This is a genomic window from Flavobacterium sp. 123, from assembly GCF_003634825.1.
Taxonomy (GTDB): Bacteria; Bacteroidota; Bacteroidia; order Flavobacteriales; family Flavobacteriaceae; genus Flavobacterium.
In genome coordinates, this window is the sequence record NZ_RBXD01000001.1 from 1,485,930 (window position 1) to 1,716,615 (window position 230,686).

Consider the following 230,686-nt stretch of genomic DNA (forward strand, 5'->3'; position numbering starts at 1 on the left):
ATTATTTAAAACATATTAATGAATTATGAAAACAGCTATTGTTTGGTTCAAAACCGATTTGCGTATAACGGATAATGAAACTTTGGTTCAAGCCATTTTTAAAAATGATCAAGTAATTCCGGTTTATTGTTTTGACGAATCTCATTATAGAACCACAAGTAATGGATTCCAAAAGACGGGAGCATTTAGAGCCCAATTTATAATAGAATCATTAATTGATTTAGACAATAGTTTAAGAGAATTAGGTTCAAGCTTACTTGTTGTAAAAGGCAAACCCGAAATAGAACTACCTAAAATTGTAAAACAATACAATGCTAAAAGCGTATATGCAAAAAGAGAAGTTGCTTATGAAGAAAAGCAAACAGAAGCCTTGGTGAAAACCGAACTTTGGAAGCTTCAATGTGAATTGTTAACCTTCAGTACAAGCACGTTGTTTCATGCCGAAGATTTGCCTTTTTCTATAAAAGATATTCCTGATGTTTTTACCAATTTTAGAAAAAAGACCGAAAAAGAGGCAACGGTTAGAAAAGTATTTGAGAAACCAACTGCTATTATTTCGCCTGAAATTATGGATTCAAAAATTCCAACTTTATCCCAATTAGGTTTGAATACCATAGCGATTGACGATAGAGCAGCAATTTTGTTTAAAGGTGGAGAACGAGAAGCTATAAATCGACTGAATCATTATTTTTTTGATTCTCATGCAATTGCTACTTATAAAGAAACAAGGAACGGAATGGTAGGGGCTGATTATTCTTCAAAACTATCTGCTTGGTTAGCCTTGGGATGCATTTCACCCAAGTATATTTATCAAGAGCTCAAAAAATACGAAACGCTTCACACCGCAAATGAATCAACATATTGGTTAGTGTTCGAATTATTGTGGCGGGATTATTTTCGATTTATGATGAAAAAATACCAAACAAAATTTTTTCAAAAAAAAGGAATTCAACAGAAAGATATCGGTATGAATGCCAATAAAACACAACTTGAAAATTGGATAAATGGTACTACCGGAATTGATTTTGTTGATGCCAATATGATAGAACTTAAATTAACTGGATTTATGAGTAATCGAGGTCGTCAAAACGTTGCGAGCTATTTGTGCAACGATTTAAATCTGGATTGGCGTTTAGGAGCAAGTTATTTTGAACAGCAGTTAATTGACTATGATGTGTGTAGTAATTGGGGCAATTGGGCTTATTTGGCTGGAGTTGGAAATGATCCTAGGGGAAATCGCTATTTCAATATTGAAAAACAGGCAAATGATTATGACAAAAATAAAGCATTCCGAAATTTATGGCTGACCTATTAGTAGGGATTCATGCTTTTTTTATTTAATAAAATCCATTTTTTATCACTGTTTAGTTTAAAGGAGGCAATACATTCTTTATTCCATTCATGTGGTGCAATTAAGGATAAAAACTCAATTCCATCATCACCTAGATACATGTGATATATTTCTCCAATTACAGGTTCAAATGAAAATTTAGCATTGTAAACAATCTCGTTCCATTTGTATTCTTCCATTAATTTTTGGTATTCAGATTTAAGTTCATTGAACTTATTTTCGAATTCTTTATTGATGTTATGAATTCCTCTTACTTTCCATGCTGTTACATCATCCGCTTTTATTACAGGCGCACCTATATTAGTCGCATAAGGCAATAAATTTGAGTTGTAGCCATCTTCTTCTGAATAAACCACATTGTCTGGTTTTTGCTTTTCCATGTGTAGGTGTTGGTAGGTAAGTTGTGTTTTCTATTTGAATAGAAAATGTATTAATTAAAGCTCAAATTTACAATAATATTATTTTATATCATAAGTGCTCCATAAAAGCTAATTAAATAATTCGAATTTGGTACCAATTAATTTGAAGTTATATTCCAAAGGGATTTTGTTTGTAGTTTTTTGTATCAAAGTATCCTAATTTAGCTCGCCGGAATTATTTTTTTTTATATTTGTTTTTAACAGGAATCTTGCGTTTATGAATAGAATTTCTGCAAGAAACATTCACATATAAAGTAACTTTTTTTAAAAAAATGGAAAAAACAAGGAATTACGGATTGGATATTTTGAGAGTATTAGCCTGCTATTTTGTTATTCAAATACACACTGGAGAATTTTATTATATAGGTGCGGATGGTACGGTGTTGCCTGGTGATTCTCCTTTTTGGGTAGGAATTCTGAACTCTTTATTGCGAACTTCTGTTCCTTTGTTTGTTATGACTTCTGGTTTTTTTCTTTTGCCAATAAAAGAAGATTTAAATGTGTTTTTTAAGAAACGATTCACACGAGTTGTCATTCCATTTGTCGTTTGGTGTGCTTTATATGCTATTTATTGGGCTCTATTGGGAAAAACTACTTGGACACAGGCGTTCCAGAACATAGTGCATATTCCTGTTAACTTTGGAACTGAGATAGGGCATCTTTGGTATGTTTATATGCTTATCGGACTTTATTTGTTTGTTCCATTAATTTCACCTTGGGTTGCAACTGCTTCGCGCAAAAGTATGGAATTGTATCTGGCACTATTTGCATTTGCCATGTGTGTTCCTTTTATACATCAAGTTTTTCCTGAAATTTTAGGTGAATGTTGGTGGAATAGAACTCCTATGCTTTACTATTTTTCTGGCTTATTGGGCTATATGATTTTAGCGGCTTACATACGAAAGTATATGTTGGAAAATAAAACTTGGCATTTTCTTCTTGGAATAGCATTAATCCTTGTTGGCTATGCTATTACTGCAGGAGTATTTATTTATAGATTGGATTCAAAATATATTTGGGATTTAGAATTGAGTTGGGGGTTTGATACTATCAATGTTGCTATGATGACTTTTGGTGTGTTTTTATTATTGAAAAATGTATCTTTCAATAATCCTTCTTCTGCTATGGTTAAGATTTTGGTAGATATTTCTCAAAAAAGCTATGGAATTTATTTATTGCATATCATGGTGTTAAATTTTTTCCACGACCAACTTGACACTAAGATTGATTTTGTCGTAATCAAGATTCCTGTAATTGCAATTTGCTCATTCATTACATCTTATGTAATTATAAAATTATTGTCTTATTTGCCAAAGAGTAAATATATAGTGGGATAAAATTTTTACTACTATTATAAAACAAAAAAACATTCCTTGATTTGAGGAATGTTTTTTTGTTTTCGATTAAAAAGTATTTATTTTTCAGCAATTGACTTTATATCGTCCACACTAATCGGTTTTGATATATAATCAAATATTTCAAAGGTTTTTGATTTTGTTTTGTCTTCTGGTGCGATAGAAGAACTTACAATATAAATAGCAATTTTTTTATTGATTTTAGAATTTACACCTTTCATTTCTTCCATAAATTCCCATCCGTCCATAACTGGCATATTTACATCCAATAGAATAATATCAGGAAGTAATTCCTCGTCATTTAGTACGTTATTCAATGCATTTATTGCTTCTTGTCCATTTTTGAAAGAAGCTTTATCTGAAAACATTTCAGATTTTTTGATTAATTTATCGATTATTATTTGGTAAATGGCATCATCATCTACAATCCATATTTTCTTTTTTTTCATTTTAAATAAATTTTAAATGTTGTGCCTTCATTAAGTTGGCTTTCCACATTAATTTCACCGCCCATCGCCTCAACTTGATTTCTGGTTATAAAAAGGCCTATTCCTCTTGAATCTGGATTGTTGTTGAATGTTTTGTAAAGTCCAAAAATTTTATCTTTATTTTTTTTCAAGTCAATTCCGATTCCATTGTCAGAAACCTCTAGAACCTCTGTGTTATTTTCATTAGACCAATTTATTGTTATCATTGGTTTTCTTTCAGGATGTCTGTATCGAATGGCATTTGAAATTAAATTATAAAGAATACTCTCTAGATATGCTGGATTATAATTTATAGTTAAATCATCTGGAATGTTTTTTATAATCGTTGTTTCGCTTAGTAATATTTGTTCGGAGACAACATTTTTAGCGTTGTCTATATATTTGTTTAGGTTTAATGGTTTTGTAACCAGAGTTATATTTGTATTTATATTAATTACTTCATTTAGATGGTCCATTGTTTCGCTAAGTGATGTAGTAACTGTTTTTAATAGTTGCATCATTTCGTCTTGTTCCTCTTCTGTATCGGCGAACTCTAACAAAGATACGATAGACTCAATGTTACTGGTGTGAGATCTTAAATTATGTGAAATAATATACGAAAAATTTAACAATCTTTTGTTTTGTTCCGTTACTAATTTGAAGGAATTATTTAAGTCTTCCTCTGCTATTTTCATATTAGTAATATCAATCATTATACCGCGTAAACCAACTCCTTTGTTGTTTCCAAAAACAAAGTTAATAATATCTCTTATCCAAATTATTTTTCCGCTTATAGAAATCATTCTGTATTCAAGAATTCGATTTTCTTGTTTGATATCCGCAGCATGACTAGTGGCTAAAACCCAATTTTTATCTTCAGGATGTAAATGATCTTCCCAAAAATAGGGGATTGTTTTCCATTCTTCGGCGCTATATCCTAAAATAGATTCTACTTTTTCACTAACAAAAGTAACTTGATTGCTATCCAAGCTATATTCCCAAACGATTCCATCGATGGTATTAATTATAGCTTCTATTTTTTCTTGTGAGTCGAGAATAATTTTTTCGGTAGCTTTTCGCTCTGTAATATCTTCGGTTGAAAGTATGATTCTTTCTAAAGATTCTTCATAGCCTTGAATTACATTCCATCTTAAATTGATGTCACGGTATTCACCATCCATCGTTTTAATTCTAGAATCAATATTAAAGGTTTTATCACCTTGAGAAATGGCAACTAATTGTTTTTTTACATCGTCGAAAGCTGAAATATCAATTAAATTAGGTAGGTTTTTTATTAACGATTTTTTACTTTTTGCTTTGTGAAGTTTTAGACATTCACAATTAACATCAATGATTTTAAGAGATGAAATACATTTAAATACTTCTTCAGGATTTTCATTCAGGTATGAATAAACCATTTCAGGATCTTGATTCATCAAATTTAATTCCTCAAGATACTTTTTAATTCCAGAAAAGTCTTCTTCCCATAATGGTAATGTTGAATTTTCAAAAAGTGTTTTGAATCGCGTTTCACTTTTTTCAATTAAAGCTAGTGCTTCTTTCTTTAAAGTGATGTCTTTTATAAAAATTATATTTGATGTAGGTTTCTGATTTTTTTTCCAAAGAGGAGAAATGCTTATGTTAACCCAAATCGTTTTGCCAGATTTTGTAATAAATCTTTTTTCAGCTGTGTGCTCCTTAATTTTTCCAGAATTAAGATTTTTTAGTTGTTTTAGAATTCCTTCTTTGTCATCAGGATGAGTTGAAAACGTAATATTTTTGTTTAGTAATTCTTCTTTGCTATAACCAATCATTTCACAATATTTGTCATTGACATTAATGTGGTTTCCGTTAATAGCATCAACAATAATAAATCCTACAGTGGCTTGTTCAAAAATAGCCTGAAACTGCATTTCGTTTTTTAATAAAGTGTCTAATTGATTGTTAACCAAAAGCTGAAGCTCTTCTGGTTTTTTTAACAGCTTAGTGGTTAAGATAGCAAATAAAATAGATGAAATTGTGCCAACAAATAAGCTTAAAAAAGTTAGTGGGTAAATTCCATACGGTTCTTTTGAGATCAAATAAAGTTTCCATTCGCTATTAGGCATGGAGTAAGTAACATAATGATCTTTTGACAGGTTTATTTTATAAGGTTTAAAAAAAATGTCACTGTTAGTAACGGGATTTTTTCTTGAAAACTGAAAAAGGTATTTGTCAGTATCAATAGCATCGATTTTAGCTACTTTTAATAAGGACTCGAATTTAACAATTAAAGAAGTAAAACCCCAAAATTCTCTTTTTTTGTATACAGGTAATCGTATAATAATTCCAACACCTCCTTGTTTTAGGTTAAATGGTCCGTCGAAATGAATTTTACTGTTTTTGTTAGTCTTAAAATCTTGCCCTTTCAAAGAAGCTGATTTTAAAAGGTTTAAATTCAATGCTTTTTCATTCCCTTTTAAAGGATAAATATATTTAATAATTCCATTAGGAGCTAATTGAACGGTATTGATGAGTGGATAGTTGTCTAAAATCTCTTTACTTGTAGTTTCAAAATCTTCAGGAATGCCTTTGTCGTTAATTGTAAGTGCAAGTTCAAAGGATGACAAGTACGTTTCGCGAAGTGATTTTTCGATATTCTGATGAATGTCTTTTAAAATTACGTTCATCTTGTTTTCTTCATTCTCGCGCAAGATATTTTGTCGTATCTCACTAACATAGACAGTTGCTATAAAAAGCAATACAAATACTACAAAACCGGCTATTTTGGGTTTAATGATAAACCAATCGACAAATTTTGCCCATTTTTTTTTCATGCGTCATTAGTTGTTTATATGGTAGGCTTGGGACCAAAGACAAAAATAAATTTTATTAGAATCAAAACATTATAAATACGGTTAAATCAAAATTTTTGATTGCTTGCTTAAAATTAGCAGTCATTAGTGGTATAAAATTCGTTTTTATTAAGAATTGTTTAATAAAGTTATGAGAAAACTTAATTTTTAACGAAAGTATTAAATGAGTTTAATTTTTTTGTATGTTTGTAAGTGTAAATTAAACACTTAATTATGAAAAAAATAGTTTCAATAGCTTTGTTATGGCTTTCATTAACTTCATTTGCAGGCAATAAGCCAAGTTATTTTTTTGTTAATTCAGACAAAACTATAAAAGTTGAATTCAATTTAAACGCTAAAAAAAGCCCTTCATATTCGGTTTTTTTTAAAGGAAAATCAGTGATTAATGCATCGAATTTAGGGATTCTAAGAGAAGATGGAGATTTCTATACTAACTTAAAAATAGTAGGAGTTTCTAAGGCCAAATCAATAAAAAGCGCCTATTCAATGGTACAAGGAAAACGAAAAAACATTGAATATAAAGCCAATCAATATACTGTTAATCTAAAAAATAATCAGGGGAAATTAATGAATATCATTTTCCAATTGTCAGCTGATGGGGTGGCTTTAAGATATTATTTTCCAGAAACTTCGAAAGAAATCAAAAAAATAACGGAAGAAAAGACCATGTATAATTTTGATATTTCCACAAAGGCGTGGTTGCAACCCATGTCCAAAGCTAAAACAGGATGGAAAGAAACAAATCCTTCTTACGAGGAACATTACGCAATGGGCGTTCCCGTAAACACAAAACCGGATATAGGGGAAGGTTGGGTTTATCCAGCTTTATTTCAAGCCAATAAAACTTGGGTTCTCATTTCAGAAGTTGGTTTACCAGTGAATTATTGCGGAAGTAGATTAGTTTATAATGATGCCTCAAAAGCAATGCAGGTTACTTTTCCTCAAAAAGAAGAAATTTTTCCTAACGGTGCTTTGAAACCAGAATCCGTTTTGCCTTGGTATACACCTTGGCGAATTATTACCGTTGGATCTCTTAAAACAATCACCGAAAGCACATTAGGTACGGATTTAGCTGAACCATCAACGCTTACAGACACTTCTTTTATAAAAAGCGGAATTGCTTCTTGGAGTTGGGTCTTGCTGAAAGACGAATCTGTAAACTACGAAACTACACATCGATTTATTGATTATGCGGCGGCAATGAATTGGCCTTATTGCTTAATTGATGCCGATTGGGATACTAGAATTGGCTATGATAAAATGAAAGAATTAGCGGCTTACGCCAAAACTAAAAACGTAAAATTGTTAGTTTGGTACAATTCATCAGGATCTTGGAACAGCACGGAATACCATCCTAAAAGCAAATTAATCACCCACGCAGATCGCGTTCGAGAATTTTCAATGTTGAATGAAATTGGGATTTCGGGAGTCAAAGTAGATTTTTTTGGTGGCGACGGACAATCCATGATTGCCTATTATCATGATATGCTAAAAGATGCAGGCGCTTTCAAATTATTGATTAATTTACACGGTGCTACTTTGCCCAGAGGTTGGCAACGCACGTATCCAAATTTATTGACTACCGAAGCCGTAAAAGGATATGAATACATCACTTTCTTTCAGGATATTGCTGATTTAGCACCTACACATTGTGCCATACTACCTTTTGCACGTAATGTTTTTGACCCAATGGATTTTACACCTATGGTGCTGGATTCTATTCCAAATATCACTCGAAAAACAACACCCGCTTTTGAATTAGCTTTGCCCGTTTTATTCTTATCTGGAATTCAACACATGGCCGAAATCCCAGAAGGAATGGCCAAAATGCCAGCTTATGTAGTTGATTATTTAAAAGATATTCCAACTAATTGGGACGATTCAAAATTCATTGAAGGATATCCAGGAAAGTATGTTGTTATGGCTAGAAAAAAAGATAATATCTGGCATATCGTTGGAATCAATGGCGAAAATACCGCTAAAACTATCGAGATTGATTTGTCCTTTGTAACAAATACAGTTGGTTTCAGCATCACGGAGAACGATAAAGGATTCCAACAACTTCCCGTGTCAAAAACCAATAAACTTACAGTAACCCTAAAACCACATGGAGGATTTGTGGTAAAAATTTAGTTTTTTTAGGAGCTATTTCCTGCTTTACACTTCAATCTTTTTGCAATCCTGTCTGGGTAAAAAACCAGTCAGGATTACAAAAAAGGATTTCCGTTGCAATCAGGGCTAGGTAATCCTGCATTTCGAGGACCTTATTATTTTCTACAGTAGATTTCAATTGCTAAAAGGCTTCATGAATAAAACATCTTTTTGATAATTTGTAGTATAAATATTATTTATACATTTGATTAAAATAGATATTGACGTTTGTCAGACAAAGCGACCCAAATTAGGGATGATAAGTCGGATGGCGTCAGACATATAAACGAGTTATAGGCAATGCTAACGATAACCATTCAATACAATTTTTATATTAAACTAATATGAAAATCAACTTTATTCAGAACTTATATCTTTGGTTATTATTAATAATCTTACCAGTAACTGTATTTTCTCAATCGACTGAATTTACCATTCAAGATGTAAATTTTGAAAGTCAAGGCATTACTCTTGCAGGCTCAATTTTAAAGCCCAAAAATCCATTTGCAGCAGTTGTAATTGTTCACGGTTCTGACCCAGTAAAAAGAGAAATGGAGTTTGCAAAACGTCTTGCAAAAGAAGGTATTGCAGTATTGACATATGATAAACGTGGAGTTGGAGAATCTGGTGGTGTATATGTTGGACCATCTGTCGGTACAAATAATATTGATGCTACTAATCTTCATTTATTATCTAGCGACGCAAATGCAGCGGTAAATACTTTTCGAACTTATTTAAAAGATAAAAAAACACCTATTGGATTAGTTGGCTTCAGTCAAGCAGGATGGATAATTCCAATTACTGCAAGCAAAAATCCACAAATAGAATTTATGGTTTTATTTAGTTGCCCTACAATTACAACTCTAGAACAACTCCGATTTCAGTTTTATACTAATGGGAACAATAATTTTTGGGAAAATCATACAGATGCAGATGCTCGTGAACATACTAAAAATGACCTAGACAAGTATCAATTCGTGGCGACTGACCCAAAAATTTATCTGAATACTCTTTCAATTCCTGGACTTTGGCTTTTTGGAGAAAAAGATATACAAATTCCCGTAAAATTGTGCATAGAGCAATTAAACACATTTAAAGTTCAAGGCAAACCTTTTGAATATACTTTATTTTCAACATTAGGACACAATACTTCTTCTAGCGATATTACAGTACCTTTTGATATTTCAATTCAATGGATAAAACAGAAAGCTTTAAACATTAAGAAGTCTAAAAAGTCAAAATAAACCCGATCGCTCGGATATGCAATAAATTTTTCGCTAACGGATAGCGCAGAATTGCATTCTGTGCCCATAAACGAGAGTAGGAGAAATAAGAAAAAATTATATACGACTAAACGATTTAGCTTTAATGTATCTTTTAAAAAAAAATGTCAACAAAATACAAAGCTACAACAACAGACGAAGCCTATTTTATAACCATAACAAGAGTAGGTTGGATAGATATTTTTACACGACTGAACCAAAAATATGTTATTACCAATGCTTTAAAACATTGCCAAGAAAAAAAAGTTTAGAACTATATGCCTATTGTTTAATGTCGAGTCATTTACATATTTTATGTAAAGGCACAGAAGGTTTTATTTTGTCGGATTTTATGCGTGATTTCAAGAAATTCACGTCTAAACAAATTGTAAAAACCATACAAGACGAACCCGAGGGTCGAAGAGAATGGATGTTGGAGTATTTTCGAAAATCTTGTGAACATCTCAAGAAAGAACAATATAAAGTTTGGCAAGGCGGTTATCATGCTGAAATTGTTCAAAGTAATTGGTTTATCAAACAAAAAATAAATTACATTCATAACAATCCTGTAAAGGACAAAATTGTAACATTGCCTGAGGATTATTATTTTAGTTCAGCAAGCAATTATGCAGGATTAGATTATGAGTTAGAAGTAATTTTGTTAGATTTGTTTTAATTGCCAATTGGAATGAGCACAGAATGCAATTCTGCGTCATCTGCTTGTGAGGAGAATTTATATATCCGAGCAATGGGGCAATAGGCTTTCCCGAAGTATTGGGAGGAAAGTTGGTTTTGTATTCAAATCCGCCATTGTCAAAAAACGATGTGGGTAACCATTTAGCAACAGTAATAGAATTAAGCAACAATAACAATTAAACTTTTATGAAAAAAAGTTCAATATTATTTCTTCAGACGGTCCTTGTGCTTGTTGGTATTGTGGTACTAATCATAATGATTCGGTTGCCCTTGACTGAGGGGAGAGCCACAAACTTAGATCTGTTCCGTATTTACTCTGATCCGTTGATCTTGTATGCTTATGCTGCGTCTATTCCGTTTTTTATTGCGTTGTATAAGGCATTCAAATTACTCGAGTATATTGGGCAAAATGAAGCGTTCACTCTAAACGCAGTGAGTACTTTAAGAAGTATAAAAAATTGTGCAATCGCACTTAGTATTTTAATTATGTTGGCAGGAATATACATAAGGATATTTCATAATAAAGAGGACGATCCTGCGGGCTTTATTGCCCTTTGTATTGCAATGACTTTTGTTTCTTTTGTCGTTGCTACTGCCGTTTCAGTGTTTGAAAAAATCTTGCAAAATGGTCTGGACATAAAATCAGAAATCGAACAACTGCAGTCAAAGAAATAATTGGATTGTAAGACAATTTGAATACTACCGCTTCATTCTAAAATAATAAACCCCAGAAGCTTGCTTCCAGGGTTACTAACTAATTCCATATTTAAACCAAACCATTTAACTCATTTATGGGGTAGAAAATTGATCTACAAGTAATAGTTAGTATATCTTTTATTTTACGGAGAATTTAAACGTTGTTTTTGTTTTGTAATTCTCATCAGGATTTAAAACCGTAGTTGGAAAATCTTTTTGATTAGGAGAATCTGGATAATGCTGTGTTTCTAAACAAAAACCAGTTCTACGAGCATACGTTCCACCGTTTCTCATTGGTAAAGTACCATCTAAGAAATTACCAGAATAAAATTGTATTCCCGGTTGGTCAGTATAAACTTCCAATAGTCTTCCGCTTGTTGCTTCATAAGCTGAGGCTGCAAAACGCTCTCCTTTGCCTTGATTGTTAAGTACCCAGCAATGGTCGTAACCCAATCCGTTTTTCAATTGTTCGTCTTTAGCTTCGATGGCTGCCCCAATAGCTTTCGGTTTTCTAAAGTCAAAAGGCGTATTTGTTACATCCGTTAATTTACCTGTTGGAATTAATGTTGCAGCAACAGGAACTAATTTGTCCGCATCAATCGTGATTTCGTGATCTAAAATAGGTTTAGAAAAATCAGATGACAGGTTGAAATACGAGTGCTGTGTTAAGTTTACCACCGTTTTCTTATCTGTAGTTGCTTCATAAAGTACGTCTAATGAATTGTCATTATGCAACGTATAAGTTACAAAAACAGTCAAGTTTCCAGGATATCCTTCCTCCATATCTTTACTTACGTATTTCAATTTTAGAGAAGCACTGTCTCCACCTTTTGCTTCTTCAGCAGTCCAAACTACTCTATGAAAACCTTCTGGTCCTCCGTGTAATGCATTAGGTTCGTTGTTTATGGCTAATGAATATTCTTTTCCGTCCAAAGTAAATTTACCTTTTGCAATTCGGTTACCATATCTTCCGATAAGGGCTCCAAAATAAGGATTCGCTTTCATGTATTGGTCCAAAGAATTGAATCCAATTACCACTTCTTCAGATTTACCAGCTTTATTTGGCACTTTCAAAGAAGAAATAATTCCACCATAGGTAATGATGTTTACTTCCATTCCTTTTTGATTGGTCAGTTTGTAGCTGTCCACTTTTTCTCCTTTTTCGGTAGTTCCGTAAGCAGATTTTGCTATAGTTACGACTTCAGCAGTTGTAGCTTCTTTTGAAGTCTCTTCTGATTTTTTATCGCTTTTACATTGTACATTCATACTGGCTAAACTTAGTATGGAAATTCCATAGATGCAACGTTTTAATACATTCATAATTACTTGTTTTTTAGTTATTATAGACCGTGCTGAAACAAATGGTAATACGCCTCGTTAGCATTAATTTTATCTTTAAAATCTCTTACGGTTGTTTTCTCATCGATAACAAGCAATTCTATACCTGCAATATCGGCAAAATCTTCCATATATTCTGTAGTGATTACTTGACTGTAGACCGTATGATGCGCTCCGCCTGCTAATATCCAAGTAGTTGCAGCAATATCTAGGTTTGGTTTACAATCCCAAAGTACACGAGCAACAGGAAGTTTAGGTAAATCAGCCATAGGTTTTACAGCTTCCACTTCGTTTACAATTAAACGGAAACGGTTACCCATGTCAATCAATGATGCATTAATAGCATTTCCAGCAGCCACATTAAATACCAAACGAACAGGGTCTTCTTTCCCTCCAATTCCTAACGGATGCACCTCACAAGATGGTTTTGCATCAGCAATAGAAGAACAAATTTCTAGCATGTGAGAACCTAAAACGTATGATTTTTGAGGCGTGAAATGATAGGTGTAATCTTCCATAAAAGAAGTTCCTCCTTGGTTTTCAAGACCTACATTCATTACTTTCATGGCACGAAGTAAAGCAGCTGTTTTCCAGTCTCCTTCACCACCAAAACCGTATCCATCCGCCATAAGACGTTGAACGGCAATCCCTGGAAGTTGTTTTAAAGAACCTAAATTCTCAAAAGTATCGGTGAAAGCACCAAAACCGCCTTCTTCAAGGAAAGCTCTTAATCCCAATTCAATTCGGGCAGCTTCTACTAAAGAATCTCTTTGTGCTCCTCCTTTTTGAAGTGCTGGAGCCAAGGTATAAGAAGCTTCATATACTTCAACTAATTTATTCGTATCCGCATCAGAAACTTTTTCAATTTTTTTAGTTATATCCGAAGAGTCGAAACCATTTACCGAAAAACCAAAACGGATTTGGGCCTCGACTTTATCTCCTTCGGTTACAGCAACTTCACGCATGTTGTCTCCAAATCTAGCTACTTTTAAGTTTTGGAACTCATCCCAACCTAAAACTACTCTGGACCAAATGCCTAATTTTTTTTGAACACGTTCGTCTTCCCAATGTCCTACAACTACTTTACGTTTTTTACGCATTCTAGACATAATGAAACCAAACTCTCTGTCTCCATGAGCAGATTGATTTAGGTTCATGAAATCCATATCAATAGAACCCCATGGAATTTCAGCATTGAATTGTGTATGCAAGTGGCACAATGGTTTTTTCAAGATACTTAAACCACCAATCCACATTTTAGCAGGTGAGAAAGTATGCATCCATGCTATAATACCAATACAGTTCTTGTTTGAATTGGCTTCTAAGCATACATTTGTAATTTGCGTAGGTGATTTCACCACATCTTTGTAAACTAATTTTACAGGAATATGTGAAGAAGCACCTAAACCTTTAGCAATTTGTTGGGAGTGTTCGGCTACTTTTCTTAATGTTTCTTCACCGTATAGTTCTTGGCTTCCTACTACAAACCAAACTTCTTTTTGAGATATATCTATCATTGTATTTTGTTTAATATTTTCTTTTTTTTGACTTTTAGCTACTGGTTTGAGGTTGCAACAAACAAGCTGAAGCTTCAAACCTGAAACAAATTTTTTTACTGTCCGTAATACGAATCTTTTCCGTGTTTGCGCTCGTAATGTTTTTTGATTAAAGAATCTTTTAATCGTGGTGCATTTGGGTTGATTTGCAAAGTCAAGTAGGCCATTTCTGCCACTACTTCCAGAACTTTACTATTATAAACTGCTTTGGCAGCGTTTTTTCCCCAAGCAAAAGGGCCGTGATTACCAATCAAAACCATTTCTACTTCTTCGTACGAAAGATTTTTTTCTTTGAAACAATCCAAAATTTGAATTCCAGTATTGTGTTCGTAATTGCCTTCTATCAGTGCGTCAGCCATAGGTGCTGCACAAGGAATATCAGCCGTTAAATGGTCAGCATGAGTAGTTCCAAAAATTGGAATATCTCTTTGTGATTGTGCCCAAGCTACAGAATAAGTTGCGTGTGTGTGTGCTACACCACCTATGTTTGGCCAGTTCTTGTATAAATAAGCATGCGTTTTTGTATCTGATGAAGGACGCATACTGCCTTCGATGATATTATTATCAAAATCAACAATAACAATATCTTCAGGTTTTAATTCTTCGTAAGCAACGCCACTAGGTTTAATGGCAAAAACGCCATTTTTTCTATCTACGGCACTTACGTTCCCGAAAGTATAGACTACTAAATTCAATGCATTTAACTGCATATTCGCTTCGTAGCATTCTTGTTTTAAATCTTTATACATAGAGTTCATCTTGTAGGTTTTTAATAGATGGATCTGCAAAAGCGCTTAATTGATCATAAGCTAAAAGCAATTTATGATACGCAGCAACTTTGTCTAATTGAGGGAAATATTCGCTTTCAAAATCACTTCCCATTTTTTGGCTGGCTTCAATTACGTTTGGATATATTCCTGCGGCTACAGCAGCATATATGGCGGCTCCCAATGCAGGTGCTTGATCCGATGCAGCTACTTTGATTGGTTTATTCAAAACGTTAGCTAAAGTTTGCATGATAAATGGTGATTTTCTAGCAACTCCTCCAATTCCGATTACAGAGTTAATTTTTACACCTTCTTCTTCAAAACGATCTACTATTTTTTTAGAACCAAAACAGATAGCGTTTACCAAAGATTTGAATAGATGTGGCGCTTTTGTTCCTAAAGATAAATTAGAAATAGCGCTTTTTATTTCCTGATTTGCATCTGGAGTTCTTCTTCCGTTGATCCAGTCTAATGCGATTGGCACACTTTCGGAAAGAGGAATTTTTTCCGCTTCAGCAGTTAATTTTATAATTAGATTATCGCTCAATTCTGCTTTTAATTGTACTTTTTGAGCATCAGTCAAAAGGGTAGAAGTAGCTACTAAATTTTCTGTTGGCCAAAGCAGTAATTCTTTGTACCAAGCCAATAAATCTCCAAATGCCGATTGCCCTGCTTCAAGACCAATATATCCTGGAATTACAGAACCGTCTACTTGTCCACAGATACCACGAACGGTTTTGTTTCCAACTGCTTCGTGCGAACCTACTAAAATATCACAAGTTGAGGTTCCCATTACACGAACCAAAGTGTTTTCTTCAATTTTTGCACCTACAGCACCAGAATGTGCGTCAAATGTTCCAACAGCAATTACGGTATCCGTTGTAAGACCTAATCGAGTTGCCCAAGCAGCACTTAAATTTCCGGCTACAACATCTGAAGTATAGGTTTCATCGTATAATCTGCCACGAAGCGCTGCAAGATAAGGATGTAATTTGCCCAAAAATTCTGAATCAGGTAAACCATTCCAGTCTTCATGCCACATCGCTTTATGTCCTGCCGCACATCGGCTTCTTTTGAATGTTTTTAAATCTTTATTGTCAATCAATAAATACGTCATTAAATCACAATGTTCCATCCAAGTATACGCTGCGTTTTTTACCGCCTCATCTTGACGAGCAATGTGTAGAATTTTTGCCCAAAACCATTCTGATGAATAAATTCCACCAACATATTTAGTGAAATTTTCACCACCCCAATTAGCAGCTAATTCATTGATTTCATTCGCTTCATTGATAGAAGTGTGATCTTTCCATAAAACCATCATGGCATTTGGATTATTTTCAAAACCTTTTGTTAAAGCTAATGGTGTTCCGTCTTCAGTCACAGGTACTGGCGAAGAACCGGTTGTGTCAATACAAATGCTTCGTATTAGAGAAGGTTCTACAGCGCCATTTTGAACAACATATTTTATAGTAGATTCTAATCCTTCAATATGATCTAAAGGGTGTTGACGAAATTGATTTATCGATGCATTGCAAAACTCTTTATTTGCCCATCTTTTATAATGACAAACGTTTGATGCTAGTTCTTGCCCATTCTCTGTATCTATTAATACTGCGCGAACAGAATCTGTTCCGTAGTCTAATCCTATAACATAATTTTTCATCACTAAAATTCTTTTTATATAATTACAAATATACTATATTTATTTTATAAGTGTATAAAAAACACTTAATTTAATTCAGTGCTATTATTTTTATTAAAAGCGTAACAAAACCGCTTTTTAAGAGTAAAATAAAAAATAAATGTTTGTAATACATTTATTCCGTTGCGATTATTTCATCTTTAACTTCAAAACACTAACAGAATAGGCAGGAAGACTCGTTTGAGCTTTGTCTCCTTTTAGTTTAAATTCACGTTCTGAAGGGCTAATTTTCTTAGGATTAGCAAATGAATTTTCGTCTTCAAGGTTCGCGCTAGTAAGTGTTGTCAAAGTTCCTTTAGAGGCTAATTTGCTTGCTTTAAAATCAATACTTACGTCTTTAGCTGTTGCGGATGTGTTTACCAGTTTTACAATAACTTCTTTGGTGTTTGCATCTTTTACCGCTGATGCAAATAAATTATTTTGTCCTGTTACTGGTTTCCCATCTTTAGTTATGCTTATCAAATCTGTTCCTCTATTTGTTGAAAACAATTTTTGGACATAATAATTAGCAGAACCATATGCTTCTAAATTGTTGAACCAAAGTAAATCTGGTGTCCATTGCCAAGCTTCTTCATGAGCCATTAACGGTGCATAAGAAGTTAAATTAACTACTTCAGCATTTCGTTCTAAACCGGTCATAAAAGCAGCCTCAGAGAAAGCACATTCCCAGTTGTTTTTGTTATCTGGACTTGCTATAGCTACACTTTGCGCAGCATATTCACCAGCAAAAACTTTAGGTCCTTTTCTGTCGTATTTATCATAACGAGTGGCATTTTCTCTAAACCATTGTGGGCTTTTGTAGTAATGTTCGTCTACAATTTCAGCATTTAATTTTTTCAGTTCTTGCATACCATATTCAAAATAATCTCCTTCAGGAAATGGGCCAGCTCCTGAAACAATAGTCATTTTTGGATATTTTGATTTTATAGCTTTTTCAAACACTTTATATCTTGCGATATAATCTGGTCCCCATTGCTCATTTCCAACACCTATAAACTTCAAGTTGAATGGTTTTGGATGTCCCATATCTGAACGAACTCTTCCCCAAGGTGTGTCAACGCTACCATTTGCAAACTCAATTAAATCCAAAGCATCTTGCACGTAAGGATCTAATTCTTCCATTGGAACTAATTCTCCTGTATTAAATTGACATGCCATACCACAACTCAAAATAGGTAAGGGCTGAGCTCCTAAATCTTCTGAAAGTTGGAAATATTCAAAGAATCCCAATCCAAACGTTTGGAAATAATCTGGTGCTAGTTTGTGAGCAAATTCGGTGTTCCAACGGTTGATTAAGGTTTCTCTTTTTTCTACATCACCTACAGTTTTTTTCCATTGGTAACGCTGTGCCAATGTTCGTCCCTCTACAATACAACCACCAGGGAATCTCAAAAATCCAGGTTTCATATCATATAATAATTGCACGATATCTTTACGCATTCCGTTTTTTCTGTTTTTCCAAGTATCTTCTGGGAATAACGAAATCATGTCTAAATCAATAGTTCCTTTTCCTTCGAAGGTGATTTTTAACTGTGCTTTTGCCTCAGTTTGAGTAGCCGTAAATTGCGCAGAATACCCTTTCCAATCGTTTGATGTTGGAACAATGCTGGTTTCGCCTAATACGTTTTTATTTTTATCAATAAATTGAATGATGATTTTTTTGATTTCACCATTGTGATTTGCTGCTTTTAACGAAAGATTATATTTAGCATCTTTCTTAATTCCCATGCCTCTAAAACCTTCATTAATCATCGAAAATCCTTTAGCATCATTGATTAAAACCCTACAAAAACTTGGATTGGTTTTGTTTTCCAAAGCTTTGATAGTTGTAGCAATACCTGATGTTGTATTGAACGAATGGGTATCACTATTTGGCTGTTCCCAACCCATAAGTGGTGCTTCAAATTCAAACGAACGGTTTTTGATCATCTCAGCATACAATCCTCCATCGGCAGCAAAGTTGATGTCTTCAAAAAAGGCACCGTACATCGTTGGTTGAATTTTAGTTACCGTATTGGCAGTATTTACTTCTAGATTTGTTTTTTGTGCATTAGCATATAAACCATTCAGTAAAAATCCACAAAGGGTGATTTTGGTGATTAAATTTTGTCTCATTTTTATATTTGTTTAAGGTTTAAAAGTTTAAAGTTGTTGGTTTTAAACTTTAATGATTTGTTTTTTTATTCTTTATAATTAATCCAAACTTTCATCTTTCCAACGCCTCTATTAGACCAAGAATAATACGGAATAGCTTTTAAGTTTTCGGTTTGAATGGTATTTACACCTTCTAAAAGGGAATCTTCTTTTTTTACTTTGAAAGTGTCTTTTGCTCCAATGGTTATTGCATCGAAATTAGTAGCATTGTCCGCTTCTTCAATCGCATATACGATTGGGCCATATTCTAAAGCCACTTTTCCAATGTTGCCTTCAACTTTAGTATTTGTAACTACTTCTTTCACTTCCATTGGAAAATCAAGAACAATTTTTTCTCCTTTTTTCCACTTTTTGGTAATAGTAATGTATCCTTTATCTTCTGTATAATCGATACGTTTCCCGTTTACAGTAACTATAGTTTTTGCAGTTGAGGTGTTTTTATAACGGTATAAATCTCCGGGTAAAACCTGATTTCTTGCCCAGCTTGGAATACGCAATTTTATAGTAAAAGGAACTTCATTTTTAGGAGTAACAGTAATCAAAACTTTGCCATCCCAAGGATAATTGGTTTGTTGTGAAATTTCCAAATTGTTTTTATCCAATGCTACTTTCGCTGTATTCGAAGCGTATAAATTCACATAAAGCACGTCTTTGGAAGTTGAATAAATCAATCCTGGAATTGAAGGAATAAACCGAATCAAATTAGTTGGGCAACAAGAACAATCGAACCAAGATTGGCGCGTACATTCGCCCCGATTGAATTTGTAAACTCCATCTGATTCTAATGCATTTGGATAAAAGAATTTTTTCCCGTCTAATGACAATCCCGATATTAATCCGTTGTATAAAGAACGTTCAATCACATCAAAATAATCCGAATTCCCAGAAATATTATGCAATCTATGGTTCCAATATACATTACCAATAGCAGCGCAAGTCTCATTATAAGCAGTAAGATTTGGTAATTCATAATTTTCACCAAAAGCTTCGCCATCATGTTTAGCTCCGATACCACCCGTGATATACATTTTTTTGTTGACCATGTTGTTCCACAAATTATTCACTGCATCACCGTAAGCTTTGTTGTTTTCGATAGCCGCAATATCCGTCATTCCAGCATACATATACACCGCTCTTACCGCATGACCCACCGCTTCTTTTTGCTGAATAACAGGAATGTCATCTTGTGAATAAGCACCGTATAATTTGTGATTTTTTGGATTTCCTCGGTTGTCCAGAAAGTATTTAGCCAAATTCAAATAGGCTTTGTTATTGGTGATTTGGTACAATTTCACCAAGCCAGTTTCTACTATTTGATGACCAGGAACACCGTGAACTTGGTCTGCACCATCGCCGAAAGTTTTAACTAATAAATCAGCGTTTTTTATGGCAATATCTAAGAAATTTTTCTTTCCAGTGGCTTGATAATGTACTACTGCGGCTTCTATCATGTGACCTGAGTTGTACAATTCATGACTTATTTGCAAGGATTCCCAACGTTTTCCTTCAATCACGGGAACCCATGGGGCTGGTGGTTTAGCAGGATTTATGGTTCTCCAAGTCGTTAAATAGCCATCCTTTTCTTGGCCAATTTTCACAATGCTTATTAATGAATCCAGTAAAGTTTCAAGTTTTGGATTGGGTTCACTAATTAAAGTATTTGATGCGCCCTCAATAATTTTATAGACATCGGTATCGTCAAAAGGCATTTGCCCTTTAACGCTGCCTTGCATTTTGCCACCAGCAATTAAGAAGTTGTCCATGCGACCTTCCTCTTCACATTTTTGAATGGCATATTCGACGGTCTTTTCTTGTACTTTTTTTATTATTGGTAACCAAAAAGCATCTGTCAACTTTACATTCTGAATGTTTACAGGAGTAATGGTATAACCAGATTTTTTTGGAGCAGTTGATTTTTTTGTACGTTGTTGACTATGTCCGCAAACGGTCATTACTAGTAAAACGGCTGCTATTGTTTTTTTTATAAAGGTCATTTTGCCTATTATTAATCGGTTCTTAATTCATTGGTTTTACAATAGGCCATAAGTCGGCATCCCATTGTAGTTCTTTGATTTCTAATTTTGGTCTTCCATTATTCTTGATTTCGTAAGCATGAAAAACGATATAATCTTTGCCATCAAAAGTATAAGTGCTGTTGTGACCTGCGCCATACCAGTTTTTATCTCCTTGAATCAATAAAGTTCCGCCGCCTTCATTCAGCGATTTTCCATCTTTATCCAAGTAAGGCCCAGTTATATTTTTTGATCTTCCAATAACAACTTTATAGGTGCTGTTTTCTCCTCGGCAACACAAATCCCAGGAAAGAAATAAGTAATAATAGCCGTTTTTTCTAAATACAAATGGAGCTTCTAATTCCGCATCGCCCGGATCTGTATCTTGTAATTCGAAAGTTCTTTTGCGTTTAGCTATTGTATGCCATTCTTCAGGTTGAGCAATGGATTTTAAATCTGGGTTTAGTTTCACCATTTTCAAACCATTCCAAAAAGAGCCAAATGCTAACCAAGGAACATTATTTTCGTCGAATGTTAAATTTGGATCTATCGCATTCCACATATCACGGTTAGGAATGGATTGGATTACAATACCGTGATCTACCCATTTGTAAGCAGGGTCTTTTGGATTTAAAGTAGTATTAGTAGCCAAAGCAATCGCCGAAGTATTTTTTGCGAAAGCAGAAACAGAATAATACAAATAATAGGTGTTGTTGTGAAAGGAAACATCAGGTGCCCAAATATGATTTTTGAAATCAGGAACTATCGAGTCAACCCAAGTAGGTTTTTCTTTAAAAATAGCGGGTTCTGGATTCCAGTTTTTCAAGTCTTTCGAACTAAAAGCGCTAATGCCTTGTCCTGTGCAGTACAAATAGTACGTATCATTTTGTTTAATCATGACAGGATCATGAACGGTAATATCTTGTGCCCATGACGAATTTGTCATTACCAGAAGGATTATAAGAAATAGGGGCTGAATTTTTCTATGTAATTTCATGTTGTTTATTTTTGAACCATGTGAGAGATTTAAGAAAATTTAATTTTTTACTCTCTTTTATATTTTGAATAGGTTTAACTTATATGTTTTAATTATGTTTCCATTTTTTGAACCATGTGAGAGATTTAAGAAAATTTAATTTTTCACTCTTTTTTATATTTTGAATAGGTTTAACTTATATGCCTTATATGTTTTGTTTTTTTGAACCATGTGAGAGATTTAAGAAAATTTAATTTTTCACTCTTTTTTATTTTTGAATAGGTTTAACTTATATGCCTTATATGTTTTAATTTTTTGAACCATGTGAGAGATTTAAGAAAATTTAATTTTTCACTCTTTTTTATATTTAGAATAGGTTTAACTTATATGCCTTATATGTTTTGATTTTTTGAACCATATAAGAGATTTAAGAAAATTTAATTTTTCACTATCTTTTATATTTTGAATAGGTTTAACTTATATGCCTTATATGTTTTGATTTTTTGAACCATGTGAGAAAATATCAGGTTAAAAAAAATGTTTAATTGTTTATTTTTGAATGCCTTCTGAAGTCATAATAACTCGTTTCATAGTTCCATCTTCATTGTAATACAATCGGTCCACACAAACGGATCTTCTAAAACTACCACCATTGGGTTGTGTAGCACCATTGTGATAAATAAAATAATCTTTGCCTTTGAATTCAATAATAGCTTGATGATTTGTGTTTGAGTTACCAGCAAGTTCATTTAAAATTCCTTTGTATTCCCATGGTCCATTGATTGATTTGCTCATAGCGTAAGCAATTTTTTCAGGAAATTGATAGGCGTATGACAAATAATACCAATTATTATGTTTGTGAATCCAAGGTGCTTCGGTAAAATTGGGCAAAGAAATGGTTTGTATTGGTCCATCAAGTTCAATCATGTTTGCTTTTAATTTAGCATAATGGCAAACAGAATTTCCCCAGAAAAGATAGGCTTGTCCGTCATCATCAATCATGACTGTTGGGTCAATATCATCCCAGTCAATTTTGGTTTGGGTAGTCATATCATTAGTGATAAGTGCTTTTCCCAAGGCATCTTTAAAAGGACCCGTTGGACTGTCTGAAACACCAACACCAATAGCTTTTCCATTGATGGCCCCGTGTGAAACGGTTACATACCAATAAAATTTTCCGTTACGTTCAATAACCTGAGAAGCCCAAGCATCAGAAGTTGCCCATGCAAAATCGGTTACTTTTAACGGCACAGGATGTTCCTCCCAATGGACCATATCCGATGAGGAATATACCAACCATTCATTCATTTTATAAAAGTTGAAATCATTTGGTGCTTCATCATGACCTGCATAGAGATATACTTTGTCTTTGTAAACTAAAGCCGCTGGATCTCCAGTATATTTATCTTTTATGATAGGGTTGTTGAACGGTGTTGAATTGCCGCTTTTTTCTTCATTGGCGGAAGCCGTAACGGTATTTGTTTTTACGGCTTTGCAAGAAGACATCAAGACAACGGAAAAGAGAATTAAAAAAATATTTTTCATTTGGTTTTTCTTAATTAAATATCAAAAAGGATGAATTAATTTATTTTTTTGCCCCAAACCGGAAGTCCAGCTGGAGTAAGTCCAGAATAGGTAATGGTAACTTTGCGAGTAGCACTTTCCCAGTCCCAAGCATCACTTACTTTGCATTTATTTCCATTTACGGTTAACGTTTTGCTCGTGCTGTCATACGACCAAGTTCCCGTAATTCCTCCGCTAACTTTCTTGTCGGCAGTCAGGTATATTGTAACTGATTTTTGAATAACTGCATATTGATAATTCATGGTAATTTGTTCCCATGTTCCAATAAATGAAGCTTCACTAATTGTAGTTTCTGGTACGCCTCCATATCTTTCAGGATCTACAACTGGCCAACCATCTTCTGTCCATTTTATAGCGCGAACATGTCCCATCATAATAGCATTAGAAACTGCAATTCCTGGTACATCCTTAGGCAAACGCGCCTGAGAGGAATAATACCATTGTTTAGTATCTGGATTTTGGAAAACGGCACAATGTGAAATACCAACCCAGCCTGTATGACCGTTAAAAGCATAAGGATGTGTTAGCATTGGCCAACAATCGGCTCCATTAGTAACATTGGCACCATTGATTCCTAAATAAGGACCCGTAATGTTTTTCGAACGCGCCACACGAGTATTGTAGGGAACATCAAGTCCATCATACGCCATAAATAGATAGTAATATTGCGTATCAGGGTTGTAGATAATCTCTGGTCCTTCGGAAGCTTGCCAACGACTTGTAGCATTACGAGTGGCAATGCGGGTTCCATAATCACTAAGTGTTTCTAATTTATCAGGTTTTCCAGTAGCGGGGTTTAATTTTAATGCTGCTATTCCGGAATGCCAAGAACCATATATTAAATATTGCTCCCCCTCAGGAGTGCTAATGAAGCTAGGGTCAATAGCATTAAATTTGAAATAAGCATCCTCCCAATTTCTTGTACCTGTAAAAGAATATGGTTTTAATCCGTCAGGTTCTGAGCAAACTACCATTCCTTTGTCTGTCCATGTATTAGAGGCTAAATCATCTGTTTCTGCCAAACCGATAAAGGCTCTTTCTCCCCAAGTGTTATCAAAAGTACTTCCGATTATAGGGTTGTCAACCACAATACAGTAATACATTCTGTATATATTTCCAACTTTTCTAATACAAGGAGCCCAAAATCCATAATTAGGATTTTCTATAGGAGGCAATGCGGGTACCATGCGTGCTCTTTTATTGTTTAAAGAATCTTTTACCCAAGCAGGTGCAGTTGTCATAGCCGATCCCATGAATTCCCAATTAACAAGATCTTTTGAACGTCTGTAAAAAAAGTGCCCATGTCCATCCGTTGCATTTCCATAAGAAGCATCCGTTTGGTACATGTAATAATACTCACCACATTTTTCAACAGAAGGGTCGTGTACGTTTGCCAAATTCCATTGTGAATTACTATTCCAAGAAGCTATTGACGAATAATTGTCAGGATAGGTTGGCCCTGGAAAAGTAGGTGTTGGAGTTGGAGTAGGCGTTGGAGTAGGTGTTGGAGTAGGTGAAGGATCAGGTTCTCCACCACTAGAACAACTACTAACAGACACAACTACTAACAGAATTGTTAGAAATAAAACTAATTTTGAAAGGAATCTTGGGTTTCTCATTTTGAGTTTTTTATTATTTAGCTTCTAAAACTACAACAGAAAATGCAGGGATTGTGATCTCTAATTTCCCTTTTTTTATTTCAAAACCTTTGTAAACTGCAGGTTTGATTTTTGATGGATTGTCAAATGAATTGTGATCTTGTAGTTTTTGAGATGTTAAGATAGTAGCTGTAACATTTTTAACACCAAGTTCTTTTATGTCAATTTCGATCTTATTTTCTTTTTTAGAGTCAATGTTTACTAAGGAAACATGAACTAATCCACTTTTATCTTTTGATGCCGAAGCAGATAAAGCAGGTAATGTTTTTCCGTTATAGGTATATAAAGGAGAATTAATTGTCAAAGGCAATAATTGAGCGTCTTGATGTACGCTGTACATTTGCATAATGTGATAAGTAGGCGTTAAAATCATTTTTGCTTTGTCAGTAAGAATAACAGCTTGCAAAACATTAACACATTGTGCTAGATTCGCCATACGTAGCCTATTAGCATGATTATTAAAAATATTAAGAGTTGCACCAGCTAAAACGGCATCTCTCATAGTATTTTGTTGGTATAAAAATCCAGGATTAGTTCCTTTTTCTACATCGTACCAACCTCCCCATTCATCAACAACTAAAGCAATTTTTTGTTCAGGATCATATTTGTCCATAATCGCAGCGTGATTGGTTATAAGCTCATCCATTTTCAGCGCTTCTTTCATTGTAGCAAAATATTGATCTTCGGTAAAATCTACACCATCTCCTTTTTTGTTCCATTCTATTACTGAGTAATGGTGCATAGCAACACCACCAAGCATATTTCCAGGAATGTTTTTCATTAATGTTTCGGTCCAATTATAGTCTGCGTCACTTGCTCCAGAAGCAATACGCATTAATCCACCTGTGTTTTCCCAATCAGACATGAATGTGGCATACTTTCTATATTCACCAGCATAATATTCTGGTTTCATATTACCACCGCAACCCCAAGCTTCATTGCCGATTCCCCAGATTTTTACTTTCCAAGGCTCCGCTTTTCCGTTTTTTTTACGTAGGTCGCTCATTGGGCTTTTACCTCCAAAGTTGGCGTATTGTACCCAGTCAGCAAGTTCTTGTACAGTACCACTACCTACATTTCCAGAAAGGTATGGTTCTGCTCCAAGTAATTCACATAGGTTTAAGAAATCATGGGTTCCAAAACTATTGTCTTCAGTAGTTCCTCCCCACCATTGATTTACTATTGTTGGTCTATTTTCTTTTGGACCAATACCATCTTTCCAGTGATAGGTGTCTGCAAAACAACCACCTGGCCATCTTAAATTTGGAATTTTTAATTTTTTAAGCGCGTCAACAATGTCGTTACGCACGCCATTTGTATTAGGTATTTTTGAAGTGTCTCCAACAAAAAAACCACCATAAATAGACCTTCCTAAGTGTTCAGCAAAATGTCCGTAGATATTTTTATTAATAATAGGGGCGTTTGCAGTATTCTTTATAGAAAGTACTGTTGTTTCTTTTTGTGCAACAATAGTTTGATTACAAAAAGTAAAAATAAATAAGATTAATAGTGCTTTTTTCATGGTGTCTTTAAGTTATAATATCACGTGGTAAGCTTATAATAAACTTACCACATGATATTAAAAAATTTAACTAAATCAGGTAAAAAATATATTAATAACCTGGATTTTGAACTGTTCCAGGGTTATTGTCCATTTCTAATTGTGGGATTGGGAAAAATTCACGTCCAGCTGCATAAGAGTTAAACTCCACATCTCTAGTTTTTAACCAAGCCAATTTTGTTGGGTTTTCTAACCATCCCCATCTGCGAATATCATCAAAACGATGTCCTTCAAGAGGGAATTCTAAGAATCTTTCATGACCTATTTGCTCTCTCATGCCTTCTTGAGTTAAGCCTGGTTTTGCTGTAGCTAAGTTAGGCAAACCTACGCGATCTCTAACCATTTGGATATAAGTATAAGCACCTGGTGTATCACCTGTTTCGTTTAAACATTCAGCATACATTAACAAGATATCAGAATATCTTAATAAACGCTCGTTTATACCAGAACGCCAGTCAAACTCATTCGCATAGTTACCATCAGAGTTTTCATATTTTCTACAAAATAAATCATTTAAATCTCCTGGGTTAGCAGCATAGAATGAAGCGAAATTTTGTCCGTAAAGTTGCATTCCTCCAGGTTTATTGTAGAACATAGTAGCATCTAAACGAGGATCTACGTCACCAGTTGTTGTTAACTCATCATGAAATTCATTAAATAAAGTCCATGTTGGTTGAACGTCTGTCCATCCAAAAGCTCTTGGCGCATAAGTAATTGCTCTTGCTGAAGTTTTCCCCCAACCAGAAGCCGGAGCACCACCCCAACCTAAGTCAACACCGCCAGCACTTCTACTGAATTGAACTTCAAATAGAGACTCTGAATTGTTTTCATTTGTATCCGTAAAATTATCACGGTAATTAGACACTAAAGAGTAAACGCCTAAATCAATAACTTGTTTGAATGCTACTTTTGCATTTGCAAAATCTTTAGTAAATAAGTACGCTTTACCTAAATATCCTAAAGCGGCTCCTTTTGTAGCTCTTCCTTTTTGGTTTGCATCTAAACCTGTAATATTTGTATAAGAAGCAGGAAGTAATTCGGCTGCTGCTTTAAAATCAGCAATAACTTGAGCCCAACCTTCTTCTTGAGTTTTTTGTGGATTATATACAGTGATTTCTGTAGGTAATGGCACATTTTTGAACATGTTTACTGCATGGAATAAATACAAACCTCTTAAGAAATAAGCTTGTCCTAAGATTCTGTTTTTAAGTCCAGCATCTTCCATTTCTATGTTAGGAACATTTGTTAAAACTTGATTAGCACGGTAAATACCTTGGTAATATGTTTCAAAAGCCCAACCATAAATAGCCGCATTAGAAACATTTGAGTTAAAACGTCCCACATTGTACATGGCATCCCAAGGGCTGTTACTTCTAGTGTCGTCTCCTTTTAAGTCTAATAATAATGGAGTACTTCTCATGTACGTACCATCAGTAAGTAAACTTCCATATGCTGCATTCACACCTTCGATGGCGTCTTGATCTGTTTTCCAGAATGAATCCACTGCGTCTTGATTAGGATCAACTTGAACTAAATCTTCATTATTAACACAACTCGTAAGTACAACAGAGAGTGAGAAGAAAACAGTTAGATAATTAAATATTTTATATTTCATTTTGATTCGTTTTTAATTGGTTAACTAATTTTAGAAATTCACTTCAAGTCCTAAAGAGAAAGTTCTAGGATTTGGGAATGAACCACCGTCATATCCTCTAGAGAATAATCCGTCATTGCTGTTAAAATCAGGATCGTAACCTTTGTATTTGCTGATTATTAAAAGGTTTTGACCATTTACATATACTCTCGCTTTTTGAATAAAACTTTTTTCTGAAACTGGGATTTCATATCCAATTTCCATTGTTTGAAGTTTTATGTAATCACCACTTTCAACAAATCTATTAGAATCTCTTCCGTTTGCATTAGGATCACCAATGATAGGGCGAGGAACATTTGTATCAGTATTTGTAGGTGTCCAGTAATCAAGCATATCTGTACTGTGGTTTCCATATTGTCCACCCATTAAGTTACGGTACATTGCATTGAATACTTTGTTTCCGCCACTTCCTTGCCAAAACATAGAGAAATTCCAGTTTTTGTATGAACTATTGAAGTTTAAACCGTAGCTATATTTAGGTATTGTAACTCCTTGATACGTTCTGTCAAGATCACTAATTTTACCATCACCGTTGATGTCTTTGAATCTGATATCTCCAATTCCAGCGTTTGTTTGTGTAGGAGCTGCAGCAATTTCTCCAGCATTTTGGAAAATACCATCTGTTTCGTAAGCGTAAATTTCACCTATTGATCTTCCAACTTCTGTTTTTGAAGCTGCACCATAGATTGGGTTTCCGTCAAGTCCAATTTGCAATACTTTGTTTTTCAATGTTCCAACGTTTGCAGAAATACTATACTTGAATGCATTTTTGTTATTGTTATAAGTAGCTGCTAACTCTAAACCATTATTTCTAACAGCACCAGCATTAGTAGTTACACTAGCAGGGAAAGCACCTGTTGAAAATGGAAGTGGAACTCCAATTAAAAGGTCTGTAGATTTTTTTACATAATACTCTGCAGATAATTGCAAGTCATTATTAAACAATCCTACCTCAAGAGCTACGTTGCTTGTTTGAGTTTCTTCCCAGTGTACATTTGGATCTAAAGCACTAACCACAGTTGTTCCTGGAGCAAGAGCATTATTGAAATCATAACCAGCGAAACTATTAATTGTAGTTGCAAAAAAGTAAGTTGGTATAGTGTTATTTCCTAATATTCCATAACCACCTCTAAGCTTAACATTGCTTACCCATTCTGGTAAGTGAATGAATTTTTCATTGCTAATTTTCCAAGCACCTGAAAAGGAATAAAAATTACCCTTATTAAATTTTTGGCTAAAAAGAGACGTTTTATCTTGTCTAAAGTTAGCAGTAAACAAGTAACGATCATCATAAGCGTAATTAATTCTGCTCAAATAAGATGCACCAGTAATTGTGTTTTCATATTCTCCAGCACTCTTAGCATCAGCATATTCTAAGTGGCTGATTTCTCCTGGTAGGTAACCAACACCTCTAGACCAGTGGTTGTAATTATCACTTCTTTCTTGTACCCAACCAGCTAAAGCATCAATTTTATGTTTATCAATATTTAATGAGTAAGTCAATAAGTTATTAAGGAAAGTTCTTGATTGACTTCCAGTAGATACGTCTAATGAAGCTTCGTCATTAGTAGTAATATAGTACCATCCTAAATCACTTGGCGGTACAAATTTTCTGTTTTGCCAATCTAAACGGTCATAACTTGCGTCTAATTTGTATTTTAAACCTGGTACAATTTCATATTCACCCCAGATATCACCAATAAAACGATTTCTTTTTCCGTTGTTAGTTATTAAGTTGTTATATCCAATAACGTTCATTGAAATAGCTCTTTGCGTTAAGTTAGTTGTTCCTCCGTATCCACCTAATCTGTTCGCATCGTATACAGGCATTGTAGGAATTGCACCTAATAAATCACTTATCGGTGATTCACCCGCATTATATTCATTAAAGTTCTCTTTGTCAGATTGAGTAAATCCTATTTTAGAACCATATTTAAAGTTTCCTTTTTTACCTGTTAAATTTAAGGTAGTAGAAAGTCTTTCATAATTTTGAGGCGAATTAATATAGCCACTGTTTTTGAAATAATCAATATTCATGTTGTAGCCTAAATTTTCAGCTCCACCACTAAATGTTAACGAATGGTTTTGTATTACACCAGTTTCGAAAGCAGCATTTTGCCAATTCGTATCTACATTATTGATAAAAAGCGGATTAGAAGCATCATTACCAGGAGCTATAGTTAATCCAGCATTTGCTTCAGCTGCACTTGTAATATTTTGGTATCCAACTCTATCGGTAAGAGACCATTTTTTAGCTACATTTTGAACTCCAAAAAGCGATTTGTATTTGATATCAAATTTACCAGCTTTTCCTTTTTTAGTAGTAATAATGATTACACCATTTGCACCACGAACTCCATAAATAGCTGCAGAAGAGGCATCTTTTAATACTTGCATAGACTCGATTTCACCAGTAGCAAAATCATAAGGGCTGTCCACAATCATTCCGTCAATTACAAATAAAGGATTGTTGTTACTGAATGAGTTGATACCTCTAATTTTGATATTAACAAATCCACCAGGCTCTCCAGATGATTGTACTGTTACACCAGGAACTTGTCCTTGTAACATTTTTGCAGCATCATAAGTTACGGTCTTTTTAGCATTGTCCATATTTACAACACTTATCGAACCAGTAAGGTCTGATTTCTTTTGCGTACCATATCCCACAACAACAACTTCGTCAAGCGCAGTTAAGTCGTCTTTTAATGAAATATTGATTTTAGTTTGGTTTCCAACTTGAACTTCTTGATTAGCTGAACCAACATACGAAAAAACAAGTACGTCTCCAGAAGAAGCTTTTATTGAATAATCACCATCTAAACCAGTTACAGTTACATTATTTGTTCCTTTTACTAAAACATTTACACCAGGTAAAGGCATTGCATCTTTAGCTGAAGTAACAATACCTGTAATAGTCTTGTTATTTTGGGCAAATACACTGTAAGAGGAAATTAGCATAACTACTAATGCTAGTAGCCATTCTTTTTTTGGCAATAAAAAATTGCAATAAAGAAATAATCGGTGGTTTGTTTTCATTCTCTTTTTATTTAGGTTAATTATAAGTGTGTGTTTTACATTTGTAAATTTAATTAAAAAAAATCCACAAAAACAAATTAATATCTTAAAAAAAGGAGCTTAAAAAAATACATCTTACAAATTAAGTGTGAATTTAACATTTAAAAATTGTGCTTTTTTTAAAAAACACGGCTGTTTTGTCTTTTTTTTGGTTAAAAAGAATGTATTTGAATAAAAAAACAGTTATTTCCATAAAAACAATGAATTCTAATTTTTTTATTTTTTTTTAAATTTATGGTTAAAATTCCACTCAAATTAGGCTAAAAATCACCTTTTGATTTTTTATTTTGTAGTAAAAAAGAGATAATTTATGTTAATTTCAAACGTTTTCGAATGTTAAAAACGCTTAAAAAGGGTTTTGATTTAAAATAATCATCTTTGTTTTGGAATTTCTATCAAATTTAGATTCCAATTCGGTATTACTGATAATTTAAATATATTGATGTCTTTTTTATGAAATGAATAGGCTAAATATTCTTTTTAATTAAGCCCTCAAAAGGCTGGGTAAGATTGAATTTGTAGTTTGCAAGTTTACTAAGTGTAAAAACTACATTAATTAATTATGTATTTTTTGTGAAAGTTGCTATATTTACCCTGAAAAAATAAGATAGGATGTTAAATAATTATAGTTCGGCAGATAAAGTTTTATTGGCTGTAGATTGTATCATTTTTGGTTTTGATAATGAAGGATTAAAAATTCTTTTGATTAAAAGGGATTTTGAACCTGAAAAAGGGAAGTGGTCTTTGATAGGAGGATTTCTTAAAAAAGAAGAGGTATTAGATACTGCCGCAATTAGGATTTTGAATCGATACACCGGTCTTCAAGATATTTATATGGAACAATTATATACGTATAGTGAAATAGATCGTGATCCAGTTGAAAGAACAATTTCGGTTGCTTATTACGCATTAATTAATATTGAAAATCATAATGCGGAATTAATTAAAAATTATCACGCACAATGGTTTAGTGTTCCAGATGCACCAAAATTAATTTTTGACCACAACAGCATGTTGGATCATGCCATCAGAAGATTGCGTTATAGAACTTCTATTAAACCTGTTGGTTTTGAACTTTTGCCTGAAAAATTTACAATGCGTCAATTACTAGAATTGTATGAAGCTATATTGAGTAAAGAATTAGACAAACGAAATTTTATAAGTAAAATAAATTCTCTAGATATTTTAATAAAACTAGACGAAAAAGACATGTTGTCCTCTAGAAAAGGGTCTTATCTGTATACGTTTGACAAAGAAAAATACGATGCAAAATTGTTGAATGATTTTGTTTTGAACTTATAGTTAAGAACTAGAGTTATAACTAATAAAAAAGGAAGCTTCTTAAAATGAGGCTTCCTTTTTTTTACAAACTAACTAAACTAACTTTAATGAAAAACTATTCTTCACTCTTTGATTGACTACAATTTCAATGATTTTCAGAATAGTTTATAATATATTGACTGCTGAAAAATGGCAACAGCAGTCTTAAAATGTTTATTCTAGCTATTTCCTTTGTTGTAATCCGCTAAGAAAGTAGCCAGACCACTATCCGTAAGTGGGTGTTTCATCAAACCTTCAATTGCGCTTAATGGTCCAGTAATTACATCAGCTCCAATTTTTGCACAATTCAAAATATGCATGACGTGACGAACTGAAGCAGCCAGAATTTGTGTTTCAAAACCATAGTTGTCGTAAATCAATCGAATCTCTTCAATTAAAGCCATTCCGTCTGTAGAAATATCATCTAATCTTCCGATGAAAGGGGATACATAAGTAGCTCCAGCTTTTGCAGCTAGTAATGCTTGACCAGCTGAAAATACCAATGTGCAATTCGTTCTGATTCCTTTATCCGAAAAATATTTTATAGCTTTTATTCCTTCTTTGATCATTGGGATTTTCACTACAATTTGTGGATGTAAAGCAGCAAGTTTTTCACCTTCGGCAATCATTCCTGCTAAATCTGTAGAAATAACTTCGGCACTTACATCACCATCTACTAATTCACATATTTTCACATAATGAGCAATAATATTATCAGCTCCTGTAATTCCTTCTTTTGCCATTAGCGATGGATTTGTAGTAACTCCATCAAGAATTCCTAAATCATTTGCTTCTTTTATATCTTTTAAATTTGCAGTATCTATAAAAAATTTCATCTTTTTATTATTTATATTAGGGGTTAATTTATTTACTTTCTTGTATGTATTTTAGGATTTCCTGACAAACATTTTCGCTGGTAAATCCAAATTTTTGGTCTAAAACACTAGCTGGAGCGGAATATCCAAAATGTTCTAATCCAATTATTTTTCCGCTGTCGCCAATTAATCCTTCTAGATTTACCGGAAGTCCTGCAGTTAGTCCAAAAACTAATTTTCCTTTAGGAATAATACTTTCTTGATATGCTGCAGATTGCTGTTTGAATAGGCCTTCAGAAATAATTGAAGCAACGTTGATGTTTAGATTTTTTTCTTTTTCTAAAACAATAGCAGCGTCCAAAAGGGTTGAAACTTCAGATCCGTTAGCTATTAAAGTAATGTCTGGATTGTGGGTTGATTTTACTAAATAACCTCCTTTTTTAGCTTCAGTTGCCTCTTGGTATCTGGAGTTTTCAGCAGGTATATCTTTAATGTTTTGTCTCGAAAGAATCAAAGCAGTTGGTGTATTAGTGTTTTTTAAAGCCATGTCCCAAGCCACTGAAGTTTCTATAGCATCAGCTGGTCGTAAGGCTAATAAACTTTGGTGTCCAGAATGGTTTTTTATTTTTTCTAACAAACGCATTTGTGCTTCTTGTTCAATAGGTTGGTGGGTTGGTCCATCTTCACCTACTCGGAATGAATCGTGTGTTAAGACATATTTTACGGGTAATTCTTGAATAGCAGCTAATCGAATGGCAGGTTTCATATAATCTGAAAACACAAAGAAAGTAGCTACAACAGCTACAACACCTCCGTGAAGGGCAATTCCGTTAGCGATTGAAGTCATTGTAAGTTCAGCAACACCAGCTTGTAAAAAAGCTCCATCGAAATTATTTTTTTGTAAAACAGATGATTTTTTAAGGAATCCATCCGTTTTATCACTGTTTGATAAATCCGCAGATGATACAATCATGTTTTCTACATGTTCTGCTAAGTAAGCTAATACGGCTGATGAAGCATCTCTGGTAGCTGCATTTGATTTTTGAACAACGTTACTTAAATCTAATTCGGGTAATTTTCCAGATAAAAACAGCTCCATTTTTTGGTTTAATTCTGGATTTTCTTTTTTCCAAGTCGCTATATGATGCTTTTTGTAAGCGGCATCTTCGGCTTTTTTGGCTAAGACTTTTGAATAATGTGTTTCAACTTCTTCATAAATTCCAAAAGGATTTTCAGGATTTGCACCTAAATTGATTAAGGTTTTTGCATAATCTGCTTTGGTATCACCTATAGGTTTTCCGTGTAGCTCACATTCGCCTTCATACATATCGCCATTTGCGGTAACACATCCTTTTCCCATAATTGTTTTTCCAATTATTAGGGTTGGTTTTTCTGCTTCTTGATTAGCTTCATTCAATGCTTTTCTGATTTGTTCATGGTCATGTCCATTAATTGTGATGACTTTCCATCCCCAAGCTTCATATTTCATAGCAGTATCTTCTGAGGTAACTTCATCCGTCATCGATGAAAGCTGTACATCATTCGAATCATAGAACATGATAAAATTGTTTAAGCCTAAATGCCCTGCAATTCTCCCTGCACCCTGCGAAATTTCTTCTTGAACACCACCGTCAGTGATGAAACCATATATTTTATGTGTAAAAACCCCTTTGAATCGAGCGTCTAGAAACTTTGCAGCAATAGCGGCACCTACACCCATAGCGTGTCCTTGACCTAGAGGACCAGATGTGTTTTCTATTCCTCTAAGAACATCTACTTCTGGATGGCCTGGAGTTACAGATCCCCATTGTCTAAAACTTTGTAAATCTTCTTTTTTATAATTCCCTAATAAATAATATTGGGAATACATTAAAGCAGATAAGTGTCCAGCATCCATAAAGAAGCGGTCTCTAAAAGGCCAATCCATTTGTGTTGGATCAAAATTTAAATATTCTGTATATAAAATGTGCAAGAAATCAGCACCTCCCATAGCGCCACCTGGATGCCCTGAATTTGCTTTTTCGACCATTGATATGGCTAAAGCTCTAATGTTGTCAGCAGCTAAATTGTCAATTTTTTTATTCATGTTTATATTGTAAAAATTAAATATGCTTTGTTATTCTATTACAAATCCCTGTTATTTTTGATATACTAAACGTTTATACGGTCAACGTTGAGTTATTCTATTTCAGTATGGAGTTGTTGACTAATGTATTGTATCTGAGTAATAATCTGTACAAAATAATAATAAGTGTAAAAAATACATTTACAAATGTAAACAAATTTTTTTTACAAAAACAAATAAATTTTTTTTCTTGCTTTTTTGAGATGAAAGAAGAGTTAGGGTAATTAATTAAAAACTAAAACCTTTTTTTACAAAGAGTTTCGAATTATTAAGGCACTTTTATTTTCTATTTGTTCTTTTTTTCCTTTCAGAATCATTTGTGCTAAAATTTTACCCATAGCTTCAAAATCTGTTGAAATTGTTGTGATTCCGTTTTCAACAATCTTTTTTAATGGAGTTTCGTTATAGGAAACAATACCATAATCATCACCTAGTTTTAGCTCTTGTAACTTTGCTTTTTCAATTACTTGAACTAAATCACGATCACTCGGAATAACATATACTTCTCCTTTTTTTATTTCTTTATTTTTAAACTCGGTAATAATTTCATAATCGAAAGCAAAGTCTTTGCAAAAATTCTCGAATCCAATTTTCATTCCTAAAGGTTCTCTAAATCCCGGAAAAATCATAATTAGTTTTTCGTATTTAGTTAATCTTGATTTTCCTTTTACTAAACCATTATAAATGTCTTTTAAGTGATTTTGAAATACCGCGGGATAGGATTTTAGTTCAGGATTAGTCTGGTCTAATATATAAACTTCATTTACTGGTAGGGTTTCTATAATTGCTGCGGCTCCAACTAAATTAGTAGGCATAATAATATATTTTGTATAGTTGCCATTACTGTCGTTGATTAGTTTTTGGAAAACTTGTAGGTTAAAATGATGAAAGAAAATATCTACTTGAACATCTTTTCCAATGTTTTCTAAAAAGGAATTATAAAGGTCTTCTTTGAAAATATTTAATTCTTCAAAAAGTAAAAAAATGCGTTGTTTTATGCGGACTTCAGTACTTTTTATATAGTAGCCTTTGCCAAGAATAGCATAGATTATTCCTCTTTTTTTCAATTCTTCGTAGGCCTGTAAGACCGTATCGCGCGACAAAGAAAACTCGAGACATACTTTGTTTATTGATGGGAGTCTTTCGTCTTTTTTTAAGTTGCCTTCCTCAATAGTTTTCTCAATAGAATAAATAATTTGTTTGTATTTCGGAATCCCCTGATTTTTCTGAACATTTATAACTTTCATGATTCGACTTTTTGCAAATATATAAAAACTGGTAGGTACTGGTATGTAAATTATGATAAATATTTTAATTTTGAATTTCATATTTGATAAAAAAATAATGAAAATAAAAGATATATCTCATTTAAAGCCCGCTTGTATAATGGAATTGTTTGGTTTGACGCCAGATAATGACACTGTCGATTCTATTGAATTGACTAATAAAAAAGGGATGAAATTAAAAGTTATCACTTATGGGGCTACCATTACATCATTAAAAATGCCCTTGAAAAGAGGCGGTTTTGTGGATGTGGTTTTAGGATTTGATGATTTAGAATCTTATATCAATTCATTTGATTTAGAAAGTCCTCCTTATTTTGGAGCGACTATTGGACGATATGCAGGTAGGATTAACAAGGGTGTTTTTAGTTTGAATGGAAACCTAATTCATTTAAATAAGAATAACAATACTAATTCTCTGCATGGAGGAAATATTGGCTTTAGCCAAAGGATATGGAAAGTTAAAAAAGTGACGGAAGGTAAAAATCCATCAGTAACTTTGACTTATCTAAGTCCAAATAATGAAGAGAATTATCCAGGAGATTTATCTGTTAATTTAACCTATACGGTATCTGAAGAAAATGAATTAATTGTTGAATATACTGCTACAACTAATCAAGATACAATCATAAATTTAACGCATCACAGTTATTTTAATCTGGATGGTCATGATTCTGATATTTTAGAACAGGAATTAATTGTAAATTCACAAAAAATGTTAGAGACTACGAATCAGAATAGTCCAACAGGGAGATTTTTGGAATTAGAAAATAATCCTTTCGATTTTAATGAATCCCAAAAGTGTCCTCCAGAAATAGATAACACTTTTGTTCTAGAAAAACAAAATGAAGAGTTTGCTGCATCGCTTTTTAATAAGAAAAACAATTTAAGAATGTCGGTATTTACAAATCAACCGGCCGTTCATATCTATGTTGGAGGCAATTGTTTCAATACTATAAAAGGGAAAGAAAATGCTGATTATAATTCGCTGAGCGGGATTTGTTTTGAAACTCAAAATTTTCCAGACGCACCAAATCATGAACATTTTCCGAGTTCGATATTGAGAAAAGAAGAAATATATTATCATAAAACTATTTATAAATTTCAATCCTTTTAAGATGAAAAAAATTAAAAGCACGCTGTTTTTTAGTATGATAATTTCATTAGTCTTTAGTTCCTGTACTTCACAAACTATTGACAGACCAGGGCAGCCAATTAATAATTTTGCTAAAGGTGCTGATGTGGGTTGGTTGCCACAAATGGAAGCAACTGGATATAAATTTTATGATACTGATGGTAAACAAAAAGATTGTTTGCAATTGCTAAAAGACCGAGGAATGAATACCATTCGGTTGCGGGTTTGGGTTAATCCTTCGAATGATAAAGCGAGCGGACATTGTAGTCCTGCCGAAACTGTAACTATGGCGGTTCGTGCCAAAAAAATGGGAATGCGCATCATGATTGATTTTCATTATAGTGATTCGTGGGCTGATCCTGGCAAACAAATCAAACCAAAAGCATGGGAAAATCACAGTTTTTCACAGTTGTTGACAGATGTTTACAATCATACTTTTGATGTTTTGACTGCCTTAAAATCAGCAGGAGTTACACCAGAATGGGTACAAGTTGGCAATGAAATTCCGGGCGGAATGATGTGGCCAGAAGGAAGCACCAAAAACTGGAATCAATTGGCACAGTTATTAAACAAAGGACACGATGCTGTTAAAGCGGTTGATGCTACAATAAAAGTTATTGTTCATCTTGATGAAGGGAATAATGGAGAGAAATTCAGATTGTTTTTTGATAATGCTAAAGCAAATAATGTGAAGTATGATGTGATTGGATTGTCGTATTACCCTTTCTGGATTAAGAAAGATTATAAAGAAACCATTGCAGATTTAGCAAATAATCTAAATGACCTGACAACTCGATATGACAAAGAAGTGATGGTTGTTGAAGTGGGTGGTATTGATACTTTGGAACAAAACACATATGACATGTTAACTGCTGTTATAAAAGCGGTAAAAGCAGTGCCAAATAATAAAGGATTGGGTGTGATTTACTGGGAGCCCCAAGGAGCCAAATCGTGGAGTAACTATGAATTAAGCGCATGGAAATCTGATGGGAAACCATCTATGGCACTAGATGCGTTCAAAGAATAGTTAAGATTAATTAAACCTGAAGATAGCCGTTAATTCTATAAGTGATAGCATTTTGTCGAAAAAATTGTTGCGACATATAAGTGATATAAGGTTTTAATTTGAATAAAATCAAGTAAAACTAACAGTTCATTTAAGCACTTTCACATAGCTTGCAAAGAACGTTTTTAACTTATATTTCTAATTTGGCAAATTAGTATACTTTTGCTTGTATGACTTATATGGTTAAAATTAAATGCATAGATATTAAATAATTTATACCGTTTAAAATGAAGAAATTGACACGTATTTTGGTTTTATTTTTAGCATTTACACAAATCGCTTTGTCTCAAACACGAGTCGTTAAAGTGTTAGATTCCAATTGGAAATTTCAAAAAGGCGACTTTGAACAAGCGTATAAAGTAAATTTTAATGATTCAAAATGGGAATCCGTAACTGTTCCGCATGATTGGGCAATTTACGGGCCTTTTGATAAAAATGTAGACATACAAAATGTTGCTATTGTCCAAAACGGAGAAAAAATAGCTACCGAAAAAACAGGTCGAACAGGCGCTTTACCCCATGTTGGAACAGCCTGGTATCGCAATACGTTTACCTTACCCAAAGATTCAAAAGGGAAAAAAATAATGCTACTTTTTGAAGGTGCCATGAGTGAGCCTCAAGTGTATTTAAACGGAAAAAAAGTTGGAGAATGGGCGTACGGTTATAGTTATTTTTATTTTGATGTTTCCCAATTTACACAAGAAGGAACTAATACATTGGCAGTAAAACTAACCAATAAAGAATTTGCTTCACGTTGGTATCCAGGTGCCGGTTTGTATCGAAAAGTAAGTGTTATTGTAAAAAATAACGAAAGTATTGACCAATGGGGACAGTTTGTAACGACACCTTTTATCAGTCAAGAACTGGCTAAGATTAACATTAAGACCAATGCTTCTGGAAAAAATAGTCGTTTAGTTACCACTATTTTTGATGCCGAAGGTCACAAACTAAGTTCAGAGGAGTCGACGGAAAAATTCGGAAAGGAGTTCGATCAAAATTTAAAAGTAGAAAAGCCAAAAATATGGAGTCCCGAAACCCCTTATTTGTATAAAGCAGTTTCCCAATTGTATGTTGGAAATGAACTGAAAGACGAAACTTCAACCCGTTTTGGAATTCGAGAAATAAAATACGAGCCTAATAAAGGTTTTAGCCTAAATGGAAAGATAACCAAATTTAAAGGAGTTTGTCTGCATCACGATTTGGGTCCGCTTGGAGTTGCCGTAAATAAAGCCGCATTACGCAGACAAATGAAGATATTAAAAGATATGGGTTGTAATGCGATTCGCAGTTCGCACAATATGCCTTCTTTTGAGCAGCTTGAATTGGCGGATGAAATGGGATTCATGTTTCTAGCAGAGAGTTTTGATGAATGGGCAAAGCCAAAAGTTGAAAATGGGTATCATCGTTTTTTTGAGGAATATGCTGAAAAAGACATTGTGAATTTAGTGCAAGCAACCAGAAATCATCCTTCTATCGTAATGTGGAGTGCTGGAAATGAAGTGCCGGATCAATGGGGAGAAGCTGGTGTAAAACGAGCTAAATGGTTGCAAGAACTATTTCACAGAGAAGATCCAACACGTCCGGTAACTGTAGGTATGGATCAAGTAAAAGCGACTATGGAATCTGGTTTTGGAGCTTTGCTTGATGTTCCAGGATTGAATTATAGGGTACATTTATATGATGAAGCATTCTTGAAATTTCCGCAAGGGTTTATTTTAGGTTCAGAAACCGCTTCGACGGTTAGCTCCAGAGGAATTTATAAATTTCCTGTGGTTCAGGAAAAAGACAAGCAGTATCCTGATTTTCAGTCTTCCTCATATGATTTAGAAGCCTGCAGTTGGTCGAATGTACCTGATGAAGATTTTGTGCTTCAAGATGATAAACCTTGGGTAATTGGCGAGTTTGTTTGGACTGGTTTTGATTATTTAGGTGAACCTACGCCTTATGATGAAAGCTGGCCGTCTCGCAGTTCTTATTTTGGAATTAACGATTTAGCGGGTTTGCCTAAAGACCGTTATTATTTATACCGAAGCCGTTGGAATACAAAGGAATCAACCCTTCATATCTTGCCACATTGGAACTGGGAAGGTCGTGAAGGAGAAACAACTCCTGTTTTTGTTTATACAAACTATAATAGTGCTGAACTTTTTATCAATGGCAAAAGCATGGGAGTGCAGACAAAAAATAAAAGCACACCCCAGAATCGTTACCGTTTGATGTGGATGAATGTAAAATATGAGCCAGGAACGGTAAAAGTGGTGGCTTTTGATGACAATGGTAAAGCTGTTGCTGAAGAAGAAGTGCATACAGCGGGCAAGCCTTATCAAATTGTTTTAGATGCGGATAGAAAAACAATCACTGCCAATGGCGAGGATATTTCTTTCGTAACCGTATCTGTAGTGGATAAAAATGGAATTATTTGTCCTACGGCTACTAATCAGTTAAAATTTAAGGTTTCTGGAGCGGGCACTTACAGAGCCGCCTGCAATGGTGATGCTACTTCACTCGAAATGTTTCATAAAGATACCATGAAACTTTTTAGCGGAAAATTAGTGGTGCTTGTAAAATCGACAACAACTGCTGGTGATATACAACTTGAAGTTAATGGTGCTGGGCTTAAGAGTGGTAAATTAGCCTTGGTATCTACAAAATAAATAAATAACCGAAGCTGGAATTGCGACCATTATTCTTAAAACAAAAATTAAAAATACCAATACAACTAAACGCTACAACTGAAAGTTTCAAAAAAAGTAGTGTATTAATTCTAAAACAATGAACAATATTCTAATTAAAAAAACGACCGCTTTCTTTGAAGAGAACTTTGGATCGGAACCCAAAAAAATAGTGCTGTCTCCGGGAAGAATTAACATTATTGGAGAGCATGTTGATTACAATGATGGTTATGTTTTGCCAGCTGCAATTGACAAAATTATCTGTTTTGCTTTCGAAAAAAATTATACCAATACCTCAAAAATCATTGCTATAGATTTAGATGATTCTTTTGAAGTTGATTTGACAACGGATATGGAATTGACGGATAATGTATGGACTAATTACATTCGTGGAGTTATTAATCAATTGAAAATCAAAGGTTTTGAATTTGATGGGTTCAATTGTGTTTTCAGTAGCAATATTCCTGTAGGTTCTGGTTTGTCTTCTTCGGCGGCATTAGAATGTGGGTTTTTGTTTGGAATCAATGAACTTTTTGAACTGAAAATAAAACCAGTTGATATCGCCTTAATGGGTCAAAGTGCCGAACATTGGGTAGGGATTAATTGCGGAATTATGGATCAGTTTTCGAGCGTCATGGGACAAGAAAATAAAGTCATAAAAATTGATTGCAGAACCTTAGAATATGAATATCATGAGGCTAATTTTAGTGATTATTCTTTAGTTTTATTTGATTCGAATGTAAAACATTCCTTAATGACATCGGCTTATAATGAAAGAAGGCAGCAATGTGAAGAAGGGATTGCGATTATAAAAAGTAATTTCCCTGAGATAGCTAGTTTTAGAGATTGTAACGAACAACATGTTTTAAAATTACAAGATGTAATGAGTGCCAATGTTTTCAAAAGGTGTCTTTTTGTTGTAAAAGAAATTAAGCGAGTACGTCTAGCTTGTGATGCTTTGGACAAAGGTGATTTTGAAACCTTGGGTAAATTAATGTTCGAAACACATCAAGGATTATCGGTTGATTATGAAGTAAGTTGCGCCGAATTAGACATGATTGTAGACACGCTTAAAAAGGAAGATGCCGTGGTAGGTTCCCGATTAATGGGTGGCGGTTTTGGTGGATGCACCATCAATTTAATTAAAAAAGGGCATGAAGAGCGAATTAAACAACAGCTTTCTGCACTTTACTTAGAGACTTTTGGAATAGAATTAAAAATTTATGATGTTAAAATCGGAAACGGTACATCACTTTATATCGCGAAATAATGAAAAATTTTGATATCAACGAAGATCCGCACAGACGTTATAATCCGTTAATCAACGAATGGGTTTTGGTTTCTCCACACCGTTCGAAACGTCCTTGGCAAGGGCAAAATGAAGCAATAACTTCGGATGCATTGCCAGAATATGACCCAACTTGTTATTTGTGTCCGGGAAATGTTCGAGCGAATGGAATGGTCAATCCCAACTATGAAAGTTCTTTTGTTTTTGAAAATGATTTTGCTGCTTTGAAGCAAGAAGAAATTGCTTTTGAAGAAAATAAAAAGGATACTTTTTTTAAAGCCAAACCAGAAAGAGGAATTTCTAAAGTAGTTTGCTTTTCGCCAAAACATAATTTGACCTTGCCAGAAATGCCAGCTGATGCGATTGAAAATATCATTCATACTTGGCAAAAAGAATACACTGATTTAGGAAATGTAGATTACATTAATCACGTTCAGATTTTTGAAAATAAAGGAAGTGTGATGGGTTGTAGTAATCCACATCCACACGGTCAAATTTGGGCACAATCTTCTTTGCCAACCGAAGTGGAGAAAACGCAAAGTAATCTGAAAGCCTATTTTGATACGCACAATAAAACGCTTTTGGAAGATTATTTAAAAGAAGAATTAAAACTGGATGAACGTATCGTTATTGAGAACGATCATTTTGTGGTATTGGTTCCTTTTTGGGCAATTTGGCCTTATGAAACGATGATTGTCAGTAAACGAAATGTGAGTAAAATAACCGATTTTACTCAAACGGAAGTCTCAGATTTTGCTGTTATTTTAAAACAATTGACAACTAAATATGACAATCTTTTTGAAACATCTTTCCCATATTCATCAGGGATTCATCAGTCGCCTACAGACGGAGAATTGCATCCAGAATGGCATTTTCACATGCATTTCTATCCGCCTTTATTGCGTTCTGCAACCGTTAAAAAATTTATGGTGGGTTACGAAATGATGGGCGAATCACAAAGAGATATTACGCCAGAGAAAAGTGCTGAAATTTTGAGGGCGCAATCAAATGTTCATTATAAAAATAAAGTTATTAAATCTTAGATTAATTATTTATGAAAGAAAAACTAAAATTCTGTTTTAATAAAAAGGGTGTTTTTACATTGCTTTTTATGTTTAGTGTAATCAGTTTATGGGCACAAAAAGTTACAATACCCATTGCAACTAATAGCAATATGATGTTGTTACAAACTGATAGTAATAATCGTTTGATGACAGTCTATTTTGGAAAACCTCTGGCGAATGTCAATGAATATTCATCAGCTTCAGATGCTTATAATTTCAAGGATGAGAATGCCGGAATCTATAATGGTGTTTATACGCCTGCTGGAACTTGGAATCTTTCGGAGCCAGCTATTCAAGTAAAGCATGCTGACGGGAATCCATCTTTGGAACTTAAATATGTAAGTCATAAAACAGAAAAAATTGATGCTAATTCATCTCTTACAAGTATTATTTTAAAAGATCCTGTTTACCCATTTGAGGTAACTTTGTTTTATAAAATTTGGGCAAAGGAGAATGTAATTGAACAATGGTCGGAGATAAAACACAATGAAAAAAAGGCAGTTCTGCTTCAGAAATTTGCGTCGGCTAATTTATATTTTACCAATAAAGATTTTTACTTGACTAGTTTTCAAGGGCAGTATTTAAAGGAAATGCAGCCAATTGAATCAAAACTTTTACAAGGAATTAGAACAGTAGATTCTAAACTAGGAACAAGAGCGATGTTGCTTCAAAATCCTAATTTTATTTTATCTTTTGGGAAGCCTGCTTCAGACACTGAAGGTACAGTTATGTTGGGACAATTGGCTTGGAGCAGTAATTTTAAATTAGATTTTGAGGTTGATTCGTATAAGAATCTTCGTCTTATTGCAGGGGTTAACCCATATGCTTCTGAATATCTTTTGCCTGCGAACCAAGTTTTTAAAACACCGTCTTTTATATATGCTTTGTCTAATAATGGTACTGGTGAGGCAAGTAGAAATCTTCATGATTGGGCAAGAAAATATAGAGTTTTGGATGGCGAAGGGGAACGTCTTACGTTGTTAAACAATTGGGAAGCTACCTATTTTGATTTTGATGAAAATAAAATTTCGGAATTATTTAAAGGCGCTAAAGACATTGGTGTAGATATGTTTTTGTTGGATGATGGATGGTTTGCAAATAAATATCCTAGAAACGATGACAAAGCAGGTCTTGGAGACTGGAAAGAAAATGCAAAGAAGTTGCCTAATGGATTAGGTTATTTAGTAAAAGAAGCCAAAAAAGAAGGGGTTAAGTTTGGGATTTGGATTGAGCCTGAAATGGTAAATCCTAAAAGTGAGTTGTATGAAAAACATTTGGACTGGGTAATCCGTCAGCCAGAAAGACCAGAAGTGTATTATAGAAACCAATTAGTGCTTGATTTGTCAAATCCAGAAGTACAGGATTTTGTATTTGGAATAGTAGACAACCTTTTTGTAAAAAACCCGGAATTGGCATTTATAAAATGGGATTGTAATGCGGTTATTTACAATGCGTATTCAGCCTATCTGAACAAAAAAGGCATTCCGCAATCGAATTTATACGTTGATTATATAAGAGGTTTGTATAAAGTACTACAAAGAATTCGTGCTAAATATCCTAAAGTTCCTATGATGTTATGCTCAGGTGGAGGCGGACGTGGAGATTATGAGATGTTAAAATACTTTACTGAATTCTGGCCGAGTGATGATACAGAACCTATTGAAAGAATATTTATGCAATGGGATTATTCTTATTTCTTCCCTTCCATTACAACGGATAACCATGTGACTGACTGGGGAAAACAGCCTTTGAAATTTAGAGTTGATGTAGCGAGTATGGGTAAATTAGGGTTTGATATTGTGGTTAGTCATTTAAGCGATAAGGATAAGTTATTTTGCAAAGAAGCAATAAAAAATTATAGTTCATTCAAAGATATTGTTTGGCATGGCGATTTGTATCGTTTAGTGAATCCACATGAAAATGATATTTCGGCATTAATGTATGTTGATAAAGACAAAAGTAAGGCCGTTGTTTTTAATTATTTGGTTAACAATCGATTTATGTTGACAGCAACTCCACTTCCAGTTGTTTTGAAAGGATTAGATCCAAACAAAAAATATGCAGTAAAAGAATTAAATATATATCCGGGAACCAAATCGACAATGCCTTCTGAAAATGTTTTTTCAGGTGATTTTCTAATGAAAGTAGGAATTAATCCGAATGTGAATTTACAGAGAACTAGTGTAGTACTTGAAATAACAGAGGTCAAATAAAGTTTCAAAGCACATTGTAAAATTTTAAAATATGAAAATAGTTGTTACTGGAGGTTTAGGCTTCATAGGTTCACATACGGTTGTCGAGTTGCAAAATGAAAATTTGGAAGTAGTTGTTATTGATAATTTGTCTAATTCCTCCATCGAGGTTTTAGATGGTATCGAACGAATAACGGGGAAGAAACCTATTTTTGAAAATTTTGATTTAAGAGATAAAAAAGCGACTCAGGATTTTTTCAAAAGACATTCTGATGTAGCCGGTGTTATTCATTTTGCAGCCTCAAAAGCAGTTGGCGAAAGCGTGAAAGATCCGTTGTTGTATTATGAAAATAATGTGGCATCACTGGTATATATTTTACAGGAATTGCAAAAAAAACCTCAAGCTCAAATTATTTTCAGTTCTTCTTGTACCGTTTACGGTCAAGCCGAAGTAATGCCAATTGCCGAGACAACTCCTATTCAAGTAGCGATGTCTCCTTATGGGAATACCAAGCAAATTGGCGAAGAAATTATTGCTGATGTGACCAAAATGAGTAACATCAATGCTATTTTGTTGCGTTATTTTAATCCAATTGGCGCACATCCTTCAGCTGAAATAGGCGAATTGCCTATTGGTGTTCCACAAAATTTAGTTCCTTTTATTACGCAAACAGGAATTGGCCTGCGAAATGAATTGCTAGTTTATGGGAATGATTATCCAACAATTGACGGAACCTGCGTTCGAGATTATATTCATGTAGTTGATTTAGCAAAAGCACATGTTTTAGCCTTACAAAGACTATTGAATAAGAAGAATTTGGAAAAATTAGAAGTCTTTAATCTTGGAACAGGGAAGGGTAGTTCCGTATTGGAAGTAATTCAAGCATTCGAAAAAGTTAGTGGAACAAAGCTACCTTACAGAATTGTTGCCAGACGCGAAGGAGATGTTACGTCTACTTACGCTAATACAGATAAAGCGAATGCAATTCTTGGTTGGAAAACACAATCTACTCTTGAAGAAGCTATGGCGAGTGCTTGGAAATGGGAACAGAAGGTGAGACAGCGCTAATAATTTGATTTTAAAAGTCAAAAAACAAGGTAATTAATTTACATAAATAAATAAAAAACAACTGTAAATCAATAACTTATGTTTTGTATTTGTGAAATATAACTTATTTAACAATAATAAATGTAAAAAATACATTTGTAAATGATGAAAATAAATATTTTTATTTTACTTTTGACTTTCGTAAATTCATAAAAATATAATAAAATTAAAACACATATCACATTTTATAACTGATTCTATAATGAAATTATAAAGTTTCATCTAGATGTTTTGAAGTTTAATTTGTGTGAGAAAAATAAAAGCATACAATAATCGCATTCATTTATATTAATTTCTAAAAACCAAATTACTCATGAGCCAGAACCTTGCTTTTGCGGATTACGCAGTATTTATTATTTATTTTATCGTGGTATCTACTTATGGATATACCATATATCGCAAGCGCGAAAAAAACGAACACGATGCAAAAGCTTATTTTCTTGCAGAAGGAACGCTTACTTGGTGGGCTATTGGAGCTTCATTAATTGCTTCTAATATTTCTGCAGAGCAATTTATCGGAATGAGTGGGGAAGGATTCTTTTTAGGAGTTGCTGTTGCGGCTTATGAGTGGATTGCTGCTATTGCTTTGATTATTGTGGCTGTTTGGTTTATTCCAGTTTACTTGAAAAACAAAATTTACACCATGCCTCAGTTTTTGAAAACGAGGTATAATGAGTCAACAGCTTTGATTATGGCTGTTTTCTGGTTGTTTTTATATGTTTTTGTGAACTTAACTTCTATTTTATATTTGGGAGCGGTTGCGATTAATGGATTAGCGGGAGGAGAATACCTTCATGTTATTATGATTGGTTTAGCACTTTTTGCTTTATTGATTTCTTTAGGAGGGATGAAAGTGGTTGCGTATACTGACGTTATTCAAGTTGCAGTATTAATCATAGGCGGATTAGTTACGTCTTATATTGCTTTAACTACCGTTGGACAATATTTTGGTGTAGGCGAAAATGCTATTGCAGGTTTCAAAGTGTTAATGGAAAAAGCTCCAGAGCATTTCAAAATGATTATCCCAGAACCAACTGCGGCTTCCTCTCAAAATGACATTAACAAATACCTTACTTTTCCAGGTTTAATGTCTTATTTAGCGGGAATTTGGATTATCAACCTTAACTATTGGGGTTGTAACCAATATATTACGCAAAGAGCTTTGGGTGCTGATTTACAAACTGCTCGTACCGGTATTTTATTTGCAGGAATGCTAAAATTATTAATGCCAGTTATTGTTATGTTGCCTGGTATTGCAGCTTATGTTTTATACGAAAATGGACATTTACCACAATTAGTTGGAGGTAAAGATGGGGCGTATTCAGCTATGTTAACATTCCTTCCTACAGGATTAAAAGGGTTGTCAGTAGCGGCTTTAACTGCTGCAATAGTTGCTTCTTTGGCAGGTAAAGTAAATAGTATTTCTACTATATACACATTGGACGTACACAAAAAATATATTCAAAAAAATGCTACTGATAGAGGTCAAGTAAACATAGGAAGAATAGCTGTTTTTGCAGCCATGCTTCTTGCGGTTTTATTTACTTGGAATGACTTACTTGGAATTGGTGGTGTTGGTGGATTTACGTACATTCAAAAATATACTGGATTTATTAGTCCTGGAGTTTTTGCTATGTTTTTCCTTGGAATGTTTTGGAAAAGAACAACTGGTACAGCTGCAATTGTAGGGGTAATATCTGGATTTTTATTGTCAGTTTTATTCAATGAATTTGCACCAGCATTATTTGGAAATGAAACCTTGTTATATACGGCTTTCGCCAATGGTAAAGGTGGTTTCGAAATTCCATTCCATATTTGTATGGGATTATCATTCTTATTCACAATGATTCTTATGATTGCCATAAGTTTCGCAGGACCAAAAGTGAATCCTAAAGCATTCGAATTAGATACTGAAATGTTTAAATTAAAACCTCAAACAACAGTATTAATTGTTATAACATTATTAATTATTTTTGCTTTGTACGTTAAGTTCTGGTAAAAAATAAGTGTCTTACTTTATTAAAAAGTGTGAAGCTAAATTCGTTTAGTTTCACACTTTTTTTATGACATAAGTTACAATTCCCCAAATGATAAGTTGGTTTTCTTCCGTTACTTTTATGGGGGAATAAGTGGCGTTTTCTGGCATGAGGTACAAGCAGTCTTTTTCGACTTGAATTCGTTTTACCGTAAATTCTCCGTCGATAAAACAAATTGCGATTTTATTATTTTGAGGTTCTAAACTTCGGTCAACTACTAATACATCTTGGTCGCTGATGCCTGCGTCAACCATTGAATTTCCTTTCACTTTAATATAAAAAGTTGCCAAGGAATTTTTAGTCAAAGCTTTATTTAAATCAATGCTGTTTTCCATAAAGTCAGCAGCAGGCGAAGGAAAACCCGCCGAAACGCCTTCCTTAATCAACGGAATCTGAATTTCACTTTCAAAATCAGGACGATAGAATGTGAGTATTTGTTCTTTTTTTATTGGCATCGGATTTCTAAAATCTCATTAAAGTTAGTAGTATATTTTGGAGACAAATGGTTTTGGTTCATGTTCCAAGTTAGGTTCAAATTTTGGGAAGCCAATTTTATTTTTTTATCACCAATTTTGTTGTTCAGCTTATCCATTACTTTCATAATAGCCAAATGTTTTGGGTTTTCTTCTTCAAACAATTGTAATTGTTTCTTGTTTTCATGAATCAATTCGGTGACAATAACGCCAGCTTTTTTGAACTTTACAGTTTCATTTTCAGGAAGTAATTTCCGTAGCATTTCTATTGCTTTGTTGGAAATTGTCAAAGTCGAATTTGTAGCATACGGCAAAGTCATTGCCATGTTGAAATAATATTTTGGTGCTTTAACGGAATGCCTGTCAATTACTAACATCACAATTATGGTGTGACAGCAAGTATTTTGCTTTCTCAATTTTTCTGCGCAAACAGCGGCAAAAGTTGCTACACGTTCTCTGAGTAAATCATATTCAGCAATTTGTTTTGGAAAGCTTCTTGTAATAGCAATACTTTTCTTTTGTTCCGTAATAGGTTCTAAATCTAAAACTGATTTTCCTTCCAATTCATATTTTAAACGTAGACCAATCACACCCATTTCTTTCCTAATCCAAGCTTCGTGTTGCGGTTGTATAAACTCAAAAGCTGTGTTTATGTTTCTTAGTTTTGCTTTTTTTGTTGTGCGGTAGCCAATGCCCCAAACATCTTCAATTTTAGTCCATTTCAAGGCTTTGATGCGTTTTTCTTCGCTGTCAATTATATAAACACCTTTTGTTCTAGCATGAAATTTTTTCGCGATTTTATTGGCGACTTTTGATAATGCTTTTGTTTCGGCAAAGCCAATGCAAACCGGAATCCCAACCCATTTTTGTACACGGGTTTTCATTTCGAGCCCGTAATCTTGATAATCTGGTATATTCTGTCCGTCAAAATTCAAGAAGGCTTCATCAATACTATAAATTTCTAAATTGGGAGTAAATTGGTTTAAAATGGCCATTACACGATTGCTTAAATCACCATACAAGGCATAGTTGGAGGAGAAAATTTGAATATTTTTCTCTCTTATTAATTCTTTAATCTGAAAAAGTGGCGCTCCCATAGGAACTCCAACTGCTTTAGCTTCGTCACTTCTTGAAATCACACAACCATCATTATTTGATAATATTGCAATAGGCTTTCCTGCGAGTTGAGGTTGAAAAACCCTTTCGCAAGAAGCATAAAAATTGTTACAATCGACTAAAGCATACATAGCGCAAAATTACTCAATATGCTTTTATGGAAGGAAGTAACAAAAGTTAATTTTAGCGATTGTTGATAAGTAAAATAGATTGGAATTTCAAGAAATGAAAATTAATTTTGCAGCTATAATATTGAATCTAGAAAAATAGGGTTCATCTATTACTTCAATACAGAACGCAATTCTTGACGGTATTGCGATGCACTTTTACCCGTAAACTCCTTAAATGATTTATTGAAATAGCTAAAATTATTGAAACCACTTTCATAGCAGATTTCTGTAATGCTTATGGGTTTTTCGGCTAATAATTTGGAGGCATGAACCAATCGGTAATCATTGACAAATTTGGTAAATGTTTTATGGGTTATCTTTTTGAAATAACGACAAAATGAAGGAACAGTCATGCTGACTAATACTGCTACTTCTTCAAGTGTTATGACTTCTTGAAAATGATCTTTCACATAGTTGAAAACAGTATTAATTCGGTCGTTATCTTGCATTTGAAGTTCCATTGAGAATCCCTCGGCATTGAGTACTTTGAATTCTTCCGATAATTCTAGTTCGTTCAAAATGGATAACATGCTCAATAGTTTTCCAAATTGTGATTGCCCTTCCATGGCTTCTATTTTGAGACCGATGGTTTTTTTGGTTGTGCCACCAAAAGCAATTCCTGCTTTGGCTTGGTCAAATAGATTCCGAATGTTTTTCATTTCTGAAATTTCAAAAAAATCATTCCCAAGAAAGTCTGGTTTCATTTGGATAACCGTTTCGTTTTTGTTTCCCGTTTGCTCATTGGTAAAACCACAATGTGGCAAATTACTTCCTATTAATATAAGATCTCCGTCATTATAATAAGAAACATGGCTACCAACTTGGCGTTTGCCCGAACCACCATTTATATAAACCAATTCGATTTCAGGATGGTAATGCCAAAGGTGTGCTTTGCTGTTCGCGTTCTCTACATATTTAGAAAAGGAGAATGAACTTCCAAAGGATGGGGCGATAATTTCTAATGTAGGCTGTATTGTTTTCATAACCTAATATGTTTAGAATTAGGATAAAAGTACTAACAATAGATGTAATATTGTCGTATTTTAACCTAAAACGTTTTCGTAAAAGGTAATATAGCACATAAATTGGAAAATACTGTGTTAGTCATCAATTGGCTCTTAGCATAACTTTGTCTCAGATAAAAATCATTATTAATCTTAAAACAACGATTATGAAAAAGTTTTTAAAATTTAGTTTAGTATTTGCTTTAGTGTTAACTGCTATTGGAGCACATGCTAGTGATGTTGATTTTTCACTTAATGTGAAAAAAGGAAAAGGAAAGACTGTAAGTTTTGCTTTGAATCAAGTTAAGAAAATTGATTTATCCATTTATGATGCAAATGACAAACTAATCCATACTGAGAGTGTTAATTCAAAAGGGAATATTAACAGAACGTATGATTTAGAGGCATTGCCAAATGGAACTTATTTCTTAGAAGCAGAAACAACAATGAAAATTGCTAGATACACCATTACGGTTGTTGATGAAACAGCTTCATTGTCAACAGAAGTTCTTACAGAGGTTTTCAAGCCAGTGTTTGTAAACAAAGATGGTAAAGTGGGTTTAAACATTTTAAACTTAGACAAATCACCAGTTGGTATTAAAATTTTTGATGCAGATGCTAATGAAGTGTACAGCACTACTTTATTAGACACACAAAATGTGAGCAAGTTTTTTGATATCACAACTTTTCCTAGTGAAAACTATACTTTCGAAATGTCATATGACAACAAAGTATTCTTTAAAACGATAGCTGTTAAATAGTTATTAAATAAAATGTAGTAATTAAAACAGCTCTTTTGAGCTGTTTTTTTTTTGTTTTATATATTTCCAATTATTTTGTCCATTACCCAGTTCGTATGTGCACCCGTTATTCCAGTTGAAGGATGTGTGGTATTGCCTAAAAGATGTTCTCTTATTAGTTGTGCATGATACAATTGAATGTTTTCAGGATGTTCAATATTTAGAATTTTTTGTTCCATATCGTTAGTGAGAATTAATGGATCATTTTCAAAAACAGAGAAGGTGATTTTACCCTTGCTACCATAGATTTCTACTTTGTCTTCTCGCATTGAACTACCAAAATTCCAGCTTCCTGTACCCGTAATTCCGGATTCATGCAGCCAGGAAGCAGATACAGCATCTTTAGCTGAATATAAGCCTTGTTGATTGGTGCTTATGCCATTTACGTCTTTTATATTTCCTAAAAGATATATAAATAAGTCTAATCCATGACTGGCTAAATCATCAAAGTATCCGCCAGTTGCTATTGTTGCGTCTGTTCGCCAATTATGATCTCCAGATAAATCTTGATTGGATGTTGGTTTACTCAGATGCCATCTAATATGTCGTACTTCACCAATTTGATTCGTGTCAATCCAAGTTTTTACTTGTTGAAATCGAGGGAGAGAGCGTCTGTAATAGGCTACGAACAGAGGAATGTTTTTCTGTTCAAATGCTTCTGTTATCGCAAGACAATCTTGGTAATTTGGCGCCAAAGGTTTTTCAATGCAACATGGTTTTCCTGACGCAGCTACTTTAAGCCCATAATATTTATGAGTGTCTGGCGGTGTTGCTATGTAGATTGCATCAATTTCGGGATCGTTAATTAGATCATCGGCATTTGAGTAATGTTTAGCTATTCCATGTCTTTTAGCATAGTCAGCTGCTTTCGAGGCATCTCTTCGCATTACAGCTTCAATAGTAAAGCCTTCTGTTTTTTGATAAGCAGGGCCACTTTTTACTTCTGTAACATTCCCACATCCTATGATTCCCCAACGAATTACTTTTGTGCTTTTATTCATAGTTGTTTTTTATTTTATGCACAACCATCAATGCCGCAACTGTTTTCTTGGGTAGTATTGACCATCGTTACTTTTGAATCAAAATTACCTTCTTGCCATACTCTTTCTAATGTTTGCAAAAATGTTGTTGCTGGTTGAGCGCCTGAAATGGCATATTTATTATCAAAAACAAAAAAAGGAACACCTTGCACACCTATGAATTGAGCTTGTTCAATGTCTTGTTGTACTTCCTTTGTGTATTCATTAGACTCTAGAACTTGTTTTATTTCCTCGGAATCTATACCAACTTCCTTACCTAATTTACTTAAAGTATCTAAATCATTCACATTCTTACCATCTGTTAAATAAGCTTTAAATAGAAGCTCTTCTAATTCGTTAGCCAAATTATACTTTTTAGCTAAGTGCAATAAACGATGGGCATGAAAAGAGTTGGCTAAAATGGCTTTTTCAAAGTGAAAATCCAATCCCGCATTTTTAGCATTCTGAGTCATGTTGTCAATCATTGTTTGTGCCCAATCTCTGTCTTTTCGATACTTTTCAGCCAAATGATCAATGATGTTATCGTCAGGAGCGGCTATGAAATTTGCATCTAATTGGAAACTTTTCCATTCTATAGTAACCGAATCTTTGTGCCTGAAATTCTGTAGCGCTTCTTCGATTCTTCGTTTACCAATATAGCAAAAAGGACACATGATATCCGACCAGATTTGTATGTTTAATGTATGATTCATTTTGATGATAATTACTTATGAAACTCTTTTTTTTGGACTATAAAATTAGTCAATTCATTTAGTATGTTTATTTATAAACTATAAAAACCATCAAAATTGCTCTTGATGGTTTTTTGTATATTTTATTAAATGTAATTTTATCCTAATATATCCAATACCAATGAAGGAAATAAACCGATGATAATGTTTAACGCAATTGCAACAACAGCAACTGCATAAATCATGAAAGGTCTTCCTGTTCTTTCTTCATTAGGTTCTTTAGTGTACATAGCTAAAATCAATTTGAAGTAGTATCCTACGCTTATAATTGAGTTGATCACAGCTACAATAACTAAAGCGATAAAGCCATCTTGAATAGTCTGACTGAACAAAACTAATTTAGCGAAGAAGCCTGCGAAAATAGGAATTCCAGCCATAGAAAGTAAGGATGCAGTAAGGATAGCAGCTAACAAAGGATTGGTTTTTCCAAGTCCATGGAAATTAGTAATATCTTCGTTGTCTCTATTTTTACAAACGTATAATAGTACGCTAAAAGCTGCTATTCCAGCTAATGAATAAGCAGAAGTATAATATAATAAACTTCCAGCTGAAGTAGCTAAACTCAATAAAGTCATTAACATAAATCCAGCATGTGAAATTCCTGAGAAAGCCAACATACGTTTTACATTCGTTTGTCTTAACGCCATAATATTTCCAACGGTCATTGAAGCCATTGCTATTATTACAACAACAATCTTATATGCTTCTGAAATATCTGCATTCATAACAGATAATAATTTGTATAAAGTTGCGATAGCCACCACTTTTGCCAAAGTACTCATTAATGCAGTTGTCAAGGCAGGAGAACCTTCATAAACATCAGGTGCCCAAAAATGAAATGGAACTGCTGCAATTTTGAAAAACATTCCAATAGTAAGCAATGCAATACCTATTGGAAACCAAACTGGAAGTTCAGCAGATTGTGATAATTCGCTGATTTCTGTTACATCAAAGCTTCCCATTGCTCCGTATATTAAGCAAATTCCAAATAGTATGATTCCTGAAGCAAAAGATCCCATCAAGAAATATTTCATCCCAGCTTCGTTGCTTTTTAAATTCAAACGATCGCTTGCTGCTAATATGTATAAAGAAATTGATAAAACTTCGATTCCTAAAAAGAACATCGCTAAGTTCCCGAAAGAAACCATTGCTACTGCTCCTGCTAATAAAAATACTTTTATGGCAATGAAATCTGAGATTTTGTTTTGATGATTTTCATAAAAATTATGACCTAAACCAACTAAGAATATTGTAAGAACAATAAATAAAGAAGAGAAAGCAGTCGAAAATTTACTTACCACAATCATGTTATTGTGGTAACTTTCAGTCGAATTAAATTCAGATGCTGTTAATCCAAGAACTGCTAGTAATCCGATAATCGTTACCGGTACAATTGCTTTTCTTAAATTAAGAATTTCAAATAAAAGGCATAAAACACCTAATCCTATTATAGCTATTAATGTATTCATTTTTTATTTGACTTAGTTAATTCTGTTTATTTGTGTTAAGATTTCTTGAAGACTTGGAGTGATCAAATCAACAATTGGTTTTGGATACAATCCAAAAAAGAATAAAACGGCAATGATAAGTACCAAAGTGATTCCTTCATTAGCGGTCACATCTGCAAATGGTTTTGAATTTGTTTCGCCTAACATGGCATATTGAAACATTTTCAACATATAATATGCACCTAAAATAATTGTTGTTCCACCTAAAATGGCAAACCACACATTGATTTGCGAAAGGCTATACAATACGGTGAATTCTCCAACAAAGTTAAAAGTAGATGGTAAAGCAACTGATGCTAATACCAATATTAAAAACATAGAAGTGAATTTAGGAGATTGTGAGCGGATACCACCCATTTCAGCAATAACTCTAGTTTCGTATCTTCTAAAGATAATTTCAGCGATAAAGAATAAACCTACTACTACAAAACCGTGAGCAATCATTTGCAATACTGCACCACTTAAACCGTCTAATGTCAAAGTATAGGTTCCAGCTGCAATTAATCCAACGTGAGCTAAAGAGGAATAAGCCAATAATTTTTTCAAATCTTTTTGTCTCAAAGCTACAATTGAACCATAGATAACACCAGCAACTCCAATAGCAATGAAAATATACATATATTCTTTAGCAGCTAATGGCGCTAATGGCAATTGCCAACGAATAACACTGTATAATCCCATTTTAAGCATGATTCCTGATAAAAGCATTGTTCCAACTGTTGGTGCTTTTTGGTATACTTTTGCTTGCCATGTATGGAAAGGAATTAATGGAATTTTGATAGCATAGGCCAAAAAGAAAGCTAAGAATATCCATAGTTGTTCATTAGCTGTTAGGTTTACTTTATATAAATCTTCTAGAAGGAAACTTCCAGCTTTTTGATACAAATAAACAAAAGCTACTAACATGAATAGTGATCCAGCCAATGTGTAGATAAAGAATTTTACTACTGCTTTTTTACGATCTTCTGTATCTCCGTTACCCCAAATTAATGCGATAAAGTAAATAGGAATCAACGATAATTCCCAGAATATGTAATATAAAAGTCCGTCAGAAGCTAAGAATGTTCCAACCATTGCAAAAGACATAAACAAAATTAGTGCATAAAAAGCTTTTGCATTTTTATAGTCATTTCCAAAAGATGAAAATATAATAATTGGAGTCAAAGCTGTTGTCAATAAAAGCATTGCTAGAGATAATCCGTCCGCTTTTAATGCAAAAGAAACATTTGGTTTCGTAATCCATTGGTTGATAAAACTAATGTTTTCGCCTAAATTATAGTGGTTCAATAGTACAATAGAACATCCTAAAGCGGCTAGACCAAAGAACAAAGCTACTTTTGAAGCAAACTTGTCACCTACAAGGAAAGTTGTAAAGGCACCGACCAAAAGTATAATTAATATAAGAGATACATTCATAGTATAAAATTATTGAGCTAAAAATAAATAGGAAATTATGGCACAAAGCCCTAAAACAAATGCAAAAAGGTATAATCCAACACTTCCGTTTTGTATTTTTTTACCTTGAAAACTGATTTCGTTTGTTACTTTTCCTAATCCGAAAACTAGTGACGATAAGGTTGTTTCCACTTCATCTCTGAAGAAACGAGAAAGACCTTTTATAGATTTAACGAACAAATAGTTATAGATTTCATCTACATAATATTTATTGTATAGCACTTTTGCAAATCCAGTAATTTCTGCATCTTCATTTGGTAAGGCATTTTGCTTGATGTATTTAGCATAAGCAACTCCAATTCCAATTAAACCTCCTATTACCGCAACACCCATTAAGAGGTACTCAGTCGCCCCTAAATGATGTGCTTCGTTAGCTAGTTTAGGTAAAATAGGAATCAAATATTCATTCAACCAACTGTGTCCTGGTAAGCTAATCAAACCTCCAACGGTAGCAAGTATAGCCAAAACAATTAATGGAAAAGTAATCAAAGCTGGACTTTCGTGTAAATGGTGTTTTTGCTCTTCTGTACCTCTGAATTCTTGAAAGAATGTCAAAAACAATAGTCTGAACATATAGAAAGCTGTCATAATAGAAGCAACAGAAGCAATAACCCAAAGAGGAATATTATGTTCAAAAGCTACTAATAAGATTTCATCTTTAGAGAAAAATCCAGAAAATACAGGAACTCCAGATATTGCTAATGATGAAATTAACATTGTAATAAATGTGATAGGCATTGCTTTTTTCAATCCGCCCATTTTACGCATATCTTGTTCGCCGTGTAATGCATGGATTACTGAACCAGAACCTAAGAACAAACAAGCTTTGAAAAATGCATGTGTGATTACGTGGAAAACAGCTACTTCATAAGCGCCTAATCCCAAGGCTAAAAACATTAATCCTAATTGAGATACTGTAGAATAAGCCAATACTTTTTTGATATCGTTTTGAACTAATCCAATAGTTGCAGCAACTAAAGCAGTTATAGCTCCAACTATTGCAATTATATTTTGAACATCTGGTGTTAAATCAAACAAAAAGTTCAAACGTGTAATCATAAAAATACCAGCAGTAACCATTGTAGCAGCGTGAATCAATGCCGAAACCGGAGTAGGTCCAGCCATCGCATCAGGAAGCCAAGTGTATAATGGTATTTGTGCTGATTTACCACAAGCACCTATAAATAAAGCAAATGCAGCAGCAGACAACCAGTAGGTATCAAGATTTGTAGTGCTAGCAATTGTAGTTTTTAAGGTAGCATAATCTAAAGTTGAAAACAGATGGCCAAGAATAAATATTCCGATTAACAATCCTAAATCTCCAATACGGTTCATGATGAATGCTTTTTTAGCAGCATCATTAAACTCTTGGTTTTTATGCCAAAAACCGATTAGTAAGTAGGAGCAAAGACCAACGCCTTCCCAACCGATAAACATTACTAATAAGTTACTACCAACAACTAAGGTAATCATGAAGAATACAAACAGATTTAAATACGCAAAGAACTTATGCATATTTTCATCATCGTGCATGTAACTAATAGAGTATAAGTGAATCAATGATCCGATTCCTGTTACAAAAAGCAACCATAAAATAGAAAGTTGATCTAATAGGAAACCAAAATCTAATTTGAAATTACTAATTTGAATCCAGTCAAATAAAGAAATTTGAATTCCTTCTGGATGAGATGAAATTCCGGTAAAGAAAGTAACTGTTGCAATAAAAGAAACCACAACACTAAGTGTTCCGATAATTCCAGAAACTGTTTTTCCTAAGTTTTTTCCAAAGAAAACATTGATTAAAAATCCTAAAAAAGGAGCAAGAACTAAAACTAAAGCTATATTGGTATTCATTTCCATTTATCCTTTTAAGTTTTTTAATGTGTCAATACTAATTGAACCTGAATTTCTGAATATTGATACTAAAATTGCTAGTCCAACAGCAACTTCGGCAGCGGCAACAGCCATCGAGAAAAATACGAAAACCTGTCCTTGCGCATCTTGATGATAAGTTGAAAAAGCCACAAACAATAAGTTCACCGCATTCAACATAATCTCAATTGACATGAAAACGATAATGGCATTTCGTCTGTATAATACTCCAAAGATTCCAATACAAAAAAGTATTACACTCAGGAATATATAATTTTCTATACCAATTTGATTTAAAATATTATCCATATTATTTCTGCAATTTTTCTTTTTTAGACAATAGAACAGTACCAATCATTGCAACCAAAAGCAAGATAGAAGCAAATTCAAAAGGAACCATATATTCGTTCAACAAGATTCTTCCTAATACTTTTATGGATTGGTAATCCTCTCCAGTAGCAATATATTCACCAACAATAGGTTTAGAATTGATGAAAATAGCAATCAAAACTAAACAAACTAAACAAAATGAAACTATAGCGCCTAATCGTGTAATTCTAGGTTTATGTACTTCATTTTCTTTATTCAAGTTCATTAACATGATAGTAAATAAGAACAAAATCATAATTGCTCCTGAATATACGATTACGTGAACAATAGCTAGAAACTGTGCGTTCAATAATAAATAATGACCCGCAATTGAAAAGAAACAAATCACTAAATAAATAGCACTATGAATTGGGTTTCGACTAAAAACGGTCAAGAATGCTGTTGATAATGTTATTGCGGATAATACGCAAAATAGTATAAGTAATATTGACATTAGTTAGCGTTTTTAAGTTGAGCATTTTTTATTGCCATTTCTAAAGGCATGACCAATTTATCTTTTCCAAAAATAAAATCTTCTCTATTTGAACTTGAAGGAACTAATACTTTTGAAGTCGTTAAATAAATAGCATCTTTAGGACAAGCTTCTTCACACAGTCCGCAAAAAATACAACGCAACATATTGATTTCATATATCTCAGCGTATTTTTCTTCTCTGTACAAGTGCTTTTCGTCAGCTCTACGTTCAGCAGCTTTCATCGTGATAGCCTCAGCTGGACAAGATAAAGCGCATAATCCACAAGCAGTACAATTTTCGCGTCCTTGCTCGTCGCGTTTTAACATGTGCTGACCACGGTAAATTGGGCTCATAGCACGAACTTGTTCAGGGTATTGAATAGTCGCTTTCTTCTTGAAAAAGTGCTTAATCGTAATGAACAAACCTTTAACAATTGCTATAAGATACATTCTTTCCAAAAAAGTCATCTCTTTATTAGAGACCACTTTTTTTCTTCCCGATAAGGATATTGTTTCTATTGACATTTCTTATTTTTTATTAGTAGCTAATCCTGCTATTCGCTATATCTTTTATTTTTATACATCGCTTTGACAAGCTCAGTATCAAAAATAAAAGGATGCCGCTGCTATCAGGGCTAGGGCTTTTCCTTTTTAATTAGAATCCTAAATAAGCAGCGATATCGCTTCTTAAAATTACAATTCCTGTAATCATGATATTGATGATAGAAAGTGGAATTAATATTCTCCAACCCAAATGCATCAATTGATCGTATCTAAATCTTGGAATCGTCCATCTAATCCACATGTAGAAAAAGATGAATCCACAAATTTTTGCAAATAAAACAATAATTCCAATGATATTTCCAATATTCACCCCAACGTTTTCAACAACCCAACTCATTCCAGGATAATTATATCCTCCAAAGAACAAAATAGATAAAATTGTAGAAGAAATGAACATATTTGCATATTCAGCAAACAAATAAAATCCCATTTTCATAGAAGAATATTCCGTGTGATATCCTCCAATTAATTCACTTTCGCATTCTGCTAAATCAAATGGTGTTCTGTTAGTTTCAGCAAAAGCACAAATTAAAAATATTAAAAACGATAACGGCTGATAAAATACATTCCAGTTCATTCCAGCTTGTTGTGCTGAAATCTCTCTTAAACTCAAAGTTCCTGTCATCATCAACAAAGCAATCATTGATAATCCCATTGCAACTTCATAAGAGACCATTTGTGATGCCGCACGAACAGCTCCCATCAAAGAGAACTTGTTGTTAGATGCCCATCCTCCAATCATGATTCCGTAAACACCAACAGATACAACTCCGAAGAAATATAATAATCCAATATTTAAATCAGTAGCTTGAAGTAAAACGTCTCTGCCAAAAATATGTAATTTGTCTCCCCAAGGAATAACGGCACTTGTCATTAAAGCAGTACTCATCGCTATTGCAGGTCCAACAAAAAACAAAAATCTATTAGGAGTATTTGGCTCAAACTCTTCTTTCGAAAATAATTTTAAACCATCTGCAAGCGGTTGTAATAATCCACCAAAACCAGCACGATTAGGACCAACACGATCTTGCAAAAAAGCAGCTACTTTACGTTCTGCCCATGTTGAATACATAGCCATAATCATTGTAACGGCAAATACTACAACTATAACAACGCTTTTTTCTATAATAAAGGTACTATCCATTTTTTAACAAATTTGGTCGTTAGGATTCAATGGAATTTCAGCCATACTAATTTTTTTACGATCTTCCTCTCTACCCAAAAGAATGTTTTTCTCCGTTTCAATAACCACTTTTTCTAATTTATGGTTATATTTGTTTTGATTGATAACAGAATCTTTTTCAAAAGCTCTTGGTCCTTCAATAGTCCAATCGTTAGCATCTTTATGATCAAAACGACATCCGTTACAGATGAATTCTTCTACTTCATGGTACTCATCTTTACGACCAGTTACACGTTGTATTTCGTCACCAAACATCCAAACCGTAGTTTTTCCTGAACATGTAGGGCAATCTCTGTGAGCATTGTAAGGTTTGCTGAACCAAACTCTTGATTTGAATCGGAATGTTTTGTCAGTCAAAGCACCTACAGGACATACGTCAATCATATTTCCTGAAAATTCATTGTCAATTGCTTTAGAAATACAAGTTGAAATGTTAGCGTGATCTCCACGATCCATTACTCCATGTACTCTATTATCTGTCAATTGATCTGCTACTTGAACACATCTTTGACATAATATGCAACGATTCATATGTAGTTGAATATTTGGACCAATATTTTCTGGTTCAAATGTTCTTTTTTCTTCAATATAGCGGCTTTGAGATTTTCCGTGCTCAAAGCTCAAGTTTTGTAAATCACATTCTCCCGCTTGATCGCAAACTGGGCAATCCAAAGGGTGATTGATTAATAAAAATTCTGTTACTGACTTTCTGGCTTCGGTTACTCTTTCAGAAGATTTGCTATTTACTTCCATTCCGTCCATACAGCCTGTCACACAAGAAGCCATTAATTTTGGCATTGGTCTTGGATCAGCCTCACTTCCTTTAGAAACTTCTACTAAACAACAACGGCATTTACCACCGCTACCTTTTAGCTTAGAATAATAGCACATTGCTGGCGGAACTACATCACCACCTATCATACGTGCTGCTTGCAGGATGGTTGTTCCTGGTTCTACTTCTATTGACTGACCGTCTATTGTTACTTTCATTTTTTTAGGTCTTATTGTCTAAAATCAGAATTTTAAATTCTAAATTTTTAAATTTTAACTATACTGTTTGTTTTGCTAATAAATGCTTTACTTTTTCAAAAGGCTCATCCACAAAATGGTCTCTGTGTTTTATTTTTTCAGGGAAACGGATGTGGTATTCAAACTCCTCTCTAAAGTGACGAATTGCTGCGGCAACAGGCCAAGAAGCAGCATCTCCTAGAGGACAAATTGTATTTCCTTCAATTTTACTTTGAATGCTTAATAACAATTCAATATCTTCTTCACGACCGTGACCATTTTCGATTCGGTGTAATACTTTTTCTAACCAACCTGTACCTTCACGACATGGAGTACATTGTCCACAACTTTCGTGGTGATAAAAACGAGAAAAATTCCAAGTATTTCTAACAATACAGGCAGTATCATTATATACAATGAATCCACCAGAACCTAACATCGAACCAGTTGCAAAACCTCCGTCGCTTAAAGATTCATACGTCATCAATCGATCTTCTCCAGCAGCTGTTTTATAGATTAAATTAGCAGGTAGAACAGGTACTGAACTTCCTCCAGGTACAAATGCTTTCAAAGGTCTATCAGAACTCATTCCTCCTAAATATTCATCAGAATTCATGAATTCGTATACGCTTAATCCCAATTCGATTTCATAAACACCAGGGTTTTTGATATGCCCTGAAGCAGAGATTAATTTGGTTCCAGTCGAGCGTCCAACCCCAATTTTAGCATAATCAGCACCAGAATTGTTTACAATCCATGGCACAGCAGCTATAGTTTCAACATTATTTACAACCGTTGGATTAGCCCAAAGACCAGAAACCGCAGGGAATGGTGGTTTGATGCGTGGATTTCCACGTTTTCCTTCCAATGATTCAATTAATGCAGTTTCTTCACCACAAATGTAAGCTCCGGCTCCACAATGAACATGAAGTTCTAAGTCGAAACCTGAACCTAATATATTTTTACCTAAAAATCCTGCAGCTTTAGCTTCGGCAATGGCTCTTTCTAATATTTTGTAAACCCACATGTATTCTCCACGAATGTAGATATACGAGCGGTTTGCGCCTAATGCATAACTAGATGTAATCATTCCTTCAATCAATAAATGAGGAATGAATTCCATCAAATAACGATCTTTGAATGTTCCCGGCTCAGATTCGTCTGCATTACAAACTAAATGTCTTGGTTTTCCTGATTTTTTATCAATAAAACTCCATTTCATTCCGGCAGGAAAACCAGCACCACCACGTCCACGTAATCCTGAAGTTTTTACTTCTTCAACAACTTCGTCTGGAGTTAATGTTTTTAATGCTTTTTCTACAGAAGCATAACCGCCATTAGCGCGATACACTTCGTAGGTTTTGATACCTGGGATATTTATTTTATCTAATAATATTTTTTGTGACATATTATTTATCGTGTAATATTATTTTATTGTTTTTGCAATCGTCGATTAACTGATCGATTTTCTCTACGTTTAAATGTTCTTTGTAAAAATCGCCCAATTGCATCATTGGAGCATAACCACAAGCGCCTAAACATTCTACACCAACTACGGTAAAGTTTCCATCTTCGGTTGTTTCGCCTAAATTTACACCTAGTTTCTCACAAGTATAGTCCATCAGGTTTTCTGCTCCGTTCAAACAGCAAGGAGAAGTTTGACAGAACTCAAACATGTATTTCCCAACAGGTTTTTGATTGAACATAGTGTAGAAAGAAACTACTTCATATACTTCAATTGGCTTAATAAGTAAAATTTCGGCTACTTTGTTCATTAATTCGATGCTTAACCAGTTGTCGTGAGCATCTTGAACTTCATGTAAAACAGGTAATAAAGCCGATTTTCTTTTATCTTCAGGATAATGACTGATTAATTCATTGATGCGAGTCATCAATGCTTCGGTCATATTTATTTCTTGTTTGTGATAGGTACGTTCCATTTTTTATTATTTTAAATTTTGAATTCTAAATTTTAAATGTTCTTGTTGGTCATTTGGAATTTAAAATTCATCATTTATAATTTTTTTAAGCGTCTAATTCTCCGGCAATAACATTTAAACTTGACAAAATAACAATTGCATCCGAAAGTAAAGCTCCTTTAATCATTTCTGGATATGCTTGGTAATAAATAAAACAAGGTCTTCGGAAATGCAATCTATAAGGAGTACGACTTCCATCGGTTACCAAATAAAATCCTAACTCTCCATTTCCACCTTCAACAGCATGATATACTTCAGCAACTGGAACAGGGATTTCACCCATTACAATTTTGAAATGATAAATCAATGATTCCATGTCGTGGTATACATCTTCTTTTGGAGGAAGATAATATTCAGGTACTTCTGCATGATATTCATTTCCTTCCGGCATTTTAGCCAAGGCTTGTTTGATTATACTGATACTTTCCCAAACTTCTGCATTACGAACACAGAAACGATCGTATGTATCTCCTGATTTTCCAACAGGAACAATGAAGTCGAAATCTTCATAAGAACTGTAAGGTTGTGCTACACGAACATCGTAATCAACACCCGCAGCACGAAGATTTGGCCCTGTGAATCCATAAGCCATAGCTTGTTCAGCTGAAATAGCACCTACGTTAACGGTTCTGTCAATGAAAATTCTGTTTCTTTCAAAAAGGTTTTCAAATTCTTTCCATGCAACTGGAAATTCTTCCAAAAACACATCTAATTTGCGGAAAGCTTCTGGGGACCAGTCTCTTTCGAAACCGCCAATTCTTCCCATATTTGTTGTCAAACGAGCTCCACAAATCTCTTCGTAAATTTCGTATACTTTTTCTCTGAATTGGAACACATATAAAAATCCTGTATAGGCTCCAGTATCAACTCCAAGGATTGAATTACAAATCAAGTGATCCGTTATTCTAGCCAATTCCATTACGATAACTCTCAAATATTGAGCTCTTTTTGGAACTTCAACACCTAATAGTTTTTCTAAAGTCATCCACCATCCCATATTGTTGATAGGAGAGGAGCAATAGTTCATTCGGTCTGTAAGAGGAGTAATTTGGTAGAAAGGACGATTCTCAGCAATTTTTTCGAAAGCTCTATGAATATAACCAATTGTTGGTTCTGCTTCAAGAATTTTTTCTCCATCCATCAATAAGATATTTTGAAAAATACCATGTGTAGCTGGATGCGTAGGACCTAAATTCAGAATAGAAAGCTCGCTTCCATCTTCATTGTGTCGCTCTTTAATTATTTTAGCATATCGATGCTCTGGTGGTAATAATAGTTCTGACATTTATTGAATGTGAAAAATTATATATTGTGTTTTTAGCAATTTGAAGGTGTTCTTCCAAAGAAACGGTCGTCTTTATCCGTTCTTCCACTATCTTCCATCGGAAATTCTTTTCGCATTGGAAAAGAAACCATTTCATCCATATTCAAAATTCGTTTTAACTGTGGATGTCCTATGAAATTGATTCCGAAGAAATCATAGGTTTCTCTTTCCATCCAGTTTGAACTTAAGAAAATATTAGATATCGTTTTTATTTCTGGTTTTTCACCATTAATAAAGGCTTTTATTTTGATTCGTTTGTTTTCATACCAATTATGCATGTGGTAAACTACTGCAAATTGTCTTTCTTGCTCATTATCTGGATAGTGAATTCCGCACAGGTCAGTTAGAAAGTTAAAACGTAGTGTAGGATCATTTTTCAAGAAAAGAATAATAGCTGTAATTTTATCAGCATCTACTTCAAATGAAAATATATCAGCATCTTGATTGAATTGAAAAACAGCTGAACCAAATGTTTCAACTAGTTTATCTTGAATTTCGATTGTTTCTAAAGCCATCTTGTTATTTGATATTATAAGAAGCCAATAATTCTTGATATTCCGGAGAGCTTCTTCTTCTAACCGATTCGTTTTTAACGATTTCTTGTAATTTCATAACTCCATCAACAATTTGTTCTGGTCTTGGAGGACAACCTGGAACATAAACATCCACAGGGATTACTTTGTCAATTCCTTGCAAAACGGAGTAGGTGTCAAAAATTCCACCTGATGATGCACAAGCACCAACAGCAATAACCCAACGAGGTTCTGACATTTGCTCATATACTTGACGTAAAATTGGAGCCATTTTTTTAGAAATAGTTCCCATTACCATCAACATATCTGCTTGACGTGGAGAAAAACTAACACGCTCAGATCCAAATCTGGCTAAGTCATAATGTGACGCCATTGTTGCCATAAATTCAATTCCACAACATGAAGTAGCAAAAGGCAAAGGCCAAAGTGAATTAGCACGAGCCAAACCTACTACATCATTCAGTTTTGTTGCGAAGAAACCTTCGCCAACAACACCTTCTGGAGGGGCAACCATATTTATATTTGAATTACTCATTTTTTATTATTTTGAATTATAAATCTTGAACTTTAAAAATTAAAATTCACCATTTAAATAATTTTTATTCCCACTCTAAAGCTTTCTTTTTGATGATGTAAAAGAATCCTACTAAAAGTAAAAGCATGAAAATTACCATTTTCACCATTCCTTCCATTCCTAATTCTTTGAAATTTATAGCCCAAGGGTATAAAAAGATAACCTCGACATCAAATAAGACAAAAAGAATAGCTACAAGAAAGTATTTTACTGAAAAAGGAATACGTGCGTTTCCAACAGATTCTATCCCACATTCGAAATTTTTATCTTTACTTTCTGAGGTTCTTTTTGGGCCTAATTTCCCTGAAACAAAGATTGTTCCTGCAACAAATCCTACTGCTAGAATTAACTGCATTAAAATTGGAATATAATTTAATTGATCAGATTGCATAATGTAATGTTGTTTTGCGTAAAAATAAGCAACAAAGATAGCTTTCAAGTAATTAAAACACAAGTTTAATATTGAATTTAGTTTACTTAAAATTAGAAATTAACATTTATTTTTATTAATTATAAATAATTTTATTTTCGGGAAGCTTTATTTCAATAAAGACCAAAAAAAAACGTTTCGAAATAAATCGAAACGTTTTAAACATTCGTAGCTTAAAAATATTTTTTTAAACTTAGATAACTGCTACTTTCGCAGCAACTTTCCCTTTTCTTCCTTCTTCTTCTTCATAGCTAACTCTGTCACCTTCACGCAATTCTTCTGCGTTGATTCCTGATGCATGAACAAAAATGTCTTTTCCTGTTTCTTCGTCTGTAATGAATCCGTAACCTTTAGATTCATTGAAAAATTTAACTGTACCTGTACGCATTGTAATAGTAATAATAATTTATAATGAGGCAAATGTAATATTTAATATAATACGAAAGACGTTCTTCTATTTTTATTTTGTAAAAATATTGATATTCAACGTTTTCCAGCAATTAAAATCGGTAAACTACTTTAAATCTAATTTAATGTGTAGTTCATTTAGTTGTGAATCATCAATTATTGATGGCGCGTCTATCATTACATCTCGACCAGAATTATTTTTTGGGAAGGCAATAAAATCACGGATTGTTTCTTGTCCTCCTAAAATAGCAACTAATCTGTCTAGTCCAAAAGCAAGTCCTCCGTGTGGCGGTGCTCCGAACTGAAAAGCATCCATAAGGAATCCAAATTGTGCTTTGGCTTCTTCTTCGGTAAAACCTAAATATTTGAACATTAATTGTTGTGTTGTTTTATCGTGAATACGAATAGAACCTCCACCTATTTCATTTCCGTTCAAAACCATATCATAAGCATTTGCACGAACTTTACCTGGATTTGTAGCTAATAATTCCATGTCTTCTGGTTTTGGTGATGTAAATGGATGGTGCATTGCGTGCCATCTTCCAGATTCTTCATCCAATTCTAATAATGGGAAATCTACTACCCAAAGCGGAGCAAATTCAGCAGGATTTCTTAACCCTAATCGAGTAGCAACTTCCATACGCAAAGCGCTTAATTGCCCACGAGTTTTATCGGCAGGACCAGAAAGTACAAAAATCATATCGCCAGCTTTAGCTCCAGTATTGGCAGCCCATTTTTTCAAATCTTCTTGGTCGTAAAATTTATCTACGGATGATTTATAAGTTCCGTCATCATTGCATTTTACATAAACCATTCCGCTAGCGCCAACTTGAGGGCGTTTTACCCAGTCAATCAAAGCATCAATTTCTTTACGAGTGTAGTTTCCTGCTCCAGGAACAGCAATTCCTACCACTAATTCGGCTGCATTAAATACAGGGAATTCTTTGTGTTGTGCAACTTCGTTTAATTCGCCAAATTCCATTCCGAAACGAATGTCTGGTTTGTCATTTCCGTATGTTTTCATAGCATATTCGTAGGTAATTCTTGGGAATTTATCTACTTCAACACCTTTTATTTCTTTTAGTAAGTGTCTGGTCAATCCTTCAAAAACATTTAAAATATCTTCTTGTTCTACAAAGGCCATTTCACAATCAATCTGTGTGAATTCTGGTTGTCTGTCAGCACGTAAATCTTCGTCACGGAAACATTTTACAATTTGGAAATATTTATCCATTCCACCCACCATCAATAATTGTTTGAAGGTTTGTGGAGATTGTGGCAATGCATAAAATTGACCTTCATTCATTCTGGAAGGAACAACAAAATCTCTTGCGCCTTCAGGAGTTGATTTAATTAAATAAGGAGTTTCAACTTCACAAAAATCTAAGTCCGAAAGGTATTTTCGTACTTCCATGGCTACTTTATGACGGAAAAGCAAACTGTTTTTTACAGGATTTCTTCTGATGTCAAGGTAACGGTATTTCATACGTATGTCTTCTCCGCCATCAGTTTCGTCTTCTATTGTGAAAGGAGGGGTTAATGCCGCATTCAAAATAGTCATTTCTGTAACTAAAATTTCGATTTCACCTGTTGCGATGTTTTTGTTTTTGGCTTCACGCTCAATAACGGTTCCTTTAACTTGTATTACAAATTCACGACCTAAGGTTTTAGCTAGTTCAAAAACATTTTTTTTGGTACGACTTTCGTCAAAAATCAATTGTGTAATTCCATAACGGTCACGCAAATCGACCCAATTCATAAAACCTTTATCGCGTGATTTTTGAACCCAACCCGCTAGTGTAACTTCAGTATTAATATGTGAGGCGTTTAATTCGCCACAGTTATGACTTCTATACATAATCTAAAATTTTAGATTGCAAATTTAATACTAATTATGAATAATGAATTATAAAACACCAAGATAAAAAAAACCTGCAAAATTTTCTTTGCAGGTTTTTTTATTCTAAAATATAAAGAGTAATTATTCAGAAATAGACTCTAATTTTTTAGCGTTTCTTCTGTCGCGCAACCAGTATTTGGTTCTCTTAACTAGATAGAACATTACTGGAACCATTACTAAAGTCAGAACGGTTGCGTAAGTTAAACCAAAGATAATAGTCCAAGCTAATGGTCCCCAGAACATTACATTATCTCCTCCAAGGAAGATATGTGGATTAAAGTCCGTAATCAATGAGAAGAAGTCAAAGTTCAATCCAATTGCTAATGGAATTAATCCTAAAACCGCTGTTAGAGCTGTCAGTAATACGGGACGTAAACGGGATTTACCAGATTCGATAATTACTTCTTTTATTTCTTCAAGAGATAAATCATCATGACTTTCTAGGTGTTTGTCAGCAACTTTCTTGTCTAATAAAAGGACAAAGAAGTCCATCAATACAATTCCGTTTTTCACTACAATTCCCGCAAGAGATATAATTCCCATCATGGTCATTAAGATTACGAAATCCATTCCAGCGATTACATATCCGTAGAAAACACCACTAAAACTCAAAATTACCGTGAATAAAATTACCATCGTTTTTGAAACCGAATTAAACTGTAAAACTATAATAATTGTGATTCCAGCAATGGCTAAAAACAAAGCATACAACAAGAAACTTTGATTTTTACCTTGTTCTTCTTGAACACCTGAGAAAGAGTAACTAATGTCTTTTGGTAATTGATAGCTTTTTAAATCCGATTGAATTTGTTTAGTTATTTCATCCCCATTATATCCAGTTAATACATTCGAATAAATAGTCATTATTCGTTTGTGATTCTTTCTTTTAATTTGGTTGTAAGTTGTTGTTTTTTCTGTTTTAGATATTGCCGAAACAGGAATTTGAACAATTTGACCATTATTTTGATTTCTGAAAGTCAACGATTGATTGAAAAGAATGTTTTCATTTTTTCGTTGGTCATCCTGCATACGCATCACAATATTATAATCATCATCTCCTTCTTTATAAGTAGAGATTTCCTGACCATAAACAGAACGACGTAAAGTGAAACCTAATTGTCCTGTTGAAACGCCCATACTTCCTGCGTTAACACGGTCAACACTTACTTCTAACTCTGGACTTTGTTTGTTAACATCAATGCTTAATTTTTCAATTCCAGGAATGTTTTTTGAATCAATGAATTTAATCATATCATCAGCTTGTGTAAGCATTTTATCGTAATCAGTTCCAGTTAATTGAATACTAATTGGGTAACCTGCTGGAGGACCATTAGCATCTTTTTCAACTGTAACGGTAGCTCCCGCAATTCCAGTTACTTTTCCTCGAATTTCTTCTAAAATAGCAGCAGTATTTATACCTTGTCTGAATTTGAATTCAGAGAAATTAACAGTTACTTTTCCTTTATATGGCGTTTCAGAAGCAGAACCCGCATCTACATTTGGATTTCCTGCGCCAACACCTACTTGAGAAACAATAGATTCTGCTAAGAAATTTTCATTTGTTTTAGGATCTACATATTTCTGCAAAATAGAGATAACTTGTTTCTCTACAAATAAGGTAGCTTTATTTGTTTTTTCAATTGAGGTACCTTGTGGATATTCAATATAAGCAATAGCTTGATTTGGAATATTGTCAGGGAAAAACAATACTTTTCTCGGGAAAATTCCCAATAAAATAAAAGAGAAAAATAACATTCCGATAATTCCTGCTAAAGCCAACCATGCTTTTCTACCCGTAAGTATTTTTGCCAAAAAGTTCTTGTACTTCTCTTCCATTCTTGGAAAAAAGTCATGTTGAAAATCTTGAGTCCATTGGTATAATTTAATTTTATACAACCACATTAATACCAAGGAAATTATTGCTAAATGCCCAATTGCTTTTGCAAATTTTATTTCATAAATATTTCCAATAAGAACAAAAACTACAGCTACAATTGTAAAAATAATAGAGTATAATTTAGCTGATTTTTTAGAAACATTTTTGTCGTCAATAGCCATATAACCACCCGTCATTGCTGCATTTACAATCATAGCAACAAATAAAGAAGCAGATAAGGTAAACGTCAATGTGATTGGGAAATATTTCATGAATTTACCCATTGTTCCTGGCCATAATAAGAATGGTAAAAATGCCATCAAAGTGGTTGCCGTTGATGAGATTACAGGCCAAGCGATTTCGCCAATACCAACTTTGGAAGCGGTAACTCTGTCCATTCCTTTTTTCATGTTGGCAAATACGTTGTCGACTACCACGATACCATCATCAACTAACATTCCTAATCCCATTACTAATCCAAAAAGGACCATCGTATTTAATGTCAATCCAAAGGCAGAAAGAATACTAAATGCCATTAACATAGAAAGCGGAATTGCAGCTCCTACAAATAACGAGTTACGTAAACCCATTGTAAACATTAATACAATCATTACCAGTACAATACCAAAGATAATGTGGTTTGATAATTCACTTACTTGGTGTTCAACTCTTGAGGATTGATCGTTAGAAAGTGTTAGTTTTAAGTTAGAAGGCAAATAAGATTTTTTAGCGTTTTCTAATTTTTCTTTTACTTGCTCAATGGCAGAAATCATATTTTGATTAGAACGTTTTTTCACGTTTAGCATCACAACTTCATTTCCTTTTTCACGAGCGTAAGTTGTTTTTTCTTTCTCCTTAAACGAAATTTTAGCAATGTCTTTTAAGTAAACTGCTCCACCAAAAGATTTTACAATGATGTTCTCTAATTCTTTCGGGTCTTTAATTTCACCGATGATTCTAATGTTGTTTCTAGAACCTTGAGATACTAGATTCCCTCCAGAAAGGGTCATATTTTCATTTTTGACAGCCATTTGGATCTCATCAAAAGTCACTTGTGCTGCTGTCATTTTGAAGATGTCAACTGCAATTTCAACTTCTTTATCATCTACTCCAAGAATGTCAACTTTCTTAACTTCTGCAATTTCTTCAATATCATCTTGAAGTAATTCGCCATACTTTTTTAGCTGTTGCGTAGTGTAATTTCCTTGTAAGTTGATATTCAAAATTGGCACTTCTTCTGAAATGTTTAATTCGAATACGTTTGGTTCTACCTTACTTCCGTTGTCCATACTTGGCCAATCTGTATCGGCTTTAGCATTGTCAACTTTATCTTTAATTCTTGTTTTAGCTTCTTCGATAGAAACATCATCTGAAAACTCAGCGATAATCATTCCATAATCTTGAAATGAACTTGAAGTCACTTTATCAACTCCACTGATGTTTTTGATTTCTTTTTCTAAAGGTTTGATGACTAATTTTTCTACGTCTTCGGCTGAATTTCCTGGGAAAACAGATGAAATGTAAACTTTGTTTTCGATGATTTCTGGAAAATCTTCACGAGGCATTGTTACATAAGCGATAACACCTGTAATAACAATTAATAAGGTCAAGATGTAAACGGTAACTCGGTTATCAACAGCCCAGCTGGATATTCCGAATTCTTTATTTTGGTGACTCATATATTTTATTTTATTGAGGTTGTGTCCTAATTAGAAATTTAATTTCATTCCGTCTGAAATAGTGTTTACACCTTCCGTAACTACGATATCATTTGCAGATAATCCGCTTAAAATTTCAGTTGCGTTATTAGAAGATTGTCCTACAGTAACAATAACTTTTTTAGCCACTCCTGTAGTAGCAGTTGCGTTTGTAACGATGTAAACAAAGTTGTTTTTCTCGCCATCTTCTTGAACTACATTTGTAGGAACTACAACAGCGTTTTTAGAAGTATAATCTACAATTTTAAGTTTTGCTACTTGGTTAGGTCTCAACAAGTTTTCTTTGTTAGGTACTGAAACTTCAATGCTGAACGTTCTGTTGTTTGGATTGATGTTATTAGCTACTTGTCTAATTCTACCCGTGTAGGTTTTGTTTAATGAAGTTAAATACACATCAACATTTGTTCCTGTATTTAGTTTTCCAATGTAGGTTTCTGGTACTGATGTTGAAACATACATATTGTTTAGATTTACAATTCGCATTAATCCTTGACCAGGCCCAACTACTTGTCCTCTTTCGATTAACGTTTCGTCAATTACACCTGAAAAAGGAGCTATTATTTTAGTTTTTGCCAATTGAGCATTAATTTGAGAAACCGCTTTTTGTTGGCTAACCATATTGGTTTGTGCTTGAAGGTATTGAATTTCTGAACCAATTTTTTGATCCCACAAACGTTTTTGTCTTTCAAATGTAGTTTTTGCTAATGCTAATTGTGATTGAACTTGTGCTAATTGTTGGCTCAAACCACCATCATCAATTGTTCCTAATACTTGACCTTTGCTAACTCTTTGTCCAGCAGTTACATTCAATGAAGTTAGTATTCCTGAGAATTGAGGATAAATAATAAGATTCTCTTTTGTTTGTACATTTCCTTGAACTTCAAGATAGTGACTAAAAACAGTGTCTTTTACAGTAACTACAGAAACCAAAGCTTCTTCTACTTTAGCTGTTTCTAAAGTTGCTAAAGCCGCATCAATCTGTGTTATTTGAGCTTGTAATTCCGCTCTTTTTGCTTTGATTGAAGTTAGATTTTTTGAAGCTAATAAAGTGTCAATATTAGTATTAGTTTCTTTATCTGAACATGAGATTAAGAAAACAGATAGTGCGGTGAATAATAGTAATTTTTTGGTCATATTTATAGTATTGATTTTTTGGAATTTTTGCGTTGATTTCATAAGTATATCTTTTATGTGGCTCATTATATTTTGTTTATTACTTTTTCTAAACTGGCTTTTTTATTGATAATTTCAACCATCGTTTGTAAGTATTTTTGTTGTGCGGCATACAATTGACGTTGCGCATCATTGAAATCAAAACTAGAAGATAATCCTTCTGTAAATTTTATTTGCTGTTTTTTCTCAATGCGTTCAGCTAGGCTCAAATTAGTTTTTGCTGTTTCGTATTCTTCAATGCTGAATTCATATTCGCTTTTTGCATTGGCATACTGCAATTTCAATCTTTGTTCCGTTTCTGTTAATTGTGTTTTTGCTTTGTCTAAAGCTATTTTAGCTTGTTGTGCTCTAGCTGTTCTTGCTAAACTGCTGAATATTGGAACATTTAAGCTTATTCCAAGATTTGAATAGTTAAGCCATTTTTGGTTTTGAGTAAAAAATTGGAATTGATTCCCGAAGGCATTGTATCCAAAGTTTACATTAGCTGATAGTGTAGGTAGCGCTTTGCTTTTTTCTAATTTCAGTTCTAATTCTTTTTGTTGTTGAAAGTTTTGAGCCATTTGGTAATTTATGTTGTTTCCAACATTAAAGCCAGTTTGTGAAAAAGCCATGTCTAAATTACTAATAGTCAAATTGTCTAGCTTATCTGTTAGTTTTAAATCAGCGTCAATGTCAATTCCTAAAGCTATTTTTAGCATTTTATAGGAAACATCTAACAGTCTTTTGTTGTAATTTATATTGCTATTAATTGAAGTAAGAGTGATTTGAAGTTGTTCAACATTTTCTTCTTCTATTAATCCATTTTTAAATGTTTCTTTAGTGTCAAATAATGTTTTTTCTAAAGTAGCTTTGTTTTTCTCCAGAATAATAATTCCTTCTTCTGCTAACAAAACATTCCCATATGCATTGATAACCATTTCTTTAGTGTCAATGTCTGTTTTTATTTTTGCGTTTTCGTAATATTTCAAATACGTTTTTGAAGCTTGTAAAGCAACAATATAAGAACCATCAAATAACAATTGACTCAAGGTTGCTCTAGCAGTCATATTATGTCTAGTTCCAAAAGCTACTTCCATAAATTCTCCTTTATTTCCGCCAAAAAATTCAGCAGGAATTAAGGATTTTTGCAATTCAATATTGTTTTGATAATCTAGACTACTGTTTATCTGTGGCAACCCCATTGCAGTAGTTTCCCATTTTTTCTTTTTAGCAGACTCTATGTCGCGACCCGCATTGATAGCGCTGTAATTGTTGATTAAAGCATGTGTTATAGCTTGCTCTAAACTAAAAGAATAGCTTTTTGTTGCTGGATTCTCGGTATTAGTATTGTTCGATTCTTGAGACTTTGCTGTAATTGCAAAAGTTAATAAGGTGATTAAAATTATTTTTTTCATTGATTGATGTTTAGGTATTAAAATGTTGTAATTGTTTTTCAAGTTCTATGACGCCTTTAGGAGTGGCCATTGCTCTGGTATGATATTCTAATGCTTCTAATTCGAGTTTTTTTGCTTCTTTTTCGGAGCTTGTATTTCCGTTTATGCTAAAAATAAGAGTGTAGTAGAACGAAACATAGGTTTCTATATTTAGTTCCTTACGGTATAATTCCTGCTGGATGCCTTTCTCAATGTTTTGTTTAAAGACCATATTGCATTCATTTACTTCTCTTGACATTACCGTATTGTAAATTTCTGGGTAATGTTTTTTTAACTGATAAACTGGAGAGGTGTCTCCTGCTTTGAACATCTCTTTGAACATTTTTCTGATTTCAAAGTTTTCCTCAATGGCATTATGGTTTCGGGCTACAATAGTATCAATACTTTGATGCACAGCTTTATGTACTTCGGCAGTACTTTCTTCTATCAGTACTTCTTTATTGCAAAAATATTTGTAAATCGTTTTTTTTGAAATACACATTTCGCAAGCGATGTCATCCATGGTGACACTCTTAAAGCCTAACTTTAAAAAAAGATCGGTCGCTTTTGCTATAATTTTACTTCTCATTTTGTTTATTCTTATTCTGTTTAAGACAGATTTCTGCTTAAATCGTTTGCAAATATAGAAAGGAAACTTTTAATACCAAAAAAGTTTCCAATGTTTTTTTGATAATTTAATAGTAAGCTAATAAAAACTTGAAATCAGTAAGGATTTGGAAACCTATAATTCATATTTGAATTGTATATTTGGGCTTTTTTGCACCAAAGTCCAAAAGAGACGAACGTGTCAAGTAAACTTGAATATAATTTTATGCATTCAATACAACAATACCAGGAATTTATTGCTACTTATTTACAAGCGCAACACAGAGACAAAGAGCCTAAGAATTTATACGACCCAATTCATTATATATTAGGACTAGGAGGGAAACGAATGCGTCCTGTTTTAACTTTAATGAGTGCGGAGATTTTTGATACGGATTATCAAAAGGCATTGCCTGCTGCATTAGCGGTTGAAGTTTTTCATAATTTTTCGTTAGTTCACGATGATATTATGGACGATGCTCCTTTGCGAAGAGGAAATCCAACGGTTCATGAAAAGTGGAATATCAATACTGGAATTTTGTCTGGTGATGCTATGTTAATTTTGGCTTACCAATATTTTGAACAATACCAACCTAAAATATTCAGAAAGCTAGCCAAGTTGTTTAGTAAAACTGCTTTAGAGGTTTGTGAAGGACAACAATGGGATGTGGATTTTGAAACCCGAAATGATGTTACGATTCCCGAATACCTTAAAATGATTGAATATAAAACAGCTGTTTTAGTTGCTGCTGCCATGAAAATGGGCGCTATTATTGCTGAAACTTCAAAGATAAATGCAAGTTTAATTTATGAGTTTGGATTAAATTTAGGATTGGCATTTCAGTTGCAAGATGATTATTTAGATGCTTTTGGAAATCCAGAAACTTTTGGAAAACAAGTAGGAGGAGATATTATTGAAAACAAAAAAACCTATCTTTATCTTAAAGCGGTCGAATTTGCAGTTGGCGCTGAGAAAGATAAGTTGGTACATTTATTTTCAAATCAGCCAGAAGATAGTACAGAGAAAATTAATCTAGTGAAAGAACTATTTAATGCAACTGGAGCTTCAAAGGCAACGCAACAAGCTATTCAAGAATATACTTTTAAGGCATTTGAAACATTAGAAGAAATGAATATTGATGCCGATAAAAAAGCGATGTTACGTGCTTTTGGTGAAAACCTAATGGGTAGAAAAGTATAAAATAATCACCATAAAATTTTAACAATCAATAGCAATATTGAAAAATGGACTTGGTATTGACATTGAAATTTAACAATATGTTTATAGCCCCACAAAATACGGACTTACTTCTTACTGAGGCTACAGGTGAAAACTTGTATTTAAAATTGATTGAACAAATCAATAAAGATTTTAATTTAGCCAATGAAGGAATAGATTTTCCTATCAGTATTTCTCCTGAAGAATTGAAAATTCAGCTTCATGAAAAAATATACCGACTCATTCAATATAAGTTTGCTGAATACCTCAATTTGCTCTATATTATTGATGTTTCTGAGGATGAGATAAAAAAATTAGATGGTTCGGATTTAGTTGTATTAGCAGAACAAGTAGTGTATTTGCTTCTTAAAAGAGAATGGCAAAAAGTCTGGTTCCGAAATAAATTCCGTTAATAATTTTGACTTTGTAAAGGGTTGTGTGAATTAAAAATAAACTCTTACAAAAGGCATAAAAGCACTTCCGTAAACGTTGTTTTGGTTGTTCAAAACATTGTAGCGCGCTCCAATAGTTGCGTTACCAGATCGATAACCTGCGCCTAAAAATAATGCGGTGTTCCAATAATCCAGCGAATTACTATTTGAACCCATTAGGTTTACATTAACTCTTAATTCTTCAAGTTCAACTGAAAGTTGTATTTCTGGTAGTGGATTAATTAATCCGATAAGACTACCTCCATATAAATTTGAAGCATAAGAATCTTTTTGCTTCAAATATTTGTATTGAGCTCCAATTCCGAGTGCAACATACTCGTTGAAATTATAAATTGCACTTGGTGCCACAGTTATATCCGTGTATCCGGAGCCAAAACCTAATCCTAATCCGCCTCCAAATTGTATTTTATCTCTAAAATTATTGGAAGACTTTGATTGAAATGTATTTTGTTGAGCTAATGCTACAGTTGAGAAAAATAGCGCTGCAAAAATCAAAAAAGAACTTGAAATGGATAAAAAACGATTTTTTCTCATCATAATGTGGTTTATTTAACAAATATTTACGTAAAAGTACGTAAAAAATTGATTTATATATATTCGTTTATTGTACTTTTGTCAATCTATTAAATAAAAAGCACATTAATTAATATTATGGATAGGTTTTCATTTTTAAACGCAGCACATACAGAATTTTTTGCACAATTATACGATCAATATTTAGAAAATCCAGATAGCGTAGAGCCAAGTTGGAGAAGTTTTTTCCAAGGTTTCGATTTTGGGATGTCAACTTATAATGACGAAAACCCTGTAACTTACATTGCAAATGTAGCCTCTGGAAATGTAGAAGGCCCAGTTGTATCTGAAAAACTCCAAAAAGAGTTTAATGTTTTGAAGTTAATCGATGGATATAGATCTCGTGGGCATTTGTTTACCAAAACAAATCCTGTTAGAGAAAGAAGAACATCGTCTCCAACATTAGATATCACTAATTTCGGACTTTCAGCAGCAGATTTAAATACTGTTTTTGATGCTGCAAAGGTGATTAAAATTGAACCTTGTTCGCTTCAAAAAATCATTGGTCATCTTGAAAATATTTATTGTCAGCATATTGGAGTTGAGTATATGTACATACGAAATCCAGAAGTGGTGGAATGGATTCAAGATAAAATTGGGGTAAATGATAATCAGCCTAATTTTTCGACTGACGAAAAGAAAGCAATTCTTAATAAATTAAACCAAGCGGTTTCTTTCGAAAACTTTTTGCATACTAAATATGTAGGGCAAAAACGTTTCTCACTTGAAGGAGGAGAATCTATCATTCCAGCACTTGATGCTTTAATTGAAAAAGCTGCCGAAAAAGGAGTAGAACAGTTTGTAATGGGAATGGCTCACCGTGGTCGTTTGAATGTTTTGGCAAACATTTTCGGAAAATCTACTCAAGATATTTTTAGCGAATTTGACGGTAAAGATTATGATCAAGAATATTTTGATGGAGATGTTAAGTACCATTTAGGACTTACAGCTGATAAAAAAACAAGTACAGGAAAAAGCATCAATATTAATTTAGCTCCAAACCCTTCGCACTTAGAAACTGTAGGTGCAGTAATTGAAGGAATTACAAGAGCAAAACAAGAAAAATATTTTCCAGATGATTTCTCAAAAGTGTTGCCTATAGCCGTTCACGGTGATGCTGCAATTGCTGGACAAGGAATTCTATACGAAATTGTTCAAATGGCACAATTAGATGGATATAAAACTGGAGGAACAATCCATATTGTAATTAACAACCAAGTAGGTTTTACAACGAATTATTTAGACGCTCGTTCTTCTAAATATTGTACGGACGTTGCTAAAGTAACATTATCACCGGTATTGCACGTTAATGCAGATGATGCAGAAGCGGTTGTTCATGCCATGTCATTTGCATTAGATTATAGAATGAAATTTGGTTCAGACGTATTTATAGATTTATTAGGATATAGAAAATATGGTCATAACGAAGGTGATGAACCTCGTTTTACTCAACCAGTATTGTATAAAATCATTGCTAAACATCAAAATCCAAGAGATATTTACGCAGCTAAATTATTAGAGCAGGGTGTAATTGACAGTAATTTTGTAAAAGATTTAGAATCAACATACAAACAAGATTTAGATGATAATCTTCAGGCATCTCGTAAAAAAGACCTTACCATAATTACTCCTTTCATGAGAAATGAGTGGAAAGGATTTGAGCAAGTGACTGATACACAAATGTTGGAAAGCGTAAATACTTCTTATCCAAAAGAAGGACTTATTTCGATTGCAAACGTAATTTGTAACCTTCCAACGGATAAAAAGTTCATTAGTAAAATTCAAAAACTAATCAACGACAGAAAAACTATGGTTTTTGAAACCAACAAGCTAGACTGGGCTATGGCAGAGCATTTAGCATATGGTTCCTTGTTGAAAGAAGGTTATGATGTTCGTATTTCTGGACAAGATGTTGAGCGTGGGACATTCTCACACCGTCATGCTGTTGTAAAAGTAGAAGACTCTGAGGAAGAAGTAACATTGTTAAATAACCTTGAAGATGCAAAAGGGAAATTCCATATTTATAATTCACTTTTGTCAGAATATGGAGTTTTAGGTTTTGATTATGGGTATGCTTTAGCAAGTCCAAAAACATTGACTATCTGGGAAGCACAATTTGGAGATTTCAGTAATGGAGCTCAAATTATGATTGACCAATATATTTCTTGTGGAGAAGACAAATGGAACAATCAAAATGGAATTGTTTTATTATTGCCACACGGTTACGAAGGACAAGGAGCTGAACACTCTTCAGCTAGAATGGAACGTTACCTACAACTTTGTGCTAGACATAATATGTATGTAGCTGATTGTACAACGCCAGCTAACTTTTTTCACTTGTTGAGAAGACAAATGAAAACGACTTTCCGTAAACCACTTGTGGTATTTACACCAAAAAGTTTGTTGCGTGATCCAAGAGTTCTTTCTCCTATTGAAGATTTTGCAAATGGAAGTTTCCAAGAAACATTTGATGATGAAACCGTAAATAAAGAAGAAGTTAAAACATTAGTTTTCTGTACTGGTAAATTCTATTATGACATCACTGCGGAAAGAGAAAATAACGGACGCAAAGATGTAGCTGTAGTAAGAATAGAACAATTGTTCCCTCTACCAGTGGAACAACTAAAAGCTATCATAGCTAAATATCCAAACGCAGATGATTATGTTTGGGCACAAGAAGAACCTAAAAACATGGGTGCTTATAGTTATATGTTGATGAATTTTGATTTAGTAAAATGGAGATTGGCTTCGCTTAAAGCATATGCAGCACCAGCTTCAGGAAGTTATACTAGAGCAAAACGTCGTCAGGCTGATGCCGTTCGAATGGTATTTGATAAAAATTTATTTAGATAAAAATTGTTTCAGGTTTGAAGCTGTATAGTTTGAACCAAATTAAAATTTAAAATTCATAATTTAAAATAATAGAACATGATTTTAGAAATGAAAGTCCCATCACCAGGGGAATCTATAAAAGAAGTTGAAATTGCAACATGGTTAGTAAAAGATGGTGACTATGTAGAAAAAGACCAGGCCATAGCTGAGGTTGATTCAGATAAAGCAACATTAGAATTGCCAGCAGAAGCTAGCGGAATTATTACCTTAAAAGCAGAAGAAGGTGATGCAGTTGCCGTTGGAGCAGTAGTTTGTCATATTGATACAGCTGCAGCAAAACCAGCTGGTTCAGCTCCGGCTCCTGCAGCAGTAGTTGCTAATCCCGAAGCTTCGGGACCAAAGGCTGAAGTAAAAGCAGAAGCTCCTGCAGCAGCACCAGTTGCAGCAGCGACATATGCTTCAGGAACACCTTCGCCAGCAGCGAGAAAAATATTAGAGGAAAAAAATATTGCTCCGGCTTCTATAACAGGAACAGGAAAAGATGGAAGAATCACTAAAGATGATGCTGTAAATGCAGTACCATCTATGGGAACTCCAACTGGAGGTTCTCGTGGTACTGAAAGAACAAAATTATCAATGTTGCGTCGTAAAGTTGCAGAAAGATTAGTTGCTGCTAAAAATGATACGGCCATGTTAACTACTTTCAATGAAGTAAACATGACACCAATCAATACGTTGCGTAACGAATACAAAGACGCCTTCAAAGCGAAACACGGTGGAATAGGGTTGGGTTATATGTCTTTCTTTACAAAAGCGGTAACAAGAGCTCTACAATTATATCCAGATGTGAACTCTATGATGGACGGAGATTATAAAATAGGATATGATTTCTGTGATATTTCAATTGCAGTTTCTGGACCAAAAGGATTAATGGTTCCTGTAGTTCGTAATGCTGAAAATTTGACTTTCCGTGGTATTGAAGCGGATATTAAACGTTTAGCGATTAAAGCTCGTGACGGACAAATTACAGTTGATGATATGACTGGAGGAACATTTACTATTACTAACGGTGGTGTTTTTGGAAGTATGTTATCTACGCCAATTATCAATCCTCCACAATCAGGAATTTTAGGAATGCACAATATTATTGAGCGTCCTATTGCTGTAAATGGTAAAGTTGAAATTCACCCAATGATGTACGTAGCGCTTTCTTATGACCACAGAATTATCGATGGTCGTGAGTCGGTAGGATTCTTAGTTGCTGTAAAAGAAGCATTAGAAAATCCAGTAGCATTATTGTGTGATAACAATCCTAAAAAAGCATTTGAATTGTAATTCAATAAACACATAAATAGCAAATCCGTTTAGAGAGTTTTCTAAACGGATTTTTTGTTTATTTGTCTTTCTAATCAATACTATTTATGGCGTCAAATAAAAAACAAGCTGCTATCGGCTTTATCTTCATCACTATGTTAATTGATATAATAGGTTGGGGTATTATTATTCCAGTTATCCCAAAATTGATTAAAGAGTTAATTCATGGAGATGTTAGTGAGGCGGCAAAATATGGCGGCTGGTTAACATTTGCGTATGCGATAACCCAATTTATATTTGCGCCTTTAATAGGTAATTTGAGTGATAAATTTGGGCGTAGACCCATAATTCTAATTTCGCTTTTTGCATTTTCGCTAGATTATATTTTGTTAGCACTTGCCCCAACCATTACATGGTTATTTATTGGAAGAATAATTGCAGGATTAACAGGAGCAAGTATCTCAACTGCTTCGGCCTATATAGCTGATGTGAGTACGCCAGAGAATAGAGCCAAAAACTTCGGAATGATTGGTGTGGCTTTTGGGCTAGGATTTATAATTGGGCCCATTATAGGAGGTGGATTAGGACATTACGGGTCTAGACTTCCGTTTTACGCAGCTGCCGTTTTGTGCTTGCTGAATTTCCTTTACGGTTATTTTATTTTGCCTGAATCATTATCAAAAGAAAATAGAAGACCCATTAATTTAAAAAGAGCCAACCCAATTGGTGTTTTTTTAAATTTAAAGAAATACCCTTCTCTTTACGGATTGTTAATTGCGTTGTTTTTGATTTACGTTGCGGCTCATGCGGTTGAAAGTAACTGGAGTTATTTTACGATGTACAAATTTAGTTGGGACGAAAAAATGGTTGGAATTTCGTTGGGTGTAGTAGGGGTTTTGGTGAGTCTTGTTCAAGGAGGTTTGATACGATGGACTAGTCGAAAACTAGGGAATGAAATAAGTATTTATGTTGGAATGGCTTTGTATACCCTTGCCATGTTTTTGTTTGCTTTTGTTTCAGAAAGCTGGATGATGTTTCTCTTTTTGATTCCGTATTGTCTTGCTGGAATCGCAGGTCCTGCATTGCGAGCTATAATTTCAAATCATGTTTTGCCGTCAGAACAAGGCGAAATTCAAGGCACAATTGCGAGTTTAATGAGTGCTGCAACTATTATTGGACCGCCAGTAATGTCAAGTCTTTTTTATTATTTTACGCATAAAGAATCGCCATTTGAATTTGCGGGAATGCCATTTATTCTCGGAGGTTTTTTAATGATGATTAGTGGTATTGTTGCTTATTTTTCTTTGAAAAAGTATGGTACTTCAAATACAGACAATGATTAAAGTAATCCATAATTTTTTTCCCTTTCATTAAGGATATGGGTTACAATAAGTTTGTGTAGGGTTAATGTATATATTTCAATTACAGTTTCTGGATCAAAGGGGTTAATGGTTCCTTTAGTTCGTAATACTGAGAATTTTACTTTCCGTATCTACTAATTTTTTTTACGGTATTCTTTGTTTTTTAGTTTCAAAAAAACACAAAATATATTTTTATTGCTAATTATTTGCAAAAAAATAATTCAACACTACAACATCACCACAACATCCCTGATAAAACGATTTAATATTTTTAAAATATTTATTGAAATAGTTTATTCTAATCCCTAATATAGCCTTAGTTTCAAGGAGGTGGTTCTTAAATATCTCAAATGTATAGTTTTAACATAGTTCCTATTTTATCTTCAAAAATAATTCAATTCTATATTTGAGAATAATTAAATAACTAATATTATGAGAAAAATTACTTTAACTTTTTTCCTTTTTTTATTTGAAATAGGTTTTTCACAAAGTGCCCCTATTACATTTGAATCTGGAGAACCTGGTTCAACATGGACGTTTACGACATTTGAGAATGGTGGTGGATTAGGATATGAAAAAGTAGCGAATCCTGATGCATCTGGAATCAACACCTCTGCAACAGTAGCTAAATTTACAGCACTTACTACTGCTGCAGGAGCAGCACCCTGGGCAGGATGTGAAACCAAGCATGGTTCTGATATTGGAACTTTTACGTTGTCTACTAGTAATAGTACGATTAAAATCATGGTATGGAAATCGGTTATCAGTGATGTTGGGATAAAATTTGCCATTGCAAATGGTGGTGCTCAGCCAGAGATTAAAGTAGCAAATACAAAAATCAACCAATGGGAAGAATTGACTTTTGATTTTTCAGGAAAAATTGGATTGTTTGAGACAATTAATATTGACCAAATAATATTTTTTCCAGATTTTCAGGCAAGGACTACAGAGAATGTTTGTTATTTTGACAATGTAACTTTCTCTGCAAAAACAGGAACATCAGGTGGAACAACAACAAGTACATCCCCTACTTTACCAATGGATTTTGAATCATCAACAATTGCTTATTCATTTGTCGATTTTGATGGAGGTTTAGCAACTAAAATTGCGAACCCACATAACACTGGGATCAATACTAGTGCAACTGTAGCACAAATGGTAAAAGGCGCAGGACAACCTTGGGCAGGAAGCAAAATAGTACTGGCATCACCAGTAGATTTCACTACTAATAAATTATTCAAAATAAAAGTTTGGTCACCAGTAGCTGGTAAAAAACTATTATTAAAATTTGAAGGAGCAGGAGCAGCATTCGAAAAAGAATCAACAGGAGTTACCGCTGCAAATGCATGGGAAGAATTGAGTTTTGATTTCACCGGAGTAGCAGGAGTAAACAACTTGAATGACAATATGGTTTTCATATTTGATTTAGGAACAGTAGGAGACGGAAGTTCTAATTCAACGTATTTATTTGATGACGTATCTCAAACTACTGTTTCAGGCGGAACAGGAAGTACATTAACACAAATGAGTTTGCCAACCACTTTTGATGACGCTACGGTTGATTACGGACTAATTGGATTTGGAGGAGCGGAAGCATCGACAGTAGTAGTTGACCCAACGTTGTCCACAAACAAAGTAGTTAAGGTAATCAAATCAGCTACAGCGGAACTTTGGGCAGGAACTACCGTTTCGGCCGCAGCAGGATTAGGATTTAGTAGTGCGATACCATTTAGTGCAACCGCTACAAAAATGAATGTTAGAGTATGGTCGCCAACTGCTGGAATTCCAGTTCGATTAAAAGTAGAGGATCACAATGACAATACACATACAGTAGAAACAGAAGCTACAGTAACTACGGCTTCGGGATGGCAAACTTTAGAATTCAATTTTGCTAATCAAGCAGCAGGAACTGCGGCATTGAATTTAGCCTTTGTATATGATAAAGCTTCTATATTCTTCAACTTTGGAACAACCGGAGCAGTAGCTGGAGAAAAAACGTACTACTTTGATGATGTTGCTTTTGGAGCAGCGGCGCCAACAACAAGTACATCCCCTACTTTACCAATGGATTTTGAATCATCAACAATTGCTTACTCATTTGTCGATTTTGATGGAGGTTTAGCAACTAAAATTGTGAACCCCCATAACACTGGGATTAATACTAGTGCAACTGCAGCACAAATGGTAAAGGGCGCAGGACAACCTTGGGCAGGAAGCAAAATAGTACTGGCATCACCAGTAGATTTCACTACTAATAAATTATTCAAAATAAAAGTTTGGTCACCAGTAGCTGGTAAAAAACTATTATTAAAATTTGAAGGAGCAGGAGCAGCATTCGAAAAAGAATCAACAGGAGTTACCGCTGCAAATGCATGGGAAGAATTGAGTTTTGATTTCACTGGAGTAGCAGGAGTAAACAACTTGAATGACAATATGGTTTTCATATTTGATTTAGGAACAGTAGGAGACGGAAGTTCTAATTCAACGTATTTATTTGATGACGTATCTCAAACTACTGTTTCAGGCGGAACAGGAAGTACATTAACACAAATGAGTTTGCCAACCACTTTTGATGACGCTACGGTTGATTACGGACTAATTGGATTTGGAGGAGCGGAAGCATCGACAGTAGTAGTTGACCCAACGTTGTCCACAAACAAAGTAGTTAAGGTAATCAAATCAGCTGCAGCGGAACTTTGGGCAGGAACTACCGTTTCGGCCGCAGCAGGATTAGGATTTAGTAGTGCGATACCATTTAGTGCAACCGCTACAAAAATGAATGTTAGAGTATGGTCACCAACTGCTGGAATTCCAGTTCGATTAAAAGTAGAGGATCACAATGACAATACACATACAGTAGAAACAGAAGCTACAGTAACTACGGCTTCGGGATGGCAAACTTTAGAATTCAATTTTGCTAATCAAGCAGCAGGAACTGCGGCATTGAATTTAGCCTTTGTATATGATAAAGCGTCCATCTTCTTCAACTTCGGAACAACTGGAGCAGTAGCTGGAGAAAAAACGTACTACTTTGATGATGTTGCTTTTGGAGCTACAACACCAGTTGTAACTGCTCCAATCACAGCTGCACCAACACCTCCAGCAAGAAATGTTGCTGATGTAAAATCAGTTTTCAGTGGTGCATATGCAGATATTGCTGGTACAAGTTGGAATGAAAACTGGGGGCAGTCTACTGTTTCGGAAGAAGTTTCGATTGTTGGCGATGCTACAAAAAAATTATCAAATCTTAATTACCAAGGCGTTGTTCCAACAACAGGAATTGATGCAACAGGAATGACGCAATTGCATTTGGATATTTGGACACCAGATTGTACTGCTTTTGATGTTTATTTGATTAATCCAGGACCAGTAGAACAAAAAGTTACATTGACACCTACCTTATCAGGTTGGAATAGTTTTGACATCAACTTGTCGGATTATACAACTATAGCATTGAATAATGTATTCCAATTCAAGTTTGTATCACCAAATGAAAACAGTACAGTTTATCTTGATAACATGTATTTCTATAAAGCAGCCACAACACCAGTTGTAACTGCTCCAATCACAGCTGCACCAACACCTCCAGCAAGAAATGTTGCTGATGTAAAATCAGTTTTCAGTGGTGCATATGCAGATATTGCTGGTACAAGTTGGAATGAAAACTGGGGACAGTCTACTGTTTCGGAAGAAGTTTCGATTGTTGGCGATGCTACCAAAAAATTGTCAAATCTTAATTACCAAGGTGTTGTTCCAACAACAGGAATTGATGCAACAGGAATGACGCAATTGCATTTGGATATTTGGACACCAGATTGTACTGCTTTTGACGTTTATTTGATTAATCCAGGACCAGTTGAACAAAAAGTTACATTGACGCCTACATTGTCAGGCTGGAATAGTTTTGACATCAACTTATCAGATTATACAACTATAGCATTGAATAATGTATTCCAATTCAAGTTTGTATCACCAAATGAAAACAGTACAGTTTATCTTGATAACATGTATTTCTATAAAGAAGCAGGAGTAGAACCGATAACGGGGATTCCAACGAATTTGAACTATGGAGGTAATTTGCGATTCGAAATAAATAAAGATGTATTTTCAGTAACACCAACAGTCACGGCTGATCCTTTCCCAACGTTTAGCATCACTCCAGAATTGCCTAAAGGAATGAGCTTTGATACAGTTTCGGGTTCAATTGTTGGAAAACCAACAGAAGAGAATGCGCCAGTTAGTTACACGGTGACGGCAACTAATTCTGTAGGGTCACAACAGTTGACTTTTACAATTGAAATTTTCAATGATGATCATGATTTTGATGGTATAAATGATGATATTGATAACTGCTCAGAATTCTACAATCCAAACCAAGAAGATTTAAATAATGATGGAGTAGGAGATATTTGTATTGAAGAAGAGCAAGTTAAAGTTGCACAAGGATTCTCTCCAAACGGCGATGGTAAAAATGATGTATGGATTATTAAAAATGTAGAAAATCATCCAAACACTCAAGTGACCGTTTTTAATAAAACAGGAGCGGAAGTATTTTCATCAAGAGACTACAAAAACCTTTGGGACGGATCTTATAAAAACACCGGAAAAATTGTTGCTGCAGGGTCTTATTTTTATCAAGTAGATTTAGGCGGGGATGGTTCGGTTGATTTGCAAGGTTGGATTTATATCGCTAATTAATTTTTAAAATATCATATCATGAAAAATATATTCTATCTGCTGACGGCAGTAATACTTCTGTTTAGTAGTTCACTTTTAGCACAACAGGCCAATAACTTTGCTTTCTATAAAAATCAAATGAATGTTATCAATCCCGCTTATGCTGGGATTGATAATAAAACTCTAATTACAGGATCAATACGATCACAATGGACAGGAGTTAAAGAAGCGCCAAGAACACAAGCCGTTTCTTTTGGAACGTCTATTGGTAAAAATTTAGGTTTTGGAATTTCTGTAATGAATGAAGAAACGTTTATTGAAAAACTAACCTCAGTTGGAATTGATTTATCTTATTTAGTAAAACTGAGTGAAGCAACTGATTTGTATTTAGGAATCAAAGCTGGAGGAAATTCTTTTAATGTTAATTCATCAGGATTAGAATTGTATTCTGTTGATGTAGATCCAGCATTTGCTTCAATCAATAGTTTTAGTCCTAATGTGGGTGTTGGAGCGGTTTTGAAAGGTGAAAAATATTTCCTGTCTCTTTCTGTTCCCAAATTAATTTCATTTAAAGATGTTAAAAACAGCGATGGTTACGCTATGGTTAGTACTAATAGATCGCAGCTTTATGCAAGTGGAGGCTATGATTTTAACTTAAATCCTTCAGGGACATTAATTTTGAAACCTTCTTTTATGGCAAGATATACTTCGGCTGCGCCTATTTCTGTTGATTTGAGTACGATGTTAATGATAAATAATAATTTTGAAGTAGGCGGTATGTATAGAACGGATCAAGCTGTTGCAGCAATGGCAAGCATTACTTTAAGTAAAAAACTTGTAGTAGGATTTGCCTATGAAGTTAGTTCAAGAGCTGAATTAGCAACTGCTAAAAGCACGAATGAAATAGTAGTTCAATTTAAATTTTAATTTTTGTAGTAAATAATAATTTGAGTTTTGTTTCTGAAGCCGTTTAAATTTATTTTGAACGGCTTCTTTTTTATTTCAATAAATATAAATAGCGGTTGTAGTAATCCACAATAGCTTTGCCTTTTGTCAAAATATCGGCGCCAATAATACCGTGAACGGGTTTTGATTTGTGCTCAATTAATGCTTCATTAACATGAGTTAAATCAAAAATCACAATATCAAAATTGTTGTTTTTCCAAGTGCCCAATTGAAGTTCGTTTTTTGTTGCTATTTGAGTCAACATTCCCGTTGCTCCAGCTCCAGAAGCTTTTGTTTTTGAATTTTTTGCTTCCAATAAAAACAAAGCAATACTTTCAAAACCAACACAACTGCTCGAAGCACCTGTGTCCAGAATAAAATTTCCTTTTACACCATTTATTTTTGCTTTTATAAGCAAATGCTGTGTTTTAGTAATTTTAAATTTAATTTTTTTGTAATTCTCTTTTTGGAGAATATGCTGAAGGTCTTTCATTTATTCGATAGCAATTTTAACAAATATACATGGAGTTTTTTAGTTTGTAAATAACTTCAGCAATCTTTACGGAACTATTTTTACAACTAGTTTTATTCCTGTAAATTTGTGCTCTTAAATTATACTCTTGAAAACAAAAACAATACTTACAGATACCCATACTCATTTATATTCAGAGGAATTTGATCAGGATAGAAACGAAATGATACAGCGTGCTATTGATGCTGGAGTTTCACGTTTTTTTATTCCTGCTATCGATTCAACTTGCACAGAATCCATGTATGATTTAGAAAAAAAACATCCTGAAAATGTGTTCCTAATGATGGGTTTGCACCCTAATTATGTAAAAGATAATTATGAAGAGGAATTGGAGCATGTAGCAAATGAATTGGCTAAAAGAAAATTCTATGCGGTAGGAGAAATCGGGATTGATTTATATTGGGACAAAACCCATTTGCCCCAACAACAAATTGCATTTAGACAACAAATTCAACTCGCTAAGCAATACAAATTGCCCATTGTGATTCATTGTCGAGAAGCTTTTGATGAGATATTTGAGATTTTAGAAGAAGAAAAATCAGAAGATTTGTTTGGAATTTTTCATTGTTTCTCAGGAACCTATGAACAAGCTTTACAAGCAATATCGTATAATATGAAATTAGGAATTGGCGGAGTTGTTACTTTCAAAAATGGTAAAATCGACCAATTTCTTAATCAAATAGATTTGAAACATATTGTTTTAGAAACGGATTCCCCTTACTTAGCACCAATCCCTTTTAGAGGCAAAAGAAATGAAAGTAGTTACTTGATAAATGTTGCGGCAAAGTTAGCTCAGATTTATAATCTTTCAGAGGAAGAAATTGCTTCAATAACAACTGAAAATTCTAAAGTTATATTCGGGATTTAAACTAGAATTTACGATAAATTAATTTTTTTTTTGTTCTTTTGTTACCAATAAAATTGAAAATCAAAATGCAGAAATTTGACGCTATTCGACCATTTTACGATACTGAAGTAAACGAAGCACTTCAAAATGTTATCCATCATCCAATGATGAAAGCATTAATGAATTTTACTTTTCCAGAATTAGAAGATGATGTTTGGAAAGAACAACTAAAGAAAACGCATTCTATTAGAGATTTTCAATGTAATTTTATTTATCAATCTGTTCAAAAGATACTCGAAAAAAGTTCAGAAGGATTGACTACTTCAGGTTTCGAAAACCTAGAAAAAAACACTTCTTATTTGTTTATTTCTAACCATAGAGATATTCTTTTAGATACAACTTTATTGAATGCTTCCTTGTTTGAGCATGGTTTTGTAATGACCGCTTCGGCTATTGGAGATAATTTAGTTAAAAAAGCATTTTTGAGCACCTTAGCTAAATTGAATAGAAATTTCTTGGTTTTGAGAGGATTAACGCCAAGAGAGATGTTGCAAAGTTCTAAATTATTGTCAGAATATATCGGACAGTTATTGTTGCACGAAAATCGTTCGGTTTGGATTGCTCAACGCGAAGGAAGAACTAAAGACGGAAATGACGAGACAAATCCAGGGGTGTTAAAAATGATTGGAATGGGATCTGACGAAGCTAATTTGATGGATTATTTCAAGAAAATCAAAATTGTTCCCGTTTCTATTTCTTATGAATATGATCCTACTGATGTTTTGAAAATGCCTCAGTTAATGGCTGAAGCAAATAATGAAATTTACATCAAGGAAAAAAATGAAGACTTCATGACTATCCTTAGTGGCGTTATGGGACAAAAGAAAAGAATCCATATTCATGTTGACAAAGTTTTAGATGCTGAAATTGATACAATTGTTGCTGAAAATGATAATTCTAACAAACAGGTTCAGGCTTTAGCACAAGTTATTGATGATGCAATATTGAGCAATTACAAGCTTTGGCCAACAAATTATATTGCATACGATATTGTAAATAAAACAAACACCTACTCGCATTTATATACTGAAAACGAAAAATCACTTTTTGAACGCCGACTTGAAATGCGAATAGATCATGACAATCCAGTTGCTTTGGAAGGATTTTTGGCGATGTATGCAAATCCAGTTGTCAATAAATTAAAATATACTCATGCCCTCTAAATCCAAAATTCTTTTGATTTATACCGGTGGTACCATTGGTATGAAAAAAGATTTTCAAACAGGTGCGCTTAAGGCATTCAATTTTAGTAAACTGCTTCAAAGAGTCCCAGAATTGAAATTGTTAGATTGTGAAATTGAAACAATTTCTTTTGATAATCCCATAGATTCCTCCAATATGGATCCTGAAAACTGGGTTCAAATTGCAACTATTATTGAAGATAATTATGAATCATTTGATGGATTTGTAGTTCTTCATGGCTCAGATACAATGTCATATTCTGCTTCTGCTTTGAGTTTTATGCTTGAAAACGTATCGAAACCAGTTATTTTTACTGGCTCACAATTGCCTATTGGTGATTTACGCACCGATGCAAAAGAGAATTTAATTACCGCTATTCAAATTGCTTCTTTACGTGAAAACGGAAAACCAGTTATCAGTGAGGTTTGCCTTTATTTTGAATATAAATTATACAGAGGAAATAGAACAACCAAAATAAATGCAGAGCATTTTAATGCTTTTGGTTCGCCCAATTATCCGTTTTTGATTGAATCCGGAGTCCATTTAAAAGTGAATTTAGAGTTGCGATTACCTCTTATAAGCAACATGAATTTGAAAGTTCACAAGAATTTTGATACCAATGTGGTTATTGTAAAAATGTTTCCTGGGATAAGCGAAACGGTTTTATCAGCGATTATCGCCATTCCAAATCTTAAAGGAATTGTTTTAGAAACCTATGGTGCTGGAAATGCACCAACAGAAGATTGGTTTTTAGATCTTTTGAGTGAAGCTGTGAAGAAAGGGTTGTATATTGTCAACGTAACGCAATGCTCAGGCGGAAGCGTACATATGGGGCAATATGAAACAAGCACAGGTTTGAAAAAAATTGGTGTAATTTCTGGAAAAGATATTACTACAGAAGCGGCAATCACAAAACTAATGTATTTATTAGCACAGAATATTGATCCAGCCGAGTTTAAAACTATCTTTGAAACTTCCTTACGAGGGGAAATAGTATAATAATTAGATTTTACTTTCTTAGCTCGGTTTTTTTTAAGTTATTTGCAGACCAAAATAGAAAACTAGAGAGGTGGCCGAGTGGCTGAAGGCGCACGCTTGGAAAGCGTGTTTATGGCAACATAACGTGGGTTCGAATCCCATCCTCTCTGCTAAAACTTATTCAAAACCCATAAAGCATTTGTTTTTATGGGTTTTTTATTTAATTTTTGAAAAAATCTTGAATGCTAGAGGTAATATACCTAATTTCATCAGGAATTAGTTCACTATGAAGCGGCAGTCGCAATAATCTTTGAGAAATATCTTCGGTATTGTTTGATCCAAAATACCTTCCTGTTTTTAGTCCCATATTTGTTTTATGTAAAGGGATGTAATGAAATAATGCTTCTATATTTTTTTTATTCAAATAAATAATTAATTCTTCTCTTTCCTTTTTTGAGTTTAAAATGATGTAAAATTCATGAATGTTTGTAGAGACTAAAATTTCAGGTATAAGCCTTAATTTATTCGATTCTTCTAATTGTTTTAACTCAGCATAATATAAAGAAGATAAATTAATTCTAAGTTTTAGAATGTCTTCGGACTGGCATAACTGTTCATTTAAAAAAGCTGCATTCAATTCGTTCATTTGATATTTAGACCCAATGTCTACCCATTCATAATAAGGTATTTCTCCTTTTTGGAACGCATTTCGATTAGTTCCTATATGATAAATAGTGTACGCTCTTTCTTCGAAATTTTTATTGTTGACTATTAAAAGCCCCCCTTGGATTGCAGTAATATGTTTGGTGACATCAAAACTAATTACGCCAAAATCTCCGATACTGCCTAAAGGTTCTTCCATGTGATAGCTACCAAAACCAACAGCAGCATCTTCAATTAAAATTAAATTATATTTTTCACAAATATTTTTTAAAGCAGTCATATTGCAAGAATGACCAGCATAATGCATAGCAATAATTGCTCTCGTTTTTGGAGTTATTGCTTGTTCAATTAGAGTTTCATCAATATTTAGTGTATTAGGATTGATATCAATAAAAACAGGAACTCCTCCTTTACTTACAAAAGCATTTGCAGTTGAAACAAATGTAAATGAAGGCATTATGATTTCATCACCAGATTGAATATTAATTAACGAAGCAATCATTTCTAAGGCACCTGTTGCAGAGTGTGTTAAGAATAATTCTGATTTTGGATAAATATTTTTAAGTTTGTCTAAGCAAAGAGTTGAAAAATGTTTTTTTCTAATTAATTCATAATCTGAAAATAGTAGTTCTAAATTTTTTGTATAATTGCATGACTTTCGGGTATTATTAAATAAAATTTTTTTCATTGACTCATCTTATACATATAATTAACCCCGTAAAAGTAGATAAAAATTCTGATTTGTATTATGCTCAACCTATTACTTTTGAGAGCATTTTAGTAGCCAAAAACTTTTCTAAGCATAAAGAAAAAATAACTTTATGTACGACACAATTTGAAGAAGATAGAAGTTTTATTCCAGAAGGATTTATACAACTTTCAAATTTAAATCAATCTGTTTTAGATGTCAATTTAGATTTAAAAACACGAAAATTACCTCTTATTAAAGATATTCTAAATAAAATTAAAGAAATTGACCCTTGCGATTATTGTATTTATACCAATGTAGATATTGCATTAATGCCTCATTTTTATGACACTGTTTTTCAGTATTTGGAGAAAGGTCATGATGCTATTGTAATAAACCGTAGGCGTTTGTCAAATAAGTATACTAAAGTTGAAGATTTACCATTAATGTATGCTGACCTTGGTAAATCACATCCGGGATTTGATTGTTTTGTGTTTAAAAGATCACTTTTGGATGCTTTTATTTTAGAATCTATTTGTGTTGGAATTTCTTTTTTAGAAGTAACTTTAGTTCATAATCTTTTTTCTTTTGCAAAAAAACCACTTTATATTCCAGATGCACATCTTACTTTTCATATTGGTATGGATGTATTAGTTCCTAGAAAAAATAATTTTTACAAACATAATAGGTCTGTTTTTTTTAAAACAATTTATCCTAAATTAAAACCTTACTTTCTGCTCAAAACTTTTCCATATGGAACTTTAACTTTTCCAAATCGGATGATTAAATGGATGTTAAATCCAAGCTTGTTCACAATGAATTATTTAAGTCTTGAAAAAAAGAATATACTTCAGGTTATAAAAGCATATTTAGATGAGATAAGATGGCGTATTTTACAACGCTAAATTAGTATAGTAGTTGAATCAACTTAGGTTTAATATCAAAAAAAGTAGTGTTCATTATTTTCCAAATAGTAAATTCTGAATTAAAAGGGTTGTCTTCTGTAAAACCAAGAAGTTGATTGTATTTTATAGCATTACTATTACTATTTTTTACTTTGGCGTAAATAATTTCAAGTTCCAAAGTAGTAAAAGCATGATTTAATAATAGTAGCGAAGCACCTAAAGTAATTCCAGTCCCATTAAAGTCATTGTTTCCTATGAAAATTCCAGCTTCGGCAGATTTTGTAGTATTATTTATTTGGTTGAGATGAATCATTCCAATTTGATCATTCCCTTTTTTTATGATATAATATGCTGAATTTGAATTCTGAATTTTTTTAAACCAATCTAACTGTTCTTCTCTAGAAATTATCTTTTGGTAATCCATAAACTGATTGACTTGAGTTTGATTTCTCCAAATTCGAACAGTTTCAATGCTTTCGATGTTCAACGGTTCTAGGGTTATTCCATAATCTTTTAATTCCATTATTCCAGAATGATTACTTGGTCTAATTTGTTTTGTGAGATCCATATTTTACGAATGTATTCGCCTATGATTCCTAATGAAAGCAAAATCATTCCTGTTGAAAAAAACAGAGCTACAATTAATGATGAATAACCTAAAGGTACGTTATTTGCAATTTTATTGTATGTAAAATAAAACCCAAACATAAAGAAAACAATAGCCATTACCAGACCAAAACGAGTAATAAATCGTAATGGAATTGCCGTGTGAAAAAGTATAATTTTCAAAGCAAATTTAACGAGTTTCCAGGTGCTATAATTAGACTGACCTTCTTTACGGCTAAAATGATTTACAAGACAAGAACTTTGGTTTTTTGCAATTTTTGTTAAGTATTCATCAATAAAGATAATACTCGTTACACTGGTGTTTTTGAATGTTTTTGTGACTTTTGATTTCATCAACCGAAATGAAGTAACCATATTATAATTCAATCCTGCTAAACGTAAAATTCTTTTTAGCAAACTACTCCCGAAATTACGAAAAGCAGCATGTTCTTTCTTTTGATATACACCATATACTAAATCTATATCTTCATGTATGAGCATTTTTAATAAATTCTCAAGTTCAAATGGGTCATGTTGTAAATCATCGTCAATAGTCGCTACATAAGGAGCTGAAGACTTGCTTAACCCAACAGCAGTTGCTGTGTGTTGTCCGTAGTTTTTGGCTAATTGTATGAGCTTATATTCGAATGCTTTTGGCTCCGAAATAATTTTTTTAATTGAATTATCGTTACTACAATCATCTACAAAAATGACTTGAAATTTATAAGTAGTTTCATTTGCCCATGAATTCAATCGTTCAATCAACGAACTGACGTTTAACGATGAATTATAAACAGGGATAACAATATCTAAGTCTATCATAAAATAAGTATTGTATTATATTTCCTCAGGAACTGAGCAAAATTTTGGTTCAAAAGGAATTAATGCTGATGCCAATGAAAAACCAACACCAAATCCAGATAACAATATCCAGCCAGAATTTGTAATTGTCTTGTTCCAAATCGAACCTAATGTTAGTGGGATACTAGCAGATGCTGTATTGCCAAATTCATACAGACTACTTGGTACTTTTTCTATGTTTAGTTTTAATTTTCTACTTATGGCGTCATTGATTACTTTATTGGCCTGATGGAACACATATAAATCAGGAAATTCAACATCTTTTTCAGCAAATTTTAATAACTCTAAAATATTATTAGGAACTAGTTTTAAGGAGTAATTAAAGACATCAATACCATTAAGTCGCATGTATTGATTTTGATCTTCCATTTTTTCAGTAAAAATAGCTTTTTGGCCACTACCTTCTGTTTGAAGATTGAAATAACCCGATATAGCCGTTTTGTCATCCATCATTTCTATTCCAATTACAGATACTGCATCCGAGAATATTGGTTTTACAGATCGATCTTCAGCATCAATTAATTGTGAAGAAATATCTCCACAACATAAAATGGCTCTAGCATTTTTCTTTTCTAATGAGGAAATTAAAGTGTTTACAGTATGAAGTCCGTAAACAAATCCTGAGCAACCTGAATTGATGTCATAGCTTAATGTGTTTAAAGGAAAAGCCATATCTCCATGAAGTTGACAAGCGATGGAAGGGATTGCAATCTGAGGTGTTTGTGTGACGCATATTAAAACATCTATGGAACTAGTATCCCAATTTAATTGTTCGAGTAATCGTTCAATCCCTTTTTTGTATAGTTCTTTTACGTTTTGTTTGTAGTTTGCTTTTCTTCGAAAGCGGATTCCGGTATGTAAAAGTATAGCTTCTCTATCTGTTTCTGATAATAAATCTAATTGTAAATTATCTTCAGTATTTTTTGGCACAATTGAAACTATGCCAACAATTTTTGAGCCTCTTGTTTTAGATAATGCCATTTGATCTTGAAATAACTATTTGGTAAATATCATCTAATGTTTTTGCAGAAGCTAAATCAGTGGACGAAATCAAAACATCAATTTCTTCATTGATTCTAGAAATATAAAGTAAAGCAGTCAAAGAACTCCATGTCGAAATATCTCTAAAGTTAGTTTCAAACGAGATTGATTCTTCGGGAACCATTAATTCTATTGCGGTAAAATTTATAAAATCTTTTCTTTTACTTAATGATGAATTCATTGTGGCGTTATTTTTTAATTAAAGGTATTGAATTAATTTAAATCTATTTTTTTCTGAATCCAATCGTAAGTGGTTTTCATGCCTACTTCTAGATTATTTGTGGGTTGCCAATGCAATAATTTTTCTATCATTCTATTGTCTGAGCTACGACTTCTGACTCCTTGAAATCCTTCTATGTTTTTTATGTGTAGCTTTTTGCCTGAAATACCGATAACCATTTTTGCTAAATCGTTTATTGAAATCATTTCTTCAGAACCAATGTTTATTGGGTATTCAACAGGACTTTTTATTAGTTTAAGTAGTGCATCAATACAGTCATCAATATATAGAAAAGATCGTGTTTGCATACCGTCGCCCCATATTTCTATAGTTTCACCTTCTTTAGCTTTTATTACTTTCCTGCAAATAGCTGCTGGTGCTTTTTCTTTTCCTCCTTCAAAAATACCTTCTGGGCCAAAAATATTATGAAAACGCGCTATTCTGATGGAGATATTATAATTTCTTTTGAAAGAAGTGTATAATCTTTCAGCATAAAGTTTTTCCCAACCATATTCACTATCAGGATTTGCAGGGTAAGCGCTTGATTCTTCACAATTTGTATTTTCTGAATCGGTCTGGTTATGTTCGGGATAAATACAGGCAGACGATGCGTAAAATAGAACTCCTTTAAATTCTTTTTTGACAACGGCATTCAAAATATTTAGATTTATCATACTCGAATTATACATTAAATCAGCATCATTTTTTCCTGAAAAAACATATCCTGCACCTCCCATATCTGCGGCTAGTTGAAAAATATAATCATACGTTTTATTGAAAATTAAATCGACTTCTGTCGAATTACGAAGATCATTAATAAAATATTCATCCGCAATATGTTCAGAGAAATCAGGATATTTTAAATCGACTCCAGTGATATGACAATTCATAGGTTTAAGTCTTTTAATTAGATTTGTCCCTATAAAACCACCTGCGCCAAGAACAAGTACTTTTGTTTTTTTATTAAATAAAAGATCCATTAGTATAAAATCAAATTTAAAGATTCATTAATTTACCTTTGCAAAGGTATGCAAGAGCCTATCAGTTTTTAGTATTAGTAGGCTATAATTTTCTGCCAAACAATTTATTTAATAGGCTCGTATTTTTTTTAAAAGTTTTCATGAAATTTTCTTCCGAAACAGTATACTCCTCACTAAAATCGATTTGTTCAAGAATATTAATTTCTGGTTTAATGCCTGCATATATTTTTTTTATTTCATTCTGATAGAAATTTTTATCTGCAATAACTACATCTATTTTATCCCCATTTTTCAGGTAATGGATAGGGGTAGCCTCTTTAGAAATTACACTAACTGTTGCTACTGGTCTAAGTGTACTTGTATAATTAGGTTTTGAACCATGGAATACATTGTGAGCAAAAACAACAGCTGTGCCTTTTTTGACAGGAACAGAAATTAATTGTTTCTTCACAGTTTTAAAATCGAGGAACAACGGTCTTATATTTGATGAGCGTATGGATTTAAACCAATTATTGCTTTTAGGTATTATCTGTAAGCATCCATTTGATTCGTTCACATCAAGAAGTGGACACCAAACACAACAGGATAAATATTTTTCTTCATCAATTACATTCCAATCTTGATGGAGTGATGATTCACTTTTTTCACCTGTTCCTTTTACGATAAAAACGCCACCGTCTGGAATAAAATTAGCAAAATGTTGCTCTAATGAAGGTTGGAAAATGCCTTTTAAAAAATGATCAATCTTTTCATTCAATTCAAGATCTCGGTCTTTTATATTAGTATAAATTTCTTCAAGATTTTCAATATTCAATGAATTATATAGTGATGTCAATTTTTCAATATCTTCATCAGATAGAAAGTTAGGGATAATTATGAATCCATTTTTTCTAAATAATTCTTCTGTTTTTTTAGATTTAAATAACATAATTTTTAATTTAATTTTTTTCAAACAGCATACAAAATTTCCAAGTTAAAAAATACAGGTAATTACTGACGGTATTTTTATTAAAAATTTTTCTTTTAAATAAGTAGTTTGGAAAGTGTTTTTTTAATGAATCAACATAGTTAATATAGCTTTTATGCCAATAATTTTCAGGTTTTGAAAATTCAATTAAGCTTAGTTCTGCAAAATGAATGAAAATTAAATTAATATTGTTTTTAGCTAATTCATGAGGGTAATTTGTATAATTCCATCCAGCAAGATTACAACCTCTATGTTTAATAATTTCAACATCATCAAAAAGAACAGGAACTAAATCTAAATACTTTTGATCGTCAAACAAACCTCTCCAATATGTTTTTTTTATGTTATATAAACAACAATTTGCCCACCAATTTAGGAATGGAATAGCCTTTGAATTAACGCCAATAAAACCAGCATTATATAAACCAACACGAAAGTTAGCTTCTAGCCAATTTTGATTTTTTTGTGGACTCGCTTCATAAAAATGAGGAGTTAATAAGACGGCTTTTTTTTCTAGTTTTTCAAATAAAAAGGAAAAATCATTAAAAAAGAAAATATCATTATCAACATAAATTACTTTTGAATATTTTCTTAACAGAAAAGTCAAAAAAACAGGTTTCAATGCCCATCTTAATTTGTCTTTATTCTTATATTTTGATATTATTTTTTTTCCAATTTCATCTGTCAAATTTTTCAACGAAAAAAAGTGGATGTTTTGTGGGATTTCAGTAGTATTGTCCGGACTTCCGTCAATCAGTAAAACATGTAACACCCCGCCAAATGGCGCAATACTGTCTGCTAAAGCGTATGTTTTATATAAGTGAGAAACGGTTGATGTGGTACAAAAGTTTGACATTTAATTGGTTTTAGAGAAATTGAATTTAGGATAACACATCGCTAATTTCTTGTAGAAACTTTTCAATATAACCCATATGATATACAATGGGTTTACCATAAATAATAACATGGGTATTAAAATGGAAACAATTGCAATATCCATTACAATGTAAATTCCCAAATGCATTAAAATAAGGAGCAGACCATAGACCAAAGCACTTTTTTTATTTTTGATGGAGAGTAGTGCAAATAGTTCTAAAAAAAGGGAGGTGCCTAATAAAAAGCTAACAATTAAAGGATGATTTTCTATAAAAGCTACCATATTTTCTGCTTTGCTTACCCATTTTGTGTCACCATCAGTTACATACACGGTATAAAATGATTTTAAAATTTGTAGTGTAATTCTTTTGCCATCATGTATCCAAAAAATACCAGAATGAAATAATTTTGATAAAGCCGAAAGCGTATAGCCAGCAGCAATTACTTGAACCGAAAATTGAATTCTATTTTTTTTAATATTGGACTTACTATCATAATGATATAATAAATAGGCCAAAAATTGAGCGAAAAACACAAAAGTAAAAAGGCTATTCCTGTTTAGAATACCATTAGATTCTTCAATTGTAAATAATAGTGTGCTGATTATAAAAATAACCAAACAAGTATATATTTGTTTTATTTCCAATATGTAAAATAGGGAGGCTATAATTATCACTAGGATTAAAGCATATTTTGTATAACCATCTAAAAATAATTCGCAAGGGATTAGTTTACAAATTCCTTGAGGCATAGGAATTGTTTGATAGGAATTAAGTACCATTGAAGCAAGAATAATCCATAGGGTGATGAAAATTATTTTTATAAAGTTCCACTCTAAATTTGTATACTTATTGGTGTAAATTTTATTCAAAATTTCTCTCATAAATTATTTTATTTTGTTGTTTTATGGTGTCATTTTGATAAAAAAAGTAGATTCTATGTAAAGCAATATTTGAATATTTTGCCGATTTATTATTCAATGCTATTAAATCCATCATTTCTTTGCCAATCGTTTGCAATTCTTTGTCGGATTCCATTCCGTTTCCATATAATATTTTTTTTGAGCTACAAACAGAGTAGTATGTATGTCCCATCTTTCCACCAGTAGTTTGAAATTGTTCAGCAGGGATAAGCTTGTCATTTTCATCCGCTAAATAAAAAGCATACGACCAGTTAGGAAAAGAACTATACATCGGGAAGCAAGAAAAAGGATGCGTTTCTCCAATTATAAGTGAAAAAAACATATAAAATAAAGCTATCGCAATGAATTTATATTTAATAATGAATGTTAAAAAGTGGCTCTTCATAATGTTTATAATTTCGTTTCAATCCATTGCCAAACACTCCAGTCTTTTTTACCCCAATTATGATATACATGAATGAAATTTGGATTGTAAGAATTTTTAAAACCGTCATCGCTGATTAAATTATCAGTTGCTTTTAAGGCTAATCCACTGTTGTGATAATCTGCTAGAAAATTCCATTTTTTTGATAAAGTGGGCTGGTTTTGTAATCCAAATTCCCAGACAGTTGCTATCAAAGTTCCTTGATCTCTAGTTTTCCAATTGGGTAGAGTAAAAATATGTACTGTTTTTTGATGCCATGATTCCAAAAAATCAGCACTTGAATCATTAAATAAAAAAACACCACCGTTCCAATGTTGCCAGTTTTTATCTTTAATAATAATCCCAAAAGTATTTCTAATTTCGTCAATTAAGTGTTCACATTGATCTTCCCACAAGTTTACTCCATTGGTATTAATCCATTTATGGTTCCACCATTTGTATTTAAATCCAGTTTCTTTTTCAATTTGTTTTATAGGGAAATCATATTTAATAATTTCATTATTTTGGTTAAACCAAGTCTTCGATTTTCTATTGTAGTAAAATTCATCATTTAATTTAAAAATAGGATACGAAAGAAAATATTGAATACCAGTTTTGATTTTTTTTAAGTAGGAATTCTGCAATTCGTTGAACATAAAATCTAATTTCCGAGATTGTTCTACTAGTTTTATATCTGATATTAGAATGTTTTTGTCGAATTTTTTTTGCACTGAGGAGAAAGTTTCTCTATCCGTTTTCCATTCGTTGGAGCAACTGCAGTTTACCGCATAAGCACTAAATTTTTTTATTTTACAATGATCTGGTGCAAATGAGATTGGTGATATATATTGGTTAAATATAGCATCACAATCAGTATTGATAGCAACAACATCAGTATCAAGATAACAGTAATTATTTCCTTTAGGTAAGAATTTAGGCAAGCCAGTTTTTAAATAAATACTAGCTTGATGGTGATTATAGTTTTTAGGAGTTTCAATATTGATTATGGAATCATGTTCAATAGCGATTTCATTTCTTGCCTCATCAGTAACAATATAAATAGGACATTTAGAATATTTTTTCAAATAGGCTAATGAAAAATGAAGAGTGGCAATATGTTCTTCTGCGCCACACACTACAAATACAAATATATTATTGTTCATATTGTTCTTTTTTAAACCAATCAGTCATTTCTTTTACTCCCTCTTCAATAGCACATTGAGGTTTAAAATTGATGTAATTTTCTAATTTTAAAGTATTGCTATGGGTAAATTCCAATTCGTTTTTGGGCAAAGGGGCTGATTTATAAAATAGTTCTTTGTCAAGTGCCTTAGCAATTAAATCAGCATATTTTTTAACTGAAATTGGACTTCCATATCCAATGTTGAATATTTGATGGGTGCCTGTTTTTTCTTCTTGGATTTTTTCTATTAGTAATTCAATTGATTTTACAATATCACTTACATGAGTAAAATCTCTAAATATATTGCCTTCGTTGTATAATGTAATCGATTTTTCTGATTGTATCGTTTTCATGAATTTATAAGCGGCCATATCTGGTCTAGTCCAAGAACCATAAACAGTAAAAAACCGAAGACCAATAGCTGTGATTCCAAATTGTTTACAGTAGTTTTCAATCATAATTTCCCCCATTTTTTTTGTTGTTCCATAAAATGAAAGTTGATTTTTAGTTGCTGATTCTTCATCCATTTCTGCTTGATTTGGATTGTAAACAGAGGAGCTGCTAGCATAAATTAAATACTTAACTCCATTTTTTTTGCATTGTTCGAGTACATTAAAAGTGCCGTTAATATTTGTATCGATGTATTTTTTTGGATTATTTAAAGAACCTGAAATACCAGTTTCGGCAGCAAGATGAATAACTACCTCAGGTTTTATTTTTAATTTTTTCAAAAAGGAATTTTTTATATCTCCTTGTTCGATATTGATTAGCTTGGAGCTGCGGATTGTTGCAGCATAATTATTTTTATCTAATAAATCGATAGCTGTTATCTGATGCTTTTTTTCTAAGTGTTTTTGCAAATGATAGCCTATAAAACCTGCTCCTCCTGTTATAAATATTGATGCCATTGTATTTATTTATTTATATTCCCCATTTTTGAAACCATTTTTCCATGATTAAAATTTTCCAAAGTTTCCAGTTGTATTCTTCTTTAAACAAATCATCTATATAGGACTGGTTTATAATTTTATATTCAACTAATTTGCTGTTTTTTAGTTCGGATTTATAATATTTTAAATCCATATAATACGCGTCAGGACCTACGAAACCTTGTTTTTTTCGTTCCAGAATTTCGTTAGGAAGGTCCTTTTTTATGTTTTCATATAGTAAATATTTACTTTTTTCTTTTTTATAGTATTGATTTTCTTCTAAAGAAAAAACAGTTTCAAACAGCTCGTGATCTAAAAAAGGAACTCTTACTTCGAGTGAATTTGCCATGCTGGCACGGTCAATTTTTGTTAAAACTAATTCACCCATAAAACATTTTATATCTAAATATTGTATTGATTTTAATGGGCTTAATTTTGAATTAAAGTTTTTTCTGTAAAACCAATGTACATCTTCAGGTATGAATGAATGTAAATTAGGATGTAACATTTTTTGTAATTCCTTCTTGTCAAACCATCCCATTGCCATCGCTTTAGCATAGAAAGAAACGGTGTCAACAGGTTTTAATTTGATTTTTATTTTAGATAAAAGATGCTTGGGGTTATTCAATTTATAAAAATCATGTTGCCACGTGTATCCACCAAAAATTTCATCGGCACCTTCACCACTTAATACTGCCTTTACACTTTTTCGAGCTAATTGGCTCACCATAAATGTTGGGACAATTGATATGTCAGCAATGGGTTCATCGTAAACATCAGCCATTTTATTAACTAAGTCTAGGCTTGAATTATCAGCTATTACGGCTTCATTACTTATGTTTAAATGTTTGGCAACAATTGACGCAAATTGATGTTCACTCTTTTCCCATTTGCTAAAACCTATTGAAAAAGTTTTAGGATTGTAATTGCTTTTTTTGAGATAAGATACAATTGCGCTACTGTCATAACCACCACTCAAAAAAGACCCAATGGGCAAGTCAGCGCGGATGTGTTGCTTTATTGAGTTAATAAGGATAGAATTAATTTTAGGAATTAAATTTTCCTCTTTTGCAACTGTGTTTTTTGACGAAAGTTTCCAATATTCATGTAATTTTTCGTCTAATGTAAGCGTGTTTATTTCTAAATAATTTGCTGGAGGTAGTTTTTTTATGTCTTTCCAAATGGTTTTAGGGGATGGAATGTATCGATAAACAAAATAGTCCGCAAAGGCGCTAAAATCGATTTCTTTTTTTGGGATTTCGGATGCGATAATAGCTTTTAGTTCCGAACCAAAAACAAGATTTTCAGCGTTTTTAAAATAATATAATGGTTTGATTCCAAAACGATCTCTTACTAAAAACAATTTATTTTGTCTTTCATCCAATAAGGAAAAAGCAAACATTCCTTTTAATTTATTAATAAAATTAATTCCCCAGGTTTGATATGCAGCAATAAGAACCTCAGTGTCAGTCTGGGTTTTAAATTGATAATTTTCTTTTAATTCTTCTTTTAATTCTAAAAAATTATATATTTCACCATTGAAACTAATCCAGATATTCTGTTCGACATTGCATAAAGGTTGTTTTCCTAAAGGACTTAAGTCTAAAAATGATAATCTTGTGTGGCCTAATGCAACAGTATTATCTTTAGAATAAAAAACGCCAAAATCATCAGGACCACGATGCTCAAGTGTAATTAACATTTGACCAAATAGTTTTTGATTAACAGCTGTTTTTGTACTAATATGTCCTAGGATTCCACACATATATCAATTAATTATTTTAGTATCTAGACTCAATGTAATATTTATAAAAATCTTTTTCGCTTATTAAATTACCATCGATTCTTCCGTTTATATTGACGGCAAAAATATTTTTATTATTTAAAATCGTTGTGATTTTTTTTGTTTTTTCTAAAGGTGGCTCATAGTTTTTAGGTTTGAAGGGCGACAAATATTGGTCATTTTCTATTAAATATTTGTCAAGCATGTTAGCAAGGCTAATCTTTCCATATACGTTTTTTAGTCTAGTATATAATTTTCTAGATATCAACATTCTACTTGAACCAAACATTCTTTTTGTTCGAATAGGTTGCAATGATTTATATTGTTTTTTTACTATCAAATCGTAGTCTAATACGGTTTTACTTAATGTATCAACCGCCACAAAAGGATCGTATGGGTCAATAATATAGTCTTTGCCGCCAATTATAATTATTGGAAAAGTATGCACTCCTTCAACGGAAGCTTGTTTTGTTTTTAGTTTTAATAATTTTTCGATTAAACGATTATAAAATGTCGTTCTTTCTCCGCAAAAAACAGCATATTGATTTTTATTACCTAAATTAAAACAAGTCTTAATAGCTATTTTGTCCCAATTTTTTATTGATGAAGCGTCTTTAGCCATCCCTAGTTTAGAACCCAAAAATTGAAAGCTAAAAGCAGCATATACATAATCGGCAATAATTAGAGATTTTATATAGTCTTTAGTTTCTCTATTTGATTGAATTGTATCAACTTTTATTAATTCTGATTGTAACAAAGAAATGGATTCTTCAAAAGTATTACATATATTATATTTAAGCGTATCTCTTTGTGAAAGAGTTTTTTTTAATATAGAAATTTCAAAATTAGGTTCTTTTTCATTGTTATTTAAAATGCTTTTATGGACTATTTGTAAATCAATTGTTTGTGAATTAATTTTATGAATTTTTAAATATAAAATGGCCGAAATAAATAAAATGATACTACTAAAAATCAAACTTTTCTTCATCTTAATGCTTTTTTAAAAGTTCAGATTTTTTCTCAGACAATGGTTTTTCTTTTAAATTTCTACCCAATAAAATGAAAAAGTAGTATAAAAAATAATTGATTGTTAACGGGATAATTGTAACCAAAATATAATTAATAAAACTTCTTGTTTTTTGTAAAAAATAAGGATGCAATAGTAAAATAATACCAATAAAATTTTTTGCATCTATTAACATGTATAAAAATAAAATAGAAGAAAGAAGGATATAATTATTCATTAAAACATCTTTCGATACGTTTTTATTTTTTACAAAAAAAACAGTATAACTAATTGTTAAACAGATAAAAAGAGCTAGAAATAATAATGAGTTGAAAGTGGTTTGAAAAAAGAACAGTAAAGCACATAATCCCAGAGCGGAAAAAAGATTCAATTTATTAATTTGACTTTTTATTGTTTCTTGATTTTTTACAGCAAAAGTTTTTGTGTTAGATTGAATGTCTTTTTCTAGATCTTCGAATTGATGAATTGCGATGTCTCTTAGTCCTAGTAAAAAAAGAAATAGTATAAAAATAGAACACAATGAAAGCGGAATAACAATATATTCTTGGAGTGCATACAATAAAATAATCCCAGGTATTACATGAGCATATATAGCATCAGTAATTAGTCCCAAAATCCCTTTTTCTTTCAGTCGTATAAAGGGTAAGGAATATCCAAGCAATAATAAAAACTGAAAAACTAAAACTAAACTCGCTTGTTTTGAAATAGTAAATAGGAGATAAAACCCAATGAGGCCAAAAAATAAAATTATGAATAGCACCACATACTTATTAAGTATTGTAGTGATATTAAATTTGTTCGAAAGTTCATCTGCTTTTACATCAAACAAATCATTCAAGAAATAGCCGCTAATTCCCACTAATAGATAAGTGGGTAAAAGTTTTAGAGCAATTGTATGAATAATAGTTGCGTTTAGATTTGCTGCTAAACTAAATAGCAACAAAAAGTTAGCATACAAAAGTAAATTGTAGGCGCAAAACGAATACAATCGTTTGTGTATTTTAAGCAAGTTATTCATCCGTCCAGTCTTCAGTGGCTTCAAGAAACCAACTTGCAGTTAAACAATAAGAACCCGCGCAATAATTTCTGTCTTTTGAAGTAAAGTAGGGGTAGTTTTCAAAAAGAGTTAGATTCGTTTTACAATTTTTTATAATCAGTGCCTTAATTTCATTTTTTAAAGAATCATTCGTTTTGAAATATTTTAAGCATAAATAAGAAAGTATTAACTCAGCAAAACAATACGTGTCTTTTTCCTTTTGTATGAGTTTTTCAATAGTATTTGAAACCTTATTGAAAGTTGTAATTCCCTCTTTATACGCTCTAGCAAAGTGGTATGCTATAACAATTTTATGTTCGTAAAAGTGATGTTTGTCCTTATCATTTTCCCAAACTGTAATACAATATTCAATGGCTTTTTTTGTGTTTTTATTCTCGCCCAGATACAGTAAAGCATTTACCGCTACACCAACCTCAGTATCCGTTTGATGTAACATTCCAGATTTTATTGTATTTGCAACTGCCTTTTTTTCGAAAAGTAATTTTAGGCATAAGTATGGATTAACTATAAACAAATTCCAACTTGGGAGAATCCAAGTCAATAGTCTACCATCATTTTTTATATTTTTTAATAGTGTTTTTTTATTGTTTAGTTTATGTCCTTGTTTTTCTAAAATAAAGGAACATAACGCTGTGTCATCAATATCTGGGGGAACTTTATTGAGTGAATTTTCTAATTTCCAAAATCTAAAAACATCCCCTTTTTCTGCTGAATTTAATAAAAAAAGAGTTCCTTTTTTTATTAAATTCTCATTAATTACACTACTATTCATTAAGGAATAAAGTATGTTTGAGTGGATAAATGGGGAAGGGTATGTTATGTGCCAATCTTTATTGGACGTGTTTTGATTTGGGTAAAATTCAAAAGTTGGAAATTCAAAATTTTCATTCATTCCTTTTTCGAGTAATGAAATAGCGTTTTTTCTTTGCAACAATGTAGCGTATTTGCCTTCTTTTTTAGAAAAAACGGGCATTTTTTCTAGACCTCTTATGTGGCTCGAATTGCGATAAATTGATTTGAAATCTGGGGATAAACAAATTTCAGGAAAATAGTTAAACAGCTCTTCTAAAGCTATTTGTGCTTCTTGTTTTGCTAAATGTGCACCAATACAATAATGAGGTCCATATCCAAAAGAAAGTATTTTTCCTTTTTTTCGATCTAAAATAAACTCATTGGGCAAATCAAATATTTCGGGGTCGCGATTTGCTGCTCCCAAAGCTAAGCTTATGGATGAATTTTTCGGTATTGTATGATTGCCTATTGTAACTTCTTCTTTATTTGTTCTTTGGATAATTTGTGTTGGCGCTTCTAATCTAAGCGTTTCATTGATGAGGTTTGGAATTAGATAAGTGTTTTCAATTATTTGTTTGAAAAGGGATGGTGTTTTAAATAAAATTAAAAGTGCAGATGAGATTAAATTGGGAGTAGTTTCATTACCTCCCAAAAGCAATACTTTTGTTAAATTTAAAATATTATCATAAGAAAAATTGTCTTTCGAATTTTTATGAAAAATTATTTCTGAAAGTCCTTCTGAATCCTTTTTTTCTATGGCTATTTGAATCCACTCCTCAACAATAGGTTTTAATTCGTTCCATTTTTCAAGGGCGTAATTAGTGTCGAAAATTGCTTTGCTTGAAACAGCTTCGCTAGACCAATTTCTTAGTGTTTCATTTTCAGTGGTTGTTATTCCTAAAAGCCTTAAGACAACTAAAGAAGAAAATGGAAGGCAAAAATCTTTAAGAATGTCGAATTCGTCTTTTGTAACTAAAGAGTTTAAAATCTGTCTGCAAATTTGTCTGTTTTTTTGCTCTAGATCTTCTATCCGATTTGGAGAAAACAGCGCTTTATCTCCACCAATTATTTTTCGATTTTTGGTATGTTCCGGAGGATCGCAATTTAATAAAATGGGGTCAAAAGGAGAGTCTCCTTCTGAGGAATAGATTGCGCTATTGGTCAGAATATCTGTGATTTCATTGTAGCCAATAATAAGCCAAGTATTATTGGATTTTAAATAATGAACATTGCCAGTTTTTCTCAACTCCTCATATACTTTATATGGGTTTTGCGAAAATTGAATGGTTGATATATCGGTATTTATTTTTGACATTTAGCTTATATTTCGCCAGATATTCGTTTTTTTATACTTTTTAAATAGGATTCGTCCTTAAAGCCATTGTTTCTTTCGTCTAAAAAAAGCATGCAATCAGAACCTATTTTATAACGCAACTTTGATGTTTTGTCCAGAGCAGCATTATACACTTCTTGAGCAATGTAATTTGGTTCAGAAAAGGAGGGAAACCAATTGGTTTTATGCACTTTATCTAGCAAGGCTTTGTATTCAGGTTTTTCGATTGAAGCAAATTCGACATTTGAAGCGTAATCATTCTCTTTAACACCACCAGGTTCTATTAATTTTACTCGAATTTCAAAAGATTCTAATTCAAACATCAAGGATTCTGAAAATCCTTCTAATGCCCATTTAGAAGCATGGTACATTGATAACATTGGAAAAGTTACTAGCCCACAAAGAGAAGACATGTTTATAATTGAGCTGTTTTTTTGTGTCTTAAGCTTTGGCAATAGCGCTTTTATCATAAAAACGGTTCCGAAAAAATTCACTTCCATTTGTCTTCTAATTTGTTCGTCAGACGAACATTCAAAAGGGCCAGAAAGAACAAAACCGGCATTGTTTATCAATGCATCAATCTTAGATTCTGATTTGAGGATTGCATCAACTGTTTTGTGAATTGATTTTTGATTTTCGAGGTCCATTTCATGATAAACAATATTTTGCCCTTGAATCAAATCCTTATTTGATTTTGAGCGAACTGTGGCATGAATTTTCCAGTTTTCATTTGCAAATTTTAATACAAGTGCTTTTCCAATCATGGAATTTGCGCCAGTAATTATTACAACTTGTTTTAAATTATTCGCCATAAATTTTTTTTCTTCTAGTGTTGCCATTCGCTAACGCTGTTTTGAATTCTTCTTCAGAAATCAATTTATTTTGGTTTTCAATAAATCCTATAGATTTTTGAAAATCTGGTCGGTTTTTAAAGGTTAAATAGCTGTTTTTCATAAAGAAATCATCATTGATTTCAAAGACTTCAAACCCTAATTCAGGCTTTTGAGAATCATGGTAATAATATACAGGATTGGACTCTTTTGGACCAATAAGGATTTGCAACGCATAACGAGGAGCATTTGATTTATTGATGTCTGAAAAATGAATAACTCCATCTTCAAAAATCACACATTCTCCTGCTTTACAAGGAATTGGTTCTAAGTAATCTGAAACTAATACTTCTTCAAAGTTTTTAAAATAATAGGGAACATCCATGGTTGCAATATCTGGAAGGATTTTATGGCTTCCTTTTACTAACATAATTGTTCCATTATCTGTTGTTGTATCTACTAATGGACACCAAATGGTGAATGAAGTAGTTTTTTCTTCTTTGACATGAGTCCAGTTTTGATGGATTTCAAACTTTCCTGCTCCAGGTGGTTTTACATAAAAATTAGCATTCCAAACATGATAATTATTAAAAATCTCCTCTATTATTGGGTTGAAAAGTTTTTTAAATAATTTGTTTGTAGCTCTTTTGTATTCTTCATTCGTATCTAAAAAAGTACAATGGTAATTTGATACTCCAGTTCTCTGTGGAGCATAATTGTCATCTGGTTTTAAATCTAATAGTTGATTTAAAGTGGTTTGAACGATTTCTTTTGATAATAATTTTTCAATTATAAATCCATTTTCAAGATAGGCCTTGTTATGCGTTTTATTTTTAAAAATAGGTCTTTCCATTTTAGTTTAGCTTATTTTATTTAACTGCTTTTATTAAGTAATACTTCTCAATAGTTGTAGATTCGTTGAAATTCTGTATTAAATTGTCAAGCACATTACTTTCTTTGGGTAAATTAACTGTTGTTTCAGTTCTCCATCCGTTTTTGTTAGAGATTTCGGTAGCACTATAAGGAATAACATTTTCAGAAATGTCAATGTACGCAATGGAATTGAATCCTATTTTTTTAAGAATTTCTATGTATGTTGTTATGCCATATTGATTTTTTATTGGAATCCCTATGCGTTCAGATCTAATTTCAAGGTCTGATTTTTCTGTTTCGGAGTTTGGTAAACAATCCGCCAGGCATAGTATTCCATTTTTTTTTAGTGTTCTATATGCTTCTTCAAAAAATTTTTCTCTAGTGTTAAATTGAAATGCTGATTCTATTGCAATAATAGTATCAAAAATATTGTCTTTATATTTTAATGCGGTAGCATCTCCTTTTTCTAAAAAAATTTGTTCTGATAATTCGTTTTCTATGACCTTTTCTTGTGCTTTTTTAACCTGATTGTCAATTATGTTTAATCCATGAATTGTTATATTAGGTATTTTTTTGGCAAGAAAAATATCTTGATCCCCGTATCCAAAACCTACATCCAATATAATTTGGTTCTCTTTAATAGGAGCAAATAGTATTACTTGATCAATCATTTGTTCACAAGCTACTTTTGTTAGATTTGTGTTTTTCCAATAGCCTAGATTTAGATAATAGCAATTTGCATTAGAATTTGTTATTCTGGTTTCTAATTCAGAATACATATTCTTTGTTCTAATTTGATTTTCATCTTTGTTTGTATCTACCATTTTAGAGATGTCTTTTGAAAGTCCATTCACTATGAATTATTGCAGTGTTAGGTCTTTGGTCTATCATTTCAGAATTTAATTTATTACTTTTTTTTACATTAAATTGTAATGCTTTAAACTGACTTATTAAAGGATTTTTTTCATTCATTATAATGTTTAATTTTAAAATATAAGCCCCTTTTTTTATTGTATAAGGTGGTAATATAGCTGAAATTAATATATGTTCATTTTGGCAGGTTTTGTCCTCTGATTCAACATTGCTAATCAGTGTCGAAATATAGCAAATATCGTTTCCTAATAAATTTTCGATACCAAAAGCAATGTCAATTTTAAATGGTTTTATAGTTTCTATCAAACAACTAAATTCTATAGGCTTATCTTCTATTATAGAATCATTTTGATTTGTATCAACTTTAATTTCCTTTAGAATTAAATAATCATTTTTCAACAAAGGGTTTTTGTTGGTAACATGTTTATTTATAGGGAAACTGCTGTTCGACTTTAAAAGAGAATTATATAGGTAATTTTCAATTACATCAGCTTTTCCGTTATTAATAATTTTTCCATTATCAAGCAGATAAAATTTTTCGCAGTTAGATATCAAAGTATTTAAGTCATGAGAAACAAAAATGAACGTTGCTGTTTTGTTTTTCTTATTTTTAATAAACTGTTTTACTTTTAGTTGAAAATTTGTATCTCCCACATTCATTACTTCATCTAAAAGATATACATCAAAATCTAAATTGGCCATGATGCTAAAAGCCAAACGCAAGTACATTCCACTAGAATAGTTTTTTACCGGCTGATTAATGAATTTTCCAATTTCACTAAAATCTACAATCTTATCGAATTTTACTGCAATTTCTTTTTTAGTGAATCCTAATAATTGTCCATTTAAAAAAATATTTTCTTTGCCACTTAACTCAGGGTGAAAACCTGCACCAATATCAAGGATACTAGCCACTCGTCCTTTTATAGTTGCATTTCCGCAAGTAGGTTTGGTTACGCCAGCCAGAATTTTTAATAAAGTGCTTTTTCCGCTTCCATTTGTGCCAATAATACCTACAGATTCTCCTTTTTTAATTTCAAATGTTATGTCTTCAAGTGCCCAAAATTCTTTTGTGTTATTTCCATCATTATCTACTATCGGTTGATTCAGAATGTATTTTTTACCTATATTTTGAACTTTTATTGCTACATTATTTTCACACATAATCACTAAATTTATATTCTCTGTTGTTGTAATAAAACATTCCTGTCAAGGCAAGAAATAGAACAATAAAAAACGAAATAATCCAATTTATGTTAAAAGGAATTGTGTCAAAAAACATCCATCTCCACAAGTTTATCACATTAGCCATTGGGTTTAGGTCTAATAAAGGGCTGAATTTTTCGGGTAGTAAATCAGGGCTAAAAAATACGGGTGTAAGCCAAATGCCAAAATACATAATAAATGGAAGGATATGCAATAGGTCTCTTCTTCTATAAGCAAATGAAGCAATCCAAAAAACCAAAGTTAAGCCACATAATGCATTAAAAAAAAGAACAAAAGGGATAAATATTATTTTCCATGATATTGTAAGTTTAAAAAAAAGAATCAAAGGAATTAATAGTAACAAATTTAGTCCTAGTTCCACTAGAGCTATAATTATTTTAGATAACGGAAGTATAGTTTTAGGAAAATATATCTTCTTTATTATATGTGATGATTCGTGAATGCTAATAATTCCTGCTTGAACTATGTACGAAAAAAAATTCCATCCTAAAAGCCCACTTAATAAATAAACAGTGTAAGGAAGATTATTTGTTTTCCAATTTAAAAGGTATCCGAATAAAAAAGAAAATATAAGTAGCGTAGTTAAAGGATGAATAATACTCCATGTAATACCTATAAAAGTTTGAGCGTATTTAACTTTCAAATCTCTTTTTGCAAAAACCCAAATCAGGCTTTTGTATTCCCATATTTTTTTTAAATAATTCGAAATACTGTCAGGGCTTGCGTTTATTTCTATAGTTATTTCTTTTTTTTTAGATTTCATCAAATGCTATTTATAAGTATAGATTTTTGCTATTTTTTTAAAGAAAAAACGGTTTTTTTAATTGCTTAAAAGTTACTAATAATTACAAATTTAGAATTTAAAACCCCATACTTTTTACTAATAATTACAAATTTAGAGTTTTAATTCTGATACTTTTGTAATTTTTATAATTCTTTTTTATACTTTAAATTATGACCTTTTTTTTTAACTCAATAGTATTTTTTGTGTTAATTTAAAATATTGCGAGTAGGTTTGTTTCAAAAATATCAATTTCTTCATTGAAACTTCAATTTAAAAATGAGTTGCTTTAGGAGAACAGGTTAAATTATTTGAATAATTGAATACAAAACTTTACTTACTTAAGGCATCAATACGAAATCAATTTTTTTTGAAGGATTATACTTTAATATTATCCCTTCTTACATTAATTGTTTTTTCTAATTCAATCCTTAACGGTTATAATTATGATGATGTTTTAGTCACTCAAAACCAACCGTTGACCGCTGATGGAAGCCTTTCTTCTATTGTCAAAATCTTTGAAGGTTCCTATTATAAGGATGCTACTGGGCATTCTTTTGGTTATAGACCTATGGTTTTGCTTTCATTTGCAATAGAGCATAGTTTGTTTTCAGAGAGTCCACTAGTGAGTCACACCATCAATGTTTTATTGTATTTAGTCTCTGTATTACTGCTTTTTAATTTGTTGTGTAATTTTTTCGGAGAAAATAAAATTCTTATTGCTTTTTTAGCTTCCCTTTTATTTATTGTTCATCCAGTTCATAGTGAGGTTGTGGCAAGTATAAAAAATAGAGACGAAATATTAGCATTTTTCTTTGCGATGCTTTCAGGACTTATGATTTTTAAATATTTGAAAAAAGAGAGTTGGTATTTTCTTTTGTTATCATTTCTCTTTTTTGCTGCAGGTATGTTGTCTAAAAAAAGTATTTATCCTTTAGTTGTTATTTATCCGTTTGCAATTCTTTTGTTAAAAACAATTAGTAGAAAAAACCTTTTATTAGTTGTCTTGTCTTTAGTTATTCCTGGCGCTCTTATAGGTTCGGATTTTGAGATTTCAAAATTAATGTTATTGATAGCTCTTCCTGTTTTAGCAGTTGCTCTATTTTATTTATTTTATTCAAGTCAAGAGTTTAAGTCTAATGGAAATCAAAATCAATTTTGGGTCAAGGAATCATTGCTATTTATTATCTCTTGGTTTTTTGTGGGATTAGCACTTTATAAAAATAATTTTGGTTTTGTGTTCTTGGCAATTTTACCTTTATTTATTTCGAAATTAGAAGTTAAGAAAAGTATTTTTCAGCTAATGCTTCAGTTGTTAGTAATAGGTTTTGTTTTAAAAATTAATAATTGTTTTTTAATTACTCTTTTTACAGGAGCTGCTTATACTTTTTATTCTATTTCAAATAAAAAAATAGATTTTTTAAATAGTACAATTTTGCTAGTTTCAATTATTGGTCTGTTCTATTTAGGGATGTCTTTTAAAAAAATGTTTTTAATAGTTTATGTACTGCTGTTTTTTTATGTTTCTTTCAGAAGCACAAAGCTTAGTTTATTATTCTCAGCAACTAATTTTATAGTTAGTTTGTTTTATTTTCAAATAGGTATATTTCAAATATCATTATTGGTATTTTCATTAATTATTCATTTTAATTATTTAAAAAAGTATTTTCTCTCTTACTGGAGAACGGGAATTCTTTTATCTGTTTTTTCTTCTTTGATTTTTATAGGTTTTGAATTGAATTATCAAAGTAGCATTATAAAATCACTGACAAAATCTTCAGGAGGTGATGTTGAAAATATTCAGGAATATCTCAAAAAACTACCTTCTAAATCGGAAATTTCTGAAGGTAGAAGATTAGAATATATGGAAAACACCTTGGTAGCTCCTCATTCAATAAATGAAAAAATAGCTACAGGAATAGTTGTTTTAGGTGATTATGCAAGATTGATGGTTTTTCCTAATGAACTGTCTTTCTATTATGGGTATTCTAAAATTAAGACTTCAAATTTCAATGATTACAGAGTTTGGTCTTATCTGTTAATTTATATTTTGCTATTCTTCTTAGCTATTTATCAGATTAACAAAAGGCCAATTATAAGTTTTGGAATTGGATGGTATTTTTTATCAATATTATTATTTAGTAATTGGGTAGAATTAGTTGCCGGAATGGTAGGCGAAAGGCTTGCTTTTACGGCATCTGCTGGTTTTTGTGTTTTCATTGCTGCTATTGTTTATGAATTAAAACCGAGTTTAGATTTGTTTAAACCCAAAAAAATAGAGTTTGCAGTTTTGGCTGTTTTGCTTTTATTTTCTGTTAAAACTTTCTCCAGAAATAGTCAATGGGAAAGTCCTATTAAATTAATGAGTCATGATATTGTGCATCTTGAGAATTCTGCACAAGCCAATAATATGTTGGCTTTAAGTTTAATGAGCGAATCGCTTACTAATACTACGCTTTCAAATGAAGCACGAATGGAGTATCAAAAGAAAGCTATTAATTATTTTTCTAAAGCAATTGTGATTTACCCTTATTTTTTCAATTATCATTTTGATTTAGGACGTTCCTATGTGATGCAAAAAGATTTTGTGAATGCCAAAAAAGCATTTTTTGAGGCGTATAAATTACAACCTGAAAATTTACTTTCCTTAGATGAATTGACTAAAAGAAGTTTTGATTTGAAGGACAAAGAGGAGACCGTTAAATATGGTAATCTTTATTTGAAAATCAATCCATATAATGAAAGTATTCATGAATTAGTAGCTTATATCTGTCTTTTGAATAAAGATTTTATCAGTACTAAAAAATATGCAGAAAGAGGTTTGTCCTATTTTCCCGCTAATGAAAATTTTAAACACATGATTATAGATTCTTCCCATTAAATAAGTAAGATTCAATAAAATAAACACATTAAAACAAAAATAAATAGAATCATTTTGATTTTAAAACAATTAGAATTATGAATTTAAAAAATTACCCAAATCAAAAAATTAAACTGAATTTTTTATTGAGTTTTTTACTGTTTTTGATTCTCAGTGCAACTACTTATTCACAGTGTTCAGTGGGGACTAATGGAGTAACATTGGCTTCTCCTACGTCATGTTCCACATACAATTATAACATTGGTCCGGGTGAATATGAGTATCTAAACTTAGAAGGAGGAGTTACTTATCAATTTGGCTTGAGTTCAGCCGCTTTATCATATTGGGCTCCAAACCAAATTTTTTGGGGTAATGGTATCTGTATAGATGGTGGTGCTAACGGAAACCAAGTTACGTATACTGCCCCATCAACAAGACAATATAATATAGGTACCAATAGACTTACCTCTAGTGGTTACTATTTTAATGGTGTATCTGCAACATTGTCTTATGCACCTGTTACTCCAGCTTATCCGTCTGCTATTTCTGGGCTTAATAATGCATGTAAAGGATCTTCTATAACTTATTCAATACCATCCGCTTTATATGCTAAAGATTATGTTTGGGAATATTCTATTAATGGTGGAGCAAGTTATATTAATCTAACAACTACGGGAACAACATCAGTTACATTTTCGTGGCCAACAGGTTCTACTGGAACTTTACAAGGGGTAGTTCGAGTAAAATCCCAGAATGGACCTTGCTCTAGTGGATGGAGAACGTATAGTGTTAATGTATTAGATCAGCCAACATCGCCAACCACCGCTGTTAAACTTAATAATGTTTCTCAAGTTTGTATTGACACACCTGTTGGAATTTCAAGCGTTTCTGGAGGAATTAATCAAGGTTGTACTGTTGAATACAGGTTTTCTATAGATGGAGGTTCAACATGGTCTAATGCTTCAACGACTCCGCCAACGGGTATTAGTTCGTCAATAAAAGGAGTTAACAGAATTCAAATTCAAGCCAGAAGAATGAATTGTATTTCTTCTTGTGATACTTCCTCATGGAATACAGTAGCCACTTGGGATGTAGATGTGACTCCACCTACAGTTTTTACAAAAAATATTACAGTAGATCTTAGCGGAATTACAGGAACTTATACATTAGATCCATTATTAGTAAATAATAATAGTACTGATAACTGTACTATAGCCAGTTACTCAGTAAGTCCAAATACTTTTAATTGTAGTAATACAGGGACAAATACTGTTATCTTAACAGTTACTGATAACGCTGGAAACTTCTCTACACGTTCAGCTGTAGTAACCGTTAGAGATGTTACTCCTCCTATTGTCTTGACACAGGATAAGACAATACAATTAGATGCAACAGGTCATGTTTCAATTACGCCAGGTGATATCGATCTTAATTCTTCAGATATCTGTGGAATAGAAAGTATTTCATTAAAAAAATTAGGGGATTCAGATGCTTCTTACTCTACGACAGGACTTACTTTTGACTGTACTGAGGAAGGTGAAAATACGGTGGTTTTGAGAGTAATTGATATAAAAGGAAATGTTGCTACTAGACAAGCAAAAGTAATTGTTCAAGATCAAATTGCACCGGTTATCAAAGTGAAAGATATCACTTTGCAATTAAACGAAAAAGGAACAGTAAGTTTAACTCCAGATATGATTGATGATGGAACTTCGGACAACTGTATTTATACTTTGTTTACAATTCCAAGTTCATTTACATGTAATGATGTTGGACCTAATACGGTATTAGTTATTGCTACTGATACAGGAAATAATGTTCAATTTTCATCAATTGTAGCTACTATTCAAGATACTATTAAACCTACAATTACTGCTCCAGCAGATATAACTGTTAATGCAGATGCTACTTGTAGTGCAACAGGACTTAATTTAGGTTCAGCAATTACTGCTGATAATTGTTCAGTTGCAACTGTAGTAAATGATGCTCCTGCTGTATTTCATTCAGGGATTAATACGATCACTTGGACAGTAACGGATGTTAATGGGAATATTCAAACGGCAGTACAAAAAGTTACCGTTGTCGATGTTACAATACCTACTATTACGGCGCCATCATTGTATAAAGTAAACGCGGATTCTGACAAATGTGGAATTTTAGTGTCTAATAGTACTTTTGGAATCCAATATGGTGATAATTGTTCAGGTGCAATTTTAAAAGGAAAATATAAAAATGGTACGCAAGTTCTGTCTACAGACGTATTGCCTTTAGGCTATACTAGTATTACTTGGACAGTTACAGATGGAGCGGGAAATAGGGCCTCTACTGAGCAAACTGTAAATGTGGTTGATGGAACATCTCCAACAATAGCAAATCCTGCTGATGTGAATAGGAATGTAAGTGCGTCAGCTTGTAGTTTTAATGAATTGACTTTGACAGCTCCGCTTAATTCTGATAATTGTGCAGTAACTAGCATAACTAATAATCATCCTTCTACGACCTATCCAATAGGAACAACAGTTGTTGTTTGGACAGCAATTGATGCGGCTGGAAATGTGACAAAAGTAAATCAAAATGTAATTATACATGATGTTACTCCGCCTACTATTACATGTGTTTCTGGTTCTCCAATAACAAAAAGTAATACCATAGGAATTTGTGGATATGTAGTTAATGGTTCAGAGTTTGATCCAACATCTACAGATAATTGTTTAAACCCAACGCTAACACATAACTTTACTTCAACTAGTAATTCTAATAGTTTAGCAGGTGCTACTTTTCCAATTGGCACAACTACTGTTACGTGGACAGCTACTGATGCTTCAGGAAATATATCAACTTGTAATACTGTGGTAACGGTTGTGGATACCGAAGCTCCAGTAATGCAAAATTGTCCTAGCGATATAACTGTTGGTTCATATAGTGGTTGTACTTTGGTTCCAAATTGGTCAGCGCCAACTGCAATCGATAATTGTGGTTCTTCGGTTACAATTGTTCAAACACAAGGACCATCTCCATTAGAGACTAATGCTCCAGGAACTTATACTGTTGAATATAAAGCGACTGATAGTAGTTTAAATTCTAGCTATTGTAATTTTACTGTTACTGTAGTGGGTTCTTCAACACCAATATTAGTAGCACCATATAATGTAACTTCAAAAAACACAGATACTGATGCTTGTACATGGACTGCTCCAATAGGAAGTTTGAAACCAATTCAGGCCATTGGAAATTGTCCATTAGCGGTTACATGGGATGTATTGAATCCTGATAATTCTCATTCTACAGGGACAAATGATGTAAGTTCTCATGCATTTGCCAAAGGAACAAGTACGGTAAGCTATACATTAACGGCTTCTGGCAGTGACCCAATAACTAAAACATTTACAGTTACTGTTGTAGACAATCAAAAACCAACACTAATAGCACCATCTAATGTTGCTATTAATTTAACATCAACTTGTGTAGCATCAGAAGTAAATCTAGGTACTCCAACACTTACTGATAATTGTTTAGGGGCTACTTATACAAATAATGCACCTGCTACTTATCCTTTGGGAGTTACTACTGTAACTTGGACTGCAACGGATGCATCAGGAAATACAAGTTTAGCAACACAAACAGTAACAGTTACTGATAATCAAGCGCCAGTTATTACATTTGGTCCAGGTCATTCTATCACTAAAAATACTAGTGCAGGGGAATGTAATTATACCGCTGTGGGAACTGAATTTAATCCAACGGTAACTGATAATTGTACTATAGCAACTTTTACACATAATTATGTAAGTGCTGCAAGTACTACAACTTTAGCAGGAGCAATATTCCCTAAAGGGGTGACGACAATTACTTGGACTGCAACTGACGTTAATGGGAATTCAGCTACTTATCCTATTACTATTACTGTAAATGATACTGAGGCACCAATTTTTACTAATTGTATTACAAATCAAATGTTGACAATTGGAAAATCAATTAGTACTTGTGCTGGATCGACAAGTTGGCCAATACCTCAAGCAACAGATAATTGTTCTACACCAATTATTACTTTGGTGTCAACACCAATACCTCAACAAAATTCTGGTAATGAATATGTTCCTGGAATTTATGAAATTAAATATAGAGCATCAGATAGTTCATCTAATACTAGTTTTTGTAGTTTCTATGTAAAAGTTATAGATTCAACAAACCCTATTATTGTTTGTCCTCAAAATACGATTCACGAAGCTGATGAAAACGCATGTACTTGGGCTTCTCCAGTGGGTAGTTTAACACCAATTCAAGCGGTAGGAAATTGTCCAAAAGTTAGTTGGAGTCTTGTGAATCCAGATGGAACAAATGTTTCTGGAACTTTAGATGTAAGTCAGTATGTATTTATGAAAGGAGTGACGCAAGTTACTTACACGATAATTGATGCAAATGATAATACGGACACTTGTACATTTAATGTGACCGTAACAGATACAGTGAAACCAACTTTAGTAGCGCCAGCTGATTTGAATTTGAATGTAACTTCAAGCTGTACTTTATCAAATGTTAATTTAGGTACTCCAGTAGTAACTGATAATTGCGCTGGAACTATAGTAATTAATGATGCGCCACTTGTATTTCCTGTAGGGATTACTACTATTATTTGGACTGCAACTGACGCAAGCGGTAATGTGAGTAAAGCTACTCAAATAGTTACTGTTACTGACGCTGTTCTTCCTACAATTACGTATTCAGGTTCTTCAACAATAACAAAAAATAATACATCAGGTACTTGCGGATATGTAGTGAAAGGTCTAGAATTTGACCCAGCTGCTTCTGATAACTGTACTGTAGTAAGTTTAACACATGATTTTTCGTCTTGGAATAATCCTAATACACTAGATGGTGCCACTTTTCCAATAGGTACTACACAAGTAATTTGGACAGCTGTTGATGCTAATGGAAATACAAAAAACTATGGACAAAGTATAACAGTTAGGGATATTGAAAAACCGATGTTTGTAAATTGCTTTGCCAACCAAACCATAACTGTAGGACCAAATTGTTCTGGAGGTGTTGCTTGGCCTGTTCCTGTTGTACAAGATAATTGTAGTGTGACGATTACACAAACAGGACCAACTAATGGATCTAATTTAACAATCGGTCAATCGTATCCTATTCAGTATACTGCAACTGATCTTTCTGGTAACACGGCTACATGTGCATTTACAATTGTAGTTGTTGATAGTACAACACCAATAATTAATTGTCCAGGAAATATAGTCGTTCATTCAGATTCGAATTCATGTAATTGGATTTCGCCAGCTGGAAGTTTAACTCCTATAGTTTCAGGAAAATGCCCTATAACAGTAGATTACACTGTTACCAATCCAGGCGGAGCAATAGTTACAGGTTCAAATGATATTAGTGGTTATACATTTTTACCTGGTTTGAGTTCTGTAACTTATAAGGTAACCGATGCAGATGGACTTACTAAAGATTGTTCTTTTACAGTTAAAGTGATTGATGTAATCAAGCCTTCAATAACTGCTCCAGCGGATATACAAGTGGATTTAAATTCTTCTACTTGTAACGAAACTAATATTGTTTTAGGAACTCCGGTAACAAGCGATAATTGCGCAGTTTATACAGTTACAAATAATGCACCTGCTGTTTTTGCATTAGGTAAAACAATAGTTACATGGACAGTAATTGATACTTCAGGAAATAAAGCTACGGCTATTCAAAATATAACAATAACGGATGTTTCAGCCCCAGTAATCAGTTGTCCTTTTAATAGTACAATTATTAAAAACGTTACAACTGGTGAATGCGGATATATAGTACCTGATACTAGTTTAGATGCAACAGTAACTGAAAATTGTTCATTAATTAGTTTAACTCATAATTATTCTCAATGGACAAATAATACTAGTTTAAAAGGAGCTACTTTCCCAATAGGCACAACGAATGTTATTTGGACAGCTGTTGATACTGCTGGAAATACATCTACTTGTGTAAGAGATATTGTAGTTCAAGATAAAGAATCACCTGTTTTTGTTAATTGCCCAGCAAATTATACATTCAACATAGGTTCTGATCCAAATTGCTCCGATGGAACAAGTTGGCCAATTCCTGTTGCTCAAGATAATTGTAGTGTAACAGTTACTCAAACTCAAGGACCAACAAACGGTACTAGTTTATCCGTAGGAACTTATACAATTGCTTATCTAGCAACCGATCTTTCAGGTAATACTGCTACATGCGGATTTTCGATTAAAGTTACTAATTCGCCAACTCCAATAATGAATTGCTCTAGTAATCTAGTTGTAAATTCAGATAAAAATGTATGTACATGGAAATCACCAGTGGGTAGTTTGACACCAATAGGTTTTGGACGTTGTCCTAAATTAGTTACTTGGTCAATTACAAATCCTGACGAAAGTGTGCTGAATGGTATAAACGATGCTAGTGGAACTGTTTTTCAATCAGGGCTTAGTACAATTCATTATTCTGTTAAAGATGTAAATGGAGCTGTTGCTTCTTGTAGTTTTACCATTAATGTGGTTAATAAAACAAAACCAACAATCACAGCACCATCAGATTTAAATTTAGAGCTTCTGAGTGGATGTAGTATAGAAGATGTTGATTTAGGAAACCCAGCTTATACTGAAAAATGTGCTACGGTAGTTGTTACTAATGATGCTCCAACTAATTTCCCTCAAGGTAAAACGGTTGTAACATGGACAGCAACTGATTCTAACGGAAATAGAAATGCAGTTACTCAATTAGTAACCGTTAAGGATTATATAAAACCAATAATAAACAGTCACAACATTACAGTAAATACAAATAATTATTGTGTTGCCACTGGAGTTAACCTTGATGTGACAGCCACAGATAATTGTACTGTTGCTTCAATAGTAAATAATGCTCCAGATTCATTTCCAATAGGAGAAACAACTGTTAATTGGGTAGTTACAGATACTAGTGGTAATATAGCTACTGCATCACAAATTGTCACAGTTGTAGATGTAACACCTCCAACAATTGTTGCACCAGCTGCCTTTACGGTAAATGCTTCTGATTGTTTTGCAAGTAATTTTGATTTAGGAATACCTACAGTTTTAGACAACTGTTCTATAGCAACAATTACAAACAACGCGCCTGCTCATTTCCCATTAGGAAATACAACGGTAACTTGGGTAGTAACAGATGCTAGTGGAAATATTTCAAGTGCTACTCAAGTAATAACGGTAGTAGATGCTACTTTACCAATAATTACAGCACCTCAAGACGTTTCGGTTCAAGCTAATAGTGCTTGTTATGCTTTCAATGTTAATTTAGGAATTCCAGTATCTTCTGATAATTGTTCATTAACTAGTGTTACAAATGATGCGCCTAATGTATTTCCATTAGGAAGAACTATAGTAACTTGGAAAGCAACAGATACAAGTGGTAATATAAAAACAGCTACTCAATTAATTACTGTGGTAGATGTTACTTTACCTGCTATTGTTGCACCGTCTGCAATAACAATCTCCGCTACTTCAAATTGTGGTGTTGAGAATCTTGATTTAGGAACACCGGTTGTTACAGATAATTGTAGTGTTGCTAGTGTAACAAATAATGCTCCAATAATTTTCCCATTGGGTACTACTACAGTTGTTTGGACAGTAGTTGATGGAAGCGCTAATGTTAAAACAGCCACACAGTTAGTAAAAGTAATTGATACTACTGCACCAGTAATAACTGCACCGACAGATATTATCATGTCTACTAATACTAATTGTACAGCGACAAATGTTGAATTAGGATTGCCTCAAATAGCTGATAATTGTAGTATTGCTACGATAACAAATGATGCTCCATCTATTTATAATTTGGGAGTAACAACAGTAACTTGGACTGTAAAAGATGTGAGCGGAAATGTTGCGATTGCAACTCAAAAAATAACTGTAAAAGATACGGAATTACCAACAATTACTAATCTTTCAAATATAGTTGTAAACGCAAACAATAGTTGTGCAGCTTTCAATGTTAATTTAGGTTCTCCTGTAATAGCAGATAATTGTTCTGTTGCATCAGTAACAAATACTGCTCCTGCAGTTTACCCTTTAGGAATAACAATTGTTACATGGACAGTTACTGATACTAGCGGAAATGTAACAACAGTTGATCAACAAGTTAAGGTAGTTGATTCTACTTTACCAACAATAGTTCCTCCTGCCGCAATTACTCTAGTTTTATCGACTAATTGTAGTGTATCAGGTCCTATACTAGGATTGCCAGTTGTTTCAGATAACTGCTCTGTTCTTAGTGTAACAAATGATGCTCCGGCTTCATTCCCATTAGGTAATACGACTGTTACTTGGACTGTAATGGACGGTAGTGGTAATATAGCTACGGCAACTCAATTAGTCAAAGTGGTGGATGCTACTTTGCCTACAATTATTGCTCCATCTAATGTGTCAATTACCTTAGATAATGTAGCTTCAATTGCAACAGGAGTTGAGTTAGGTAGCCCAATTACGGCTGATAACTGCTCAGTAGTATCAGTAACTAATAATGCGCCAGAAACATACCCTGTTGGTACTACATTAGTTACCTGGACAGTAACAGATAGAAGTGGTAATAGAGCTACAGCTATTCAAACGGTTACTGTATCAGATTTTACAGGACCTACAATAGTTACGATTCCTGCAAACCTAATTATTAATGCAAATAATTCTTGTAATGTATTTAATGTTAATCTAGGTTCGTTAGTTACAAATGATAATGTTTCCGTTGTTTCGGTTACAAACAATGCACCTTCTATATATCCTATTGGAACAACTACAGTAATTTGGACTGTAAAAGATGATAAAGGAAATGTAAGTAATGCTGTTCAATTAGTAACCGTATTAGATAATTTAGTACCTAGTATTGTTGCACCAACTGCTATTACAGTATCAGCATCTGCTTCTTGCGGTGTTACTGGATTAGATTTAGGAACACCAATAGCATTTGACAATTGTACTACTATTTTAGTTACTAATAATGCACCTAATACATTTCCTCTTGGAACTACATTAGTTACATGGACTGTGACGGATGCAAGTGGTAATAAAGCAACAGCAATTCAAAGGGTTAATGTAGTTGATCAAATTGCACCAACTATTATTGCGCCATCTAACATTATAGTTTCGGCTTATTCAAATTGTACAGCAACAGGAATTGTACTTGGAACTCCAGTAGTAGGAGACAATTGTACGATAGCTTCTGTAACTAATGATGCTCCTTCTGTATATCCTATAGGTTCAACAATAATAACATGGACAGTAACGGATGCAAGTGGTAACAAAGCTACAACTACGCAAAAAGTTACCGTAAATGATACAATTTTACCTAAAATTAGTGTTCCTAATAACGTGGTAGTAAATGCAGGTAATAATTGTGTTGCCTATAATGTAAATTTAGGTACTCCAAATGTTTCGGATAACTGTTCAATTATTTCAGTTACTAATGATGCTCTTTCAGTATATACTTTAGGAACTACAACAGTAACTTGGAAAGTAGTAGATGGAAGTGGAAATGTTGTTACTTCAACTCAATTAGTAACAGTTGTTGATACTACAAATCCAACTATTATAGCTCCTAGATCAATTACTGTTTCTTCAACAGAAAGTTGTGGTGTTTCAGATTTAGATTTAGGTTCACCAATCACATCTGATAACTGTACAGTTGACAGTGTAATTAATAATGCTCCAGCTATTTTCCCATTAGGGAATACAATTGTTACTTGGACAGTTACGGATGTAAACGGTAATAAAGCTACAGCAAATCAATTAATTAAAGTGGTTGATACTACTTTGCCAACAATTGTAGCGCCAACTAATATTACGATTACAATTGATTCAGGTAATTATGCAACTGGAATTATGTTAGGAGATCCTGTAACAGCTGATAATTGTAGTGTATTTTCAGTTACAAACAATGCTCCAATTAATTATCCTATTGGAACAACATCTGTGCTTTGGATCGTAACTGATGCTAGTGGAAATAAATCAATGGCTATACAAACGGTTACGGTTATTGATGGTTCAAATCCTACAATTACTTCACCTAATGGCTTAACGGTTCATACAAATAATGGATGTTATGCTGTCAATGTTAATTTAGGAATACCAGATGCGATTGATAACGATTCGGTTTCTATGGTTACTAATAATGCGCCAACATCATTCCCATTAGGGACTACAACTGTAACTTGGACAGCAAAAGATAGTACTGGAAATACTGTAAGCACTACACAATTAGTAACGGTTATAGACCAAGAGGTACCTTCTATTTATCCACCAGCTGCTATTGTGGTGAATTCAGATAATAATAGTTGTACTGCCACACATGTGGTTTTAGAACAACCAGTAACTTTTGATAACTGTTCAGTACAATCAATTACTAATGATGCACCTCTGGCTTATAAACTAGGTAATAATATTGTAACATGGACTGTTACGGATGGTAGCGGAAATAGTAATACTACAACTCAAAATGTAAAAGTAATTGATGTTACTAAACCAGTAGTAATTACTAAAAATGTGATGATTGCTTTAGATGTAAACGGTACGGTCTCAATTACTGCTGACCAAATAAACAAAGGGTCTTATGACAACTGTGCCATTAAATCTATTAAAGTGTATCCATCCACATTTACTTGTGCCAATCTTGGACCAAATAAAGTAACGTTAACAGTTGAGGATACTAATGGAAACAGCAACGCAGCAGAAGCTATCATTACAGTAGTAGACTATATAGTTCCTAATGTACGCACTAAAAACATTACAGTTGTATTGGATCAATTTGGTCAAGCAAGTATTACACCAGAAATGATTGATAATGGTTCTACTGATAATTGTGCCATTAAAAAAATGGATTTAGATAGTGTCAATTTTGGATGCGGTGATGAAGGAGAGAATGTCGTTGTATTGAAGGTAACTGATTTTGAAGGAAATACAGCCATTGCTTCAGCTACAGTAACAGTAGTTAATAATTATCCAGATTCTAATAATGACGGAATTAAAGACAACTGTGATAATGATGATGATAAAGACAGTGTTGCAGACAGTATTGACAATTGTCCTACACAGTTTAACCCAGATCAGGCGGATAATGATAAAGACGGATTAGGAGATGTATGTGATGAGGATGATGATAACGACGGTATTTTAGATGTATTTGACAATTGCCAGTTTATATCAAACCCACTTCAAGAGGATAGAGATAAGAACGGTATAGGTGATGTATGTGATTCTGGAGATGTAAATATTTCTGAGGCCTTTACTCCTAACGGAGATGGAGTACACGACACCTGGGTTATTTACAATATTGAAAATTACACTAAATCAATAGTTCGAGTATTTAATGCATGGGGAGCAGATGTTTTTTATGCTGTTAATTATAAAAACAATTGGGATGGTTCTTATAAAAATAATAGCGAATCACTGCCTGATGGCTCTTATTACTATCAAATTGATTTAGATGGCAATGGAACAGTAGATAAAGAAGGTTGGATTTATATCACTAGATTTTAGATAATAATAATTTTATAAATGAAAAAAGTCAAAAATATTTTAATGTGTATTGCACTGCTATTAACTAGCAGTGTGATTCTTGCTCAGCAAGAAAGTATTATAACATTATATAAAGATCAGATGAATCTTGTCAATCCCGCTTATGCAGGCGTAGATGGGATGACTGATCTAGCTATTGGATACAGAAAACAGTGGTTAAGCGTAAAAGATGCACCCACTGTTCAAACAGCAATGTTAGGCGCTAGTATGGGAAAAAACTTGGGTATAGGTCTTTCAATAGTTAACAGTAAAATTAATATTGAAAACCAAACCTTTGTAGGGGTTGATTTCTCTTACAAACTGATCATGAATACAGAAACAGATCTTTACTTAGGAATCAAAGCTGGAGGAAATTTTTATGATGTTAATACTTCTGGTCTGGAATTGTATGACGGAATTTCCGATTTAGCTCTGAATTCCAGAAAAACATTCAATCCTAATTTTGGTGTAGGAGCCTTGTTAAAAATGACAAATGCTTATGTTTCCTTGTCAATTCCTAGACTTTTGAATACACAGAGAACTAGACTGAATGATGGTAAGGTAGCAGTAGCGACTGATACGCCTCATTTTTACTTAAGCGCAGGATATGATTATGATTTAGGAAATCTTTCAATGATGGTGTTGAAACCCTCATTCATGTTGCGTGAAGTAAGTGGTGCTCCTATTTCTATTGATGCCAATTTAAATATGAGTTTTATGGATGCATTTGAGATAGGTGCTATGTACAGATTCAATAATGCAGCGGGTGCTAATGCTAAAATAAATATATCTAAAAACTTATTGTTTGGGTATGCTTATGAAATTAATACCAGTAAAGAGGTAACATCTTCGCTAACCACTCACGAGTTTTTATTAAAATATAGATTTTAAGTAAAACCTATAATATAAATTAAAGCATAAATAAGTAAAATAACCCAAATAGGAATCGAGATTATTTTACAAGTTTTAAATAAATAAACCTTAGTTTTATCATGAAAGTATTTTCTAAAACACTATTATCTTTTTTAAGTTACTCTAGACTGTTAGTACTGTTTCTTTTTATAAGCAGTTTTAACGGTTATAGTCAGAATATAATTTCAATTCCTTTTTCCAATGGTTTTGTTGGAAATAATGTTGCTAATAATAAAGCCACAACAAGTTATTATCTCACAACTTTGGGTTGGTCAAATGTTCAGTTTGTCCAAAATTCTCCATCAGGAGTTTTTGTTGCACAAGGGAATGATATTATAGGTACGGTTTTAATAACAGACTCTTCAGGAACAGAAGTAGCAATTCAAGGAATTGTGAAATGGAGAGCGCCGAGTGGTAGTACCATTACCACTCCAGTATTTCAGCCAACAACTGGGACTAATGTTAGTTTAAGTACTACTAATTTAGGTCCTTATACTATTACGGATACAAAATATATTGGGTTAACTTATAATGGAGCTACTTTATCTATTTCGCCAGAGCCTGGTGACGTAACAGGTAATGCAGCAACTACAGGTATTTTAGACAGTTTTAATACTTATTTAGGTACTTTATCTAAAATATCTATCAGTGATGTTTCTGTTTCTGAAGGTGCTGGAACAGCTACTGTTACGGTATCTTTATCTGCGGCAAGTGCAAATGCAATTACAGTAAATTATGCTACTTCTGATGTTAGTGCAACTGCAGGATTTGATTATACGGCTAAAACAGGGGCATTGACTTTTGCTCCAGGTGAAACTTCAAAAACAATATCGGTTTCCATTATAGATGATGTTGATAAAGAAAATTTAGAGACATTTAATGTGGTGTTAACGGATGCTACTAATGCTGCAGTTATTGATGGAACAGGAATTGTTAGTATAGCAGATAATGATGGTTCAATATTTGTTTCAGGAGTAATACATTCATTTTCATCTTGCTCAGGTTCAGCTTCAGATACGCAAAGTTTTACGGTTTCAGGAACTAGTTTAACGGGAGATTTAATTATAGCAGCTCCTACAGGTTATGAAATTTCATTGACTTCGGGTTCTGGTTTTACAGATTCATTAAGTTTACCTCCATCAGATGGAATAGTTTCTAGTACAATTATTTATGTCAGATTAAAATCTGATGCTATAAACGGTTCTTCAGGTGATATTACTATTAATTCAATAGGTAAAATACAGAGAACTATTACATTATCATCAGCTGTAGTTTATCCAGTTTCTGTGGCTGGAAGTATTTCTGGAGCAACTCCAGTATGTTCTGGGACAAATAGTACGGTATTAACAGTATCGGGTTATACTGGAACAATTCAATGGCAGTCTTCAACAGATAATAGTACTTTCACAAACATTTCGGGAGAGACTTCATCAACTTATACTGCTACTAATTTAACTACTACTACTTATTATAGAGCAGTAGTGACAAGTGGTCTTTGTACTTCAGCTACTACTAGTGCTGTAGTTGTGACTGTTAATCCAATACCAGTTATTGCCAATAAAACCGCAACAATTTGTTCAGGATCTACTTTTACAGTTACTCCTGCCAATGAAACAGATGTTGTGCCAGCAGGGACTCTTTATACTTGGACCTATACAGACAATGTAAATGTAACTGGGGAGGCTAATAATGATGGTTCAGGATTTATTGGAGAATCAAATACAAACGATCCAGGATGGAATTACGGATTTGGAGATTCTTATATGATGGGAGATGGAGGCTGGATGAATAATCCGCAAGATGTGGGGCAATCCTTTACAGCAACTCAAAGCGCAACATTAACGGCTATAACTGTAAAATTTCCTTATATTGATTATAGTGGTAATGCTACACTTACGGTATATTCTGGAGCTGGTAATACAGGAAGTGTTTTGTCTACTCAAACCATTTCAGTTGATACAGCGGGTGAAATTACCTATACACTTGCTACACCTGTAAATACGATTAGTGGTCAAGTATATACTTTCGTATTATATTCTTATCCTGAAATGGGTGCAAGACTTACTATTTCACAAGATTTGTATAGTGGAGGAACATCTTATGTCTATCAGGGTCTTACAGGAGGTGCAGGAGGTTATGACTTATATTTTAAAACGCATTATGGTACAAGTCCATCCTCAACAATTTCGGGGACATTAACTAATATATCTAACACAGATCAAAATGTTGTTTATTCAGTAACCCCAGTTTCTTCTCAAGGTTGCTCAGGTACGCCATTTAATGTTACAGTTACCGTAAACCCAACATCAGTTGCTGGAACCATTACAGGTGCAGCAGCGGTTTGTTCTGGAACAAATAGTACTGTATTAACTTTATCTGGAAAAACAGGAAATGTAGTTAAGTGGCAATCGTCAGCAACTTCGGATTTTTCGGGAACTGTAACTGATATCAATTCTACAAGTACAACTTATACTGCGACTAATTTAGCTGCTACTACTTATTATAGAGCAGTGGTTCAAAGTGGTAGTTGTGCTTCAGCTACTACTAGTGCTGTAGTTGTGACTGTTAATCCAATACCAGTTATTGCCAATAAAACCGCAACAATTTGTTCAGGATCTACTTTTACAGTTACTCCTGCCAATGAAACAGATATAGTTCCAGCAGGAACACTTTATACTTGGACCTATACAGACAATGTAAATGTAACAGGTGAACAAAATAATATTGGGGAATCAACAACTAGAGATCCATTTGGTTCCTATATTTTTGGTGATTTGTCTGGTATGGATGGTGGTATAAGGGATGTAGGTCAATCTTTTACAGCTACACAAACAAGTAATTTAGATCAAATAATAGTATATTTTGATAGAATTTTATCTCCAGGAAGTGCAACATTAAAAGTATATTCGGGAGCAGGTATTTCAGGAAGTCTATTATCAACCCAAGCAGTTACAATCAATACTATAGGTGAAAATACTTTTACTTTGGCAACACCAATTAGCACAATTAGTGGTCAGGTATATACTTTTGTTTTTAACACTACAGTGGGGATGGAAGCAGGTATTAATGTAAGCTCAAATGCCTATAGCGGAGGTAAAGTTTATCTCTATGATTCAGGTGTTGAAAGTAACGAACCTACGGATTTATATTTTAAGACCCATTATACATCATCGGCAATTTCTGGAACATTAACAAATACTTCAACTACAAATCAAAATGTTGTTTATTCGGTAACACCTGTTTCTAATGGTTGCTCAGGTACTCCATTTAATGTAACGGTTACCGTAAACCCAACAACAGTTGCGGGAACAATTACAGGAGCTGCAACGGTATGTTCTGGAATCAATAGTACATTGTTGACTTTAGGAGGAAACACTGGATCTGTAGTTAAATGGCAATCATCAGAAACATCAGATTTTTCAGGAACTGTAACAGATATCAATTCTACAAGTACAACTTATACCGCGACTAATTTAGCTGCTACTACTTATTATAGAGCAGTGGTAACAAGTGGTAGTTGTGCTTCAGCTACTACTGATGCTGTAACCGTAACGGTTAATCCTTTGCCAGTTGCTACGATTTATGGGGTTAATACTATTTGCGAAGGCAATACAATTGTATTAAGTGCTACAGCAAGCAGTTCAGATATTAACTATACCGCTGTTAAAAGTCCTGAAGAAATTACTTCAAATTCTTCTTCGGGTTGGCAATCATTTACAAGTGGCGTGACTGGAAATTTAACTAAAGTAAGTTTTGGTTTTAAGAATACTTCTAATACTTCTTCATTTATAGCCAAATTAAATATTTATTCAGGTGAAGGTACTACAGGTACAAAATTGGTTTCACAATATGTAACGATTAATCAGCCTACAACTGGTTTTGTTTCTCAGGATTTTATATTAAATAGTCCAGTTGCCTTAACTGCAAATGCAGTATATACAGCGGAATTAGTAGCATCAGCTACTACTAATAAAATCAGTTTTTTAAATACTGATGCTTCAGGAAATCCTTCAGGAGGAACATCAAATGTAAATAGTAGTACAGATTATTATTTTACCAATGAAGTGATTCCGTCACCTTCAAATTTGAGTTTCCAATGGCAGGTTAATACAGGTACTGGATTTACGAATGTTGTTACAAATGGCACAAATCAATTCATTTCACCTGCAATAGCTGGTGATTATAAAGTTACAATTACTGATACTACAACTGGTTGTTCTAACACCAGTGCTGCAAAAACAGTTACTGTAGATCCGAAACCAATTGCTAATGCTGGTGCTGATGTACAAATATGTGGAACTAATGCAGCTTCATACCAACTTGTTAATGCAAGTACTACAAACACATCAACCATTTATTGGTTTTCTAATGGTACGGGTACTTTTAGTAGTCAATCTATTGCTCAACCTACTTATACTCCTTCAGCTGCTGATATTATAGCAGGTTCAGTAAATTTAACAATGGTGGTAAGTGGTTCTGGAACTTGTGCATCCGAAGTAGGTTTCGATCAAATGAAACTTAGTTTTGCATTGGCACCAAAAGCAAATGCCGGACTTGATGCTACGGTTTGTTCAAATGGTAGTTTTAACACAGCTGCGACTGCAACAAATGGTACGGTACTTTGGACGACTTCAGGAAATGGAAGTTTTAATAATGCAACATTAGAAAATCCAATTTACACACCTGGTTCAAATGATATCACAGCAGGTACAGTTACTTTAACCATGACCGTTACTGGTTCAGTGGCAGGTTGTACTTCTGAGGCTTCTTCTGATACCGTTGTATTGACTGTAACGCCAACAGCCACTGCTTACGCAGGCCCTTCTGAAGTCGCTGTTTGTACAGGCTTATCCTATACTGCAAGCAATGCAGTAGCAACGAATAAAACATCAATTTTGTGGACAACTTCAGGAAATGGAAGTTTTAATGATGCTACACAAGAAAAACCTATTTATACTCCTTCATCTGACGATATAGCAGCTGGTTCTGTAGTATTAACAATGACTGTAACTGGAAATGCATCATGTAACGCAGTTGCTGAAATTAGATTATTATTCTCTCCTGTTCCTACTGCAAATGCAGGAACTAACGACGGAATATGTTCAGATGCTACTTTTACAACAGTTGGAACCGCTAGCGGTGGTACGATTAAATGGACTACTTCAGGAGAAGGGTCATTCGATGATGATACCGCTTTAAATGCAGTTTATACACCTGCTTCAACGGATACTGTTGTTACCTTAACAATGACTGTTACTGGTACAAATGAATGTGAAACATTAGCACCAATTGTTGATACAATGGTATTAACAGTTTCACCTGCACCTACTGCAGATGCAGGACCTACAACAGCAAGTATGTGTTCAAACAGTACGTATCAAACGCAAGGAGCAGCTACTAATGGAGCTATCACTTGGTCTACTTCAGGTACAGGTACATTTAGCGATAGTACTATAGCAAATCCTATTTATACACCAAGTGAAGCAGATAAATTAGCCGAAAATGTTACATTAACAATTAAAGTTGTTGGTAATTCAGGAAGTTGTGTAGGAAATATTAAAACGGATTCAATCGAATTAACAATTTCGCCAAATCCAACTGTAAATGCAGGACCTGCTACAGCGATAATATGTGGAGGAACTACTTATCAAACACAAGGAACTGCTACAAATGGTGCTATAAAATGGACAACATCAGGTTCAGGAACCTTTAATAATGATACTATTGCTACACCTATATATACACCAGGCGTAACGGAAACTTCAGGCACAGTTACACTTACTATGACTGTTACTGGTCTTAATGGATGTGCTCTTGATGTACCAACAGATACGGTTGTTTTATCTATTTTTACTACCACTGCAGTAGTTACGTCTAGTAATGTAAGTTGTAATGATGGAGCGGATGGTTTTGCTTCAGTTGTTGCTTCAGGTGGTACAACACCTTATACGTATGTTTGGTATAAAGGAACTACTAGATTAAGCCAAACAGGAAATGAACTTCCAAATTTACTAGCTGGAGATTACAGTTGTGTCGTTACAGATGTGAATGGATGTTCAGTAACTAAATTATTTACAATAACACAGCCAACTGCTTTAGCGGTTACATCATCTCAAACTAATATAACTACAAATAATGGTACTGATGGAAGTGCAAAAGTCGTAGTTACTGGAGGAACAGCGCCATATACATATTCTTGGTCACCTTCTGGAGGAACAACAGATACAGCTACTGATTTGTCCGCAGGGAATTATACTTGTACTATAGTAGATGCAAAAGGTTGTTCCATTTTACAGGAATTTAGCATAACAGAACCAAGTGCTTTCTCTGCTACTACTACTTCTACTAATATTACTTGTAATGGCACTTTAAATGGTACAGCCACAGTTACAGCTACAGGTGGTAGATTACCATATACTTATTTATGGTCTAATAATGCTACAACATCCTCTATTACAGGATTAGCCCCTAATACTTATACTTGTACGATTACTGAAAATAATGGTGCTGGGATTTCAATAACCAAATCTTTCAACATAACTCAGCCATCAGTATTGGTAGCAAGTACTTTGCAAACTAATGTTGGAATCAACGGGCAAAACACAGGTTCAGCTACAGTTAATGTTTCTGGAGGTACTGCACCATACACTTATTCTTGGGATAATTCAGCTAGTATATCTGCAACTGCTTCTAATTTAGCTGCTGGTAATTATGTATGTACTATAACAGATGCAAATGGGTGTGTTTTAACTAAAGACTTTACAATAACACAACCTGCTATTTTTGCAGTTAACTCTGGTTCAACAATTGCAACAAATATATTATGTTTTGGTTCTGCTACCGGAACAGCTACAGTTGTAGTGACAGGGGGAGTTGCGCCATACGTGTATTCATGGTCTCCAAATGTGTCAACAGGAGCATCCGCTTCTAATTTAGTTGCTGGGACTTATGTATGTACAATTACGGATGCTAATGGAGCAACTGTGACTAAAAACTTTACAATTACACAACCATCATCTACTTTAAGCGCTACTGCAGTTTCTTCTGCAATTTCTTGTTATGGAGGAACTATTACAGCCAGTGTTACCGCGTCTGGAGGAGTTGGGCCTTATACTTATTTATGGTCACCATCAGGAGGAAATTCAAGTGCCGCTACTTTAAGTGCAGGATCTTATATTTGTACTATTACAGATGCGAATGGTTGTATCGTCACTAAAAACTTTACAATTACGCAACCTACATCCGCATTAAGTGCGACCACTAACCAAACAAATATTGCTGTTTATGGAGCTTCAACGGGATCAGCTACTGTTACTGTTTTAGGCGGTACAGCTCCATATAGCTATGCTTGGTCACAAGGCGGTACAGCTGCAACAGTTTCAAACTTAATTGCTGGGGATTATACTTGTGTTATAACAGATGCTAAGGGTTGTTCAGTGACTAAAAATTTTGCAATCACTCAAGCTACTTCAATGATAGCCTCGGTGGCAAATACTAATGTGAGTTGCTACGGAGGAAATGACGGATCAGCAATAGTATCTAATGTATCTGGTGGATCTTCAAATTATACTTATTTATGGTCTCCTTCAGGAGGCAATACACCAGTGGCATCAGGATTGAGTGCTGGTACTTATACTTGTTACATTACGGATTCTAATGGTGCTTTTATAACTAAAACGGTTACTATAACTCAACCGAATGCAGCTCTTTCTGCAACAATAGCTAAAGTTGATCCTACAGTTAATGGAGCTTCGACTGGTTCAGCTTCGGTATCTGTTTCAGGAGGAACGCCTGAATATACTTACTCATGGTCTAATGGCGCGTCAACTCCTGTTGCGACAGGTTTAGAAGCCGGTACATATACTTGTACAATTACGGATGCAAAAGGGTGTTCTATAAATAAATCAATTGTACTTTATCAACCTACAGCTTTAGTTGTAAATACTGCTAAAACAGATGTAAGTTGTAATGGTGGGGCAAATGGTACTGCTGGAGTTTCGGCTTCTGGAGGAGTATTACCATATACTTATGTTTGGTCACCTTCTGTAGGTTTAGGTGCTACTTTAAGCGGTTTGTCTTCAGGAACTTATAGTTGTACTGTTACAGATGCTAATGGAGCTAGTGTTCAAAAAACAATCAATATATTAGAACCAGCAGCGTTATCTACTTCAGTTTCACAATTGAATGTTGGTTGTAACGGCCTAGCTTCGGGATCAGCAACTGTTACTGTAACAGGAGGAGTTTCTCCATATACATATTCTTGGTATCCATCTGGAGGAATTACAGCAACAGCTTCAAATTTAGTAGCTGGAAATTATTCCTGTGTTGTAACTGATAGTAATGGATGTACAGTGACTCGAAACATTACAATTTCTCAAGCTCCAATATTAAGTGCAACTACATCAAAAGTAGATGTAAAATGTAATGCAGATAATACCGGTTCTGCTACAGTTTCTGTAACAGGAGGAAATCCATCATATTCTTATTTATGGTCCAATGGAGAAACAACCCCAACGGCAAGTAATTTAGCTGCAGGAAGTTATTCTTGTACTATCACAGATGCTAACGGATGTAGTTTAGTTAAAAATTTTACAATTAATCAGCCATCTGTTTTAAGCGCTACGGTGTCTCAAACTAATGTGATCTGTTTCGGACAAGCAACAGGTTCGGCTTCGGTTACTGTTTCAGGAGGAGTTTCGCCATACACGTATTCTTGGTCTCCATCTGGTGGAAACTTTGCTTCAGCAAATAACCTAGTTGCAGGAACTTATACATGTACTATAACAGATACTAATGATTGTATTTTAGTTAAAACTTTTACAATCAGCGAATCAGAACAGATACCAACTCCAATATCGAATGCAGGACCTAGTACAGCTAGTATTTGTGCAGGCTTGACCTATCAAACTGATGGTACAGCAAGTGGAGGTGTTATTTTATGGACATCAAGTGGCTCAGGTACTTTTGATAGTCCTGCAAGCGCCAATGCTATTTATACACCAAGTGCTGCTGACAAAGCTACAGGAACGGTTGTGTTGACGATGACAGTTACTCCTCCTGGGAATTGTAACATTCCTACAGCTTCTGATAGTGTAGTATTAACGATTTATCCAGTTTCTGCTGGGGGAATTGTTGCAGGAACTTCAACGGTATGTACTGGAACTAATAGTACAACTTTGAAATTATCAGAATATACAGGAAGTATTCAATGGCAATCTTCAACTAATAACAGTACGTTTGAAGATATTCCATCGGCAAATGCGGCTACTTATACAGTGTCAAATTTGACTACTACAACTTATTATAGAGCAGTATTGACTAGCGGAGTTTGCTCTTCTTCGGAATCTTCAGTAGCTACTATTACGGTTAGCCCTTCTTCGGTAGCTGGTGTTATTTCTGGAGGGACTTCAGTATGTTCAGGAACAAACAGCACAACATTGTCATTGGCAGGGAATTTGGGAGCTATTCAATGGCAATCTTCTACTGATAATGTTACGTTTAATGATATTGTTGGAGCTACTTCGACTACTTATTCAGCAACAAATTTAACTACAACTAAATATTATAGAGTTGCAGTAAGAAATAGTGTTTGCTCAGTTGCATATTCCACTTCAGCAATAATTGCTGTGAATCCTATTCCAGTTGCTGATGCAGGGCCTGCTACTACAATTATATGTGGAGGTTCTCCATTTACAGCTTCTGCAAATGCACAAAATGGTACTGTCATCTGGTCTATTGTTTCAGGAACAGGAACTTTTGCTAATGCAACAATCGCAAATGCAATATATACACCAAGTATTGCGGATATTGCAAATGGAAGTGTAACACTAAGAATGACTGTTACAGGGTCGTCATTAGGATGTGGGGAAAATTCAGCTTCTGACACCATAGTGATAAATATTAACGCTCCAGCTGCTCCAACTGCAAATGCTACACAAAATATTTGTTATGCGGGTAGTCCTAAAGTGAGTAATTTAAAAACAACTATGGGATTAGGAGTTAAATGGTATTTAAATTCGATAGGCGGTTCTGCATTAGATCCTAATACTAATTTAGTATCTGGAACTACTTATTATGGAACACAAACTGTTTCAGGATGCGAAAGTATTGCAAGAACAGCAGTTTATGTGAATCTTACATGTGCATTAACCGCTGTAACAGATAATTTTACTCCAATAAATGGATACACTGGAGGAATAACTCCTTCGGTATTGAATAATGATTTGTTAAACGGAGCCCAAGTTGTTCCTTCTGAAATTATACTTTCAGGGGTTACAATACCGTCAGGATTTGTCTTGAATGCTAATGGAACAGTCACGGTGCTTCCAGGAACAGCTTCAGGTGTTTATAATTTGACTTATAAAATATGTGAAGTTGCAAATCCGTCTAACTGTAGTCAAGTTGTAACGAATATAGTTGTTTCTACAACAACTATTATCGCTCAAAGTGATGCCTTCGGTCCTTTAAATGGAGTGAAAGGAGAGACAACATTATCTGTATTGAATAATGATTACTTAAATAGTGTTATAGTATCACCTTTAGAGATTAACCTTTCTGCTGTAATTACACCTTCGGGATTAACCTTAAATGCAAATGGAACAATTACTATTGCTCCAGGAACACCTTCAGGAATATATGAACTTAAGTATAAAATAGCTGAAAAATTAAACCCTACTAATACGAGTCAAACTATTGCAGCGATTACTGTTGGAGCTTGTTTAGATTTTCCAATTAATGATTGCGATGGAGATGGTGTTACAAATGGACAGGAGTTAATTGATGCTACTGACCCAAGCGATGCATGTTCTCTTAAATTTGCTTCTCAAACAGTTGAGACTCTTACGGCTTGGAATGATGCTGATTGTGATGGAGATGGAGTGACTAATGCACAAGAAGTAATCGATGGAACAGATCCTACTGATATGTGTGCTTTCATATTTTCTAACAGTACAGTGTCAACATTAGCGGTTTGGAATAATTCAGATTGCGATGGTGATGGAGTTAAAAATGGTCAAGAAGTTATTGACGCTACTGATCCAAATGATTTATGCTCATTAAATCCAGTACATATTTCTGAAGAAACAAGTTTGGCTTGGAATAATGCAGATTGTGATGGAGACGGTGTTAAAAATAATCAAGAAATTCTTGACGGAACGAACCCAACAGATTTATGTTCATTCAATCCAAATCATATCACCCTAGCAACAACTAGTGCATGGAAAGCTGCTGATTGTGATGGTGATGGTGTTACAAATGGACAAGAAATTCTTGACGGAACTAATCCTACTGATTTATGTTTATTTGTTGAGGCAAATCAAACAGTAACTACAAGTAATTTATGGAATAATTCAGATTGTGATGGAGATGGAGTAACCAATCGTAAAGAAATACTTGATGGTACTGATTCATTAGACTTATGTTCTTTTGTGTTATCTCACCAAACGGTTTTGTCAAATCAGATCTGGAATAATTCAGATTGTGATGGAGATGGAGTTATTAATGCTCGTGAAGTAGCAGATAAAACAGATCCAATAGATCCTTGCTCATTAATAGCAACAAATCAAACATTAGGGACAAGTGATTCATGGGATAACTTAGATTGTGATGGAGATGGTGTTACTAACGGACAAGAAATAAAAGACAAAACGGATGTAAATAATTATTGTAGTTCGGTTCCAGCTAATGTTACTTTGCCATTATCAATGCAATTCTTAGACGATGATTGTGATGGAGATGGAATTATCAACAGTACTGAAATTGGTCCAGATCCAAAACTACCATCAAATTATAATGGCAATGAAATACCAGATTATCTAGAGGTAAATAATAGCACAGATCCAAAAGATGATTTAAAAGTGTTTCAATCGCTTACGCCAAATGGAAACGGTGAAAATGATGTGTTTGTAATTAGTAACATTGATTTGTTTCCAAACAATACAGTAACTGTTTTCAATAGATGGGGAGTTATAGTATATCAAGAAGATGGATATGGAACTAATGACAGGTATTTCAGAGGTTATTCTGATGGTCAATGTACCATGGATAGAGGGGTTGGATTACCTGCTGGAACTTATTTTTATCAAATACGTTATACGACAAATGAAGGAATACAAAAAACAAGTACAGGATACCTCTTCATTAACAAATAAAATTTATTTATGGACATCAATAAATCATCAAACAATAAAATTAAAATGATGAAAAAGACAATTTTTGTAATTGTATTCTTTTGTACAGTAGCTATCTACGCACAACAAGAACCTCAGTATACCCAGTATATGTATAATACTACTATTGTGAATCCTGCTTATGCGGGTTCAAATGGGAATTTAAAGCTCTTTGGTCTCTACAGAGCTCAATGGGTAGGTTTAGAAGGAGCTCCAACTACGGCCAATTTCTCCATGCATAAACCTATTGAGGGTACTAAAATGGGCTTTGGTGTTTCGGTATTAAATGATAAAATTGGACCAAGTGATGAGACACAGTTAGCGGTTGACCTGTCATACACACTGTTTTTAAATAAAGACAATAGATTAGCATTTGGTGTCAAAACCTCTGGAAATATATTGAATATTGATTACAGTAAGATTTCAGAATATAATCCGGGAGAAAATATGGTGAGTAACAATATTTCTAATAGATTCTCTCCAAACTTAGGACTTGGATTATTTTATTACAATGATAACAGTTATTTAGGATTGTCTATACCAATGATATTAGATGCTAAACGCTATGATGATGTAGTTAGCTCTTCCGTAAATCAAAGATATCATTTGTATTTAATGGGAGGAAAAGTGTTTGATTTAAATTATGATTTAAAATTTAAGCCTGCATTTGTTGTTAAATCAACTGAAGGAACACCTTTGCAATTAGATTTGACTGCAAACATGTTATACAATAATAAATTTTCTTTCGGGATGTCTTACAGATGGAATATAGCAGTAAGTGCCATGGCAGGTTTTCAAATTAATGACAATTTATTCGTAGGTTATGGATACGATAGAGAAACCTCTAGACTAACTAAAATAGTTTCGGGTTCTCATGAACTATTTTTAGTTTTTGATATTTTTAGAAATAAATCACGAATAGATACACCAAGATACTTTTAAAATGGATACGAAAAAAATATTATTCCTATTTATACTATGCCCTTTGTTGGTGTTTTCACAACAAAATGCAATTAAAGAAGCAGATAAAAAAGTTAAGAATTTCGAATATTTAGCTGCAATTAAAATATACGAAAGACTATACAAAAACGGTCAAGCTACTCCAGAAGTAATGGAAAATTTAGCTAACATTTATTATAAAAATGCCGCTTATGTTCTGGCAAATAAGTGGTTTGCTAAATTATATACGATAACACCTCAGATGAAAAGCGAGAGTCACTATCGGTATGCACAAACTTTGAAAACGGTAGGATTATCTGAACAGTCTAAAGAGCAATTGGAATTGTTTAAAAAACAGAGCCCAAATCAAATCAGAACCTTATTATTAAATGCACCATCTGATAGAAAACCATTGTTTGAATTCTCAAATATAAAACCATTGCTTTTTAATTCAGAACTCTCAGACTTTGGAACAACATTAAAAGGGGATACTCTACTGTTCTCTAGCGCAAGGGGAAATGCTTTGTCAAATACTATTTATCCTAGAACAGGACAGTATTTTATTAAGATTTATGAAACGGTTAAAAAAGATAATAATGATTTTAGTGAGCCAAAATTGTTTTCTAAAGCAAGTTATTCTGACTATCATGAAACTACACCAGTATTTTCAAAAGATGGTAAGACCATGTATTATACTCAAAATAGATTGTTAGGCTCCTCAGTTAATGAATCACAGAGTAACGAGTTTGAATTATTTAAATCTGTTTTTGAAAATGGTAAATGGATAACTAAAGGTGGATTGTCTTTTGCGCAAAAAGATTCTGTTCGAATCGCACATCCCGCAATAAGTCCCGATGGTAAAAGTTTGTTTTTTGCCTCTGATATGGCTGGAACATTTGGAGATTCAGACTTGTTCAAAATAGAGATAAATGAAGATGGTTCTTTTGGAAAAATTAGTCATTTGCCTAATACGATTAACACGGAAGGAAGAGAAACATATCCTTTTGTGACTAAAAACAATACGTTGATTTTTGCTTCAGATGGACATCCGGGTAATGGGGGATTGGATTTATTTTCAATAGATTTAACAGATGTTAATGCAAAAGTTATTCATCTTGGAAATGATATCAATTCGTCATATGATGATTTCGGATTAATAATTGACAATCAGAATTCGAGAGGGTATTATACGTCAAACAAACCTGGAGGAATGGGCGATGATGATATTTACTCTTTTGATGTTATAGAAAAACCTAATTTAGACAAATTAAAAGGGTTGCCTTTAGTTTTAGATGTTGTCATTAGAGATGAAAAGACGAACAAAACTTTGGATAATGTCTCTGTTTCAATAACTAATTCGGATAATAGTATAATAGCAAATGCCAAGACAGATCTTGAGGGTAAAATTAATTTTAATACCATAATGCCTAATTCTGTTTATACAGTTAAATTAGAAAAAGATAAGTATATTCTAAAAGAAGTTGAGTTAAGAATGGATGCTGAGAATAAAATTTCTACAATTTTATTAAGTAAAATGCTAGGAGATTTTGATATTAGTAAAGTGCCTACAGTGGTTGATTATGATGTTGCTGCTGATTTACAAATTGATAAAATTTATTTCGATTTAAATAAACATACTATTCGTGATGATGCTAAATTAAAGCTTAATAATTTAGTTGCCTATATGAATCTTCATCCAAGAGTTAATATTGAAATAGGATCACATACTGATAGTAGAGCTTCAAAAGAGTATAATTTAATTTTATCTCAAAAGAGAGCTCAGTCTATTTTGAATTATCTTACTGCAAAAGGAATTGTAGCATCAAGATTAATTGCTGTGGGTTATGGAGAATTAAAACTTACAAATAATTGCTCTGATGGAGTAAAATGTTCAGAAAACGAGCATGAAAAAAATAGAAGAAGTACTTTTTTGATTATTAAATAATTTATATTAAAAGGGTTATTTATGTAATAATCTATACAGTTTAGCTGTTGTAAACTGATTCCCTTCTGCAAATAAATGCTTCCTTTTTAGGAGGCATTTTTTATTTCAAAACTTCTTTTTTTGAGTCAAATAAATCCAAATTATAGTTCTTTCAATAAAGGATATACACGTTTAAATTTATCGAAATTTTGTTCGTAAACCTTTTTGTTTAGAGGATTTGGTAAAAATAATTTCATGGGTGGATTATCGTCCGAAACTTCTATTTTTATAGATTTCATGCCCAATAATACAGCGCCCCAAGCGGATCCTTCCGTAGTTTCTGATACTGCTACATTCATTTGGAAAATATCCGCAACCATTTGTAACCAAAGTTCGCTTTTTCCAAAACCTCCACTGGCCATAATGGTAGTTTCGTGTCTTTTATCTAAATCAGGAAGCAAGATTTCGGTTACGCTTAATAATCCAAATAAAATACCTTCTAAAGTTGCTCTAATAAAATGAGCGCTGCTGTGAATTATACGAATTCCTAAAAGCGTTCCTTCGGCGGAGGCATCCCAAATTGGAGCTCTTTCTCCAAGTAAATAAGGGACAAAAAGTAATCCTTCTGAACCTGCAGGAATTTTTTCTGCTTCTTCAAATAGTGTTTCAAAGGAATCATTCGTTTTTAATATAGATTCTTTGAGCCATTGTAAAATAATTGCGCCATTATTTACAGCTCCTAATTTCAAGTATTGATTGCCTATTAAATGGTAACATTGAGTACGCATTTCAGCATCAATATAAGGTTTGTCAATGGGCAATCGAACCGCTCCACTAGTGCCAATTGTAAGTGCAATTCGTCCTTGTTTCATTGCTCCAGTGCCTAAATTTGCCAGTGCACCATCGCCACCACCAAGAATATAAAGAAAATTATCAGCGAGTCCTCTGCCCTGATGAGTTGGACTGTAAATAGTTGAAAGTTGGTTTTCACTTATAGTTAAATAATCTAAGATGTCTATCTCCCATTTTAAAGTATGAATATTCATTAAGCCAGTACCCGAGGTCATTGAAGAATCAATAGCATATTCACCCGTTAGTTTTTGCCAAACATATTCTTTTATACTTATAAATTTATATGTTTTCAGAAAAACTTCGGTATCAAATTCTTTGAACCAAGCAATTTTGGTCATTGGAGAAAAAGGGTGAATCGGGATTCCAGTTTTTTGATAAAAGTCTTTCCCTTGTTTGGAATTTTTTAGTTTTTCAGCCCATGCATGGGATCTGTTATCAGCCCACAAAACAGCATCAGTAATAGGATTTCCATCTTTGTTGACCGCTATGATACTTTGCATAGCCGAACTGAAACTGATAAATTCTGGTTTGATTCCTTTTGTGATTTCTGCTATGCAAGCCAATACTGCGTCCAAAATCTCATCTGGTTTTTGAACACTCCAATCTGGTTTGGGATGATACATAGGATAGGAATGAGAAAACTGCCGAATAACTTTCCCGTTAATATCAAAACATACCGCCTTAGTTGCAGTTGTGCCAATGTCAATTCCTATGTAAAATGATTCCATGTCTTGGGTTTAGATGCTTTAATTTTTATCCTACGAATAGATTCAGAACTAATACGCCAACCAATCCCATAATTCCAATGATTGTTTCCATTGCAGTCCAAGTTTTGAAAGTGTCAACAACACTGATGCCAAAATATTCTTTGAACATCCAGAAACCAGTATCGTTTACATGAGAACACATCAAACTTCCAGCTCCAATAGAAAGCACCATCAATTCAGGACTTATTCCAGAACTCGCTACTAAAGGTTGTACAATTCCTGCAGCTGTTAATCCCGCTACGGTTGCGGAGCCTAATGCAATACGAATTATGGTAGCAATAAGCCATCCCAAAAGCAAAGGAGAAAGCGTTGATTGTTCAAAAAAAGCAGCTAAATCAGTTCCAATCCCACTGTCTATAAGCACTTGTTTGAAAGCGCCTCCAGCACCAATAATCATAATAATCATTGTGGCTGAACTAAGTGCAGTACTCGATTTGGTCATAATATCCTGCATTTTCTGACCGCGGTTTATTCCTAAGATAAAAATAGCAAAAAGAACCGCAATTAACATTGAAGTTGTTGGGTTGCCAATAAATCCTAATAGATGTCGTAAGGAAGATTCTTCGGGTAATACTAATTCACTTAGTGTTGCTAACGCCATCAGAATAACAGGTACTAAAGCGGTTAGAATACTAATTCCAAAAGCAGGCATTTCGGTTTCGCTAAAGGTTCTGTTTTCGAATAATCCTTTGGGAGGATTGGCCACAATTTTTTTGATAAACTCAGGAAAAACAATTCCCGCCATAATTAGAGCGGGTATCGCAACGATGAGTCCGTAGAGTAAAGTTTTACCAATATCAGCTTTGAAAATTACTGCAATTGCTGTTGGTCCTGGATGAGGCGGTAAAAAACCGTGAGTTATAGAAAGCGCAGATGCCATTGCAACTCCGATGTAAATAATTGGTTGCTTTGTGTTTTTGGCAACAGCAAAAACCATTGGAATCAGAATAATAAACCCAGCATTGTAGAACATCGAAATTCCTACAGCAAATCCTGTAATCAATAGCGCCCATTTAATATTTTTTATACCAAAGGAGTCAATCATTTTGACACTTATTCGCTGAGCCGCTCCACTATCTGAAAGAATGTTTCCTAAAATAACACCTAAAGCAATAATAAAAATCAAGGAGCCTAAAGTACTTCCAATTCCTTCTTGTACCGAATTGATAATATCAGGAAAAAACATGCCTTTTGTAATTCCAACAAATAAGGAAGCAAGTATTAAGGAAAGGAAAGCATTAAGTTTTACAGCTGATATTAAGACAAGTAATAAAACAATGCTTGCAATCAAAAGAAGTATAGACATGGAGCAGAATTTGAAAAGTTAGAAATTATTTACGATGGTTTTCGCTAATTATAAACGAGACTAATTACTCGTTTTTTTCAACTGCATGTCCTCCAAATTCATTGCGAAGTGCCGCCACAACTTTTCCAGAAAAAGTATCTTGCATCTGAGAACGGTAACGCATCATTATTGATAAGGCAATAACGGGAGTTGGAACGCCTAAATCCAAAGCGGTTTCCAGCGTCCATTTGCCTTCGCCAGAAGAATGCATAATTCCCTTGATACCATCCAATTTTGGATCTTTCGAAAAAGCATTTTCGGTGAGTTCCATTAACCAACTTCGAACCACAGAGCCATGATTAAAAAGCTTAGCCGTTTTTTCGAAATCAATATCAAATTCAGAATGTTCAAAAACCTCAAAACCTTCTGCAATTGATTGCATCATACCATATTCAATTCCATTATGAACCATTTTTGTGAAATGACCACTTCCTGCTGCGCCAGTATATAAATGCCCATTTTCAACTGAAATATCTTTGAAAACTTGCGCAACATATTCAAAAACTTCTGCGTCTCCGCCAATCATTGTGCAAGCGCCATTTAAAGCTCCAGAAGTTCCGCCAGAAGTTCCACAGTCTAGAAAGTCAATTCCTTTTTCTTTTAGTTGGGCATATCTGCGTTTTGAATCTTTGTAATTTGAGTTTCCGCCATCAATTATAATGTCATTTTTTTCTAAAAAAGGCAGTAAAGAGGTAATTACAGTATCTACTATTTCTCCAGCAGGAACCATAAGCCAAATTACTTTTCTAGCAGTTAGTTTTTGGCACAATTCAGAAACAGAATAGGCAGTATTGATTCCTTCTTTATTAATTTTTTCTACAAAGTCAGTATTAACATCTTGAGCGACTACTTCGTAACCGTTTCGTTTTAAATTTAGGGCAAGGTTAAAGCCCATTTTTCCTAATCCTATAATTCCAATTTGCATTGTTTTTGGTTTTTAAGTATGTAAAATTTTAAGTAACTAATTAAAATATCTAAAGTAAAAATATTGGTTTTAATTTCTTAAAGATATGATTTAATATAAAAATAATTATTTTTTTAATTTTCAGACCGTTTTTGATGTGCTTAAGAAACTATCAAAGTGGTATATTTGTATTTATAAAGCAAAACTAATATGCGATTATTTCTTAGTTGTCTTCTTTTCTTGGCTACTTTTCATGTCTTTTCACAAGAAAAAACGGTTGTTGAAAATGCTCCAAAAGTAAAAATTGATTCCTTGTATCGAGAGGATCAGTTCTATTTTGGGATTACTTATAATTCGTTGCGAGATACTCCAAAAGGCTTTTCGAGAGGTAAAATAGCGACGGGATTTTCGGGTGGTTTTCTAAGAGATATGCCTCTCAATACAAGAAGGAATGTAGCCATAGCTTCAGGTGTTGGATTGGCTTATAATAATTACAATCAAAACGTTGCGGTTTCAGGTTCAAGTGAAGTTCCTATTTACACTGTGATGACAACGGATTATAGTAAAAATAAATTTTCACAATTGCTAGTTGAGGTTCCGCTTGAGTTTAGATGGAGAACATCAACATATGAAGCACATAAATTTTGGAGAATTTACGGAGGATTAAAGTGCAGTTATTTAGTATATGACAAATCAGTTTTTAATTCGGGAACTTCAAATACGGTTATTACGGGCAATAAGGATTTTAATAAATTAACTTACGGAGCGTATATTTCTTCGGGCTACAATACTTTAAATGTATATGCTTATTATGGTTTGAATCCAATATTTAAATCGGCAAAAACAAGTACTGAAAATCTAGCAATGAAGTCTTTTAATTTTGGTATTATCTTTTATATTCTATAACCAAAAACGGAATAAAAGTAATTGGGGAATAGCTCCTATAAAAAAACCTATAATCAATTCCTTAAACGTATGTGCTTTCATTTCTAATCGAGATGAAGCAACAAAGCCATTCATCAAAACCAAAAAAGAAATTAGATAAATACTATGGGTTTGATAGTGAACGCTCAGTCCAATAACAAACATTGTCAAGGCGCTAATCGTCATCATGTGTAAGCTGGCTTTTACGCGAGTAAACAATAAAGCTAATGCGCAAAGCGTACTTAATAAACCTGACAAAAAGAAAAAATGCAATTCAGGATAACGATCTACAGTTATGCTTTTTCGAACCAAAAGAATAATTAAAAAACATTGGAGCACTAAAGGAATTTTGCGTTGTGATATTTCGGCAATCATTATAGAATCTATTTTTCCGGCTGAACGCAAAAGGAAATAAAATAAAACAGGAATAAATACGGTTAAGATTATAATTTGTAAAACGACAAATAATTTTTCCTGAATGGTGAAATAAGTTTGATTATAAAAAAGATAGATTATACTGGCAAATACCGGAATAAAAATAGGATGAAAAATATAAGAAAATATAGGAAGAATTTTTTTCAAGAGTTCTAAAGTTGTTTGATAGTAACAAATATAAATAATTTAGTAAAGTCGGCTCTTAATTTAACACTCTTCAATCCTAAGAAATTATCAAGTATTAAATAGTTATTTTATAAGATAAATTTCAAAATAATTTGTCGAATTTCGGATACATCATTAGGAAAAGAAGTGCTATTTTTGATAAAGTTTTTTAATGAAAAACGAATTGGTTTCTACTTAATCTATATCAATCTTTAAATGGGCGGTTTTCGCTTTCTAAATTAATGATTATAAAAATCCAAAATATTATTTCGCAAATTAATGCTGCTTTTGTAGATAATAAAAAAAATGAAGGCATTGATTCCGTCTCTATTGATAGTCGGTCCCTGCAAAACGGCTCCCATACTTTGTTTTTTGCATTGGTTGGGCCTAATAATGATGCTCATTTATACATTAAAGATTTAATTGGTAAAGGAGTTCAGAACTTTGTAGTTACTCATATTCCTGAGGATTGTTTGGGGCAGGCAAATTTTTTGATTGTCAAAAATACCGTATCAGCTCTTCAGGATTTTGCGGCTTATTATAGAAGTCTTTTTGATTTTCCAATCATTGGATTAACGGGAAGTAACGGGAAGACTATCGTAAAGGAATGGCTGAATTTTTTATTAAGCCCAGAATATAATATTATTCGTAGTCCAAAAAGTTATAATTCACAAGTAGGCGTTCCATTATCTGTGATAGCGGGGAATGAACATCATAATTTTGGGATTTTCGAAGCTGGAATTTCCACTACTTCTGAAATGGAAAAACTGGAACGAATCATTAAACCTACCATTGGAATTCTGACTAATATTGGGACAGCTCATGACGAAGGTTTTGCCGATTTAGAAGAAAAAGTAAAACAAAAAATGCTGCTTTTTGAACATTCAGAAATAGTAATCTACCAAAAAAATGAATTAGTTGACCGTTTTGTTTCCGCTAAATCCAAATCATTTTCTTGGAGTTTTTCTAATAAAGAAGCGAATGTTTTTATTTCAAAAAAGCAAAAATTAGATCAAAATACTTTAATTTTTTACCATTACAAAGGGAATGACTTTGAGATTAAAATTCCGTTTCAAGATGACGCTTCTGTCGAAAATGCGATTTCTTGTTTAATGGTTTTATTGCATTTAAAATACGATGAAACAATCATTAAAAACCGAATGGAATCCTTGTATCCAGTTGAAATGCGGTTAAAAGTTAAAAACGGAATCAATAATTGTAGTGTCATTGATGATAGTTATAATTCAGATTTTCAATCCTTAAAAATTGCTTTGGATTTTCTTGAAATTCAGAAACAGCACCAAAAGAAAACGTTGATTTTATCTGATATTTTTCAAAGCGGATTATCTAATGAGGAATTGTATACCAAAGTATCTCAGCTTATTGTTTCTAATAAAATTACTCGTGTAATTGGAATTGGTCAAACCATTTCGTCTTTTCAAAATAAGTTTGCCAATGGTACTTTCTTTGAAACCACAGCCGAATTTATAGCCAATTTTGAAAGCTTAGATTTTAATAATGAAACCATTTTAATCAAAGGAGCACGAACTTTTCAGTTTGAACAAATTGTAACTGCTCTTGAAGAGAAAACACACGAAACCGTTCTGGAAATTAACCTAAATGCAATTAGTCATAATCTTAATTTTTTTAAATCAAAGTTGAAACCAACTACTAAAATGATGGTAATGGTAAAAGCATTTGGATATGGAAACGGAGGTTTTGAAATTGCTAAATTATTAGAACATCATAAAGTTGATTATCTGGGTGTGGCTTTTGCTGATGAAGGAATTACATTAAAAAACGCAGGGATTACCTTGCCTATAATGGTTTTGAATCCTGAATCTACCAGCTTTCCAGCAATTATACAATACCAATTAGAACCTGAGATTTATAGTTTGAAAGGATTGAATGCTTTTCTGAAAATTGCAGAACATAAAAAACTGAAACAGTTTCCAATTCATATTAAATTGGATACAGGAATGCATCGTTTAGGGTTTGAAGCAAATACGATTGATGCTTTAATTTCTACCTTAAAAGGAAATCAAACAGTTGCCATTAAAAGTATTTTATCGCATATGGCAACAAGTGATGATTTAGTTCATGCTGATTTTGCTAAATCTCAAATTGATTTGTTTGAGAAGTTGTCTTCTAAATTGATGCAAGAATTACAAATAAAACCAATCCGACATATATTGAATACTTCTGGAATTAGTAATTATCCCGAGGCGCAATATGATATGGTTCGTCTTGGAATAGGATTATATGGGGTTTCAAATGATACTGAAGAACAAAAGTTGTTAGAAAACGTGAGTACTCTTAAATCAATTATTTCTCAAATCCGAACTATTTCTGCTGGAGAAAGTGTGGGATATGGCAGACGATTTATGGCTCAAAAAACAACAAAAATCGCTACAATTCCTATAGGATACGCAGATGGAATTTCTAGAGGTTGGGGAAATGAAGTTGGTTTTGTATTAATAAATAATCAAAAAGCACCGATACTTGGCAGCGTTTGTATGGATATGCTGATGGCTGATGTTACTGGAATTGATTGTTCAGAAGGAAATTCTGTAATTATTTTTGGCGAAAGCCCAACAGTCAATGAAATGGCTTCCAAGTTGAATACAATCCCATATGAAATACTTACAAGTGTATCTCAACGAGTAAAACGGGTGTTTTATAGAGAGTAAAATTTTTCTTTCAAAAAAGGAGCGGGTATAAATAAAAATTATTTAAATTCGTATTGTTATTAACTTAAAAACAAACAAATTATGGGCTTTTTCAGTGATTTTAAAGCATCTTTGATGAAAGGTGACGTATTAAGTTTAGCAACTGCAGTTGTTATTGGTGGAGCTTTTGGTAAGGTTATAGGCTCAGCCGTAGATGATGTTATTATGCCAATTGTTGGTTTAATAACAGGAGGAGTTGATTTTACGCAAAAATTTATTACTCTTGACGGGAATAGTTATGACAATTTAGCTGCTGCAAAAACTGCTGGAGCTGCTGTTATTACTTATGGTAATTTGGTACAAGCTATTATTAATTTTGTGATTATTTCACTATTCATTTTTATTGTTTTGAGAGCTGCAGAAAAAGCTAAAAAGAAAGAAGAAGTTGCGCCTGCTGCACCAGCTGGACCTACTCAAGAAGAATTACTTACTCAAATTAGAGATTTGTTGAAAAAATAATACCGCTACATTTATATATTCTAACTTAACCGCTTCTTAATTGAGGCGGTTTTTCTTTGCCGTTTTTCTAATTTTACTATTCGATGTTATAAATATAACATTTTGTTATTTTTTGTGAACACACTTGTTTTAATTTGAATATTACTTACTTTTGTATTTCAAAAATTAAAGTCAATAATAAAAATATACGATGAGAATAGCAGTAGTAGGCGCTACCGGAATGGTTGGCGAAATAATGTTGAAAGTATTAGCAGAAAGAAATTTTCCTGTAACCGAATTAATTCCAGTAGCTTCTGAAAAATCAGTTGGTAAAGAAATTGAATTTAATGGAAAAAAATACAAAGTAGTTGGTATGCAAACTGCTGTAGATATGAAAGCAGATATTGCTTTGTTTTCTGCAGGTGGAGGAACATCATTAGAGTGGGCTCCAAAATTTGCTGCAGCTGGAACTACTGTTATTGATAATTCATCTGCTTGGAGAATGGATCCAACTAAAAAATTAGTTGTTCCTGAAATCAATGCTGGAGAATTAACTGCAGCAGATAAAATTATTGCAAATCCAAACTGTTCAACTATTCAAATGGTATTGGCTTTAGCACCATTGCATAAAAAATACAATATTAAAAGAGTTATTGTATCTACTTATCAATCTATTACAGGAACCGGAGTAAAAGCAGTTCAACAATTCGAAAACGAATGTGCTGGTATAGAAGGCGATATGGTTTATAAGTATAAAATCAACAGAAACTGTATTCCACAATGTGACAGTTTTGAAGATAATGGATATACCAAAGAAGAAATGAAATTGGTTAATGAAACCAAAAAAATATTAAGCGATAACACTATTGCTGTTACGGCTACTGCTGTACGTGTGCCTGTTGTTGGTGGACATAGTGAAGCTGTAAATATTGAATTTACAAATGATTTTGATGTAAATGAAGTAAGAAATATTTTGCATCATACAGATGGAATTGTAGTACAAGACAATTTAGATACGTTTACTTACCCAATGCCAAGATATGCCGAAGGTAAAAACGAAGTTTTTGTAGGTAGAATTCGTCGTGATGAAAGCCAACCAAATACATTAAATATGTGGATTGTTGCTGATAACTTAAGAAAAGGAGCGGCTACAAATACAATCCAAATTGCTGAATATCTTATTGCAGCTAAATTGGTGTAATACTTAATTTTTAGTTCAAATTTAAAACCATTTGTTTTGACAAATTATATTTGTTAGAACAAATGGTTTTTCTTTTTTAGGTTTTGCTACCTTTGTTAAACATGAAAAAGAAACAGCTCTTAATTAATTTTTTCTTTGCGATTGCAATATTATTTTCAATATTGTTTCCCTCTTTTCATGGCTATGAGCACCTTGAAAAACAGTTTGCTCAAAAGGTTTGTTACCATAAACACAATTCCAAAAAAGCAGAACTTACACATCAACACAAAGGTTTTGATCATTGTTTAGTTTGTGAATTTACTTTTAGTAACTACATTTCTCCTAGGGATTTCTCCTATCAATTAGAATCATTCCAAACAGAAATTGTTTGTTTTTTAAATGCTACAGAAACCGTTTATTCGTTTTCTGGCAGTTTGTATGCGCATCGTGGCCCGCCAATATTTGTTTAACGGATTCGATTTATTAAACAATTTTGCTCTGGATTTCTTTTAGTAAAGAAACTGGGATTAATGAACAATACAATAATTTATGAAAAAATATTTAATGGCGCTGGTACTAATTTTCACCACGCTAACTCAGGCGCAAAATACCCTTTCTGGAATTGTAAGCGATATGAAAAACCAACCTATAAAAGGGGTTTCTGTTTATTTGCCAGAATTACACAAAGGAATAGCTACTGATGAAAATGGAAAATATATTTTAGCTAATCTTCCTAATGGAGAAATCAAAATTAGCTTCGCTTTTTTGGGATTTAGTACCCAAAACAAAACAATTAATTCACTTGAAAAACAAACTACTTTAGATGTTATTCTAGAAGAAACCCCATTTGAAATGGATGAGGTAATTGTTTCTACGGCTTTTAATAAAATACAGTCACAAAATGTGATGAAAGTAGAGCATGAAAGTATTAAAAACTTGCAACGAAAAGGAATGGCAACCTTAATTGAAGGTTTGGCTACGATTCCAGGCGTTTCTCAAGTTTCTACAGGAACTTCAATTGGCAAACCAGTCATCAGAGGGTTGAGTGGTAATAGAGTTCTAGTATATTCGCAAGGTGTTCGGGTCGAAAATCAACAGTTTGGTGATGAGCACGGATTAGGATTGAATGATTCTGGTGTGGAAAGTGTGGAAGTCATTAAAGGTCCAGCTTCCTTGCTTTATGGATCGGATGCTTTGGGAGGCGTTTTGTATTTTAATCCAGAAAAATTTGCTGATGCAAATACATTCAAAGCAAATTTCAGTCAAAAATATTTCACTAATACTTTAGGCAGTAATTCCTCTTTTGGGGTGAAGAATTCGACTGAAAATTGGAAATTTATAGCACGAGGAACTTATAATATGCATTCTGATTACAAAATTCCAACAGCTAATCGTGTCACAAATACACGCTACAATGAAACTGATTTCAAAACAGGCATTAGTTATGGCAATGCTAAATTTTCAACCGTTTTGCGATACAACTTCAATAAGCTAGATTTAGGAATCCCCGAAACCGGAATTGCGGAACAAACTACAACTAAGAAAACGGATAATCCGAAACAAGGTGTTTTTAACCATTTGTTGAGTTTGAATACCGTTTTATTTTTTAAAAATTCAAAACTTGATCTGGATATGGGTTACATCGGTAATGACCGAAGTGAATTTGTTGATAGTAATGTAGCAAGTTTGCACATGAAACTTAACACATTCAATTATGATGCAAAATATTATTTACCAGCTTTTGGAAAACTAGAAACTATTTTGGGAATGCAAGGAATGCATCAAGTTAATACAAATTTCGGGAATGAATATTTAATTCCTGATGCGGTTACAAATGATTTTGGTTTTTTTGGCACTACTAATTACGAATGGAAATCGAATGCTATACAAGCGGGTTTGCGTTTTGATAATCGTAAAATTGCTGCTGATGCACACGGAATTTTTGGTGAAGAAAACGCTTTTGAAGCTATTGATAAATCGTATGATAGCTTTAATATGTCTTTAGGATATAAGACTAATTTGGCTACTGATTTTACTTTACGATTCAATCTTGCTTCTGGTTTTAGAGCACCAAATCTCGCCGAATTAACTTCAAATGGAGTTCATGAAGGAACAAACCGATATGAAATTGGAAATGCTAATCTGAAAACGGAGCAAAATATTCAAACAGATTTGAATCTTGAATATAAAACTGATCATTTAGAGTTTTTTGCTAATGCATTTTACAACCACATCAATAATTATATTTATTCTTCGCCAAGCGGAACGGTACTGGCAAATAATGATGTCTACAATTATATTCAAAATAATGCACGATTGTATGGTGGCGAAATTGGACTGCATTTTCATCCGCATCCCTTAGATTGGCTGCATTATGAAACAAGTTTTGAAACGGTAACTGGTGTAAAACAAAATGGAGATTTCCTTCCTTTGATTCCTGCTAACAATTGGAATAATACTATTCGAGCAGAATTTAAAATCAGTAAATTTCTAGAAGATGGTTTTGCTACGCTTAATGTTTCATCAACTTTTAACCAAAATAAAGTGAGTGGTTTCGAAACAGATTCTAAAGGATATACTTTGTTGAATATGGGTTTTGGAGGCAAAGTAAAATTAGGGAAAACAGCTTTTGAGGTTAATCTCAATGCCAATAATCTATTGGATAAAAAATATATTGCGCATCTTTCTAGGCTAAAAACAGATGGGATTCCTAACATAGGAAGAAACGTTGTTTTAGGATTAAATTTCAATATATAAAACCCAGTTGAAAAAGTATGACTGCCTGATTTACAAAATGCCAATCGAAAGATTGGCGTTTTTGTTTTAAAAAAGTACTGTTTTAACGGGAATAATTAGTCTAAAATCACAGAAATATTTTAACTAAAAAACAGTTGCAAAATTACATCGATTGAGTTAATAAGATTATGAAACTAGGTGTTTTATACCTCAAAAATGTAGCTAGAATAGGTTAAATTTGATGTGGAAATTAAAGCTTATCTATGGAAGTAATTAACAAACCCAATAAGTACGAATTAGGAGAAATGCTCTTAGAAATAGGTTCATTGCTTATGACTTCGGGAGCTAATACCGAACGAATCAAAGTTACTATCAGTAGAATTGCAGCTGCATTTGGATGTGATTCTGATTTATTAATTACAAATCATGCGCTGATGATTACCTTGACCTATCAAAACAAAAACAAAGTTTTTACAAGTGTCAAATGGGTGCCTAATATGCATTTAAATTTCAATTTGATTTCGGATATCAGTATTATGAGCTGGCAAATTGTATTAGAAAAATGGACTGTGGAGCGCATCAATCAAGAGTTGGCAATTTTAAACCGAAAACCGTTATATCCTCGCTATTTGGTTTTGTTTTTAGTGGCTTTGGCAGGCGCTTCTTTTTGTAGACTTTTTGGCGGAAATGCAATTGAAATGTTGGCTGCTTTTGTAGCTTCTTTTTGTGGCTTATGGGTGCGTCAAGAAGCCATGAAATTAAAATTTAATTTCTATTTGTCAATCTTTTTTGCTTCGGCAACAGCCTCTTTGGTTGCGGGTTTTTATTTTTATTTTAATCCTTCAGAAACCTATATTCATGCTTTTTCAACTTCGGTTTTGTTTTTAATTCCGGGAGTTCCTATGATTAATTCTTTTTCGGATTTAATTGATGGCAATACTCTAAATGGGGTAACTCGAGGAGTCAATGTTTTAATCATGGCATTTGCTATTGCGTTAGGATTAGTTACAGCCTTATTAATTTATAAATTTTAATTCATGGAAACGCTATTGTTTTTAGAAAAAGGAATTTGGTTGGGATTAGCAGCCATAGGATTTGCGGTTCTTTTTAATGTGCCTAAAAGAGCTCTGGGAACTATTTTTGTCATTGCTGCCTTCGGAGGATTGCTTAAATTTTTTATGATTGAACAAGGAATAGGAATTGTTTTAGCGGCTTTTTGTGGAGCATCGCTTATAGGATTAGTTAGTGTTTTGGCCGCGCACAACCGAAAAGCGCCACCTATGATTTTTGCTATTCCAGCAGTAATTCCTATGATTCCCGGTTTTTTTGCCTACAAAGCTATGGTGGGGATTATTGAAATGATTTCTGAAAAAGATTCAGAAGTTTATACTAAACTTTTTTTTGAAACCGTAAACAATGGCTTGTCGGCTTTGTTTGTGCTTATAGCGTTGTCAGGTGGTGTGGCTATTCCGTTATTAATTACCCGAAAACAAACCATCAAGCGTTTAGAACCAGAGCGTGATCTTGAAGCTGATATGGAGTAAGTCTAGTCCTCTAATAACATCGCTGCTAATCGCTCGTCTCTTTCATACACATCTTCATAGAAATTAATTTCTCCGTCGTGATTTACCCAAGCAGTAAAATACCCGATATAAACCGGAATTTTATTTTTGAGCGTGTACCAAGATTCTTCTCCTTTGTTCATGGCTGCTTCAATCTTTTCTGGAGTCCAGTTTTTGTCCTCTTTCAAAATCATATTGGCTAGCTCTTTTGGTTTTGCCACACGAATACATCCGTGACTGAAAGCTCTTTTTTCTTGTTCAAATAAATTTTTAGAAGGAGTATCGTGTAAATAAATAGAGTTTGAATTTGGGAATAAAAATTTCACTAAACCCAAAGAATTTTTTGGGCCAGGTCTTTGTCTAACCCTGCCTTCGTGCCATTCCATTTCATGTTCGGCTAAATAGTTTGGATTCTTAGCTATAGCGGGTAATATTTCTTTTTTTAGAATACTTTTAGGAACATTCCAGTACGGACTAAATACAATATATCTCATATCAGCACTAAAAATAGTCGTTTTATTCAGCGCTTTTCCCACAACTACTTTTGAAATTAATACAGGTTTGTTGTCTTTAAAATAGGTGAGTTGATAGGCAGGGACATTGATTATAATTAATTCTTTTGCTTTTGAAATGTCTGTTGAAATCCATCGGCAACGTTCCATATTAACAATTATGGTTTTTATACGCGCTGACAAAGGTACATTCATAGTGGCAATGTGTCTGGGCGTAATGGTATAGTCAGGAGAAAAAGCGTTTCTTTTTTTGTATTTTAGAACTCCTTTTTCTAATTCGGGATCATAGATATTCTTTTTTGAATCCGATAAAAGATCTCCAGTAATAAACAATCTGGTTCTTATTTGTGCAATGGTTGGAGAGCTGTCTCCTGGTTTGTATGATTTCAGTTTTGGATCTAATGCTATAGAATCCCATCCGCCTTTTTTTTCAATACTTCGGTATTTTTCTAATATTTCACGCAGGCGATAATATTGTCCCAAAACTTCTTTTTCGTCTTTATTGATTAAAGAAGGATTGATAATAATGGAGTCTAAATAATTGACATAGGATTGTTTTTTTCGAGGCAAATACCATCCTAATTCTTCACTTTTTTTTGGGTCCAAGCCTTTGAAAACTTTTTCAGCATAAAAAAAATATAAGGATGAAATTAGTAATTCTGATTCTACTTTTGGTTTCTGTTCCTCGGATGAATCCTGAAAAAGATCGTCAAGTTTATTTTTATACGGAATAGTTGTCTGTATGCCTTCTTGATCTAAATTAGAAATCTTATCATATAATAAATTACCAACTTCATTTATTCCTTTTTGATCAAACCAAATATAATGATACTGTTGTTTTTTATAAAGCGCAATTACATCTGGTTTGAAGCTTTTTAGTTTTGGATAGTTTTCAAAAAAAGTAGCAACAAGTGTACTGTCAAAAGTAATCTCTGCAATAGATTTAAAATCATTGGATGCATTCGATTCTCCAAAAGCTAAAGCGTCTTTTATAGTTTCCTTATTTTTACACGAAAGAGTGATAAATAAAAAACCACAGACTATAATTACGAAGGGGAATATTGATTTTCTCATAATTAGGGGCTTTCTATGAAGATTAATTATAAAAATACGAAATATCTCTTTACCAGTGTGTTGTTAGCAAAGAAATAGTGTTACACAAATATTCAAACGCTAGTTTATTTAGAATTTGAAAATAATAATTCCGCTAGGCGGTCATCTCTTTCATAAACATCATTGTAAAAATGGATCACGCCCGAGTCATTTACCCAAGCGGTAAAATAACAAATGTGTACGGGTATTTTATTTTTCAAAATACAAACGGTTTCTTTAGTGCCTTTCATAGCTTCGTTGATTCGTTCGAGTGGCCATTGCGGATTGTCTTTTAAGATTAAAAGCGCCAATTCTTTGGCTTTGTTAACATTTATACAACCGTGACTATAGGCTCGGTATTCTAAATCAAATAAGCTTTTTGATGGAGTATCGTGTAAATAGATGTCGTTTGAATTTGGAAAAACAAATTTAACTAGACCTAACGGATTTGTTGGTCCGGGTTTTTGTCTGATGCCGCCCTTATTCCATTCCATGTTGTGTGACTCTAGATAATTTTTGTCTTTGGCCATGGCAAATTTCAATTCGTTTTCAACAATACTTTGAGGAATGTTCCAATACGGGCTGAAGACAATCTGGCTCATGTTAGCACTAAAAATAACGGTTTCATTTCTGTTTTCTCCTACAAACACTTTGGCTTCTAATGCTGTTTTTTTGTCTTTTTTATAAAGAAGTTTAAAGGAAGGAATATTTATGATTATATATTCATTTGATTTTGTGAGTTCAGGATCAATCCATCGGCATCGTTCCATATTGACCATGATGGTTTTGATATAATGTTCAATAGGCAGATTCATCCTTTCGATATGGCTTGATGTTATCGTGTAATCAGGATTGTACCCATTTCTTTTTTTATAATTTAAAACACCAGCCATTAGTTCATTATCGTACAAATTACTTTTTGAATTTTGGACTAAATCCCCTGTAATAAATAAACGATCTCTGATTTGACCGATGGTTTTAGAACTGTCAAACGGCTTGAATTCTCTGAATAAACTATCTTTTTCGATAGGCTTCCAAACTTTGTTTTGTTCTATTTGGCGGTATTTTTTTAATACTTCTTTTAGTTTGTAATATTGTCCAAATACTTCTTTTTCGTTTTTTATTAATAGTTTGGGATCAATCAATAAAGAATCCAATACGCTTTCATAAGAGATTTTTTTTCGGGGTAAAAGCCATCCTATTTGGGTAGTTTTTTGAGCCTCGATTCCATTGTATACTTTTTGAACATAAAATAAATACATGGTGGACAACATGATTTCGGTTTCATTTTGAGATAAATCGTCAGAAGGGTTGTCATTGAATAAAAGGGCGATCTTGTTTTTATATTTAAAACTGGATTTTACACCTTCTTCTTCAAGAAAATTCATTTTAGAGTTCAACATACGTGCAAATTCAATCAGTCCTTTTTCGTCGAACCAAATACTATGGAATTTTCTTTTTTTGTATAAAGAATGAACCTCTGATTGGTATGATTTTAAGTCGGGATATTTCTTAAAAAATCGAAAAATTGCAATGCTGTCAATTTTGATTTGTGCTTTTTTGCTAGGCGTATAGTGGTGGCTTAAGCCAATAGAAACGGATTTAGTGGAAATGTTTTTTGTTCTATTGCAGTCAAAGGAGGCGAAAAAAAAGCCTGATAGTACAATTACTATTGACAAAACTAGGTTTCTCATAGCGGGCAAGTATGATTTACTATAAAGATATGGAAATATTTGTTTTTTTAAAAGCGGATGAATGATAAGTTCCAGCTTGAAAGTGTTTTAATTTTTCTTTTTTTCGTCAGGAGACTTTCATTCTTATATATTTCCTTAATTTTGCCACCCGAGATCATTTGGTCGAATTGTTTGAAGAAAAAATATTCTAAAAAAGTGGGAAGCAAAAATAAATTAAAAAGGTTCAAAGAAAACGAAACATTCAATAACGTTTTTCAGCCAACAAGAGAAGAAGTAGTAGGTGATTTATTTCCACTTAAGGGAAAATGGAATTCGGAATTTTTCAAAAATGACAATCCATTAGTATTGGAATTAGGATGTGGAAAAGGTGAATATTCTGTAGGTCTTGCGGAAAGATATCCAAACAAAAATTTTATTGGGATTGATATAAAAGGAGCTCGTTTTTGGCGTGGTGCTAAAACTGCTGTTGAGACGGGATTGCATAACGTAGCTTTTATTCGAACTCAAATTGAGTTGATCAATCATATTTTTGCTGAAAATGAAGTGGACGAAATTTGGATTACTTTTCCAGATCCACAAATTAAATACAAACGTACGAAGCACCGAATGACCAATTCGGAATTTCTGAAATTATACAAAAAAATCCTCAAAAAAGAAGGTGTTGTCAATCTGAAAACGGACAGCGAATTCATGCACGGATACACACTAGGATTGCTTCACGGCGAAGGACATGAGGTTTTATATGCAAATCATAATGTGTATGTAAATGAAGGAAGCCCTGAGGAAGTAACTGCTTTTCAGACCTTTTATGAAAAACAATATTTGGAAATTAACAAAGCAATTACGTATATTCGATTTAAAATTAAAGATTAGTTTTACTTTTTTTCTTAGTATAGGTCCCCATAGTATATGAATTTAGTCACTTCCTTGTTTTTGGGTTTTTTTACCGCTTTTATCGGAATTATTCCTCCAGGATTAATCAATATGACAGCGGCAAAAGTGAATCTAAAAGAAGGTAAAAAAAGTGCCGTTTGGTTCGTTTTAGGAGCCGTAACAGTAATTTTTTTTCAAGCTTATTTGGCTATTTTGTTTGCGCAATTTATTGATGCTCGCCCAGAGATTGTTGTTTTATTACGCGAAGTTGGGTTTGGGATATTTACTATTTTGTCTATTTATTTTTTGTGGATTGCTAAAGCGCCAAAAATTAAAAAAGGGAAAATTAAAAAAAAGAGCAAAACAACTCGATTTTTTCTTGGAATGTTGCTGTCTGTACTTAATTTTTTCCCAATTCCATATTATGTTTTAGTGAGCATCACTTTAGCATCGTATAAATTATTTTCCTTTGATACCAGTTCTATTCTTGTTTTTGTGAGCGGAGTAGTATTGGGTTCCTTCTTAGTTTTTTATTGTTATATAATTTTTTTCAAAAAGATAGAAAACAAAACGGATTACCTGATGACCAATATGAATAAGATTATTGGCAGTATAACGGGATTGATCTCCATAATTACCTTATTTAATATTATAAAATATTATTTGAAATAGTTTTTTCTTCATAAAATAAACAGATGTCAAACGATAATTTTTTCGAAAGAGTTTATGCTATAGCAAGACAAATTCCTTACGGAAAAGTAACTTCCTATGGCGCTATTGCAAAAGCTCTAGGAACTGCTCGTTCAGCAAGAATGGTAGGCTGGGCAATGAATGCTTCTCATAACTTAGACGATGTTCCGGCACACCGAGTGGTTAACAGAAAAGGATTATTAACAGGAAAACTTCATTTTGATGGAACTAATCTTATGCAACAATTACTCGAAAACGAAGGAATTGAAGTAGTTGATAATCAAATTATAGATTTTGAAAAACATTTTTGGCAACCAGAATTTCCTCAATAAATCTGTCAAAACAGCTAATAAGCCCTGTTGATTTCTTCGTCAATAAATCCGATATAAATCCTTTAAAATAAGAACATAATCCGTTATCTTTGTAATCTAAAGTTAGTTTAAATAAACATAGTCTTTTTGAGCTTAACTAAAAATAAAAAGCACATATAGAATAATGAAATTAGATAGAAAAGAAATTCTTAAAGCTCTAGAAACAATTACTATAGCGGGAGAAGGAAAAAACATGGTTGAAAGCGGAGCGATAACAAACGTAATTACTTTTGGCGATGAGGTTGTGGTTGATTTACTATTGCATACACCAGCTATGCATATTAAAAAACGTGCAGAAGACGATATTAAAAAAACCATTCTTGAATTAGTTTCGCCAGAGGCTAAAATCAAAGTGAATATTAAAGTGGAAGCACCTGAGAAACCAGAAATCAAAGGGAAAGCGATTCCAGGAATAAAAAATATTATTGCAGTTGCTTCCGGAAAAGGAGGCGTAGGAAAATCTACGGTAACTGCAAATTTAGCAGTATCATTAGCTAAAATGGGATTTTCTGTTGGAGTTTTGGATGCTGATATCTACGGTCCATCTATGCCAATCATGTTTGATGTTGAAAGCGAAAAACCAATTTCAATAATGGTAGACGGAAAATCAAAAATGAAACCTATTGAAAGTTACGAAGTGAAAATTTTATCAATAGGATTTTTTACTTCACCAAGTCAAGCAGTTATTTGGCGTGGACCAATGGCTTCAAAAGCGTTAAACCAAATGATTTTTGATGCTGATTGGGGAGAACTAGACTTTATGTTAATCGATTTACCTCCAGGAACAGGTGATATTCACCTTTCTATCATGCAATCATTACCGGTAACGGGCGCTGTTGTAGTTAGTACGCCACAAGCAGTAGCTTTGGCGGATGCTAAAAAAGGAGTTGCAATGTTTATGTCAGAAGCTATAAATGTTCCTGTTTTAGGGATTATTGAAAACATGGCGTATTTCACACCAGAAGAGTTGCCTGAAAACAAATATTATATCTTTGGAAAAGAAGGTGCTAGAAATTTATCAGAGGATTTAGAGGTTCCTTTCCTTGGCGAAGTGCCAATAGTGCAATCTATTCGTGAAGCAGGGGATTATGGCCGTCCTGCAGCAATGCAAACAGGTTCAGTTATAGAAACTGTTTTTGAAGAAATTACACGAAATGTAGTTCAGGAAACAGTTAATAGAAACGAAAGTTTGCCTGCTACCGAAGCTATCAAAATTACAACCATGGCAGGTTGTTCAGCAGTAAAAAAATAAGAAATTAGAAAAGCCAAAAAGACAATTTTCTTTTGGCTCACTAATCTTTCAATCTTTAAATAAAGAAAATGACAACAGAAGAATTAACAAGCAATGTGTTAAGAGCACTCGATGAAATCAGACCATTTCTGAATTCAGATGGAGGCGATATCACACTCATTTCCATTGAGGATGATAAACACGTCAAAGTACGTCTTGAAGGCGCTTGCACCAGTTGCAGTGTAAATCAAATGACACTTAGAGCTGGAGTGGAAACTACTATCAAGAAATTTGCACCACAAATAGAAACTGTTGTAAATACCCTATAACGTATTTCGGTAGGGCGTGACCATTTTAATAAAAAAAGGCTTCTCAACATACTGGAGTGTCGCCTTTTTTCTTAAAATGGTCGGGCTGTCCACGCTACTTCGGTAGCCAGCTTCCATCCCTCACGCAAACACATAATAAATAACTAAAAGTCGAAGCCAATAGCAACACACTAAAAGCTCAAAACCAAAATTATGGATGTATTAATAAAAATTAAAGACAGAGAAGGAGTTGTTCACGAATTACAAGCTCCTACTGATATGGCAATGAATATCATGGAACTATGTAAAGCTTATGAGCTTCCTGTAGAAGGAACTTGTGGCGGAATGGCTATGTGTGCTTCTTGTCAATGTTACGTATTAAATGATGTGCCTTTGCCAGAAATGGGAGATGATGAAGAAGCAATGTTATCTGAAGCATTTTATGTAAAATCAAATAGCCGTTTAGGTTGCCAAATCCCAATCACCGAAGATCTAGAAGGATTAGAATTGGAGTTGGCTCCAGAAAATTAATAAAAAACGCGAGAAGTAGTTCTCGCGTTTTTTGTTTGTAATTGTTCCATTTTACTTTAGGCCAATTCCGCTTTCATAAGGATGCTTTCTTCAATAGCATCCCAAAGCCCAATACGTTTTTCTAATGCCAGAATTGAAACTTCTTCAACTTCTGCCCATTTTTGTTCGTTGTCGCCACAAAGTTCTGTTATCATTTTCATCGCCATTGGGCCGTGTTCGTCAGCGTCTAATTCGATATGTCTTTCAAAATAATAGATGAGTTTACTTAAATCAGTTTTCGGGAAATTTTCCTGAAAGTTTTTAAGAATTTCGGTAAACATATTTGGGATTAAATCTTCTCTACCAAAAGTAAATGCGGCAGCAATTTTATGTACTTTACCTTCTTCAATTACTTTGAAAGTAAAATCTAAGAAGTTTTTTATGTTAGGATGTAAATCGCTTTTTTTGATAGCAACAAATATGTTTTGTAAGGAATCTATCTCGGATAAAAAATGTTCGATTCCTGATGTATTTGCGCCACAAGATTCCATTGCCTCAATGTACATTTCATAATGACTTTGATGTCTGCCGTCCATTGTTAAGTCACTTTCTTCAGCTAAAACAATTTCATTAATTAAATATCTTGTTTCTGGATTTTTAGTAGCAAACCATGGAGTAGTAGTGCAAGTTAATTTAGATTGTAAAGCTTTTAATAAGGACATAAAATCCCAAACAGCATAGACATGGTTTTCTAGGAAACGATGTAAGTCGTCTACAGTTTGTACTTTTTTATATAAAGGATGCTGCAACAACATTTGTTTTTGGCTTTCAATACTGTTGTTTATCTTCTGGATAGTCATAGAATATAATTTGATGTAAATATAAAAAAGCTCCTTGTTTCCAAGAAGCTTTTACTATCGATTTTATAAATACTTTAATAGTTGTTTATTTTACTTGAAAGCGGAAATTCCTGTTACATCCATACCAGTAATCAGTAAATGAATGTCGTGTGTCCCTTCATAAGTAATCACAGATTCTAAATTCATCATATGGCGCATAATAGAGTATTCTCCTGTAATTCCCATTCCTCCTAACATTTGTCGAGCTTCTCGAGCAATATGAATTGCCATATCCACATTATTTCTTTTTGCCATTGAGATTTGTGCTGTCGTAGCTCTTCCTTCGTTTCTCAAAACTCCTAATCTCCAAGTTAATAATTGGGCTTTGGTGATTTCGGTAATCATTTCGGCTAGTTTTTTCTGTTGCAATTGCGTTCCGGCAATTGGTTTGTCAAATTGGATTCTTTCTTTGGCATAGCGTAATGCTGTATCGTAACAATCCATTGCAGCACCAATAGCGCCCCAAGCAATTCCATATCGTGCTGAATCCAAGCAACCAAGAGGTGCACCTAATCCAGATTTGTTTGGTAATAAATTTTCTTTTGGAACTTTCACATTGTCAAAAATCAATTCTCCTGTTGAAGAAGCGCGAAGCGACCATTTGTTATGGGTTTCTGGAGTAGAAAAACCATCCATTCCACGTTCTACAATTAAACCGTGAATTCTACCTTCTTCGTTTTTTGCCCAAACAATGGCAATGTCAGCAAACGGAGCATTTGAAATCCACATTTTGGCGCCATTTAATAGGTAATGGTCTCCCATATCTTTATAATTGGTAATCATACTGCCTGGATCAGAGCCGTAATTAGGTTCTGTTAAACCAAAACATCCCATCAATTCACCAGTGGCTAATTTTGGTAAATATTTAAGGCGTTGTTCTTCGCTTCCGTATTTCCAAATGGGATACATTACTAATGATGATTGTACTGATGAAGTGGAACGAACACCAGAATCGCCACGTTCTATTTCTTGCATAATTAATCCATATGAAATTTGGTCTAAACCAGCTCCTCCATATTCTTCCGGTATGTAAGGACCAAAACCGCCAATTTCTCCCAATCCTTTAATAATTTGTTTTGGGAATTCCGCTTTTTGAGCATATTCTTCTATAATTGGTGACACTTCGCGTTTTACCCAAGCGCGAGCAGAATCACGAACTAATTTGTGTTCTTCGGTCAATAAATCATCAAGGTTGTAGTAATCTGGAGCTTGAAATAAATCTGGTTTCATATTTTATGAATTTTATTGCGACAAATTTAAACAAAGAAATATAACAAAACTATTAACAAATGTTATATTTTTAAAAAAAAATATTAAAAATGATTCAATAGTAGTGTAAACGATTGCTAAATCTAATACTATTTTTGATGTTATGTGATCTGTTTTTCGAAAAAACTAGAAAGAGATATTTTTTTGGAGGAATTAAAAAATGGAAACTTTAAAAATCAAGTTACATTTTCAAATAAAAATCTTTTGTCAATTCGATGTATTCTGGAGTGTATTGATGGCGAGCTGTTTCAATAACGAGTTCGTCTGTAATGAAATCAGGAGTTTTATTTCGGCTAAAAGCCAAAAGACTGCGTTTGATTTCGGTTGTTGGAGTTCCTTTTACGCGGGTGATTTTAGTAGGGAATAATTCAAATTCTTTAGCAAGAGCTATAAATTTTTCTTCTTCTTTAAAAGGAATTATCACAGAGAAGATACCATTTTCTGAAAGTAATAAATCGGCAGCTTCAACCAAATCTTCAAAAGGCATTGCGTCTTGAAAACGCGCCAAATCGCGTTGTTCGTTATTCGATTTGTAATCTTCTTGATAAAATGGGGGATTGGAAACAATTAAATCATATTCATCTTCTGGTTCTTCTACAAATTCGTCCAGGCCTGCATGAAAACAAAACATACGATCGTTCCAAGGAGCATTTTCAAAATTATCTGTCGCTTGTTCGTAGGCTTCTTCGTCTATTTCTAAAGCATCAATTTGTTCTGCATGACTTCTTTGAGCAAGCATTAAGGCAATAATTCCTGTTCCTGTTCCAATGTCTAAAATGCGGAAAGGATTATTTTCTATTGGAGTCCAAGCACCTAATAAAACGCCATCTGTGCCAATTTTCATGGCGCATCTGTCTTGTTCTATGGAAAATTGTTTGAATTGGAATTTGGACATAACGATTTCAGATTTTTGAGGAACTGAACACTAAAAACTGTCTCTCGATTGTGCTCGAGATGACAACTGAACACTTTTTTAAAGGTACATTTCAATCAGTCCTTCTGGTAAATCCATAATGACTTTTTTGTTTTCACGGTCTATCTTTACTAAGAAATGATCAATCATTGGAATAAGGATTTCAACATCGTCTTTTAAGACTTCAAAAAGAGGTTGTGCGGTAGAATCATTAATAGATTGAATTGTTCCGACAATACCAAGACGTTTGTCTTCAACTTCAAAACCAATTACCTCGTGAAAATAAAATTTGTTACCAGTAAGTTTTGGCAACATTTTTAGAGGAAGGTATAAGTCGTTGCCAATTAGCGCATCAGCTTCTTCTTCATTATTTACATCTTCAAAACGAATTCTAAGAAAATCATTTTTGTGTAAAGAACTGTTTTCAATAAAAAAAGGAACCAAGTGTTTGTTGCATTCAACAAACACTGATTCCAAGTTTTCGTATAACTCAGGTTCATCCGTATCTAAATAGGCAAGAACTTCCCCTTTGAAACTAAATTTTTTAGCGATTTTACCTAAATAGAAACAATCTTCTTTACGCATTTTCGCTAATCAAATTATGCTTCAGTTGTTTCGTTATTTTCTTCTTCTGCAGCAGGAGTTTCTTCAGCTGAAGCCTCAACTTCTTCTGAAACTTCTTCTTCTACAGCTGGAGTTGCAGCAGCAATAGCATCAGCTTCAGCTTGTGCAGCAGCAGCTAAACGTTTTGCATTAACTTCTTGTTCTGCTTTGAAAGCTTTAGCTTTTACATCAGCTTGCGCTTTTGTTAAACCTTGTTTTTTAGCATCAACTTTTCCAGCTTTAGCTTCTAACCAAGCAGCTAATTTTGCGTCAGCTTGTTCTTGAGTTAAAGCTCCTTTACGAATACCTCCATCAAGGTGGTGTTTCAATAAAGCTCCTTTGTAAGAAAGAATTGCTTTAGCAGTATCAGTTGGTTGTGCACCATTGTGTAACCATTTAACTGCGCTATCAAGGTTTAATTCGATAGTTGCTGGGTTAGTGTTTGGATTGTAAGTACCGATTTTCTCTAAGTATTTACCATCTCTTTTTGAGCGTGCATCTGCAGCTACAACCCAGTAAAAAGGTTTTTGTTTTTTACCGTGTCTTTGTAATCTAATTTTTACTGACATAATCTTATGATTAAATTTTGAGGTACTCGACCTCCGTTAATTAAGGGTGCAAAGATACATTTTTTATTAATAAAAACTAATTCAATTTGTATTTTAATGATTGATACGGTTTTAGGTCGTAATTTACACTTTGATTTCAGTTTATTTGAGCAAATTGATATATTTTTGTGTAGGTATAACACTCCTTTTTTATGAAAAAAATATTTCAATATTTAGTAGTAGCATCTTTGTTTATCTCTTGTCAGGAAGATGTTAAATTTAATACGCCAGCTTTACAAGGCATGAAGGATGATGTTATATGGAGAGCTATTAACGCTAAAGCAACTCTCGATGCGAATGGTGGCTTGGCTATTATAGGCAACACAAGTAATGAAAAGTTGACTTTGAAGACTAACGCAACGATTCCTCAAACTTATTTTTTGGGAACAAGTGATTCCAAAAAAGTAATTTTTGAAAAGGTAGATAATGGTGAAACTATTACTTTTTCAACAGGCTTTGGTATTGGCGATGGCCAAATTATAATTACAGAATACGATATGATTAATAATACGGTATCAGGAACTTTCAAATTTAATGCCGAAAACAGCTATAATAATCCTATGGCAGGTCCTGTTTTAAGATTTCAACAAGGTGTTTTTTATAAAGTACCAGTAACTTCATCGGCTTTAATAAATTAGTATAATTTTTTTAAGCTACAATTGTAACAGTTCAGGCAGTTTAGCCTATTTTTTTAGTTTCCAAATAAAAATAAAAACTATAAATAACCTTATTTATAGTTGATTAGAATAAAATAAGACTACATTTGTTCTATTATTTAAATAAGTACATATGAATATTTTTGTTGGAAGCCTTCCATTCAGTATTGAGGAAGCAGATTTAAGAGAGTCTTTCGAGGCATACGGAGCAGTTGATTCAGTTAAAATCATTACTGATAAATTTACAGGAAGAAGTAAAGGTTTTGGTTTTGTTGAAATGCCAAATGACGAGGAAGCTCAAAAAGCAATTGATGAATTGAACGGAGCTACTGTTCAAGGTCGTGCAATTGTAGTAAACAAATCTGAGCCAAAACCAGAAGGCGAAAGAAGAAGTTTTAACAACAACCGTGGTGGAGATTCACGCGGAGGTTATGGTGGAAACAGCCGTGGTGGAGATAACCGTGGTGGTGGAAACAGAGGAGGATATTAATATTTTTTTCAAACTATAAAAAAAGGTGTCAATGTAAATTGACACCTTTTTTGTTTTCTCTTTCTCCGCCCTCTTCAAAGGAGAGGGAACCGAAAGCGAATTTTATTTCTTATAGATTAGCAACTAACCAATCTCCAACTTCACTAGTAGAATATGCTTTTGCTCCTTTTGAAGCTAAATCTTCAGTAACAATTCCTTGTTCTAATGATTTGTTTACTACAGCTCTAATTGCTTCAGCTTCTTCTTTTAATCCAAAAGCATCTTCAAACATCATTGCCGCTGATAATACAGTTGCTAATGGGTTTGCAATATTTAATCCAGTTGCTTGTGGGTATGAACCGTGGATTGGCTCATATAATGAAGTGTGTTCTCCAACAGATGCTGATGGCATTAATCCCATAGAACCTGAAATTACAGATGCTTCATCCGTTAAGATATCTCCAAATAAGTTTTCTGTAATTAATACATCATAAGAGTTTGGCCATTGTACCAAACGCATTGCAACTGCATCTACAAATTCGTAGCTAACTTCAACTTCTGGATATTCTTTTTCCATAGCTTGTACGGTTTCTCTCCACAAACGAGATGTTTCTAGTACATTAGCTTTGTCCACACAACATAATCTTTTGCTACGTGTCATTGCTAATTCAAAACCTTTTTTTGCTAAACGTTGTACTTCTGCTCTAGTGTAAACACAGTTGTCAAAAGCAGTTTCTCCGTTGTCTTTTCTTCCTTTTTCACCAAAATAAATTCCTCCAGTCAATTCTCTCAAGAAAATTAAATCAGTTCCTTCGATACGTTCTCTTTTTAAAGGAGAATTGTCAATCAAAGAAGGGAAAGTAAATGTTGGACGAACATTAGCAAATAAGCCTAATTTTTTACGCATTAATAACAAACCTTGCTCTGGTCTTACAGTTGCTTTTGGGTCGTTATCGTATTTTGGATGTCCAATTGCTCCAAACAAAACAGCGTCAGCAGCCATACAAATTTCGTGTGTTTCATCAGGATAAGGAACACCTACTGCATCAATAGCACAAGCTCCAGTAAGTGCTGGTGTCCAATTGATTTCGTGATTAAACTTTTTTGCAATAGCATCAGAAACTTTTACTGCTTCGTTAACTACTTCAGGTCCAATTCCGTCTCCGGCTAAAAGGGCGATATTAAATTTCATTACGTATGGTTTATATTAGTATTTTTATTTTTAGTTTGTTATGACGTTTAGCATTTTTTGAGTAGCTACTATAGCAGCAACAGTTTGATCAGAATCTAATCCTCTTGTTTTAAATTCCTTTCCGTCACTTGTCCAAGTGATGATAGTTTCGCACAAGGCATCTGAACTACTTCCAGGAGGAATCCTAACCGCATAGTCAATCAGTTTTGGCAAAGTCATTTTTTTGCTTTTGTATATTTTTCCCAAAGCATTCATGAAAGCGTCAAATTGTCCATCACCCTGAGCGTTTTCTTCAATGATTTCACCATCTATTTTCAAGCAAAGTGTGGTGGAAGGACGCATTCCTTTGGCGTGAACCAATACGTAAGATTCGACAACAATTTTTTCTTCGTAGGTTTGGCTATCCAAAACATCAGAGATAATATAAGGTAAATCTTCTTTGGTAACCGTTTCTTTTTTGTCACCTAATTCAATAATTCTTTGGGTAACTAATTTTAAATCTTCTTGATTTAATTTTAGACCTAATTCCTGAAGATTTTTTTCGATGTTTGCTTTTCCAGATGTTTTTCCTAAAGCATATTTTCGTTTTCTTCCGAAACGTTCTGGAAGTAAATCGTTAAAATATAAGTTATTCTTGTTGTCGCCATCAGCGTGAATTCCTGCTGTTTGAGTAAAAACATTATCGCCAACTATAGGTTTATTTGCAGGGATTCTATAACCTGTAAAGGTTTCTACTAATTTACTCACGGAGTATAAAGAAGATTCTTTTACGTTGATTTTTATTTGAGGTAAAAAGTCATTTATTACAGCTACTGTGCTTTCTAGAGGAGCATTTCCAGCTCGCTCGCCCATTCCGTTTACGGTAACATGCAATCCGTGAATGCCTGCTTTTACAGCTTCTAATACATTTGCAACACTTAAATCATAATCATTATGTGCGTGAAAGTCAAAATGTGTATTAGGGTATCTAGCGGTGATTTTTGAAATGAATTCAAAAGTTTCGGATGGAATTAATACCCCTAAAGTATCAGGAAGTAAAACTCTTTTGATAGGCTGTTGCGTTAAAAAATCTAAATATTGGAACACATATTCAGGGGAATTGCGCATTCCATTACTCCAGTCTTCTAAGTAAACATTAGTTTCAATATTATTTTCTTGAGCTAATGCAATCGCTTGAGCAATTTCGTTGAAATGTTGTTCAGGCGTCTTCTTTAATTGGTGTGTCAAATGATTCAGAGATCCTTTGGTCAATAAATTTTGCACTTTTGCGCCAGATTTTTTCATCCAATCTATTGAAAGTCCACCATCAACAAAGGTTAGAACTTCTATTTTAGAAGTGTATCCTTTTTCTTTGGCCCAAGTCATAATTCCTTTAACACCTTCAAATTCGCCTTCGCTTACACGCGCTGAGGCAATCTCAATACGGTCAACATGTAATTCTTCGAGCAATAATTGTGCAATGGTTAATTTTTCTGCAGCAGAAAATGATACTCCCGATGTTTGTTCTCCATCGCGAAGTGTCGTGTCCATTATTTCAATTTTTCTTTTTCCCATTATAAATTTGATGCTAAAACATTTTGATTTCAATAATTTGAAATTCAGGTATTTTATTAAAACGGTAAAAGCAGTTACCCAGCTTAATAATACTATTGAGCTTGTGGTAACTGCATTTTTATTGTTTGTTTTTAGTAAGGAAGTTTGTTGGCAAACTCAACAATTTCTTCTTTCATGCTTTGTAAATAATCAATATCATCAAAACCATTTACCATATTGTTCTTTTTGTATCCATTGATAGCAAAAGATTCTTTTTGCCCAGTAGCTAGCAATGTGATAGTTTGTTCTGGTAAATTGATTTCCAATTCTGTTTTTGGATCAGCTTCGATAGCTTTGAAAATAGTATCAGCGAATTCTGGACTAACTTGTACAGGTAAAACACCAATATTTAAGCAGTTTCCTTTGAAGATATCAGCAAAGAAACTAGAAACAACTGCACGGAATCCGTAATCGTAAACAGCCCAAGCCGCATGTTCTCTTGAAGAACCAGAACCGAAGTTTTTACCTCCTACTAATATTTTTCCACTATAAGTTGCATCATTCAATACGAAATCTGCTTTTGGAGAATCGTCTCCATTGTATCTCCAATCTCTGAAAAGGTTGTCTCCAAAACCTTCACGTTTTGTAGCCTTTAAGAAACGAGCTGGAATGATTTGATCGGTATCCACATTTTCTATCGGTAGTGGCACCGCACTACTCGTAAGGATATTAAATTTATCGTATGCCATTGTAATTTTAGATTTTAGATTAACGATTGCTGATTTAAATAGTGAACGTTAATATTTTTTGTAAAATGTATATTTCTAACTTATTGTCGGTTCGAGCGCAGTCGACAACTATTGAGCGTCTCGACTGCGCTCGACGTGACAAAAACGTTTATTTTAAAACAAATCTCTAGGATCAGTTAATTTTCCAGTAACCGCTGCTGCTGCTGCCATAATTGGTGAAGCTAACAAAGTTCTTGAACCGGGACCTTGACGACCTTCGAAGTTTCTGTTTGATGTACTTACTGCATATTTTCCAGCAGGAACTTTGTCATCATTCATTGCTAAACAAGCGGAACATCCTGGCTGACGCAATACAAAACCAGCTTCAGTTAAAATGTCTAAAATTCCTTCTTCTTTGATTTGTGCTTCAACAACGTGTGAACCAGGAACTAACCAAGCAGTAACATTGTCTGCTTTTTTACGTCCTTTTACAATTTCTGCAAAAGCTCTAAAATCTTCAATACGTCCATTAGTACAACTTCCTAAGAAAACGTAGTCGATTTGTTTACCAATCATTACGTCATCTTCATTGAAGCCCATGTAAGCTAATGATTTTTTATACGTTTCCTCACCACCTTCTACTTGATCAGCGGTTGGGATATGTTTAGAGATACCAATTCCCATTCCAGGATTTGTACCATAAGTAATCATTGGTTCAATATCTGAAGCATTGATGTTTAATTCCGCATCAAATACTGCGTCAGCATCTGTTTTTAAGGTTTTCCAATAGGCTACAGCTGTATCCCAAGCTTCGCCTTTTGGAGCATGTAATCTTCCTTCTAAGAAATCAAAAGTAGTTTGGTCAGGAGCAATCATACCTCCACGAGCACCCATTTCGATACTTAAGTTACATACAGTCATACGTCCTTCCATTGTCATGTTTTCGAAAACATCACCAGCATATTCAACAAAATATCCTGTGCCTCCAGAAGTAGTCAATTGAGCAATAATGTAAAGCGCAACGTCTTTTGGACCCACACCTTTACTTAATTGTCCATTTACATTGATACGCATTTTCTTTGGTTTTGGTTGCATGATGCATTGTGTTGACAATACCATTTCAACCTCAGAAGTTCCGATACCAAAAGCAATAGCACCAAAAGCACCATGCGTAGAAGTATGTGAATCTCCACAAACAATAGTTGCACCAGGTAAAGTAATTCCGTTTTCAGGACCTACTACGTGTACAATTCCATTTTTTTGGTGGCCTAATCCCCAGTGAGAAATACCGTATTCTGCTGCGTTATCTTCTAATGCTTTTAATTGATTAGCAGACAAAGCGTCAGCAACAGGTAAGTGTTGGTTTATAGTTGGTGTGTTGTGATCGGCAGTTGCAAAAGTGCGTTCTGGGTATAAAACCGAGATACCTCTTGTTTTTAAACCTAAAAAAGCAACGGGACTTGTAACTTCATGGATGAAATGACGGTCAATAAAAAACACGTCTGGTCCATCTTCAATATTACGTACTACATGTGAATCCCATACTTTGTCAAATAATGTCTTACTCATTTTAATTTTTTTTAAGTGTATTTCTTTTTTTACAACCATAGCATTCCTATAATCATAACAATGGCTACAAATTTAGGAAAAGAAATAAAAGTGTCAATTTTATTATTTACATATATACGATACCCAAATGAGTTTTGTTGCTGCGTGCTCGTTGTCTTGCGGATAAATGCTTTTAAAAATTGACTTTTGCTTTTGCTTTTAAACGTCTTTTTCTTGTCTTTTATTCTGCCATATTTGTTTTTCAATAATTTGTAAAAATATTTATGTTTTGATAAACATAATTGGTTTTGTCTCTTGAAAAAACAACAAAAACAACAAAAACAATAATTATTAATAAAATCCACAAGATCTATTTATCTATAATTTGAGAGATAATCGGGTTTTTTCGGGTCTTTAAATGGGCTTTTTTCAAGACATTTTTCATGATATTTTTGAGGTTAAATAATTACGACAACCAAAAAATTAATAAAAAACAAATTATCATTATTTTACGGATAGTTTTTGCGTACTAAAATGAATAATTTTTTGTAGAAAATAAAAGTAAATTTATAAATATGTTTATATTTGTAAATTTTTTTTTCAAGGAAAAAATATTAAAAAACCACAATCACATCATTGAATGTGATTAAATAAATACATTACTTTTCTAATATTTATGAAAAGATTTGATTAGTATATATCCCTCAATCTACTACGTCATTCTAAAACTTCGGTAAATCTTATTAAAAAGAGTAGGCTTTTGTATGCTTATTCCAGATTTTATCGAGTTTTAGTAGCATTTAAATTAAACTAATTTTACTAAATTAATTATGAAAAAAAACTTTACTTTTATTTTATTGGGGTTGCTTTGTATGTTCTCATTAAATATTAGAGCTGCTTTATCTAAAGGCGATCTTGCGGTAATTGGAATGAATAGTGACGTAGATGCCGGAACAACTATACGTAGTTTTGCGGTAGTTGCTTTAAATACAATTGCGGCTAACGAAACAATCTATATCACGGACAGAGGCTGGATTAATGGTTCTCCTGGAAATTTTACAGTCAATACGACCTTAGATGGAACTATCCAATGGACACCATCGTCGGTCATAACAGCGGGCACGGTAATCATATTCAAACTGAATATGGCTTCTTCAGCAAGTAAAACGATATCTGCAACTAAAGGAGATGGTTCGGCAATTCCGGGTGCGGATCTGTCGATTTCAGGCTGGACCAATTCTATTGTTACATCGCTACCTTGGAATAACGCCAGTGGAGATCAATTATTGATCTATCAGGGAACAGAAAGTAATCCATCTTTCATCTATGCTTTTAATAATATCAGAACTACTGGAACAAACAATAGCTCAGGTGGATGGTTTGTTAATCCTAGCAGCGTAACTGGCAGCCCAAATACGGCAACTACCAGTATTCTTTACAGCGAGTTGCCTTCGCAGCTTGCGAACTCTATCTATGCTGTGGGTATTGTAACGAATAGTGCTGATACTCGTTATCCAAACGTAAGCTATGTGCCAAATATATCAAGCGGAACACAGGCGAATTGGTTGGCCAATATTACTGATACAGGTAACTGGGCAAACAATTCAGCTGGTAACCCCTTTAACTTCGCGTTAGGCTTTGGTAGTAGTAACTTAACTGAATTTAGTATAACGAGTGGAGTGCAGGCGCCAACCGTAACCAGTGTAGCGGTTCCTGCTAACACCACCTATGGAATAGGACAAGCCCTGTCTTTTACCGTAAATTTTTCGGGCAATGTGACGGTAACAGGTACTCCTCAATTAAACAATACAGTAGGTTCTGCGAGCAAATCAGCTAATTATGTTAGTGGTTCAGGTACTTCTGCATTAACATTTAGTTATACGGTTGCAAGTGGCGATCTGGATGCGGATGGCATTTCCATCGGTACTTTAGGTTTAAACGGAGGCACAATTAAGGATGCGTCAGATAATAATGCTACCCTAACCTTAAACAGTGTTGCCTCAACAGCCAACGTGCTAGTGGATGGTGTTGCTCCTACGGTGGTGATCAGCAGCAGTGCAGGTGCTACTGGCGGATCAACAAGCACTTCACCAATTCCATTTACAGTTACTTTTTCGGAGACCGTAACCGGTTTTGTAGCAGGTGATATTACACCAGGAAATGCCACCATCAGTGGATTTTCAGGAAGTGGAACAACTTATACTTTTAATGCCACGCCAACAGCAAATGGTGCGGTGACTATTAGCATTGCAGCTAACGTAGCAATGGATGCAGCAGGCAATGGAAATACAGCAGCCAGTCAGTTTTCTATTACCTATGGACAGGCCGTCGCCGCACCAACGGTAACGGCTTTGAGCCCAACCAGTGGCCCGACCAGTGGAGGCACTAGCGTGACCATTACCGGTACCGACTTCAGCGGGACTACGGCAGTGACCTTTGGCGCTACGGCAGCTACAGGCTTCACTGTTAACTCGGCAACACAGATCACGGCGATCGCACCTGCAGGAACAGGTACCGTTGATGTCCGGATCACTACAACAGGAGGTACTAGTGCGACCAGTGCCAGTGACCAGTTTACCTATGTCGCGGCACCAACGGTAACGGCTTTGAGCCCAACCAGTGGCCCGACCAGTGGAGGCACTAGCGTGACCATTACCGGCACCAACTTCAGCGGGACTACGGCGGTGACCTTTGGCGCTACGGTGGCTACAGGCTTCACCGTTAACTCGGCAACACAGATTACGGCGACGGTACCGGCAGGAACAGGCACCGTTGATGTCCGCATCACTACAACAGGGGGCACCAGTGCGACCAGTGCCAGTGACCAGTTTACCTATGTCGCGGCACCAACGGTAACGGCTTTGAGCCCAACCAGTGGCCCGACCAGTGGAGGTACTAGCGTGACCATTACCGGCACCAACTTCAGCGGGACTACGGCGGTGACCTTTGGCGCTACGGTGGCTACAGGCTTCACCGTTAACTCGGCAACACAGATTACGGCGACGGTACCGGCAGGAACAGGCACCGTTGATGTCCGCATCACTACAACAGGGGGCACCAGTGCGACCAGTGCCAGTGACCAGTTTACCTATGTCGCGGCACCAACGGTAACGGCTTTGAGCCCAACCAGTGGCCCGACCATTGGAGGTACTAGCGTGACCATTACCGGCACCAACTTCAGCGGGACTACGGCGGTGACCTTTGGCGCTACGGCGGCTACAGGCTTTACCGTTAACTCGGCAACACAGATTACGGCGACGGTACCGGCAGGAACAGGCACCGTTGATGTCCGCATCACTACAACAGGGGGCACCAGTGCGACCAGTGTCAACGACCAGTTTACCTACACTCAGGCATCTCAAATTACCGCTTCAGCCGTGACTTTTCCATCAGCATTAAGCACAACTTATGGAACTGAATCAACATCAACTAGTGTAACCGTATCGGGTACAGGATTAACTGCTGGTATTACGGCCACGCCTTCATCCACAGCTAATTTTGAAGTAAGTGCTGATGGCACAAATTTTGGTACTTCTGCAATTATCGGTACTTCGGGTACGGTATCAGGTACGGTTTATGTAAGGTTAACAGCAACCGCAGCTGCTAATACAAATATTACAGGAAATATAACATTAACCAGTACTGGCACTAACAGTCCAGTTATCACCATACCGACCAGTGCTGTTGCGCAAAGAGTCATTACGGTAACTGCGGCAGCGAAAAGCAAAACCTACGGCGATGCTGATCCTGCACTGACTTACACTTTTGCTCCTTCACTGGTAACAGGTGACAGTTTCAGCGGAAGTTTGACCAGATTACCTGGAGAAAACGTAGGTACGTATGCAATCAACCAAGGGACACTAGCTTTGAGCAGCAATTATACCTTAACTTATGTTGGTGCTGATTTAACGATCGGTGCAAAAACGATTACGGTAACTGCGGCAGCGAAAAGCAAAACTTACGGCGATGCTGATCCTGCACTGACTTACACTTTTGCTCCTTCACTGGTAACAGGTGACAGTTTCAGCGGAAGTTTGACCAGATCACCTGGAGAAAACGTAGGTACGTATGCAATCAACCAAGGGACACTAGCTTTGAGCAGCAATTATACCTTAACTTATGTTGGTGCTGATTTAACGATCGGTGCAAAAACGATTACGGTAACTGCGGCAGCGAAAAGCAAAACTTACGGCGATGCTGATCCTGCACTGACTTACACTTTTGCTCCTTCACTGGTAACAGGTGACAGTTTCAGCGGAAGTTTGACCAGATCACCTGGAGAAAACGTAGGTACGTATGCAATCAACCAAGGGACACTAGCTTTGAGCAGCAATTATACCTTAACTTATGTTGGTGCTGATTTAACGATCGGTGCAAAAACGATTACGGTAACTGCGGCAGCGAAAAGCAAAACCTACGGCGATGCTGATCCTGCACTGACTTACACTTTTGCTCCTTCACTGGTAACAGGTGACAGTTTCAGCGGAAGTTTGACCAGATTACCTGGAGAAAACGTAGGTACGTATGCAATCAACCAAGGGACACTAGCTTTGAGCAGCAATTATACCTTAACTTATGTTGGTGCTGATTTAACGATCGGTGCAAAAACGATTACGGTAACTGCGGCAGCGAAAAGCAAAACTTACGGCGATGCTGATCCTGCACTGACTTACACTTTTGCTCCTTCACTGGTAACAGGTGACAGTTTCAGCGGAAGTTTGACCAGATCACCTGGAGAAAACGTAGGTACGTATGCAATCAACCAAGGGACACTAGCTTTGAGCAGCAATTATACCTTAACTTATGTTGGTGCTGATTTAACGATCGGTGCAAAAACGATTACGGTAACTGCGGCAGCGAAAAGCAAAACTTACGGCGATGCTGATCCTGCACTGACTTACACTTTTGCTCCTTCACTGGTAACAGGTGACAGTTTCAGCGGAAGTTTGACCAGATCACCTGGAGAAAACGTAGGTACGTATGCAATCAACCAAGGGACACTAGCTTTGAGCAGCAATTATACCTTAACTTATGTTGGTGCTGATTTAACGATCGGTGCAAAAACGATTACGGTAACTGCGGCAGCGAAAAGCAAAACCTACGGCGATGCTGATCCTGCACTGACTTACACTTTTGCTCCTTCACTGGTAACAGGTGACAGTTTCAGCGGAAGTTTGACCAGATCACCTGGAGAAAACGTAGGTACGTATGCAATCAACCAAGGGACACTAGCTTTGAGCAGCAATTATACTTTAACCTACATCGGTGCTGATTTAACGATCGATACAAAAACAATTACGGTAACCGCGGCAGCGAAAAGCAAAACCTACGGCGATGCTGATCCTGCACTGACTTACACTTTTGCTCCTTCACTGGTAACAGGTGACAGTTTCAGCGGAAGTTTGACCAGATCACCTGGAGAAAACGTAGGTACGTATGCAATCAACCAAGGGACACTAGCTTTGAGCAGCAATTATACCTTAACTTATGTTGGTGCTGATTTAACGATCGGTGCAAAAACGATTACGGTAACTGCGGCAGCGAAAAGCAAAACTTACGGCGATGCTGATCCTGCACTGACTTACACTTTTGCTCCTTCACTGGTAATAGGTGACAGTTTCAGCGGAAGTTTGACCAGATTACCTGGAGAAAACGTAGGTACGTATGCAATCAACCAAGGGACACTAGCTTTGAGCAGCAATTATACCTTAACTTATGTTGGTGCTGATTTAACGATCGGTGCAAAAACGATTACGGTAACTGCGGCAGCGAAAAGCAAAACCTACGGCGATGCTGATCCTGCACTGACTTACACTTTTGCTCCTTCACTGGTAACAGGTGACAGTTTCAGCGGAAGTTTGACCAGATCACCTGGAGAAAACGTAGGTACGTATGCAATCAACCAAGGAAGTTTGAGCGCAGGATCTAATTATGCCATTACATATATTGCGGAAACCTTTACTATTATTAAAGCAAATCAGTTAATTACTTGGGATCAAACTTTAGGATTAGGATGTGATGGAGAGACTACAGTTGTTTTAAATGCAACTTCTAATAGTGGTTTGCCCGTAAGTTATACCTCTTCTAATACTGCTATTTCAATAATTTCGGATGGCACATTGGTTTTCCAGAATTATGGTTCTGCTACTATTACAGCCTCGCAAGCAGGGGATAATAATTATAATGCTGCTTCAGTAGTAGTCTTACCAGTTATCAATAGTCAACCCAATTTAATTAGAAAACAGTTTGAAGATATTATCTTCTTTGATAATAGTTCTAAGACTTTTACATCTTACAGTTGGTATAAAAATGGAGTTTTGGTTTCAGGCCAAACGGCTCAATATTTTAAAGAAAATGGGGCTTTAAATGGAACCTATTATGCAGTTGCAACAAAATTAGACGGAACTTTGATTCATACTTGTCCGTTAACTTTGGCGCCAACAGTTGAAGAAGAATATATAAAAATTGTTCCTAATCCAGCAAAACCAAATACAAGTTACGAACTAGTCACAAATGTGTCTTCATTAAGTTTACAAAATGCAAGTGTAGAAGTATACACTGTAAGTGGATTATTGATTGAGAATAAAACAATTAGTGAAAACAAGATAGTTTTAAAAGCACCAATGATTGAAGGCATTTATATTGTTAAAATGACTTTAGCAAATGGTAAATATTTCACAAAAAATGTTCTAGTTAAAAACTAAATAATTTAAGAGTATGAAATTTAATATAAAAAAGATAATAGGGATTACAGTTTGTCTAATTTCTCAAGCAATGGTTGCCCAGTTTTATGTTGGGGTGCAATCAGGAATCGGGAATATTCAAAGTAATGTTAAAGAAACAATAGTAGGTAATAGACTTGGTGGTGCATTAAAATTCGGTTATATTTATTCTTTAACCAATCATATTGGAGTAGGGACAGGCTTGGAATTTTCACAGTACAAACAAGAAGTTTCTTTGAATAATTTTTCTGGAACTCTAACAAATTATGAAGTAGATCTTTCAACTTCTGCATTTGCTTATAATGTTACCACGAGTAACTATAAAGAAACACAAACACTTCATGCGCTTCAAATTCCGCTTTTTGTTGAGTATAAAAAGAATATTAATAAAGGAATTGATTTTAATTTTAGAGCAGGAGCCAAATACTTTTTGCCAATAAATTATAAAATAAACGGAACTGCAAGTCGTGTAAATGGAACTGCTTATTATCCCGATGTGAATTTGAATATTATCGATTTGCCAGAATATGGTTTTGGATGGCAGAGTAATTATTCTGCTTCGGGAGAATATAGCACTAAGGGTAGTGTGATGAGTATGTTTGAATTAGGTTTTACATTTGATATGGGTATGAAAAATTCATTATATACAGCAATGTTCCTTGAAAATGGTTATGGCTCTATTCTTGATCAGGATACAGATAAATCGTATATTGGCTATAATCCAACTTCTGTTACAGATAGAAAAGCGAACGGATTGTATAGCATACATAAGGATGCAAAAATTCGACCTGTCGCATTTGGTGTCACTTTAGGATGGAATTTTAAGTAAAAATATTTTTTAAATTGTTTTAAAAGGTCTTGATTAATTATCAAGACCTTTTTTGTTGATAACTTCCCTTTTCATTGGCTTAAAAAAAACCTAATTTTGAAATTCATTTTTTGTAATTTGTATAAAATACAAACGCTTCAATTTCAACTATGTACTTAATATTCGATACCGAAACAACAGGATTACCAAAGCGTTGGGATGCCCCTATAACTGACACAAGCAACTGGCCTCGTTGTATTCAAATTGCTTGGCAGCTGCATGATGATATGGGGAAACTCATAGAGCATCAAGATTATTTGGTAAAGCCGGAAGGTTTTAATATTCCCTATGATGCGGAACGAATTCACGGTATCTCGACTGAATTAGCCGAAGCTGATGGAATTTCGCTAGCTGAAGTTTTAGAGAAATTTAATGTGGCGCTAGGTAAAGCTAAATTTATAGTCGGTCAAAATCTAGGTTTTGATGTGAACATTATGGGCTGTGAATTTCATCGAATGGGAGTAGATTCCCCGATGGCTTCAATGCCTGTTCTTGATACCTGTACCGAAGTTACGGCTTCATTATTGAAACTTCCCGGTGGTCGAGGCGGACGATTTAAGTTGCCTACTTTAACGGAATTACACAGTTATCTTTTTAGCAAACCTTTTGCGGAAGCACACAATGCAACTGCCGATGTGGAGGCAACAACTCGTTGCTTTTTAGAGTTAATTCGTAGAGATGTTTTTACAAAAGAAGAACTCGATGTCCCAGCTAGTTATTTTCAGGATTTCCAAAATAGAAATCCAAGAGAAATTGAACTTATTGGTTTAAAACATATTAATCTTAAGGAAGCGTCTGATAGAATTCGTCAGCAATTTGGAGAAAAACAAGCCAAAGTAGTTTCTAAAGATGTCCTTTCTGAGAATAAAAAAGTGCTGATTGATGCTGATTTTGTCCATTTACATAATCACACACAGTTTTCGGTATTGCAGTCTACTATAAGTATTGCAGCATTGGTAAAAGCAGCGGCGCAACACAAAATGCCTGCTGTAGCCATGACCGATCATGCTAATTTAATGGGTGCATTTCATTTTGTTCGTGATATTTTAGCTCATAATAAATCGGCTGCAGCCAAAAACAAAACGGCTGTTGAAAATGGAGAAGAACCAACAGAAGTTCCGATGAAACCTATTGTAGGTTGCGAGTTTTTTGTTTGTGAAGACCATAAAGATAAATCTAGAAAAGACAATGGTTACCAAATTGTGCTTTTGGCGAAGACCAAAAAAGGCTATCATAATTTGGCTAAAATGTCTTCTATCGCTTATACCGAAGGATTTTACTATGTGCCAAGAATTGATAAAAAAGTAATTCAGGAATACAAAGAAGATATTATCGTTTTGTCTGGGAATCTTTACGGTGAAATCCCAAATAAAGTATTGAATTTAGGAGAAAATCAAGCGGAGGAAGCTTTGCTTTGGTGGAAAAATGAATTTAAAAACGATTTTTATATCGAGTTGATGCGTCACAATCAAGAAGATGAAAACCGTGTGAATATGTCGTTAATTTCTTTGGCTAGAAAGAATGATGTGAAGTTGATTGCTACAAATAATATTTTTTATATTAATAAAGATAATGCCAATGCGCACGATATTTTGCTATGTGTGCGCGATGGTGAAAAACAAACTACACCTATAGGACGTGGTCGCGGCTATCGTTATGGATTGCCTAATCAGGAATATTATTTCAAATCAGGGGATGAAATGAAGCAACTTTTTGCGGATCTTCCTGAAGCAATTTCGAATATTTCGGAGATTGTAGACAAAATTGAAATTTTTGATTTGGCGCGAGAAGTATTGCTTCCTAAATTCGAAATCCCAATAGAATTTAATGATCCTGAAGATGAAAAAGACGGTGGCGTACGAGGAGAAAATGCGTATTTGAGGCATCTTACTTTTGAAGGAGCCCGAAGACGATATCCTGTAATTACCGAAGAAATTCAAGAACGATTGGATTTTGAATTATTGACGATATCCAATTCCGGTTATCCGGGTTATTTCCTGATTGTACAGGATTTAATTGCTGAGGCCAGAAGTATGGGTGTTTCTGTTGGTCCAGGTCGGGGTTCTGCAGCTGGATCAGTAGTGGCGTATTGTTTGAAAATCACCAATATTGATCCGTTAATGTATAATCTGCTTTTTGAGCGTTTCTTGAATCCAGATCGTGTGTCACTACCCGATATTGATATCGATTTTGATGACGAAGGACGAAGCAGTGTTATGGATTATGTGATTCGAAAATACGGTTCAAAACAAGTAGCACAGATTATCACTTATGGTAAAATGGCAACTAAATCAGCCATTCGAGATACGGCACGCGTGCTTGATTTACCTTTATTTGAAGCAGATAAAATTGCCAAATTGATTCCGGGAATGATGCCTTCTAAATGGAATTTAGCTCGTTTTTTGAGTGAAAAAGAAGATGTGATCAAAAAGGCAGTTCGTCCTGAGGAGTACGATAAAATCAAAGAATTAATAGGTATTGCTAATGAAGATGACTTGGGAGGTGAAACCATTCAACAAGCCAAAGTTCTCGAAGGAAATTTAAGAAATACAGGTATTCATGCTTGTGGTGTGATTATTACGCCTAGCGATATTACAAATTTTGTTCCTGTGGCTACCGCCAAAGATTCGGATTTGTTTGTGACTCAGTTTGACAACTCGGTGGTTGAAAGTGCTGGTTTGTTGAAGATGGACTTCTTGGGTTTGAAAACCCTAACCTTGATTAAAGATACTGTTAAACTAGTAAAATACAGAACAGGAATTGACCTAAATCCTGATGAATTCCCAATTGATGATGTTAAGACATACGAACTTTTTCAGCGTGGTGAGACGGTAGGGATTTTTCAATATGAGAGTCCGGGAATGCAAAAATACATGAAGGAATTAAAGCCAACCGTATTTCCGGATTTAATTGCCATGAATGCCCTGTATCGTCCCGGTCCGATTGCTTATATTCCAAGTTTTATCAAGCGTAAAAACGGGGAAGAGCCTATCGAATATGATTTGGATGATTGTGAAGAGTTGCTAAAAGATACTTACGGAATTACTGTTTACCAAGAGCAGGTAATGCTTTTGTCCCAAAAACTTGCCGATTTTTCTAAAGGTGATGCTGACGTTTTGCGTAAAGCGATGGGAAAAAAGATGATTGATGTTTTGGCTAAAATGGAGCCAAAATTCATTTCGCAAGCTATGGCAAAAGGGCATGCTAAAGAAAAATTAGAGAAAATTTGGAACGACTGGAAGGCTTTTGCGGAATATGCGTTTAACAAATCGCATTCGACTTGCTATGCTTGGATTGCCTACCAAACAGCATATTTGAAAGCAAATTATCCAGCAGAATATATGGCTGCAGTTCTTTCTAATAATATGAGCGATATTAAACAGGTTTCGTTCTTTATGGAGGAATGTAAACGTATGGGATTGCAGGTTTTAGGGCCAGATGTAAATGAGTCGTTTTATAAATTTACTGTAAATGATAATTATGCAGTACGTTTTGGAATGGGAGCGATTAAAGGTGTTGGTTCTGGAGCTGTGGCTACCATTGTAGAAAACAGAAAAGACGGAAAATACAAATCGATTTTTGATTTGACCAAGCGTATTGATTTGCGTGCAGCCAATAAAAAAGCTTTGGAAAACCTAGCTTTGGCAGGCGGGTTTGATTCGTTTTTAGGAACAACAAGAGCGCAATATTTTCATGATGATGGCGATGGAATTACCTTTTATGAAAAAGCCATTCGGTATGGTTCGAAATTTCAGGAAAATGAAAATTCATCGCAGGTGAGTTTATTTGGCGATACCAGCGAAGTGCAAATTGCAGAGCCAGTAGTGCCACCATGTGAAGATTGGAGTACCATGGAAAAACTGGCCAAAGAGAAAGAAGTGGTTGGGATTTATATTTCGGGGCATCCCTTAGACGATTATAAATTTGAAATGAAATATTTTTGTAATGCGAAGTTAGAAGCTTTGAAAAATATGGAAGCGCATGTGGGTAAAAACCTCACTTTTGGCGGAATTATTAATAATGTGCAGCATCGTGTGGCTAAAAACGGAAAAGGTTGGGGAATGTTCACGCTTGAAGGATATGACGAAAGTTATGAGTTCCGAATTTTTGGCGAAGAGTATTTGAAATTTCGTCATTTCTTAATTCAGAATAATTTTACTTTCATGAAAGTAATGGTTAAAGAAGGTTGGGCTGATAAGGAAACGGGCAAAAAAGGAGAGCCTAGATTGCAGTTTGTTTTAGTTCAATATCTACAAGATGTATTGCCAACGTTTGCTAAAAAATTAATTTTATTGCTAAATATTAACGACTTACAAACAGAATTTATTCATAGGTTGAGTACCCTTTTCCAGGAAAATAAAGGAGATAATACGGTTGCATTTGAAATTATGGAGCTGGAAAAAATTAAACGAATTGTCGAAACCGCAGCTGATTTTGAAGAAAATGATGAAGTTGTTTTTGTCGAAGAAAATGACGATTCAGATGCGCCAATTCTTGTTTCGCCAGAAATTAGTTCAACTACTGAAATTGAAGAAATAAATGTAGTGACCAAATTGAGTATGCCAAGCAGAAAACTGAAAGTCAAAATATCAAATGAGTTGCTGGTAGAATTAGAAAAAATGCAAATTAACTTTAAGTTGAATTAGAACTAGGGTGGTCTAGCCCTGATGGAAGCGGTATCCTTTTATCCGCCTTTTTTAGGCGGGGAAAGATACAGCGTACAGCAGGAAATAGCTCCTGAAAAAGAGTGTTTGCAATAGTGTAATAAATAGAAATAACAATTGCCAATACACTTATAATCAAAACTAATTTAGGAATGGTGTTTGATTCCTTTTTAATTTCTAAATTTGTACTCAGATTTAAAATCGTAAACATTTAAATATAAAAATATATGGCATTAGCAATAACAGATGCTACTTTTGACGAAGTAGTTTTGAAATCAGACAAACCAGTGATGGTAGATTTTTGGGCAGCATGGTGTGGGCCTTGTAGAATGGTTGGACCAATCATTGATCAAATCAGCGAAGAATACGAAGGAAAAGTTGTCGTAGGAAAAGTTGATGTTGATGCAAACCAAGAATTTGCTGCTAAATACGGAGTTAGAAATATTCCAACAGTATTGGTTTTTCATAATGGAGAAGTAGTAGGGAAACAAGTAGGAGTTGCTCCTAAACAAACTTACGCAGATAGCTTAGACGCATTGTTGTAATCAGTAGATTATGATTTATATAGGAAGGTTTGACTTATGTCAAACCTTTTTTTTGTTTAGACGATGTTTGTTTTGGTTTCTTTTCAATCTTTAAATTTTTTAATGGTTCAATCTTTTAATATATTTGAGAGATGAATATTGAAACGCAAATAGAGAAAATTTCCAGTTTCCAGCATTTAGAATTGCTGGCCAACCAAGTGGTAGAAGGGTTTATTTCGGGTATGCATAAAAGTCCGTTTCATGGATTTTCGGCAGAGTTTGCGGAGCATAAAGAATATAATTCAGGAGAAAGTACAAGACATATTGATTGGAAGTTGTTTGCCAAAACGGATCGGTTGTATACGAAGCGTTTTGAGGAAGAAACGAATTTGCGTTGTCATATCATTATAGACAATTCCTCCTCGATGCATTATCCAGAGTTGAAAGGCAATCAATCTTTCTATGAAAATAAAATAGGTTTTTCGGTTTTGGCTTCGGCAGTTTTAATGAACCTTTTAAAGAAACAACGCGATGCGGTGGGGCTAAGTGTGTTTTCTGATAAATATGAGTATTATGCGCCTGAAAAAGGCAGTGATCGCCATCATAGAATGGTTTTAAATGCGCTTGAAAATTTATTGGAAAAACCCAAAACTCAGAAAAGCACAGATACTATTACTTTTTTACATCAAATAGCGGAGAAGATATACCGCAGATCGATGATTATTTTATTTACAGATATGTTTCAATCAGGGCAGGAAGAACAACTTTTTAGTGCGTTACAGCATTTGAAACATAACAAACATAAAGTTGTTTTGTTTCATGTAATGGATAGCAAAACGGAGTTGAGTTTTGATTTTGATAACGCTCCAAGGAAGTTTATTGATATTGAAACAGGGGAAGAAGTGGCTGTTTTTGCGGATAATGTGAAAGAGGAATATGAAAAACAAGTTGAACATTACTTCCAGAAGCTTGCGTTGACTTGTGCTCAAAACAAAATAAAGTATATTCCGGTGAGTGTAGGAGAAAATTTCGAAAAAATTATGACAACATACTTGGTTGAAAAACAAAACTTTGGCTGATTGGGTAAAATTTTATTGAATTTTTTTCATAAAAACACTTGCGTAAACGGAAATCTATTGTATCTTTGCCACCGCAATAAAGCAGAGGTTTGGTAGTTCAGTTGGTTAGAATACATGCCTGTCACGCATGGGGTCGCGGGTTCGAGTCCCGTCCAGACCGCTAATATTGGGAGAAGCCTTTCGTAACTGAAAGGCTTTTTTGCCCAAATACGGTATCTAAAGCTAGTTGTGTTGTTTGGTCGGCCTTGTAAGCTGACCGGGTTTAGTAGTTAGACCAATGAAAAGCTTTCCACTTTTGTGGATGGCTTTTTTGATTTTAGGGAGGTTAGTAAACTAAAACAATTCCGATTTATAGTGCCATAACAACCAAATAAATATTCCTAAATACATCATACAAACTACAAATTTCATAAAACTAGAAGCTAGAAATCCAATGAAAGATCCTGTTGCGGCTTTCAATGCGCGATTATGATCCTTGGAATTATAAATTAGCTCTCCAACAAAAGCACCTATAAAAGGCCCAATGATAAATCCGAAAGGAATTGGTGCCAAAATACCAACAAGCAACCCAATATTTGTTCCCCAAACTCCATAAGAACTTCCGCCAAAACGCTTAGTCCCTTTGGCAGGAATCACATAATCCAAAATAGAAATAATAATCGTAAGCAATAAACTGATGCCTAACACCCAATAGTTGGCAGGAACGGCATTTGTAAAATAAAGTAAAACCAGCCCAATCCAACTAATACTCGGGCCAGGAAGTATCGGTAAGAAGCTTCCCAAAATCCCAACAAGTACACATATAAAACCAAGAATTAGAAGCAGAATATCCATATATTTATTTTTAGTAATTTTGAAAATATTAAACAAGAATTATTTCACTAACGAATTTGAGAAAAATAATTGTATTTTTATAAAATAATAGACGAATACAAAAACAAACCATTGAAGCACTTTTACTTTTTTTTAGTTTTTATTCTTTTTAATTCCTGTCAGTATTTTGACAAGCAAGTTCCTTCTGAAAAGGAATTGTTGCAAAAGGAATTAAAAGCAATCAATTGGAAAGAAGTTGATGAATATCCATCGGTGGTTGATTGTGAGAAAATCGATAACAAACAGCAACGCCAACAATGCTTTTTTGAGATTCTAACACGTTTAATTCAAGAAAAATTAAGCTCTGATACCCTTTCCGTTTTGTATCCTGAACTAGACACGATCGAAGTCAAAGTGACTATTTTTCCTAACGCTACCATGCAATTTGAGCCGCAATTTCCAAAAGATTCTGTGGCCTATGACCGAATCAAGATTGACAGTATTCTTAAAACACGTTTGGTCGATTTTCCTAAAGTAAATCCTGCTATCAAACGCGGAATTCCAGTTAAAACCCAATTTATTCTTCCAGTTATTCTAAAAGTCGAGTAGCTATTTCCTGCTATTCACTCTATCTTTTGCGCCTAACCCAGTCACAAAAGGATGCCGTTTCTATCAGGGCTAGGATTTGGCTAACTTAAAACGTTCTCCCTTTCCATTCGTATTTTCCAAACAAAGAATACAAAGCTACACTTACACTGAAAAACGGATACAACAAACTGCTCAAAACCAAAAAGTGCATCTTGCTTTTATTCAAAAAACGATTCGCTTTATCAATCAAAATAGCATCAACTGCAAACTTCAATAGAAACAACAAAACGATGTTCAGCAACGGAATAAAATTCAATATTCCAAAACCAACTCCCAAAACCAAACCTAAATTCCCTGCAAAAATCACTAATCCTAATCTTTTTCCGAAACTACTTTGATAGGAACTTGTTTTGGATGCCCAACGCACTCTTTGATAAAATAAATATTTCCAGTTATCAAGAGGTTTTGTAGTAATAATAGTGTTTTCGGATTTTAGATAATGAACTTTTTCAGGCGATTTTGCCATCGCTTTTTGCAACAAGAAAACGTCGTCACCGCTAGCAATTTTATCATTTCCCTCAAAACCGTTTAACTCTTTAAAAAAAGCTTTTGTGTACGCAAAATTAGCGCCATTGCACATAAATCCTTTGTTGATGCCAAAACTTCCAATCGTAGCAGCTTGTAAACTTGCTAAGTCTAATTGCTGAAAATGATGCAGAAATGAATTGCCACAATCATAAGTTACCGCTCCTGCTATCATAGCAACTTTATGCAGCTGAATGTAATTGTCTATGGTTAATAACCAGTTTGTTTTTACTACACAATCCGCATCAGTGGTGATAATCCAATCTGTGTTTACCGTTTGCATTGCGGTTACAATTGCGTCTTTTTTGGGCGAATTTGATACTCGAATGTTTTTTATTATGGAAACCTGAAACCCGAAATCCGATTCGTGTAGTGGTGAGCCAGAAGAGTAAATTTGAAATTCTTCTTCTGAATTATCATCAACTAAAATCACTTCAAATAATTCTACGGGATAATTTAGTTTAGAAAAACTGTGTAATAGGATAGGTAAATTGTCTCTTTCGTTTCGAAACGGAACAATAATTGAAAATTTAGTTTTTGGCGTTAAGCCAATATATTCATAGGAATTGACTTTGGTAAAACCATAAATCATAAATCCAATAGCCATCAGATAAACGAAAAGAATAAAAAATAAAATAAGTGAAATCATAATTATTTTATTAGATTTTATCTCCTGTGCCTTCGAGAGGTGTAATGATTTTAAAATTCAATACATAATAGCTCCCAATTGCTACTGGTAAAACGACATTTAAAAACCACATTAAAGTCGAAATGAAAATTACAATCCACTCATTTACGCCTAATATCCCAAAGAAATAAACGGCTACACTTCCTTTTACTGCAAAATCCAAAAATTGAAAAGTAGGTAAGGAAGAAGCCAAAAAATATACGGAAGTTATAGTAGCAAGCAATGTCAAATAAGGCAAGTCAACATCAAAAGCTAGAAATAAAAAATAGTATTGATGCGAAAAAACGATATACCGACAAATGCCCAAAAAAATATTTTTTTGATGAATTGATTTTGGGATTTCATTAATTTTATGAATCAATTTTTCCAGAGAATATCCTTTGATTGTAATTTTTTTAACCGAAAACAAAAGGATAAAAAGAAGTATTAAAATCCCAAAAACTACAAGCACGGTTTTAGTTGTAATGACATGGTAAAGTGAATTGAAATAGATCAAGCCAAAAAAACCAAAAATAATGGTTAAAATCATTTGGATTCCGTTGCAAATCAAATTCAGAAAGATGATTTTTTTAGCATTTGATTTTTCAAAAAACAAAGCTTTTCCAGCATATTCACCTACGCCATTTGGAGTAAAAAGCCCAGCAGTTAAAGCGCCAAGAACTTGTTTTGTAGCTTCGCCAACAGAGATTTTATGAAGAAATGAAACCAAATTCTGCCACTTCAAGATTTCAAAATAGCGGTTCAAAACACTCAACGATAAGATGAATATGATTCCGCTGATTGATTGGTTTTTTTGGAATAAAACAATGAATTTTTGCCAATCGAGTTTGTCGTTATTAGCTAATTGATTGTAAATAAAATAAAACGCACCGCCTACAATCAAAACTTTGATTAGAAGTACAAGGAATTGTTTAGCTTTGTGAGGAATTGAAATCATAGTTGCAAAGTAACAAAACTTTAAACGAAATCATTGGCAAACGAGCGCATCATATTAGGAATCGACCCAGGGACAACCATTATGGGTTTTGGATTGATAAAGGTTATCAATAAAAAAATGGAATTCTTGCAACTCAACGAATTGCAATTGTCCAAATACGACAACCATTATCAAAAACTAAAAATCATTTTCGAGCGTACCATTGAGTTGATTGACACGCATAATCCCGATGAAATTGCCATTGAAGCACCTTTCTTTGGTAAAAACGTACAATCGATGTTAAAGCTCGGACGTGCGCAAGGAGTGGCAATGGCTGCGGGACTTTCGCGAGATATTCCTATTACCGAATACGAACCTAAAAAGATAAAAATGGCTATTACTGGAAACGGTAATGCGAGTAAAGAACAAGTGGCCAAAATGCTTCAACAATTATTGGGCTTAAAAGAATTGCCAAAAAATCTCGATTCAACAGATGGTTTGGCAGCAGCAGTTTGTCATTTTTTTAATTCCGGAAAAGTAATTGGAACCAAAAGTTATTCTGGTTGGGATGCTTTTGTAAAACAAAACGAAGAACGAGTTAAAAAGTAGTATCCAGTGTTCAGGTTTTTAGTGTTCAGAATTTTAGTAATTAGTAGCATTGGTTAGTTTAAAGTATTTAGTTTTAAAATGTATATATGAGATTTCAAGATTTATTTGCTTATAAAAAATCATTTGCTTTAGCTATGAAGATTTTTGAAATAACAAAATCCTTTCCAAAGGAAGAAACCTATTCATTAACAGATCAAATTCGGCGTTCTTCAAGGAGTACACCTGCAACTATTGCTGAAGCGTATAGAAAAAGGATATACCCAAAGCATTTTTATAGTAAGCTAACAGATTCTGACGGAGAAAATTCAGAAACACAGGTTTGGCTAGAGTTTGCAATGTCTTGTAAATATATTTCAGAGGATTTTTATAATGAACTTATTTCTGAAAGTTTAGAGATAGGGAAACTTATTAATTATATGATACTGAACCCTGAGAAGTTTGGAGTTAAAAAAGAATAAAAAGCAGTGATTAGGGATGAGTTTTTAGTAGTAAGTTATCTGCAGAATACTAAAATCTGAACCCTGACCACTAAGTAACTGACCACTAATTTATGTCTGGAATCTACATTCACATTCCTTTTTGCAAACAGGCGTGCCATTATTGCGACTTTCATTTTTCGACTTCAATGAAGAAGAAAGAGGAAATGGTTTTGGCTATTGCCAAAGAAATTCAAATACGTAAAAGTGAGTTTCGGAATGAAATTGTAGAAACCATATATTTTGGTGGAGGAACGCCTTCCGTGTTTAGTTCAGAGGAAATTAATTTCTTGATTTCTGAAATTTACAAGCATTATACTGTAGCTCAAAATCCAGAAATTACCTTAGAGGCAAATCCGGATGATTTATCAAGTGCCCGAATTATTGAACTAGCACAAAGCCCGATTAATAGATTAAGTATTGGAATTCAATCTTTTTTTGAAGACGATTTGAAGATGATGAATCGTGCTCATAATGCGGAGGAAGCCAAAAAATGTTTGGAACTTGCCACACACTATTTTGATAATATTTCACTTGATTTGATTTATGGGATTCCAGGAATGACGAATCAAAAATGGAAACAAAACATTGAAACAGCTTTAAGTTTTGGGATTTCACATATTTCGAGTTACGCTTTGACAGTGGAACCTAAAACGGCATTGAACAAACTCATCCAAACGGGAAAAATTGCAGAGCCAAAGGATGAAGTTGCTCAAGAACATTTCTCTATTTTGGTAGAGATACTCGAAGCCAATGGTTTTGTCCATTATGAACTATCAAATTTTGGTAAAGAAAACTATTTTTCAAAAAACAATTCAGCGTATTGGTTGGGGAAAAAATACATTGGAATTGGTCCTTCAGCTCATAGTTATGATGGCGTTTCCCGAAGCTGGAATGTTTCGAATAATGCACTCTATTTAAAATCGATTCAAAAGGATGAATTGCCAAATGAAATAGAAATTTTATCTGATTTAGACCGCTATAATGAATATATAATGACGGGTTTAAGAACTATTTGGGGTGTTTCTTTGGATAGAATTGAAAAGGAATTTGGGAACTATTATTTGGATTATCTACATAAGCAAGCTCGAAAATTCATAGATGATGATTTACTTTATATTGAAAATAATATTTTGAGACCAACACCGAAAGGAAAATTTTTAACGGATGGAATTGCATCGGATTTGTTTTTGGTAAATTTGGATTAGAATATATATTTCTAATTATTGAGAATAAATCATGAAATCAATTTATCCACATTCACTTTATATATGATTACTATTTCAACGGATAAAAATAAATTAGATGTTCCTTTTGTTCATCATTTTTTGAAAGATATTTATTGGAGTGCTCCCAGAACACTAGAAGAAGTTCAAATTGCAATTGATAATTCATTTTGTTTTGGAATTTATTTGGATGAAAAACAAATTGGTTTTGCACGGGTAATTACAGATTATGTGGTTTTTGCTTACGTTATGGATGTTTTTATTGCAGAAGAACATAGAGGCAAAGGATATTCTTCTGCTTTAATTGAAGCCATGATGAGCGAACCTGAGTTAAAAGGAATTAAGATTTGGCGATTAGCAACTAAGGATGCTCATTTTTTATACGAAAAATTTGGATTTTCTTCATTGGCTAACCCAGAACGAATGATGGAAAAAATTTAAATATGAATCTAGAAAACTATTATGAATATTGTCTGTCTAAAAAAGGCGTAACAGAGCATTTTCCTTTTGATGAAGATACTTTAGTGTTTAAAGTGGGCGGAAAAATGTTTGCGTTATCCTCTTTAGTGCAATGGGAAAAAGGCGAGCCTTCCATAAACTTGAAATGTGATCCTGATAGAGCTCAAGAATTAAGAGCGGAATACAGTAATATAAGGCCAGGGTTTCATATGAGTAAAGTTCATTGGAATACGATTACCGTAAACGGAGAATTGTCTACTGCAATGGTAAAAGAATTGATTGATCATTCGTATGATTTGGTTTTCAAAAGTTTAACAAAGAAATTGCAAACTGAAATTCAAGAATTAGAAAATTAGGCATTACTTTTGTAAACAAATTACGAGATTTATAAATACGTACTGCACTAAATTCAGCATAAAATGAAAGAACAATTTAAAAAGTTTTTAAACGAAGAACAAGATCCAAAAGCTATCGAAAAAATTGCTTCAAAATTGAATGATATTTTGATGAAAAATGAAGAAGTTGGCTACATCGCAGTTCAAAAAAAGCCTGCTATTACAGTTTTACCAGATAGCATTGTAATGACTAACAAAAGAATCATTATTTGTCAACCTAAAAATTTAGGGCTTTCAATGAATTTCATAGATTATACTTGGGATGAGATAGAAGGGACTTTTGTAAAAGAGAATATTTTAGGTTCAGAGTTTTCTTTTTCAACTAAAACAGAATTACAAGTTACCATTGATTATATACCAAAAATTCAAGCTAGAAAAATTTTCACTTTCGCAAAAGAGCAATTGGATATTTTGAAAAATGGAATTGCTCCAACGGCTACAATTACCGAAGAAGTAGAAGTTGTTGAAGAAATGGAAACAGAAGAAGTAACTAGTTTTGCTGAAATAATGCCGGTTTCGACATCTGGTTTTGGTTCTGAAAATCAAGAATTCAATCCAGCAGCAACGATAGCTAAAGATAAATTATTGAGCGAATTGTCACAAGATGAGCTTTTTGAAAAACTTCAAAATTATAAAAAGCTATTGGATAACGGATTGATTTTACAAGGGGAATATGACGCTTTCAAAAAAGAAGTTTTGAGTTATATGTAGTTTTCCTTCTTATTATAAAAACAAACCCGACATTTATAGCTGTCGGGTTTTGTTTTTTTATAAAGTTTGCTTCTGTTTTTCGACAAAAGCATTCGACTGTAATTCTAATAAATCAGTTGCGTTTTTTCGTTGTAAATCATATAATTTTTTATCCTCAGAAACGGCATCGTAAACTTTATCATGCATTATGGCATTTGTTTTTACGAGCAGATTTCGTTGGTGTTTGTTTTGCTCAATTGTTGCTTTTAAAGCTGTTTCTAAATCTTCTAATTTATAATCGTATTCTCCTTTTGGAGAAAGTAATTTGGCAATAATAGGAGAGGTTTCAATAGCTAAAAACAAAAGCATGATAAAAAATGAAGGCAACCAAGGTAATTTGTTCAAAGCATTTATACGGGCCATTAATCCGTCAAATTGATCAATAATGGGTTGTGTTTCGGTTACTTTTTTGTCTAAATCTGTTTGAAGGGTCTTAGAATTTTTTTCTTTCTCAGCAATTTTGACTAAGTTGTTTTTTTGTAAAGTATCTAATTCTCTTTTAGCCAAATCATGTTTGGCTATTTTTTCTTTGAAAACGGGACCTTTGCCTAGTTTCATAGTTCCTTTGGTACCTTCAGCTTCGGTAATGTATGTTTCGTATAAAGTATTTACTTCCTTTTCTTTTTTGGCAATTTCGGATTTTAAACTGGCAATTTCGGCTTTGTTTTTATCTAAATCCGTTTTGAAATAATTAGCGACTTCTTTTTTGTTATTCAAAGCCATCGCATTTTTTTCTTTCAATAAAACAGTATTGATTTCTTTTTCGAAAATTTTAATTTCCAAAGGTTTTGAAATCACAATAGCGATAATAATTGCTAGAATAATTCTTGTTGTAGCTTGAAGAAATTCACTTGAGAAATGATCTCTTTTTCGAATAGTAGATACAATAAAACGGTCTAGATTAAAAATGAGTAAACTCCAGACTATTCCAAATAAAACAGCGGGAATTATATCGTCAAAAACAGTGAATAGCGCATAAGCACTGGCGATAAAAGCCATGACAGCAGTAAAGAAAACAGTGGCGCCTATGCCTACAAATTTAGTTTGTTCGCCTTCTGAACACCCTTCAATGAGGGTTTTATCTGCTCCAGAACAGAGAATGAAAAATGATTTTAACATGATTGATGATTGTTTTGATTGATGATTACAAATTTAACGCCAAAAAACGAATATTGGTATAATTAGTTGATAGGTATTTGTTTAAGCTTTTTTGTTACGGTAATAATGTTCTTTTTTTTTGAATTTTAATAAAATAAGAAGAGCTGCCCATATGGAGCAGCTCTTCTTGGTTTTTGAATTAATAATAACCTATACTATAGGTGCGCCTGCCATAATTTCGTCATTGGCATATGCTGAAAATTTCTCAAAATTAGCTTTGAATTTCTGAGCTAATTCAATCGCTTTTTTATCGTACAATTCGGGATCTTCCCAAGTGTTTCTTGGATTCAATATTTCACTAGGAACATTTGGACAAGATTGTGGTTTAGCGATTCCAAATACTTCGTGATTTTCATAGGTTACATGGTCTAATTCCCCATTTAGCGCAGCTGTAATCATAGCACGTGTATATTTTAGTTTCATTCGGCTTCCTATTCCGTAAGGTCCGCCAGTCCATCCTGTGTTTATTAACCAAACTTTTACATCAGCATCTTTCATTTTTTTGCTCAGCATTTCTGCATATTTTGTTGGGTGCAAAGGCATAAATGGTGCGCCAAAACAAGCTGAAAAATTAGGTTGAGGTTCCGTTACACCCGCTTCGGTTCCTGCTACTTTTGCGGTATATCCAGAAATAAAATGATAAGCAGCTTGTCCTGGAGTTAGTTTTGAAATGGGAGGAATAATTCCAAAAGAATCTGCAGTTAAGAAAAATATATTTTTAGGATTTTCACCAATAGAATTTTGTTGAATGTTATCAATATGATAAATAGGATAACTCACCCTTGTATTTGGAGTAATCGAAACATCTTGAAAATCTACTTCGTTAGTTCCTTCTTTGAAAACAACATTTTCTAAAATAGCGCCTTTTTTTATAGCTCTAAAAATATCAGGTTCGTTTTCTTCACTAAGATTAACCACTTTAGCGTAGCATCCACCTTCAAAATTGAAAACGGTATTTTCGTCAGTCCAACCGTGTTCGTCATCCCCGATTAATTTTCTGTTTGGATCAGCAGACAATGTTGTTTTTCCAGTTCCAGATAATCCGAAGAAAATGGCAGTATCTCCATTCTCGCCAACATTAGCACTACAGTGCATAGGCAAGGTGTTTTTGTAAACGGGCAAGATAAAATTTAAAGCTGAAAAAATTCCTTTTTTCATTTCACCAGTATAGCCCGTTCCTCCTATGAGGGCAATTTTTTTAGTAAAATCTAAAATCGCAAAATTTTCTTGTCGCGTTCCGTCAACTGTAGGGTCTGCTTTGAAATTCGGAGCGCAAATTACCGTCCATTCTGGTTCAAAATCGTACAATTCGTTTTTTGTAGGTCTCAAAAACATATTTAAGCAAAATAAATTTGCCCAAGCAGTTTCTGTAATGACTCTTACATTTAATTTGTAATTAGGATCGGCACAAACAAAAGTATCTCTTACAAACACTTCTTTGTTTGATAAATAAGCAGTTACTTTTTTTAGTAAAGCATCAAAAGTATCTGACTCAAAAGGAATGTTTACATTTCCCCACCACACTTTGTCTTCCGTGATGCTATCTTTTACAATAAAACGGTCTTGTGGAGAACGCCCAGTAAATGTTCCGGTGTTAATGGCTAATGCGCCTGTTGAATTTTCAATTCCTTGTCCGGATTGAATCGTTAAATCGTGTAATTCGTTTGCGCTTAGTTGATAATGAATAGAAGCATTTTTAATTCCTAATTCATCCAGCGCAATCGATTTCGTAAAAAGGGCGTAGTTGTCCATAAATTTCTAGTTGTGTGTGTTGTTTTTTAAGACTGCAAAAGTAGAAATTATTTTTCAGAAAGATTTAATGTATTTTTTTTTAACGTTTTTTTTTCAATAAATGATACAATAAAACGCCCCAGCCCAGTATTAATAGGAGTCCGCCGATGGGAGTTACAAATCCAATAACTTTGAAATCAAATGCCGTCAGATCATTTGTTGCTAATAAATAAATAGAACCTGAAAAGAAAATTACTCCTAAAAAGATTAAATTATAGATGATTTTTTTTGTTTTTTCAGAAAGAGAAGGGATGAGTCCAATAAACAATAAAAACAGCGCATGGTACATTTGATAGCGTACTCCAGTTTCAAAAGTAGTAAGTTGTTCCATAGACAATACTTTTTTTAGGGCATGAGCCCCAAAAGCCCCAAAAATTATTGCTAACATCCCAAATATTGCTCCTGTACTTATTAGTTTTTTATCCATTTTTTTCTATTTCTTTGATGCAAAAGTATTTCTTAAATTTTTAGTAAAAAAGTTTTTTGCAATACATTAATTTTGTTTTAACAGAATTCATTTGTTATAAAACAAACAATATTGTATGTTTGTGTTATATTTATTAATTATGAGAACAATTTTAATTATCGGTGCCGGAAGATCAGCTTCATCGTTGATACACTATCTTTTGAATAAATCCGAGAAAGAAAACTTGCATCTCATTATAGGTGATTTGTCTTTGGCTTTAGCCGAAAAAAAAACAAACAGCCATCCTAATGCAACTCCTATTAGTTTAGATATTTTTGATGAAAATCAAAGAAAGAAAGCTATTCAGCAAGCAAATATTGTTATTTCGATGTTGCCAGCTCATCTTCATATTGAGGTTGCTAGAGATTGTATTCTTTACAAAAAACATTTAGTTACCGCATCATACATTAGTGATGCAATGCAAGAGTTAGATGCTGCTGCCAAAGAAAATAATTTGGTTTTTATGAATGAAATTGGTCTCGATCCAGGGATTGATCATATGAGTGCAATGAAAGTGATTGAGGAAATTAAAGACAAAGGTGGGAAAATGCTTTTGTTTGAATCGTTTTGCGGAGGTTTAGTTGCGCCAGAATCAGATACGAATCTTTGGAATTATAAGTTTACTTGGGCTCCTAGAAATGTGGTTTTAGCGGGTCAGGGCGGAGCCGCCAAATTTCTTCAAGAAGGAGCGTATAAATACATTCCATATTGTAATTTATTCAGAAGAACAGAGTTTCTAGAAGTAGAAGGTTATGGTCGATTTGAAGCCTATTCGAATAGAGATTCCCTTAAATATCGTTCCGTTTATGGACTTGATGACGTTTTGACTTTATATCGTGGTACCATACGAAAAGTAGGATTTTCTAAAGCTTGGAATATGTTTGTACAGCTCGGTATGACTGATGATAGTTATGTTATGGAAGATTCAGAGCACATGACTTACAGACAATATGTGAATTCTTTTTTACCTTATCATCCAACGGATTCTGTAGAAATTAAAACCCGATTGATTCTTAAAATTGATCAAGATGATATTATGTGGGATAAGCTTTTAGAATTGGATTTGTTTAGCCGAGACAAGAAAGTAGGTTTGAAGCATGCGACACCAGCACAAATCCTAGAGAAAATTCTAAGTGATAGTTGGACGCTTCAGCCTGCCGATAAAGATATGATTGTGATGTATCATAAATTTGGATATGAATTAGACGGTAAAAAACAGCAAATAGATTCTAAAATGGTTTGTATTGGTGAAAACCAAACGTATACAGCAATGTCAAAAACAGTTGGATTACCGGTGGCTATGGCTACATTATTGATATTAAATGGTAGAATCACCACTCCAGGTGTGCAACTTCCTATTCAGAAAGAAGTGTATTTGCCTATTTTGAAAGAGTTAGAAGAATATGGGGTAGTTTTTAAAGAGCAATCGATGCATTATTTAGGCTACAATCCTGATAAAGAGTTTAGTTGATAATTTTTTTAGATTTTAGTTTGATGAATCCGCTTCTTTTGAAGCGGATTTTTTTTTATAAAATTAAAAATCTGCTCATTTCTGAACGGATTTTCTATAGAATATTGGGAAGTTTTATTTCGACATTTCTACAAAATATTTGTAAAACAACGGAATCGTTTCAATGCCTTTCAAGTAATTAAAAATTCCAAAATGTTCATTTGGTGAATGAATAGCGTCACTGTCTAAGCCAAATCCCATCAAGATAGTTTTGCTTTTAAGTTCTTTTTCGAACAAGGCAACAATAGGAATACTGCCTCCAGAACGAACGGGAATTGCGGGAACGCCAAAAGTTTCCGTATATGCTTTATTAGCAGCCTTATAACCGATACTGTCAATAGGAGTTACATAACCTTGTCCGCCATGATGCGGTTTTACTTTTACGGTTACACCTGCTGGTGCAATACTGATAAAATGTTTGGTAAAAAGTTCTGTGATTTCTTCCCAATCTTGATTCGGTACTAAGCGCATGGAGATTTTGGCGAAAGCCTGACTTGCAATAACAGTTTTAGCACCTTCTCCAGTGTATCCTCCCCAAATTCCGTTTACGTCTAATGTTGGTCGGATGGAATTTCTCTCGTTCGTCACATAACCTTTTTCACCGTAAACATCGTTTAGGTTTAATGCTTTTTTATATTCATCTAAATTGAAAGGAGCTTTGGCCATTTCTGCTCTTTCTTCCAGAGACAATTCTTGAACTTTGTCATAGAAACCAGGAATGGTAATATGATTGTCCTCGTCATGAAGTGAAGCAATCATTTTAGTCAATACATTTATAGGATTTGCAACAGCGCCACCGTAAAGACCAGAATGTAAGTCACGGTTTGGACCAGTAACTTCCACTTCTACATAACTTAATCCACGTAATCCAGTTGTGATTGAAGGCTGTTGATTTGAAATCATTCCGGTATCCGAAATTAAAATTACATCGTTTTTTAGTTTTTCCTGATTGCGTTCTACAAACCAACTCAAACTTTTGGAACCAATTTCCTCTTCGCCTTCAATCATAAATTTTACATTACAAGGCAAAGTTTTAGATTGCACCATATATTCTAATGCTTTTACGTGCATGTACATCTGACCTTTATCGTCGCAAGAACCTCTAGCAAATATGGCACCTTCAGGATGAATCTCGGTTTTTTTGATTACAGGTTCAAATGGAGGTGAATCCCATAAATTGATTGGATCTGGTGGTTGTACATCATAATGCCCATATACTAATATAGTGGGCAAATTTGAATCTATAGTCTTTTCACCATACACAATTGGATAGCCAGGTGTTTCGCAGATTTCTACAAAATCACAACCAGCTTTCTCCAAACTTGCTTTTACAGCATCGGCAGTTTCAAAGACATCATGTGAATAGGCGGTGTCAGCACTTACAGATGGAATTTTTAATAATTCGATTAATTCATTTATAAATCGATCTTTATGTTGTTGAACGTATGCTTTTATGTCTTCCATAAGGGATTAATTTTATACTTTCAAAAGTACAAAAAAGAGTATAAATATTTTTTATCAAAATTGTTTTGAAAATTGGAAGTTAAGTGTATCTTTGCACCCACAATTGCGCGGATATGGTGAAATTGGTAGACATGCCAGACTTAGGATCTGGTGCCGCAAGGCGTGTAGGTTCGAGTCCTATTATCCGCACTTTTAAAAATGCAACTTTCTTATTTTTAGACAGTTGCATTTTTTAGTTTTAGTAGTTGCCAAATTGTTGTCAAACTATCTAAAAAATCATAGAAATTCTATATAAATATATTTCTCAAAAAAATATTTATTGTTTAAATAACTATTAGTTTAAATCATATTGTTGAACATTATTTATTCTTTTTATTGAGAATTACAAATGCAAGTAAATAGGAAATTCAATTTTATAGTTTGAAAAGTATTACTGTAAATTGATTTTCTATATATTTACATTGTTTTTATATAAATTAATTATTGTTCTCAAAAAATAATTAATAGCTTTTTGGATATGACACTTCATTTCAACAATAAATAATTTCAAGTGTTTTTTGTTATTATTTTTTAAATCAACTCTCTAAATAAGAAATTCAATGTTAAGAAAAATTAGTTATATAATTCAAATCAGTTTTTTTCTCTTGTTATTTTCTTGTAATTCAAATACTAAGGATCAACAGACTATTTCAATTGGATTTTCTCAAAGTATTGATGACGATATCTGGAGGACGTCGATGAATCATGCTATGGAGGTAGAAGCTTCACTTCATCCTGGAGTAAGTCTCAAGATATATAATGCTAATAGAAAAGCAACAACTCAGATTTCTGATGTAGAAAGGATGATTAATGATAAATATGATGTTATAATAATTTCTCCTTTTGAATCAGATTCTATAGTTCCAGTAATAGAGAAAGCCAAAGCTAGAGGTATTCCAGTAATCATTGTTGATAGAAAAGCCAACACTTCAAATTACACAGCATATCTTGGAGCAGATAATATTGAAGTAGGACGATTAGCTGGTAAACATATTGTTTCTAGTACAAAAGGACATGCTAATGTGATTGAAATTGTTGGAGATCCTAAGACTTCGCCAGGATTAGAAAGAAGTCTAGGGTTTAAACAAATAGTGAAACAATATCCTGGGATTAAAGTCTTTTCTATTTATTCAGATGATTATGGTCATCCTAAAATAGATTATGCAAAGTTATTGGACAGTTTGCCTAACATAGATTATGTATATTCGTTTAATGACTTGATAGCTTATAATGCATGGAAAATAGCTAAAAGTAAAGGAATAGAGAAAAAAATAAAGTTTATAGGAGTTGATGGTCTTAATGGGCCATTTGGAGGAATTCAATTAGTGAAAGATGGAGCTCTAGAGAGCACTATTTTATATCCTACAGGCGGTAGCGAGGCAATTAAACTGGCATTAAGGATATTGAATAATGAAATTGTTCCTAAAAATAACAAACTGAATACCATATTGATAGATTCTCTGAATGCAGATATAATGAGTAATCAATTTGATAAAATAACTATCCAGCAGTCGGATATTGAGCAACAACAAAATGTTATTAAAAATCAGGAAAGAAAATATTCTACTCAAAGTAATCTTTTAAAGCTCTTGATTTCTTTATTTGTCATTGTATTAAGCTTAGCAATATATAGTGTCTACTCAAGGATTATAATCAGTCGTAAGAAACAAGAATTAGAAGTAACAAATAAAAAAATTAAAAATCAAAAGAACGAAATTAAAAGGTTTTCTAATGAATTAAAGCAGAGTAATGAAGCAAGATTAAATTTTTTCACAGGCTTGTCACATGAATTTAAAACACCGTTAACACTGATTTTAAGTTCAGTTGAATCACTGGAAGCGGAATTTAAAAACAAAGGAATTTCTGTAACTAAAGAAATTAATTTGATGTATAATAATTCGAGAAGATTATTAAGATTGATAAATCAGTTGCTAGATTACAGAAAAATGGAGGATCATAAATTTACTTTAAGAGCATCCAAAACTAATTTGTTAGATTTCTCAAAGAATATTGTCTGTGATTTTGATAGGGAAGCAAAGAAAAAGAATATCGATTTTTCATTAACAACCACTAATCCTGAGTTAGAGGTGTATTTAGATCGTAATTTAATGGATAAAGTGTATTTTAATCTGTTATCCAATGCCTTCAAATTTACTCCTGAAAAAGGAAAAATTTCGATTATCATTAAAGAAGACAAGACTAATAATAGCGTTAAAATTCACTTTAAGGATTCAGGAATTGGAATTCCGGATAATGAATTGGGAGAGGTTTTTAATGCTTTTTATCAGGGTTCCAATAATTATAGAAACAGCTCCGGGATTGGGCTTCATTTATCTAAAAGTTTTGTTGAATTGCACAAAGGGAGTATAGAAATTCATTCAAAAAATGGTGCTGAATTCATAATTACATTACCATTAGGGATAACACATCTTGATGAAAAAGAGATAATAAAAGAACCTGTTTTGGATTTTGTTCATCAATCGGATTATTTAGATTCAGAGGTGATTCAAAAAGTAGAGCTCAAAAACGTCGAAGATAAATATTCCATTTTGTACATTGAGGACAATAAAGATCTTTTAGATTTTATTTCTGATAAATTTTCTACGGAGTATACTTTTTTCTCTTCTGATGGCACTGATGCCGTTGAGAAAGCTTTGGAGTTAATTCCAGATATTATTATTTGTGATTTGAATTTGCCGGAAATGAATGGTTTTCAAATTTGTGAAACGCTAAAGAAAGATTTAAGAACTTCTCACATTCCCACTATTATATTGACCGCTTCAGATGATCAGAATTCCTATTTAAAGGCTTTGGAGATTGGGGCTGATATATTTCTGAGCAAACCTTTTAATTTAAAAGTTTTAGCACAGTCTATAAAAGGATTGCTTTTTAATAGAGAAAAACTAAGGTATTATTATACGAACAATATTGTAAATATTGAGGAAGGTAGTTTTGGGATTTCTGAACAGGATTTCATTAAAAAATTAAACGATTTTATTGGGAAAAATTTGGAAAATTCATCATATACTGTTGAAGATTTAGCGCGTGATTTAACTGTTTCTCGCGTTCAATTGTACCGAAAAGTGAAAGCGATATTAGGAATCAGTATCAGTGATCATATCAATAATTTACGATTGGATAAATCAAAAGAACTACTAAAAAAGTCGAATCTTTCCATTTCAGAGATTGCCTATGCAGTGGGTTTCTCTTCGCCAAATTATTTTTCAACTTCTTTTAAAAATAAATTTGGAGTTACACCTAAAGAATATAAAAGTAAAAAGTAGATTGTTTTCTATGGAACTATTTTCTTTCTAATAAAAATAGCGTAACATAATTGTACTTTATGTAACATAAGAGCAACTTTAAAGAAGTGGTTCTTTAGTGTTTTTGCGTGTAATTGCCTTATATGTAGATGTTTATTCTTTTTTTTAATAATTTTTGAAGCATTGAATGAAAAAGAAACATCCTCGAGATAAAAGCTAAATTTTTACAAATATATTAGTAATTCAATTTAATATTTTTAATTGATTATAAATCACTTCTGTAAAAAAGTCAGAGAACGATTAATTATTATTTAATCAAATAATATGGAGGTTTTTCATTTCTTAATCAATCATTTTATAAAATCTTTTAATCTGAGGGTGTTGAATGTCTTTAGGATATTTGATAGTTCTCGTAAAACTAACAAAATATGAAAATAAATCTTAAGGTTTTATGTCTTCCACTTTGTGTTGCATTATTTTATAATTGCAGTAGCGATAATAAACCAGGAACTGAAAATCCGGTTGCCGAAACAACTGCGCCAGCTTGTCAGACGACATCTGAAACGGCAAATCAGTATAACACTTTTTATAAACCAACTACAGGTTGGGTAGGTGATCCTATGCCGTTTTATGAAAATGGGAAATTCCACATTTTTTATTTATTTGATGCCAGAAATACATTGCCCACTTTCCATCCTTGGTATAAAGTGATGACAACTGATTTTGCAACATTTACAGAGAATAGCGAAATGATTCCAACAGGAAATTCATCCGATCAGGATGGGGCATTAGGAACAGGATCAGTTTTTAAATTGAACGGAACTTATTATGCCTTTTATACGGGGCATAACGGAATTTTAGATCCTAAAGAAAAAATCATGTTGGCTACTTCTACAGATTTAAAAACTTGGACAAAGAACACATCATTTAAGTTACAGGCCTCTTGGGGATATGATCGTAACGAGTTTAGAGATCCGATTATTATAGAAGATAAAACTAGCGGAACCTATAAAATGTTGATTGCGACTCGCTCTGAAGTTGATTTGGTTTCGAATACTAATGTGCCGTGGCGTGCTGTCATTGCGCAATATAGTTCTACTAATTTAATTGATTGGACCTTAGAAAAACCATTTTATGAAGATACTTCTACATTTATAACTGAGTGTCCTGATGTGTTTACTATGGGAGAGTACCAATACTTGATTTATTCTAACATAGATGATCGTATGGTACATTATAAATACCGCGCTTTAACATCAACGAAGTGGATAACTCCAGAAAATACTAAGTTAGACGGTATTGCTTTTTATGCAGGAAGAACGGTTTTTGATGGTGTTAACCGATATTTATTAGGGTGGTGTCCTACTAAAAAAACAAATAGTGATTCAAATGTTTTTGATTGGGCTGGATCATTAGTGACTCACCGTCTGATCCAAAATCCCGATGGAACTTTTGGTGTCGCCATTCCGGATGGTGTTAATAATAAGTTTAATACAAATGATATCCTTACCTCAATAAGTAATTTTGGGATGACTAAGCAGAGTGAAAACTATGTGTTGAAATCTGATGGTACAAAGAAAGCATTTTCTTTATTTGATAGAAGGACTGGTGCGTTTAAAATTAAATCACATATTAAAGCTTTAACTTCTTCGAAATTTGGTTTTGAATTTGGTGCGTGTGGAACTCGAAACGAAGTATTTACTATTGTGTTTGATTTAATAAAGAATCAAGTGAGATTGGATAAAGTGATTAACAGTGGTAGTCCGTTAAATCTTACTCAATTGCCTTTGAAAGTTCCTGTGAATAAAGAGTTTGATGTCACGATTGTATCTGAGAACTCCGTATGTGTAATTTATATTAATGATGAAATAGCATTTACTAATCGTATTTATAAAATGAATCAAAATCCGTGGGCAGTTTTTGCTGACAATGGAGAGGTTGCTTTTACAGATTTGAAAATTTTCAAATAAACTTAGCAAGATATAAATAAATTAAGGTCATTTCAATGAATACCGTTTAAAAAACAGAATACTCATTTTATAGTTTTATACCCAAAGCCCATCAAATTTTTTGATGGGCTTTTTTAATGATTTGTTTTAACCCTGTTGTAAAATAGTTATGCCGATTGATTAATAAAATCATTCCGTTCGACTTACTAATATAGATAGTCTATGGAAAGTCTGTTTTAGTTTTATTCTCAGCCAAATTCAAAAATAAACGTTATTAAATGAACTATTAATTGATAATTAATTTATCAAAAGTCCTCGTAAAAAAACTTAATTTATCTCTAATAGAAGTAAACGCGATAAATTATCAAATAGAATTACTTATAAAAATACTTTTTTATAAATATTCGAAGTATCATCATTATAAATCATGTAACATAATTGTAACTACAACGAAATAGTTTGCGTTTTTTTTACGCTTAATGTGCTGAAATTAAACCATTTGAATGCGTTTTAATGTGATTATATGTAATTGTTACATATTCAAAATACTGACCCTTTTTTTACAAATATCTTAGCAATTGAATTTAATATTTTTAGATAATGAAAAAAATTGTTGTTTGGTCTTTGATTGCTTCACTTGCAGGATTTCTTTTTGGTTTTGACACAGTAGTTATATCTGGGGCTGATAAAAAGTTACAAGAACTTTGGAATTCATCGGATGCTTTTCATGGAACTGTAGTTATGGGAATGGCTTTATGGGGTACCGTTTTCGGCGCTATATTCGGAGGGATTCCAGCGAATAGAATAGGTAGAAAAAATACATTAATATGGATAGGAATATTATTTTTCTTTTCAGCTATTGGATCCGCTTTAGCAAATGATCCAATTGTTTTTGCCGTTTTTCGATTTGTTGGTGGTTTAGGAGTTGGGGCTTCCACAATTGCAGCGCCAGCATATATTTCCGAAATAGCTCCAGCAAAAGATAGAGGTAAATTAGTTGCTTTTTACCAATTCAATATTGTTTTAGGAATTCTTATTGCTTTTCTCTCTAATTATTTATTAAGAAATATAGGTGAGAATTCTTGGAGATGGATGATGGGCGTACAGGCAATACCATCTTTTATTTATACCCTGTTTATTTTTACAATTCCTAAAAGTCCGAGATGGTTATTGTCTAAATCCAGAAATGAGGAAGCTAAAAAAGTTTTAGCCTTAATGGGTCAAGAAACTGACTTTGAAGCAATGAAAAGAGAGATTGAACTGGATAATAATAATGCGGCTATTACACATGATACTATTTTTTTTAAAAAATACCGTACCCCTTTAATCTTAGCTTTTTTGATTGCTTTTTTTAATCAATTGTCAGGAATTAATGCATTGTTATATTATTCACCAAGAATTTTTCAAGAAGCGGGATTAGGAGAAAGTACCGCCTTATTAAGCAGTATAGGAATTGGAGCTATAAATCTAGTTTTTACTTTGATTGGTGTTTTCTTAATTGATAGGTTGGGAAGAAAAATTTTAATGTATATCGGTTCGGTAGGTTATATTATTTCCCTGAGCCTTGTAGCAATGGCTTTCTTTTTTAAATGGCAGGGAATTGCAGTGCCGATATTCTTGTTTTTGTTTATTGCATCTCATGCTATAGGACAAGGTGCTGTGATCTGGGTTTTTATTTCTGAAATTTTCCCAAATCATCTTAGGGCATCTGGTCAAGCTTTTGGCAGTACGACCCACTGGATTTTAGCCGCTATAATTCCATCGTTGATACCATTCTTGTTTTCTACTATAGGTCCTGGGATTGTGTTTTTGTTTTTTGCTGTGATGATGGTTTTTCAGCTTTTGTTTGTAATAATGTTAATGCCTGAAACCAAAGGGGTTTCTTTAGAAGAGTTAAGTAAAAAATTAATTAGATAATAGTTATGAAGATAATAATTAAAAAAGAATTTTTCAGGATTATGTGTTTCGTCATGGTTGCAGTAGTTTTAGTTGGATGTAAGCAATCTTTATTTGAAGAAAAGAAGAATTATACAGAATCAGAGTTATATAGACCAAATTTTCATTTTACTCCCAAAAAAGGCTGGATGAATGACCCTAATGGGATGTTTTATTACAATGGATATTACCACCTTTTTTATCAACACTTTCCAGATTCAAATGTATGGGGGCCTATGCATTGGGGACACGCTATCAGTACTGATCTTATAACTTGGACTGAAAAACCCATTGCACTTTATCCAGACGAAAAAGGGTATATTTTTTCAGGGAGTGCAGTTGTAGATATAAAAAACACTTCAGGATTTGGGAGTTTAAAAAACCCTCCTATGGTAGCAATGTTTACCTATCATGATATTAAAAAAGAAAAAGCGGGAGAGATTAATTTTCAGTCACAAGGAATAGCCTATTCATTAAATGAAGGGTTGACCTGGACGAAATATGAAGCGAATCCAATTATTAAAAATCCAGATATTAAAGATTTTAGAGACCCAAAAATGACTTGGGATGCCATTCATCAACAATGGATAATGGTACTGGCAGCAGGAGATAAAACGATGTTTTATGGTTCTAAAAATTTGAAGGACTGGTCACTGCTTTCGAATTTTGGGAAAGAGATTGGAGTTCATGGAGGTGTTTGGGAATGCCCGGATTTCTTTCCTATGCTGGTTGATGGGACTAATGATTACAAATGGGTTATGTTATCAAGTATTAATCCAGGAGGACCTAATGGTGGTTCAGCTACCCAATACTTTGTAGGTGATTTTGACGGTAAAAAATTCTCTATCGATGAAACTTTTTCAAAAGATGTAAAGCAACAAAAAGGGCTTTGGATTGACTATGGACGAGATAATTATGCGGGTGTTACTTGGGCTAATATTTCTGAGGTAGATGGTAGAAAATTATTTATTGGGTGGATGTCAAATTGGGATTATGCACAAAAAGTACCCACACAAACATGGAGAAGCAGTATGACTATACCTAGAGAATTAGTACTTGTTAATGATAACGGTCATTATATAGTTTCTTCTAAACCCGTAAAAGAATTACAAAATTATATTGCTAAAACTATTAAAAAAGAATCTCTTAAAATAGACAAAGAAACGATTTTGGTAGATAAAAAAGTAGTCGATTTATCAAAACTAGACATTCATTTTTCATTAAAGAATCTTAAAAAGGACGTATACACCTTTTCATTATCAAATGATGCTAAGAATACAATTCAATTTGGAATCAATAAAAAGGAGAATTACTTTTTTATCGATAGATCAAAATCCGGAAAATTAGCTTTTTCTAATCTTTTTGCAAAAAACATTTCAAAGGCTCCTTTTAAGGGGGACTTTGATAAAATGGATATAAGAATAATCGTTGATAAAACATCAATTGAAATTTTTTATAACAATGGAAAAACAGTTATGACTGAGATATTTTTCCCGGATAAACCTATGGAATATTTTTCAGTTTCTAAAGCTAATACGGAGTATACCATTGAAAACTTAATTATTAACCAACTAAATTTTAACTAAACTATCTAAATTATGAAACACAAAATTATTCTTTACCTAATCCTAATGGGGTCGTTTTTTTCTGTATCGGCTCAAAACATAGGCGTAAAAGGAGTGGTAACTTCTTCCGAGGACGGAATGTCTCTTCCCGGTGCGTCAGTATTGATTTCTGGGACAAAAACAGGAACATCTACGGATTTTGACGGTCAGTTTTCAATAAACAATGTAGACAAAAATGCTACTTTAATTTTTAGTTTTACGGGATATGAATCTCAGTCTGTTAAGCTAAATGGACAAACCAATTTAAAAATTGTATTGAAAGTAGAGTCTTTGAAACTGCAAGAGGTTGTTGTAACTGGTTATTCTAAAGAGAAAAAAGCTGATTTAACTGGTGCTGTTACCGTAGTAGAATTAAAACCTATTACTGGGCAAACTATGAGCTCGGGAAATGCTATGCAAGCTTTGCAAGGAAGAGTTGCTGGTTTGAATATAGAGAAGTCAGGAGATCCAAGTGGAGCAAATAGCAGAATATTAATTAGAGGGGTAAGTACACTTGGTAATACAGATCCATTGTATGTTATCGATGGGGTTCCTACAACAAGACCTGAGGTTTTTGCTAGTTTGAGTCCAAGTGCTATTGCATCTATTCAAGTTTTAAAAGATGCATCGGCTTCTTCTATTTATGGTTCTAGGGCTGCCAATGGGGTAATCATTGTTACTACTAAAAATGCTGCAAAAGGCGGTGTAACTAAAGTATCGTATAGTACAAACGTTTCTGTTCTTTCTGAGAAAAAACAACGCTACAAAATGCTAAACGCTTTGGATAGAGGAAAAGTGTTATGGCAAGCCTCTGTTAACGATGGAGCTAGTCCGTCTGGTGGATATGGAGAAATCTATGATTTTGATTGGAATAACGACTTCAGTAATCCAGTATTAAACAGCGTGAGTGTAAAGCCTTATGTAGGAGGAGATACTAATGTTCCTGTAGGGGATACTGATTGGCAAAATACTGTATACAAAACAGGGCTTCTTATTAATAATGATTTATCTGTATCTGGAGGATCTGATAAAGCAAATGCGGTATTAAATATGGGATATTTAGATAATTCCGGGATGTTGAAATATACTAATTATGAGAGATATTCTGCAAGACTTAATGCCAATTTCAAGTTATTTAATGATAAAGTAAGATTTGGTGTGAATTCTCAATTTACACAATCAAACGAAAAAAATGCTGCAAATGACGTTGGAGGTGCTCCAACACCAGGTTTAGCAATAACTCTTGCACCAACGATTCCAGTTTACACTGCGTCTGGTGAATATGCTGGTCCATTAGGATCTGGTTATTCAGATAGAAATAACCCACTATTAATGCAATATTTGAACAGATGGGATAATAGCAAAAAAATAGCTTTGTACGGTAATGTTTTTACTGAAATTGACATTTTGAAAGGATTAACCTTTAGAAATAGTATTGGCGTTGATTTTAATGATTTCAGCAGAAAAGACATTGAGCCAATTGTAAAAAATGGATTTGTTAATAGAGGTAATAATAGTTTAGCTTTTGACACCAATAAATATTCTAGTTTAACAATTTCAAATACTTTAAATTATAATCTTAAAATTTCTGAACATAAATTTGGAATCCTTGTAGGTACTGAATCAACTAAAACGGATTTGAATACATTGTATGCACGTGCAGAGGGATTTGCTGTTGAATCAGAATCTTATTTTACACTATCTGCAGCTACTGGAGCTAGAACGAATAATGGTATTTCAACTGGTAGTAGACTACTTTCTCAGTTTGGTAAATTTAATTATTCCTTTTCTGACCGATATTTAGCTTCATTCACTATTCGTAGAGATGGGTCATCAAGATTTGGTCAAGACAATAGATATGGTATTTTTCCAGCTGTTACTGCAGGATGGAGGATAAATAATGAAGAATTTCTTAAAAATGTAACAGCTGTTTCAAACTTGAAGCTACGTGCTGGTTATGGAGAAGTAGGAAATCAATCTATTGGAGATAATGCTCGTTTTGGATTATATGAAGCTAGATATGGACCAAATCAAAATGTTTATTATCCGGATTTTTTCAATATTTATTATAACGTAGGTACTGCATATGATTTAAATGGGGCTAATACTGGAAATTTACCTTCTGGATTTGTATCCATTCAAGCTGCGAATTCAGGGTTAAAATGGGAAACTACCAAAGAGGTTAACGTAGGTTTGGATTTTGGTTTTTTCGGAGATAAATTGTCAGGTTCATTTGATTATTTCTCAAGAAAGACAGTAGGAATTTTGATTAAACCACCAGTTGCATCTACTGTTGGAGAAGGACAGCAACGTTTTGTAAATGGTGCTTCAACTGCAAATAAAGGTTGGGAACTTACAGTAGGATATGCAGATAAATTAGAAAACGGATTTTCTTATAATGTTACCACAAATTTTGGCGCAACCAAGAATAAAATTACTGATTTGCCCGAAGTGGTAAGAGCAGCTTATCCAGGAACTGCAGCTAATTCAATAATTGGTCATTCACAATACGAAGTTTTTGGATATAAAACAGACGGCTTATTCCAAAGTCAGGTTGAAATTAATGAATCTCCAACTCAAGTAGGTTCTCGATTAGGAGGTATTAAGTTTGTTGATATCAATGGTGATGGTGTTATAAATTCAGATGACAGAACTTTTATTGGTTCAACACTTCCAAAATTAGAATACGGTATTAATATTAGTTTAGCGTATAAAAATATTGATTTTTCTGTTTTTGGTTCTGGTGTAGCTGGAAGAGTTGGGGTTGATCCTTATGTTTTTTGGAATAATTTTGTTCAAGGAAGAGATAATGCAGGGCCAGGAACATTGAATGCTTGGACACCAACAAATACAAATACTGAGGTGCCTTCTGTTTCATTAGCACACAATGACTCACAGATGTCAGATTATATCTTAAGAAATAATTCATATTTCAAACTCAGAAATATGCAAATTGGATATTCATTATCGGATAAGTTAGTTGAAAAATCGGGATTCATTACTAGTTGCAGAGTATATGCACAAGGAGAAAATTTATTTTGGTTTACGCCAAAAGGATATATTGGTTCCGATCCAGAACGAACAGATGTTAATAGAATACCAGTACCAACTACATTCTCATTAGGTGTAAACTTTAATTTTTAATTAATTATCATGAAGAAATATAATAATATAGTTACCATTTGCTTGTCAATTTTATTCTTGACATCATGTAGCTCGGATTTTTTAGAATATGAACCAACAGGAGTATTGTCGTCTGAAAATGTGGCGACAGCTGCAAATGCGGAAGCACTTGTAAGTGCAGCCTATGCTGCAATTGGGAATGACGAAATGGTAGGTCCAATAACGAATCAATGGGTTTATGGAAGTGTTCGATCTGATGATGCTTATAAAGGCGGAGGTGGTCGTGGCGATGTTGATGTAATTGACCGTTACGAACAATACAATACGACTATTGCAGATTATGGAGATTGGATGTTGCCAAGAACTTGGACAAATCATTATAAAGCTATTTCTAGAGCTAATTTTGCATTGTCGGTTATTAATGCAATTCCAGATGCGGATTACCCATTAAAAAAAGTAAGACAAGCAGAATTACGTTTTTTAAGAGCCCATTCTCATTTTATGCTAAAGTTGTTGTTTAATAAAGTTCCTTATATCACAGAAGACCTTACACAGGAAGAAATATTAAAAACGTCAAATGATTTGTCAAGTGATGCTTTATGGGACAAAATTGCCGAGGATTTTAAATTTGCCTATGATAATTTACCACAATCTCAGGAGCAGGTGGGTAGAGCAAATAAAAACGCCGCAGCTGCTTATCTTGCTAAATTAAATTTATATCAGGCATATAAGCAAAATGATGCACATCAAGTAACAAGTATTGATGCAGCAAAATTACAGGAAGTTATAGATTATGCTGATAAAGTTACTGGTACTTTAGAGGGAGATTTTGGAAATAATTTTTTAGATGGTCATGACAATGGTCCAGAATCTATTTGGGCTGTACAATTCTCTATAAATGATGGTACTAATACTGGAAGAGTAAGTTTTGTTACAGGGTTAAATTCTCCTCACGGAACTCCTCTTTATGGATGTTGTGGTTTTCACTTGGCTAGCCAAAATATGGTAAATGCATTTAGAACTGATGCTAATGGCTTACCATTATTAGATACTTTCAATGATTCAGATATTTTTAATACCATTACTGATGGGGTTGCTCCACTAGCGTCTGGAGTTACTTTAGACCCAAGAATTGACCATACTGTTGGTATTCCAGGAAGACCATTTAAATATAAAAACACTTTAAAAACTTCTGGAGATATGGTTTACAATTTCAGTTGGGCTAGAGATCCAGGTGTTTATGGGTATTTTGGTAATATGAAAGAGCAACAATCTCCAGACTGTTCTTGCTACGTGAAAAATGGACCATTTATAGGTACTTCTAAAAATGTTGATTTTATAAGATATGCAGATGTGTTATTATTTAAAGCAGAAGCATTAATTCAATTAAACAGATATGCTGAAGCATTACCTTTAATTAATCAAGTTAGAGCAAGAGCTGCTGCGAGTAAAGAAATGCCGTTGGCAGCAGGAGCTTCAGATGTTTATAAAATTGCTCAATATCCTTCTTTTCCTTCAAAAGACTATGCATTGAAAGCATTAATGTTTGAAAGACGATTGGAGTTTGGTATGGAAGGACCTAGATTCTTTGATCTTGTAAGATGGGGAATAGCTGAGCCGGTATTGAATGCTTACCTAAATGTTGAGAAAACTAAAAGGGATTTTCTTTCTAATGCACATTTTACTGCAGGAAGAGATGAATATTATCCAATACCTCAAAGAGAAATTGATTTTACAGGAGGATTATATATTCAAAATCCTGGATATTAATTGAAAGGATTATAGTTTTTGAGTTAGTTTGGTAATTCCAGAAGAAATTAATTAAAACGGTTTCTTCTGGATATCAAAAGAAGTTATGAAATTGAAAATAAAATTAAATTTTTATCTCAGTTCTTCTGTTAAGACTTTTTATTAGGGTAAGCAGTTGTCAAGCAAATGATGATTTACTAACTATAAAATAACAACTAAAATAAGAAAATCATGATTAAAATTATTAAAAGAATATCGATGTTTTTAGTGTTCGGCTGTTTATTAGCACTAACTTCATCCTGTGAAGATATAGAATGGGGCGGAATAACGCCAACTATTGCTCAAAAAGTAAGCGGATTAAGTGTTGCTTTAAATGGTGACGATGCTGTTTTAACTTGGACTAATCCATCAAATGTAAGTAGCATAGTTGTAATTCATAACGATGGTGTTGCAAACATTGAAGGTGCGGCAACAACATTTAGCTATGGTATTATTGATGTAAACAAAGATTATACATTTACCGTAAAAACAAAAGATGCTGATGGTAATCTTTCTTTAGGTGAAACTGTTAGTTTACGCAGGGTAGGTCCAGAAGCTGTTCGCAACTTTAAGGTTGAACAAGATGGTAGGAACCTTATTCTTACATGGGATCTCATAGAAACCGGTTTGCAAAGTATAAAGCTCCAAATTAATGATGAAGTAGTAAATTTATCTGGAAATGTCACATCTTATACTGTAAGTGATGTAGCTGCTGGAAATTATACTTTTAAGATTAACACTTTTAATACTGCTAATGTCATTTCACCTTCTAGAATTATTGAAAAAATTGTGAATTATAATATTAGAAGAATTGCATTTTTAGGTGCTGCTGCAGAAAATACACCTGCCGCATGGAATGCTTGTAATGGAGGAGATTTTACAGTAGATGACGATGAAACGGCTGCGGCATGGTTTCCAAATATAGCAGGACCATTAACAGAAGTTAGTTATCATTCGTTTACTGATGTAGCAAATGGTGAAGTAGATTTAAGTGTTTATGATGCCATTTGGATTCAGTTCGATGGAGGCTGGTGGGGAGACAGAGTAGCCCAATTCCCTAAAAATGGCGCTAACTGTATAATTGGTGAGGGACCTGCAGATGGACCTGCGTGTTCAGATTTAGCCGATAATTTAATTAATAAAGTTAAAACCTATTATCAAGCAGGTGGAAATATACTTGTAAGTAATTTCGCTGTATTCATTTTAGATGATATTGGTGTAGTGGATGGCAATGGTGTTCCTAATCAAGCGTGGGGAGGTATAGGATATGAGGATTGGGCAACAGGTGGTGCTTGGGGTGGTAGTTGGACAGCAGATACTTCTAGTCCATACTTTGCTGGTGTATCTTCAAGTACAGGTGGTTGTATTGGTGCAAATTTTGAGACTTTAGCCGCTGGTACTCTAAAAAAGAATAGAGTTGCTCAATATAATATGGATTTTGGTCCATGGAAAGCCGCAACATTGAATGAAACCAGGTCAAATTTTGAAGCTACTGTAGGTGGTAATATTCTTTGGGGTAACTGTGATGGTAACGAAGTTTGGGGTGTAGAATGGCCTTCAAAAGGAACAACTGGTACTGTAGTTTGTGCTATAGGCGGTACTTGGGACTGGGAAGTTGGAGGTGCGTCTAATGGTAATAACATGAAGATAATTACTAAAAATATTTTAACCCATTTAGCAGATTTAGGTCTTTCAAACTAATAACATATTTAATGGCAGTGTATTAGAATACACTGCCATTGTTAAAATTATTTAGTAGTGATATTTTTAATAAAAAGAAAAAATCACTCATGAAATAAAGTTATAAAAGATAAGTTACTAATGACGTCGTCATAATTAGTGCTATTGGTGAAGGTGAACTTAAGTGAAACCTTAACAGCTAATGATAAATAGATTTGTTTATCACGATAAAAAAATTATTATAAAACTAAGATAATAGTATTTCTAATAACACGATTGCGTGTTTTAATAATGTGTTTAATAAATTTGTTTAAGTAGTGTTTTTAAATTAAATTGAGGATAGACTTTTGTTTGTCCTCAATTTTTAAATTTTTGGTGTAATGGAAAAAAAATATAGTTTAAGTGCAGTTTGTTTTGGAGAAGTCTTATGGGATATTTTCCCAACGCATAAAAAAATTGGTGGAGCGCCATTGAATGTGTCTTTGCGTATGAATTCTATAGGGGTAAATACGACTATGATAAGCCGCATTGGCGACGATGATAATGGGAAAGATATTTTGTCATTTTTAAACGATCAAGCGGTAGCTACTGATTTGATTCAAATTACTGGTGAATATAAAACAGGTGCTGTTCAAGTAATGATTAATGAAAAAGGGAATGCTTCTTATGATATTTTATATCCATCTGCTTGGGATAAGATTATAGAAACTGAAATGATGGATAAAGCAGTTGCTGAAGCGGATGCTTTTGTTTTTGGAAGTTTAGCTTGTAGAGATGAGGTTACTAGAGCCACTTTGAACAAACTTTTAGAAAAAGCAAATTATAAAATTTTCGATGTAAATTTAAGAGCTCCGTATTATACGATTGATGTATTAAATGAACTTATGTTGAAGGCTGATTTTATTAAATTAAATGATGAAGAATTACGTGAAATAAGCAGAGAATTAGGTTCTACCTATAATTCTTTTGAGCAAAATATCAAATTCTTAGCAGAAAAGACAAATACTAAGCAAGTTTGTGTTACTAAGGGTGAATTTGGAGCTGTTCTGTATAGTAACGATAAGTTTTATTATAATAGTGGTTATTTTATAAAAGTAGTTGATACAGTTGGTGCAGGGGATTCTTTTTTAGCTTCATTAATAGTAAAATTACTAAGAGGGAAATCACCTCAAAAAGCATTAAATTATGCCTGTGCAATAGGAGCTTTAGTAGCTGGGCACGAAGGAGCTAATCCACAGATTTCTGAAAAGGTAATTAGGGATTATATGAAAATTGAAAAAAAATATAATAATATATAGTTTGATTTTTGTGTTTGGCATCTCCCCTTTTTTATTTACCACAAACGCTTTCAAACAAAAAATCCCATTTAGTCTTTACCAAATGGGATTTTTTTATGTTTAAAAAAGAAGTATTAAACGTTCTTTAAATTGATAATTTCTTGTTCCGTTAAAAAACGCCAGTTTCCTCTAGGAAGATTCTTTTTAGTCAATCCTGCAAAAGATACGCGGTCAATTCTCAAAACATTATAATCAAAATGCTCAAAAATAGAACGAACCACTTTTACATTAGCTGATCTTAATTTAAGACCAATCTCGCTCTTCGCTTCATTCTCAATGTAACTCACATCTTCAACAAAAACACGGTGGCCATCAAGAACCAAGCCTTTATTTATTTTTTCTAAATCTTCAAATTTCAGATTTTTGTCTAATGAAACCTGGTAAATTTTAGAAGATTTTTGGCTTGGTAAAGTAAATTTACGAAGCATATCAGTATCATTCGTAAACAACAATAAACCAGTAGTATTCTTGTCCATTCTTCCTACAGGAGCAATTTTTGCATTAGTAGAACCACGAACTAATTCCAGAACATTACGAAATTCTTGACCTTCATCAAGAGCCGTTGTAAAGTTTTTAGGTTTATTAAGTAAGATGTATTCTTTTTTCTCAGGAGTTAAAACAGCACCGTCAAAATTCACGATATCGCCTGGTTTTACCATATATCCCATTTCAGTAACAGGAACATTATTCACCTTTACATTACCAGATTGGATATAAATATCTGCATCACGACGGGAACATACACCTGAATTAGAAATGTATTTATTCAAACGAATTTCGTCCGCTACCTTTGGTCTTTTTGGAGCTTGATTCGGTTTTTTCTCTACTTTATTAGCAGCCGCTTCAGCAACTTTTGGATTTATTTTTACTTTTTTTGGCCCTTGTGCCCTTTTTTGCATCGCAGGTTTTGGCTTGTTAGAACTTGGTCTAGAACTTGTTGGTCTAGCGCCACTTCTCTTATTATTGCCTTCCTTATTATTCATAATATTCTATAATTTGTGCAAAGATAGTATTTATATCATTGAGAAACGATTTTCGACAATCAGAAAAAGCTAAAGAGTTAATTAATAGCAATTAAGGAGCTGTTTCCTGCTATCCGCTATATCTTTACAGCCGAACCCCGGCTATAAAGGATGCCGCTACTATCAGGGCTAGTGGTAGTAATAGGAAATTAGTAAATCAGCATCAACAATCTTTTACCATGCCACAGCACTGCTGGATTGATAAGCACAATGCAAAACACACCAGAAACAATCAAAAATTTCAACACATTGTGAAGCAATACGTATTGTTCCTTGCTGTTGGATTTCCATAAATAGCTTAAAAAGAAAATCAAAATAATAAAGCAACAATAAAAATAAATATCCATATAACCCACATCGTATATTTCGATTAAAATATAAACAGGAATAATCGTTAAAATACTCAAAGTGGTGATAGTAGTTTTCGAAATAGTCGCGCCATACACAATAGGAATGGTTTTGTAATCATTCGCTAAATCGCCTTTTAAGTTCTCTAAATCCTTAATCATTTCCCGAATCAGCAATAATAAAAACAAGAAAGAAGCATGGGCAAAAATAACCGCAAATTGTCCTTTGTAATTCTCAATTTCTTCAAAAGGAATTTTAAAATAAAAATACAATAAGATGGCAAAAAAAGGAAGGACAGCCAGAAAAGCCGAAGTCAAATTGCCAATAATGGGGTATTTTTTTATTTTATGCGAATAGAACCAAATCAAAAAAATATAAACCGAAAAGAATAAAAAAGCCCGCCAAGAAATGTATAACGCCATCAAAGCAACAATAAAGTTTAAGGAAAAATAAACATTCAATTTTGTTTTCTGGCTGACTAATCTATCGAGCATAGATTTGTTTGGGCGATTGATTAGATCTTTTCTGCTGTCATAAAAATTATTGATAATATAACCCGAAGCAATCGTCAATGCCGAAGCAAAAACCAAGATAAATAAGTTGAAATCCAGTAAAATACTAAGCGCTCTTTTCTCGGGAGCCAATATAAATATTGCCGAAAGGTATTGAGCCAAAATGATAATAGGAATATTGTACCCTCTAACCACAGAGAACAAACTGATAATTTTCATCAACAAGAGTTTGTGCTGTCTGCTTAACATTTCAGAAGTTTATTTTTTAGATTTAGAAGCCTTTTAGAATTGATAAACCACTTCTAGTTTGTAATCTTTCAAGGATGTTTTAGCACGTTCTAAATCTTCGGTAAAACCAAGAATATAACCACCTCCGCCTGAACCACATAATTTCAAATAGTAGTCATTTGTATCAATTCCTTTTTGCCAAATACCATGAAATTGTTCTGGTATCATTGGTTTGAAATTACTCAAGACCACTTTAGATAATTTTTTGGTGTTCAGGAACAATGATTTCATATCACCACCCAAAAAGTTTTCTACGCAAGCATCGGTATGTTTTACAAATTGGGTTTTTAACATAGTACGGAATCCTTTGTCTTTTAGGTTTTCCATAAATATATTAACCATCGGAGCGGTTTCACCTACAATGCCGGAGTCTAACAAAAATACAGCGCCTTTTCCGTCAAAACTTTGTGTAGGAATACCGGTAGCTTCGATATTGTCTTTTGAATTAATCAAAATAGGAATACTCAAATAGCTGTTTAAAGGATCTAATCCAGAACTTTTTCCGTGAAAAAAGCTTTCCATTTGAGAAAATATAGTTTTAAGTTTTAGTAATTTTTCACGAGTCAAATTCTCTAAAACGGTAATTTTATGTTGTGCATATTTATCATAAATAGCGGCTACTAATGCGCCACTACTGCCTACACCATATCCTTGTGGAATACTGGAGTCAAAAAACATTCCTGAGGCAACATCATTTTTTAAAGCGGTAATGTCAAAAGTAACTAAGTCAGGTTGCTCGTTTTGCAGGTTTTCTAAATACACCACAAAGCGTTTCAAATGCCCATTAGATTCAATCGCTTCTGGAGAAGGATTTTCTTCTCTTTTTAGCGCACCATTGTAAAAATTATATGGAATGGAAAGCCCTTTTGAGTCTTGGATAATTCCGTATTCTCCAAAGAGTAATATTTTTGAATAAAATAAAGGTCCTTTCATAATTGAAATGAGGTGTTAATAGTAGCTTTGACTTTATGAACTAAAGATATGAAAAATTTAGTTTCGAATTGCGCCAATTCCAATTTCGTCACAAATGTACTGACCATTTTGACAATAGCCAACTAATTCGTCCTTAATAAATTGCAATACTTTTTCTTGGCTGCTTTTTGGATACAAAACATGCACATTTGCTCCAGCATCTAGAGTGAAACAAACTGGTGTTTTGGTTTCATTTCGGAACTTCCAAATGGCATTAATAATCTGCAAGGTGTTGGGTTTCATTAATATAAAATACGGCATCGAAGTCATCATCATCGCATGCAATGTCAGTGCTTCACTTTCAACCACTTTTATAAATTCCTCTAAGTTTCCGCTTTCAAAAATAGGAATAAGTGTATCTAAATTTTCGTGTGCTTGCGCAAATCGCCTTTCGGCAAAAGGATGGTTGTGCATCAAATCATGACCCACAGTACTCGAAACTTGTTTTTCGCCTTTGTCAACAAGCAAAATAGTATCTTGAAACTGCTTGAAATTATCATGAATAGCATACGGATATTCTACTCCAAACAAATCAGAACTTCCTTCAATATTAGCTTGATTTCCCCAAACAACAACACTTCCTTTTACACTTCTACAAGCACTTCCAGAACCTAAACGAGCCAAAAGTGATGCTTTTTGATAAAAATAATCGTCAGTCATTGCTGGATTTAAAGCTTTTTCTACACTCATTAAATTCATTGCCAAAGCGGCCATTCCCGAAGCAGAAGATGCTATTCCAGAACTATGCGGAAAAGTATTTTCAGTGTCAATCGTGAAATGATAGTCTTTCAAAAACGGCATATAGATTTCAATGCGTTCTAGAAATTTCTGAATTTTTGGTTTGAATTCTTCTTTCGGTTTTCCTTCAAAAAGTAAATCAAATGAAAAATTTCCTGTATTTATTTTTTTGGCGAAAGCCAATTTAGTTATCGTTTTACAAGTATTCAAGGTAAAACTCACCGAAGGATTTGCAGGAATCTGATTGTCTTTTTTGCCCCAATATTTTACAAGTGCAATATTGCTGGGTGCGCTCCATTGAAAATTTCCGCTTTCTATGGTTTGAGAATATTTTGATGGAATAAAATCGGTTGCTGCAATCATAAATAATAAAATTTTTGCAAAGATACCTTTTTTGATTTATTTGTTAATTCGTTTAGTTGGTTAATCGGCGAAAATATTTCCTAAATTTGGGCAAATAACCATATAAGTAATTTAAGTCTATCAAAGGCTTTATTTAACATCAATAATCTTTTTTAAACCATTTAGGAATTAAGGTTCATTAAGGAATAGTATCTTTTTTTTAATTTATTGATGGCTAGAATTGGAAAGTTTATAAAAGAATTAATAAACTTATATTTTCTTAAATTACTTATATGGTTTTAAAAAAAATCTTCTATTTTAAAAAAAATAAAAATGAATAAAATCACCAGAATAATTCTTGTCGTTGTTGTGTGTCTTTCTATTGGTTATATGTCGGGTGTAGTTACTCGTTCTGCAATAACTACTTGGTATCCTACTTTAGTAAAACCAAGTTTTAATCCGCCAAATTGGGTTTTTGCACCTGTTTGGACTTTGCTTTATCTTATGATGGGCGTGGCTGCAGGATTGGTTTGGGATAAAATAAATCTGGATAAAGAGATCGTAAAAAAAGCTTTGTTTTTCTTTGCGATTCAACTGGCGCTAAATGCGTTGTGGTCGTATTTATTTTTTGGATTGCACAACCCGATGTTAGCGGGTCTTGAAATCATTATTTTATGGTTAATGATTTATGAAACACAGATTCAGTTTGCTAAAATCAATACTATAGCGGGTTATTTATTAGTGCCGTATCTGGCTTGGGTAAGTTTTGCAGCGGTTTTGAATGGGAGTATTTGGTGGTTGAATAGATAGTTTTATGCAATAGCATTCGCAACAATAAATCCACTAGTCCAAGCATTTTGGAAATTAAATCCGCCAGTAATAGCATCGATATTCATAATTTCTCCAGCAAAATAAAGGTTTTCATGCAGCTTACTTTCCATAGTTTTGAAATTTATTTCCTTTAAATCAATTCCGCCTGCGGTTACAAATTCTTCTTTGAAGGTACTTTTTCCGTTGACCTGAAAAGTGCCGTTTGTCAATTGATTGGCTAGATTTTGCAATTGAATTTTAGATAAATCTGCCCATTTGGTTTCAGCTTCAATTCCAGAGGCAAGCACCAAACTTTCCCACAAACGATTTGGAAAGTCAAAGGGAGACTTTTTAGAAACTGCTTTTTTAGCATGTTCCAGTTTTAAGTCTTTTAATAATTTTTCGGCATCTTCTTTATCAAGATCATTCAGCCAATTCACATAAATAGTAAACTGATAATTTTTGTCGTGCAAAATGCGAGCGCCCCAGGCTGATAATTTCAAAATTGCCGGTCCACTCATTCCCCAATGTGTAATTAATAAAGGACCAGTTGAACTGAGTTTGGTATCTTTTACTTTTACGGCTACTTGTGCTGCAACTCCTGGTAATTCTTTTATTCGGGAATCTTTGATGTTAAAGGTAAATAGGGAAGGGACAGGCGTTACGATGGCGTGTCCAAAAGTTTGTAACATTTCCCAAATTTTCGGATTACTTCCAGTCGCTAGAATTAATTTTTCGGCTACATAATTGTTGTTTTGGGTTTCAATTTTCCAGAAATTTTCTCCCGAAACTTCTGGATTGAAAATGGATTGTACACTTTGTCCCGTTAGGATTTCGATTCCTAGTTTGTGACTTGCTTGCAAAAAGCAATCAATAATAGTTTGTGATGAATTCGATTCTGGAAACATGCGTCCGTCTTCTTCAATCTTCAATGCAACGCCATGGTTGCTGAACCATTCAATTGTATCGCCAGAGCAAAATTGATGAAAAGGACCACGCAATTCTTTTTCCCCACGAGGATAAAATTTAACCAATTCGTTGGGTTCAAAACAAGCATGAGTTACATTACAACGACCACCGCCTGAAACACGAACTTTGCTCAATACTTCTGCACCGCGTTCTAAAATAGCTACTTTTAATTTTGGATTTTTCTCCACAATATTAATTGCTGTAAAAAATCCTGCAGCACCTCCGCCAACTATTATAATGTCAAAATTCTGGTTCATATTCTATCAGGGAAATCTGTTATGATTGCGTTTACGTTGAATGATTTTATTTTCTGGATAGCTGCTGTTTCGTTTATTGTCCAAGGAATAACGTGTAATCCGAGTGCTTGTATTTGAGCAGAATTCTCTTTGGTTAACAAATGAAAATCAGGATGAATAGCTGTTGCTTTTACCAATATGGCGAAAGAAATAGCCAGTTCTAAATTTTTTTCTGTCAAAACTCCAATCGGGATATTTTGATTCAAAAGCCGAATTTCTTCTAAAGCATTCCAATCAAAACTGGAAATTAAAAAATCAGTATAGTTCCAATTTTGTTCTAAAATATAGTTCTCAATTAGGTGAACAACCGGTTTTGCAGTCTGGTTTCCTTTGAGTTCAATATTGATAAAACAGCGTTTGTTAACTAGATCAAAAACTTCTTTCAGCGTTGGAATTTCATATTCTTTTTCTATTCGGACTGTTTTTAATTCGTGTAAAGATAAGGCATTTACTAAGCCTTTTCCATCGGTGGTTCGGTCTATTGTTTCGTCATGAATAACAATAATTTCACCATCTGAAGTTAAATGCACATCAAGTTCTATCCCGTCAACACCCATTTCTATTGCTTTTTGAAACGAAATTAAGGTGTTTTCAGGAGCATAGCCTTTGGCGCCACGATGTCCAATTTTGAGCATTTTTCTTTTTTTGGTAAAGATAATCATAAAAAAAATGCCTTTATTTCTAAAGGCATTTAGATCAAAAATATTTTTTATTTAGTTCTTTAATTCTAATAAGACGAAAGTAAATTCAGAATCAACAGTAACTTTTCCATTGGTAACAACTACTTCTTTTCCAGAATAGGTGTCCCTTAGTTTTGTTCCATTGCTGAAAATAGAATCTACAGCAAGTTCTTTTTTACCTGTTGGCAAATCCAACCCAATGATTACTTTATCAATAAAACCATTTTTTGAATAGCTTCTGCTGAAGGTATAAGGTTGATTAGAGATTTCGCTATGAAAACCAGCTCCAATAGCGGGATGGTTTCTTCTGAATTGCCCTAATTTTTGCCAATGCAATAGTATTTTTTGTGTTTCTGGATTTGATTTAATAGCATCCCAGTTCATAAATGAACGTAAAGTAGCATCGCCTTGAGTTCCTTCAATGACTAAAGAACGCGCAGATTCATCACCATAATATACTTGAGAAATTCCTGGCGAAAGCAATAATTTCGTTCCGCTTTCAATGCTTTTAACACGTTTTGCATCAAAAGGTCCTCCATCATCATGAGAAGATAAATAGTTCAAAACACTAAATCCTTTTAATTCATTATTCAGTTTTGAAGAATATTTAGAGAAAATGGATTCGTAATCTTTTTGAGCATCCCATTTAAATTCAAAATTGATCATGTTATTGAATCCGTTCTCATAATAGTTTACTTTTCTGTCTCCAAAATCAAACCATTGTCCGGTACTAATACCATAATTATAAACTTCGGCAATAGTGTAAAAAGGATTATTGTCTAATACTTTAGATGGATTGTTCTTTTTCCAAGTTGCAAAAGCATAATCGCATTGTGTTTTAAAATCACCCCAAACACCTTCTTCCGTATGTTTTACTGTATCTGCTCTATAGCCATCAATTCCAAATTCGCTAATGTAATCTGTTAACCATTTTATGATGTAGTATTTAGGTGTTCTTGGGTAAGCTGTTCTTTTGAAAAAAGCGTCTAATGATGCCATTTCAGAATCATATCGGCCTTCTGATTTCCATTTTTCAGCTAAAAAAGTTGGAATTTCAACTTCCTGAGTGCTTTCTGTTTTTATATCTGGAAGGTTTTTTACCAAAGTACAAATCGTGGTATTTTCGAAATTATTGTAAGTGCAAGTAGGTCCAGTTCGAACCCAATCATTTGGCCAAACAGTATCCATTTCAGTAACCGGTCCTGTGTGATTGATGACACCGTCAAGCATGATTCTGATTCCTTTTGCAT

The 230,686-nt window shown here is 33.7% G+C and carries 167 protein-coding genes and 3 tRNA genes (2 of these 170 only partly in view); 75 read left to right on the forward strand and 95 right to left on the reverse strand.

Annotated elements, in window-relative coordinates:
* Nucleotides 1–29: the end of a cryptochrome/photolyase family protein gene (locus tag C8C88_RS06630; RefSeq protein WP_121337358.1), read on the forward strand. Its footprint begins 1,519 nt before the window's first position; only the last 29 of its 1,548 coding nucleotides appear in the window; its start codon lies off the left edge, out of view; its stop codon occupies nt 27–29.
* Nucleotides 26–1,315, forward strand: coding sequence for a DASH family cryptochrome (locus C8C88_RS06635; RefSeq protein WP_121337359.1), 1,290 nt, complete (start codon nt 26–28; stop codon nt 1,313–1,315). Before C8C88_RS06630 ends, C8C88_RS06635 begins: the two co-directional genes overlap by 4 nt.
* On the opposite strand, the gene C8C88_RS06640 is transcribed toward C8C88_RS06635, so the two are convergent.
* On the reverse strand, nt 1,312–1,731 hold the full coding sequence (locus C8C88_RS06640) for a DUF2452 domain-containing protein (protein WP_121337360.1): 420 nt from the start codon (nt 1,729–1,731) through the stop codon (nt 1,312–1,314). The genes C8C88_RS06635 and C8C88_RS06640 overlap by 4 nt on opposite strands.
* A gap of 311 nt (nt 1,732–2,042) precedes the next feature.
* Here C8C88_RS06640 and C8C88_RS06645 point away from each other — a divergent pair, with 311 nt between their 5' ends.
* Complete coding sequence (locus tag C8C88_RS06645) at nt 2,043–3,107, forward strand: acyltransferase (RefSeq protein WP_121337361.1); 1,065 nt, start codon at nt 2,043–2,045, stop codon at nt 3,105–3,107.
* A 77-nt stretch (nt 3,108–3,184) separates the two neighbouring features.
* Here C8C88_RS06645 and C8C88_RS06650 read toward each other — a convergent pair whose 3' ends face one another.
* Nucleotides 3,185–3,574, reverse strand: coding sequence for a response regulator (locus C8C88_RS06650; RefSeq protein ID WP_121337362.1), 390 nt, complete (start codon nt 3,572–3,574; stop codon nt 3,185–3,187).
* Nucleotides 3,571–6,408: a PAS domain S-box protein gene (locus C8C88_RS06655; RefSeq protein WP_121337363.1), complete on the reverse strand. Its 2,838-nt coding sequence runs from the start codon at nt 6,406–6,408 to the stop codon at nt 3,571–3,573. Before C8C88_RS06655 ends, C8C88_RS06650 begins: the two co-directional genes overlap by 4 nt.
* 252 nt (nt 6,409–6,660) lie before the next feature.
* Between C8C88_RS06655 and C8C88_RS06660 the strand changes: the two genes are divergently transcribed.
* The 4 genes from C8C88_RS06660 (at nt 6,661) to C8C88_RS06675 (ending at nt 11,231) form a co-directional block, all read left to right on the forward strand.
* Nucleotides 6,661–8,580 carry a glycoside hydrolase family 97 protein gene (locus C8C88_RS06660; protein WP_121337364.1) on the forward strand — a complete coding sequence of 640 codons (1,920 nt, stop codon included), beginning with the start codon at nt 6,661–6,663 and terminating at the stop codon, nt 8,578–8,580.
* Between the two features lie 362 nt (nt 8,581–8,942).
* Nucleotides 8,943–9,842 (forward strand): S9 family peptidase, encoded by a 900-nt coding sequence (locus C8C88_RS06665; protein WP_121337365.1) that lies wholly within the window; start codon nt 8,943–8,945, stop codon nt 9,840–9,842.
* 124 nt (nt 9,843–9,966) lie between these two features.
* Nucleotides 9,967–10,536 carry a transposase gene (locus C8C88_RS06670; protein WP_370453792.1) on the forward strand — a complete coding sequence of 190 codons (570 nt, stop codon included), beginning with the start codon at nt 9,967–9,969 and terminating at the stop codon, nt 10,534–10,536.
* A 206-nt stretch (nt 10,537–10,742) separates the two neighbouring features.
* The gene (locus tag C8C88_RS06675) at nt 10,743–11,231 is read left to right on the forward strand and encodes a DUF2975 domain-containing protein (protein ID WP_121337366.1); all 489 of its coding nucleotides are present in this window, start codon (nt 10,743–10,745) and stop codon (nt 11,229–11,231) included.
* 159 nt (nt 11,232–11,390) lie between these two features.
* Here C8C88_RS06675 and C8C88_RS06680 read toward each other — a convergent pair whose 3' ends face one another.
* From C8C88_RS06680 to C8C88_RS06735, 12 genes are all read right to left on the reverse strand, one after another.
* Nucleotides 11,391–12,572, reverse strand: a complete 1,182-nt coding sequence (locus tag C8C88_RS06680; protein ID WP_121337367.1) for an aldose epimerase family protein — start codon at nt 12,570–12,572, stop codon at nt 11,391–11,393.
* A 20-nt stretch (nt 12,573–12,592) separates the two neighbouring features.
* Nucleotides 12,593–14,107: an L-arabinose isomerase gene (gene araA / locus C8C88_RS06685; protein WP_121338593.1), complete on the reverse strand. Its 1,515-nt coding sequence runs from the start codon at nt 14,105–14,107 to the stop codon at nt 12,593–12,595.
* 95 nt (nt 14,108–14,202) lie between these two features.
* Nucleotides 14,203–14,904, reverse strand: coding sequence for an L-ribulose-5-phosphate 4-epimerase (locus tag C8C88_RS06690; protein WP_121337368.1), 702 nt, complete (start codon nt 14,902–14,904; stop codon nt 14,203–14,205).
* Nucleotides 14,888–16,579, reverse strand: coding sequence for a ribulokinase (locus tag C8C88_RS06695; RefSeq protein WP_121337369.1), 1,692 nt, complete (start codon nt 16,577–16,579; stop codon nt 14,888–14,890). The genes C8C88_RS06690 and C8C88_RS06695 overlap by 17 nt, the downstream gene beginning before the upstream one ends.
* A gap of 168 nt (nt 16,580–16,747) precedes the next feature.
* Nucleotides 16,748–18,733 carry an alpha-L-arabinofuranosidase C-terminal domain-containing protein gene (locus C8C88_RS06700; RefSeq protein ID WP_121337370.1) on the reverse strand — a complete coding sequence of 662 codons (1,986 nt, stop codon included), beginning with the start codon at nt 18,731–18,733 and terminating at the stop codon, nt 16,748–16,750.
* Nucleotides 18,734–18,798: 65 nt separating this feature from the next.
* A complete protein-coding gene (locus C8C88_RS06705; RefSeq protein WP_121337371.1) occupies nt 18,799–20,766 on the reverse strand; it encodes a glycoside hydrolase family 127 protein in 1,968 nt (655 codons plus the stop codon).
* Nucleotides 20,767–20,788: 22 nt separating this feature from the next.
* The gene (locus C8C88_RS06710) at nt 20,789–21,781 is read right to left on the reverse strand and encodes an arabinan endo-1,5-alpha-L-arabinosidase (RefSeq protein ID WP_121337372.1); all 993 of its coding nucleotides are present in this window, start codon (nt 21,779–21,781) and stop codon (nt 20,789–20,791) included.
* A gap of 528 nt (nt 21,782–22,309) precedes the next feature.
* Nucleotides 22,310–23,305: a glycoside hydrolase family 43 protein gene (locus C8C88_RS06715; RefSeq protein WP_121337373.1), complete on the reverse strand. Its 996-nt coding sequence runs from the start codon at nt 23,303–23,305 to the stop codon at nt 22,310–22,312.
* A gap of 35 nt (nt 23,306–23,340) precedes the next feature.
* Complete coding sequence (locus tag C8C88_RS06720; RefSeq protein WP_121337374.1) at nt 23,341–24,963, reverse strand: arabinan endo-1,5-alpha-L-arabinosidase; 1,623 nt, start codon at nt 24,961–24,963, stop codon at nt 23,341–23,343.
* A gap of 13 nt (nt 24,964–24,976) precedes the next feature.
* On the reverse strand, nt 24,977–26,524 hold the full coding sequence (locus tag C8C88_RS06725; RefSeq protein WP_121337375.1) for an alpha-N-arabinofuranosidase: 1,548 nt from the start codon (nt 26,522–26,524) through the stop codon (nt 24,977–24,979).
* A 91-nt stretch (nt 26,525–26,615) separates the two neighbouring features.
* Nucleotides 26,616–28,178, reverse strand: a complete 1,563-nt coding sequence (locus tag C8C88_RS06730) for a RagB/SusD family nutrient uptake outer membrane protein (protein ID WP_121337376.1) — start codon at nt 28,176–28,178, stop codon at nt 26,616–26,618.
* 30 nt (nt 28,179–28,208) lie between these two features.
* On the reverse strand, nt 28,209–31,256 hold the full coding sequence (locus C8C88_RS06735; RefSeq protein ID WP_121337377.1) for a TonB-dependent receptor: 3,048 nt from the start codon (nt 31,254–31,256) through the stop codon (nt 28,209–28,211).
* Between the two features lie 651 nt (nt 31,257–31,907).
* On the opposite strand from C8C88_RS06735, the gene C8C88_RS06740 reads away from it, so the two are divergent.
* Nucleotides 31,908–32,597, forward strand: a complete 690-nt coding sequence (locus tag C8C88_RS06740) for an NUDIX domain-containing protein (protein ID WP_121337378.1) — start codon at nt 31,908–31,910, stop codon at nt 32,595–32,597.
* Nucleotides 32,598–32,794: 197 nt separating this feature from the next.
* Here C8C88_RS06740 and fsa read toward each other — a convergent pair whose 3' ends face one another.
* The 3 genes from fsa to C8C88_RS06755 all read right to left on the reverse strand — a co-directional run bounded on the left by fsa (nt 32,795) and on the right by C8C88_RS06755 (nt 36,802).
* Nucleotides 32,795–33,451 (reverse strand): fructose-6-phosphate aldolase, encoded by a 657-nt coding sequence (gene fsa / locus C8C88_RS06745; RefSeq protein WP_121337379.1) that lies wholly within the window; start codon nt 33,449–33,451, stop codon nt 32,795–32,797.
* 28 nt (nt 33,452–33,479) lie between these two features.
* The gene (locus C8C88_RS06750; protein WP_121337380.1) at nt 33,480–35,516 is read right to left on the reverse strand and encodes a transketolase; all 2,037 of its coding nucleotides are present in this window, start codon (nt 35,514–35,516) and stop codon (nt 33,480–33,482) included.
* Between the two features lie 287 nt (nt 35,517–35,803).
* A complete protein-coding gene (locus C8C88_RS06755; RefSeq protein WP_121338594.1) occupies nt 35,804–36,802 on the reverse strand; it encodes a GntR family transcriptional regulator in 999 nt (332 codons plus the stop codon).
* A 97-nt stretch (nt 36,803–36,899) separates the two neighbouring features.
* On the opposite strand from C8C88_RS06755, the gene C8C88_RS06760 reads away from it, so the two are divergent.
* The 8 genes from C8C88_RS06760 to C8C88_RS06795 all read left to right on the forward strand — a co-directional run bounded on the left by C8C88_RS06760 (nt 36,900) and on the right by C8C88_RS06795 (nt 49,362).
* The gene (locus C8C88_RS06760) at nt 36,900–37,955 is read left to right on the forward strand and encodes an aldose epimerase family protein (RefSeq protein WP_121337381.1); all 1,056 of its coding nucleotides are present in this window, start codon (nt 36,900–36,902) and stop codon (nt 37,953–37,955) included.
* Nucleotide 37,956: 1 nt separating this feature from the next.
* Nucleotides 37,957–39,000: a glycosyl hydrolase 53 family protein gene (locus tag C8C88_RS06765; RefSeq protein ID WP_233549317.1), complete on the forward strand. Its 1,044-nt coding sequence runs from the start codon at nt 37,957–37,959 to the stop codon at nt 38,998–39,000.
* A gap of 266 nt (nt 39,001–39,266) precedes the next feature.
* On the forward strand, nt 39,267–41,693 hold the full coding sequence (locus tag C8C88_RS06770) for a DUF4982 domain-containing protein (protein ID WP_121337382.1): 2,427 nt from the start codon (nt 39,267–39,269) through the stop codon (nt 41,691–41,693).
* Nucleotides 41,694–41,811: 118 nt separating this feature from the next.
* Nucleotides 41,812–42,981: a galactokinase gene (gene galK, locus C8C88_RS06775; RefSeq protein ID WP_121337383.1), complete on the forward strand. Its 1,170-nt coding sequence runs from the start codon at nt 41,812–41,814 to the stop codon at nt 42,979–42,981.
* Complete coding sequence (locus tag C8C88_RS06780) at nt 42,981–44,042, forward strand: UDP-glucose--hexose-1-phosphate uridylyltransferase (protein WP_121337384.1); 1,062 nt, start codon at nt 42,981–42,983, stop codon at nt 44,040–44,042. Before galK ends, C8C88_RS06780 begins: the two co-directional genes overlap by 1 nt.
* Nucleotides 44,043–44,053: 11 nt before the next feature.
* Complete coding sequence (locus tag C8C88_RS06785) at nt 44,054–46,276, forward strand: alpha-galactosidase (protein ID WP_121337385.1); 2,223 nt, start codon at nt 44,054–44,056, stop codon at nt 46,274–46,276.
* Between the two features lie 31 nt (nt 46,277–46,307).
* Nucleotides 46,308–47,324: a UDP-glucose 4-epimerase GalE gene (gene galE, locus C8C88_RS06790; protein WP_121337386.1), complete on the forward strand. Its 1,017-nt coding sequence runs from the start codon at nt 46,308–46,310 to the stop codon at nt 47,322–47,324.
* 352 nt (nt 47,325–47,676) lie between these two features.
* Nucleotides 47,677–49,362, forward strand: coding sequence for a sodium/sugar symporter (locus C8C88_RS06795; RefSeq protein WP_121337387.1), 1,686 nt, complete (start codon nt 47,677–47,679; stop codon nt 49,360–49,362).
* A 51-nt stretch (nt 49,363–49,413) separates the two neighbouring features.
* Here the strand turns inward: C8C88_RS06795 and C8C88_RS06800 are convergent, their stop codons facing one another.
* The 3 genes from C8C88_RS06800 to C8C88_RS06810 form a co-directional block, all read right to left on the reverse strand.
* Nucleotides 49,414–49,854, reverse strand: a complete 441-nt coding sequence (locus tag C8C88_RS06800; protein WP_121337388.1) for a LexA family transcriptional regulator — start codon at nt 49,852–49,854, stop codon at nt 49,414–49,416.
* Nucleotides 49,845–51,119, reverse strand: a complete 1,275-nt coding sequence (locus tag C8C88_RS06805) for a Y-family DNA polymerase (RefSeq protein ID WP_121337389.1) — start codon at nt 51,117–51,119, stop codon at nt 49,845–49,847. Before C8C88_RS06805 ends, C8C88_RS06800 begins: the two co-directional genes overlap by 10 nt.
* Nucleotides 51,120–51,268: 149 nt before the next feature.
* Nucleotides 51,269–52,141: an AraC family transcriptional regulator gene (locus C8C88_RS06810; RefSeq protein ID WP_121337390.1), complete on the reverse strand. Its 873-nt coding sequence runs from the start codon at nt 52,139–52,141 to the stop codon at nt 51,269–51,271.
* A gap of 188 nt (nt 52,142–52,329) precedes the next feature.
* Here C8C88_RS06810 and C8C88_RS06815 point away from each other — a divergent pair, with 188 nt between their 5' ends.
* Nucleotides 52,330–52,923 carry a hypothetical protein gene (locus C8C88_RS06815; RefSeq protein ID WP_121337391.1) on the forward strand — a complete coding sequence of 198 codons (594 nt, stop codon included), beginning with the start codon at nt 52,330–52,332 and terminating at the stop codon, nt 52,921–52,923.
* A 56-nt stretch (nt 52,924–52,979) separates the two neighbouring features.
* Here the strand turns inward: C8C88_RS06815 and C8C88_RS06820 are convergent, their stop codons facing one another.
* The 22 genes from C8C88_RS06820 to C8C88_RS06925 form a co-directional block, all read right to left on the reverse strand.
* A complete protein-coding gene (locus tag C8C88_RS06820) occupies nt 52,980–53,963 on the reverse strand; it encodes a Gfo/Idh/MocA family protein (RefSeq protein ID WP_121337392.1) in 984 nt (327 codons plus the stop codon).
* A 14-nt stretch (nt 53,964–53,977) separates the two neighbouring features.
* Nucleotides 53,978–54,694 carry a DsbA family protein gene (locus C8C88_RS06825; RefSeq protein WP_121337393.1) on the reverse strand — a complete coding sequence of 239 codons (717 nt, stop codon included), beginning with the start codon at nt 54,692–54,694 and terminating at the stop codon, nt 53,978–53,980.
* 137 nt (nt 54,695–54,831) lie between these two features.
* Nucleotides 54,832–56,202, reverse strand: a complete 1,371-nt coding sequence (locus C8C88_RS06830; RefSeq protein ID WP_121337394.1) for an NADH-quinone oxidoreductase subunit N — start codon at nt 56,200–56,202, stop codon at nt 54,832–54,834.
* A gap of 12 nt (nt 56,203–56,214) precedes the next feature.
* Complete coding sequence (locus tag C8C88_RS06835; protein WP_121337395.1) at nt 56,215–57,657, reverse strand: NuoM family protein; 1,443 nt, start codon at nt 57,655–57,657, stop codon at nt 56,215–56,217.
* Between the two features lie 9 nt (nt 57,658–57,666).
* Complete coding sequence (nuoL, locus tag C8C88_RS06840; protein ID WP_121338596.1) at nt 57,667–59,550, reverse strand: NADH-quinone oxidoreductase subunit L; 1,884 nt, start codon at nt 59,548–59,550, stop codon at nt 57,667–57,669.
* A 6-nt stretch (nt 59,551–59,556) separates the two neighbouring features.
* The gene (gene nuoK, locus C8C88_RS06845; protein ID WP_121337396.1) at nt 59,557–59,877 is read right to left on the reverse strand and encodes an NADH-quinone oxidoreductase subunit NuoK; all 321 of its coding nucleotides are present in this window, start codon (nt 59,875–59,877) and stop codon (nt 59,557–59,559) included.
* 1 nt (nt 59,878) lies between these two features.
* Nucleotides 59,879–60,391 (reverse strand): NADH-quinone oxidoreductase subunit J, encoded by a 513-nt coding sequence (locus tag C8C88_RS06850; protein ID WP_121337397.1) that lies wholly within the window; start codon nt 60,389–60,391, stop codon nt 59,879–59,881.
* Nucleotides 60,391–60,936: an NADH-quinone oxidoreductase subunit I gene (locus C8C88_RS06855; RefSeq protein ID WP_121337398.1), complete on the reverse strand. Its 546-nt coding sequence runs from the start codon at nt 60,934–60,936 to the stop codon at nt 60,391–60,393. Before C8C88_RS06855 ends, C8C88_RS06850 begins: the two co-directional genes overlap by 1 nt.
* Before the next feature lie 130 nt (nt 60,937–61,066).
* The gene (gene nuoH, locus C8C88_RS06860) at nt 61,067–62,119 is read right to left on the reverse strand and encodes an NADH-quinone oxidoreductase subunit NuoH (RefSeq protein WP_121337399.1); all 1,053 of its coding nucleotides are present in this window, start codon (nt 62,117–62,119) and stop codon (nt 61,067–61,069) included.
* A gap of 3 nt (nt 62,120–62,122) precedes the next feature.
* On the reverse strand, nt 62,123–63,148 hold the full coding sequence (locus C8C88_RS06865) for a 2Fe-2S iron-sulfur cluster-binding protein (RefSeq protein ID WP_121337400.1): 1,026 nt from the start codon (nt 63,146–63,148) through the stop codon (nt 62,123–62,125).
* Between the two features lie 58 nt (nt 63,149–63,206).
* Complete coding sequence (gene nuoF, locus C8C88_RS06870) at nt 63,207–64,574, reverse strand: NADH-quinone oxidoreductase subunit NuoF (RefSeq protein ID WP_121337401.1); 1,368 nt, start codon at nt 64,572–64,574, stop codon at nt 63,207–63,209.
* A 1-nt stretch (nt 64,575) separates the two neighbouring features.
* The gene (gene nuoE / locus C8C88_RS06875) at nt 64,576–65,106 is read right to left on the reverse strand and encodes an NAD(P)H-dependent oxidoreductase subunit E (RefSeq protein ID WP_121337402.1); all 531 of its coding nucleotides are present in this window, start codon (nt 65,104–65,106) and stop codon (nt 64,576–64,578) included.
* A gap of 85 nt (nt 65,107–65,191) precedes the next feature.
* On the reverse strand, nt 65,192–66,430 hold the full coding sequence (locus C8C88_RS06880) for an NADH-quinone oxidoreductase subunit D (protein WP_121337403.1): 1,239 nt from the start codon (nt 66,428–66,430) through the stop codon (nt 65,192–65,194).
* A gap of 32 nt (nt 66,431–66,462) precedes the next feature.
* Nucleotides 66,463–66,984 (reverse strand): NADH-quinone oxidoreductase subunit C, encoded by a 522-nt coding sequence (locus C8C88_RS06885; protein ID WP_121337404.1) that lies wholly within the window; start codon nt 66,982–66,984, stop codon nt 66,463–66,465.
* Between the two features lie 4 nt (nt 66,985–66,988).
* The gene (locus C8C88_RS06890) at nt 66,989–67,537 is read right to left on the reverse strand and encodes an NADH-quinone oxidoreductase subunit B (RefSeq protein ID WP_121337405.1); all 549 of its coding nucleotides are present in this window, start codon (nt 67,535–67,537) and stop codon (nt 66,989–66,991) included.
* A 64-nt stretch (nt 67,538–67,601) separates the two neighbouring features.
* Nucleotides 67,602–67,967, reverse strand: a complete 366-nt coding sequence (locus tag C8C88_RS06895; RefSeq protein ID WP_121338597.1) for an NADH-quinone oxidoreductase subunit A — start codon at nt 67,965–67,967, stop codon at nt 67,602–67,604.
* Between the two features lie 232 nt (nt 67,968–68,199).
* A complete protein-coding gene (locus C8C88_RS06900) occupies nt 68,200–68,394 on the reverse strand; it encodes a cold-shock protein (RefSeq protein WP_007137066.1) in 195 nt (64 codons plus the stop codon).
* Between the two features lie 126 nt (nt 68,395–68,520).
* Nucleotides 68,521–70,272, reverse strand: coding sequence for an aspartate--tRNA ligase (aspS, locus tag C8C88_RS06905; RefSeq protein ID WP_121337406.1), 1,752 nt, complete (start codon nt 70,270–70,272; stop codon nt 68,521–68,523).
* 123 nt (nt 70,273–70,395) lie between these two features.
* Nucleotides 70,396–73,869, reverse strand: a complete 3,474-nt coding sequence (locus C8C88_RS06910; RefSeq protein ID WP_121337407.1) for an efflux RND transporter permease subunit — start codon at nt 73,867–73,869, stop codon at nt 70,396–70,398.
* A gap of 30 nt (nt 73,870–73,899) precedes the next feature.
* On the reverse strand, nt 73,900–75,084 hold the full coding sequence (locus C8C88_RS06915) for an efflux RND transporter periplasmic adaptor subunit (protein ID WP_233549318.1): 1,185 nt from the start codon (nt 75,082–75,084) through the stop codon (nt 73,900–73,902).
* A gap of 23 nt (nt 75,085–75,107) precedes the next feature.
* Nucleotides 75,108–76,475 carry a TolC family protein gene (locus C8C88_RS06920; RefSeq protein WP_121337408.1) on the reverse strand — a complete coding sequence of 456 codons (1,368 nt, stop codon included), beginning with the start codon at nt 76,473–76,475 and terminating at the stop codon, nt 75,108–75,110.
* Between the two features lie 10 nt (nt 76,476–76,485).
* On the reverse strand, nt 76,486–77,082 hold the full coding sequence (locus tag C8C88_RS06925) for a TetR/AcrR family transcriptional regulator (RefSeq protein WP_121337409.1): 597 nt from the start codon (nt 77,080–77,082) through the stop codon (nt 76,486–76,488).
* Nucleotides 77,083–77,325: 243 nt separating this feature from the next.
* Between C8C88_RS06925 and C8C88_RS06930 the strand changes: the two genes are divergently transcribed.
* Nucleotides 77,326–78,300 carry a polyprenyl synthetase family protein gene (locus tag C8C88_RS06930; RefSeq protein ID WP_121338599.1) on the forward strand — a complete coding sequence of 325 codons (975 nt, stop codon included), beginning with the start codon at nt 77,326–77,328 and terminating at the stop codon, nt 78,298–78,300.
* Between the two features lie 77 nt (nt 78,301–78,377).
* Complete coding sequence (locus C8C88_RS06935) at nt 78,378–78,731, forward strand: hypothetical protein (protein WP_121338600.1); 354 nt, start codon at nt 78,378–78,380, stop codon at nt 78,729–78,731.
* A gap of 30 nt (nt 78,732–78,761) precedes the next feature.
* Here C8C88_RS06935 and C8C88_RS06940 read toward each other — a convergent pair whose 3' ends face one another.
* A complete protein-coding gene (locus C8C88_RS06940) occupies nt 78,762–79,307 on the reverse strand; it encodes a hypothetical protein (protein ID WP_315190702.1) in 546 nt (181 codons plus the stop codon).
* A 114-nt stretch (nt 79,308–79,421) separates the two neighbouring features.
* Here C8C88_RS06940 and C8C88_RS06945 point away from each other — a divergent pair, with 114 nt between their 5' ends.
* The 5 genes from C8C88_RS06945 (at nt 79,422) to C8C88_RS06965 (ending at nt 90,454) form a co-directional block, all read left to right on the forward strand.
* Nucleotides 79,422–82,196 (forward strand): 2-oxoglutarate dehydrogenase E1 component, encoded by a 2,775-nt coding sequence (locus C8C88_RS06945; RefSeq protein ID WP_121337410.1) that lies wholly within the window; start codon nt 79,422–79,424, stop codon nt 82,194–82,196.
* A 75-nt stretch (nt 82,197–82,271) separates the two neighbouring features.
* On the forward strand, nt 82,272–83,510 hold the full coding sequence (gene odhB / locus C8C88_RS06950; RefSeq protein ID WP_121337411.1) for a 2-oxoglutarate dehydrogenase complex dihydrolipoyllysine-residue succinyltransferase: 1,239 nt from the start codon (nt 82,272–82,274) through the stop codon (nt 83,508–83,510).
* An 86-nt stretch (nt 83,511–83,596) separates the two neighbouring features.
* A complete protein-coding gene (locus tag C8C88_RS06955) occupies nt 83,597–84,832 on the forward strand; it encodes a TCR/Tet family MFS transporter (protein ID WP_121337412.1) in 1,236 nt (411 codons plus the stop codon).
* 450 nt (nt 84,833–85,282) lie between these two features.
* Nucleotides 85,283–89,548 (forward strand): gliding motility-associated C-terminal domain-containing protein, encoded by a 4,266-nt coding sequence (locus C8C88_RS06960; RefSeq protein ID WP_121337413.1) that lies wholly within the window; start codon nt 85,283–85,285, stop codon nt 89,546–89,548.
* 18 nt (nt 89,549–89,566) lie between these two features.
* On the forward strand, nt 89,567–90,454 hold the full coding sequence (locus tag C8C88_RS06965) for a type IX secretion system membrane protein PorP/SprF (RefSeq protein ID WP_121337414.1): 888 nt from the start codon (nt 89,567–89,569) through the stop codon (nt 90,452–90,454).
* Nucleotides 90,455–90,524: 70 nt separating this feature from the next.
* Here the strand turns inward: C8C88_RS06965 and C8C88_RS06970 are convergent, their stop codons facing one another.
* Complete coding sequence (locus C8C88_RS06970) at nt 90,525–90,965, reverse strand: retropepsin-like aspartic protease (RefSeq protein ID WP_121337415.1); 441 nt, start codon at nt 90,963–90,965, stop codon at nt 90,525–90,527.
* Nucleotides 90,966–91,092: 127 nt separating this feature from the next.
* On the opposite strand from C8C88_RS06970, the gene C8C88_RS06975 reads away from it, so the two are divergent.
* The 4 genes from C8C88_RS06975 (at nt 91,093) to C8C88_RS06990 (ending at nt 94,241) form a co-directional block, all read left to right on the forward strand.
* Nucleotides 91,093–91,872 (forward strand): TatD family hydrolase, encoded by a 780-nt coding sequence (locus C8C88_RS06975; protein ID WP_121337416.1) that lies wholly within the window; start codon nt 91,093–91,095, stop codon nt 91,870–91,872.
* 65 nt (nt 91,873–91,937) lie between these two features.
* Nucleotides 91,938–93,074 (forward strand): 1-acyl-sn-glycerol-3-phosphate acyltransferase, encoded by a 1,137-nt coding sequence (locus C8C88_RS06980; RefSeq protein ID WP_121337417.1) that lies wholly within the window; start codon nt 91,938–91,940, stop codon nt 93,072–93,074.
* Complete coding sequence (locus tag C8C88_RS06985; RefSeq protein WP_121337418.1) at nt 93,064–94,092, forward strand: asparaginase; 1,029 nt, start codon at nt 93,064–93,066, stop codon at nt 94,090–94,092. Before C8C88_RS06980 ends, C8C88_RS06985 begins: the two co-directional genes overlap by 11 nt.
* Before the next feature lie 64 nt (nt 94,093–94,156).
* A tRNA-Ser gene (locus C8C88_RS06990) sits at nt 94,157–94,241 on the forward strand.
* 50 nt (nt 94,242–94,291) lie between these two features.
* Here C8C88_RS06990 and rffA read toward each other — a convergent pair.
* A complete protein-coding gene (gene rffA, locus C8C88_RS06995; RefSeq protein WP_121337419.1) occupies nt 94,292–95,422 on the reverse strand; it encodes a dTDP-4-amino-4,6-dideoxygalactose transaminase in 1,131 nt (376 codons plus the stop codon).
* Between rffA and C8C88_RS07000 the strand changes: the two genes are divergently transcribed.
* Nucleotides 95,422–96,327 carry a hypothetical protein gene (locus C8C88_RS07000; protein ID WP_121337420.1) on the forward strand — a complete coding sequence of 302 codons (906 nt, stop codon included), beginning with the start codon at nt 95,422–95,424 and terminating at the stop codon, nt 96,325–96,327. The genes rffA and C8C88_RS07000 overlap by 1 nt on opposite strands.
* A gap of 1 nt (nt 96,328) precedes the next feature.
* Here the strand turns inward: C8C88_RS07000 and C8C88_RS07005 are convergent, their stop codons facing one another.
* The 20 genes from C8C88_RS07005 to C8C88_RS07100 all read right to left on the reverse strand — a co-directional run bounded on the left by C8C88_RS07005 (nt 96,329) and on the right by C8C88_RS07100 (nt 115,873).
* A complete protein-coding gene (locus C8C88_RS07005; RefSeq protein ID WP_121337421.1) occupies nt 96,329–96,895 on the reverse strand; it encodes a GNAT family N-acetyltransferase in 567 nt (188 codons plus the stop codon).
* A complete protein-coding gene (locus tag C8C88_RS07010) occupies nt 96,850–97,755 on the reverse strand; it encodes a glycosyltransferase (RefSeq protein WP_121337422.1) in 906 nt (301 codons plus the stop codon). Before C8C88_RS07010 ends, C8C88_RS07005 begins: the two co-directional genes overlap by 46 nt.
* 15 nt (nt 97,756–97,770) lie before the next feature.
* Nucleotides 97,771–98,775, reverse strand: coding sequence for a ketoacyl-ACP synthase III (locus C8C88_RS07015; RefSeq protein WP_121337423.1), 1,005 nt, complete (start codon nt 98,773–98,775; stop codon nt 97,771–97,773).
* Nucleotides 98,762–99,016: an acyl carrier protein gene (locus C8C88_RS07020; protein WP_121337424.1), complete on the reverse strand. Its 255-nt coding sequence runs from the start codon at nt 99,014–99,016 to the stop codon at nt 98,762–98,764. The genes C8C88_RS07015 and C8C88_RS07020 overlap by 14 nt, the downstream gene beginning before the upstream one ends.
* Before the next feature lie 32 nt (nt 99,017–99,048).
* Nucleotides 99,049–100,035 carry an NAD-dependent epimerase/dehydratase family protein gene (locus C8C88_RS07025; protein WP_121337425.1) on the reverse strand — a complete coding sequence of 329 codons (987 nt, stop codon included), beginning with the start codon at nt 100,033–100,035 and terminating at the stop codon, nt 99,049–99,051.
* Nucleotides 100,036–100,117: 82 nt separating this feature from the next.
* A complete protein-coding gene (locus C8C88_RS07030; protein ID WP_147403443.1) occupies nt 100,118–100,963 on the reverse strand; it encodes a phytanoyl-CoA dioxygenase family protein in 846 nt (281 codons plus the stop codon).
* Between the two features lie 10 nt (nt 100,964–100,973).
* The gene (locus C8C88_RS07035) at nt 100,974–101,858 is read right to left on the reverse strand and encodes a hypothetical protein (protein ID WP_121337427.1); all 885 of its coding nucleotides are present in this window, start codon (nt 101,856–101,858) and stop codon (nt 100,974–100,976) included.
* Nucleotides 101,859–102,761, reverse strand: a complete 903-nt coding sequence (locus tag C8C88_RS07040) for a hypothetical protein (RefSeq protein ID WP_147403444.1) — start codon at nt 102,759–102,761, stop codon at nt 101,859–101,861.
* Complete coding sequence (locus C8C88_RS07045) at nt 102,742–103,185, reverse strand: hypothetical protein (RefSeq protein WP_147403445.1); 444 nt, start codon at nt 103,183–103,185, stop codon at nt 102,742–102,744. Before C8C88_RS07045 ends, C8C88_RS07040 begins: the two co-directional genes overlap by 20 nt.
* A gap of 5 nt (nt 103,186–103,190) precedes the next feature.
* The gene (locus tag C8C88_RS07050) at nt 103,191–104,366 is read right to left on the reverse strand and encodes a hypothetical protein (protein WP_121337430.1); all 1,176 of its coding nucleotides are present in this window, start codon (nt 104,364–104,366) and stop codon (nt 103,191–103,193) included.
* Nucleotides 104,356–105,294 (reverse strand): NAD-dependent epimerase/dehydratase family protein, encoded by a 939-nt coding sequence (locus C8C88_RS07055; protein ID WP_121337431.1) that lies wholly within the window; start codon nt 105,292–105,294, stop codon nt 104,356–104,358. The genes C8C88_RS07050 and C8C88_RS07055 overlap by 11 nt, the downstream gene beginning before the upstream one ends.
* 13 nt (nt 105,295–105,307) lie before the next feature.
* A complete protein-coding gene (gene asnB / locus C8C88_RS07060) occupies nt 105,308–107,080 on the reverse strand; it encodes an asparagine synthase (glutamine-hydrolyzing) (protein ID WP_121337432.1) in 1,773 nt (590 codons plus the stop codon).
* 16 nt (nt 107,081–107,096) lie between these two features.
* Entirely contained in the window at nt 107,097–108,086 is a 990-nt protein-coding gene (locus C8C88_RS07065; RefSeq protein WP_121337433.1) for a hypothetical protein, read from the reverse strand.
* A gap of 1 nt (nt 108,087) precedes the next feature.
* Nucleotides 108,088–109,143, reverse strand: a complete 1,056-nt coding sequence (locus C8C88_RS07070; RefSeq protein ID WP_121337434.1) for a UbiA family prenyltransferase — start codon at nt 109,141–109,143, stop codon at nt 108,088–108,090.
* Nucleotides 109,136–111,289, reverse strand: a complete 2,154-nt coding sequence (locus C8C88_RS07075) for a cytochrome P450 (RefSeq protein ID WP_121337435.1) — start codon at nt 111,287–111,289, stop codon at nt 109,136–109,138. Before C8C88_RS07075 ends, C8C88_RS07070 begins: the two co-directional genes overlap by 8 nt.
* A 5-nt stretch (nt 111,290–111,294) precedes the next feature.
* Nucleotides 111,295–112,146: an SDR family NAD(P)-dependent oxidoreductase gene (locus C8C88_RS07080; protein ID WP_121337436.1), complete on the reverse strand. Its 852-nt coding sequence runs from the start codon at nt 112,144–112,146 to the stop codon at nt 111,295–111,297.
* Nucleotides 112,109–112,990, reverse strand: a complete 882-nt coding sequence (locus C8C88_RS07085) for a phytanoyl-CoA dioxygenase family protein (RefSeq protein ID WP_121337437.1) — start codon at nt 112,988–112,990, stop codon at nt 112,109–112,111. Before C8C88_RS07085 ends, C8C88_RS07080 begins: the two co-directional genes overlap by 38 nt.
* Before the next feature lie 16 nt (nt 112,991–113,006).
* Nucleotides 113,007–113,834: a class I SAM-dependent methyltransferase gene (locus tag C8C88_RS07090; protein WP_121337438.1), complete on the reverse strand. Its 828-nt coding sequence runs from the start codon at nt 113,832–113,834 to the stop codon at nt 113,007–113,009.
* A 1-nt stretch (nt 113,835) separates the two neighbouring features.
* Nucleotides 113,836–114,996 carry an ABC transporter ATP-binding protein gene (locus C8C88_RS07095; protein ID WP_370453806.1) on the reverse strand — a complete coding sequence of 387 codons (1,161 nt, stop codon included), beginning with the start codon at nt 114,994–114,996 and terminating at the stop codon, nt 113,836–113,838.
* A gap of 43 nt (nt 114,997–115,039) precedes the next feature.
* Nucleotides 115,040–115,873, reverse strand: a complete 834-nt coding sequence (locus C8C88_RS07100; protein ID WP_147403446.1) for an ABC transporter permease — start codon at nt 115,871–115,873, stop codon at nt 115,040–115,042.
* Nucleotides 115,874–116,261: 388 nt separating this feature from the next.
* Here C8C88_RS07100 and C8C88_RS07105 point away from each other — a divergent pair, with 388 nt between their 5' ends.
* The 6 genes from C8C88_RS07105 (at nt 116,262) to C8C88_RS07130 (ending at nt 146,275) form a co-directional block, all read left to right on the forward strand.
* Nucleotides 116,262–118,772, forward strand: a complete 2,511-nt coding sequence (locus C8C88_RS07105) for a lipopolysaccharide assembly protein LapB (RefSeq protein ID WP_147403447.1) — start codon at nt 116,262–116,264, stop codon at nt 118,770–118,772.
* 77 nt (nt 118,773–118,849) lie between these two features.
* Nucleotides 118,850–130,294, forward strand: coding sequence for an HYR domain-containing protein (locus C8C88_RS07110; RefSeq protein WP_121337442.1), 11,445 nt, complete (start codon nt 118,850–118,852; stop codon nt 130,292–130,294).
* A gap of 18 nt (nt 130,295–130,312) precedes the next feature.
* Nucleotides 130,313–131,203: a type IX secretion system membrane protein PorP/SprF gene (locus C8C88_RS07115; protein WP_121337443.1), complete on the forward strand. Its 891-nt coding sequence runs from the start codon at nt 130,313–130,315 to the stop codon at nt 131,201–131,203.
* 101 nt (nt 131,204–131,304) lie between these two features.
* Nucleotides 131,305–143,373, forward strand: a complete 12,069-nt coding sequence (locus C8C88_RS07120; protein WP_121337444.1) for a gliding motility-associated C-terminal domain-containing protein — start codon at nt 131,305–131,307, stop codon at nt 143,371–143,373.
* Between the two features lie 9 nt (nt 143,374–143,382).
* Nucleotides 143,383–144,333, forward strand: a complete 951-nt coding sequence (locus tag C8C88_RS07125; RefSeq protein ID WP_121337445.1) for a type IX secretion system membrane protein PorP/SprF — start codon at nt 143,383–143,385, stop codon at nt 144,331–144,333.
* Nucleotide 144,334: 1 nt separating this feature from the next.
* Nucleotides 144,335–146,275 carry an OmpA family protein gene (locus tag C8C88_RS07130; RefSeq protein ID WP_121337446.1) on the forward strand — a complete coding sequence of 647 codons (1,941 nt, stop codon included), beginning with the start codon at nt 144,335–144,337 and terminating at the stop codon, nt 146,273–146,275.
* Between the two features lie 140 nt (nt 146,276–146,415).
* Here C8C88_RS07130 and C8C88_RS07135 read toward each other — a convergent pair whose 3' ends face one another.
* The 3 genes from C8C88_RS07135 to gnd all read right to left on the reverse strand — a co-directional run bounded on the left by C8C88_RS07135 (nt 146,416) and on the right by gnd (nt 150,143).
* Nucleotides 146,416–147,834: a gluconokinase gene (locus C8C88_RS07135; RefSeq protein WP_121337447.1), complete on the reverse strand. Its 1,419-nt coding sequence runs from the start codon at nt 147,832–147,834 to the stop codon at nt 146,416–146,418.
* Nucleotides 147,835–147,859: 25 nt separating this feature from the next.
* Nucleotides 147,860–149,179: a gluconate:H+ symporter gene (locus tag C8C88_RS07140; protein ID WP_121337448.1), complete on the reverse strand. Its 1,320-nt coding sequence runs from the start codon at nt 149,177–149,179 to the stop codon at nt 147,860–147,862.
* A gap of 64 nt (nt 149,180–149,243) precedes the next feature.
* On the reverse strand, nt 149,244–150,143 hold the full coding sequence (gnd, locus tag C8C88_RS07145) for a phosphogluconate dehydrogenase (NAD(+)-dependent, decarboxylating) (protein WP_121337449.1): 900 nt from the start codon (nt 150,141–150,143) through the stop codon (nt 149,244–149,246).
* A 189-nt stretch (nt 150,144–150,332) separates the two neighbouring features.
* Here gnd and C8C88_RS07150 point away from each other — a divergent pair, with 189 nt between their 5' ends.
* A complete protein-coding gene (locus C8C88_RS07150; RefSeq protein ID WP_121337450.1) occupies nt 150,333–151,028 on the forward strand; it encodes a porin family protein in 696 nt (231 codons plus the stop codon).
* On the opposite strand, the gene C8C88_RS07155 is transcribed toward C8C88_RS07150, so the two are convergent.
* Nucleotides 151,023–151,628: a hypothetical protein gene (locus C8C88_RS07155; protein WP_121337451.1), complete on the reverse strand. Its 606-nt coding sequence runs from the start codon at nt 151,626–151,628 to the stop codon at nt 151,023–151,025. The two genes, C8C88_RS07150 and C8C88_RS07155, sit on opposite strands and share 6 nt — an antisense overlap.
* Before the next feature lie 260 nt (nt 151,629–151,888).
* Here C8C88_RS07155 and C8C88_RS07160 point away from each other — a divergent pair, with 260 nt between their 5' ends.
* The 7 genes from C8C88_RS07160 to C8C88_RS07190 all read left to right on the forward strand — a co-directional run bounded on the left by C8C88_RS07160 (nt 151,889) and on the right by C8C88_RS07190 (nt 160,273).
* A complete protein-coding gene (locus tag C8C88_RS07160; RefSeq protein ID WP_121337452.1) occupies nt 151,889–154,336 on the forward strand; it encodes a bifunctional UDP-N-acetylmuramoyl-tripeptide:D-alanyl-D-alanine ligase/alanine racemase in 2,448 nt (815 codons plus the stop codon).
* Between the two features lie 81 nt (nt 154,337–154,417).
* A complete protein-coding gene (gene mscL, locus C8C88_RS07165) occupies nt 154,418–154,834 on the forward strand; it encodes a large conductance mechanosensitive channel protein MscL (protein WP_121337453.1) in 417 nt (138 codons plus the stop codon).
* A gap of 190 nt (nt 154,835–155,024) precedes the next feature.
* Complete coding sequence (locus tag C8C88_RS07170) at nt 155,025–156,014, forward strand: aspartate-semialdehyde dehydrogenase (RefSeq protein WP_121337454.1); 990 nt, start codon at nt 155,025–155,027, stop codon at nt 156,012–156,014.
* Nucleotides 156,015–156,115: 101 nt separating this feature from the next.
* Nucleotides 156,116–156,463, forward strand: coding sequence for a hypothetical protein (locus tag C8C88_RS07175; protein WP_121337455.1), 348 nt, complete (start codon nt 156,116–156,118; stop codon nt 156,461–156,463).
* Between the two features lie 79 nt (nt 156,464–156,542).
* A complete protein-coding gene (locus C8C88_RS07180) occupies nt 156,543–158,750 on the forward strand; it encodes a TonB-dependent receptor (protein ID WP_121337456.1) in 2,208 nt (735 codons plus the stop codon).
* A 242-nt stretch (nt 158,751–158,992) separates the two neighbouring features.
* Nucleotides 158,993–159,763 (forward strand): threonine/serine exporter ThrE family protein, encoded by a 771-nt coding sequence (locus C8C88_RS07185; protein WP_121337457.1) that lies wholly within the window; start codon nt 158,993–158,995, stop codon nt 159,761–159,763.
* 3 nt (nt 159,764–159,766) lie between these two features.
* On the forward strand, nt 159,767–160,273 hold the full coding sequence (locus C8C88_RS07190) for a threonine/serine exporter family protein (RefSeq protein ID WP_121337458.1): 507 nt from the start codon (nt 159,767–159,769) through the stop codon (nt 160,271–160,273).
* 2 nt (nt 160,274–160,275) lie between these two features.
* Here C8C88_RS07190 and C8C88_RS07195 read toward each other — a convergent pair whose 3' ends face one another.
* Entirely contained in the window at nt 160,276–161,877 is a 1,602-nt protein-coding gene (locus C8C88_RS07195; RefSeq protein ID WP_121337459.1) for a murein L,D-transpeptidase, read from the reverse strand.
* A gap of 104 nt (nt 161,878–161,981) precedes the next feature.
* Nucleotides 161,982–163,589 (reverse strand): murein L,D-transpeptidase, encoded by a 1,608-nt coding sequence (locus C8C88_RS07200; protein ID WP_121337460.1) that lies wholly within the window; start codon nt 163,587–163,589, stop codon nt 161,982–161,984.
* A 195-nt stretch (nt 163,590–163,784) separates the two neighbouring features.
* Here C8C88_RS07200 and trmB point away from each other — a divergent pair, with 195 nt between their 5' ends.
* The 6 genes from trmB (at nt 163,785) to C8C88_RS07230 (ending at nt 167,593) form a co-directional block, all read left to right on the forward strand.
* Nucleotides 163,785–164,462 (forward strand): tRNA (guanosine(46)-N7)-methyltransferase TrmB, encoded by a 678-nt coding sequence (gene trmB / locus C8C88_RS07205; protein WP_121338602.1) that lies wholly within the window; start codon nt 163,785–163,787, stop codon nt 164,460–164,462.
* 36 nt (nt 164,463–164,498) lie between these two features.
* On the forward strand, nt 164,499–165,134 hold the full coding sequence (locus C8C88_RS07210; protein ID WP_121337461.1) for a LysE family transporter: 636 nt from the start codon (nt 164,499–164,501) through the stop codon (nt 165,132–165,134).
* 23 nt (nt 165,135–165,157) lie between these two features.
* A complete protein-coding gene (locus C8C88_RS07215; protein WP_121337462.1) occupies nt 165,158–165,484 on the forward strand; it encodes an MGMT family protein in 327 nt (108 codons plus the stop codon).
* A 163-nt stretch (nt 165,485–165,647) separates the two neighbouring features.
* Nucleotides 165,648–166,775 carry an Mrp/NBP35 family ATP-binding protein gene (locus C8C88_RS07220; protein ID WP_199711398.1) on the forward strand — a complete coding sequence of 376 codons (1,128 nt, stop codon included), beginning with the start codon at nt 165,648–165,650 and terminating at the stop codon, nt 166,773–166,775.
* 68 nt (nt 166,776–166,843) lie between these two features.
* Nucleotides 166,844–167,083 (forward strand): NifU family protein, encoded by a 240-nt coding sequence (locus C8C88_RS07225; protein ID WP_121337464.1) that lies wholly within the window; start codon nt 166,844–166,846, stop codon nt 167,081–167,083.
* Between the two features lie 192 nt (nt 167,084–167,275).
* Nucleotides 167,276–167,593, forward strand: coding sequence for a 2Fe-2S iron-sulfur cluster-binding protein (locus C8C88_RS07230; protein ID WP_121337465.1), 318 nt, complete (start codon nt 167,276–167,278; stop codon nt 167,591–167,593).
* A gap of 56 nt (nt 167,594–167,649) precedes the next feature.
* Here the strand turns inward: C8C88_RS07230 and C8C88_RS07235 are convergent, their stop codons facing one another.
* From C8C88_RS07235 to C8C88_RS07255, 5 genes are all read right to left on the reverse strand, one after another.
* Entirely contained in the window at nt 167,650–168,432 is a 783-nt protein-coding gene (locus C8C88_RS07235; protein ID WP_121337466.1) for a DUF3050 domain-containing protein, read from the reverse strand.
* A gap of 90 nt (nt 168,433–168,522) precedes the next feature.
* Nucleotides 168,523–169,701, reverse strand: a complete 1,179-nt coding sequence (locus C8C88_RS07240; RefSeq protein ID WP_121337467.1) for an acyl-CoA dehydrogenase family protein — start codon at nt 169,699–169,701, stop codon at nt 168,523–168,525.
* A 220-nt stretch (nt 169,702–169,921) separates the two neighbouring features.
* The gene (locus C8C88_RS07245; protein ID WP_121337468.1) at nt 169,922–170,635 is read right to left on the reverse strand and encodes a tRNA1(Val) (adenine(37)-N6)-methyltransferase; all 714 of its coding nucleotides are present in this window, start codon (nt 170,633–170,635) and stop codon (nt 169,922–169,924) included.
* A 78-nt stretch (nt 170,636–170,713) separates the two neighbouring features.
* A complete protein-coding gene (rimM, locus tag C8C88_RS07250) occupies nt 170,714–171,238 on the reverse strand; it encodes a ribosome maturation factor RimM (protein ID WP_121337469.1) in 525 nt (174 codons plus the stop codon).
* 14 nt (nt 171,239–171,252) lie between these two features.
* Nucleotides 171,253–171,825: a 30S ribosomal protein S16 gene (locus C8C88_RS07255; protein WP_121337470.1), complete on the reverse strand. Its 573-nt coding sequence runs from the start codon at nt 171,823–171,825 to the stop codon at nt 171,253–171,255.
* 191 nt (nt 171,826–172,016) lie between these two features.
* Here C8C88_RS07255 and C8C88_RS07260 point away from each other — a divergent pair, with 191 nt between their 5' ends.
* Together C8C88_RS07260 and C8C88_RS07265 are read left to right on the forward strand one after the other, a co-directional pair.
* Nucleotides 172,017–172,502, forward strand: coding sequence for a DUF6252 family protein (locus C8C88_RS07260; RefSeq protein ID WP_121337471.1), 486 nt, complete (start codon nt 172,017–172,019; stop codon nt 172,500–172,502).
* Nucleotides 172,503–172,653: 151 nt separating this feature from the next.
* Nucleotides 172,654–173,010, forward strand: a complete 357-nt coding sequence (locus tag C8C88_RS07265; RefSeq protein ID WP_121337472.1) for an RNA-binding protein — start codon at nt 172,654–172,656, stop codon at nt 173,008–173,010.
* A 109-nt stretch (nt 173,011–173,119) separates the two neighbouring features.
* On the opposite strand, the gene leuB is transcribed toward C8C88_RS07265, so the two are convergent.
* The 4 genes from leuB to leuC form a co-directional block, all read right to left on the reverse strand.
* Complete coding sequence (leuB, locus tag C8C88_RS07270) at nt 173,120–174,181, reverse strand: 3-isopropylmalate dehydrogenase (protein ID WP_121337473.1); 1,062 nt, start codon at nt 174,179–174,181, stop codon at nt 173,120–173,122.
* A gap of 30 nt (nt 174,182–174,211) precedes the next feature.
* Complete coding sequence (locus tag C8C88_RS07275) at nt 174,212–175,735, reverse strand: alpha-isopropylmalate synthase regulatory domain-containing protein (protein WP_121337474.1); 1,524 nt, start codon at nt 175,733–175,735, stop codon at nt 174,212–174,214.
* 131 nt (nt 175,736–175,866) lie between these two features.
* A complete protein-coding gene (leuD, locus tag C8C88_RS07280) occupies nt 175,867–176,463 on the reverse strand; it encodes a 3-isopropylmalate dehydratase small subunit (protein WP_121337475.1) in 597 nt (198 codons plus the stop codon).
* 153 nt (nt 176,464–176,616) lie between these two features.
* The gene (gene leuC / locus C8C88_RS07285) at nt 176,617–178,011 is read right to left on the reverse strand and encodes a 3-isopropylmalate dehydratase large subunit (protein WP_121338603.1); all 1,395 of its coding nucleotides are present in this window, start codon (nt 178,009–178,011) and stop codon (nt 176,617–176,619) included.
* A gap of 809 nt (nt 178,012–178,820) precedes the next feature.
* On the opposite strand from leuC, the gene C8C88_RS12890 reads away from it, so the two are divergent.
* From C8C88_RS12890 to C8C88_RS07325, 6 genes are all read left to right on the forward strand, one after another.
* Complete coding sequence (locus C8C88_RS12890) at nt 178,821–184,694, forward strand: MBG domain-containing protein (RefSeq protein WP_158588986.1); 5,874 nt, start codon at nt 178,821–178,823, stop codon at nt 184,692–184,694.
* Nucleotides 184,695–184,707: 13 nt separating this feature from the next.
* Nucleotides 184,708–185,541, forward strand: coding sequence for an outer membrane beta-barrel protein (locus C8C88_RS07300; RefSeq protein ID WP_121337477.1), 834 nt, complete (start codon nt 184,708–184,710; stop codon nt 185,539–185,541).
* Between the two features lie 149 nt (nt 185,542–185,690).
* A complete protein-coding gene (gene dnaE, locus C8C88_RS07305; protein WP_121337478.1) occupies nt 185,691–190,226 on the forward strand; it encodes a DNA polymerase III subunit alpha in 4,536 nt (1,511 codons plus the stop codon).
* 245 nt (nt 190,227–190,471) lie between these two features.
* On the forward strand, nt 190,472–190,789 hold the full coding sequence (gene trxA / locus C8C88_RS07315; protein ID WP_121337480.1) for a thioredoxin: 318 nt from the start codon (nt 190,472–190,474) through the stop codon (nt 190,787–190,789).
* A gap of 131 nt (nt 190,790–190,920) precedes the next feature.
* Nucleotides 190,921–191,847 (forward strand): DUF58 domain-containing protein, encoded by a 927-nt coding sequence (locus C8C88_RS07320; RefSeq protein WP_121337481.1) that lies wholly within the window; start codon nt 190,921–190,923, stop codon nt 191,845–191,847.
* Nucleotides 191,848–191,933: 86 nt separating this feature from the next.
* A tRNA-Asp gene (locus tag C8C88_RS07325) sits at nt 191,934–192,007 on the forward strand.
* A 173-nt stretch (nt 192,008–192,180) separates the two neighbouring features.
* Here C8C88_RS07325 and C8C88_RS07330 read toward each other — a convergent pair.
* The gene (locus tag C8C88_RS07330; protein WP_121337482.1) at nt 192,181–192,681 is read right to left on the reverse strand and encodes a DUF456 domain-containing protein; all 501 of its coding nucleotides are present in this window, start codon (nt 192,679–192,681) and stop codon (nt 192,181–192,183) included.
* A gap of 111 nt (nt 192,682–192,792) precedes the next feature.
* Here C8C88_RS07330 and C8C88_RS07335 point away from each other — a divergent pair, with 111 nt between their 5' ends.
* Nucleotides 192,793–193,269, forward strand: a complete 477-nt coding sequence (locus C8C88_RS07335; protein WP_121338604.1) for a hypothetical protein — start codon at nt 192,793–192,795, stop codon at nt 193,267–193,269.
* An 85-nt stretch (nt 193,270–193,354) separates the two neighbouring features.
* On the opposite strand, the gene C8C88_RS07340 is transcribed toward C8C88_RS07335, so the two are convergent.
* Both C8C88_RS07340 and C8C88_RS07345 read right to left on the reverse strand, forming a co-directional pair.
* Nucleotides 193,355–194,479 (reverse strand): glycosyltransferase, encoded by a 1,125-nt coding sequence (locus C8C88_RS07340; RefSeq protein ID WP_370453807.1) that lies wholly within the window; start codon nt 194,477–194,479, stop codon nt 193,355–193,357.
* A gap of 13 nt (nt 194,480–194,492) precedes the next feature.
* Entirely contained in the window at nt 194,493–195,458 is a 966-nt protein-coding gene (locus tag C8C88_RS07345; RefSeq protein ID WP_121337484.1) for a lysylphosphatidylglycerol synthase domain-containing protein, read from the reverse strand.
* 33 nt (nt 195,459–195,491) lie between these two features.
* Here C8C88_RS07345 and ruvC point away from each other — a divergent pair, with 33 nt between their 5' ends.
* From ruvC to C8C88_RS07375, 6 genes are all read left to right on the forward strand, one after another.
* Nucleotides 195,492–196,046, forward strand: coding sequence for a crossover junction endodeoxyribonuclease RuvC (gene ruvC, locus C8C88_RS07350; protein ID WP_121337485.1), 555 nt, complete (start codon nt 195,492–195,494; stop codon nt 196,044–196,046).
* A gap of 86 nt (nt 196,047–196,132) precedes the next feature.
* On the forward strand, nt 196,133–196,504 hold the full coding sequence (locus tag C8C88_RS07355; protein ID WP_121337486.1) for a four helix bundle protein: 372 nt from the start codon (nt 196,133–196,135) through the stop codon (nt 196,502–196,504).
* Nucleotides 196,505–196,596: 92 nt separating this feature from the next.
* On the forward strand, nt 196,597–197,730 hold the full coding sequence (gene hemW, locus C8C88_RS07360; RefSeq protein ID WP_121337487.1) for a radical SAM family heme chaperone HemW: 1,134 nt from the start codon (nt 196,597–196,599) through the stop codon (nt 197,728–197,730).
* Nucleotides 197,731–197,793: 63 nt separating this feature from the next.
* On the forward strand, nt 197,794–198,189 hold the full coding sequence (locus tag C8C88_RS07365; RefSeq protein ID WP_121337488.1) for a GNAT family N-acetyltransferase: 396 nt from the start codon (nt 197,794–197,796) through the stop codon (nt 198,187–198,189).
* Nucleotides 198,190–198,191: 2 nt separating this feature from the next.
* Nucleotides 198,192–198,563: an MmcQ/YjbR family DNA-binding protein gene (locus C8C88_RS07370; protein ID WP_121337489.1), complete on the forward strand. Its 372-nt coding sequence runs from the start codon at nt 198,192–198,194 to the stop codon at nt 198,561–198,563.
* Between the two features lie 63 nt (nt 198,564–198,626).
* Nucleotides 198,627–199,313 carry a PH domain-containing protein gene (locus C8C88_RS07375; RefSeq protein ID WP_121337490.1) on the forward strand — a complete coding sequence of 229 codons (687 nt, stop codon included), beginning with the start codon at nt 198,627–198,629 and terminating at the stop codon, nt 199,311–199,313.
* 57 nt (nt 199,314–199,370) lie between these two features.
* Here C8C88_RS07375 and C8C88_RS07380 read toward each other — a convergent pair whose 3' ends face one another.
* The 3 genes from C8C88_RS07380 to C8C88_RS07390 all read right to left on the reverse strand — a co-directional run bounded on the left by C8C88_RS07380 (nt 199,371) and on the right by C8C88_RS07390 (nt 202,728).
* Nucleotides 199,371–200,471, reverse strand: coding sequence for a DUF4407 domain-containing protein (locus C8C88_RS07380; protein WP_121337491.1), 1,101 nt, complete (start codon nt 200,469–200,471; stop codon nt 199,371–199,373).
* Between the two features lie 189 nt (nt 200,472–200,660).
* Nucleotides 200,661–202,262, reverse strand: a complete 1,602-nt coding sequence (gene pckA, locus C8C88_RS07385; RefSeq protein WP_121337492.1) for a phosphoenolpyruvate carboxykinase (ATP) — start codon at nt 202,260–202,262, stop codon at nt 200,661–200,663.
* 79 nt (nt 202,263–202,341) lie between these two features.
* Entirely contained in the window at nt 202,342–202,728 is a 387-nt protein-coding gene (locus tag C8C88_RS07390) for a DUF423 domain-containing protein (RefSeq protein ID WP_121337493.1), read from the reverse strand.
* 139 nt (nt 202,729–202,867) lie between these two features.
* Between C8C88_RS07390 and C8C88_RS07395 the strand changes: the two genes are divergently transcribed.
* A complete protein-coding gene (locus C8C88_RS07395) occupies nt 202,868–204,238 on the forward strand; it encodes a saccharopine dehydrogenase family protein (protein ID WP_121337494.1) in 1,371 nt (456 codons plus the stop codon).
* A gap of 114 nt (nt 204,239–204,352) precedes the next feature.
* Here C8C88_RS07395 and C8C88_RS07400 read toward each other — a convergent pair whose 3' ends face one another.
* Nucleotides 204,353–205,741: a dipeptidase gene (locus tag C8C88_RS07400; protein ID WP_121337495.1), complete on the reverse strand. Its 1,389-nt coding sequence runs from the start codon at nt 205,739–205,741 to the stop codon at nt 204,353–204,355.
* Between the two features lie 107 nt (nt 205,742–205,848).
* Between C8C88_RS07400 and C8C88_RS07405 the strand changes: the two genes are divergently transcribed.
* The 9 genes from C8C88_RS07405 (at nt 205,849) to C8C88_RS07445 (ending at nt 222,420) form a co-directional block, all read left to right on the forward strand.
* A tRNA-Leu gene (locus C8C88_RS07405) sits at nt 205,849–205,930 on the forward strand.
* A gap of 410 nt (nt 205,931–206,340) precedes the next feature.
* Nucleotides 206,341–209,064, forward strand: coding sequence for a substrate-binding domain-containing protein (locus C8C88_RS07410; RefSeq protein ID WP_121337496.1), 2,724 nt, complete (start codon nt 206,341–206,343; stop codon nt 209,062–209,064).
* Between the two features lie 407 nt (nt 209,065–209,471).
* Nucleotides 209,472–211,013, forward strand: a complete 1,542-nt coding sequence (locus C8C88_RS07415) for a glycoside hydrolase family 32 protein (RefSeq protein ID WP_121337497.1) — start codon at nt 209,472–209,474, stop codon at nt 211,011–211,013.
* A gap of 579 nt (nt 211,014–211,592) precedes the next feature.
* A complete protein-coding gene (locus C8C88_RS07420; RefSeq protein ID WP_121337498.1) occupies nt 211,593–212,909 on the forward strand; it encodes a sugar porter family MFS transporter in 1,317 nt (438 codons plus the stop codon).
* 5 nt (nt 212,910–212,914) lie between these two features.
* Nucleotides 212,915–214,513 carry a glycoside hydrolase family 32 protein gene (locus C8C88_RS07425; RefSeq protein WP_121337499.1) on the forward strand — a complete coding sequence of 533 codons (1,599 nt, stop codon included), beginning with the start codon at nt 212,915–212,917 and terminating at the stop codon, nt 214,511–214,513.
* Nucleotides 214,514–214,525: 12 nt separating this feature from the next.
* Nucleotides 214,526–217,675 (forward strand): TonB-dependent receptor, encoded by a 3,150-nt coding sequence (locus C8C88_RS07430; RefSeq protein WP_121337500.1) that lies wholly within the window; start codon nt 214,526–214,528, stop codon nt 217,673–217,675.
* Nucleotides 217,676–217,684: 9 nt separating this feature from the next.
* Entirely contained in the window at nt 217,685–219,424 is a 1,740-nt protein-coding gene (locus C8C88_RS07435; protein ID WP_121337501.1) for a RagB/SusD family nutrient uptake outer membrane protein, read from the forward strand.
* A 210-nt stretch (nt 219,425–219,634) separates the two neighbouring features.
* Nucleotides 219,635–221,143 carry a DUF4960 domain-containing protein gene (locus tag C8C88_RS07440; RefSeq protein ID WP_121337502.1) on the forward strand — a complete coding sequence of 503 codons (1,509 nt, stop codon included), beginning with the start codon at nt 219,635–219,637 and terminating at the stop codon, nt 221,141–221,143.
* Between the two features lie 359 nt (nt 221,144–221,502).
* The gene (locus tag C8C88_RS07445) at nt 221,503–222,420 is read left to right on the forward strand and encodes a carbohydrate kinase family protein (protein ID WP_121337503.1); all 918 of its coding nucleotides are present in this window, start codon (nt 221,503–221,505) and stop codon (nt 222,418–222,420) included.
* A 113-nt stretch (nt 222,421–222,533) separates the two neighbouring features.
* Here C8C88_RS07445 and C8C88_RS07450 read toward each other — a convergent pair whose 3' ends face one another.
* From C8C88_RS07450 to C8C88_RS07465, 4 genes are all read right to left on the reverse strand, one after another.
* Entirely contained in the window at nt 222,534–223,442 is a 909-nt protein-coding gene (locus C8C88_RS07450) for a pseudouridine synthase (RefSeq protein ID WP_121337504.1), read from the reverse strand.
* Nucleotides 223,443–223,630: 188 nt separating this feature from the next.
* A complete protein-coding gene (locus C8C88_RS07455; protein WP_121337505.1) occupies nt 223,631–224,590 on the reverse strand; it encodes a geranylgeranylglycerol-phosphate geranylgeranyltransferase in 960 nt (319 codons plus the stop codon).
* A 33-nt stretch (nt 224,591–224,623) separates the two neighbouring features.
* Entirely contained in the window at nt 224,624–225,562 is a 939-nt protein-coding gene (locus C8C88_RS07460; RefSeq protein WP_121337506.1) for a mevalonate kinase, read from the reverse strand.
* 57 nt (nt 225,563–225,619) lie between these two features.
* On the reverse strand, nt 225,620–226,702 hold the full coding sequence (locus C8C88_RS07465; protein ID WP_121337507.1) for a diphosphomevalonate/mevalonate 3,5-bisphosphate decarboxylase family protein: 1,083 nt from the start codon (nt 226,700–226,702) through the stop codon (nt 225,620–225,622).
* A gap of 312 nt (nt 226,703–227,014) precedes the next feature.
* Here C8C88_RS07465 and C8C88_RS07470 point away from each other — a divergent pair, with 312 nt between their 5' ends.
* Complete coding sequence (locus tag C8C88_RS07470) at nt 227,015–227,491, forward strand: TspO/MBR family protein (protein ID WP_121337508.1); 477 nt, start codon at nt 227,015–227,017, stop codon at nt 227,489–227,491.
* A 2-nt stretch (nt 227,492–227,493) separates the two neighbouring features.
* Here the strand turns inward: C8C88_RS07470 and C8C88_RS07475 are convergent, their stop codons facing one another.
* From C8C88_RS07475 to C8C88_RS07485, 3 genes are all read right to left on the reverse strand, one after another.
* The gene (locus tag C8C88_RS07475) at nt 227,494–228,717 is read right to left on the reverse strand and encodes an NAD(P)/FAD-dependent oxidoreductase (protein WP_121337509.1); all 1,224 of its coding nucleotides are present in this window, start codon (nt 228,715–228,717) and stop codon (nt 227,494–227,496) included.
* Complete coding sequence (locus C8C88_RS07480; protein ID WP_121338605.1) at nt 228,714–229,391, reverse strand: glycerophosphodiester phosphodiesterase family protein; 678 nt, start codon at nt 229,389–229,391, stop codon at nt 228,714–228,716. Before C8C88_RS07480 ends, C8C88_RS07475 begins: the two co-directional genes overlap by 4 nt.
* 78 nt (nt 229,392–229,469) lie before the next feature.
* Nucleotides 229,470–230,686: the 3' portion of an alpha-amylase family glycosyl hydrolase gene (locus C8C88_RS07485; protein WP_370453793.1), read on the reverse strand. Its footprint extends 370 nt past the window's final position; the window shows 1,217 of its 1,587 coding nt (coding positions 371–1,587); the start codon falls outside the window, past its right edge; the stop codon is at nt 229,470–229,472.

Excerpts from the sequence above, each read along its gene's own strand:
- C8C88_RS07150 (WP_121337450.1), top strand. The coding sequence starts at position 150,333 with ATGCGATTATTTCTTAGTTGTCTTCTTTTCTTGGCTACTTTTCATGTC.
- pckA (WP_121337492.1), bottom strand. The coding sequence starts at position 202,262 with ATGGACAACTACGCCCTTTTTACGAAATCGATTGCGCTGGATGAATTA.
- C8C88_RS06880 (WP_121337403.1), bottom strand. The coding sequence starts at position 66,430 with ATGTCAGAACTATTATTACCACCAGAGCATCGATATGCTAAAATAATT.
- C8C88_RS06665 (WP_121337365.1), top strand. The coding sequence starts at position 8,943 with ATGAAAATCAACTTTATTCAGAACTTATATCTTTGGTTATTATTAATA.
- leuD (WP_121337475.1), bottom strand. The coding sequence starts at position 176,463 with ATGGCATACGATAAATTTAATATCCTTACGAGTAGTGCGGTGCCACTA.
- rimM (WP_121337469.1), bottom strand. The coding sequence starts at position 171,238 with ATGCGTAAAGAAGATTGTTTCTATTTAGGTAAAATCGCTAAAAAATTT.
- C8C88_RS06660 (WP_121337364.1), top strand. The coding sequence starts at position 6,661 with ATGAAAAAAATAGTTTCAATAGCTTTGTTATGGCTTTCATTAACTTCA.
- C8C88_RS06740 (WP_121337378.1), top strand. The coding sequence starts at position 31,908 with ATGTTAAATAATTATAGTTCGGCAGATAAAGTTTTATTGGCTGTAGAT.
- C8C88_RS07465 (WP_121337507.1), bottom strand. The coding sequence starts at position 226,702 with ATGATTGCAGCAACCGATTTTATTCCATCAAAATATTCTCAAACCATA.
- C8C88_RS06695 (WP_121337369.1), bottom strand. The coding sequence starts at position 16,579 with ATGAAAAATTATGTTATAGGATTAGACTACGGAACAGATTCTGTTCGC.
- C8C88_RS06825 (WP_121337393.1), bottom strand. The coding sequence starts at position 54,694 with ATGAATCATACATTAAACATACAAATCTGGTCGGATATCATGTGTCCT.
- C8C88_RS07450 (WP_121337504.1), bottom strand. The coding sequence starts at position 223,442 with ATGAATAATAAGGAAGGCAATAATAAGAGAAGTGGCGCTAGACCAACA.
- C8C88_RS06715 (WP_121337373.1), bottom strand. The coding sequence starts at position 23,305 with ATGAAAAATATTTTTTTAATTCTCTTTTCCGTTGTCTTGATGTCTTCT.
- nuoK (WP_121337396.1), bottom strand. The coding sequence starts at position 59,877 with ATGGATAATATTTTAAATCAAATTGGTATAGAAAATTATATATTCCTG.
- galK (WP_121337383.1), top strand. The coding sequence starts at position 41,812 with ATGAACAATATTCTAATTAAAAAAACGACCGCTTTCTTTGAAGAGAAC.
- C8C88_RS06960 (WP_121337413.1), top strand. The coding sequence starts at position 85,283 with ATGAGAAAAATTACTTTAACTTTTTTCCTTTTTTTATTTGAAATAGGT.
- C8C88_RS07170 (WP_121337454.1), top strand. The coding sequence starts at position 155,025 with ATGAGAATAGCAGTAGTAGGCGCTACCGGAATGGTTGGCGAAATAATG.
- fsa (WP_121337379.1), bottom strand. The coding sequence starts at position 33,451 with ATGAAATTTTTTATAGATACTGCAAATTTAAAAGATATAAAAGAAGCA.
- C8C88_RS06985 (WP_121337418.1), top strand. The coding sequence starts at position 93,064 with ATGCCCTCTAAATCCAAAATTCTTTTGATTTATACCGGTGGTACCATT.
- C8C88_RS07425 (WP_121337499.1), top strand. The coding sequence starts at position 212,915 with ATGAAGATAATAATTAAAAAAGAATTTTTCAGGATTATGTGTTTCGTC.
- C8C88_RS07200 (WP_121337460.1), bottom strand. The coding sequence starts at position 163,589 with ATGAGAAACCTAGTTTTGTCAATAGTAATTGTACTATCAGGCTTTTTT.
- C8C88_RS07380 (WP_121337491.1), bottom strand. The coding sequence starts at position 200,471 with ATGTTAAAATCATTTTTCATTCTCTGTTCTGGAGCAGATAAAACCCTC.
- C8C88_RS07265 (WP_121337472.1), top strand. The coding sequence starts at position 172,654 with ATGAATATTTTTGTTGGAAGCCTTCCATTCAGTATTGAGGAAGCAGAT.
- C8C88_RS07130 (WP_121337446.1), top strand. The coding sequence starts at position 144,335 with ATGGATACGAAAAAAATATTATTCCTATTTATACTATGCCCTTTGTTG.
- C8C88_RS07390 (WP_121337493.1), bottom strand. The coding sequence starts at position 202,728 with ATGGATAAAAAACTAATAAGTACAGGAGCAATATTTGGGATGTTAGCA.
- C8C88_RS07470 (WP_121337508.1), top strand. The coding sequence starts at position 227,015 with ATGAATAAAATCACCAGAATAATTCTTGTCGTTGTTGTGTGTCTTTCT.
- C8C88_RS06690 (WP_121337368.1), bottom strand. The coding sequence starts at position 14,904 with ATGAACTCTATGTATAAAGATTTAAAACAAGAATGCTACGAAGCGAAT.
- C8C88_RS06795 (WP_121337387.1), top strand. The coding sequence starts at position 47,677 with ATGAGCCAGAACCTTGCTTTTGCGGATTACGCAGTATTTATTATTTAT.
- C8C88_RS06750 (WP_121337380.1), bottom strand. The coding sequence starts at position 35,516 with ATGAATAAAAAAATTGACAATTTAGCTGCTGACAACATTAGAGCTTTA.
- C8C88_RS06965 (WP_121337414.1), top strand. The coding sequence starts at position 89,567 with ATGAAAAATATATTCTATCTGCTGACGGCAGTAATACTTCTGTTTAGT.
- C8C88_RS07475 (WP_121337509.1), bottom strand. The coding sequence starts at position 228,717 with ATGAACCAGAATTTTGACATTATAATAGTTGGCGGAGGTGCTGCAGGA.
- C8C88_RS06900 (WP_007137066.1), bottom strand. The coding sequence starts at position 68,394 with ATGCGTACAGGTACAGTTAAATTTTTCAATGAATCTAAAGGTTACGGA.
- C8C88_RS07440 (WP_121337502.1), top strand. The coding sequence starts at position 219,635 with ATGATTAAAATTATTAAAAGAATATCGATGTTTTTAGTGTTCGGCTGT.
- C8C88_RS06765 (WP_233549317.1), top strand. The coding sequence starts at position 37,957 with ATGAAAAAAATTAAAAGCACGCTGTTTTTTAGTATGATAATTTCATTA.
- C8C88_RS07210 (WP_121337461.1), top strand. The coding sequence starts at position 164,499 with ATGAATTTAGTCACTTCCTTGTTTTTGGGTTTTTTTACCGCTTTTATC.
- C8C88_RS07125 (WP_121337445.1), top strand. The coding sequence starts at position 143,383 with ATGGACATCAATAAATCATCAAACAATAAAATTAAAATGATGAAAAAG.
- trxA (WP_121337480.1), top strand. The coding sequence starts at position 190,472 with ATGGCATTAGCAATAACAGATGCTACTTTTGACGAAGTAGTTTTGAAA.
- C8C88_RS06700 (WP_121337370.1), bottom strand. The coding sequence starts at position 18,733 with ATGAGACAAAATTTAATCACCAAAATCACCCTTTGTGGATTTTTACTG.
- C8C88_RS07025 (WP_121337425.1), bottom strand. The coding sequence starts at position 100,035 with ATGGATCTTTTATTTAATAAAAAAACAAAAGTACTTGTTCTTGGCGCA.
- C8C88_RS06800 (WP_121337388.1), bottom strand. The coding sequence starts at position 49,854 with ATGCCAATAAAAAAAGAACAAATACTCACATTCTATCGTCCTGATTTT.
- C8C88_RS06680 (WP_121337367.1), bottom strand. The coding sequence starts at position 12,572 with ATGAATGTATTAAAACGTTGCATCTATGGAATTTCCATACTAAGTTTA.
- C8C88_RS07370 (WP_121337489.1), top strand. The coding sequence starts at position 198,192 with ATGAATCTAGAAAACTATTATGAATATTGTCTGTCTAAAAAAGGCGTA.
- C8C88_RS06780 (WP_121337384.1), top strand. The coding sequence starts at position 42,981 with ATGAAAAATTTTGATATCAACGAAGATCCGCACAGACGTTATAATCCG.
- C8C88_RS07010 (WP_121337422.1), bottom strand. The coding sequence starts at position 97,755 with ATGATAGACTTAGATATTGTTATCCCTGTTTATAATTCATCGTTAAAC.
- C8C88_RS06835 (WP_121337395.1), bottom strand. The coding sequence starts at position 57,657 with ATGAATGTATCTCTTATATTAATTATACTTTTGGTCGGTGCCTTTACA.
- C8C88_RS06710 (WP_121337372.1), bottom strand. The coding sequence starts at position 21,781 with ATGAAATTACATAGAAAAATTCAGCCCCTATTTCTTATAATCCTTCTG.
- galE (WP_121337386.1), top strand. The coding sequence starts at position 46,308 with ATGAAAATAGTTGTTACTGGAGGTTTAGGCTTCATAGGTTCACATACG.
- C8C88_RS06940 (WP_315190702.1), bottom strand. The coding sequence starts at position 79,307 with ATGATGAGAAAAAATCGTTTTTTATCCATTTCAAGTTCTTTTTTGATT.
- C8C88_RS07020 (WP_121337424.1), bottom strand. The coding sequence starts at position 99,016 with ATGAATTCATCATTAAGTAAAAGAAAAGATTTTATAAATTTTACCGCA.
- C8C88_RS07365 (WP_121337488.1), top strand. The coding sequence starts at position 197,794 with ATGATTACTATTTCAACGGATAAAAATAAATTAGATGTTCCTTTTGTT.
- C8C88_RS07090 (WP_121337438.1), bottom strand. The coding sequence starts at position 113,834 with ATGGTAGATACAAACAAAGATGAAAATCAAATTAGAACAAAGAATATG.
- C8C88_RS07185 (WP_121337457.1), top strand. The coding sequence starts at position 158,993 with ATGGAAGTAATTAACAAACCCAATAAGTACGAATTAGGAGAAATGCTC.
- C8C88_RS07235 (WP_121337466.1), bottom strand. The coding sequence starts at position 168,432 with ATGACTATCCAGAAGATAAACAACAGTATTGAAAGCCAAAAACAAATG.
- nuoF (WP_121337401.1), bottom strand. The coding sequence starts at position 64,574 with ATGTCACAAAAAATATTATTAGATAAAATAAATATCCCAGGTATCAAA.
- C8C88_RS07480 (WP_121338605.1), bottom strand. The coding sequence starts at position 229,391 with ATGCTCAAAATTGGACATCGTGGCGCCAAAGGCTATGCTCCTGAAAAC.
- dnaE (WP_121337478.1), top strand. The coding sequence starts at position 185,691 with ATGTACTTAATATTCGATACCGAAACAACAGGATTACCAAAGCGTTGG.
- C8C88_RS07040 (WP_147403444.1), bottom strand. The coding sequence starts at position 102,761 with ATGAGAGAAATTTTGAATAAAATTTACACCAATAAGTATACAAATTTA.
- C8C88_RS07180 (WP_121337456.1), top strand. The coding sequence starts at position 156,543 with ATGAAAAAATATTTAATGGCGCTGGTACTAATTTTCACCACGCTAACT.
- C8C88_RS06820 (WP_121337392.1), bottom strand. The coding sequence starts at position 53,963 with ATGAATAAAAGCACAAAAGTAATTCGTTGGGGAATCATAGGATGTGGG.
- C8C88_RS06640 (WP_121337360.1), bottom strand. The coding sequence starts at position 1,731 with ATGGAAAAGCAAAAACCAGACAATGTGGTTTATTCAGAAGAAGATGGC.
- C8C88_RS07215 (WP_121337462.1), top strand. The coding sequence starts at position 165,158 with ATGTCAAACGATAATTTTTTCGAAAGAGTTTATGCTATAGCAAGACAA.
- C8C88_RS07075 (WP_121337435.1), bottom strand. The coding sequence starts at position 111,289 with ATGTCAAAAATAAATACCGATATATCAACCATTCAATTTTCGCAAAAC.
- nuoL (WP_121338596.1), bottom strand. The coding sequence starts at position 59,550 with ATGAATACCAATATAGCTTTAGTTTTAGTTCTTGCTCCTTTTTTAGGA.
- C8C88_RS06855 (WP_121337398.1), bottom strand. The coding sequence starts at position 60,936 with ATGTCAATAGAAACAATATCCTTATCGGGAAGAAAAAAAGTGGTCTCT.
- C8C88_RS06655 (WP_121337363.1), bottom strand. The coding sequence starts at position 6,408 with ATGAAAAAAAAATGGGCAAAATTTGTCGATTGGTTTATCATTAAACCC.
- C8C88_RS07260 (WP_121337471.1), top strand. The coding sequence starts at position 172,017 with ATGAAAAAAATATTTCAATATTTAGTAGTAGCATCTTTGTTTATCTCT.
- asnB (WP_121337432.1), bottom strand. The coding sequence starts at position 107,080 with ATGTGTGGAATCCTAGGACATATTAGTACAAAAACAGCTGTTAATCAA.
- C8C88_RS07115 (WP_121337443.1), top strand. The coding sequence starts at position 130,313 with ATGAAAAAAGTCAAAAATATTTTAATGTGTATTGCACTGCTATTAACT.
- C8C88_RS07455 (WP_121337505.1), bottom strand. The coding sequence starts at position 224,590 with ATGTTAAGCAGACAGCACAAACTCTTGTTGATGAAAATTATCAGTTTG.
- C8C88_RS07240 (WP_121337467.1), bottom strand. The coding sequence starts at position 169,701 with ATGAAACCAGATTTATTTCAAGCTCCAGATTACTACAACCTTGATGAT.
- C8C88_RS07435 (WP_121337501.1), top strand. The coding sequence starts at position 217,685 with ATGAAGAAATATAATAATATAGTTACCATTTGCTTGTCAATTTTATTC.
- C8C88_RS07395 (WP_121337494.1), top strand. The coding sequence starts at position 202,868 with ATGAGAACAATTTTAATTATCGGTGCCGGAAGATCAGCTTCATCGTTG.
- C8C88_RS06785 (WP_121337385.1), top strand. The coding sequence starts at position 44,054 with ATGAAAGAAAAACTAAAATTCTGTTTTAATAAAAAGGGTGTTTTTACA.
- C8C88_RS07225 (WP_121337464.1), top strand. The coding sequence starts at position 166,844 with ATGACAACAGAAGAATTAACAAGCAATGTGTTAAGAGCACTCGATGAA.
- C8C88_RS07035 (WP_121337427.1), bottom strand. The coding sequence starts at position 101,858 with ATGTCAAACTTTTGTACCACATCAACCGTTTCTCACTTATATAAAACA.
- nuoE (WP_121337402.1), bottom strand. The coding sequence starts at position 65,106 with ATGGAACGTACCTATCACAAACAAGAAATAAATATGACCGAAGCATTG.
- C8C88_RS06675 (WP_121337366.1), top strand. The coding sequence starts at position 10,743 with ATGAAAAAAAGTTCAATATTATTTCTTCAGACGGTCCTTGTGCTTGTT.
- C8C88_RS07015 (WP_121337423.1), bottom strand. The coding sequence starts at position 98,775 with ATGGCATTATCTAAAACAAGAGGCTCAAAAATTGTTGGCATAGTTTCA.
- C8C88_RS06885 (WP_121337404.1), bottom strand. The coding sequence starts at position 66,984 with ATGGCTTTAGAAACAATCGAAATTCAAGATAAACTAGTTGAAACATTT.
- C8C88_RS06915 (WP_233549318.1), bottom strand. The coding sequence starts at position 75,084 with ATGAAATCAACGCAAAAATTCCAAAAAATCAATACTATAAATATGACC.
- C8C88_RS06865 (WP_121337400.1), bottom strand. The coding sequence starts at position 63,148 with ATGAAAGTAACAATAGACGGTCAGTCAATAGAAGTAGAACCAGGAACA.
- C8C88_RS07110 (WP_121337442.1), top strand. The coding sequence starts at position 118,850 with ATGAATTTAAAAAATTACCCAAATCAAAAAATTAAACTGAATTTTTTA.
- C8C88_RS06930 (WP_121338599.1), top strand. The coding sequence starts at position 77,326 with ATGCATTCAATACAACAATACCAGGAATTTATTGCTACTTATTTACAA.
- C8C88_RS06670 (WP_370453792.1), top strand. The coding sequence starts at position 9,967 with ATGTATCTTTTAAAAAAAAATGTCAACAAAATACAAAGCTACAACAAC.
- C8C88_RS06945 (WP_121337410.1), top strand. The coding sequence starts at position 79,422 with ATGGATAGGTTTTCATTTTTAAACGCAGCACATACAGAATTTTTTGCA.
- C8C88_RS07195 (WP_121337459.1), bottom strand. The coding sequence starts at position 161,877 with ATGAGAAAATCAATATTCCCCTTCGTAATTATAGTCTGTGGTTTTTTA.
- C8C88_RS07065 (WP_121337433.1), bottom strand. The coding sequence starts at position 108,086 with ATGAAGAAAAGTTTGATTTTTAGTAGTATCATTTTATTTATTTCGGCC.
- C8C88_RS06890 (WP_121337405.1), bottom strand. The coding sequence starts at position 67,537 with ATGAGTAATTCAAATATAAATATGGTTGCCCCTCCAGAAGGTGTTGTT.
- C8C88_RS06650 (WP_121337362.1), bottom strand. The coding sequence starts at position 3,574 with ATGAAAAAAAAGAAAATATGGATTGTAGATGATGATGCCATTTACCAA.
- C8C88_RS06735 (WP_121337377.1), bottom strand. The coding sequence starts at position 31,256 with ATGAAAACAAACCACCGATTATTTCTTTATTGCAATTTTTTATTGCCA.
- C8C88_RS06850 (WP_121337397.1), bottom strand. The coding sequence starts at position 60,391 with ATGTCAATATTACTTATACTATTTTGCGTATTATCCGCAATAACATTA.
- C8C88_RS06925 (WP_121337409.1), bottom strand. The coding sequence starts at position 77,082 with ATGAGAAGTAAAATTATAGCAAAAGCGACCGATCTTTTTTTAAAGTTA.
- C8C88_RS06635 (WP_121337359.1), top strand. The coding sequence starts at position 26 with ATGAAAACAGCTATTGTTTGGTTCAAAACCGATTTGCGTATAACGGAT.
- C8C88_RS07120 (WP_121337444.1), top strand. The coding sequence starts at position 131,305 with ATGAAAGTATTTTCTAAAACACTATTATCTTTTTTAAGTTACTCTAGA.
- C8C88_RS07275 (WP_121337474.1), bottom strand. The coding sequence starts at position 175,735 with ATGGGAAAAAGAAAAATTGAAATAATGGACACGACACTTCGCGATGGA.
- C8C88_RS07330 (WP_121337482.1), bottom strand. The coding sequence starts at position 192,681 with ATGGATATTCTGCTTCTAATTCTTGGTTTTATATGTGTACTTGTTGGG.
- C8C88_RS06720 (WP_121337374.1), bottom strand. The coding sequence starts at position 24,963 with ATGAGAAACCCAAGATTCCTTTCAAAATTAGTTTTATTTCTAACAATT.
- C8C88_RS07460 (WP_121337506.1), bottom strand. The coding sequence starts at position 225,562 with ATGAAAGGACCTTTATTTTATTCAAAAATATTACTCTTTGGAGAATAC.
- C8C88_RS07045 (WP_147403445.1), bottom strand. The coding sequence starts at position 103,185 with ATGAAGAGCCACTTTTTAACATTCATTATTAAATATAAATTCATTGCG.
- mscL (WP_121337453.1), top strand. The coding sequence starts at position 154,418 with ATGGGCTTTTTCAGTGATTTTAAAGCATCTTTGATGAAAGGTGACGTA.
- C8C88_RS06935 (WP_121338600.1), top strand. The coding sequence starts at position 78,378 with ATGTTTATAGCCCCACAAAATACGGACTTACTTCTTACTGAGGCTACA.
- C8C88_RS06645 (WP_121337361.1), top strand. The coding sequence starts at position 2,043 with ATGGAAAAAACAAGGAATTACGGATTGGATATTTTGAGAGTATTAGCC.
- gnd (WP_121337449.1), bottom strand. The coding sequence starts at position 150,143 with ATGCAAATTGGAATTATAGGATTAGGAAAAATGGGCTTTAACCTTGCC.
- araA (WP_121338593.1), bottom strand. The coding sequence starts at position 14,107 with ATGATAGATATATCTCAAAAAGAAGTTTGGTTTGTAGTAGGAAGCCAA.
- C8C88_RS07220 (WP_199711398.1), top strand. The coding sequence starts at position 165,648 with ATGAAATTAGATAGAAAAGAAATTCTTAAAGCTCTAGAAACAATTACT.
- C8C88_RS07100 (WP_147403446.1), bottom strand. The coding sequence starts at position 115,873 with ATGAAATCTAAAAAAAAAGAAATAACTATAGAAATAAACGCAAGCCCT.
- leuB (WP_121337473.1), bottom strand. The coding sequence starts at position 174,181 with ATGAAATTTAATATCGCCCTTTTAGCCGGAGACGGAATTGGACCTGAA.
- C8C88_RS07355 (WP_121337486.1), top strand. The coding sequence starts at position 196,133 with ATGAGATTTCAAGATTTATTTGCTTATAAAAAATCATTTGCTTTAGCT.
- aspS (WP_121337406.1), bottom strand. The coding sequence starts at position 70,272 with ATGTATAGAAGTCATAACTGTGGCGAATTAAACGCCTCACATATTAAT.
- odhB (WP_121337411.1), top strand. The coding sequence starts at position 82,272 with ATGATTTTAGAAATGAAAGTCCCATCACCAGGGGAATCTATAAAAGAA.
- C8C88_RS06895 (WP_121338597.1), bottom strand. The coding sequence starts at position 67,967 with ATGCAATCTGATCAATTAAATTATATTCCAATTTTAATGCAGTTAATT.
- C8C88_RS06770 (WP_121337382.1), top strand. The coding sequence starts at position 39,267 with ATGAAGAAATTGACACGTATTTTGGTTTTATTTTTAGCATTTACACAA.
- C8C88_RS07300 (WP_121337477.1), top strand. The coding sequence starts at position 184,708 with ATGAAATTTAATATAAAAAAGATAATAGGGATTACAGTTTGTCTAATT.
- C8C88_RS07255 (WP_121337470.1), bottom strand. The coding sequence starts at position 171,825 with ATGTCAGTAAAAATTAGATTACAAAGACACGGTAAAAAACAAAAACCT.
- C8C88_RS06955 (WP_121337412.1), top strand. The coding sequence starts at position 83,597 with ATGGCGTCAAATAAAAAACAAGCTGCTATCGGCTTTATCTTCATCACT.
- C8C88_RS06805 (WP_121337389.1), bottom strand. The coding sequence starts at position 51,119 with ATGTATGCTTTAGTCGATTGTAACAATTTTTATGCTTCTTGCGAAAGG.
- hemW (WP_121337487.1), top strand. The coding sequence starts at position 196,597 with ATGTCTGGAATCTACATTCACATTCCTTTTTGCAAACAGGCGTGCCAT.
- C8C88_RS07375 (WP_121337490.1), top strand. The coding sequence starts at position 198,627 with ATGAAAGAACAATTTAAAAAGTTTTTAAACGAAGAACAAGATCCAAAA.
- C8C88_RS07320 (WP_121337481.1), top strand. The coding sequence starts at position 190,921 with ATGAATATTGAAACGCAAATAGAGAAAATTTCCAGTTTCCAGCATTTA.
- C8C88_RS06755 (WP_121338594.1), bottom strand. The coding sequence starts at position 36,802 with ATGAAAGTTATAAATGTTCAGAAAAATCAGGGGATTCCGAAATACAAA.
- C8C88_RS06920 (WP_121337408.1), bottom strand. The coding sequence starts at position 76,475 with ATGAAAAAAATAATTTTAATCACCTTATTAACTTTTGCAATTACAGCA.
- C8C88_RS07410 (WP_121337496.1), top strand. The coding sequence starts at position 206,341 with ATGTTAAGAAAAATTAGTTATATAATTCAAATCAGTTTTTTTCTCTTG.
- C8C88_RS07445 (WP_121337503.1), top strand. The coding sequence starts at position 221,503 with ATGGAAAAAAAATATAGTTTAAGTGCAGTTTGTTTTGGAGAAGTCTTA.
- C8C88_RS06910 (WP_121337407.1), bottom strand. The coding sequence starts at position 73,869 with ATGAGTCACCAAAATAAAGAATTCGGAATATCCAGCTGGGCTGTTGAT.
- C8C88_RS07080 (WP_121337436.1), bottom strand. The coding sequence starts at position 112,146 with ATGGCAACACTAGAAGAAAAAAAATTTATGGCGAATAATTTAAAACAA.
- rffA (WP_121337419.1), bottom strand. The coding sequence starts at position 95,422 with ATGAAAAAAATTTTATTTAATAATACCCGAAAGTCATGCAATTATACA.
- C8C88_RS12890 (WP_158588986.1), top strand. The coding sequence starts at position 178,821 with ATGAAAAAAAACTTTACTTTTATTTTATTGGGGTTGCTTTGTATGTTC.
- C8C88_RS07430 (WP_121337500.1), top strand. The coding sequence starts at position 214,526 with ATGAAACACAAAATTATTCTTTACCTAATCCTAATGGGGTCGTTTTTT.
- C8C88_RS06970 (WP_121337415.1), bottom strand. The coding sequence starts at position 90,965 with ATGAAAGACCTTCAGCATATTCTCCAAAAAGAGAATTACAAAAAAATT.
- C8C88_RS07140 (WP_121337448.1), bottom strand. The coding sequence starts at position 149,179 with ATGTCTATACTTCTTTTGATTGCAAGCATTGTTTTATTACTTGTCTTA.
- C8C88_RS07070 (WP_121337434.1), bottom strand. The coding sequence starts at position 109,143 with ATGAATAACTTGCTTAAAATACACAAACGATTGTATTCGTTTTGCGCC.
- C8C88_RS07030 (WP_147403443.1), bottom strand. The coding sequence starts at position 100,963 with ATGTTATTTAAATCTAAAAAAACAGAAGAATTATTTAGAAAAAATGGA.
- C8C88_RS06980 (WP_121337417.1), top strand. The coding sequence starts at position 91,938 with ATGCAGAAATTTGACGCTATTCGACCATTTTACGATACTGAAGTAAAC.
- nuoH (WP_121337399.1), bottom strand. The coding sequence starts at position 62,119 with ATGGATAGTACCTTTATTATAGAAAAAAGCGTTGTTATAGTTGTAGTA.
- C8C88_RS07005 (WP_121337421.1), bottom strand. The coding sequence starts at position 96,895 with ATGGATCTCACAAAACAAATTAGACCAAGTAATCATTCTGGAATAATG.
- C8C88_RS07085 (WP_121337437.1), bottom strand. The coding sequence starts at position 112,990 with ATGGAAAGACCTATTTTTAAAAATAAAACGCATAACAAGGCCTATCTT.
- C8C88_RS07050 (WP_121337430.1), bottom strand. The coding sequence starts at position 104,366 with ATGAACAATAATATATTTGTATTTGTAGTGTGTGGCGCAGAAGAACAT.
- C8C88_RS07415 (WP_121337497.1), top strand. The coding sequence starts at position 209,472 with ATGAAAATAAATCTTAAGGTTTTATGTCTTCCACTTTGTGTTGCATTA.
- C8C88_RS07345 (WP_121337484.1), bottom strand. The coding sequence starts at position 195,458 with ATGATTTCAATTCCTCACAAAGCTAAACAATTCCTTGTACTTCTAATC.
- C8C88_RS07135 (WP_121337447.1), bottom strand. The coding sequence starts at position 147,834 with ATGGAATCATTTTACATAGGAATTGACATTGGCACAACTGCAACTAAG.
- C8C88_RS07055 (WP_121337431.1), bottom strand. The coding sequence starts at position 105,294 with ATGGCATCAATATTTATAACAGGAGGAGCAGGTTTTATAGGCTATCAT.
- C8C88_RS06725 (WP_121337375.1), bottom strand. The coding sequence starts at position 26,524 with ATGAAAAAAGCACTATTAATCTTATTTATTTTTACTTTTTGTAATCAA.
- C8C88_RS07400 (WP_121337495.1), bottom strand. The coding sequence starts at position 205,741 with ATGGAAGACATAAAAGCATACGTTCAACAACATAAAGATCGATTTATA.
- C8C88_RS06810 (WP_121337390.1), bottom strand. The coding sequence starts at position 52,141 with ATGAAAACAATACAGCCTACATTAGAAATTATCGCCCCATCCTTTGGA.
- C8C88_RS07190 (WP_121337458.1), top strand. The coding sequence starts at position 159,767 with ATGGAAACGCTATTGTTTTTAGAAAAAGGAATTTGGTTGGGATTAGCA.
- C8C88_RS07230 (WP_121337465.1), top strand. The coding sequence starts at position 167,276 with ATGGATGTATTAATAAAAATTAAAGACAGAGAAGGAGTTGTTCACGAA.
- C8C88_RS06830 (WP_121337394.1), bottom strand. The coding sequence starts at position 56,202 with ATGAATACATTAATAGCTATAATAGGATTAGGTGTTTTATGCCTTTTA.
- C8C88_RS06760 (WP_121337381.1), top strand. The coding sequence starts at position 36,900 with ATGAAAATAAAAGATATATCTCATTTAAAGCCCGCTTGTATAATGGAA.
- C8C88_RS06705 (WP_121337371.1), bottom strand. The coding sequence starts at position 20,766 with ATGACCTTTATAAAAAAAACAATAGCAGCCGTTTTACTAGTAATGACC.
- C8C88_RS07420 (WP_121337498.1), top strand. The coding sequence starts at position 211,593 with ATGAAAAAAATTGTTGTTTGGTCTTTGATTGCTTCACTTGCAGGATTT.
- C8C88_RS06730 (WP_121337376.1), bottom strand. The coding sequence starts at position 28,178 with ATGAAATATAAAATATTTAATTATCTAACTGTTTTCTTCTCACTCTCT.
- C8C88_RS07245 (WP_121337468.1), bottom strand. The coding sequence starts at position 170,635 with ATGTCCAAATTCCAATTCAAACAATTTTCCATAGAACAAGACAGATGC.
- leuC (WP_121338603.1), bottom strand. The coding sequence starts at position 178,011 with ATGAGTAAGACATTATTTGACAAAGTATGGGATTCACATGTAGTACGT.
- C8C88_RS07175 (WP_121337455.1), top strand. The coding sequence starts at position 156,116 with ATGAAAAAGAAACAGCTCTTAATTAATTTTTTCTTTGCGATTGCAATA.
- C8C88_RS07160 (WP_121337452.1), top strand. The coding sequence starts at position 151,889 with ATGATTATAAAAATCCAAAATATTATTTCGCAAATTAATGCTGCTTTT.
- C8C88_RS06815 (WP_121337391.1), top strand. The coding sequence starts at position 52,330 with ATGAAAAAGTTTTTAAAATTTAGTTTAGTATTTGCTTTAGTGTTAACT.